At 44.1% G+C, this 220,563-nt stretch carries 185 protein-coding genes, 4 tRNA genes and 1 riboswitch; of the genes, 69 read left to right on the top strand and 120 right to left on the bottom strand.

Annotated features, from left to right (window positions below; all coding sequences use genetic code 11):
- Positions 1-88: 88 nt before the first annotated feature.
- From ACED60_RS05400 to yceD, 15 genes are all read right to left on the bottom strand, one after another.
- Complete coding sequence (locus tag ACED60_RS05400; protein ID WP_065677966.1) at positions 89-493, bottom strand: hypothetical protein; 405 nt, start codon at positions 491-493, stop codon at positions 89-91.
- Between the two features lie 228 nt (positions 494-721).
- Entirely contained in the window at positions 722-2,152 is a 1,431-nt protein-coding gene (gene ptsG, locus ACED60_RS05395) for a PTS glucose transporter subunit IIBC (protein WP_009848984.1), read from the bottom strand.
- Positions 2,153-2,596: 444 nt separating this feature from the next.
- Positions 2,597-3,364 carry a TatD family hydrolase gene (locus ACED60_RS05390; RefSeq protein ID WP_371727087.1) on the bottom strand — a complete coding sequence of 256 codons (768 nt, stop codon included), beginning with the start codon at positions 3,362-3,364 and terminating at the stop codon, positions 2,597-2,599.
- The gene (locus ACED60_RS05385) at positions 3,355-4,320 is read right to left on the bottom strand and encodes a DNA polymerase III subunit delta' (protein ID WP_009848982.1); all 966 of its coding nucleotides are present in this window, start codon (positions 4,318-4,320) and stop codon (positions 3,355-3,357) included. Before ACED60_RS05385 ends, ACED60_RS05390 begins: the two co-directional genes overlap by 10 nt.
- 6 nt (positions 4,321-4,326) lie before the next feature.
- Positions 4,327-4,959, bottom strand: coding sequence for a dTMP kinase (gene tmk / locus ACED60_RS05380; RefSeq protein WP_371701304.1), 633 nt, complete (start codon positions 4,957-4,959; stop codon positions 4,327-4,329).
- A gap of 10 nt (positions 4,960-4,969) precedes the next feature.
- The gene (mltG, locus tag ACED60_RS05375; RefSeq protein WP_371727086.1) at positions 4,970-5,986 is read right to left on the bottom strand and encodes an endolytic transglycosylase MltG; all 1,017 of its coding nucleotides are present in this window, start codon (positions 5,984-5,986) and stop codon (positions 4,970-4,972) included.
- On the bottom strand, positions 5,983-6,861 hold the full coding sequence (gene pabC, locus ACED60_RS05370; protein ID WP_269334936.1) for an aminodeoxychorismate lyase: 879 nt from the start codon (positions 6,859-6,861) through the stop codon (positions 5,983-5,985). Before pabC ends, mltG begins: the two co-directional genes overlap by 4 nt.
- 103 nt (positions 6,862-6,964) lie before the next feature.
- Positions 6,965-8,209, bottom strand: coding sequence for a beta-ketoacyl-ACP synthase II (gene fabF, locus ACED60_RS05365; RefSeq protein ID WP_004736554.1), 1,245 nt, complete (start codon positions 8,207-8,209; stop codon positions 6,965-6,967).
- Between the two features lie 93 nt (positions 8,210-8,302).
- Entirely contained in the window at positions 8,303-8,536 is a 234-nt protein-coding gene (acpP, locus tag ACED60_RS05360; RefSeq protein WP_012603569.1) for an acyl carrier protein, read from the bottom strand.
- A 166-nt stretch (positions 8,537-8,702) separates the two neighbouring features.
- Positions 8,703-9,437 carry a 3-oxoacyl-ACP reductase FabG gene (gene fabG / locus ACED60_RS05355; RefSeq protein WP_029222897.1) on the bottom strand — a complete coding sequence of 245 codons (735 nt, stop codon included), beginning with the start codon at positions 9,435-9,437 and terminating at the stop codon, positions 8,703-8,705.
- A 25-nt stretch (positions 9,438-9,462) separates the two neighbouring features.
- Positions 9,463-10,386 carry an ACP S-malonyltransferase gene (fabD, locus tag ACED60_RS05350; protein ID WP_012603567.1) on the bottom strand — a complete coding sequence of 308 codons (924 nt, stop codon included), beginning with the start codon at positions 10,384-10,386 and terminating at the stop codon, positions 9,463-9,465.
- A gap of 81 nt (positions 10,387-10,467) precedes the next feature.
- Positions 10,468-11,418, bottom strand: a complete 951-nt coding sequence (locus ACED60_RS05345) for a beta-ketoacyl-ACP synthase III (RefSeq protein ID WP_010437276.1) — start codon at positions 11,416-11,418, stop codon at positions 10,468-10,470.
- A 5-nt stretch (positions 11,419-11,423) separates the two neighbouring features.
- Positions 11,424-12,449 (bottom strand): phosphate acyltransferase PlsX, encoded by a 1,026-nt coding sequence (plsX, locus tag ACED60_RS05340; RefSeq protein ID WP_012603565.1) that lies wholly within the window; start codon positions 12,447-12,449, stop codon positions 11,424-11,426.
- A gap of 9 nt (positions 12,450-12,458) precedes the next feature.
- Positions 12,459-12,629: a 50S ribosomal protein L32 gene (gene rpmF, locus ACED60_RS05335; RefSeq protein ID WP_004737376.1), complete on the bottom strand. Its 171-nt coding sequence runs from the start codon at positions 12,627-12,629 to the stop codon at positions 12,459-12,461.
- A gap of 44 nt (positions 12,630-12,673) precedes the next feature.
- On the bottom strand, positions 12,674-13,201 hold the full coding sequence (gene yceD / locus ACED60_RS05330) for a 23S rRNA accumulation protein YceD (RefSeq protein ID WP_004733994.1): 528 nt from the start codon (positions 13,199-13,201) through the stop codon (positions 12,674-12,676).
- Between the two features lie 149 nt (positions 13,202-13,350).
- Between yceD and ACED60_RS05325 the strand changes: the two genes are divergently transcribed.
- Positions 13,351-13,932 (top strand): nucleoside triphosphate pyrophosphatase, encoded by a 582-nt coding sequence (locus tag ACED60_RS05325; RefSeq protein WP_009848611.1) that lies wholly within the window; start codon positions 13,351-13,353, stop codon positions 13,930-13,932.
- Positions 13,933-14,184: 252 nt separating this feature from the next.
- On the opposite strand, the gene rluC is transcribed toward ACED60_RS05325, so the two are convergent.
- Positions 14,185-15,129 (bottom strand): 23S rRNA pseudouridine(955/2504/2580) synthase RluC, encoded by a 945-nt coding sequence (gene rluC, locus ACED60_RS05320; protein WP_371727085.1) that lies wholly within the window; start codon positions 15,127-15,129, stop codon positions 14,185-14,187.
- Positions 15,130-15,747: 618 nt separating this feature from the next.
- On the opposite strand from rluC, the gene rne reads away from it, so the two are divergent.
- Positions 15,748-18,873 carry a ribonuclease E gene (rne, locus tag ACED60_RS05315; protein ID WP_371727084.1) on the top strand — a complete coding sequence of 1,042 codons (3,126 nt, stop codon included), beginning with the start codon at positions 15,748-15,750 and terminating at the stop codon, positions 18,871-18,873.
- Positions 18,874-19,134: 261 nt separating this feature from the next.
- The gene (locus tag ACED60_RS05310; RefSeq protein ID WP_009848614.1) at positions 19,135-20,682 is read left to right on the top strand and encodes a SulP family inorganic anion transporter; all 1,548 of its coding nucleotides are present in this window, start codon (positions 19,135-19,137) and stop codon (positions 20,680-20,682) included.
- A gap of 110 nt (positions 20,683-20,792) precedes the next feature.
- Here the strand turns inward: ACED60_RS05310 and ACED60_RS05305 are convergent, their stop codons facing one another.
- Positions 20,793-21,242, bottom strand: a complete 450-nt coding sequence (locus ACED60_RS05305; RefSeq protein ID WP_012603561.1) for a low molecular weight protein-tyrosine-phosphatase — start codon at positions 21,240-21,242, stop codon at positions 20,793-20,795.
- Positions 21,243-21,326: 84 nt separating this feature from the next.
- Between ACED60_RS05305 and cobO the strand changes: the two genes are divergently transcribed.
- On the top strand, positions 21,327-21,932 hold the full coding sequence (cobO, locus tag ACED60_RS05300; RefSeq protein WP_029224060.1) for a cob(I)yrinic acid a,c-diamide adenosyltransferase: 606 nt from the start codon (positions 21,327-21,329) through the stop codon (positions 21,930-21,932).
- Between the two features lie 228 nt (positions 21,933-22,160).
- On the opposite strand, the gene ACED60_RS05295 is transcribed toward cobO, so the two are convergent.
- The 3 genes from ACED60_RS05295 to apbC all read right to left on the bottom strand — a co-directional run bounded on the left by ACED60_RS05295 (position 22,161) and on the right by apbC (position 26,404).
- On the bottom strand, positions 22,161-24,323 hold the full coding sequence (locus ACED60_RS05295; protein ID WP_371727083.1) for an AsmA family protein: 2,163 nt from the start codon (positions 24,321-24,323) through the stop codon (positions 22,161-22,163).
- 106 nt (positions 24,324-24,429) lie between these two features.
- Positions 24,430-25,071 (bottom strand): uridine kinase, encoded by a 642-nt coding sequence (gene udk / locus ACED60_RS05290; protein WP_004734002.1) that lies wholly within the window; start codon positions 25,069-25,071, stop codon positions 24,430-24,432.
- Between the two features lie 256 nt (positions 25,072-25,327).
- Entirely contained in the window at positions 25,328-26,404 is a 1,077-nt protein-coding gene (gene apbC / locus ACED60_RS05285) for an iron-sulfur cluster carrier protein ApbC (protein ID WP_371727082.1), read from the bottom strand.
- A 157-nt stretch (positions 26,405-26,561) separates the two neighbouring features.
- Between apbC and metG the strand changes: the two genes are divergently transcribed.
- Entirely contained in the window at positions 26,562-28,622 is a 2,061-nt protein-coding gene (gene metG, locus ACED60_RS05280) for a methionine--tRNA ligase (RefSeq protein WP_371727081.1), read from the top strand.
- Between the two features lie 222 nt (positions 28,623-28,844).
- Positions 28,845-29,324, top strand: coding sequence for a DUF1456 family protein (locus tag ACED60_RS05275; protein ID WP_009848621.1), 480 nt, complete (start codon positions 28,845-28,847; stop codon positions 29,322-29,324).
- Between the two features lie 142 nt (positions 29,325-29,466).
- Here ACED60_RS05275 and fadR read toward each other — a convergent pair whose 3' ends face one another.
- Positions 29,467-30,306, bottom strand: coding sequence for a fatty acid metabolism transcriptional regulator FadR (fadR, locus tag ACED60_RS05270; RefSeq protein WP_371727080.1), 840 nt, complete (start codon positions 30,304-30,306; stop codon positions 29,467-29,469).
- 641 nt (positions 30,307-30,947) lie between these two features.
- On the opposite strand from fadR, the gene nhaB reads away from it, so the two are divergent.
- Both nhaB and dsbB read left to right on the top strand, forming a co-directional pair.
- On the top strand, positions 30,948-32,540 hold the full coding sequence (gene nhaB, locus ACED60_RS05265) for a Na(+)/H(+) antiporter NhaB (RefSeq protein WP_135383982.1): 1,593 nt from the start codon (positions 30,948-30,950) through the stop codon (positions 32,538-32,540).
- 131 nt (positions 32,541-32,671) lie between these two features.
- On the top strand, positions 32,672-33,196 hold the full coding sequence (gene dsbB / locus ACED60_RS05260) for a disulfide bond formation protein DsbB (RefSeq protein WP_371727078.1): 525 nt from the start codon (positions 32,672-32,674) through the stop codon (positions 33,194-33,196).
- Positions 33,197-33,269: 73 nt separating this feature from the next.
- On the opposite strand, the gene ACED60_RS05255 is transcribed toward dsbB, so the two are convergent.
- Complete coding sequence (locus ACED60_RS05255; RefSeq protein WP_012603553.1) at positions 33,270-33,890, bottom strand: SEC-C metal-binding domain-containing protein; 621 nt, start codon at positions 33,888-33,890, stop codon at positions 33,270-33,272.
- Positions 33,891-34,108: 218 nt separating this feature from the next.
- Here ACED60_RS05255 and ACED60_RS05250 point away from each other — a divergent pair, with 218 nt between their 5' ends.
- Both ACED60_RS05250 and dusC read left to right on the top strand, forming a co-directional pair.
- Entirely contained in the window at positions 34,109-34,651 is a 543-nt protein-coding gene (locus ACED60_RS05250) for a prepilin-type N-terminal cleavage/methylation domain-containing protein (RefSeq protein WP_009848626.1), read from the top strand.
- Between the two features lie 70 nt (positions 34,652-34,721).
- Positions 34,722-35,678, top strand: a complete 957-nt coding sequence (gene dusC, locus ACED60_RS05245; protein ID WP_371727077.1) for a tRNA dihydrouridine(16) synthase DusC — start codon at positions 34,722-34,724, stop codon at positions 35,676-35,678.
- A gap of 43 nt (positions 35,679-35,721) precedes the next feature.
- On the opposite strand, the gene ACED60_RS05240 is transcribed toward dusC, so the two are convergent.
- The 3 genes from ACED60_RS05240 to yfbV all read right to left on the bottom strand — a co-directional run bounded on the left by ACED60_RS05240 (position 35,722) and on the right by yfbV (position 39,169).
- Positions 35,722-37,188 carry a GGDEF domain-containing protein gene (locus tag ACED60_RS05240; RefSeq protein ID WP_371727076.1) on the bottom strand — a complete coding sequence of 489 codons (1,467 nt, stop codon included), beginning with the start codon at positions 37,186-37,188 and terminating at the stop codon, positions 35,722-35,724.
- Positions 37,189-37,439: 251 nt separating this feature from the next.
- Positions 37,440-38,405 carry an ABC transporter substrate-binding protein gene (locus ACED60_RS05235; RefSeq protein WP_371727075.1) on the bottom strand — a complete coding sequence of 322 codons (966 nt, stop codon included), beginning with the start codon at positions 38,403-38,405 and terminating at the stop codon, positions 37,440-37,442.
- Between the two features lie 311 nt (positions 38,406-38,716).
- A complete protein-coding gene (gene yfbV, locus ACED60_RS05230; RefSeq protein WP_012603549.1) occupies positions 38,717-39,169 on the bottom strand; it encodes a terminus macrodomain insulation protein YfbV in 453 nt (150 codons plus the stop codon).
- 341 nt (positions 39,170-39,510) lie between these two features.
- Between yfbV and ACED60_RS05225 the strand changes: the two genes are divergently transcribed.
- Together ACED60_RS05225 and pta are read left to right on the top strand one after the other, a co-directional pair.
- Positions 39,511-40,707 (top strand): acetate kinase, encoded by a 1,197-nt coding sequence (locus ACED60_RS05225; RefSeq protein WP_371727074.1) that lies wholly within the window; start codon positions 39,511-39,513, stop codon positions 40,705-40,707.
- Positions 40,708-40,854: 147 nt separating this feature from the next.
- Complete coding sequence (gene pta / locus ACED60_RS05220; RefSeq protein ID WP_004734017.1) at positions 40,855-43,020, top strand: phosphate acetyltransferase; 2,166 nt, start codon at positions 40,855-40,857, stop codon at positions 43,018-43,020.
- Between the two features lie 91 nt (positions 43,021-43,111).
- On the opposite strand, the gene ACED60_RS05215 is transcribed toward pta, so the two are convergent.
- The 11 genes from ACED60_RS05215 to moaA form a co-directional block, all read right to left on the bottom strand.
- On the bottom strand, positions 43,112-44,050 hold the full coding sequence (locus ACED60_RS05215; RefSeq protein ID WP_102453333.1) for a glutathione S-transferase family protein: 939 nt from the start codon (positions 44,048-44,050) through the stop codon (positions 43,112-43,114).
- Between the two features lie 356 nt (positions 44,051-44,406).
- On the bottom strand, positions 44,407-45,393 hold the full coding sequence (gene oppF, locus ACED60_RS05210; protein WP_167851817.1) for a murein tripeptide/oligopeptide ABC transporter ATP binding protein OppF: 987 nt from the start codon (positions 45,391-45,393) through the stop codon (positions 44,407-44,409).
- Positions 45,390-46,361 carry an ABC transporter ATP-binding protein gene (locus tag ACED60_RS05205; RefSeq protein WP_371727073.1) on the bottom strand — a complete coding sequence of 324 codons (972 nt, stop codon included), beginning with the start codon at positions 46,359-46,361 and terminating at the stop codon, positions 45,390-45,392. Before ACED60_RS05205 ends, oppF begins: the two co-directional genes overlap by 4 nt.
- 51 nt (positions 46,362-46,412) lie before the next feature.
- Positions 46,413-47,315, bottom strand: coding sequence for an oligopeptide ABC transporter permease OppC (gene oppC / locus ACED60_RS05200; RefSeq protein ID WP_009848636.1), 903 nt, complete (start codon positions 47,313-47,315; stop codon positions 46,413-46,415).
- Positions 47,316-47,330: 15 nt separating this feature from the next.
- Entirely contained in the window at positions 47,331-48,251 is a 921-nt protein-coding gene (oppB, locus tag ACED60_RS05195; RefSeq protein WP_009848637.1) for an oligopeptide ABC transporter permease OppB, read from the bottom strand.
- Between the two features lie 111 nt (positions 48,252-48,362).
- Entirely contained in the window at positions 48,363-49,994 is a 1,632-nt protein-coding gene (locus ACED60_RS05190; RefSeq protein ID WP_371727072.1) for an ABC transporter substrate-binding protein, read from the bottom strand.
- A 663-nt stretch (positions 49,995-50,657) separates the two neighbouring features.
- Positions 50,658-51,131, bottom strand: a complete 474-nt coding sequence (gene moaE / locus ACED60_RS05185) for a molybdopterin synthase catalytic subunit MoaE (RefSeq protein WP_004734024.1) — start codon at positions 51,129-51,131, stop codon at positions 50,658-50,660.
- Between the two features lie 2 nt (positions 51,132-51,133).
- A complete protein-coding gene (gene moaD, locus ACED60_RS05180) occupies positions 51,134-51,379 on the bottom strand; it encodes a molybdopterin synthase sulfur carrier subunit (protein ID WP_004734025.1) in 246 nt (81 codons plus the stop codon).
- On the bottom strand, positions 51,376-51,855 hold the full coding sequence (gene moaC / locus ACED60_RS05175) for a cyclic pyranopterin monophosphate synthase MoaC (protein ID WP_004734026.1): 480 nt from the start codon (positions 51,853-51,855) through the stop codon (positions 51,376-51,378). The genes moaD and moaC overlap by 4 nt, the downstream gene beginning before the upstream one ends.
- 12 nt (positions 51,856-51,867) lie before the next feature.
- Entirely contained in the window at positions 51,868-52,380 is a 513-nt protein-coding gene (gene moaB, locus ACED60_RS05170) for a molybdenum cofactor biosynthesis protein B (RefSeq protein WP_004734027.1), read from the bottom strand.
- Between the two features lie 90 nt (positions 52,381-52,470).
- The gene (gene moaA / locus ACED60_RS05165; RefSeq protein WP_026012219.1) at positions 52,471-53,460 is read right to left on the bottom strand and encodes a GTP 3',8-cyclase MoaA; all 990 of its coding nucleotides are present in this window, start codon (positions 53,458-53,460) and stop codon (positions 52,471-52,473) included.
- Positions 53,449-53,601, bottom strand: a riboswitch (molybdenum cofactor riboswitch). (Overlaps the previous gene by 12 nt.)
- A gap of 194 nt (positions 53,602-53,795) precedes the next feature.
- Here moaA and ACED60_RS05160 point away from each other — a divergent pair.
- Complete coding sequence (locus ACED60_RS05160; RefSeq protein ID WP_017092489.1) at positions 53,796-54,683, top strand: YvcK family protein; 888 nt, start codon at positions 53,796-53,798, stop codon at positions 54,681-54,683.
- 90 nt (positions 54,684-54,773) lie between these two features.
- On the opposite strand, the gene luxU is transcribed toward ACED60_RS05160, so the two are convergent.
- From luxU to uvrB, 3 genes are all read right to left on the bottom strand, one after another.
- Complete coding sequence (gene luxU / locus ACED60_RS05155; RefSeq protein ID WP_371727071.1) at positions 54,774-55,118, bottom strand: quorum-sensing phosphorelay protein LuxU; 345 nt, start codon at positions 55,116-55,118, stop codon at positions 54,774-54,776.
- A gap of 24 nt (positions 55,119-55,142) precedes the next feature.
- The gene (gene luxO / locus ACED60_RS05150) at positions 55,143-56,531 is read right to left on the bottom strand and encodes a quorum-sensing sigma-54 dependent transcriptional regulator LuxO (RefSeq protein WP_004734031.1); all 1,389 of its coding nucleotides are present in this window, start codon (positions 56,529-56,531) and stop codon (positions 55,143-55,145) included.
- A 302-nt stretch (positions 56,532-56,833) separates the two neighbouring features.
- Positions 56,834-58,864, bottom strand: coding sequence for an excinuclease ABC subunit UvrB (gene uvrB / locus ACED60_RS05145; protein ID WP_135381343.1), 2,031 nt, complete (start codon positions 58,862-58,864; stop codon positions 56,834-56,836).
- Positions 58,865-59,373: 509 nt separating this feature from the next.
- Between uvrB and ACED60_RS05140 the strand changes: the two genes are divergently transcribed.
- The 10 genes from ACED60_RS05140 to ACED60_RS05095 all read left to right on the top strand — a co-directional run bounded on the left by ACED60_RS05140 (position 59,374) and on the right by ACED60_RS05095 (position 68,221).
- Positions 59,374-59,449 (top strand) — tRNA-Asn (locus tag ACED60_RS05140).
- Positions 59,450-59,959: 510 nt separating this feature from the next.
- Positions 59,960-60,538: an electron transport complex subunit RsxA gene (rsxA, locus tag ACED60_RS05135; protein WP_004734039.1), complete on the top strand. Its 579-nt coding sequence runs from the start codon at positions 59,960-59,962 to the stop codon at positions 60,536-60,538.
- Positions 60,539-60,540: 2 nt separating this feature from the next.
- On the top strand, positions 60,541-61,134 hold the full coding sequence (gene rsxB / locus ACED60_RS05130) for an electron transport complex subunit RsxB (protein ID WP_009848647.1): 594 nt from the start codon (positions 60,541-60,543) through the stop codon (positions 61,132-61,134).
- Between the two features lie 7 nt (positions 61,135-61,141).
- The gene (gene rsxC / locus ACED60_RS05125; RefSeq protein WP_371727070.1) at positions 61,142-63,826 is read left to right on the top strand and encodes an electron transport complex subunit RsxC; all 2,685 of its coding nucleotides are present in this window, start codon (positions 61,142-61,144) and stop codon (positions 63,824-63,826) included.
- The gene (gene rsxD, locus ACED60_RS05120) at positions 63,826-64,872 is read left to right on the top strand and encodes an electron transport complex subunit RsxD (RefSeq protein ID WP_004734042.1); all 1,047 of its coding nucleotides are present in this window, start codon (positions 63,826-63,828) and stop codon (positions 64,870-64,872) included. The genes rsxC and rsxD overlap by 1 nt, the downstream gene beginning before the upstream one ends.
- Before the next feature lie 12 nt (positions 64,873-64,884).
- The gene (gene rsxG, locus ACED60_RS05115; RefSeq protein ID WP_371727068.1) at positions 64,885-65,514 is read left to right on the top strand and encodes an electron transport complex subunit RsxG; all 630 of its coding nucleotides are present in this window, start codon (positions 64,885-64,887) and stop codon (positions 65,512-65,514) included.
- Positions 65,514-66,206, top strand: coding sequence for an electron transport complex subunit E (locus ACED60_RS05110; protein WP_371727067.1), 693 nt, complete (start codon positions 65,514-65,516; stop codon positions 66,204-66,206). Before rsxG ends, ACED60_RS05110 begins: the two co-directional genes overlap by 1 nt.
- 206 nt (positions 66,207-66,412) lie before the next feature.
- Positions 66,413-67,048: an endonuclease III gene (gene nth, locus ACED60_RS05105; protein ID WP_102281089.1), complete on the top strand. Its 636-nt coding sequence runs from the start codon at positions 66,413-66,415 to the stop codon at positions 67,046-67,048.
- A gap of 131 nt (positions 67,049-67,179) precedes the next feature.
- Positions 67,180-67,596, top strand: coding sequence for a lactoylglutathione lyase (gloA, locus tag ACED60_RS05100; protein ID WP_371727066.1), 417 nt, complete (start codon positions 67,180-67,182; stop codon positions 67,594-67,596).
- Between the two features lie 190 nt (positions 67,597-67,786).
- A complete protein-coding gene (locus ACED60_RS05095) occupies positions 67,787-68,221 on the top strand; it encodes a DUF2753 domain-containing protein (protein WP_012603530.1) in 435 nt (144 codons plus the stop codon).
- Positions 68,222-68,319: 98 nt separating this feature from the next.
- Here ACED60_RS05095 and ACED60_RS05090 read toward each other — a convergent pair whose 3' ends face one another.
- Positions 68,320-69,201: an OmpA family protein gene (locus ACED60_RS05090; RefSeq protein WP_371727065.1), complete on the bottom strand. Its 882-nt coding sequence runs from the start codon at positions 69,199-69,201 to the stop codon at positions 68,320-68,322.
- 188 nt (positions 69,202-69,389) lie between these two features.
- Here ACED60_RS05090 and rnt point away from each other — a divergent pair, with 188 nt between their 5' ends.
- The 4 genes from rnt (at position 69,390) to ACED60_RS05070 (ending at position 77,743) form a co-directional block, all read left to right on the top strand.
- Entirely contained in the window at positions 69,390-70,034 is a 645-nt protein-coding gene (gene rnt, locus ACED60_RS05085; protein ID WP_371727091.1) for a ribonuclease T, read from the top strand.
- A 65-nt stretch (positions 70,035-70,099) separates the two neighbouring features.
- A complete protein-coding gene (locus tag ACED60_RS05080) occupies positions 70,100-71,425 on the top strand; it encodes a Na+/H+ antiporter family protein (protein WP_012603527.1) in 1,326 nt (441 codons plus the stop codon).
- 539 nt (positions 71,426-71,964) lie between these two features.
- On the top strand, positions 71,965-73,308 hold the full coding sequence (locus ACED60_RS05075) for a response regulator (protein WP_231847883.1): 1,344 nt from the start codon (positions 71,965-71,967) through the stop codon (positions 73,306-73,308).
- Between the two features lie 46 nt (positions 73,309-73,354).
- Entirely contained in the window at positions 73,355-77,743 is a 4,389-nt protein-coding gene (locus ACED60_RS05070) for a transporter substrate-binding domain-containing protein (protein ID WP_371727064.1), read from the top strand.
- Between the two features lie 42 nt (positions 77,744-77,785).
- Here ACED60_RS05070 and ACED60_RS05065 read toward each other — a convergent pair whose 3' ends face one another.
- Positions 77,786-78,415 (bottom strand): DsbA family protein, encoded by a 630-nt coding sequence (locus tag ACED60_RS05065; protein ID WP_371727063.1) that lies wholly within the window; start codon positions 78,413-78,415, stop codon positions 77,786-77,788.
- 99 nt (positions 78,416-78,514) lie between these two features.
- Entirely contained in the window at positions 78,515-78,853 is a 339-nt protein-coding gene (locus ACED60_RS05060; protein ID WP_009848715.1) for a Grx4 family monothiol glutaredoxin, read from the bottom strand.
- Between the two features lie 269 nt (positions 78,854-79,122).
- Between ACED60_RS05060 and sodB the strand changes: the two genes are divergently transcribed.
- The 3 genes from sodB to ACED60_RS05045 all read left to right on the top strand — a co-directional run bounded on the left by sodB (position 79,123) and on the right by ACED60_RS05045 (position 81,420).
- Positions 79,123-79,707, top strand: coding sequence for a superoxide dismutase [Fe] (gene sodB / locus ACED60_RS05055; RefSeq protein ID WP_004734050.1), 585 nt, complete (start codon positions 79,123-79,125; stop codon positions 79,705-79,707).
- A gap of 247 nt (positions 79,708-79,954) precedes the next feature.
- Complete coding sequence (locus ACED60_RS05050; RefSeq protein WP_269146599.1) at positions 79,955-80,458, top strand: VC2046/SO_2500 family protein; 504 nt, start codon at positions 79,955-79,957, stop codon at positions 80,456-80,458.
- A gap of 278 nt (positions 80,459-80,736) precedes the next feature.
- Positions 80,737-81,420: an SDR family oxidoreductase gene (locus ACED60_RS05045; protein ID WP_371727062.1), complete on the top strand. Its 684-nt coding sequence runs from the start codon at positions 80,737-80,739 to the stop codon at positions 81,418-81,420.
- 147 nt (positions 81,421-81,567) lie between these two features.
- On the opposite strand, the gene adhE is transcribed toward ACED60_RS05045, so the two are convergent.
- Complete coding sequence (gene adhE / locus ACED60_RS05040; RefSeq protein WP_017098217.1) at positions 81,568-84,276, bottom strand: bifunctional acetaldehyde-CoA/alcohol dehydrogenase; 2,709 nt, start codon at positions 84,274-84,276, stop codon at positions 81,568-81,570.
- 640 nt (positions 84,277-84,916) lie between these two features.
- Between adhE and ACED60_RS05035 the strand changes: the two genes are divergently transcribed.
- Positions 84,917-85,555 (top strand): YchE family NAAT transporter, encoded by a 639-nt coding sequence (locus ACED60_RS05035; RefSeq protein ID WP_004734056.1) that lies wholly within the window; start codon positions 84,917-84,919, stop codon positions 85,553-85,555.
- Positions 85,556-85,703: 148 nt separating this feature from the next.
- Positions 85,704-86,546 carry an ion transporter gene (locus ACED60_RS05030; RefSeq protein WP_032500845.1) on the top strand — a complete coding sequence of 281 codons (843 nt, stop codon included), beginning with the start codon at positions 85,704-85,706 and terminating at the stop codon, positions 86,544-86,546.
- A 138-nt stretch (positions 86,547-86,684) separates the two neighbouring features.
- Here the strand turns inward: ACED60_RS05030 and asd are convergent, their stop codons facing one another.
- Positions 86,685-87,803, bottom strand: a complete 1,119-nt coding sequence (gene asd / locus ACED60_RS05025) for an aspartate-semialdehyde dehydrogenase (RefSeq protein WP_012603520.1) — start codon at positions 87,801-87,803, stop codon at positions 86,685-86,687.
- 500 nt (positions 87,804-88,303) lie between these two features.
- Here asd and nhaC point away from each other — a divergent pair, with 500 nt between their 5' ends.
- Positions 88,304-89,740, top strand: a complete 1,437-nt coding sequence (nhaC, locus tag ACED60_RS05020) for a Na+/H+ antiporter NhaC (protein WP_017098219.1) — start codon at positions 88,304-88,306, stop codon at positions 89,738-89,740.
- Between the two features lie 96 nt (positions 89,741-89,836).
- Here the strand turns inward: nhaC and ACED60_RS05015 are convergent, their stop codons facing one another.
- From ACED60_RS05015 to yejK, 3 genes are all read right to left on the bottom strand, one after another.
- A complete protein-coding gene (locus ACED60_RS05015; protein WP_371727061.1) occupies positions 89,837-91,015 on the bottom strand; it encodes a chemotaxis protein in 1,179 nt (392 codons plus the stop codon).
- Between the two features lie 76 nt (positions 91,016-91,091).
- Positions 91,092-92,636: an Hpt domain-containing protein gene (locus ACED60_RS05010; RefSeq protein ID WP_371727060.1), complete on the bottom strand. Its 1,545-nt coding sequence runs from the start codon at positions 92,634-92,636 to the stop codon at positions 91,092-91,094.
- Between the two features lie 96 nt (positions 92,637-92,732).
- Positions 92,733-93,737, bottom strand: a complete 1,005-nt coding sequence (gene yejK / locus ACED60_RS05005) for a nucleoid-associated protein YejK (protein ID WP_009848690.1) — start codon at positions 93,735-93,737, stop codon at positions 92,733-92,735.
- A gap of 84 nt (positions 93,738-93,821) precedes the next feature.
- On the opposite strand from yejK, the gene ACED60_RS05000 reads away from it, so the two are divergent.
- The 3 genes from ACED60_RS05000 (at position 93,822) to ACED60_RS04990 (ending at position 96,102) form a co-directional block, all read left to right on the top strand.
- On the top strand, positions 93,822-94,049 hold the full coding sequence (locus ACED60_RS05000; RefSeq protein ID WP_004734063.1) for a YejL family protein: 228 nt from the start codon (positions 93,822-93,824) through the stop codon (positions 94,047-94,049).
- A gap of 27 nt (positions 94,050-94,076) precedes the next feature.
- Positions 94,077-95,873, top strand: coding sequence for a DUF3413 domain-containing protein (locus ACED60_RS04995; RefSeq protein ID WP_009848691.1), 1,797 nt, complete (start codon positions 94,077-94,079; stop codon positions 95,871-95,873).
- 138 nt (positions 95,874-96,011) lie between these two features.
- Positions 96,012-96,102: transfer RNA gene (locus tag ACED60_RS04990), tRNA-Ser, on the top strand.
- A 651-nt stretch (positions 96,103-96,753) separates the two neighbouring features.
- On the opposite strand, the gene ACED60_RS04985 is transcribed toward ACED60_RS04990, so the two are convergent.
- On the bottom strand, positions 96,754-97,938 hold the full coding sequence (locus ACED60_RS04985; protein ID WP_371727090.1) for an NnrS family protein: 1,185 nt from the start codon (positions 97,936-97,938) through the stop codon (positions 96,754-96,756).
- 38 nt (positions 97,939-97,976) lie between these two features.
- Positions 97,977-98,420, bottom strand: a complete 444-nt coding sequence (locus tag ACED60_RS04980; protein WP_004734067.1) for an Rrf2 family transcriptional regulator — start codon at positions 98,418-98,420, stop codon at positions 97,977-97,979.
- 325 nt (positions 98,421-98,745) lie between these two features.
- On the opposite strand from ACED60_RS04980, the gene ACED60_RS04975 reads away from it, so the two are divergent.
- Positions 98,746-98,836, top strand: a tRNA-Ser gene (locus ACED60_RS04975).
- A gap of 65 nt (positions 98,837-98,901) precedes the next feature.
- Here the strand turns inward: ACED60_RS04975 and ACED60_RS04970 are convergent.
- Positions 98,902-99,822 (bottom strand): histone deacetylase, encoded by a 921-nt coding sequence (locus ACED60_RS04970; protein WP_017099219.1) that lies wholly within the window; start codon positions 99,820-99,822, stop codon positions 98,902-98,904.
- A gap of 111 nt (positions 99,823-99,933) precedes the next feature.
- Here ACED60_RS04970 and ACED60_RS04965 point away from each other — a divergent pair, with 111 nt between their 5' ends.
- The 3 genes from ACED60_RS04965 to ACED60_RS04955 are packed head-to-tail and all read left to right on the top strand — an operon-like array spanning position 99,934 to position 101,780.
- Entirely contained in the window at positions 99,934-100,059 is a 126-nt protein-coding gene (locus ACED60_RS04965) for a hypothetical protein (RefSeq protein WP_269146598.1), read from the top strand.
- A 25-nt stretch (positions 100,060-100,084) separates the two neighbouring features.
- Positions 100,085-100,771 (top strand): SDR family oxidoreductase, encoded by a 687-nt coding sequence (locus ACED60_RS04960; RefSeq protein WP_139685378.1) that lies wholly within the window; start codon positions 100,085-100,087, stop codon positions 100,769-100,771.
- A 7-nt stretch (positions 100,772-100,778) separates the two neighbouring features.
- Positions 100,779-101,780 (top strand): DUF3080 domain-containing protein, encoded by a 1,002-nt coding sequence (locus ACED60_RS04955; protein ID WP_371727059.1) that lies wholly within the window; start codon positions 100,779-100,781, stop codon positions 101,778-101,780.
- 39 nt (positions 101,781-101,819) lie between these two features.
- Here the strand turns inward: ACED60_RS04955 and ACED60_RS04950 are convergent, their stop codons facing one another.
- The 3 genes from ACED60_RS04950 to ACED60_RS04940 all read right to left on the bottom strand — a co-directional run bounded on the left by ACED60_RS04950 (position 101,820) and on the right by ACED60_RS04940 (position 106,742).
- Positions 101,820-103,811, bottom strand: coding sequence for a DNA topoisomerase III (locus tag ACED60_RS04950; protein ID WP_371727058.1), 1,992 nt, complete (start codon positions 103,809-103,811; stop codon positions 101,820-101,822).
- A gap of 127 nt (positions 103,812-103,938) precedes the next feature.
- The gene (locus ACED60_RS04945) at positions 103,939-104,487 is read right to left on the bottom strand and encodes an NAD(P)H nitroreductase (RefSeq protein WP_371727057.1); all 549 of its coding nucleotides are present in this window, start codon (positions 104,485-104,487) and stop codon (positions 103,939-103,941) included.
- 245 nt (positions 104,488-104,732) lie between these two features.
- Positions 104,733-106,742 carry an NADPH-dependent 2,4-dienoyl-CoA reductase gene (locus tag ACED60_RS04940; RefSeq protein WP_029224084.1) on the bottom strand — a complete coding sequence of 670 codons (2,010 nt, stop codon included), beginning with the start codon at positions 106,740-106,742 and terminating at the stop codon, positions 104,733-104,735.
- A 279-nt stretch (positions 106,743-107,021) separates the two neighbouring features.
- Between ACED60_RS04940 and sppA the strand changes: the two genes are divergently transcribed.
- A complete protein-coding gene (sppA, locus tag ACED60_RS04935) occupies positions 107,022-108,872 on the top strand; it encodes a signal peptide peptidase SppA (protein ID WP_371727056.1) in 1,851 nt (616 codons plus the stop codon).
- Between the two features lie 118 nt (positions 108,873-108,990).
- Positions 108,991-110,007, top strand: a complete 1,017-nt coding sequence (ansA, locus tag ACED60_RS04930) for an asparaginase (RefSeq protein ID WP_012603507.1) — start codon at positions 108,991-108,993, stop codon at positions 110,005-110,007.
- A gap of 148 nt (positions 110,008-110,155) precedes the next feature.
- On the opposite strand, the gene ACED60_RS04925 is transcribed toward ansA, so the two are convergent.
- Entirely contained in the window at positions 110,156-110,437 is a 282-nt protein-coding gene (locus ACED60_RS04925; protein ID WP_009848655.1) for a YeaC family protein, read from the bottom strand.
- Positions 110,438-110,550: 113 nt separating this feature from the next.
- Between ACED60_RS04925 and ACED60_RS04920 the strand changes: the two genes are divergently transcribed.
- Entirely contained in the window at positions 110,551-111,357 is an 807-nt protein-coding gene (locus ACED60_RS04920) for a DUF2989 domain-containing protein (protein ID WP_371727089.1), read from the top strand.
- A 179-nt stretch (positions 111,358-111,536) separates the two neighbouring features.
- Here the strand turns inward: ACED60_RS04920 and msrB are convergent, their stop codons facing one another.
- Positions 111,537-111,935, bottom strand: a complete 399-nt coding sequence (msrB, locus tag ACED60_RS04915; RefSeq protein ID WP_009848657.1) for a peptide-methionine (R)-S-oxide reductase MsrB — start codon at positions 111,933-111,935, stop codon at positions 111,537-111,539.
- Positions 111,936-112,293: 358 nt separating this feature from the next.
- Between msrB and gap the strand changes: the two genes are divergently transcribed.
- The 8 genes from gap to ACED60_RS04875 all read left to right on the top strand — a co-directional run bounded on the left by gap (position 112,294) and on the right by ACED60_RS04875 (position 123,283).
- Positions 112,294-113,289 (top strand): type I glyceraldehyde-3-phosphate dehydrogenase, encoded by a 996-nt coding sequence (gap, locus tag ACED60_RS04910; protein ID WP_009848658.1) that lies wholly within the window; start codon positions 112,294-112,296, stop codon positions 113,287-113,289.
- A 243-nt stretch (positions 113,290-113,532) separates the two neighbouring features.
- Positions 113,533-114,417 (top strand): D-hexose-6-phosphate mutarotase, encoded by an 885-nt coding sequence (locus tag ACED60_RS04905; protein WP_371727055.1) that lies wholly within the window; start codon positions 113,533-113,535, stop codon positions 114,415-114,417.
- Between the two features lie 325 nt (positions 114,418-114,742).
- Positions 114,743-116,779 carry a methyl-accepting chemotaxis protein gene (locus tag ACED60_RS04900; RefSeq protein ID WP_009848661.1) on the top strand — a complete coding sequence of 679 codons (2,037 nt, stop codon included), beginning with the start codon at positions 114,743-114,745 and terminating at the stop codon, positions 116,777-116,779.
- Positions 116,780-116,970: 191 nt separating this feature from the next.
- Positions 116,971-117,786 carry a 23S rRNA (guanine(745)-N(1))-methyltransferase gene (gene rlmA, locus ACED60_RS04895; protein ID WP_012603500.1) on the top strand — a complete coding sequence of 272 codons (816 nt, stop codon included), beginning with the start codon at positions 116,971-116,973 and terminating at the stop codon, positions 117,784-117,786.
- Between the two features lie 75 nt (positions 117,787-117,861).
- Complete coding sequence (locus ACED60_RS04890) at positions 117,862-118,821, top strand: ChaN family lipoprotein (RefSeq protein WP_371727054.1); 960 nt, start codon at positions 117,862-117,864, stop codon at positions 118,819-118,821.
- 274 nt (positions 118,822-119,095) lie between these two features.
- Positions 119,096-119,449, top strand: coding sequence for a hypothetical protein (locus ACED60_RS04885; RefSeq protein WP_009848664.1), 354 nt, complete (start codon positions 119,096-119,098; stop codon positions 119,447-119,449).
- 176 nt (positions 119,450-119,625) lie between these two features.
- The gene (locus ACED60_RS04880) at positions 119,626-121,512 is read left to right on the top strand and encodes a BCCT family transporter (protein ID WP_017099210.1); all 1,887 of its coding nucleotides are present in this window, start codon (positions 119,626-119,628) and stop codon (positions 121,510-121,512) included.
- 193 nt (positions 121,513-121,705) lie between these two features.
- Complete coding sequence (locus ACED60_RS04875; RefSeq protein ID WP_371727053.1) at positions 121,706-123,283, top strand: alkaline phosphatase; 1,578 nt, start codon at positions 121,706-121,708, stop codon at positions 123,281-123,283.
- Between the two features lie 456 nt (positions 123,284-123,739).
- On the opposite strand, the gene ACED60_RS04870 is transcribed toward ACED60_RS04875, so the two are convergent.
- Positions 123,740-125,893: a hypothetical protein gene (locus ACED60_RS04870; protein ID WP_371727052.1), complete on the bottom strand. Its 2,154-nt coding sequence runs from the start codon at positions 125,891-125,893 to the stop codon at positions 123,740-123,742.
- Between the two features lie 457 nt (positions 125,894-126,350).
- Between ACED60_RS04870 and ACED60_RS04865 the strand changes: the two genes are divergently transcribed.
- Positions 126,351-129,149 (top strand): AAA family ATPase, encoded by a 2,799-nt coding sequence (locus tag ACED60_RS04865; RefSeq protein ID WP_371727050.1) that lies wholly within the window; start codon positions 126,351-126,353, stop codon positions 129,147-129,149.
- Positions 129,150-129,652: 503 nt separating this feature from the next.
- Here ACED60_RS04865 and ACED60_RS04860 read toward each other — a convergent pair.
- The 3 genes from ACED60_RS04860 to ACED60_RS04850 all read right to left on the bottom strand — a co-directional run bounded on the left by ACED60_RS04860 (position 129,653) and on the right by ACED60_RS04850 (position 131,968).
- Positions 129,653-129,904 carry a hypothetical protein gene (locus tag ACED60_RS04860; protein WP_371727049.1) on the bottom strand — a complete coding sequence of 84 codons (252 nt, stop codon included), beginning with the start codon at positions 129,902-129,904 and terminating at the stop codon, positions 129,653-129,655.
- A 163-nt stretch (positions 129,905-130,067) separates the two neighbouring features.
- On the bottom strand, positions 130,068-131,450 hold the full coding sequence (locus ACED60_RS04855) for a DEAD/DEAH box helicase (protein ID WP_371727048.1): 1,383 nt from the start codon (positions 131,448-131,450) through the stop codon (positions 130,068-130,070).
- On the bottom strand, positions 131,444-131,968 hold the full coding sequence (locus tag ACED60_RS04850) for a hypothetical protein (RefSeq protein ID WP_371727047.1): 525 nt from the start codon (positions 131,966-131,968) through the stop codon (positions 131,444-131,446). Before ACED60_RS04850 ends, ACED60_RS04855 begins: the two co-directional genes overlap by 7 nt.
- Before the next feature lie 102 nt (positions 131,969-132,070).
- Between ACED60_RS04850 and ACED60_RS04845 the strand changes: the two genes are divergently transcribed.
- Together ACED60_RS04845 and ACED60_RS04840 are read left to right on the top strand one after the other, a co-directional pair.
- Entirely contained in the window at positions 132,071-132,391 is a 321-nt protein-coding gene (locus ACED60_RS04845) for a helix-turn-helix domain-containing protein (protein ID WP_371727046.1), read from the top strand.
- 489 nt (positions 132,392-132,880) lie between these two features.
- Complete coding sequence (locus ACED60_RS04840; protein WP_371727045.1) at positions 132,881-136,510, top strand: ATP-binding protein; 3,630 nt, start codon at positions 132,881-132,883, stop codon at positions 136,508-136,510.
- 63 nt (positions 136,511-136,573) lie between these two features.
- On the opposite strand, the gene ACED60_RS04835 is transcribed toward ACED60_RS04840, so the two are convergent.
- The 8 genes from ACED60_RS04835 to ACED60_RS04800 form a co-directional block, all read right to left on the bottom strand.
- On the bottom strand, positions 136,574-137,032 hold the full coding sequence (locus tag ACED60_RS04835) for a hypothetical protein (RefSeq protein ID WP_371727044.1): 459 nt from the start codon (positions 137,030-137,032) through the stop codon (positions 136,574-136,576).
- Positions 137,029-139,017: a hypothetical protein gene (locus ACED60_RS04830; RefSeq protein WP_371727043.1), complete on the bottom strand. Its 1,989-nt coding sequence runs from the start codon at positions 139,015-139,017 to the stop codon at positions 137,029-137,031. The genes ACED60_RS04835 and ACED60_RS04830 overlap by 4 nt, the downstream gene beginning before the upstream one ends.
- Before the next feature lie 3 nt (positions 139,018-139,020).
- The gene (locus ACED60_RS04825; RefSeq protein ID WP_371727042.1) at positions 139,021-140,883 is read right to left on the bottom strand and encodes a hypothetical protein; all 1,863 of its coding nucleotides are present in this window, start codon (positions 140,881-140,883) and stop codon (positions 139,021-139,023) included.
- The gene (locus ACED60_RS04820) at positions 140,880-142,475 is read right to left on the bottom strand and encodes a site-specific integrase (protein ID WP_371727041.1); all 1,596 of its coding nucleotides are present in this window, start codon (positions 142,473-142,475) and stop codon (positions 140,880-140,882) included. Before ACED60_RS04820 ends, ACED60_RS04825 begins: the two co-directional genes overlap by 4 nt.
- A gap of 56 nt (positions 142,476-142,531) precedes the next feature.
- Complete coding sequence (locus ACED60_RS04815; protein ID WP_371727040.1) at positions 142,532-142,984, bottom strand: YcgN family cysteine cluster protein; 453 nt, start codon at positions 142,982-142,984, stop codon at positions 142,532-142,534.
- An 88-nt stretch (positions 142,985-143,072) separates the two neighbouring features.
- Entirely contained in the window at positions 143,073-143,324 is a 252-nt protein-coding gene (locus tag ACED60_RS04810) for a hypothetical protein (RefSeq protein ID WP_009848668.1), read from the bottom strand.
- Positions 143,325-143,460: 136 nt separating this feature from the next.
- Positions 143,461-144,867, bottom strand: coding sequence for a porin (locus ACED60_RS04805; protein WP_371727039.1), 1,407 nt, complete (start codon positions 144,865-144,867; stop codon positions 143,461-143,463).
- 13 nt (positions 144,868-144,880) lie between these two features.
- Positions 144,881-145,105 carry a hypothetical protein gene (locus ACED60_RS04800; RefSeq protein WP_371727038.1) on the bottom strand — a complete coding sequence of 75 codons (225 nt, stop codon included), beginning with the start codon at positions 145,103-145,105 and terminating at the stop codon, positions 144,881-144,883.
- A gap of 258 nt (positions 145,106-145,363) precedes the next feature.
- Between ACED60_RS04800 and aqpZ the strand changes: the two genes are divergently transcribed.
- Positions 145,364-146,053, top strand: coding sequence for an aquaporin Z (gene aqpZ, locus ACED60_RS04795; RefSeq protein WP_017099207.1), 690 nt, complete (start codon positions 145,364-145,366; stop codon positions 146,051-146,053).
- Between the two features lie 83 nt (positions 146,054-146,136).
- Here aqpZ and recR read toward each other — a convergent pair whose 3' ends face one another.
- From recR to ACED60_RS04760, 7 genes are all read right to left on the bottom strand, one after another.
- A complete protein-coding gene (recR, locus tag ACED60_RS04790) occupies positions 146,137-146,736 on the bottom strand; it encodes a recombination mediator RecR (protein WP_004734155.1) in 600 nt (199 codons plus the stop codon).
- Between the two features lie 78 nt (positions 146,737-146,814).
- On the bottom strand, positions 146,815-147,144 hold the full coding sequence (locus ACED60_RS04785) for a YbaB/EbfC family nucleoid-associated protein (RefSeq protein ID WP_009848672.1): 330 nt from the start codon (positions 147,142-147,144) through the stop codon (positions 146,815-146,817).
- A gap of 152 nt (positions 147,145-147,296) precedes the next feature.
- On the bottom strand, positions 147,297-149,573 hold the full coding sequence (gene dnaX / locus ACED60_RS04780; RefSeq protein ID WP_371727037.1) for a DNA polymerase III subunit gamma/tau: 2,277 nt from the start codon (positions 149,571-149,573) through the stop codon (positions 147,297-147,299).
- Between the two features lie 18 nt (positions 149,574-149,591).
- Positions 149,592-150,137, bottom strand: coding sequence for an adenine phosphoribosyltransferase (apt, locus tag ACED60_RS04775; RefSeq protein ID WP_004734171.1), 546 nt, complete (start codon positions 150,135-150,137; stop codon positions 149,592-149,594).
- Between the two features lie 161 nt (positions 150,138-150,298).
- Entirely contained in the window at positions 150,299-150,670 is a 372-nt protein-coding gene (locus ACED60_RS04770) for a YbaN family protein (RefSeq protein WP_029223120.1), read from the bottom strand.
- A 74-nt stretch (positions 150,671-150,744) separates the two neighbouring features.
- Positions 150,745-150,882 (bottom strand): hypothetical protein, encoded by a 138-nt coding sequence (locus ACED60_RS04765; RefSeq protein ID WP_017099204.1) that lies wholly within the window; start codon positions 150,880-150,882, stop codon positions 150,745-150,747.
- 148 nt (positions 150,883-151,030) lie between these two features.
- Entirely contained in the window at positions 151,031-152,134 is a 1,104-nt protein-coding gene (locus ACED60_RS04760) for a response regulator (protein ID WP_017099203.1), read from the bottom strand.
- A 228-nt stretch (positions 152,135-152,362) separates the two neighbouring features.
- On the opposite strand from ACED60_RS04760, the gene ACED60_RS04755 reads away from it, so the two are divergent.
- Positions 152,363-153,238 (top strand): LysR family transcriptional regulator, encoded by an 876-nt coding sequence (locus tag ACED60_RS04755; protein WP_004734167.1) that lies wholly within the window; start codon positions 152,363-152,365, stop codon positions 153,236-153,238.
- A 77-nt stretch (positions 153,239-153,315) separates the two neighbouring features.
- Here the strand turns inward: ACED60_RS04755 and purF are convergent, their stop codons facing one another.
- The 10 genes from purF to fabB all read right to left on the bottom strand — a co-directional run bounded on the left by purF (position 153,316) and on the right by fabB (position 168,576).
- Complete coding sequence (purF, locus tag ACED60_RS04750) at positions 153,316-154,830, bottom strand: amidophosphoribosyltransferase (RefSeq protein ID WP_012603488.1); 1,515 nt, start codon at positions 154,828-154,830, stop codon at positions 153,316-153,318.
- Between the two features lie 33 nt (positions 154,831-154,863).
- The gene (locus tag ACED60_RS04745; protein ID WP_009848678.1) at positions 154,864-155,355 is read right to left on the bottom strand and encodes a CvpA family protein; all 492 of its coding nucleotides are present in this window, start codon (positions 155,353-155,355) and stop codon (positions 154,864-154,866) included.
- A gap of 61 nt (positions 155,356-155,416) precedes the next feature.
- Positions 155,417-155,992, bottom strand: coding sequence for an SPOR domain-containing protein (locus ACED60_RS04740; RefSeq protein WP_012603487.1), 576 nt, complete (start codon positions 155,990-155,992; stop codon positions 155,417-155,419).
- The gene (gene folC, locus ACED60_RS04735) at positions 155,993-157,255 is read right to left on the bottom strand and encodes a bifunctional tetrahydrofolate synthase/dihydrofolate synthase (protein WP_371727036.1); all 1,263 of its coding nucleotides are present in this window, start codon (positions 157,253-157,255) and stop codon (positions 155,993-155,995) included. It abuts the gene before it with no gap.
- A 42-nt stretch (positions 157,256-157,297) separates the two neighbouring features.
- On the bottom strand, positions 157,298-158,224 hold the full coding sequence (accD, locus tag ACED60_RS04730; RefSeq protein ID WP_009848681.1) for an acetyl-CoA carboxylase, carboxyltransferase subunit beta: 927 nt from the start codon (positions 158,222-158,224) through the stop codon (positions 157,298-157,300).
- Between the two features lie 175 nt (positions 158,225-158,399).
- Positions 158,400-159,194, bottom strand: coding sequence for a tRNA pseudouridine(38-40) synthase TruA (gene truA / locus ACED60_RS04725; protein WP_371727035.1), 795 nt, complete (start codon positions 159,192-159,194; stop codon positions 158,400-158,402).
- A 194-nt stretch (positions 159,195-159,388) separates the two neighbouring features.
- Complete coding sequence (locus ACED60_RS04720; protein WP_371727034.1) at positions 159,389-164,467, bottom strand: FimV/HubP family polar landmark protein; 5,079 nt, start codon at positions 164,465-164,467, stop codon at positions 159,389-159,391.
- Positions 164,468-164,676: 209 nt separating this feature from the next.
- Positions 164,677-165,690 carry an aspartate-semialdehyde dehydrogenase gene (locus ACED60_RS04715; RefSeq protein ID WP_012603484.1) on the bottom strand — a complete coding sequence of 338 codons (1,014 nt, stop codon included), beginning with the start codon at positions 165,688-165,690 and terminating at the stop codon, positions 164,677-164,679.
- A 12-nt stretch (positions 165,691-165,702) separates the two neighbouring features.
- The gene (locus ACED60_RS04710) at positions 165,703-166,836 is read right to left on the bottom strand and encodes a 4-phosphoerythronate dehydrogenase (RefSeq protein WP_371727033.1); all 1,134 of its coding nucleotides are present in this window, start codon (positions 166,834-166,836) and stop codon (positions 165,703-165,705) included.
- Between the two features lie 528 nt (positions 166,837-167,364).
- On the bottom strand, positions 167,365-168,576 hold the full coding sequence (gene fabB / locus ACED60_RS04705; protein ID WP_009848735.1) for a beta-ketoacyl-ACP synthase I: 1,212 nt from the start codon (positions 168,574-168,576) through the stop codon (positions 167,365-167,367).
- 128 nt (positions 168,577-168,704) lie between these two features.
- Here fabB and mnmC point away from each other — a divergent pair, with 128 nt between their 5' ends.
- Positions 168,705-170,783, top strand: a complete 2,079-nt coding sequence (gene mnmC, locus ACED60_RS04700) for a bifunctional tRNA (5-methylaminomethyl-2-thiouridine)(34)-methyltransferase MnmD/FAD-dependent 5-carboxymethylaminomethyl-2-thiouridine(34) oxidoreductase MnmC (protein ID WP_371727032.1) — start codon at positions 168,705-168,707, stop codon at positions 170,781-170,783.
- Between the two features lie 154 nt (positions 170,784-170,937).
- On the opposite strand, the gene ACED60_RS04695 is transcribed toward mnmC, so the two are convergent.
- From ACED60_RS04695 to ACED60_RS04685, 3 genes are all read right to left on the bottom strand, one after another.
- The gene (locus ACED60_RS04695; RefSeq protein WP_371727031.1) at positions 170,938-171,459 is read right to left on the bottom strand and encodes an NADPH-dependent FMN reductase; all 522 of its coding nucleotides are present in this window, start codon (positions 171,457-171,459) and stop codon (positions 170,938-170,940) included.
- A gap of 188 nt (positions 171,460-171,647) precedes the next feature.
- Entirely contained in the window at positions 171,648-171,911 is a 264-nt protein-coding gene (locus ACED60_RS04690) for a YfcL family protein (RefSeq protein WP_009848738.1), read from the bottom strand.
- Positions 171,912-171,920: 9 nt separating this feature from the next.
- Entirely contained in the window at positions 171,921-172,451 is a 531-nt protein-coding gene (locus ACED60_RS04685; protein WP_012603480.1) for an elongation factor P hydroxylase, read from the bottom strand.
- A 299-nt stretch (positions 172,452-172,750) separates the two neighbouring features.
- Here ACED60_RS04685 and ACED60_RS04680 point away from each other — a divergent pair, with 299 nt between their 5' ends.
- Positions 172,751-173,374: a trimeric intracellular cation channel family protein gene (locus tag ACED60_RS04680; protein WP_004734183.1), complete on the top strand. Its 624-nt coding sequence runs from the start codon at positions 172,751-172,753 to the stop codon at positions 173,372-173,374.
- 113 nt (positions 173,375-173,487) lie between these two features.
- On the opposite strand, the gene aroC is transcribed toward ACED60_RS04680, so the two are convergent.
- On the bottom strand, positions 173,488-174,573 hold the full coding sequence (gene aroC, locus ACED60_RS04675) for a chorismate synthase (protein ID WP_004734182.1): 1,086 nt from the start codon (positions 174,571-174,573) through the stop codon (positions 173,488-173,490).
- A 297-nt stretch (positions 174,574-174,870) separates the two neighbouring features.
- Between aroC and ACED60_RS04670 the strand changes: the two genes are divergently transcribed.
- Positions 174,871-175,374 (top strand): GNAT family N-acetyltransferase, encoded by a 504-nt coding sequence (locus tag ACED60_RS04670; protein ID WP_371727029.1) that lies wholly within the window; start codon positions 174,871-174,873, stop codon positions 175,372-175,374.
- Between the two features lie 113 nt (positions 175,375-175,487).
- On the opposite strand, the gene ACED60_RS04665 is transcribed toward ACED60_RS04670, so the two are convergent.
- Positions 175,488-175,564 (bottom strand) — tRNA-Arg (locus tag ACED60_RS04665).
- 211 nt (positions 175,565-175,775) lie between these two features.
- On the opposite strand from ACED60_RS04665, the gene folD reads away from it, so the two are divergent.
- Complete coding sequence (folD, locus tag ACED60_RS04660; protein ID WP_012603477.1) at positions 175,776-176,633, top strand: bifunctional methylenetetrahydrofolate dehydrogenase/methenyltetrahydrofolate cyclohydrolase FolD; 858 nt, start codon at positions 175,776-175,778, stop codon at positions 176,631-176,633.
- 151 nt (positions 176,634-176,784) lie between these two features.
- Here folD and ACED60_RS04655 read toward each other — a convergent pair whose 3' ends face one another.
- The 5 genes from ACED60_RS04655 to ACED60_RS04635 form a co-directional block, all read right to left on the bottom strand.
- The gene (locus ACED60_RS04655) at positions 176,785-178,599 is read right to left on the bottom strand and encodes a cation:proton antiporter (RefSeq protein ID WP_371727028.1); all 1,815 of its coding nucleotides are present in this window, start codon (positions 178,597-178,599) and stop codon (positions 176,785-176,787) included.
- A gap of 185 nt (positions 178,600-178,784) precedes the next feature.
- Positions 178,785-179,984, bottom strand: a complete 1,200-nt coding sequence (locus tag ACED60_RS04650; protein WP_102582663.1) for a NupC/NupG family nucleoside CNT transporter — start codon at positions 179,982-179,984, stop codon at positions 178,785-178,787.
- A 205-nt stretch (positions 179,985-180,189) separates the two neighbouring features.
- The gene (locus tag ACED60_RS04645) at positions 180,190-181,110 is read right to left on the bottom strand and encodes a LysR family transcriptional regulator (RefSeq protein WP_009848494.1); all 921 of its coding nucleotides are present in this window, start codon (positions 181,108-181,110) and stop codon (positions 180,190-180,192) included.
- Between the two features lie 152 nt (positions 181,111-181,262).
- A complete protein-coding gene (locus ACED60_RS04640; protein ID WP_009848495.1) occupies positions 181,263-182,261 on the bottom strand; it encodes a lytic transglycosylase domain-containing protein in 999 nt (332 codons plus the stop codon).
- Positions 182,262-182,291: 30 nt separating this feature from the next.
- The gene (locus ACED60_RS04635) at positions 182,292-182,582 is read right to left on the bottom strand and encodes a YcgL domain-containing protein (RefSeq protein ID WP_371727027.1); all 291 of its coding nucleotides are present in this window, start codon (positions 182,580-182,582) and stop codon (positions 182,292-182,294) included.
- 218 nt (positions 182,583-182,800) lie between these two features.
- On the opposite strand from ACED60_RS04635, the gene minC reads away from it, so the two are divergent.
- Genes minC through minE form a run of 3 tightly spaced genes read left to right on the top strand, consistent with a single transcriptional unit; the run spans position 182,801 to position 184,568 of the window.
- Positions 182,801-183,463 carry a septum site-determining protein MinC gene (minC, locus tag ACED60_RS04630; protein WP_009848497.1) on the top strand — a complete coding sequence of 221 codons (663 nt, stop codon included), beginning with the start codon at positions 182,801-182,803 and terminating at the stop codon, positions 183,461-183,463.
- A 22-nt stretch (positions 183,464-183,485) separates the two neighbouring features.
- The gene (minD, locus tag ACED60_RS04625; RefSeq protein WP_009848498.1) at positions 183,486-184,298 is read left to right on the top strand and encodes a septum site-determining protein MinD; all 813 of its coding nucleotides are present in this window, start codon (positions 183,486-183,488) and stop codon (positions 184,296-184,298) included.
- Positions 184,299-184,304: 6 nt separating this feature from the next.
- Positions 184,305-184,568, top strand: coding sequence for a cell division topological specificity factor MinE (gene minE, locus ACED60_RS04620; protein ID WP_009848499.1), 264 nt, complete (start codon positions 184,305-184,307; stop codon positions 184,566-184,568).
- 95 nt (positions 184,569-184,663) lie between these two features.
- Here minE and hflX read toward each other — a convergent pair whose 3' ends face one another.
- The 10 genes from hflX to prmB all read right to left on the bottom strand — a co-directional run bounded on the left by hflX (position 184,664) and on the right by prmB (position 196,977).
- Positions 184,664-186,031: a GTPase HflX gene (gene hflX / locus ACED60_RS04615; RefSeq protein WP_135381277.1), complete on the bottom strand. Its 1,368-nt coding sequence runs from the start codon at positions 186,029-186,031 to the stop codon at positions 184,664-184,666.
- A 293-nt stretch (positions 186,032-186,324) separates the two neighbouring features.
- Positions 186,325-187,437 (bottom strand): ABC transporter ATP-binding protein, encoded by a 1,113-nt coding sequence (locus tag ACED60_RS04610; protein ID WP_065113367.1) that lies wholly within the window; start codon positions 187,435-187,437, stop codon positions 186,325-186,327.
- 6 nt (positions 187,438-187,443) lie between these two features.
- Positions 187,444-188,301: a carbohydrate ABC transporter permease gene (locus ACED60_RS04605; RefSeq protein WP_009848502.1), complete on the bottom strand. Its 858-nt coding sequence runs from the start codon at positions 188,299-188,301 to the stop codon at positions 187,444-187,446.
- On the bottom strand, positions 188,298-189,236 hold the full coding sequence (locus tag ACED60_RS04600; protein WP_009848503.1) for a carbohydrate ABC transporter permease: 939 nt from the start codon (positions 189,234-189,236) through the stop codon (positions 188,298-188,300). The genes ACED60_RS04605 and ACED60_RS04600 overlap by 4 nt, the downstream gene beginning before the upstream one ends.
- Positions 189,237-189,417: 181 nt before the next feature.
- Positions 189,418-190,665, bottom strand: a complete 1,248-nt coding sequence (locus ACED60_RS04595) for an ABC transporter substrate-binding protein (protein ID WP_371727026.1) — start codon at positions 190,663-190,665, stop codon at positions 189,418-189,420.
- A 110-nt stretch (positions 190,666-190,775) separates the two neighbouring features.
- Positions 190,776-192,221 carry an ATP-binding protein gene (locus ACED60_RS04590; protein WP_371727025.1) on the bottom strand — a complete coding sequence of 482 codons (1,446 nt, stop codon included), beginning with the start codon at positions 192,219-192,221 and terminating at the stop codon, positions 190,776-190,778.
- Between the two features lie 72 nt (positions 192,222-192,293).
- Entirely contained in the window at positions 192,294-193,022 is a 729-nt protein-coding gene (locus tag ACED60_RS04585) for a response regulator (protein ID WP_017099187.1), read from the bottom strand.
- A 157-nt stretch (positions 193,023-193,179) separates the two neighbouring features.
- Positions 193,180-194,637, bottom strand: a complete 1,458-nt coding sequence (locus ACED60_RS04580) for a protein adenylyltransferase SelO (protein WP_371727024.1) — start codon at positions 194,635-194,637, stop codon at positions 193,180-193,182.
- Between the two features lie 517 nt (positions 194,638-195,154).
- The gene (locus ACED60_RS04575) at positions 195,155-195,796 is read right to left on the bottom strand and encodes a LysE family translocator (protein ID WP_009848508.1); all 642 of its coding nucleotides are present in this window, start codon (positions 195,794-195,796) and stop codon (positions 195,155-195,157) included.
- 248 nt (positions 195,797-196,044) lie between these two features.
- Positions 196,045-196,977 carry a 50S ribosomal protein L3 N(5)-glutamine methyltransferase gene (gene prmB, locus ACED60_RS04570; protein WP_009848509.1) on the bottom strand — a complete coding sequence of 311 codons (933 nt, stop codon included), beginning with the start codon at positions 196,975-196,977 and terminating at the stop codon, positions 196,045-196,047.
- Positions 196,978-197,039: 62 nt separating this feature from the next.
- Here prmB and smrB point away from each other — a divergent pair, with 62 nt between their 5' ends.
- Positions 197,040-197,570, top strand: coding sequence for an endonuclease SmrB (gene smrB, locus ACED60_RS04565; RefSeq protein WP_009848510.1), 531 nt, complete (start codon positions 197,040-197,042; stop codon positions 197,568-197,570).
- Between the two features lie 135 nt (positions 197,571-197,705).
- On the opposite strand, the gene sixA is transcribed toward smrB, so the two are convergent.
- The gene (gene sixA / locus ACED60_RS04560; RefSeq protein ID WP_012603460.1) at positions 197,706-198,170 is read right to left on the bottom strand and encodes a phosphohistidine phosphatase SixA; all 465 of its coding nucleotides are present in this window, start codon (positions 198,168-198,170) and stop codon (positions 197,706-197,708) included.
- Between the two features lie 304 nt (positions 198,171-198,474).
- Here sixA and ACED60_RS04555 point away from each other — a divergent pair, with 304 nt between their 5' ends.
- Complete coding sequence (locus ACED60_RS04555; RefSeq protein ID WP_371727023.1) at positions 198,475-201,252, top strand: insulinase family protein; 2,778 nt, start codon at positions 198,475-198,477, stop codon at positions 201,250-201,252.
- Positions 201,253-201,569: 317 nt separating this feature from the next.
- On the opposite strand, the gene fadJ is transcribed toward ACED60_RS04555, so the two are convergent.
- Both fadJ and fadI read right to left on the bottom strand, forming a co-directional pair.
- Complete coding sequence (gene fadJ / locus ACED60_RS04550) at positions 201,570-203,816, bottom strand: fatty acid oxidation complex subunit alpha FadJ (protein ID WP_371727022.1); 2,247 nt, start codon at positions 203,814-203,816, stop codon at positions 201,570-201,572.
- A complete protein-coding gene (fadI, locus tag ACED60_RS04545; RefSeq protein WP_371727020.1) occupies positions 203,816-205,123 on the bottom strand; it encodes an acetyl-CoA C-acyltransferase FadI in 1,308 nt (435 codons plus the stop codon). Before fadI ends, fadJ begins: the two co-directional genes overlap by 1 nt.
- A 559-nt stretch (positions 205,124-205,682) precedes the next feature.
- On the opposite strand from fadI, the gene ACED60_RS04540 reads away from it, so the two are divergent.
- The 4 genes from ACED60_RS04540 (at position 205,683) to ACED60_RS04525 (ending at position 210,080) form a co-directional block, all read left to right on the top strand.
- Entirely contained in the window at positions 205,683-206,231 is a 549-nt protein-coding gene (locus tag ACED60_RS04540) for a sigma-70 family RNA polymerase sigma factor (protein ID WP_009848515.1), read from the top strand.
- Positions 206,224-206,952, top strand: coding sequence for a DUF3379 domain-containing protein (locus tag ACED60_RS04535; protein WP_009848516.1), 729 nt, complete (start codon positions 206,224-206,226; stop codon positions 206,950-206,952). Before ACED60_RS04540 ends, ACED60_RS04535 begins: the two co-directional genes overlap by 8 nt.
- A 297-nt stretch (positions 206,953-207,249) precedes the next feature.
- Positions 207,250-208,503, top strand: coding sequence for an outer membrane protein transport protein (locus ACED60_RS04530; protein ID WP_012603455.1), 1,254 nt, complete (start codon positions 207,250-207,252; stop codon positions 208,501-208,503).
- Positions 208,504-208,799: 296 nt separating this feature from the next.
- Complete coding sequence (locus ACED60_RS04525) at positions 208,800-210,080, top strand: outer membrane protein transport protein (RefSeq protein ID WP_135381269.1); 1,281 nt, start codon at positions 208,800-208,802, stop codon at positions 210,078-210,080.
- Between the two features lie 122 nt (positions 210,081-210,202).
- Here ACED60_RS04525 and ACED60_RS04520 read toward each other — a convergent pair whose 3' ends face one another.
- The 13 genes from ACED60_RS04520 to ACED60_RS04460 all read right to left on the bottom strand — a co-directional run.
- On the bottom strand, positions 210,203-210,988 hold the full coding sequence (locus ACED60_RS04520; protein WP_371727019.1) for a VacJ family lipoprotein: 786 nt from the start codon (positions 210,986-210,988) through the stop codon (positions 210,203-210,205).
- A gap of 118 nt (positions 210,989-211,106) precedes the next feature.
- On the bottom strand, positions 211,107-212,327 hold the full coding sequence (ccmI, locus tag ACED60_RS04515) for a c-type cytochrome biogenesis protein CcmI (RefSeq protein ID WP_012603452.1): 1,221 nt from the start codon (positions 212,325-212,327) through the stop codon (positions 211,107-211,109).
- Entirely contained in the window at positions 212,327-212,815 is a 489-nt protein-coding gene (locus ACED60_RS04510; RefSeq protein ID WP_371727017.1) for a cytochrome c-type biogenesis protein, read from the bottom strand. The genes ccmI and ACED60_RS04510 overlap by 1 nt, the downstream gene beginning before the upstream one ends.
- Positions 212,812-213,363 (bottom strand): DsbE family thiol:disulfide interchange protein, encoded by a 552-nt coding sequence (locus ACED60_RS04505; protein WP_009848522.1) that lies wholly within the window; start codon positions 213,361-213,363, stop codon positions 212,812-212,814. The genes ACED60_RS04510 and ACED60_RS04505 overlap by 4 nt, the downstream gene beginning before the upstream one ends.
- 5 nt (positions 213,364-213,368) lie before the next feature.
- Positions 213,369-215,339, bottom strand: coding sequence for a heme lyase CcmF/NrfE family subunit (locus ACED60_RS04500; protein ID WP_009848523.1), 1,971 nt, complete (start codon positions 215,337-215,339; stop codon positions 213,369-213,371).
- Positions 215,336-215,818, bottom strand: a complete 483-nt coding sequence (ccmE, locus tag ACED60_RS04495) for a cytochrome c maturation protein CcmE (protein ID WP_009848524.1) — start codon at positions 215,816-215,818, stop codon at positions 215,336-215,338. Before ccmE ends, ACED60_RS04500 begins: the two co-directional genes overlap by 4 nt.
- Positions 215,815-216,021: a heme exporter protein CcmD gene (gene ccmD / locus ACED60_RS04490; protein ID WP_009848525.1), complete on the bottom strand. Its 207-nt coding sequence runs from the start codon at positions 216,019-216,021 to the stop codon at positions 215,815-215,817. The genes ccmE and ccmD overlap by 4 nt, the downstream gene beginning before the upstream one ends.
- 14 nt (positions 216,022-216,035) lie before the next feature.
- Entirely contained in the window at positions 216,036-216,776 is a 741-nt protein-coding gene (locus ACED60_RS04485) for a heme ABC transporter permease (protein WP_009848526.1), read from the bottom strand.
- A 174-nt stretch (positions 216,777-216,950) separates the two neighbouring features.
- Positions 216,951-217,619 carry a heme exporter protein CcmB gene (gene ccmB, locus ACED60_RS04480; protein WP_009848527.1) on the bottom strand — a complete coding sequence of 223 codons (669 nt, stop codon included), beginning with the start codon at positions 217,617-217,619 and terminating at the stop codon, positions 216,951-216,953.
- 1 nt (position 217,620) lies between these two features.
- Positions 217,621-218,238, bottom strand: a complete 618-nt coding sequence (ccmA, locus tag ACED60_RS04475) for a cytochrome c biogenesis heme-transporting ATPase CcmA (protein ID WP_012603450.1) — start codon at positions 218,236-218,238, stop codon at positions 217,621-217,623.
- 278 nt (positions 218,239-218,516) lie between these two features.
- Complete coding sequence (locus ACED60_RS04470) at positions 218,517-219,029, bottom strand: DUF2802 domain-containing protein (protein WP_009848529.1); 513 nt, start codon at positions 219,027-219,029, stop codon at positions 218,517-218,519.
- The gene (locus ACED60_RS04465; protein ID WP_009848530.1) at positions 219,029-219,523 is read right to left on the bottom strand and encodes a chemotaxis protein CheW; all 495 of its coding nucleotides are present in this window, start codon (positions 219,521-219,523) and stop codon (positions 219,029-219,031) included. The genes ACED60_RS04470 and ACED60_RS04465 overlap by 1 nt, the downstream gene beginning before the upstream one ends.
- 70 nt (positions 219,524-219,593) lie before the next feature.
- The coding region (locus tag ACED60_RS04460) for a chemotaxis protein CheW (protein ID WP_371727016.1) at positions 219,594-220,563 on the bottom strand (970 nt) is incomplete at its 5' end.

Genomic DNA, 220,563 nt, shown 5'->3' with positions numbered 1-220,563 from the left:
GGGGATTATCTGCTAACTGCAAGATCGTTCAAGTCTTCTTAAACGATCGGCATTAAGCTACTAAGCTGGCATTTTTTTGTCTCATCACCTAGAACTTGTAGGTGATACCCAGTGCACCACCCACTTGTAATTCAACACCTTTATACATGTCGAGCTCAGGGTGAACTTGAGCGTACGCATTCCAACCTTCGTAGAAATTCACTTTAACACCTAAAGGCAAACGTAAGCCAAAATCATCATTCCACTCAGCCCAAGCACCTGCACCGACATACCAACTCAACGGAGCTTCAGTCTCAAACTGACCACGCTTCAAAATGTAGTCAAATGCAGCACCGTCGTTGCCAATCGTGGCACGGTATTTCTGATCAAATTCGACAACGACACTCAGGTCTTGGTCAATGGCTAATCCAACTTCCAAATCTGGTGCTTCAGAAGCATGCACAAACGCGGCTCCGCTGCAGCACATAAGGCCGATCAAATAACGATGTTTCATAATATTCTCAGACTGTTTTTAAAAATGGTAGTGTACTGGGTTCACAAAGAGAGGTGTCATCGCTAGGTAAAAGTGAACTGGCGCTCAAGGTTCAGAATCGGCCTTCAACACATAGAGTTGAGGAGAACTAGTTGAGTAAGAAGAGCTTAAACGTGAGGACATTGTGCATATTGCAGGAAACAAAAAAGGAGACCGTAAGGCCTCCTTTCAATTTATTGAATCAGCGAATTAACCGTTGTTACGGATCCACTCATCCATGTCTGTCTTAAGGTTGTCAGACTTAGTACCGAAGATAGCTTGTACGCCACCAGCAACTACAACAACACCTGCAGCGCCTAGTTTCTTCAGTTTGTCTTGGTCAACAAGAGCAGTATCAGCTACTGCAACACGTAGACGAGTAATACAAGCGTCAAGACCAGTGATGTTCGCTTTACCACCGAATGCAGCAACTAGCTCACCAGCAAGTTCAGAACCTGTAGCAACTACTTCTTCTTCAGATTCGTCTTCACGGCCCGGAGTTTTAAGGTCAAGTGCTTTAATCACAGTGCGGAATACGATGTAGTAAATTGCAGCGTAAGCAACACCACATACAACCATTAGACCCATCTTAGACGCATTGCCAGATAGAACTAGGAAGTCGATTAGACCGTGTGAGAAAGATGTACCGTGTACAAAACCTAGAGTGTTCGCAAGAACGTATGCAGAACCAGCTAATAGAGCGTGGATTGCGTACAGTACAGGAGCAACGAATAGGAATGAGAATTCGATTGGTTCAGTGATACCCGTTAGGAATGAAGTCAACGCAGCAGAAGCCATGATGCCCATTACTTTAGCACGGTTTTCAGGTTTAGCTGAATGTGCAATCGCGATTGCAGCAGCAGGTAGACCGAACATCTTGAACATGTAACCACCAGCTAGCTGACCGAAGCCATTGCCCGCTGCACGAGATGCGTCATCAGCAACTAGGTAACAAGTAAGAACACCGTTTTGAGTTTCGCCAGCAGCGTTTACACAAGTACCAGCTTCGAAGAAGAAAGGTACGTTCCAAACGTGGTGAAGACCAAATGGAATCAGAGAACGCTCAACGATGCCGTAGATACCAAACGCCACTTGTGGGTTTTGGTGAGCAGCCCAATCAGAGAACGCAGAAATAGCGCCGCCAACTGGTGGCCATACTACAGATAGTAGGATTGCTAGACCAATCGCAGAGAAACCTGTGATGATTGGCACAGCACGCTTACCAGCGAAGAAGCCAAGGTACTCTGGTAGTTGAATACGGAAGAAACGGTTGAATGCCCAAGCAGCAACACCACCGACTAGGATACCACCTAGTACACCAGTGTCGATTTTATCAACGCCCATTACACCAGCCATTACGCCTAGTGTAGCAGTCATGATGCCGTAACCAACGATAGCAGCTAGACCAGCTACACCGTCGTTATTAGTAAAGCCAAGTGCTACGCCTACTGCGAACAGTAGTGCCATTTGACCGAATACTGAACCACCCGCTTGTTCCATTAAATTTGAAACGATTTCTGGAATGAAAGGAAGGTCTGCTGCACCGACACCTAGCAAAATACCCGCAACTGGTAAAACTGATACTGGTAGCATCAGAGACTTACCAACTTTCTGCAGGCTAGCAAAAAGGTTCTTAAACATGTTTATGCTCCTGATAAAGATAAAATAATTATATGGGTCCTAACGGCACACCCCCGTAGCCTATATGTTAGCACCCAGTGAAAATGTAACCATGTATTGCATTATATTTTCTGCCGCTAAATATATATTGATGGGGAACTAACTTTCTAGTCACTTACGAAATTTAGTTTCAAAACACGTCTTGGATCACATGTCAAATATAGAAATGCAATGCTTTACAAGTCGCTAACTAGCTGAAAAACAAATAAATTATAATCCTTCCCTATTATTTTACTGAGTAAATAAAATAGAGGGTAATGTTATTTTTAGTAACAAAATTACAAATGATGTAAATAGTGCTCTCAAGTTCAACATAATTAGTAAACATTAAAAAAAAACGTACTTTTGGTGATCAAAAACACAAAAAGGGAGCTTTCGCTCCCTTTTATTTGTTTAGTTAGTTTTTTATCGCAAAAAAAGTTTTCGGTAATTTTTGGTTGTTTGTTCAGCAACATCTTTCATTGACAGCCCTTTCAACTGCGCGATATAAGCCGCCACTTCGACCACATATGCAGGCTGATTCTCTTTACCACGATATGGAATTGGCGCCAAATATGGCGAATCCGTTTCGATCAGCAACCTATCTAGAGGTAGGTTTTTCACAACGTCTTTAAGTTCTGTGGCTTGTTTAAAGGTCACAATACCTGAAATCGAGATATAGAAACCTAATTCCATTGCTGCTTCAGCGAACGCTTGATCTTCAGTAAAGCAGTGAATCACACCACCACACTTCTCTGCTCCGCCATCGCGTAAAATAGCTAACGTATCTTCACGCGCGTTACGCGTGTGGATGATCAAAGGTTTATTAAGCTCAACAGCCAACTCAACGTGCTGCTTGAACCTGAGCTGTTGTAGCTCTGCAGTCTCTGGTTGGTAATGGTAATCTAGGCCAGTTTCACCAATAGCTACCACTTTCGGGTTGCTCGCGTACTCACGCATTCTTTCTAAACAGAAGTCGCTCTCTACGTCGAGAGGGTGAACGCCACACGAAGCCTTAACGTTATCAAACGGCGAGATCATCTCAAGCATGTTTTCAAACGAATCCAACGTCACACCGACAGAAAGCAGTTGGTCAACGTTGGCTGCTTTCGCTTTATTAACCACGTCTTCTACGCTGGTGTGTAAATCTTGGTAATCCAGTTTGTCTAAATGACAATGGGAATCTACGAACATGTTTCCTCGCAAGTGGCTATCAGCCAATTCATTATGAGTAGCTCCGTATTGAGCCCAGGGTGTAGCTTGAACTGCTCAATCAATATCAGCAGTTTATTCGACGCTGCATAAGCACTTTGATAAGACATCACCTCACACAGTGCTTTCGCACTCGGAATGATAGCCTGATTAGCTAAACCAAAATGCAGCTTTTGTACATCTGACAATAAATGCCAAAGCCAGCTAAGTTGAATCAAAGGGTCTTTGCTAAGCTCTGTAGAGAACTTCAGCATGTCGGGTTGAGTGCCTTTTATCACATTCACAAAGCCATCGAGCGCTTTTGTTGAAGCTTCGACGCCACCTTGATCAAACATTGCTTTCGCTTTCAGGGGGGCGTTGTCGTTCAATGTCAGTATGTACTGAGGAACCGTTTTACCGACTTCTCCATTTAACCATGCCGATCCTGCATCTAATTGTGGACACACCACATTAAATTGCTGGCAACGGCTAAGAATAGTTGGCATTAAGCGATTACTGTTACGCGTTGAAAGGATGAAAATACAATTACTCGCAGGTTCTTCCAGTGTTTTCAACAGCGCATTAGACGCCGATTCATTCATCGCTTCAGCCGGACTCAGCAAAATGACACGCAAGCCACCCAACTGTGACGATTGTTGAGCCCAGCGGTTACTCGCACGCACTTGGTCAACGGTAATCGATTTACCTTCTTTCTCAGGTTCGATCACATGGAAATCCGGGTGACTCCCCGACTTCATCAGTTCACAACTGTGGCAAAATCCGCACGCTTCACTTTCGTAATTAACACACATCAATGCATCGGTAAGTTGGCTAACCAGCGCTTCCACACCAAGCCCTTCAGGCGCATTAACGATCACAGAGTTAGGAAAACGTTCTGCATCGAGACTTTTTTTCCACTCACTCCATACCGGTGTGAGCCAAGAATACACTTCAGCCATGACTACCTACTGTTTATTGAGCCAAGCACTGAGCGCGACTTTAATATCAGCGGCTACTTGCTCAATCTCTTGCTGTGCATTAATCACGAGTACAGAATCGTCTTGCCCTGCAATTTCTAAGTAACGCTCACGCGTGCGATCGAAAAATGAGATGTCCATCTTTTCGATTCTATCAAGCTCACCACGACCTCTAGCACGCTCTAGCCCGACTCTAGGGTCTAGGTCCAAATATAGTGTTAAATCTGGCTTAAAACCGCCTAGCGTGGTTTCTTTCAGTGATTCCATCGTAGTGCGTGCGATCTGACGACCACCACCTTGATAAGCTTGAGATGACATATCATGGCGATCACCCAACACCCATTTACCACTGTCTAGTGCAGGCTTGATGACGTTTTCTACTAATTGAACACGCGCTGCGTACATCAGCAGCAACTCAGTCATATCTTGAAGCTTCTCACCTTCGTGCTCTTCTTTGACCAACGAGCGCATCTTCTCGGCAAGCACGGTACCACCGGGTTCACGAGTATTAACGATGTCAGCGACACCGGCTGTTTTCAATGTCTCAACGATGGCATTGATTGCTGTACTTTTGCCAGCACCTTCAAGGCCTTCAACCACGATAAATTTCGACTGATTCATAATTCTTTCTTTATTTGTTTTTTCTTAATTGCTTTAAGTAAGCTCGTACTGCACGGTTATGCTCAGTCAAACTCTTTGAAAATACGTGACCGCCCGTTCCACTCGCAACAAAATACAGGTAGTTGCTCTTCTCTGGATTCAGAGCCGCGTTGATAGACGCTTTACCCGCCATCGCGATCGGTGTTGGCGGTAAACCGCTCATTGTATAGGTGTTGTACGGCGTTGGTGTACGTAGATCTTTCTTACGAATATTGCCTTTGTAGCTATCACCCATGCCGTAGATAACCGTTGGGTCAGTTTGCAGACGCATACGCTTGTTCAAGCGGTTAACGAATACAGAAGACACACGCTCACGCTCAGAAGCGACAGCAGTCTCTTTCTCGAGGATAGACGCAAGAATTAAAGCTTCATACGGCGATTTAAGAGGCAGTTTATCGGCTCTATTTTCCCACTCATCATTGACCACGTTCATTAGATCTCGGTGGGCACGTTTCAACAAATCTAAATCCGTTGTGCCATAGGTGTAGTGGTATGTTTCCGCTAAGAAAAGGCCTTCTAGCTTTTCATTTTCAATACCAAGCTTTTGTGCGATCTCTTTTTCAGAGACATCATTCAACGTCTGCTGAATGAATTCGTTGTCTTTTAGCTGAACAAGCCACTCGTCAAAACGACTGCCTTCTACAAAGGTAATGGTAAATTGGTGTTCCTTCCCTTCTACAAGCACTTGTAGCGCCTGCTCTAAGGTTAAACCCGGTTCAAGCAGGAATGTACCCGCTTTTACGTCTACAAGCTCAGGATGTAACTTACGGATTAATTTCTCATAAGGAGAAGCCTCGAAAAGCCCCTCGTTAATCAACTGGGCTAGAACGCGGTTAAAGCTGCTACCTGAAGCAACAGTCACGACTTGTGGTTTTTCTAATTGAATAACTTGTTTCAGGTTATCTTGCGCTTGGTTGTAAACATAAAAACCAGCAGCCGCGGCTGCGATTAGGCACAAGATAATAAAAATAAATAACTTTTTGATCACGAGTTTAGTTGTCCTTGAAGGCTACGAGTAACGGTTCCAATGTTGAATTGGGTATCACTAATACGGGTAACTGGGGCAACCCCTAAAATGGAGTTGGTCATGAAAACCTCATCAGCTTGCATGAGTTGAGATAAGCAGTAGTCACTAATAGTAACGGAAAATTCAGCTTGATTCAGCGCGGTTAACACTTGCTTACGCATAACCCCTGCAACGCCACTTTGCGTCAGTTGAGGAGTGTGAATCGTCTGCCCTTTTCGCCAAAACAGATTAGCCATGGTGGTTTCAATCACGTTACCTGATATATCCAGAACCACGCCATCCACTTCACCGGCCTGATCCATTTCATCTTTCATCAAGATTTGCTCAAGGCGATTATTGTGCTTATGACCGGCCAATAATGGGCTCAAACCCAGTGCTTGTTGGCAGATACCGAGTTCTACACCGGAATCTTGCCACGCGGAATAATGATTTGGGTAATCAAATGTACTGATGGTGATTGTTGGCTTGGCGATATTCTTGGCACTGTAGCCACGACCGCCAGCCCCACGGCTAACGTGCAGCTTGAGCCCTGCTTTTTCATTATGAGGCTTGTTTTTGTCTTGAAGATTCGTTGAACCATTAAGGCTCTTTGTACCAGGAAGCGCATTGTGTTGGATATGTTCAAGTGCATTATCGAGCCAAAGGTTAACCGTATTCCAATCAAGTTCGGAAATGCGTAACGCTTTAAGACAATCATCAACACGACGCTGATGATCGTGAAAATATTGAATCTGGCCATCTTGAACAAGCATGGTAGTAAAACAGCCGTCTCCATACTGAAACGAGCGATCTAAGATATCGACAGTTTGCTGACTTTCTCCATCAACCCAAAACATGTTTTTCCCCATAAAAAGAAACGGCTCAATGCTAAAGCATCGAGCCGTTTAAAAACAGTTCTAATTATGACTATCTACGATGTTTGACTCTTATATAAGATGATTAAATCTTTTTGAAGATCAAACAGCCGTTAGTACCACCGAAACCGAATGAGTTACATGCAGCATATTCCATGCCGCTAACTTTACGCGCGGTGTGAGGTACTAAGTCAATATCTAAGCCTTCTTCAGGATCATCTAAATTGATTGTTGGTGGAACAATTTGATCAATTAGAGACATCGCTGTGATGATAGCTTCAGCAGAACCCGCAGCACCTAGAAGGTGGCCTGTCATTGACTTCGTAGAAGAAACCAAGACTTGCTTGCTGCCTGCTTCGCCAAGAGCACGCTTGATGCCCTTCACTTCCGCTACGTCACCTGCAGGAGTCGAAGTACCGTGTGCGTTAACATAACCGATTTGTTCACCAGTAATGCCAGCATCACGCATAGCCGCTTCCATTGCTAGTGCGCCACCAGAACCATCTTCACTTGGAGATGTCATGTGGTAAGCGTCACCCGACATACCGAAGCCAACTAGCTCACAGTAAATCTTAGCGCCACGAGCTTTAGCATGTTCATACTCTTCAAGAACCATCATGCCTGCACCGTCACCAAGAACGAAGCCGTCACGGCCTTTGTCCCATGGACGAGAAGCTTTTTGAGGCTCATCGTTACGAGTAGACAGTGCTTTAGCCGCACCAAAACCGCCCATACCTAGTGGTGTCGATGCTTTTTCAGCACCACCCGCTAGCATTGCGTCAGCATCGCCGTATGCAATCATACGAGCCGCGTGGCCAATGTTATGTAGGCCAGTCGTACATGCTGTAGAGATCGCGATGTTTGGACCGCGTAGGCCACGCATGATAGACATGTGACCCGCAATCATATTCACGATCGTCGACGGTACGAAGAACGGGCTGATTTTACGAGGGCCTTTTTCAGTTAGAGCCTTGTGACCGGCTTCGATCAAACCAAGACCACCAATACCAGAACCGATAGCAACGCCTACACGAGGAGCGTTTTCTTCAGTAATAGTTAGGGCTGAATCATCTAAAGCTTGAATACCTGCTGCGACGCCGTACTGGATGAACAAGTCCATCTTACGAGCATCTTTTTTAGTCATATACTCTTCGCAGTTAAAGTCTTTAACTAGACCTGCAAAACGAGTTGAGAAATTGGTTGCATCAAAATGATCGATATTAACGATACCACTTTGACCAGCTAGCAGGGCTTTCCAAGAAGATTCTACAGTGTTGCCTACCGGCGACAACATACCCATGCCAGTGACAACTACACGACGCTTGGACACGATATTACACTCCGGGGATTGAGGTGATTTAAGATGAGGATAGATGAGTTAGATAAAACACAGGCGGTCGAGGTGACCGCCTGGGAGAGATTATTACTGAGCGCTAGTTACGTAATCGATAGCAGCTTGAACAGTAGTAATTTTCTCAGCTTCGTCATCTGGAATCTCAGTGTCGAATTCTTCTTCTAGAGCCATTACTAGCTCAACTGTGTCTAGAGAATCTGCACCTAGGTCATCAACGAAAGAAGCTTCGTTTTTAACTTCAGCTTCGTCTACACCTAGCTGTTCAACAATGATTTTCTTTACGCGTTCTTCGAGGTTGCTCATTTTTTCTTTTCCTTTACAGAGTTCGCTTTATGCGATGTTTTCCGTAGTTTATTCAATCTATTGAAAGTTGCAAGGTCAACTTTTCTGGTCAAACCACAATTTTCATGATTTTAACCGAAATTACGTATGATCTTGACTTAAATCATGCACAAATGTTGCACATAATTTACACCATGTACATACCGCCATTGACGTGAAGTGTTTCACCTGTGATATAAGCTGCCGCAGGTGACGCCAAAAATACCACAGCTTCAGCGATTTCGCGAGGATCACCTAGTCGACCTGCTGGTACATTCGCCAAAGTTACTGCACGTTGGTCATCATTTAGCGCTTTAGTCATGTCAGTTTCGATGAAACCAGGTGCTACAGTGTTCACTGTAATACCACGAGACGCAACTTCCCGAGCCATTGATTTAGTAAAACCAATTACGCCTGCTTTTGCAGCTGCGTAGTTAGCTTGACCAGCGTTACCCATAGTACCGACTACAGAACCAACGTTTACGATACGTCCTTGACGCTTCTTCATCATGCCACGCAATACAGCTTTAGACATGCGGAAGATAGGCGTTAGGTTAGTATCGATGATGTCATTCCATTCATCGTCTTTCATACGCATAAGTAGGTTATCACGAGTGATACCTGCGTTGTTAACCAGAATGTCAATCGCACCGAATTCATCGTTGATGGTTTTCAGTGTAGCTGCAATTGAGTCAACATCCGTTACATTAAGAGCAAGACCTTTACCGTTCTCACCTAGGTACTCACTGATTGCAGCAGCGCCGCCTTCAGACGTAGCAGTACCGATAACTTTAGCACCACGCTCAACTAAAAGTTCAGCGATTGCACGACCGATACCACGGCTTGCGCCTGTAACTAGTGCAACTTTGCCTTCTAAATTCATCATAACTTCTCTATTAAGTGTTTATTTACTTAGCAGCTTCTAGTGATGCAGTGTCATTAACTGCAGCAGCTGTCATAGTTTTTACGATTCGTTTTGTTAGACCGGTAAGAACTTTACCTGGGCCTAATTCTAGTAGCTTCTCTACGCCTTGCTCATTCATAGCTTGTACACCTTCAGTCCAACGAACGGGGCTGTACAGCTGGCGAACAAGTGCGCTTTTGATTTTTGCCGGGTCTGTTTCAGCAATAACATCAACGTTATTGATAACAGGCAGTGCCGGCGTGTTGAACTCTAGAGCTTCCAGAGCAACCGCTAGCTTGTCTGCTGCAGGCTTCATAAGGGCACAGTGAGATGGCACAGATACTGGTAAAGGAAGAGCACGTTTAGCGCCCGCTTCTTTACATAGTGCACCAGCGCGCTCTACTGCTGCTTTGTTACCCGCGATAACAACTTGACCAGGTGAATTGAAGTTAACTGGTGACACAACTTCGTCTTGTGCCGCTTCTTCACACGCTTTAGCAATCGCTTCATCATCTAGACCGATGATTGCGTACATTGCACCAACGCCCGCAGGAACCGCTTCTTGCATCAATTGACCACGTAGCTCAACTAGCTTGATCGCTTCTTTAAAGTCGATAACACCCGCACACACTAGTGCAGAGTATTCGCCTAGGCTGTGACCTGCTAGGTTTGCAGGTTGCTCTAGACCAAGCTCTTGCCATACACGCCAGATTGCAACAGACGCTGTTAGTAGAGCCGGTTGAGTACGGAAAGTTTCATTTAGATTTTCTACTGGACCATCTTGAACCAATGCCCATAGATCGTAACCAAGTGCTTCTGAAGCTTCAGCAAATGTCTTTTTAACAACATCATACTGTTCGCCTAGGTCAGCAAGCATACCGATAGCTTGAGAGCCTTGGCCTGGGAATACGATAGCAAATTTGCTCATAGTAATTTTCCTTTAAGCAAAGCAAAAAAATTGAACAAGGCACATAAGTTATGTGCCTTGTTTGTTGATTATCGCTTGGGGTTAGAATTTAACTAACGCAGAACCCCAAGTGAAGCCGCCGCCAAACGCTTCAAGTAGAAGCGTTTGGCCACGTTTAATTCGCCCGTCGCGAACAGCCTCATCAAGGGCCGTTGGTACGGTAGCTGCCGACGTATTGCCGTGCTTATCAAGAGTAATCACAACTTGATCAAGCGACATCGTCAGCTTTTTAGCGGTTGCCGAAATAATGCGGTAGTTCGCTTGATGTGGAACTAACCAATCAAGCTCTGACTTATCCATATTGTTCGCCGCTAATGTGTCTTTCACAAGCTTAGAAAGCTGAGTTACCGCCACTTTAAATACTTCGTTGCCCGCCATGTGCAACCATTTGTCGGCATCACCGCCACGCTCTGGAACTTCTAGGCTTAGAAGCTCACCATATTTACCATCAGAGTATATGTGAGTAGACAAAATACCTGGCTCTTCGCTTGCGCCAACAACCACCGCACCTGCAGCATCACCAAATAAGATGATAGTAGAGCGGTCAGTCGGATCACAGGTTTTTGACAGTGCATCCGCACCGATTACCAAAACGTTCTTACACATGCCAGTCTTGATGTGTTGATCAGCAACAGACAGTGCGTAGACAAAACCAGAACACGCCGCAGCCAAATCAAACGCAGGGCAGCCTTTGATACCAAGCTTGCCTTGTACCTGACATGCCGAAGACGGAAATGTGTGGCTACTGCTGGTTGTCGCAACGATGATTAAATCAATATCTTCTTTGTCGATACCTGCCATTTCAATGGCATTCTCAGCAGCGTAAAACGCCATATCCGCAACGGTTTCGTTTTCCGCTGAAATACGACGCTCTTTAATACCTGTTCTAGCCACGATCCACTCATCGCTAGTCTCTACCATTTTCTCTAAGTCTGCGTTAGTACGCACCTGAGATGGCAAGTAGCTGCCAGTACCTAAAATTTTGCTATACATGAAGACTAATAATGCCTCTCGAGTAAAACCGCTTCCAAACGATCGCTAATGCGACTGGGGACTTGTCGTTTGACCTCGTGTACTGCCTCACCAATCGCGTTGACGACTGCAGACACATCAGCACTTCCATGGCTTTTAATGACAATGCCGCGCAATCCTAACAAACTTGCGCCGTTATACTGGTCGGGGTTCAAGGTTTTTAATTCAGTAAATAGCTCAGAAAACAACATTCTGGCGATCCACCCCTTTATTGTTGAAGCCATCATGCGCGTTTTTAGCTTATCAATAAAGAGCTGAGCCGTACCTTCACACGTTTTTAAGCAGACATTGCCCACAAAACCATCACATACGACGACATCAGCCGCATCTTGAAGTAATTGATTACCTTCAATATAGCCTATGAAGTTCACAGACTGAGTATTCGACAACATTTCAGCGCATCGTTTTACAAGGTCATTGCCTTTGATTTCTTCAGCGCCGATATTCAAGATAGCGACACGAGGCACGCGACCTAAATGTTGTTCTGCTAATGCACTGCCCATTACGGCAAACTGAAACAGTGAATCCGCGTCACTAGAAACGTTCGCTCCTAAATCAAGCATCCATGTACGGTTGCCAGAAGCGGTAGGCAAAGCTGAAACCAATGCAGGCCTATCAATACCAGGAAGGAGTTTGAGTCGGAAACGAGATAACGCCATCAGTGCGCCGGTGTTGCCACCACTCACACAAGCATCAGCTTGTGACTCGGCAACCAGATCGATAGCAGCACGCATAGAGCTACCCTGACTATTACGTAAGGCTAGTGAAGGTTTTTCAGAATTGGAAATAACTCGATCACAATGCTGGATACTCAAACGAGAATCAGGCATTCGACCTAATGAAGATAATTGAGATGTGATCGCGTTTCGATCACCTATTAGAATGACTTTTAGCTCTGGGAAATACGACAGTGCCTGCACGGCGGCAGGCACTGTAACACGAGGACCGAAGTCCCCGCCCATTGCATCAAGCGCAACGGTTAGATTTTGCAAAGGTCAACCTTACTTGTTGATAACCTTTTTGCCGCGGTAGAAACCTTCGGCAGTCACGTTGTGACGTAGGTGAGTTTCACCTGAAGTTGCGTCTACAGAAAGTGCTGCTGTAGTTAGCGCATCGTGTGAACGACGCATGCCACGCATTGAACGTGATTTCTTGCTCTTTTGTACGGCCATTGACCCTACTCCTATGTAAATTCTTAAAGATACTTACTAATAAGTTACTTCTTTAAGTTTTTTAAAACATCAAATGGATTCGGCTTTTTATCTTCCTCAATTTCTTCAGGAAGTTCACCAAACACCAAGTTATTTGAGTTAACGCTACATTTCGCATCGTCGTGCATTGCTATTTGTGGCAATCCAAGGATGAACTCGTCTTCAACTAATTGAATCAGGTCTAACTCACCGTACTCGTTCAGATCTACCAAATCGTACTCTTCCGGTGCTTCCTCTTCACTTTTCTCGCTGTAAACAGGAGTATAAGTAAATTGGACATCGCACTCATGTGCGAAAACCTCATTACAACGTTGACACTCTAAATCGACTTCGACGTTAGCTTTACCAGAGATAACGACTAATCGTTGTTCATCAAGCCCAAATGACATTGAGACTTGCGCGTCACGTTTTACGCCTTCAGTTGTTTCGGTTAAACGCTTTAAAAGACTGACTTGAATGATACCATCCATATCGAGTCGTTTTTGAGCCGTTCTTGCCGGATCAACTGTACGCGGTATTTTTTCCTTTTGCATAGGGCGCGAATCTTATCTTCCAAATCGTGTTTAGTCAAAGGAAATGGCAAAAAAAATGTACTTTCCTACCTTTCCTGTTCAGAGCATTATGAATAGCAGGCTAAGTTACGTTATCCTGAACTAAATGCTTACACGAATTGTAAATTAAAATGAGAAATTACCAACTAGTTTTAGCTTCTACATCTCCATTTAGGCAAGAGATCCTCAAAAAACTACAGTTAGACTTTGTCACAGCAAAGCCTGACTGCGATGAAACGCCACTTCCAGAAGAGACTCCTCAACAATTGGTAATGCGTCTTGCTGAGACCAAAGCCAAGTCTTGTGCTGTCGAACAACCAAGCCTAGTGATTGGTTCCGATCAAGTATGTGTGATCGACGAAGAAATCATTGGCAAACCTCATACTCGTGAGAAAGCGATTGAGCAATTGTCTCGTCAAAGTGGTAAGAGCATCACTTTCTATACTGGGATAACGGTATGGAACAGCGAGACCAGTAAAGCTGACACGCGTCTCGACACCTTTGTTGTGCATTTCCGCGATTTAACTGAGCAACAGATCATTTCTTATGTTGAGAAAGAGCAGCCTTATTACTGCGCGGGCAGTTTTATGTGCGAAGGGTTAGGTATTGCATTGTTTAAACAGATGGAAGGTAAAGACCCAAACACGCTGATCGGCTTACCTCTGATCGATTTAGTCGATATGCTTGAGGCACAAGGAATGAACGTGTTGTAAGCGATACTTACCACTCTGTTGGAGATTCCCTACTCCTTCCTTCGTCAGTTTAGGGAATGACGGAACGCGCAATTTTATCTAATTCGCTAATGCTATAGAACGTGACCTTAAAAAGTCGTCATCCTCAAGAGCGAGGAACGAGCGAGTTGGGGAGCTTCTGCAACATATGAAAACAAAAAAAGGTTGACGATATTCGTCAACCTTTTCCATTTGATGCATCGATACTCAATTCACGAAATATCTCGTATCTTCTTAAAGCTTACGTAAACCAGTTAAGGCTTTCTCTAGCCTTCTTTCCATTGGCGCCGAGATATCCATCTTCTCTTCGCTACCCGGGTGGGTAAACTTGATGTTGGCTGCATGTAAGAACAGACGATTCAGTCCTACTTTACCCGTATAAGCATCGAAACGGCGATCACCGTAACGATCATCCCAAGCTATTGGATGACCAGTATACTGAGCGTGCACACGGATTTGGTGTGTACGGCCTGTAATTGGGCTAGCTTGAATCAACGTCGCCTCTTGGAATTTCTCTAAAACCTTAAAGCGGGTTTCAGAAGCTTTACCATTCGGGTTCACTCGAACAATGCTATTCACTTCATTTTTTAACAAAGGTGCGTTGACGACTTTACAACTGTTCTTCCATTCGCCCATCACTAGAGCGAAATAGTATTTTTGAACCGTTTTTTCACGGAACTGTGCTTGAAGGTGTCTTAGCGCCGAGCGCTTCTTAGCAACAAGCAAAATGCCAGACGTATCTCTATCAATACGGTGCACTAACTCAAGAAAACGAGCATCAGGGCGAAGAGCACGCAATGCTTCAATCGCGCCAAACTTCAAGCCGCTGCCACCATGAACCGCAGTACCTGATGGTTTATTGAGAATCAGCATGTGATCATCTTCATAGATGATGCACTGTTCCAATTCCGAAACCTTATTGAGTTTCGTACTCGGTACGTTCTCTTCCGTTTTCTCATCAATAGTAACGGGAGGGATACGTACTAAGTCGCCAGCTTTTAGTTTGTACTCAGCCTTGATACGTTTCTTGTTAACGCGGACTTCGCCTTTACGCACGATTCGGTAAATCATGCTTTTCGGGATGTTTTTTAATTGGTTGCGTAAGAAGTTATCAATACGCTGACCAGCCATATCTTCGTCAATGTCGACAAATTGGACTTGGGTTCTAATTTCGCTCATTGGGTTATTGTATCACTGTCACTTTTGATAATTGAGATTTTCTTAACCCTATTCTGAACTTATTTATCTAAAATCCCTGCGACTCTATCCCTAAAAGGTCATTGAAGTTCTATATTTCTTTGATTCTCCGAACAAAAAAGCACCAAGCTTCCTGCAAATTAAAATATCAATTGATAAATTATTTATAGACAGTGAGTTAGAGCTATCAAAACCCAAACAAAAACTGTTTTTTTTACCGCATTACGACAAAGCAGATTGCTGTGTTTACCGACCACTGCTATAGTTCACAGCTGCTATCAATGGATTGACTAATATTTAAACAGCTAACCATTCATAAGCAAGTAAATGAGTAGATGACTCAGATTAGACAGTGCTGCAATCGGCGTAAGACACGGTCAACTGAGTTCCTTATCGCTCTACTCACGTACACTCATGTTGAGTATTCACCGCCACATCGCGGATCATAGGCTAACTCCCTATGATGACTGACGTGCCCCAGAGCACCCCTCTCCAGCCGGGAGGCTGCACCGATAAAGCCATGGGATCTGGCACCATGAGAAACGAACTAAAGCGATAAGACCAATGATGAAAATAAGAAAAGACAATGAGAATTTCTAAATGAAAAGAATGTTAATTAACGCAACTCAAAAAGAAGAGTTGCGTGTCGCTTTGGTTGATGGCCAGCGACTGTTCGATCTAGATATCGAAAGTCCAGGTCACGAATCAAAGAAAGCGAATATCTACAAAGGACGTATTACCCGTATTGAACCAAGCCTAGAAGCGGCATTTGTTGATTACGGCGCAGAACGTCACGGTTTCCTCCCTCTTAAAGAAATTGCCCGCGAATACTTCCCTGAAGGTTATACATACCAAGGCCGTCCTAGCATTAAAGAAGTGCTAAGAGAAGGACAAGAAGTAATCGTACAAGTTGAGAAAGAAGAACGTGGTAGCAAAGGCGCTGCACTGACAACTTTCATCTCTTTGGCGGGTAGTTACTTAGTTCTTATGCCAAATAACCCTCGCGCTGGCGGTATTTCTCGTCGTATCGAAGGTGATGAACGCACTCAACTGAAAGCAGCATTAAGCACTCTTGAGCTTCCTCAAGGTATGGGCTTAATCGTGCGTACAGCGGGTGTAGGCAAAAGTGCAGAAGAGCTTGAGTGGGACTTGAACGTTCTATTGAATCACTGGGGCGCTATCAAGCAAGCTTCTGATTCAAATGCAGCTCCTTTCCTTATTCACCAAGAAAGTAACGTTATCGTTCGTGCGATTCGTGACTATCTACGTCGTGATATTGGCGAGATTCTAATCGACAGCAATACTATTTTTGAACGTGCACAAGCGCACATTCAATTAATACGCCCAGATTTCATGAATCGCGTTAAGAAGTACGATGGTGAAGTACCACTATTCAGCCATTACCAGATTGAAAGCCAGATCGAATCTGCTTTCCAACGTGAAGTTCGTCTTCCATCTGGTGGTTCTATCGTAATCGACCCAACAGAAGCTCTGACTTCTATCGATATCAACTCTGCTCGTGCAACAAAGGGCGGCGATATCGAAGAAACAGCACTTAACACTAACCTAGAAGCAGCCGATGAAATTGCACGTCAATTACGTCTACGTGACCTAGGTGGTCTTGTTGTTATCGACTTTATCGATATGACTCCGGTTCGCCACCAACGCGAAGTAGAAAGCCGTCTACGTGATGCCGTTCGTTTAGATCGCGCACGTGTTCAGATTGGTCGTATTTCTCGCTTTGGTCTTCTAGAGATGTCTCGTCAACGTTTGAGTCCATCACTAGCAGAAGCAAGCCACCACATTTGTCCTCGTTGTACAGGTACTGGTGTTGTTCGTGATAACGAATCTCTAGCACTATCTGTTCTACGTCTGATCGAAGAAGAAGCTCTAAAAGACAACACTGCGCAAGTTCTTGCTGTAGTCCCTGTTCCTATCGCTTCTTACCTATTGAACGAAAAACGTCGCTCAGTAAACCACATCGAGAAGAACCAAGAAGTTAAGATCACTGTAGTTCCTAACTCTGACATGGAAACACCGCACTTTGAGGTTATCCGTGTTCGTGAAGGTGAAGAGTTCGACCTACTGTCTTACTTGCTGCCTACCAAGCTAGAAGCTCTAAAAGAAGCAGAAAGCAAAGAGCCTGCAGAACAGACTATTCGTCCTAAGAAGATCGAAGAGCCAGCTCTTAAAGGCTTCGCAGCTCCTGCTCAATCAGCACCGACTCCTGCTCCAGCTCCTAAAGCTGTAGAAGAGAAAAAAGCTGAATCAGCAGCGACTCAAGAACCAGGTTTAGTTGGTCGTTTCTTCAAAGCTATCGGTAGCTTCTTATTTGGCTCTTCAACTCAAGAAGAGAAAAAAGAAGAAGAGAAGCAAGAAGAGAAACCTAAGAACAATCGCAACAACGGCAACCGTCAACGCCGTGATCGTAACGATAACCGTCGTCGTAACCAACGTGGTGACCGTGGTGAACAACGTGGTGAGCGTGGTGACAATCGTAACGATAACCGTGACAACAAACGCCGTCGTAAACCAGTTCGTGATGAGAAACCTGAAGAGCAGAAAGAAACTGCTCCACAGCAAAATCGCCAGCCTCGTAAGCCTAAGCAAGACCGTCGCAATAAGCCACGTGATGAGCAGAAGCAACGCGAAGAGCTAGCACCATCTAAATTAGCAGAAGAAGGTCTACAGCTAGCGGCAGAAGCTCAAGCTGATAAACTAGAAGCGCCTAAGGCTAAGCCAGAAGCGAAAGCAGCTAAGATTAAAGAGCGTCGTCAGCGGCGTAAACTGAACAAACAAGTTCGTATTAAAGACCAACAAGCTGAAGCTGCAGAAAACTCGTCAAATGAGTCTGCTGTTGCTAAAGAACAGTCTATTGCGAAAGAACAATCAGTAGCTCAAGAGCAAAAAGTTGCGGAACAAGTAGAAGCAACTCAAGCAAACGCTGATGAACAAACAGAACAGGAAGAGCCGAAGCAACGTCGCAACCGTCGCTCTCCACGCCACCTACGTGCAAGTGGTCAACGTCGTCGTCGCGGTCGTGATCGTCGTCCTAACCCATTCCGCCTACGTAAAGGTGGTGTAGCTTCTCCAGAGATGGCTATGGGTAAAGTGATGCCTCGCTTCATTCCAAAACCTCACCATAATCAGGCAAAACCTGAAGTGGCTGAAGTTCAAGTAGCAGTTGAAACTCAAGTTGCTGTACAAGAGCAAAACGTAGCTCAAGAGACGGCACCACAAAGTAACACAGCTATGGCTGGCGGCTTTGCATGTCCTGAACTTGCGATGGGTAAAGTCATTATCCGCCGTGAAGAAGCTGAAACTGTCGTTGAAACTCAGGTAACTGAAGCTCCTGCGGTAGTTGAAACTGAGAAAGTTGAAACTCCAGTGATTGCTGAAACTGCGAAAGTTGAATCGCCTGTTGTAGCAGAAGCTGTGCAAGTAGAAGCAACACCAGTTGTTGAAGCTGAAGCACCTAAAGCTGAAAGTGTAAAAGTAGAAGAAGCTCCTGTGGTAAAAGTAGAAGCTCCTAAAGCGGCACCAAAGGCAGCTGTTGCTAAAAAACAAGCAGGTTCACCAATGACTAAAGCTCCTGGTCCTCAAGAGATCAAAGAGATTCAAGTTGTTGCGGCTCCATTCCGTACTGAGCGTTTTGTATCGAAAGGTGCAGGTAGCCAAGCAGCGTCAAATAAAGCCGGCGCAGGCATGACTAAACCTCAATACTAATGAGCTTCGCAGAGTAATCTGCAGAGAACTATCTAAGGGCGACTTATTCATAAGTCGCCCTTTTTTTATATCCACAGTTCCGATTAGTTATAATAGATATATTACTCAAAATAGGGTTCAACCTTGAACTTAATCACATTTTTGGGTAGCATTCGCGCACTTATATTTTCGACACTTAGCTATTGCCGCTCTTTTTCATCACTGTTTGGCTACGCAATACACTCGTGTCGGTAAACCCATTTTAAGCATAGCTGAGCAAACATGTTCGAATTCCCACAATTTTCAAAGCACTCTGTAAAAAATGATGTGCTTTCAGGTCTTACCGTAGCCTTAGCTCTAGTACCTGAAGCCGTAGCATTCGCCTTTGTTGCAGGCGTTGACCCAATGGTTGGTCTTTACGCAGCATTCATCGTAGGTTTAATCACTTCTGTCTTCGGCGGTCGTCCAGGTATGATTTCTGGTGCAACTGGCGCAATGGCTGTTGTAATGGTTAGCCTAGTAGCAACCCATGGCGTTCAATACCTATTTGCGGCAGTTATGCTAGCCGGCCTTCTGCAAATTGCAGCGGGTGTATTTAAGCTAGGTAAATTCATCCGTATCGTTCCGCACCCAGTAATGATTGGTTTCGTGAACGGTTTAGCGATCGTTATCTTCTTAGCGCAGCTTGGACAATTTAAAGCACCAGACGTAACAGGTGCCTTAACTTGGTTACCAAGCGGTCAAATGACACTAATGCTAGGTCTAGTAGCCCTTACAATGGCTATCATCCACTTCCTACCTAAGCTCACTACAGCAGTACCTTCTTCATTGGTAGCTATTGTTACAGTAACAGCTTTGGTTGTAGGCCTTGATCTTGAAACTCGCACTGTTGTAGATTTCCTACGCACTATGTCTGGTGACGAAGCTGCAACACTAGCGGGCTCTCTACCAACATTCTCTATTCCAGCAGTACCGTTTAGCCTAGAAACGCTATACATCATCCTGCCTTACGCAGTGATTCTTGCAGCGATTGGTCTAATCGAATCACTACTAACGCTAACCGTACTAGACGAAATGACAAACACTCGTGGCCAATCTAACCGTGAATGTGTTGGTCAAGGTATGGCTAACGTAACTTGTTCTGTATTCGGTGCGATGGGTGGTTGTGCGATGATCGGTCAATCGATGATCAACGTAAACTCAGGCGGTCGTGGTCGTCTTTCAGGTATCGTAGCGGCAGTTGCACTACTGATGTTCATCCTGTTCGGCTCTGCACTGATTGAAATGATTCCTCTAGCAGCACTTGTGGGCGTAATGTTCATGGTTGTTATCGGTACGTTTGAATGGGCAACCTTCAAGTTGGCACGTCGCGTTCCTAAGCAAGACTTCTTCGTTATCGTCCTTGTAACTGTCGTTACAGTACTAACAGACCTTGCGGTAGCAGTTGGTGTGGGTGTTGTAGCTTCTGCACTAATGTTTGCATGGCAACATGCTAAGCACATCTACGCAGACACATCGGTTAACGCTGAAGGCTCTAAAGAGTACAAAGTTAACGGTCCAATCTTCTTTGGTTCAACCGCTAACTTCCTTGAGTTGTTTGACTCATACAACGATCCACAAGATGTTATCGTTGATTTCGCAAACTCACGCGTTACTGACCACTCTGCTATTGAAGCGATCGACACGATTGCTGACCGTTACGCGGCACTAGGTAAAACACTTCACCTTCGCCACCTAAGCCAAGACTGTGTTGCTATGCTGCACAAAGCCGGTAGCTTAGTTGAAGCGAACGTTGCAGAAGACCCAATCTACAAAGTAATGTCTAAGTAAGCTTAGTCATAGCTTAAAGCTAGATTTAGAAAGGCCGACATTCAATGTCGGCCTTTTTTATATCGATGAACCTTGATACTTTATCGCCCACCAAGAACACAGCCTCTACACTATATTGAACGCAGTATCGCTTCGCTCGACTCTTCGATTAAATCCAACACTAATTCAAAGCCATTCCCCTCACCATAATAAGGATCGGGAATTTCTTGATATTGTGACTCTCCAAAACTCAAAAATAACGCGAGCTTGTATTGGAGGTGAACTGGACACTGGCTCACTAAGTCATCTAAATTCTCCTTGTCTGCCGCAAGTATCAGGTCAAACTCTTCGAAGTCATTATCTACCACTTTACGAGAGGTAATCCCTTTAAAGCTGTAGCCGCGCTTCTCTCCTGCTGATTTTGAACGTGAGTCTGGCGCATTGCCTTGATGAAAGCCAATCGTCCCAGCGGAGTCGACCGTTACATTAATATCCATCTGCTGAGCTTTCTTTCTCAGCACCGCTTCACCTGTTGGCGAACGACAAATATTCCCCATACAAACCACGAGTATCTTTTTCATCCGTAATCACCTGTTCTTCCGATGGTTTTTGCTATCGTTAAGTTAGGCTATGATAGGCGTAATCACAACTTAAAAGGATTTGTTATGTCGACCGAAGACAACAAAGAACAACGCCACAAAGCAAGACAACAGAAAGTAAAAGAGCAAGTCGATGCACGTGTTGCAGCAGCGCAAGAAGTGAAAGGACTGTTATTGGTTATTACTGGCAACGGGAAAGGGAAATCGACATCAGGTTTCGGTACGATTACACGTGCAGTCGGTCACGGTAAGAAATGTGCCGTTGCTCAGTTTGTAAAGGGAACCTGGGATAACGGTGAAAAGAACGTTCTTCAAAAACTCGATGTAGAGTTCCAAGTGATGGGTACAGGCTTTACTTGGGAAACTCAAAATAAGGCGAAAGATATTGAAGCCGCACAGCGCGTATGGAAAGAGTGCCAACGCATGCTAGCTGATGAGTCGATTGATGTAATTCTGTTTGATGAGCTGACGTACATGGTAAGCTATGGTTACATCGAGCTAGATGAAGTGGTAGAGGCTCTGAATAACCGTCCTAAAATGCAATCAGTGATCATCACAGGCCGTGGAGCGCATCGTACTTTAACGGACATGGCCGATACCGTGTCTGAAGTTCGTAACGTTAAACACGCTTTTGAGTCTGGTGTTAAAGCTCTGCAAGGTGTGGATTGGTAACAGCCTTCCAACCAGAGGTCCCAGACTCGGTCACTCTTCCCTCTCGAGGATGACGACCACTAGACTGTCACCCCCTTGAACAAGGCACTAATACCTATCGTCATTCCCTAATGCGAGGGACGAGCTTCATAGGGAATCTCTCTTGGGTATTATCGGCAGCCAAACAAAAGCGCCATTCCTCGTAATAAGGAATGGCGCTTTTTATATGCTATTTATTTAAAATAGTGATTAGTTAAACAAGCCTTTGAGTAAACCATTAACTGCATCTCTAGTTTTCTCATCTTTGATCTTGTCACCGTATTTTTCTTCAAGTTTCTTAATACCGCGATCAATCTCTTTTTCAGCTTTCTGTTTCAACACATCATCAAAAACAAGCCCAAATTTCGGGTCAGCCCACTGGCCGGTTACCTTAATTGGAATCGTCACATCTTTGAGATCATCAATGCTCTTACCACCCTGCCCTTCAAGCGAACCAACAATTGACGTGCGAACCAGGAAGTCGACCGTTTCATTGATGAAGTTTGCTTTACCTTGACCTGTCACGCGTAAAAGAGGCGATTGTGCCGATAAGTCATTCGTTGAAACCCAACCTTTATCAACCTTGAGTGTTGCTTTCATTGCACTAAAATCTGTCTTTTGAGACTCGTCTTTGCTTTCGACTTTTTCGCCTTTGATCTTAGCGTAGTTTTCTCTAATCAGTTGCGCGATGTTGATGCCATTAACCGCACCATCTTCAAAGTTAATCGCAATAGTACCAACCAAGTTCTTCTTGATTCCTGTTGGCGTCAAGCTCTTACCTTTAACGTTAACATCGATATTACCGGTACCTTCCAGCGTATCGTTGTTCGCTACGTCAACCAGTAACGGTTGTACTTTTACGCCTTTAATCTTTTTCTTAGCCGTGTAAGTCGCAGGCGTCTTGCGTGCATCTAATCGTGCTGTTGCCGAGATAGAGCCTTGGTAAAGATTCGAGGTAAATGATGTCAGATCTGCGATACCACGGTTAACTGAGAACGCAGTTTTCACGTTCTGCATTTTTGCGTTGTTCGCCTTGAACTTATCGATTGTGATATTACCTTTCACATCGAGCGTTTTCAGAGCTGACAGATCAGGCTCTACTTCTTTTGCAGGAGCCGAGTTATCTGAACTTGACGTCGAAGAAGCTGCAGTGTTTGAAGTTGAACCACCAGCAGAACTAGAAGGCGCAGCGCTCGCTGTTTCTGCTGTATTACCTAGGCCTAAGAACTCATCTAAATCGATGTTTGGGCTATGAAGAGAAAAACGAACCTTTGGTATTTCAGATAAAGTGATGTCCGCTTTACCGTCTAGTGCGATAGCGTTAGCTTGCAGCTTCTCTAGCACAAAGCTCAAGTGACTCTTAGTTAGATCAAAGCTTAAGTCAGACAGCATATCCACTTTCATTGGTGATTGAGGAAGCGTTTCACCTTTGAATGTTGAGTCTAATGTCAACTTGTTCAGTGTAACTTTTGAGATCGCGCTATCGACAGTTAAGTCACCGCCACCTTTAAGATCAAGGTCAAGACCAGCAGCATTACCAATCACCGCATAAGTCAGTTGGTTAACCTTATCGAACTCAAACGTATTTAAGCCAATCTTCGCTGACTCGATCGATGTTGCTGGATCATTGAACTTCGCATTAAGGTCAATATTTCGTAATGCGTAGCTTGCAAAGCCTTCCGCTAATTTGAATTCAGCACTGCCATTTGCAGAGAACTTCTGTTGGTTGTTTTCACCAGAAGCCGCAAACGTCGCGGTCGTCCATGTATCAACGGCAAACTCAGAAAGACTCAAAGACACATCGTATAGCTTAGTGAATGAACCTGCTTGCTTGTCGTCCATCTCAAACAATGCGTTTGAGACAGTTACACCTGCAAGATTGATCGTCCAGCCAGATGTGTCTGTAGAAGTTTGCTCTTGAGGCGCCGGTGTTGCTTCAGAACTTGTATCCGCTGCAGGTTCAGACTCCTTAGGAGCAGACGCTTGTGTGAGCGCATCGATGTTCTTGCGACCATCTTTAAGCGTTTCTAAATAAAATTCTGCACCATCTAGAGTGATATTGCCGATCTCTAGTTGATTGCTAAATAGCGGAGTAACCGAAACATCAACGCCAACCGTATCAACCTTAAACAGGTTTGGTTGAGTGAACCCTTCAGGGTTACGTAATTCAGTTTGACCAAGTTCGAAGCCAATAGATGGGAAGAATTGCCAACTGATATCACCCTCGATCACGAGCTCTAGGCCTGTGTGTTTTTGGGCTTGTTCGACAATTAATGGCTTAAATTGGTTGGGATTCACTAACAGCACTAGTGCCAGAATTGCTGCAACGACAACAAACACTGGTACAGCTATGAAAATGAGTAGTTTCTTCATCCGCATATTCCTTGCTTAGATTCCAAAAGAAAGTGGCACTATAAAAGTGCCACTGATTCGGTAAAAAATAAAGCTAAGTGAGTCACTTAGGCAAAATTTTATTCGATTAAGACTTCAACAACTTCGCAATATGCGCTTTTAGCACATCAATCGCAATACGGTTTTTACCACCACGAGGAACGATGATGTCTGCATGTTGTTTTGAAGGCTCGATAAACTGCATGAACATTGGGCGTACTGTTTCTTGGTATTGTTTAAGTACCGTATCCATTGTTCGACCACGCTCTTCTACATCACGCTTAACACGACGTAGTAGACAGATGTCCAACGGTGTATCCATAAATACGCTTGCGTGCATTAGTTTACGAAGACGCGGGTCTGTCAGAAGCAGAATACCTTCTAAAATGATCACTTTCTTAGGAGTAAGTGTAGTCGTTTCAGAAGTGCGTGTGTGCTCTGTGTAGCTGTATTCAGGAACTTCCACGGCATTGCCACTCATTAGCTGCTGTAGATGTTCGCATAAAAGGTCATGATCTAGTGCATTTGGGTGGTCGTAGTTAGTTTTAACTCGCTCTTCCATACTCAAGTGACTTTGGTCGCTGTAATAGCAATCTTCCGTGATAACACCAATTTGATGGTCGCCTACTTTTTCGCGCAGCTCATTATAAATCGTACTCGCGATCAGGCTTTTTCCTGAAGCTGAAGCGCCAGCGATACCTACGATGACACATTGATTATTATCAGACATTAATTTGCACCCGATATGGTTTGGTGGTGGGAAGAGATAAACCGCCTGATTATAGGGGCTAAAGCATATAGATTCTAGTCGCGATGTTAGCTAATTGCAGTCAAATTGATGATCTCAATACATTTACTTAAAACAATCGTTTGCTTTCAAATAACTTAAATACAACTATATGCACAAGCCCTATAGCTATCCACTTAATCCAACCGTTGTTTATCTCACCCAAACATGATTTACACACCTTTGTGATCAGCCATTGCTATTCAACCATCGAGAAGTTAATCGCCTCTGGTCTCGCCTTACCAGTCCAGAACATTTTCGCAGCCACATTTTCAGCCAATTCTAGGTAAAGACGAGTGTGTTCGCTGTCCGGGCGACGTATAACCGTTGGGCAACCCGCGTCGATGTCTTCTCGTACATCAATATGCAGTGGAATTTGCGCCAAAATATCGAGGAAGAACTCTTCCGACATGGCTTCTGCACCACCAGCACCGAAGATATGCTCTTTTTCGCCACAGTGACTACAAATATGGTAGCTCATGTTTTCCACTAAGCCTGCAACTGGCACGCTCACTTTATCGAACATCGCCACACCTTTACGTGCATCGGCTAATGCCAAATCTTGAGGGGTGGTCACCACAACCGCGCCCGTCACTGGGATCTGCTGCGAAAGCGTTAGCTGAATATCACCCGTACCCGGTGGCATGTCGATAACAAGGTAATCCAACTCTGGCCAGACGGTTTCATTCACAAGCTGACCTAATGCTTTCGCCGCCATTGGACCACGCCAGATAGCTGCATCATCTTTTGATACAAGGTAACCGATAGAATGAGTAAAAATGCCGTGAGCTTCGATTGGCATCATCCATTTGTTATTCTGTACTTCTGGTTTTGCGTCTAGCTGACCAAGCATCATAGGCACAGATGGACCATAGATATCCGCATCCAACAAGCCCACTTTTGAACCTGACTTAGATAACGCAAGCGCAAGGTTTACAGAAGTAGTCGATTTACCCACCCCACCCTTTGCCGACGTCACGGCGATAATGTTCTTAACGCCCTTCAAAGGTGTCGCGACTGTTGTTTCTAGCGCAGACGGCTTCACTTGTACTTCAAACTGAAAAGCACTAACAAGTTGCTGTTCAATCTGGGAGTGGATCCACTGTTCCAGTTCAATCGCGAGCTGATTCGCAGCAAAAGGCAAGGTAATAACGAATGATCCACGCGGATCAACCGATACAATATTTTGGTGTAACGCCCACTCTGGGATGAGGATTGGTGACTCGAACTCATTCAACCATGAACAGAAATCTTGCTTAGAAGTAAAGTTACGCATTGGGGCTCCTTTTTTATTTATGCTATCACCCACGAGATGAAGACTGAACCCCTAAAAAACTAGGGGAATCCTTTGTCTGATAACTTGGCGTATCACACGTTATAAAGTAGTATTACCTCTCAAAATTTATACCTATCAAAAAAGCGAATTATTAAGTATGGCAACTGATCCAAGACAACTTTTGGTAACTTGTGCGCTTCCGTACGCGAACGGCTCTATTCACCTTGGCCATATGCTTGAGCATATCCAAGCTGATATCTGGGTTCGATACCAGCGTCTACGTGGCAACACTGTAAACTTCATCTGTGCTGACGATGCTCACGGCACGCCAATTATGCTTAAAGCTCAACAGATGGGTATCACGCCAGAAGAGATGATCGCTGCTGTTAGTGAAGAGCACCAAAAAGACTTCGCTGGCTTTGATATCAGCTTTGATAACTACCACAGCACACATAGCGAAGAGAACCGTGAACTGGCTTCTCACATCTATCTAGAACTTAAAAAGAACGGCTTCATTTCTAGCCGTACTATTTCTCAGCTTTTCGATCCTGAGAAAGAGATGTTCCTACCAGACCGCTTCGTAAAAGGTACTTGCCCTAAGTGTAAGTCAGAAGACCAGTATGGTGATAACTGTGATAACTGTGGTGAGACATACAGCCCAACTGAGCTAATTAGCCCTAAATCAGCGGTTTCTGGCGCAACTCCAGTAATGAAAGATTCTGAGCACTTCTTCTTCGATCTGCCTCAGTTCGAAAGCATGCTAAAAGAGTGGACTCGTTCTGGCTCTCTACAGAATGAAACTGCAAACAAAATGCAGGAATGGTTCGAGTCTGGCCTGCAACAGTGGGATATCTCACGTGATGCACCTTACTTCGGTTTCGAAATCCCAGGCGAGAAAAACAAATTTTTCTACGTTTGGCTAGACGCTCCTGTTGGCTACATGGCTTCTTTCAAGAACCTATGTGACAAGCGCGACGATCTCAACTTTGACGAATACTGGAAGAAAGACAGCACAACTGAGCTTTACCACTTCATCGGTAAAGACATCGTTTACTTCCACAGCCTATTCTGGCCTGCAATGCTAGAAGGCGCTGGTTTCCGTAAGCCAAACAACGTATTCGTACACGGCTACGTAACGGTGAACGGTGCGAAAATGTCTAAGTCGAAAGGCACATTCATCAAAGCAAGTACGTACTTAAATCACCTAGACCCTGAGTGTCTACGCTACTACTACGCTGCTAAGCTAAACAGCCGTATCGATGACCTTGACCTTAACCTTGAAGACTTCACTCAACGTGTAAACGCGGATGTAGTAAACAAGATTGTTAACCTAGCGTCTCGTAACGCTGGCTTCATCACTAAGCGTTTCGAAGGCAAGCTTTCTGCTGAATTTGCAGAACCTGAGCTATACAACGAATTCGTTGCTGCTGCAGAGCGTATCGGTCAGCTATACGAAACTCGTGAGTTCAGCCGCGCTATCCGTGAAATTACTGCACTAGCTGATAAAGCTAACCAGTACATCGACGAAAAAGCACCTTGGGTTCTTGCAAAAGAAGAAGGTAAAGAGAAAGAGCTTCAAGAAGTTTCTTCTGTCGGTATTAACCTATTCCGCGTGCTAATGGCTTACCTGAAACCCGTTATGCCAGAGCTTGCGGCTCGCACTGAGGCTTTCCTAAACGAAGAGCTTACGTGGGAAGCGATTGCTACTCCGCTAACTGATCACGAAATCACTAAGTTCAAGGCGTTGTTTAGCCGTATTGATCCGAAGAAAGTAGAAGCAATGATCGAGTCTTCTAAAGAAGATGCAGCCGCAGAAGCCGCTGCGAAAGGAAAAGCAGAAGCTGAAAAAGAGCAAGCAAGCCAAACTGAGCTAGACAAAGAGCCAATCGCAGACGAGATTGAATTCGATGCCTTTGCAGCAGTCGATATGCGTATTGCTCGTATTATCTCATGTGAAGAAGTACCAAAAGCGAACAAGCTACTGAAGTTCCAACTGGACATCGGTGGTGAAACTCGCCAAGTATTCTCTGGTATCAAGTCAGCGTACAAACCTGAAGAGTTAGAAGGCAAACTAACTGTCATGGTAGCAAACCTTAAACCTCGTAAGATGAAGTTTGGTATGTCTGAAGGCATGATCCTAGCTGCTGGTCCTGGTGGCAGTGACTTGTGGATCCTTGAACCACACGAAGGTGCTCAACCTGGTATGCGTGTAATGTAACTCTGGCTTCAGTCAGATAATAAGCACTCATAGCGAAATCCCTAATGCACTTTTAACTTGAATGAGTTAATAAGCATTGGGGATTTTTTATATCTACCGAAAATAAGCGTTCTCTGTTAGAGTCGCCGTCAACTATGCTATGTAGAGTAGAAGTTAGTTTGGCCGATAATAGCGGGCTAACCAACACCTCTTTACTCTTCAAACCCTTTTTAGGAATCCCCAGTGACTAACAACGAAATCTTGCGTCGTATTCAACACGCGCTAAACCTTAAAAATGCACAGATCATTAAAGCTATCGAGCAAGCTGATGTGACCGTTGCTCATGACCAAGTGATTAATTGGCTAAAAGACGACAACGACAAGTCATGCTCTAAGATGAAAGATAAAGAGTTAGCGGTATTCCTAAATGGTTTTATCAATCTTAAGCGTGGCAAAAAAGAAGGTGTTCAACCTAAACCTGAAGTTGCTCTGACTAACAACATGATTTTCATGAAGCTGCGTATTGCGTTGAACATGAAAGCAGAAGATGTATTAGATATATTAGAAGTGGTAGGCATCAGCCTAAGTAAGTACGAGATTGGTGCCTACTTCCGTAAGCCAGAGAACAAGAACTACAAAGTATGTGAAGACCAACTACTTTGCGATTTTCTAAATGGCGTGCAATTTACTAACCGTCCAGACTCAGAAGAGTTTGCAGGGTAAGTTACTGCCTATTGATACGTTCTCACCAACTATCAATAAATAAAAAGCGGCGAGATAATTTGATTATCTCGCCGCTTTTTCGTTTTCTTTACGTCGTTTACTCAATAAGTAAAACAACCGAACAGTACTTTAATGAAAAGACTTAGCTGTCGTCTTCAGTAAAGTTTGTCGGTAACGTTGTCTTCATCTCGTTCCAAATCTGTGCGCTTGCGATACCGTAGTTACGAATCACAAGTGGTAAATTCTCACGCTCACCACTTTCACAAATAACAAACAAGTTTTTGTAGAACTCCATGGCTAAACGACGAGCTTCTGAGTTAGAGAAGTAGTAGCTGCCAACACGGTCGTACAACTTACGAACACCATTGAAGATCAGGCCATAAATTTGGTTACCTGAATGGAATGCTAAACGTTGGAAAAGCATGTAATCGTAGAAGTTAAAAGTTTTAGCAATTAAGATCGTTTGACGCTTCGCTTCATCTTTTTCTACGTCTTCTTTCACCGATTGTTTGATCTTGTCAGCATATGGCGACGATTCTAAGAATTCATCCCAAGTAGGTGCCGCAAGTAAAGATTCACAAGATTCAATTACGTTAGTAATCGTACGCTCTGAAGCCTCTTTATTTGCTTTGAATGCATAACGCATAAAGATAGGGCTGATGTTAGTACGAGCAGCAAGCAGGTCTTCTACCATTTTGCTTGCGTTATCAACGTCCAACGTCATTAATGTATCAAGGATATGAAGACCTGACGTTTCCATAAACTGATTAACTTTAGTTGGCTTACCGTGTTGGATTGTCAACCAACCATCACGAGCAAGACGCTGAAGTACTTCACGAAGCGTAGTACGTGTAACACCAATCAGCTCAGAAAGCTCACGCTCTGCGGGCAAGATAGAACCTGGAGCGAAACGGCCATTCCAAATACTTTCAATGATATACTTTTCTGCAAATCCTGCCGGGCTCTTTGCCTTAATGACCATCTACACTTCAATCCAATTTAATTATTTTGTTCTAATTTACTCATCATACCACTAGTTAACACCCTGCGGAAATACCCCCAAAAAATTTTACTCACTCAAAACCCAAGTAGAGTTAAAACTCTAAAGTTCAGCACACGTTTGCACTCAAGGTTTGGATAGCAAGCGACTACAAACCATCATTTAAACAAACTATTAACACAACAAATTCTTTTTAAAATCAATGAGATTGGTCATATTTTCAAATCTATTAATTTGCAATATTAAGTTGTAATAATCATATATAAGCCGTCGTTATTCTGTAAATTTTAATCATTTCGCTGAAATATTGATTCTAGTCGGTTTTTATCACATTTTAAGTGGTATGCTTGCGCTACTTTGATCGCGTTTCTCAACAAAAAAGAGGTATTTTTAGTGCTACAGGGGTTTTCCTGTTGACTAAATGTTATCTAAGAGTAGAGTTGCGCTCAAAAATAAGCAGTGCTTGAGTTTCTAAGGGAGTGACTTGGCAAGACCACAGAACATTACATGGAATGTAGTTTTTCTAAGTCACTGTTAGTTATAGGTTTTAACTAAACCTACAACTCGATTCTCAAAATGTTGTATTGCTTGTCTATTCATAATCAACATAAAAGAGTATTAACATGCCGATGTCTCTCGGAAACGCTTTTATCAAAAACTTCCTTGGTAAAGCTCCTGATTGGTATAAACTTGCCATCATTTCCTTTTTAATCATCAACCCGTTTGTTTTTTTCCTAGTAGACCCATTTGTTGCGGGCTGGCTACTAGTGGTTGAGTTTATTTTCACTCTAGCTATGGCTCTAAAGTGCTACCCTCTCCAACCCGGTGGCTTATTGGCAATTCAAGCCGTCGCCATTGGCATGACTAAACCAGAAATGGTTTATCATGAGCTACAAGCAAACCTACCAGTATTACTCTTACTAGTATTCATGGTTGCTGGCATCTACTTCATGAAAGAACTACTTCTGTTCATTTTTACGAAGATCCTGCTCGGTATCCAATCCAAAATTCTACTCTCTGTCGCTTTCTGTGTCGCCGCAGCATTCTTGTCTGCCTTCCTAGATGCGCTGACAGTAATCGCCGTAGTCATTAGCGTTGCAGTGGGCTTCTACTCTATCTACCACAAGGTTGCATCAGGTAAGGGCACAACGTCTGCGCACGATCATACTCATGATGAAGAGATCTCTGAGCTAACTCGTGATGACCTTGAAAACTACCGCGCATTCTTACGTTCACTACTTATGCACGCCGGTGTTGGTACTGCTCTGGGTGGTGTAATGACCATGGTAGGTGAACCACAAAACTTAGTAATTGCTAAGCAAGCGGGTTGGGAGTTCGGTGAATTTATCATCCGCATGCTGCCAGTAACACTGCCTGTTTTCTTCTGTGGTATTTTAACTTGTGCACTTGTCGAGAAGTTCAAAGTGTTTGGCTACGGTGCAGAGCTGCCAAATAACGTTCGCCAAATCTTAGTTGAATTTGACAACAAAGAACGCGCAAATCGTACAAAACAAGATGTAGCTAAACTATGGGTTCAGAGTGCAATCGCAGTTTGGCTTATTGTTGGCCTTGCGCTTCACGTCGCTGAAGTCGGTTTGATTGGCCTTTCAGTGATCATCTTAGCTACAGCGTTTACAGGTGTAATTGAAGAACACTCGATGGGTAAAGCCTTTGAAGAAGCACTGCCATTTACTGCACTTCTTGCCGTCTTTTTCGCGGTTGTTGCTGTAATCATCGACCAGGCTCTATTTAAGCCAGTAATCGATGCCGTACTTCACGTTGAAGATAAAGGCGCACAGCTCGCACTCTTCTACGTAGCCAACGGTATTTTGTCGATGGTTTCAGACAACGTATTCGTCGGTACGGTTTACATCAACGAAGTTAAAACAGCTCTGGTTGAAGGCGTCATCACTCGTGACCAATTTGATCTGCTTGCTGTTGCTATCAACACAGGTACCAACCTACCTTCTGTTGCTACGCCAAACGGCCAAGCTGCATTCCTATTCCTATTAACGTCAGCACTTGCTCCGTTAATTCGACTGTCTTACGGCCGCATGGTCATCATGGCTTTGCCATATACTATCGTGTTAGCACTTGTTGGCCTTGCTGGTATTGTGTTCTTCGTAGAACCGATGACAGCATGGTTCTATGATGCAGGTTGGATCATTCACCGTACGAGTGAAGTGGTAGCTCCAGTTATCTCCGGTGGTCACTAACCCGGATTTCTATAGCTAAACACAATAGATACATCTAACTAATCAAAAATATTAGTTGATTAGGAAACTTATCCAAGATAAAAAGCTCTGAGTAATCAGGGCTTTTTTATTTTATTGACAGGATTAAATTCGTGAACTTTTTTGCAATGCTCAAAGACTTCTCTAAGGGACGTTTATCTTGGCTTTTACTGCTGGCTTTTATTGTCTTTTTTGAAGCATGTGCTCTTTTCTTTCAGCACGTGATGATGCTTGGCCCTTGCGTAATGTGTATCTACGAGCGCGTTGCTATGCTCGCTATCGGCATCGCAGCAATGATTGGTGCTATTGCCCCGCATAATCCGATTTCACGTTGGCTAGGTCTACTTGGTTGGGGGTTAGGTGCGTATAAAGGGTTGATGCTTGCTTTAGAGCACGTTGACTACCAGTTTAACCCGTCTCCTTTCGCTACCTGTGACCTGTTCGTGACCTTCCCTAGCTGGGCACCTCTAAACCAATGGGCTCCGTGGATGTTTGAGGCCTACGGCGACTGCAGCAAGGTTGTATGGCAGTTCTTAGAACTTTCAATGCCTCAATGGCTAGTGATTCTCTTCGCGGGTAACTTGGTTGCTTTCGGTTTTGTAGTGATTTCTCAATTCGTTAAATCGAAGAATGACTAACAATTAGCACATCATGTTAAGAAACGAAAAAGTCGACATTACGTCGACTTTTTATTATCTATTAACAATGCAATTAAGATTTTTTACCACAGCACTGTTTAAACTTTTTACCACTTTCACACGGGCAAACATCATTTCGGCCGATGCCCTTAAACGGATTCACACTTTGAGATTTATTTCCGAGCATCGCTTCATCCGCTGCTAGCGCAACTTCTGTCACCATCAAATCGACTTGCCCGACTAGATCATTCAAAGTTGGCGGGGTTTCTAATCCAGCTGCTTTCATTTGCTCGATTGTCTGTTCTTCATCAATCGCCAGCATGAATGTTGTTAACATTGCTTGTAGCATGCGTAATGTGCCATCTGCGATTGACGTTTCCTGCCACTGTTCTTCAATCGTCGGCCAGACCATCATAAAACCTTCAGAAAAATCGGCTAGCTGTTCAGCAAAATTATCTGCATCAAGCACTTCTGTAAGCAAATATTCACTTCGCTGAATGAGGTTATGTTGGCGATTAATTTGCTCGGTGACTTGAGGAACGAAGTCCTGACCAGTTTCAGGAATAGCTATAGGTAACCAAGCCTCTGGATCAAGAGGTTTAGTTGCAAGGTTAGATGCAAATATAGCACCTTCTACAAACTGGGCTGTTACGTCGTTAATTGAGTCAGGAAGACTCAATAATTGATACTTCATATTACTTCACTAGTCGGTCAATTCTGTTGTCTCCATTATACCCACAAGGCTAACAATTAGTAATTATTCGTATAGCTCTATGATTAATTACACCTACCAGTAGCCACGCAAACATTATCTTTAGTTCAATTCAGCAAACTAAACTTATTTCATTTTGAAAATTTAAGTTTGAAGTGTAAAAGAGTCACTGAAATATTTAGTTACATATAGAATACATTATGAAACAACACCAAAATGGTTTTACTTTGATAGAGCTGGTCTCTGTCGTCGTTATTTTAGGCATACTTGCCGTTACCGCAGCTCCTCGCTTTCTAAATTACCAACGCGATAGCCATGAAGCTATAGCTCAAGGTGCTTTTTCTTCTTTTCGAACTGCGGTTAACCTTTACCACTCACAGTGGCTTGTTGATGGAGAGCCTGATTTTAATCAAGATGTCGATTATGGTGAAGGCAGCGTTTATCCTTCATCGACTGGTTTTCCAATCGCTGTTGATCAACTACCGATTAATTCGGGGACTGCAATTAGAGGGAGTGACTGCGCAAGGCTTTGGCGGGCGCTCATGAATACTGACCTCACCGTTAGAGATCACGGTAGCTCAGTATTCCCTTCAGAAGAACCGATCGTTGCTTGGTATACATCAGATCCAAGCTGCTATTACTACTACACTGATGGTTACTCGCTAGGCGAAGATTTACCAAGGCTCAACTACTTCCCTCTAACCGGTGAAATAACTGTTACGTCAGATTCACCTAGCTCATAGTGACAAGCTTTTAACTTGCCCGTACAATCACGCGTCTTAATTTTCGATCCATTCAGTTTCGGTAAAGCAAATGCGAGTAATACTTGGCCCTATGGAGGGCGTTTTAGACCATCTAATGCGTGAAATTCTCACAGAGATCAATGATTACGATCTCTGTGTGACGGAATTTGTGCGCGTAGTTGATCAACTTCTTCCTCCGCATGTTTTTCACCGTATTTGCCCTGAATTGCATCAAGGCTCTCAAACCATGGCTGGTGTTCCAATCCATCTCCAGCTTCTAGGACAACACCCAAATTGGATGGCCGAGAATGCTTTTCAAGCTGCTAGTTTAGGCGCTAAAGGCATTGATCTTAATTTTGGTTGCCCTGCAAAAGCGGTAAACAAAAGTAATGGCGGTGCGTCACTGCTAAAAGAACCAGAACTCATCTATCAAGTGGTGAAGTCTTGTCGAGATGCGGTGCCAGCACACATTCCCGTATCTGCAAAAATTCGATTGGGTTGGGAGCACCCGGAAGAGTGCTTTGAAATTGTCGACGCTATCGAACAAGCAAAGGCAGACGAACTCACTGTGCATGCAAGAACCAAAGTTGGCGGCTATAAAGCCAGCGAAATTAAATGGGATTACATCAATCAAATAAGAGAAAAAACGTCTCTACCTTTGATTGCTAATGGGGAAATCTGGAACTATCAAGATGGTCAAGATTGCATAGAAGCCACTGGCGTCGATTCATTAATGGTCTGCCGCGGCGCTTTTAATATTCCAAACCTTGGTAATGTCGTTAAGAACAACCACCAGAAAATGCCGTGGGATAAAGTCATTGAACTTTTGCTACGCTATTCAGAGTTTCAAATAAAAGGGGATAAAGGCATGTACTATCCCAATAGGGTGAAACAGTGGTTTGTTTATCTGAGTAAGGGCTATCCTGAAGCAAACGAACTATTTAAAGAAATTCGTACTTTCAAGAAAGCGCCACCTATTGTAGAGCGCCTCCAGCGTTATCAAGAGGAACATCGCCAAACTGTGTGAGTTAGTTCCCCTTCTTCTCTAGCATAGAAGTTCAATAGCGTGGTTAAAATACGATGCGATCTTTACCTGTAGTCTTAGCCACGTACAACTTTTCATCCGCGTGTTTGAATATCTCTTCAAAGCTTAGGTTGTTATGCTCAGCTTCAGTAATACAAACACCACCAGAGACAGTAAAACCATTAGGTACAATGTTAGCTGAGTTCGCACAGACAGCATTTTTAACACGCTCTAATGTCCTCATTAACGTTTCACGATCATCACCTTTTAGATAAACGACAAACTCTTCACCACCAAACCTTGCTGCGACATCACTACTTCGAATGCTATTACTTATCTGACGGGACATGTAGCGAATAACATCATCCCCTTTGTCATGCCCAAAGGTATCATTAATCAACTTGAAATCATCAATGTCAAATACAGTCAAGGCGAATAACTGGTCATGCTCCACACTGCGCCAAAAAGCTTCCAGTCCTCTACGGTTTAGCAGCCCGGTCATCGGATCTTTAGCTGCCAGCTCTTTGAAGTAACCACGTTCAATATTGGAGTTAACGAAGAAAAAGAGCGTTACAGAAAATAGATATACGATGATAGCGACAATCAGGCTGTCTTTCTCGTAGACAAAAAAGTGTTCCACCTCTTTAGCAAAATCTAATTCGTAGTACATCGCGTGATGAGAGGTGACTCCTTCCAGTTGTATCGCGTGATAGAAAGTAGCGCTGTCAACCGGATTAACCAAGGTGGTATCAATAATATCGATTCTACCGGCTAAGTGCTCATTCGAACTCGCAAGCAGTTTACTTGCGTCAATCTCAACAGAAAGCATTCCTTGATGTATCCCTTTATGAAACACCGGAATCGTCATGCTTATCATACGGTCAAGAGAGTCAAATCGATACGCAGGACCCGTTAAAGTCAATTGTTCTGGATTGTTGGCGGTTCTTTGCCAATACGGGCGGCTTTTTATGGTCGAAAGTAGTTCTTTCCCTAGCTCTTTAGCAAAGTCTTCAGGCGAAGAGATCACATAACCACGAGTATCTATAAAGTGTACGCCGTTGTGATATTCATCAAGCTGGGACAAAAATGAAAGAATTGGCGCGAGAGCAATTTTCTCTGACGCACTTTTATAGCTATCACTGGTTTCATTACAAAGGGGTTCTTGACCAACCAACATATAGTCGATATCGACAGAGGGGATATCTGCGGTTTTTCCGTCAGCAAGAAGTAATACGTCAATGGGCCAAATTCGGCAAAGACCATCAACCACTTGCTTATTGTGATCAAGGAAAAGAGGGTTTCCTGATTTGTAGTAATTAGAGAAGCTGTAATCTAGAGCGGTAACAATTTTGGTCGTTCGTTTAAACACTTCTTCAATACGCTGAAACTCACTGCTGATGTCTTTTTCAACCGCATCAAAATAATTTTTTCCTATCAGCCCAAGTAACATGGTCGCGATCACAGCGGGAAAGCCGAAGACAAAGGTAAGGCTAAAGTGCCTATTTACTTTCATAGAATGTGCTCTTAGCGCTCAGTTATTTTCATTAGTTCCATTAATATTATGACATTAATCGACAGCCCTCTCGATGTAAAATAATGTAAGTTGGTATTAACGATGCACCTATCGGGTAAATAACTACTTAAAAATGAATAAAATAGATCGCAGCTAATGGTGAGAGTCGACTAATGTTGTTCATTATGATGGTTTAAATCCCTGTTAACAAAGTGACTTATCAAACATGATTTTTTTGATGTAAATACCTATTAACGACTGACTATCGCACGATCAACCACAGACTTAGGTAGCGTCAAACCAAGCATACGAGCGGCATCTAGGTTAACTACCAACTGAGAGCTTTGAGCTGTTTTGACATTCAACTTCCCTGGTTTTTGTCCGTTCAAAATAGCGGCCACATAATCAGCGGTCTGCACCCCGACGTCATAGTAATCTAGACCTAATCCAGCGATTGCTCCCTTGCCAACATAAGACGTTGCTCCTGCAACCACGGGTGTGCCAGTTTGGTTTGCAGCATTTATAAGTCCTTCGATACCGCTTGCCACCGTGTTATCAGTTAGTGCGTAGATAACATCAGATCTCTTAGCCACGGATGCTGTTTTTTCTTCTACATCATCGATGGTCAACGCTTTTTCAGTATGCAAAGTAAAGCCAAAGTCTCGTGTTGCCTGCTTTAACAGCCCTACTAAAGCAACAGCATTTGCCTCTGCTGGGTTATAAACCACACCGACTGAAACTGCATTGGGGAGTAGCTCTTTAATAAGAGATACATGTTGGGAAATAGGTGATAAGTCAGAAAGGCCTGTGACATTTCGTCCCGGCTGTTCCAATTGTTTAACAAGTCTTGCTCCGATAGGGTCTGTCACCGCGGTGAACACAATCGGGATCGTTCGAGTTGCTGAAACCAACGCTTGAGAGGTCGGTGTCGCGATGCCAACTAATACATGAGGGTTCTCACTAACTAACTCTCTGGCTATTTTTGCTGCCTGAGCGGGATTGCCACCAGCCATTTCATAAGAAAACTCTAAATTTTTACCCGGTTCGTAACCTTTTGCTCTCAATCCTTCAAGAAGCCCTAGACGCGTCGCATTCAGATCTGGATGGTCGACAACTTGTGAAACCGAAACTTTGGCAACGTTCGCCATTACATTGCTTGTCCATAGCAACAACAGACAACTTACGACCGCTGCCAATACCTTTTTTACAGAACTCATTATCGCTCCCTGAATCAAGCTCTACTCATTATTGCTCGCTCAAAGAGAACAACATCACTATTGATATTATTACCAGTAACCATTGATGACTTGAAGTTATATTTAACAAAAACACAACAAGGCTCGAAAAATGCGTGAAATAGCGAAAGGCAGAATTTGAAAAGTAAGAAACTACATGAGTAGTAAGAGAAAAAAGGAATGAGGGGGAGATGGGTGAATAAAAGCGAAGCGAAAATAATAAAAATCAAACCTGAGAACAAACCATCAATGATGAATAGTTGCTCTCAGACAAGAGCGAGAGTTGAAACTCATTAGAACCAACGTTCCATTGAGGATTTATCTAGCTGACGAAATGCGCGATTTAAAATGATCGCCAATTCTTTATAACGAGGACGCGACTTCATTGGCTCTAACGCGAAACCCGTTTCAGTGATCTTCTCGTGAAGTTCGCGATACCATGAGACTAGCGCAGGTGGAAGTTTTGTGTTTGAGCGATTACCTAACCACCACATGCCTTGAAGCGGTAAGCTGATTGCAAACAAAGCCATGACCACAGCTTGTGGCATCGCTTGATAATTATTAAAGACCATTTGTGTAAGAACACTAATAGCAGCTATCGCTGGCATCACTTTCACGCCAAAACGCGTCGCTTTGATAATGCGCTGCTCAGGGAAGATCGAGTTTAACTCTTTGCGGACGGGCCAGAGATCCATGTACTTTTGGCCATCTTTTAAACTACTCGCTAAACCAACTCTATTGCTCATATGAGTCTCCCATTAAAAAAAAGTTGAAACCATCAACTAAAAACACAAAAATTTGACGAAAAATAATATTCTTTCAAATTTTTTTGTTATATTTGCACAATATCGCTATTATTTGCAGACCTCAATCTCATTGTTGCCCTTATTTACAATTTAAGCAACTTTGAGAAGACTTCTGCAAGGAATGCACAAGCCTCTTTTTGATAAAGAGTGCTTTCACTTTATACGGAAATTAACGTTTTTTTGACCAAGGTTAGTACGCAAGCCCATGTGCTTCGACTATTCTTGAGATTAATTTTCATCCTTAACTGATTTCGATCAGAAAAATAAACAGGTAGTCATTAATGTCTAAGCTAGTTTTAGTTTTAAACTGTGGTAGTTCTTCTCTTAAATTCGCTGTTGTTGATGCAGAATCAGGTGCAGAGCACCTAACTGGTCTTGCTGAGTGTCTAGGTCTTCCAGAAGCACGTATGAAATGGAAACTTGATGGCAAGCATGAAGCACAACTAGGCGCGGGCGCAGCTCACGTAGAAGCACTATCTTTCATGGTAGAAACTATTCTTGCTTCTAAGCCTGAGCTTAAAGCTAACCTTGGCGCTATCGGTCACCGTATCGTACACGGCGGCGAGCAGTTCACTTCTTCTGCTCTTATCACTGATGAAGTTCTTAAGGGTATTCAAGACGCTGCGACTTTTGCACCTCTTCACAACCCTGCTCACCTTATCGGTATCGAAGCGGCTCAACAGAACTTCCCTGGTCTACAAAACGTTGCTGTATTTGACACTGCGTTCCACCAAACAATGCCTTCTGAGTCTTATCTATACGCTCTACCGTACAACCTGTACAAAGAGCACGGCATCCGTCGTTACGGCATGCACGGTACTTCTCACCTATTCATCACTCGTGAAGTTGCAGGCCTACTAAACAAGCCAGTTGAAGAAGTTAACATCATCAACTGTCACCTAGGTAACGGCGCTTCTGTATGTGCAATCAAAAACGGTCAATCTGTAGATACTTCTATGGGTCTTACTCCTCTTGAAGGTCTAGTAATGGGTACTCGTTGTGGTGACCTAGATCCTGCGATCATCTTCCACCTACACGACGCTCTTGGTTACTCTGTTGAAGAAATCAACAACATGCTAACTAAAGAGTCTGGCCTAGCTGGTCTAACTGAAGTGACTTCTGACTGTCGTTTCGTTGAAGACAACTACGGTGAGAAAGAAGAAGCAACTCGTGCAATGGACGTGTTCTGTCACCGTCTAGCTAAGTACGTTGCTGGTTACACTGCAACTCTAGAAGGTCGTCTAGACGCAATCACTTTCACTGGTGGCATCGGCGAGAACTCTGGCCCAATCCGTGAAATGGTTCTTAACCGCCTAGGCATCTTCGGTATCGAAGTTGACAGTGAAGCTAACCTTAAAGCACGTTTCGGCGGCGAAGGTACTATCACTACAGCTAACAGCCGTATCCCTGCAATGGTTATCTCTACTAATGAAGAGCTAGTTATTGCTGAAGACACTGCGAAACTAGCAGGTCTTTAATTGATTTTCCTGACTAGCTTCACTCGAAGCTAGTCAGTTTTTCATATCAAGAAAATGGGGCTCAACTTCTATTCCTACCCCAATTTAAATATCGGTGGGAATAGCAGTTGAGCTTTTTTTATTTCCAATAGTCAAAGGTGTTCGTCAATGTCCCGTACTATTATGCTTATCCCTACAAGCGCTGGTGTTGGTCTTACTAGTGTTAGCATGGGTGTTCTTCGCGCTATGGAGCGTAAGGGCGTAAGTGTTTCTTTCTACAAGCCAATCGCTCAACCTCGCAGCGGTGGTAACCAACCTGATTTAACGTCTACTATCATCAGCGCAAACAGCGACATTAAGATTGGTGAGCCAATCGCAATGACTAAAGCTGAAGCTTTGATCGGTAGCGAAAAAATGGACGAGCTTCTAGAGTCTGTTGTTGAGCAATACAACAAGATCAACAAAGACGCAGAAGTAACGCTAATCGAAGGTCTAGTACCTACTCGTAAGCACCCATTTGCTAACCAAGTGAACGCGGAAATCGCTAAAACACTAGGCGCAGAGATCGTATTCGTTGCGACTCCGGGTACATACAACCCTATTCAGCTTAAAGAGCACATCGAAGTAGCATGTTCTAACTTCGGCGGCACTAAAAACAAGAACATCTCAGGCGTTATTATTAACAAACTGAATGCACCTGTTGATGAAGCTGGCCGTACTCGCCCTGACCTTTCTGAAATCTTCGATGATGCAGATAGCGCTCAACAAGCGAACCTTGAAGTAATGCAAATCTTCAACTCTAGCCCTATCCGTGTTCTTGGCTGTGTGCCATGGAGCATCGACCTAATCGCTACTCGTGCGGTTGATATGGCTAAGCACCTTAACGCTGAAATCGTTAACGAAGGTGAAATCTCAACTCGTCGTATTAAGAGCATCACTTTCTGTGCACGTTCTCTACCGCACATGATTGAGCACTTCAAACCAGGTTCACTGCTAGTAACTTCTGCAGACCGTCCTGACGTTATCGTTGCTGCGGCTCTTGCTGCGAAAAACGGTGTTGAAATTGGCGCAATCCTACTGACTGGCGGTTACGACATTCCAGAAAGCATTGCTAACCTTTGTGCACCAGCATTCGCTTCAGGTCTACCGATCTTCAAGGCTCAAGGTAACACTTGGCAAACATCTCTTAACCTTCAGAGCTTCAACCTAGAAGTGCCTGCAGACGATAAAGAGCGTATCGAATTCGTTAACGATCACGTTGCTAGCCACATCGATGGCCCTTGGATTGATTCTCTATCTGAAGGTACTCAAGGCATTCGTCGTCTAAGCCCACCAGCATTCCGTTACCAGTTAACTGAATTTGCTCGTAAAGCGGCTAAGCGTATCGTTCTTCCTGAAGGCGATGAGCCACGTACTGTTAAAGCAGCTTCTATCTGTGCTGAACGCGGTATCGCAACTTGTGTGCTTCTTGGTAACCCAGACGAAATCCGTCGCGTTGCTGCACAACAAGGTGTTGAACTAGGCGCTGGCGTTGAGATCATCGATTCTGCATCAGTTCGCGAAAACTACGTAGCTCGTCTAGTAGAACTTCGTGGCGCTAAAGGTATGACTGAAGTTGTCGCTCGTGAGAAGCTAGACGATTCAGTATTCCTAGGTACTATGATGCTTGAAGCTGGTGAAGTTGACGGCCTAGTTTCTGGTGCTGTTCACACTACGGCGAACACAATCGTTCCTCCGTTCCAGATCATCAAGACTGCTCCTGATGCTTCTATCGTATCTTCAATCTTCTTCATGCTTCTGCCTGATCAAGTTCTTGTATACGGTGACTGTGCGATCAACCCAGATCCAACAGCTGAACAGCTTGCTGAAATCGCTATCCAATCTGCAGATTCTGCTGCGGCATTTGGTATCGACCCACGCGTTGCCATGATCTCTTACTCTACTGGTGAATCTGGTAAAGGTGCAGACGTAGATAAAGTACGTGAAGCAACCAAACTTGCTCAAGCGAAACGTCCTGATCTTGTGATCGACGGTCCTCTTCAGTACGACGCAGCAATCATGGAAAACGTAGCCGCTTCTAAAGCGCCTAACTCTCCAGTTGCAGGTAAAGCGACAGTATTCGTATTCCCAGACCTAAACACGGGTAACACGACTTACAAAGCTGTACAGCGTTCAGCAGACCTAGTGTCTATCGGTCCAATGCTTCAAGGTATGCGCAAGCCAGTAAATGACTTGTCTCGTGGCGCTCTAGTAGACGATATCGTTTACACTGTAGCTCTAACGGCTATCCAAGCAGACCAAGCAGCTCAAGCTGAAGAAAAAGTAATTAACTAATTTTTCTTTTGTAGAAAGCAAAAACCCTAGATTCTTATCTAGGGTTTTTTATGTCTAATGCTTAAGGTTATTTGATACTTTTAAGATTAATCTAGCCTCGCCCATGGGCTGACTCTAAATCTAATGCTGGTCCTTTGGGCACAACTTGAGTCGGATTAATACCAGTGTGGCTGTAGTAGTAGTGACGCTTAATATGGTAGAAATCAGTAGTCTCTTTAATACCCTCTACTTGGTACAACTCTTTTAAGTAACCCTGAATATGGACATAGTCTGAAATTCTCTGCTTGTTACACTTAAAGTGACCAACATACACCGCATCGAATCGAACCAGAGTGGTAAACAAGCGCCAATCTGCCTCTGTAATCTCGTTACCCGCTAGATAACGATGTTCACTAAGATGTGCATCTACTTTGTCCAACGCCTCAAACAACGCGTCATACGCTTCTTCATAAGCTTCTTGTGTGGTTGCAAAGCCAGTACGATAAACACCGTTGTTGATGCTTGGATAGATGTAGTCATTCCACTCATCAACCTTCTTAGCCAATTCCCACGGATAGTAGTCATCCGTATTGCCTGTTAACTCATTAAATTCTGAGTTGAACATGCGGATAATTTCAGAGGATTCGTTGCTCACGATGGTGTTGGTTTTCTTATCCCATAGCACTGGAACCGTTACTCGTCCTGAGTAATCAGGCTTGGCTTGAGTGTAAATTTGGTGCATACGAGTATGGCCGAATAGAGGTTCAGGTAGCCCCATTTGCCACCCTTCACTCATCATGTCTGGGCAGACGACCGTCACGTCAATATGATCGGTTAACTCTTTAAGTTCACGGAAGATTAAAGTTCGGTGCGCCCAAGGGCAAGCCAATGATACGTATAAGTGATAACGGCCGCTTTCCGGCTGAAATTGTGCACCGGCTTTGTTCTCTATCCAGTGACGAAAGCCTGCATCTTCGCGAACAAACTTGCCACCGCTTTCTTTGGTGTCATACCAAACGTCATGCCAAACACCTTCAACTAACTTACCCATATCCAAACCTCTGTCATCCAAAATTTTTTATACCAATCACAGTAAGTAAATGTTCAGAAATAGCGCAGAGAAAAGGCTTGAGAACAAGGAAGAATTTTTCTGTTAGTAGTTATTCTACAATCAAAAATTCTAACGCCGTTATCGAGCGTTTTAACAAGCTAGGATGAGCAGTTATTTACTACGATTGGTATTAGTATAAAAAAAGCCAACTTTTTCTAAACTAGAAGAAGTTGGCTTAGTTGTTCAAATTATTTGATGAAGCTTATTTAATATGGAACTTTAGACACAAAAAAAGCGCGACTCTAATAACTAGTCGCGCTTAAGCCTGTCACAGGCTGAACCGTTTTAAATAGGCTCTAGACTTGTACGTGCAAGCAAGATACTGCGTGAACGTCATCGCCTTGAATAGTTGGCTTAGTTTGCGCACACGCCTCGGTTGCTTCAGGGCAACGAGTACGGAACACACAACCCGATGGGGGATTAATTGGTGATGGGAGATCACCCTCCAGCATCTGAATCGTTTTGCTGCGCTCTAAGCGTGGGTCTGGAATCGGAACTGCAGACATCAATGCTTTGGTATATGGGTGTTTTGGGTCTGAGAACAAGGCATCAGATTCACCTAGTTCAACAGCATTACCTAAGTACATCACCAATACACGGTCAGAGATGTGCTTCACAACCGACAAATCGTGCGCGATGAATACCAAAGACAAACCTAACTCTTTCTGTAGTTCCATAAGAAGGTTTACTACTTGAGCTTGGATAGATACATCCAGAGCAGAAACAGGTTCATCACAGATGATCATCTTAGGCTTCAAGATAAGTGCACGTGCGATACCGATACGTTGACACTGACCACCAGAGAATTCATGTGGGTAACGGTTAATTACGTTGGGTAGTAAACCAACCTTTGCCATCATCTCTTTAACTCTGTCCTTCACTTCCTGTTTAGAAAGCTCAGGATAAAAAGTTTGTAGAGGCTCAGCAATGATGTCGCCTACTGACATACGCGGGTTGAGTGATGCTAGCGGATCTTGGAAGATCATCTGAATCTCTTTACGAGTCTCACGACGTTTCACTTCTTGCATCTTAGTCAGGTCCTGACCTAACCACATCACTTGACCTTCAGTCGCTTCAACCAAACCGATAATTGCGCGTGCAAAAGTCGACTTACCACAACCAGACTCACCTACCACACCTAGCGTTTCGCCTTCGTAAAGATGAACATCAACACCATCGACTGCTTTAAGGTTTGATGGTTTCGCCCAAGGCCAAGCAGACTTAGCCGCAATGCTAAAGTGAACTTTTAGGTCTTTAATATCTAATAGTAATTCTTTACTCATTTTGTCCAAGTCTCCCAGTCTGAAAAACAAGCACGCTGACGGTCTTTAGCAAATAGCTGTAGAATCGGTGCTTCTTGCTTACAACGGTCCATTACACGGTGACAACGGTCTTGGTAAGGACAACCTGTTGGTAGGCGAAGTAAGTTAGGTGGGTTACCTGGAATCGTCGGTAGAATTTCACCTTCGGTATCCAAACGAGGAATCGCTTTAAGCAGGCCTTCCGCATAAGGGTGGCTTGGCTCGTAGAAGATTTCATCAACCGTGCCATATTCCATTGTACGACCTGCGTACATCACAAGTACTTTGTCACATGAGCCAGCAACAACACCCAAATCATGGGTGATCATGATGATTGCCGTATTGAACTCATCTTTAAGTTCGTTCAGCAATTCCATGATTTGCGCTTGAATGGTTACATCCAGTGCCGTTGTTGGTTCATCAGCGATAAGCAATTTAGGACGACACAGCAGTGCCATTGCGATCATCACACGCTGACGCATACCGCCCGAAAACTCGTGCGGGTACATGGTGATACGCTTGCGTGCTTCAGGGATTTTCACCGCTTCAAGCATACGTACTGATTCTTCAAATGCTTCTGCTTTACCCATGCCTTTATGCAGCATAAGTACTTCCATCAACTGATCACTTACTTTCATGTAAGGGTTCAGTGAGGTCATTGGATCTTGGAAGATCATCGCGATCTGTTCAGCACGTACTTTGTTCAGCTCTTTTTCTGGCAGGTTAAGAATTTCATTGCCTTCAAACTTTGCGCTACCTGAGATGATGCCGTTCTTCGCCAGCAGTCCCATCAGTGCAAATACCGTTTGTGATTTACCTGAACCCGACTCACCAACAATACCCAGCGTTTCGCCTTGGTTAAGTGAGAAGTTCAAGTCGTTTACTGCGGTTACGATACCATCTTGCGTGGTAAATTCGACGCGCAGATCTTTGACATCTAATAAGCTCATCATTGCTTCCTTCAATCTTTTATAGCTTTTGTATTTTTATTTGCTATTTCTTTATCTGTCTTTTGGATCAAGCGCGTCGCGCAGACCATCACCTACGTAGTTAAAGCAGAACAGCGTAACTACCATGAATGCCGCTGGGAATGCTAGTTGCCAAATAGCAACTTCCATTGTTTGCGAGCCTTCTTGTAATAGCGCGCCCCAACTTGTCATAGGTTCTTGAACACCAAGACCAAGGAAAGATAAGAATGATTCAGTAAGGATCATGCTCGGAATAAGTAGCGTCGAGTAAACCGCAACAATACCCAATACGTTCGGTACGATATGACGTGTAATGATCTTCCATTTACTTACACCACATACGTGAGCAGCCTCGATGAATTCTTTGCTACGTAGACTCAACGTTTGACCACGTACGATTCGTGCCATATCGAGCCAAGCAATAGCACCGATAGCAACAAAGATAAGTACAATATTACGACCAAAGAATGTTACCAGTACGATCACAAGGAACATGAATGGTACTGCATACAAGATCTCTAGGATACGCATCATCACTCGGTCAGTACGACCGCCAATGAAACCTGAAGCTGCACCGTAAAGCGTACCAATCAGTACCGCTACAAATGCGCCCATCACACCAACCATAAGAGAAATACGGCCGCCGATCATCGTACGAACGTATAAGTCACGACCTAAACTGTCAGTACCAAACCAATGATCCGCATTTGGACCAACGTGCATTGCGTACCAATCGGTATCATCGTAAGCATGCTGCGCCAACATAGGTAAGAAGATTACCGATAGCACCATGATAATTAGAATGAACAGACTGATCATTGCCGCTTTGTTGCGCATAAAACGAATACGCGCATCCTGCCACAAACTACGACCTTCAATTTCCAAATTCTCAGAGAATTTTTCGATCGCTTCTAAGTTTTCTTTTTTCTTCAACATAACCATGCGTCCCTGTTAGTAGCGAATTTTCGGGTCAATAAGCGCTAGTAAAATATCAACGATAGCGTTGAACAAGATGAATAGGAAACCAATCAAAATGGTTACACCCATTACTAACGAGTAGTCACGGTTAAACGCGGCGTTAACAAACAGCTTACCGATCCCCGGCAGGCCGAAGATGGTTTCAACAACAACTGAACCTGTGATGATACCTACGAACGCAGGCCCCATATATGAAACAACAGGTAGCATTGCTGGCTTAAGCGCATGTTTAAGAACGATATAACGGTAACTTAGACCTTTAGCACGAGCAGTACGGATAAAGTTACTGTTTAGCGTTTCAATCATGCTACCGCGAGTGATACGAGCAAAGGTCGCTACATATAGAAGAGACATCGCAATAACAGGTAGCACGATGTACACGAAGGTGCCGCCATGCCAACCACCTGCTGGGAATATATTCCAGTGCAGGGAGAAAAGGTAAATAAGCGCTGGTGCCAACACGAAGGATGGCATCACCACCCCGAGCATGGCAGTCGACATTATGGTGTAGTCGACCCAGGTATTGTGCTTCAATGCGGCTATAGTACCGACGGTGACCCCCATAATTAGCGTAAAGATAAAGGCAACGAAGCCTACCTTCGCAGATACTGGAAGTGCTACAGCAATCAGCTCATTTACTGTGTAATCTTGATATTTGAAAGATGGACCAAAATCACCCTGAAGGATGTTGGTTAAGTACGTGGTGTACTGTTCAAATACTGGTTTATCTAAGCCGTATTTAGCTTCGATGTTAGCCATAACTTCTGGCGGTAATGGACGCTCGCTGGAAAACGGGTTACCCGGTGCGAAACGCATGAGAAAGAAAGATATAGTGATCAACACCAACATCGTTGGAATCGCTTCAAATATCCTTTTCATAATGAATTTAAGCATAAACTCACTCTTTCAGTCTGTGACAATTAAAATTAGAAAGACGCTACATGCGCGTGTTACGCATGTAGTGTCTGTATCGTTATAGTTATATTAACTTTTTAGAATCGAAGCTTATTGAGCCTTGATGTATAAGTCTTTCGAGAAGATCTTATCTTCCGCGTTGTTCGTAGGGAAGCCACCAACGTGCGGATTTAGTAGACGTGATTTCACGTATTGGTAGATAGGTGCGATAGGCATATCGTTAGCCATTAGCGCCTCAGCTTCAAGGTAAAGTGCTTTACGCTCTTCTTCTGAAGTAGAGTTCAATGCTTTATCAATGATTTGATCGTAAGCCGCGCTGTCGTAGTGAACACCACCGGTAGTGTTGTTACTCTTCATTAGCGTTAGGAATGACGACGCTTCATTGTAGTCACCACACCAACCAGCACGAGCTACTTCGAAGTCACCAGAATCTTTAGAAGATAGGTAAGTTTTCCACTCTTGGTTTTCAAGTGTAACTTTAAGACCCAGTGTTTTCTTCCACATAGAACCTAGTGCTACAGCAATCTTCTTGTGGTTTTCAGAAGTGTTGTAAAGTAGGTTGAAGTTTAGTGGATTGTCTTTGCCGTAACCCGCTTCTTCAAGAAGGCGTGCCGCTTCTACGTTACGTTCTTTTTGAGACATTGTACCGTACTGAGGAAGCTCAGGATCGAAGCCCGCTGTGATTTCAGGCGTCAGGAAATATGCTGGTTTTTGACCTTGCGCTAAGATAGCGCCAGTCACGATGTCACGGTCAATTGCGTAAGAGATAGCCTTACGTACGCGAACGTCATCAAATGGAGCTTTCTTCGTGTTGAAGATGTAGTAGTAAGTACACAAGTTACCCGCTACAGATACGTCTTCTGCGTGCTCTTTCTTAAGACGCTTGAAGTGCTCAGTTGGAAGTTCATTTGTGAAGTCGATTTCACCAGATAGGAAACGGTTCATTTCCGCAACTTGGTTTTCGATTGGTAGGAAGGTTACTTTGTTTAGAACAGTTTTGTCGTTGTTCCAGTATTGGTCGTTACGCTTTAGAACTAGACGTTCGTTAACAACCCACTTATCAACAGAGAATGCGCCGTTACCTACGAAGTTACCCGGCTTAGTCCATTGGTCACCGAATTTTTCAACAGTTGCCTTGTGTACTGGCTTCACTGTTGTGTGGCCCATCATCATGACGAAGTATGGTACCGCTGTTTCTAATTCAACAACAAGTGTGTTTGCATCTACAGCTTTAACGCCTAGCTCACTCTTGTCTTTCTTACCCGCTACGATGTCTTTCGCATTCACCATCTTGGTATATTCCATGTACCAAGCGTATGGAGAAGCAGTGGCAGGATCAACTGCACGTTGCCAGCTGTAAACGAAATCTTCAGCTGTTACAGGATCGCCGTTAGACCATTTTGCGTCTTTGCGTAGGTGGAAAGTGAATGTTTTGTTGTCTGTCGTTTCCCAGCTTTCGGCTACACCTGGGATTGTATTACCTTCGCCGTCTTGGTTCACTAGACCTTCTAGAAGATCACGAATTACGTGAGATTCTGGTACACCTTGAGATTTGTGTGGGTCGATAGTCGCAACTTCAGTACCGTTACCGCGAACAAGTTCCTGAACTTTTGCTAGTTCTGTGCCTGCTGGAACTTCAGCAGCGATAGAAAGAGTAGAAGTGGCAGCCACTGCCAAACCAGCACCTAGAAGAAGGGCCTGAGTGATTTTATTCTTGTACATTTAATAAACTCCAAGTTTTACGTATTGCATCCATGACTTCTTTGCTAAGTTCACTGAACGGCAGTGATTTAGATTTATTTAGCTCAAAATTTAAGCATAAAAATCTAAAACCTTACAAAGATTGAGGCACACACTATCAACCATTGAAGTAATTTGCCATAAACAAGTCGCAAAAAATCGGATAATTCTCCGAATTACTCAAGGTCACAGTGTAAATCTCTAATAAAAACCTAATGAATAGTTAATTACACATAGGAATTAATTAAAAAACAGCCTTTAGTGTTGATGTATCTGAATTGATACTTTTATTTAGCATCTTATGCTAGAACACTGTCGGCAAATTAACATTAATGCCACATAAAATCTAATTGCACATCACATATCCCCTAAATAGACTGCACTATTTGTGAGGATTATCACTTTATACAAAACAGCATAAAGCACTGCACCAAAACAGATTTGGAAATGCACCAACACAGACTAAATCACGCGTTGAATTCATATGCAACTTGACTGCTTAACCATTTATTAAAGAACCTTTTATTTATAAATCACTTTGTAGCACGCACAAAAAAACCGACGTCAAACGTCGGCTTTCTTACTATCTACGTCCCAATCTGAAATACGCTTTCACGTTAAGATCGAAACACGCTATGGAGTGGATTACTTCTTCCAACGCTCCGCTGCTTTCGCGTCGGAGTCTCGAGAGTCAACCCAACGAGTCGCTTCTGTCGTTCTTTCCTTTTTCCAAAACGGCGCTTTGGTTTTCAGAAAATCCATAACAAACTCACACGCTTCGAAGGCAGCGCCACGATGTGCACTGGATACACCAACGTAAACAATCTGGTCACCGATATCTAGGTCACCAACGCGGTGAATCACTCGCATCTTCTGGATAGGCCAGCGCGCTTCAGCTTGATCACAGATCTCACTCAGAGACTTCTCTGTCATACCCGGATAATGTTCTAGAGACAAACCAATCACGTTGTCGCCAAGGTTCATGTCGCGAACTTTACCTACAAACGTCACAACCGCTCCCGCAGCCGTACCTTGAGCTAAATAATCGTATTCGCCACCCACAGAAAAGTCTTCAGCAGTAACCAATACTCTTGGATCAATAACTCGAGAGTCATTCATGGCTAACCTCCAGTAACAGGTGGGAAGAAAGCCACTTCGTCGCCGTCTTTCACTTCAGTCGTCAAAGGTACGATTGATTGGTTGAGTGCTGCCAGCAGCTTGCCCTCTTCCAATGCGATATCCCATTTGCCTTCTTGTGTTACAAGGTGGCTGCGAATCGCTTCAATAGTATTGTATTGCGCATCGATCTCTAGGCTATCAACACCGACAAGTTCACGAGTTTGTGCAAAGAAAAGTACCGTAATCATGATTCCACCTTGAAGTGACCTGATTTACCACCCGTCTTCTCTAACAGGCGCACATTCTCGATAACAATGTCTTTCTGAACAGCTTTACACATATCGTAAATCGTTAGCGCGGCAACAGAAGCGGCCGTTAGCGCTTCCATTTCTACGCCTGTCTTACCTGCAAGCTTACATACCGATTCGATACGAACCTTGTTTTCAGACTCAATGGCTTCAAGTTGTACTTCTACTTTAGTGAGTAGCAAAGGGTGACACAGTGGAATCAAGTCCCACGTCTTCTTCGCTGCTTGGATACCAGCAATACGTGCCGTTGCGAAAACATCACCTTTATGGTGGCTGCCAGAAACAATCAGCTCTAGCGTTTCTGCTGACATTTGAACGAAAGCTTCTGCTCTCGCCTCACGTACTGTCTCTGCTTTAGCCGATACATCGACCATGTTCGCTTCGCCAGACGCGTTAATATGTGTAAATTGGCTCATGCTCAATCCACCTTATACAGAAAGATGTGGCATGAAGTTACAAGGACGGTGACTCGCATCCATCTGTTGCTTGATGATCTTAGTCCAACCGGTGCGGCATGCGCCTGTAGAGCCAGGCATCGCAAAGATAACCGTGTGGTTAGCAAAACCCGCAATCGCACGAGATTGAATCGTCGATGTACCAATCTCTTCGTAAGACACTTGACGGAATAGTTCACCAAAGCCTTCTACTTCTTTGTCGAATAGTGGCTTAAGTGCTTCAGGCGTGCTGTCACGAGATGTGAAGCCCGTACCGCCAGTGATCATAATCGCTTGAACGCTTTCGTCAGCAATCCACTTAGATACGATCGCACGGATCTTGTACATGTCATCGATAACGATTTGCTTATCAACCACGTTGTGGCCTGCTTCTTTAGCATGCTCAGCTAGGTAACCACCTGACGTGTCATTTTCTTCTGTACGAGTATCTGAAACGGTTAGTACTGCGATGTTTGCTGCTTGAAATTTGCTTTCTGCGTGACCCATTTGTTCACCTTTATAAATTTTTCAATGATTAGACTGATTCGCCCAGCTTAAAGAAGCTGAGCGATAAAATGCTTTAGAGTATATAGCGGGTTAACCGCCGATTGACGCCAAGTTTGGAGTCATGCCGCTGTTGCCATCGTGTAAGAAGTGGCTAACGGACTTGGTTTGAAGCTGAGCCTGAATTCGATCAATGAGCTCTTGCTCTTGTTGATCTTCTTGAATCAGATCTCTCAGTTCAACACCGTGGTCGCCAAACAGACATAGGTGAAGTTTACCGGTCGCAGAAACACGCAGTCGGTTACAACTCTCACAAAAGTCTTTCTCGTAAGGCATGATCAAACCGATTTCACCCTTGTAGTCTGGGTGGACAAACACTTGCGCGGGGCCATCATTAACGGCTTTGACTTTTAACAGCCAACCATTAGCAATAAGCTGGTTGCGGATCGCAACGCCAGACACATGGTGTTTATCGAACAACTCGTCCATCTCGCCGGTTTTCATCAGCTCGATAAAACGTAATTGAATAGGTTTGTCTTTGATCCAATTAAGGAAGGCTGGTAATTCCTGACTATTGAGGTCTTTCATCAATACGACGTTGACTTTGACTTGTTCAAAGCCAACCTCAAACGCTTTATCAATGCCTCGCATAACCTCTGTAAACTTATTCTCACCAGTGATCTGATGGAACATGCGCGAATCTAAGCTATCCACGCTCACGTTTATATGGGTTAAACCAGCATCACGCCATTGCCCTACTTGTTTCTCCATGCGGTAGCCATTCGTTGTCGTGGCTACTTTTTCGATGCCTGGAGTAGAAGCAACAGTATGTATGATTTCAGGAAAGTCTTTACGCAGGCTCGGCTCTCCGCCAGTAATGCGGATCTTAGAGGTGCCACAATCTGCAAACGCTTTCACAATACGTTTGATCTCGGGAACACTTAAAAAAGACGAGTTTTTTTGCCCTGACGGTTTATAACCATCTGGCAAGCAGTAAGTACATTTAAAGTTACAGACGTCTGTAACCGACAAGCGCAAGTAATAAAACTTGCGATGGAATCTATCTTCGAATTGTTGCGCCACGGAACACCTTTCCAAACACGGGAGGCATAATCATTTCCAATTAAGCCCTTGTGACAACATGTCACTGGCTCTTGATGCGTATCGGTACAGCAAATACCACTGTGCGACTTAGCATGCGAGAGCTCGGAGTTATGGCAACTGCACGTTATATTCACACGCACAGTAGCTGAGTAATAAAATACTTAATATTTGTACGTGAATCTAGCTCTGATGACAAAAAACGGGTCACATCGGCAAAAAAAACGTATCAAACCCTCAAAATAACTCTTGTTGAGTATCTGACGAGAAGCATTTAACCTAAATTATAGTTGGTAATAATCTAACAAGAACAAAAAATGAATATTTACTCTTCAAAGAAAGTCGTAGCAATCGGTGGAGGCCATGGCTTAGGTCGTATGCTAGCTGCATTAAAAGACTTTGGTAGCAATGCGACTGGCATTGTTGCAACAACAGATAACGGTGGTTCAACCGGACGAATTCGAGACTGCCAAGGTGGTATCGCTTGGGGAGATACTCGTAACTGTATCAACCAATTAATCACAGAACCTTCGATTAGCTCGATGATGTTTGAATATCGCTTTCGCGGTCAAGGTGAACTCGATGGTCACAACTTAGGTAACCTAATGCTAACGGCGTTAGACAACCTTTCCGTTCGCCCATTGGAAGCAATTAACCTAATTCGAAATATGCTCAAGGTCGATGTCAATATCGTCCCAATGACCGAGCACCCTTCTGATCTAACGGCTTTATCAATGGACGGTCGTTGGGTAACTGGCGAAACCAACGTTGATGACATGACAGAAAAGCTGCGCATGATGGACTTATCTCCAGAAGTACCGGCAACCAAAGAAGCTGTTGCTGCAGTTGAGCAAGCAGACTGCATTGTCCTTGGACCAGGAAGCTTTTTAACCAGTGTGATGCCCCCGCTGCTACTGCCAGAAATTGGCAAAGCAATCGCGGAAAATACCAAGGCAAAAGTTATCTTCGTTGAAAACCTTTCGCCAGAGCACGGCCCTGCAGGAAAAATGACGCTTCAAGAACAATTGGAGTGGTGTGAACGTACCTGTAAGGCAAGAAAAATAGACATTGTACTGGGCAATGAACCACACCCTGAATTAGAAGGGCAATGGAATTGTGTGACCACTGATCTTGCCTCTCCTAACCGAGATTGGCGACACGACCGTTTAAAACTCCAGCAAGCGATTAGGGATCAACTGGCTTAATGCTTGTCGCTTAGGCTAGACGACAGAGACCAGTAAAAACAAAAAAGGAGCATCATGCTCCTTTTTTAGTCTCTTTAATAACTAGCCGCTTTAGAGATCCGTCATCAACTGCTGATATTCAGTGTACGTTGATAACAGGAGCTCTTGCATATCTTGGAAATCAATCTCGGTTACAGGCAATGCTTGCTTCACTTTTGCGTCTAAGCTAATCGCAAAACTACACAAAGAGTCTGCGCCAAAACTTGCTGCGCTGCTCTTAAGTGCATGACTGATATCAGCCAAGTACTTAGAGGTATCCGACTCTTTATTTATCTCTAAGTGCTCGTAGTAGCCTTTCAACTCACCTAAAAAGATTTCCAGTAAAACCGGGACATTCTCTTGCCCAATTTCGCTGGCAAGCTCATCAACTTTTTGCTGATTTAATACTTTCGTCATTATTATTTTCTTATTGTTTGATGATTACTGCTTCGCATTCCACGTTTGCAACTTACGGTATATCGTCGATGGACTGACATCTAAGAAACCTGCCGCACGGGGGATGTTGCCATCACACGCTTTAATGGCTTGTTCGATAGCCGTTTTCTCAGTGATCCACAATGGGAAAATATCTTTTACCGTGATGTCTTCATTCTGCTTCTCTTTCAATCGCAGACTGTTTTCAATCGGTTGGTTCAACGGTGGTGGAAGCATGTTGAGAGTAATCTCTTTGCCGTTATTCAATACCACCACGTTTCGCAACACGTTTTGTAGCTGACGAACGTTACCCGGCCACTCATATTGATTAAAGCGATCAAGTACTTCCTGAGCAAAACGTACAAACGCCTTCCCCTCCTCGACCGACATATAGCCTAGCAGAGAATACGCGATCTCGATGACATCTTCACCACGCTCACGCAATGGCGGCAAGTGCAATGGAATCACGTATAAACGATAGTATAAATCTTCTCTAAAGCGACCTTCTTGTACTTCTTTCCAAGGGTCACGGTTGGTCGCACACACAAAACGAACGTCGACACTCTTCATCTTCGAAGAGCCGACTTTTTGGAAAGTACCGGTTTGGATAAAGCGCAGCAGCTTGGTTTGCAGCTCTAAGTCCATTTCGCACAGTTCATCAAGAAACAGTGTTCCACCATCAGCAAGCTCAGCAGCACCTTGGCGATCGGTCGCCGCACCGGTAAAGGCACCTTTAACGTGACCAAACAATTCACTTTCAATCAGATCTTTAGGGATAGCGGCACAGTTAATCGCGATGAAAGGCTTATCGCCACGCTTACTCGCCGCATGAATGGCTTCTGCACATACCTCTTTACCGGTACCACTTTCACCAGTAATGAAAATGCTCGCCTTACTCGATGCAGCAGAATCAATCGTTCGGTAAACCTGCTGCATGGTTTGGCTACTGCCGATAAAGCCTTGGTAATTTTGGTTTCCCGGGTGTTCCGAGCTATTTTTAAGCTTGGTGGCTTTGCGGATCGCGTTGTTCACCGTAATACGGAGTCGGTCGGCTTCACACGGTTTGATAAGGAAATCTTGAGAACCATGACGCATCGCTTCTACGGCGGTATCGATAGAGCCATGAGCCGTCATGAAGATAACCGGAACTTCAGGGTACTTCTGTTTTACAGCAAATAGCACGTCCATACCCGTCATATCAGGTAGACGTAGATCTAATAAAATAAGGTCTGGGATTCGATGATTCAAACTCTCGATTGCATCGCGGCCAGTGCCGACAATGTTGATATCAATTTCGAGCGGTGTAAGATACGAGCGATATAAAGCTGCTACCGAAGCGGTATCCTCTACCATCAACAAATACTTCGATTTGTTATCTAGCGTTTTTGATTGCATATCCTAGCCATTTATAATTTGCATTTCTTATTATAGTCGCATTCCGCTTTGCATTATGCAAATTAGCCACAATATTTGTAGTGTGTTTTTTTACTTACTTCAAACAATCAATGTTTTATCTATCTGGCACGAACGATGCTACGATATAGATGACCTTCGGGTCACCTAGCCAACTGACGTTGTTAGTGGACCGAGTGTTCACAAACGTAAGCCAGTAGAACATTTACTACTGGCTGTTTTTTTGTCTGAAACACTCTCAATTCTTGTGCTGAGAGGGATCACTTCTCGAGCGAAAAGTGAGATTAGCTGTTGGTAATAAACTGCTTTCTTAGCTGCTCAATTTCATCACGCTTCTGTGCGGCCAATTCAAATTCCAGATTCTGAGCATGCTGATACATCGCAGCTTCTAGCTTACTGATCTCTTTATCAAGCTGTTGCGGCGTAAGTACGGCATAACTTTCAGAAGGCTCAGCCACCTTAGATAAAGGAACTTGCTTCGATTGGCGCTGCTGCTTCGACTTGGTTAGATCACCCAATTCCATAATGTCTTTAATATTGCGTTTCAACGCTTGCGGCGTGATACCTTGCTCTTCGTTGTAGGCTTGCTGTTTCTCGCGACGACGATCGGTTTCATCAATCGCTTTTCTCATCGACTTAGTAATCGAATCACCATAAAGGATCGCTCTACCTTCCAAGTTACGCGCAGCACGACCAATGGTTTGAATCAGAGAACGCTCAGAACGTAAGAAGCCCTCTTTGTCTGCATCAAGAATCGCCACCAGCGACACTTCAGGCATATCCAAACCTTCACGAAGTAAGTTAATGCCCACTAACACGTCAAACTCGCCCAAACGTAGGTCTCTGATAATTTCTACGCGTTCAACGGTATCGATATCAGAGTGCAAGTAACGAACTTTAACGCCATGCTCACTCAGGTATTCAGTTAAGTCCTCTGCCATTCGCTTAGTTAGCGTCGTGACAAGTACACGCTCTTCTTTCACTGAACGTATTCTGATTTCAGACAAAAGGTCATCAACCTGAGTCGCGACTGGCCTTACTTCGATAATTGGGTCTAACAAACCAGTAGGACGCACCACTTGATCAGCAATCTCACCGTCTGATTTTTCGATTTCGTAATTGCCTGGCGTGGCCGACACAAAAATCGTTTGCGGGGCTATAGACTCAAATTCTTCAAACTTCATTGGACGGTTATCCAGTGCCGAAGGCAGACGGAAACCAAACTCAACTAGAGTTTCCTTACGAGAGCGGTCACCTTTATACATCGCACCAATTTGCGGCACGGTCACGTGTGACTCATCGATAATCAACAGACCATCATCAGGCAAGTAATCAAATAACGTCGGAGGCGCTTCCCCTTCAGCACGGCCACTCAAGTATCGTGAATAGTTTTCGATACCAGAACAGAAGCCAAGCTCGGTCATCATCTCGATATCAAACTGAGTTCTTTGAGAGATACGCTGTTCTTCTAGAAGCTTATTATTGTCTTTTAAATATTGAGCTCTATCACGCAACTCATCCTTAATCTTCTCAATCGCTTCAAGGATTTTCTCTCGTGGAGTTACATAGTGCGTTTTTGGATAAACCGTAAAGCGAGGCAGGTCTCTTTGCTTAACCGCACCAGTTAGTGGGTCAAAGATACTGATGCAATCCACTTCATCATCGAACATTTCAATTCGCACGGCATCTTGGTCAGATTCAGCCGGGAAGATATCAATCACTTCACCACGCACGCGAAACTGACCTCGTTCAAATGCGACGTCGTTTCTTGAATATTGTAGCTCCGCCAAACGGCGCAAAATATCACGCTGATCCATAACCTCACCACGACTCAAGTGAAGCATCATTTTCAAATACGATTTAGGATCACCAAGACCATAGATAGCCGATACAGAAGCTACAATGATGGCGTCTTTTCGCTCTAATAAGGCCTTGGTCGCCGAAAGTCTCATCTGCTCGATATGAGCATTCACCGACGCATCTTTCTCAATGAACGTATCTGTGGTTGGTACATACGCTTCAGGCTGGTAGTAATCGTAGTAAGAAACGAAGTATTCAACGGCATTATTTGGAAAGAATGACTTCATCTCACCATAAAGTTGAGCTGCCAACGTTTTGTTAGGCGCTAACAAGATTGCTGGTCTTTGAGATTGAGAAATGACATTGGCAAGCGTAAAGGTTTTACCTGAGCCCGTTACCCCTAATAGAGTTTGATGTGCTAAACCAGAATCTAGTCCATCTAATAATTTGGTAATTGCCGTCGGCTGGTCACCGGACGGACTGTAGTCCGATACCAAGTCAAAGAGTTTACTCATAGGTCGCCATTTCCATACTGTTTATTTAATCAGGTCATTGTCACTCTAGGAGGAGTGTCGTTGCAACTATTATCTAGAGAAATGCATCTTAAGATTAGATATCAGTTATAGCTTTTATTTTTGGAACTTGGTATTATCCGTGCCCCTGCAAGATCTCTTCAGCTAAATTACTCGATTTTTAATCCACTACTTTTCCCCAAAAAATCTAAAAATAGCACTTGTTTTACTGTTTATTTTATAATCTTAAAAAGTTATACAATCGTAATGTTTCGATATAAAACTTTTAAATACATCACGTTACCGCAGATTTTAACATTTTCAGATTTATCCCAATTATTGTTGTTAAAGTTTCACGCACATACTTATCCACAATTTTGGTGGATAACTAAAGCAAAGCTAAATCTGATAAGGCGTTCAAGAAAGTAAAGTTTTTTATCTTATTTTTTTCTGCTATTTTTTATTGACAGAAAATAGGAGTCTTATTAGAATTCGCGTCGCTAACAAGCAATTCCCCTTTAGTTCAGTTGGTAGAACGGCGGACTGTTAATCCGTATGTCGCAAGTTCAAGTCTTGCAAGGGGAGCCAAATTCAGAAAAAAGCTCAATCGAAAGATTGGGCTTTTTTCGTATATAACTGCGACTAACTTGTTCCAAGTTAATGTCACAAACCTAGCCGCCCGCGTTCAAGTCTCGACAAGGGGGCCAAATTTAAAGAAGCCGCATCACTCGATGCGGCTTTTTGCGTTTTAACGTACTCACTTCCCTAAAAGCCCTCTAAGCAACCGAGCAACAGCCTTGAGTTAGCAACAATCAATTGACTCAAAAGTTCGCTATTTACTTCAACCAATTTCGACCTTTTGGCCGAAGACAAAAGTGAAATCACTGAGTACTCAAATGATCAGACAAAGATCATTGTGATATACCGCTGCACGCTCACACCATCAAAATCTATGTCTATACTTACTGCAGCTTTGGTAATCAATCGATTACCTGATGTTTTTTTCACCAAGTGTCTAAATCCCTAGTGATCCTTGGTTGTTATTAGGTGAGCAAAACAGGATAATATCGGGATCGGAATCTCAAGAATTAATCCATTATGACCGAATACCTTTTGTTGTTGGTTGGCACAGTGCTAGTCAATAACTTTGTGCTAGTGAAGTTTTTAGGGCTATGTCCATTTATGGGCGTCTCCAAGAAGTTGGAGACTGCAATTGGCATGGGCCTCGCGACGACTTTCGTTCTGACGTTAGCGTCGGTATCTGCATACCTAGTCGAAACCTACATCCTTACCCCTCTGGGTATTGAATACTTGCGTACCATGAGCTTTATCTTGGTTATCGCGGTGGTTGTTCAATTTACGGAAATGGTCGTTCACAAAACCAGCCCTACCCTTTATCGCCTATTGGGTATCTTTCTGCCGCTTATCACCACCAACTGTGCGGTATTAGGTGTGGCACTTCTGAACATCAATGAAAACCACAACTTCATTCAGTCGATCATCTATGGTTTTGGCGCAGCGGTGGGTTTCTCTCTTGTATTGATCCTATTTGCTGCAATGCGTGAACGTATTGCGGTTGCTGATGTTCCAATGCCATTTAAAGGCGCATCGATTGCTATGATCACAGCTGGCCTAATGTCTCTGGCATTTATGGGCTTTACTGGGTTGGTGAAATAAGCATGAGTACCATTTTAATTGCGATCATTGCACTCGCCGCTTTAGCCGCTATTTTTGGCGCTATTTTGGGCTTTGCTTCTATCCGTTTTAAAGTTGAAGCCGATCCGATCGTTGATCAAATCGACACTATATTGCCGCAAACTCAGTGTGGCCAGTGTGGCTACCCTGGTTGTCGCCCATACGCAGAGGCGATCGCGAACGGAGATAAGATCAACAAGTGTCCTCCAGGCGGCCAAGCAACCATTGAGAAGCTCGCAGACTTAATGGGCGTAGAAGTTGAAGACTCCGCTCATGACTTAGATAACAAAGTAAAAACCGTTGCCTTCATTCATGAAGATATGTGTATCGGCTGTACCAAGTGTATTCAAGCCTGCCCTGTTGACGCCATTGTTGGTGGCACCAAGGCACTCCACACAGTAATCAAAGATGAATGTACAGGTTGTGATCTATGTGTCGCACCGTGCCCTACTGACTGTATCGAAATGATTCCAGTGGCAACAACGACTGAAAATTGGAAATGGCAGATGAACATCATTCCTGTTACTGATATCACTAACCAAGCAACTGATGCGACCGCGTCAGAGCCTAAGGCATAGGGTTAGTATGATCTCTTTAATTGAACAAATTCGCACGGGCTCTATTTGGAACTTCCCGGGCGGTGTGCACCCTGCTGAAAACAAGAAACAGTCGAATACTACTGACATCGTGCATGCAAGGCTCCCAGAAGAAATCGTTCTTCCAGTGAAACAGCATATAGGTAAGCCTGGTAACTTATTGGTTGCTGTCGGTGATGCCGTACTCAAAGGTCAGCAACTGACGGCCTTAGAGACTGGTTTTACTTTGCCAGTACATGCACCAACATCGGGTGTGATTACCGCTATCGAACCACGAACCACCGCTCACCCTTCAGGCTTGAGCGACGTGTGCGTGGTTATTAAACCTGATGGCTTAGACGCTTGGATTGAAAAAAATCCAGTTGAAGATTTCTCGACAAAGACCTCTGACGAACTGCTTGATGTGATTCGCCAAGCTGGTATTTCAGGCATGGGCGGCGCAGGCTTCCCTACGGCTAAGAAACTTCAATCAGGCCTTGGTCGTACTGACATTTTGATCGTCAATGCTGCGGAATGTGAACCTTACATCACCTCTGATGACAAGTTGCTTCAAGAACATGCCGACGAAGTATTAAAAGGCATCGAAGTGGTTGAACACATTCTTCAACCAAAGCTGACGGTTATCGGCATTGAAGACAACAAACCAGACGCGATAAAAGCACTTGAGATTGCAGCGAAAGACAAAGATATCGTCATTCGTGTTATCCCAACTAAATACCCTTCAGGTGGTGAGAAACAGCTGATAAAGATCCTTACTAATAAAGAGGTTCCGGCTGGCGGCATCCCTGCAGACATTGGTGTTTTGGTTCAGAACGTCGGCTCTCTTTACTCGATTAAGCGAGCGGTAATTGACGGCGAACCTGTGGTTAACCGCGTTGTGACATTAACCGGTAAAACCTTTAAGCAACCTCGTAATGTTTGGGCGCTATTAGGCACACCAGTACATGAGTTACTTGAAGAGTTTGGCTACAAAGCCGATAAAAAGCTTCCGCGTTTGATTTTGGGTGGCCCTATGATGGGCTTCACCTTGCCACATGCCAATGTGCCAATCACTAAAACGTCGAACTGTATTTTGGCACCAACGCGTCGTGAGATCTCTCCAAGCACTTACGAGATGGAATGTATTCGTTGTAGCGCGTGTGCCGAGGCTTGCCCCGCATCACTTCTTCCTCAACAACTGCAATGGCATGCGAAAGCCAACGAGTTGGATAAGTGTGAAGAACTGAATATTAAAGACTGTATTGAATGCGGTGCTTGTGCATTTGTCTGCCCAAGTGAAATTCCTCTTGTTCAGTACTATCGCCAAGCAAAAGCTGAGATCAAAACTCGAAAAGATGAAGCCGCTGCAGCAGAGCGCGCCAAGATTCGTTTCGAAGAGAAAAACGCTCGTATGGAGCGCGACAAAGCAGAACGTGAAAACCGCTTTAAGAAAGCAGCTGACAACCGTCGTAAAGACATGAAATCAGCCGACGGTGACGATGCAATTGCTGCGGCGATTGCGCGTGTTAAGGCACAAAAAGCGACAGCAGACCAAGCTCCTAATGCGGAACCAGCGGTGAAACCTGCGGTTGCGGCTGCGATTGCCAAGGCAAAAGCAAAACAAGCTGCGGCTCAGAAAGCGGATAGCGCTGAACCAGACAATTCTGAAATGTCGAAACTGCGTGAAGAACGTAAACGACAAGCTCGAGAGCGCAAGGCACAACAAGCAGCAACTGATGCTCCTGCAGAAAGCTCTGGTGATGGCAAAAAAGACGCTGTTGCTGCAGCTATCGCTCGTGCTAAAGCGAAGAAAGCTCAACAAGCAGAATCGGCTTCTGACGCTCCGGCTGAAAGTACTGGCGATGCCAAGAAAGATGCTGTCGCTGCGGCCATTGCTCGTGCTAAAGCCAAGAAGGCTCAGCAGGCAGAATCTGCTTCTGAAGCTCCGGTTGAAAAATCAGGTGACGCTAAGAAAGATGCTGTCGCTGCTGCAATAGCTCGTGCTAAAGCCAAGAAGGCTCAACAAGCTGAATCAGCTGCTCAAACCGAAAGTGAAGCTCCAGCTAAAAGCTCTGGCGATGCCAAGAAAGATGCTGTCGCTGCGGCTATTGCTCGCGCTAAAGCCAAGAAGGCTCAACAAGCTGAATCTTCTACTCCAACAGCAAGCGAAGCTCCGGTTAAAAGTTCTGGCGATGCTAAGAAAGATGCTGTCGCTGCGGCCATTGCTCGCGCTAAAGCAAAGAAAGCACAACAAGCTGAATCTTCTACTCAAACAGAAAGCGAAGCTTCAGCTGAAAGCTCTGGTGATTCCAAAAAAGATGCAGTCGCTGCCGCTATTGCTCGCACCAAAGCGAAGAAAGCACAGCAAGCTAAGCAGGTCGAAGCAGAAGCAATCGCTCCTGAAGTAGAAGTGGAAGTGGAAGCTGAAATTCAATCAGAACCAGTGGATCCTAAAAAAGCTGCCGTTGCCGCGGCAATAGCTCGCGCTAAAGCAAGAAAGGCACAACAAGCGAAACAGGAAGAGTCAGCAGAAACACCTGAATCTGTGGTTGAACCTGTAGTTGAATTAAAGGCTGAAACTCAACAAGAACCAGTCGATCCTAAAAAAGCAGCGGTTGCTGCAGCGATTGCTCGTGCTAAAGCAAGAAAGGCGCAGCAAGAGCAAGACAAAAAGAATAATGAGGAGAAAGAGTAGTGGCCTTCTTTATCGCCAGCTCACCGCACGCGCACAATCGTAGAAGCACCCCTGATCTCATGAAATGGGTCGCTATTTGTGCATTGCCAGGTCTACTAGCTCAAACCTACTTCTTTGGATGGGGTACGCTCATCCAGTTAGTATTTGCTATTGCACTTGCTGTTACCTTTGAAGCCGCTGTAATGCTGCTAAGAAAACGCCCGCCAGTGATGGCATTGCGTGATTACAGTGCGGTTGTGACCGCTTGGCTACTCAGTGTCGCTATTCCCCCACACTCTCCGTGGTGGATTCTCGTCATCGGTATGTTCTTCGCGATTGTCATCGCGAAGCACCTTTATGGCGGCCTTGGGCAAAACCCATTTAACCCTGCGATGGTGGCTTACGTTGTTTTGCTGATCTCATTCCCAGTTCAAATGACCAGCTGGAATGCGCCGACCAGTTTAACTGCTGAAGCTACGAGCTTTGTTGACTCCTTCTTGATGATCTTTACTGGTTTCAATAATGAAGGCTTGTCTTTACAACAAGCACGCCTTGGTATTGATGGCACCACTATGGCGACGCCACTCGATGCCTTCAAAACCGCACTAACGGCAGGTAACACGGCTTCTGAAGCTCTGTCTCAACCTCAATTTAGCTGGTTAGCTGGCGTGGGTTGGGAATGGGTAAACCTTGCTTACCTTGTTGGTGGCCTAGTGTTGATTAAGCAACGTGTGATTCAATGGCATATTCCGGTAGCTTTCATCGGCAGCCTTGCGCTGTTTAGCCTGGTATTCTTAATCTTAACTCCAGGTGAAACCGCTTCGCCAACCATTCACCTATTGTCTGGCGCAACCATGCTTGGTGCATTCTTCATTGCAACCGATCCGGTTTCCGCCTCGACGACAGTGAAAGGTCGCTTGGTATTTGGCGCTCTGATTGGCGGGTTAGTCTTTATTATCCGCAGTTGGGGTGGCTTCCCTGATGGCGTGGCGTTTGCTGTATTGTTAGCCAACATGTGTGTTCCACTGATTGACTACTACACCAAACCTCGTACATACGGCCACTAAGGAGCGGATACCATGCTAAATGCAATTAAGAAAAACGGTCTTGTACTTGCGATTTTTGCCTGCGCTTCGACAGGTTTGGTAGCCGTTACTCACTACCTGACCAAAGATCAGATCAAACAGCAAGAACAGGCTCAGTTACTGTCTGTGCTTAACCAAGTGATCCCGCACGATCTGCACGATAATGAACTGTTTTCAGCCTGTACTCTGGTTCAAGCAGAAGAGTTGGGGACTGAACAAGCGATGCCGGCTTACATTGCTAAAATCAATGGTGAGCCGAGTGCGATTGCGATCGAAGCGATTGCCCCAGACGGCTACAACGGCGCGATCAAAGTGATTGTTGGAATGAAGATCGACGGTACTATTTTAGGTACTCGCGTGCTTTCTCACCAAGAAACTCCAGGTTTGGGTGATAAGATTGATTTGCGTGTGAGTGATTGGATTCTCTCATTTGCTGGTAAGCAAGTGACGGATTCTAATCTTGACCGTTGGAAGGTTCGTAAAGATGGTGGTGACTTTGACCAGTTCACTGGCGCAACCATTACGCCAAGAGCTGTCGTTAAGTCAGTGAAACAAGCGGTGCAATACGTTAATCAAAACAACCAAGCATTGCTTGCTCAACCTCTAAATTGTGGTGGTGAATAATGAGTGACCATAAAACACTAATTAAAAATGGCATGTGGGACAATAACCCTGCCCTAGTACAACTCCTTGGCTTATGTCCGCTGTTGGCTGTCTCTTCGACTGTGACTAACGCTCTTGGATTAGGTATCGCTACCTTGCTTGTACTAGTCGGCTCGAACGTGTCTGTCTCTCTGGTTCGAAACCATGTGCCAAAAGAAGTGCGTATTCCAGTGTTCGTGATGATCATTGCTTCACTAGTAACCTGTGTTCAACTTCTGATGAACGCCTACGCGTATGGCCTTTACCTCTCTTTGGGTATCTTTATCCCGCTGATCGTAACCAACTGTATCATCATTGGCCGAGCGGAAGCTTTCGCGTCTAAAAACGAAGTTTTACCTGCTGCTCAAGATGGTTTCTGGATGGGTCTTGGCATGACATCGGTACTGGTTGTATTGGGTGCGATGCGCGAGGTTATTGGTAACGGAACTCTATTTGATGGCGCAGACCTACTCCTTGGTGATTGGGCTTCGGTGTTACGAATCCAGATATTCCAATTTGATAACAGCTTCTTGTTAGCCCTGCTACCACCCGGTGCCTTCATTGGTGTTGGTTTCTTGATTGCTTTGAAAAACATCATCGACAACCAAGCTAAATCTAGACAGCCAAAACAAGAAAAACCAGCTATTGAACGCGCTCGCGTTACCAATGCCTGATAAGTTACAGTAGCTTAAATCCTGCTGAGTAGCTCAACCGCTCAGAAGGTAAATAGATTGACCAAGTACACATAATAATGACGCTCATAAGAGCGCGTAACCGATGATAAAGCCTGAACCATTGCGAAACTTGTTATTTTAAAACGAGTAAGTTTGAAAGAACTTCGCCGGAACTCAAGCCCTAACTATTTGAAAGTAATGTCGCTATGAACAATGTAAAACGAGTAGAAATACTTGAGCGTTTGAGAGAAAACAATCCAAATCCAGAAACCGAGCTTAACTGGAACAGCCCTTTCGAGTTGCTGATCGCCGTTCTCTTATCTGCGCAGGCAACCGATGTCAGCGTTAACAAAGCCACTGATAAGCTTTATCCTGTGGCTAATACTCCACAGGCTATTTTCGACCTAGGTGTCGATGGCCTAAAAGAGTACATCAAAACCATCGGCCTGTTTAACTCAAAAGCAGAAAACACCATCAAAACGTGTCGTATGCTACTGGACCTCCATAATGGTGAAGTGCCGGAAGATCGCGCTGCATTAGAAGCCCTTCCAGGCGTTGGCCGCAAAACTGCAAACGTAGTGTTAAATACCGCCTTCGGTTGGCCAACGATTGCCGTTGATACTCACATCTATCGTGTATCAAACCGCACTAAGCTAGCGATGGGTAAAACCGTCGACGATGTCGAAGCAAAGCTACTTAAAGTCATCCCAAAAGAATTCAAACTGGATGTCCACCATTGGCTCATTCTTCATGGACGTTACACCTGTGTCGCGCGTAAACCGCGCTGTGGCAGCTGTATAATTGAAGACCTATGTGAGTTCAAGGAAAAAACCGACGTCTAGGCTAGCTCTAAGCGAATGAAGCTAAGAAGCTAAGAAGCTAAGAAGCTAAGAAGCTAAACAGTGCCGCATTTTTCTAGCGGCATAAAACAGAATTACAAAAACGTATACATAATTAAAGCTAGGAGCAAATCATGTCAAACGGCCGTATTTTACACACCATGCTACGCATTGGTGATCTAGACAAGTCTATCGAGTTCTACACCAATGTAATGGGCATGCAGCTGTTACGTAAGAACGAGAATAAAGAGTACGAATACACACTGGCTTTCGTTGGCTTTGGTGACGAATCTCAAGGCGCTGTGATTGAGCTGACTTACAACTGGGGCACGACTGAATATGACCTTGGCTCAGCTTTTGGTCACGTTGCTATCGGAGTTGATGACATCTACACAACGTGTGACGCGATTAAAGCAGCAGGCGGTAATGTGACACGTGAAGCGGGCCCTGTAAAAGGCGGCTCTACTCACATCGCATTCGTTAAAGATCCTGACGGCTACATGATTGAGCTTATTCAGAACAAACAAGCAAGTGCTGGTCTAGAAGGTTAACCCTTCGTAGCCTCTGCAATATTTGGCTATGGAATAAACACTATAAGCGAGCATAAAGCTCGCTTTTTTTTGTAGCTCTATTAATAATCGATATTCTTTACTAATTATTACAACATTCTCACTGATGAAACTTTACATGATAATAATTATCATTTAAATTAAGTCCCCTATTGATTAGTGAGGTAACACAATGATTAGCGAATGGGAAAAACACACGTTACTTGCCGATACGGCATTGCAGCTCGACGATCCTGTACAAAGTATTCTTCACTATCAGCAAGCATTGAGTTTAAGCGAAAAAATTACTGAACGTACCGATATCCAAGCGGACGAGCGCTTACTTATCTCTGTGATTTCTTGTCACAACCTCGCTCAGTTTTGGCGATGGGCCGGCGATACTGAATATGAACTCAAGTATCTCCAATTGGCTTCAGAAAAAGTACTGACACTGATCCCGCAATGTCCCAATACGCAATGTTCAAGCTTCATTGACTCAATTGGTTGCTGTAAGAAAGCCCTTATCGATTTCATGAAACGCCATCCCAACCCTAAAATTGCTTCTATGGTGGAAAAGATCGATACCGCGACCAACTGTGAAATGATCGCCCGCTTCCGCTTGAACTAAACAAATTACGTTTAAACAACAACTCAAATTTAAAATATAAAAAAGCCCGTCATCAGTGAAGACGGGCTTTGTCATTTCAAAACGAGCTATTGTTCAGATTACACCTGTGTGCGACCTAAAGAGATAACAACACGTCGGTTTTTGTCTTTACCAATTGGCGAGTTGTTGTCAGCAATTGGACGACGCTTACCATAACCTTGTACTTGAATGCGGTCTTCTGGCAAGCCTAGAGATTTAAAGTACTCTCTTAATGATTCCGCTCTGCGCTCTGAAAGATTCTGGCTAATACCTTTGCTATCGACGGAATCGGTGTATGTAGCCACCAGCACAAGGTCGATGTCTTGGTTATAGCGAACATAGTCGGCAATCTGGCTGAGTCTCTTACGTGAAGACTTATTCAACTGATCGCTGTTACGATCGTAGTGCAAGATAGTAAAAGAGATATCTTCGAAGCTGTAAGGCAATAAGTTGGCGATACAGTCACTGAACACATTATACTTTTCTTGGAATAATACCGATGATAGTGCAACTTCGATTCGCTGATCTCGGCTCTGCCACTCTTGATAGCCGAATGTCGGGTAACGCCCTTTCTCCAACTCACTCAAAATACCCCAAGCGGTTTGACCACCAACATAGCCATCAAATTGTTGGAAGAACTTAATGGTCGTCATGCGGTCAGCACTTTCGCCCGGACGCCAAGCTGGTGGCATAGAGATCAAGCTTACATTGCGTGTCGCCCCCATTGGGCGACGCATTTTAAGCTCAAAATCCAAAATGATTTTTTTACTCGCGCGAGATGAAAACTCAGCATCACCAAAGTTGGGGATAGGGTGAACCAAGCGACATTCTAGTGGCGTGTTAGCCACCATCTCCCATGTCGACTGTAGAGGAGATGCTCCGTAACGCTTTTCTTGTGCCAATACCGATGACGACATAAGTAGCGAAAATAGCATTGAACCTGTTATGAGTTGTTTCTTCATAAAGTGGAGTATCTCTTAGGCAATTCGTTTAACAATGCAGCCAATTGCCGCATTTTTCCATCACGTTTGAATATGCAATTATCAAGCCGAAATAGGTCGGCTAATTTATGATTTATTGCCCTTCCCTAGTTTTTATCACTGCTATTATCTGCAATAATGCTGCCTTAATCACACATATTTGGGCTAACATGACTGTAGAAAACGAAGCTCTGACCCTTAAAAAACGCTTTCGTGGCTATTTCCCAGTGGTCATCGACGTGGAAACCGCAGGGTTTAACGCTGAAACCGATGCATTATTAGAAATCTGTGCCATTACACTAAGAATGGATGAGAACGGAGATCTGCACCCTGCATCAACGCTTCATTTTCACATTGAGCCTTTTGAAGGCGCAAATATAGAGCAGGCAGCATTAGACTTTAACGGAATTAAAGACCCATTTAGCCCATTACGTGGTGCTGTGTCGGAACAAGAAGCCCTTAAAGAAATCTACAAGCTTGTGAGAAAAGAACAAAAAGCTTCAGATTGCAGTCGCGCAATCATGGTCGCTCACAATGCTACGTTCGATTTAAACTTCGTTAATGCAGCAAGTGAGCGTTGTAAGCTTAAACGCGTCCCTTTCCATCCATTTGCAACTTTTGACACTGCAGCCCTTAGTGGTCTTGCCTACGGTCAAACCGTTTTGGCTAAAGCTTGCCGCACTGCGGGGGTGGAATTTGACAACAAAGAAGCACACTCTGCTTTGTATGATACGCAAAAAACCACAGAGTTATTTTGCGGCATAGTAAACAAATGGAAAGCCCTTGGTGGTTGGCCTCTTGTTGACGAAGAATAAAAAATAGAGTCGGTAAACGTTCACTCGTATTGCCTTCATAAAAAACACAACATCCCGAGAATAATATGAATCCTGTTGTAATTTCAGTTTGCATCATGCTTGTTTTAGCTTTGATGCGCGTAAACGTTGTCGTGGCTCTCACGTTCAGCGCAATTATCGGTGGCGTAGCCTCTGGTATGAGCGTGAACGATGCTGTAGCAGCTTTCGAAAGTGGATTAGGTGGCGGTGCAACTATCGCACTTAGCTACGCAATGCTTGGCACCTTTGCTGTTGCTATCTCTCGTTCTGGTATCACAGATCTACTTGCTCAAAGCGTCATTAAGCGCATTCACGGCAAAGAGAACAGTGCGGCATCTAATGGTCTAAAATATGGCATCCTTGCGTCTTTGATCTTAGTGACCATGTCTTCGCAAAACGTGATTCCTGTGCATATCGCCTTCATCCCAATTTTAATCCCACCTCTATTAGGCGTATTCGCAAAAATGAACCTAGACCGTCGTCTGGTTGCGTGTGTACTTACTTTTGGCCTGATTACTCCGTATATGGTTCTACCTATCGGTTTTGGTGGCATCTTCCTAAACAACATCCTGCTTAAAAACCTTCACGACAACGGTCTTGAAAACGTAGTAGCAAGCCAAGTACCAATGGCGATGTTGTTACCGGCAGCTGGTATGATCTTTGGTCTTCTTACGGCAGTATTCTTTACTTACCGTAAGCCACGTCAATACAAAGAAACGTCTCATACTGTTGTTTCAACCGAAGTGAAAGAGATCAACAAGAAGCACATCCTAGTGGCTGCTGCGGGTATTGTTGCTGCACTAACCGTTCAACTATCGACAGGTTCCATGATCATCGGTGCTTTGGCTGGTTTCATGGTATTCACCTTCGGTGGTGTAATCGCTTGGAAAGAGACACACGATGTCTTCACTAAGGGCGTTCACATGATGGCAATGATCGGTTTCATCATGATTGCAGCGGCAGGTTTTGCAGCGGTAATGAAGCAAACTGGTGGCGTTGAATCTTTGGTTGAAGCGCTTTCAACCAGCATCGGTGACAACAAGCCTCTAGCGGCACTGCTTATGCTCATCGTTGGTCTATTGGTAACTATGGGTATTGGTTCTTCGTTCTCTACGATTCCAATCCTTGCAACTATCTACGTTCCACTAGCAGCAGCATTTGGTTTCTCACCTATGGCAACGATCGCTCTAGTAGGTACAGCTGCAGCGCTTGGCGATGCTGGCTCTCCAGCTTCTGACTCAACCTTAGGTCCAACATCGGGTCTTAATGCTGATGGTCAACACGAGCACGTATGGGAAACCGTAGTACCGACGTTCCTACACTACAACATCCCACTGATCGTATTCGGTTGGATTGCAGCCATGGTTCTGTAATTAGGTTCTGTAGTTAAAGAATCCTACGCTCACTTTTATAAAGACCGCCTCGTGCGGTCTTTTTTGTATATAGGGTCTGTTGACCTTTCGAGCTGATTTTTGCAGCGCTTTGTGGGAAATTGCTACAAGGCAGAGGCTTTGAAGTGTAGCTAGCCTACATGAGAAGCCGATAACGCAGTAGAAATGAACCACAAAGGCTGCCCGAAGGGTTCGGCTAGAATCGTTTTATGCTTTGTTAAGAAGTATTTACTTAGAGTGACTAGGCTACATATTCCTTGCCGCGCCTAAAACGATTCTATATCGAACAAAATTTAACCGCGAAAGGTCAACAGACCCTAACCTCTTTCCCCTTTTATTTCTAACTTTAGAAACACGCTAACCTTCTGAACCAACATCACTCCCTATACATTATTCCGTACGCATTGATGTGCAACTTGTGGCTATTCATTGAATTCACTCCTACACTTAAGTGTTAATAAATAAGCCGCTAATTCATAGACGACAAAGTGGCAAGGCTCAATACGTCAGAAGGCTACTATATGGATATACTCGCCCGATCGCGCTACCTCATCGTTGATGACAGCAGCGTCATTCAAAGTGCTACCCGCGCACTACTTATCAAGTTAGGCGTGCCTAACAACAATGTGATTAGCGCATCCAATGCACAAAACGCGATTGAGGCTTGTCGCGCACATCGATTCGACATCTTATTAATTGACCACGATTTAGGCTCAGGAAGCAATGGCTTGCAGTTGCTTGAGTTCTTGCAGCAAAAAGAATTAATCCGGCCACAAACGATCGTCTTTATCGTCACAGGCAATGACAGCCAAGATACCTTCTTTGGTTATGCTAACTTAGAACCTGATGGTTATTTGATTAAGCCAATACGTGCAGATGACATCATAAAAAGAGTCACATCCGCACTCTCTCGGCAGCAATACTTTTCGACATTAGAGCAGGCCTTTTTAAAGAATGGCCTCAATGCGGTAAAGCCACTCTTTGGCAAAGCCCCTGACCCGTCGACACTGAAAGATGCCATTATTTATATGGCGAATATTCTGATAAAAAACCAACAACTCGATGACGCACAAGCCATGTTGAATGGGCTATTGCAGCTCCATGATTACCTGCCCGCTAAAGTTAAGCTCATTGAAATACATATCCTCAAGCAGCACTATCACGACGCACTCCGTCAAATCGATGGCCTAATAGAAAGTAACCCTCGCAATATCAAACTTCAGCAACTTAAGGTCAAGATCTGTCTCAATACCAGTGATTTCGAATCCGCGAGCGAACTGATTGACCAAGTACTCACAGTGAACAGCAGTAATATTGAGTTAACCAACACCATGGTCTGGTTGCAGTTGCTAGATAAAAATGTCACACAAGCGACCCAACATCTCAAATCTCTCGCACAACTCATTCCTCACTCAATTTGGGATTCTACAGGTAAGCGAGCACTCATCTTATGGGCGGATAGTTTGGCGCTCACCCACGAAGAACTAACACTTTGGAAACCTGAAGCGACTTGGCAGAGGCTTTCTCACTCTGAAAAGTCTTACGCATTGAGCAAGCCGCTTCTAAAGCTTTGTCGTACCTTACAACTGATTCAACTCGATCAACATGAGGTTGCGACAGAGTGCATTGAGAGTATTTCGATAAACGAGTTTTCAGGCAATGATGTCGACGCGTTCTTCTTGTTGGCGCTGTGTTATCAAGCCTTAGGATTACAAGACAAAGTCGTTCAAATAAAGCGCCAAATTGACGTTCATTTAAAAGCGGATCACACGAACCTTGCTCTACTTCAACGTATGGCATTGCAGCAAGCTGATAATTTTTCACTCCCCACACTAACTAAAGCCCCTTTGGCTGCCGTTAGTTAAGCATGGCGATACTCTAAAATCAGTAAGCAAACGACAGGATGTCTTTATGCAAAACAGCGCTTCAAAAACGAAAACGTGGTGTGTCGCCTTTTTATTGAGTTGTCTTTCACTGTTGATGTGGCCACTGCTCACCTTTGCCGAAAACACCCCACCAGGGAACACATCACCCGCTAGCTCCTTAGCAAGCAAAACAGAGAACTCATCGAGTGACCAAGTCATATTGCGGGTTGGTCTCCCTTCTTACGACATGGCCCCCTACAGCTATCAACATAAGACTCCCTCAGGCAACACTGTTTCTGAAGGGCTACTCATCAGTATGTTGGATCAGGTAGCGGTAAATGCAGGTTTCCAATATCAGATTAAGTTGTATTCAACATTTAGTGATGTACTGAGTGCATTCGAAAGAGGTGAATTAGATCTGCTAGTCGGTGTCTCTTCGACCAAGGAGCGCCATAATTACATGACTTTTAGTGAGCCGATGTTTTCCATAAGACGAGCGGTGATTACCCAAAATAGAAAAATAAACGATTTAGGTGCGTTGGCAACCGCCAACCTAACATTGGAGAAAGGGTTTGCGCTCAATGATCTTCTTCCTAGCCTGCTTCCTGATAGTCAAATTACAACATTAGACAGTACGCAAGCGGCATTCACGGCAATTCAGGAGAATAGCGTGGATGCGTACATTGGCGATGCGCTTGCACTTTCTGCGTTATTACGAGAACAGCCTCGAGACTCACTAACATTATCTGTGCTTCCTGACCTTCCCGCAGATCACTTGCATTTCGCCGTCAAAAAAGGAAAGCACAGATTGCTTAGCCGAATCAATTTCGCTTTACAGGACATTAAGGAAGGCTCACTACAATCTATTTATAATCAATGGCTTGCTCCATCGCAACATTCGATGCTGCTGAACTATGGAACATTGAATTTAACCCAAGATGAAAAGAACTGGCTCGACAGCAACCCTTCCATCCCCGTAGGCACACACTCCAATTGGTACCCTTACGACTTTACCAATGAGCAACAGCAACACTCAGGCTTATCTGCTGACATCTTAAACCTAATAAGTAATGTGCTTGGCGTATCATTCGAAAGTACCACTTACCTAACACCAGAAGCGGCCGAGGTCGCGTTCAATAATGGTGAGACAATGGTGCTAACCAACATCACACCAAGCACAGATAAAGCCCGATACATGGACTTCACTCAAGCTTACAGTTTTGAACCTTGGGTGTTATTGAGTCGCTCTGATCGCTTCGGCAACTTTGCGCCAAGTGGCACCGAAGCTGTTGGTGTGATTGAAAATTCTGGAGGTTCAACGATTCTGCCTTCTCTCTGCCTTACTTGCCTAGCCGTCCCTTACATCAATCACGTCAGCGCTTTCCAAGCATTACAGAAAGACGACATCAGTTTCGCGCTTGCTTCACTTCATCATGCTGCACCTTTATTGCATCAAGACTATGTAGGGCAATTCAAAATCACTGGCACCATTAATGAGCAAAACAGCGCACCACTAGCTCTCGCAGTGAACTTCAGCCATCCCATGCTGTTGAGTATTCTCAACAAAACCATTGGAGCACTGCCTGCCAATGAATTAGAGCGCTTGGAAAGCAAATGGTTAACCTATGAATACCAAGAAGGCTTATCACCACGCGAAGTCGCTAAATGGTCGGTGATCATCGGGCTTGGAATCTTTGTGGTCATTTTCGTGATCGTATTTTGGAACCGAAAAATGGCGGCTGAAATCGAGCAGCGAAAGATCGCCGAGCAGAGAGCAAAAGCAGCAGAAGCCCATTTGCAAACGCTGGCCGACAACATTGATGGGGTCGTGCTTAAACATATTCAAACGCACCCTCGACAGCCTTTAGATATCCGGTTTAGCTTTGTCAGTGCAGGTGTAAGCGATATGTTCGGCTTATCCGTGGATAACGTAAAAGAGCACCCTCAACACCTGTTTAATCTGATCTCAAAGGATGACTTGCCCCAGTTTGAAACCAGTATGCTCGAAGCTATTGAAACCGGGCATTGGGAAAATGAACAGCGAATGCAGTTAGAATCAGGTCAAACTAAATGGGTGAAATTTAATAGCCAAGTATCGAACAGCAAAACCATTGAGTGGAATACGGTGATAACAGACATCACCCTACTAAAAAAACAACAGCAAGCTTTAGACAACGCACGCCAAAAAGCAGAAAGTGCAACGGCTGCAAAGTCGCAATTCTTAGCGACCATTAGCCACGAGGTTCGCACCCCGATTAGTGGGAGCTTAGGGCTGTTGGAATTAATGCAGGAACATCAGCTGAGTGAAGAGTTACTGAACTTACACGGTGGATTGAATCAGTCGGCTCGGAACTTACTGCACATCGTTAATGACGTACTCGATTACTCCAAGATTGAAGCCGGAAAATTGGATCTTAACCCGACCGAAATTGAGCTTGGAAAAGTACTCGCCCGTATCGTGCAACCGCAATCCATTCATGCACAGCAAAAAGGCTTAGCCTTCCACTATTGGCAAGACCCAAACCTCGCTCAGTGGTTGTTTGCAGACGATATACGACTCCATCAGATTCTAAACAATTTCCTTAACAATGCGATTAAGTTCACCGAACATGGCACTATTTCATTGCATGTTGATGTAATTGAACAAAACGAACATCAGCAGAAAGTTAGCCTCACGGTTTCCGATACGGGCATCGGCATCCCGAAAGACAGACAACAAAGCTTATTCCAACCTTTTGAACAAGTCGACAAAACCACTAGCCGCCGTTTTGGTGGCACAGGGCTTGGACTGTCTATCGCTTTGAAATTGATAGAACAGATGGATGGCAACATAGAACTGTCGAGTGAAGAAGGAAAAGGCAGCCACTTTACGGTAACCGTTACCCTCCCAACTTGTACTCCTGAACATGCAGTAAGCAACGCTTTGGCTCTACGACAAACGCTGATTTTTCCTTCTGAGGGTGAGAACCCTGTTGAGCTAGATGTCGGTAATCACTCAAACGAGGTATACGTTGTTGGCTACGTTCTGCAACAAGAAGAGCTGTGTCGATATCTGAAACACTTCGATCTTGAACCAAAAGTTTTGCACATTAATCAAAAGCACCTACTCAAAGAGATGGTCGTCAAACATCAGCCCAAACACATCTTTGTCGCGATGTCGGTTTGGCAACAACTGGCGATTAGCGATGCTTGGATTCAGCAACATACGGGCTCAACACGCTTCACCGTAATCAACCAAAACCCAATGCTCTCACCAGAGCCTTTAGGTAACTCTTGGTGCTTGTCGGTAAATCCGCTGCTGCCCGATAACCTTGTTCATGTTTTAACAAAACCCGTCAGTCACAACAATCTACTCTCATCATTAGACAACGAAACCAAAGCGCCTATCGCCATCGAGACTCGCGAACAAGCCGAGAGTAATGGTCGACTGATTCTTGTTGCGGAAGACCACCCGATCAATCAGCAAGTCATCGCCAAGCAGCTTGAGAGTATTGGTGTCCACGCTGATATTTTCGATAACGGAGTGCTAGCGCTGAATGCTTTAAAAAATAAACGTTATGGTTTGCTTCTCACCGATTGCCATATGCCGGAGATGGACGGTTACACGCTTGCCTCAAGCATTCGTCAGATAGAACAACGCAATGAAGAACTAAATCAAGAAACTCAAAAGTTGCCTATCGTCGCGTTGACGGCGAATGCGGTTCAGGGTGAAGATGCCAACTGTTATGCACACGGCATGGATGATTTCCTAGTTAAACCTGTTTCCATTAAGCAAATGAAGCTGACCATTGAAAAATGGCTACCCGCAATCCACGATTTAGATCCGACGCTTGAAACCGATATTTCTGATGCAGAAAAGCCAGACTCGCAAAATCAGGACACAAGCTCTTCGTCAAACGCTTTACCGGCAGCTCAAGAAACCAATGAGTTTTCGATGCTGTTCCAAGGCATTGAACAGAGCTTTGCGGAATCGGCAGAAAATAACAACTCAGAGACAATCGAAGATGTTGACCCCACTGCCCCTCAAGATTCACTCAACGAGACCAATAGCCCCATCATCGACTACACCGCGCTCTACGATCTATTTGAAGATCACGATGTGGTGATGACCTTACTCGACGAGTTTGCCGCAAGTTTTATTGCAGATAGTGAACAGATAAAAGCGCAGTGGGCTAATAAGGAATATAAGGGACTAAAAACCACATCACACCGACTCAAAGGTGCCGCTAAAATGGTGGCATGTGACGCGATTGCTTCTCCGCTCGCAATCATTGAAGCACAAGCAAACGGCCTAGTAACCGAAGCCACAGACTTAGACCAAGTCGAATCAGAAATTGAAGCATCAATCTCGGAAGTAACTAACACATTCGAACGGTTTACAGAGGAGATAAACCAACTACGTCAGACAAAAGAAAAGGCTTACTCTTATGAGTAAGCCTTAGAGGTTATTGCGTCAATACAGACAGCTCTCGCTGGATTATGCAGCGGGAGCGTTATTCACTAAAATTTCGCGAATAGACTTGAGTGTCGCTTCAGTTGAATGGTAATCCAATTCAACTTCACTAAAGATACCGTTTACCTCAAGCATTAAGGTTGGGTAAGAATGCACACCCATCGCTTCTTTAAAACCTAACTGGTCATCTAACTCGCTTTCCAATAGCTTACTAGAAAGGTCATTTTCAAACTGTTGTATATTCATCCCTAGCTCTTGGGCTAACTGCAAATGCGTTTCTTGGCTATGAGGCAACATCGCACGAAGGTAGTAAGCGTGTTGGATCGCTTCAAGCATTGCTTCGTAGTGATCTTGAAAACCAGCAGCGATCACTGCACGACACGCTGGGTAAGTGCTGCGAACTGGTTGGCATTCCGTCCAAAACTCATGATTAAATTCCGTACCCAGCTTAGCTCCAATCTGCTTCCAAATCGCTTGAAGCTTGCCTTTCATCTCTTCTGACATCGGCTCTTCAGAATCCGGAGCCAAACCACCGACTACATAGCTAAACTCAATGCTCGCTGGCAATTGTTGTTTTAATAACTCAAGCGTTGGCTTGTAGCCCCAACACCAGCTGCACATTGGATCATGCACATAATGAAGTTTTACGTTCATTGTTCATTCCTTATCGAGTCTTTGTTGAACCATTCAAACGAAAAAAGGAGCCTAATTAAGGCCCCTTCCATTCAATATTTAAGCACCAAGGCCTAAAGCTTACTCAGCGTCGTCGCCAGCTACTTTAGCAGCGGCTTCTTTAACGATTGGCTGAAGCTCACCCTTTTGGAACATCTCAAGAATGATATCACAACCACCGATTAGCTCACCTTCAACCCAAAGTTGTGGGAAGGTTGGCCATTGTGCGTAAGCTGGAAGCTCTGCACGGATATCAGGGTTTTGTAGGATATCTACGTAAGCAAATTTTTCACCACATGCCATTAGCGCTTGAGACGCTTGAGAAGAGAAACCACAGCTAGGTAGCTTAGGAGAACCTTTCATATACAGTAGAATAGTGTTTTCTTCAATTTGCTGTTTGATTTTATCGATAGTTTCCATTGCTTCCTCGTTAATGGATTACGGCTTTCATTGCCTTTATTCTACCCCAAACCAAAAGAATAAAAACCATATAAAAAAAGAGGTTAAGAAGTTAAGCTAACAATTCACACAAAAGTGATGAATTAAGCTTTTAATAAAGTAAAAACTTGCTAAACTATATCGCAAGTCAGCAAATTGACCGTGGTTGGCAATATAGCGAGCCATGAATAATAATATCACTGGAAGCAATCGAAAGAGTTAACTCTTTCATATCAATGGAGAATTGAGCAATGGCATTTGAACTACCGGCTCTTCCTTACGCGAAAGACGCGCTAGAACCACACATCTCAGCAGAAACGCTAGATTTCCACCACGGTAAGCACCACAACACTTACGTTGTTAAGCTAAACGGTCTTATCCCAGGTACTGAGTTTGAAGGCAAAACACTAGAAGAAATCGTTAAGACTTCTACTGGTGGTGTTTTCAATAACGCTGCTCAAATCTGGAACCACACGTTCTACTGGCACTGTCTTGCTCCTAAAGCAGGCGGCGAACCAACAGGCGCGGTTGCAGAAGCGATCAACGCTGCATTCGGTTCTTTCGAAGAATTCAAAGCGAAATTCACTGATTCAGCAATCAACAACTTCGGTTCTTCTTGGACTTGGTTAGTTAAGAAAGCTGACGGTTCTCTAGACATCGTTAACACTTCTAACGCTGCGACTCCTCTAACAGAAGAAGGTGTTACTCCACTTCTAACTGTTGACCTATGGGAACACGCTTACTACATCGATTTCCGCAATGTTCGCCCTGACTACATGGCTGCATTCTGGAACCTAGTAAACTGGTCTTTCGTAGAAGAGAACCTAGCTAAGTAATTATTACTTACGCTGCGCTATTTATAGCGAGTTATCTATTGAAAGCTCATGCCTCGGCGTGAGCTTTTTTGTATCTGTCGTATTCTAATCAATGCGAACATTGTGAAACGAACTAGCAGATCAAGCCTACTTTTCAACCTATTCTTACCTTTCTCAATCGCCCTACATAAATTCGTTATTTGCCTGTAATTAAACTCTAAAGTTTGCCAACTCCGTGCCGTTAAAGGTGTATCCAATGAGAGGCAGCATGCAAATACATACTTTAGACAAAGCAGGAATCATCAACGAACTGAAGTTCGGCATCGGGATCAGCCAAGCGGTTGAGCAAGGTCGCCGTGCAGATTTTGCGTTGCTGCTATCTATGTTTTCTAATGATGTTCGCGACTGTACTCCCATCGACACTATTGACGTCACTGAAACGACTGAAGATCGCTTACGTAAGCAATTTGGCGTAGCAGAACCGCAACAACTGCGTTCAAACCAATCGTCGTATGAAATTTCAGCGCAACAATCGAATCACTTTCATCAAGCTAGCCTTGCCAGCGCCAAGCTAAGCCACTACTTGAAGCCTGAAGCACTTGCTTTCATGCCAGAAGATACAGCCGACTTCCCCGAAGAGGTTTACCAAAACCTTTCTGGTCATGACAGGCGTAAACTGGCAAGTAAACAGTTACCTGATTTACCAAATGCGACGCTCTACAACGAGCTGTCGACAGCTCAACGTCAATATCAGATTCAGGCGCAAGTATAGCCGCTGCCTAGCCGTCCTCTTTCTCACTCAATATTCACGACTATTCTTTGTTCGATCTTGCTTTTTGAATGATTGATGTAGGCAATATGAACCATCACCTTTGGTCATCATAAAAACCGGAGATGTCGGTTAACACTTGAAGTTACTGCAAAATGTGACCTGCCACAAAGTTCATAAAAAGTTATCAATGGGTACACCTTAGTTTGAGCCAATTCACACCCGCTGTATGAAATTTAACCCATCCTTATCCAACATGGACGATTTGCTTAGGTACTGGGATGGAAATAAAAAGCTCAATTATATTGGTAACATCTGCCGGCTCGCGATTGGGAGGAACGATTGCGAATCACTTTGTTAACCTTGGAGCCACTGTCATCCTTTGTGATAAAGACGCAAAAGCACTTCAGGCGACTTATTTACAATGTGCCCGCTTCTCCGACTCTGTTTACCATTACACGCTCGAAAGGAATGACAGCCAAGCTATCCTCAGCGTATTTGATTTTATTCAAGCCACCTTTAACACTACACCCGATGTTCTGGTCAACAATTGGATAAGTTCCCCAATGCCTAGTCTAATTGGCGATCAGCCTGTCAGTAGCTTTATCAATGATCTGTCTGCTATGGCATCGACCCTTTTCGCATTTGGGCAAATCAGTGCAGAGAGGTTACGAGAGCAAGACAAAGAAGGCGTAATTGTGAATGTGATATCTCACGATGACTTTCATGATGTGTCAGGCTTAGAGAGCGCAAACTCCATGATTACCGGCTTTACCCATAGCTGGGCGAAAGAACTGACGCCATTTGGTATTCGAGTCGGCGGTGTTGTCCCTGCCGTTCATAATTCCGAAGGCAAGCTCAATGGGTGTCACTGGGCACAACTGCAAGACGAACTGACCAGAACAACGGAATACATTGTATCTAATGATTACTTTAGCGGACGGGTTGTAGCTGCAGAGGTGTAAGCGTCTGCGGAGGTGTAAATGGATAATAAAAAATAAACCTATTTCAATTCACATAAAAAAAGCCCCAACCTTTCGGTTGGGGCTTTGAATTTCCCGATAGATAAGTATCGTGCTAGCGAAAACCTATCTCAAACTAATGCTTACTTATTATGCGTTAGCTTTTTCTTTTTTAGCTTTTGGTGCTGCTTTTTCTTCAGCTGGCTTTTGGTCAGCTTTCTTCAAAATTACAGTCGTACCTTCAAAAGTTTCACCTTCAACGTATGCTTTACCGAAGTAAGACGTTGTTAGAACTTCTTTAAGCTCAGTGATTAGAGGGTAACGTGGGTTAGCACCTGTACACTGGTCATCGAACGCTTCAACAGCTAGCTCGTCTAGTTTAGCGATGAAGTCAGACTCGTTAACACCCGCAGCCTGGATAGACAGTGGGATGTCTAGGTCAACTTTAAGCTCTTCTAACCAAGTCAGTAGACGTTCAATCTTCTGAGCAGTACGGTCACCAGCTTGGCTTAGGCCTAGGTGGTCAGCAACTTCAGCATAACGACGACGTGCTTGTGGGCGGTCGTACTGAGAGAATGCAGTCTGCTTAGTTGGGTTATCGTTCGCGTTGTAACGTACAACGTTTGAGATAAGTAGTGCGTTTGCAAGACCGTGTGGTAGGTGGAACTCAGCACCAATTTTGTGAGCCATTGAGTGACATACACCTAGGAATGCGTTCGCAAAGGCAATACCAGCAATCGTTGCAGCGTTGTGTACTTTCTCACGAGCGATTGGGTCTGCTGAACCGTTTTTGTAGCTTGATGGTAGGTATTCTTTAAGCATCTTAAGAGCTTGTAGAGCTTGACCATCTGAGTATTCGTTCGCAAGAACTGATACGTAAGCTTCAAGAGCGTGAGTTACTGCATCGTAACCACCGAACGCTGTTAGAGACTTAGGCATGTTCATTACTAGGTTAGCATCAACAACAGCCATGTTTGGCGTGATTTCGTAATCCGCTAGCGGGTACTTAGCACCTGTTTTGTCGTCAGTAACAACCGCGAATGGCGTAACTTCTGAACCCGTACCTGAAGTAGTAGTGATACATACTAGCTCAGCTTTTTTACCCATTTTAGGGAACTTGTAGATACGTTTACGGATATCCATAAAGCGCATTGCTAGTTCTTCGAAGTGAGTTTCTGGGTGCTCGTACATAACCCACATGATCTTAGCAGCATCCATTGGAGAACCGCCACCTAGAGCAAGGATTACGTCAGGTTGGAAGCTCTTCATTGCTTCAGCGCCTTTCTCAACAACAGACAGTGTTGGATCCGCTTCTACATCGAAGAATACTTGAACTTCAATACCTTGCGCTTTCAGAATTTGTACTACATCGTCTGCGTAACCGTTGTTGAATAGGAAACGGTCCGTTACTAGGAATGCGCGTTTCTTACCTTCTAGGTCGCTCATAGCGATTGGAAGGCTGCCACGACGGAAGTAGATAGACTTAGGTAGTTTGTGCCACAACATATTTTCAGCTCGCTTCGCTACAGTTTTCTTGTTGATAAGGTGCTTAGGACCTACGTTCTCAGAGATAGAGTTACCACCCCATGAACCACAACCAAGAGTTAGAGAAGGTGCAACGTTAAAGTTGTACAGGTCACCGATACCACCGTGAGTAGTCGGGATGTTGATTAGGATACGAGCCGTCTTCATCTTGTCACCGAAGTAACGGATGCGATCTGCGTTTACGTCTTGGTTAGTGTAAAGACCAGATGTGTGACCGATACCACCGATTTCAACCATAGTTACTGCTTGAGCAACAGCGTCTTCGAAATCGTCTGCGCGGAATAGACCTAGAGTTGGAGACAGTTTCTCGTGAGCAAATTCGTCATCGTAAGAAACTTTACCAAGGCCTTCACCTACAAGTACTTTTGTATCAGCAGGAACTTTAACACCCGCCATTTCAGCGATTGCTGGAGCAGGTTGACCTACGATTTTAGCGTTTAGGTTGCCGTCGATAAGAAGAACTTTACGTACTTTATCTGCGTCAGCTTTAGATAAAACGTGAGCTTTGTGAGAAGCAAAACGCTCTTTAACTTCGTCATATACTTCGCTAACTACGATTGCAGCTTGCTCAGAAGCACATACAACACCATTATCGAATGTTTTAGACATAAGGATAGATGCTACTGCACGTTTGATGTCAGCTGTTTCATCGATAACTACAGGAACGTTACCAGCACCAACACCGATAGCAGGCTTACCAGAAGAATATGCTGCTTTAACCATGCCTGGACCACCAGTAGCAAGGATAAGTGCGATACCGTCGTGCTTCATCAGCGCGTTAGAAAGCTCTACAGATGGTTGGTCGATCCAACCGATGATGTCTTTTGGTGCACCCGCTGCTACAGCTGCGTCTAGAACAAGCTTCGCTGCGTCGTTAGTTGAGTTCTTTGCACGTGGGTGTGGCGAGAAGATGATGCCGTTACGTGTTTTAAGAGAGATTAGAGATTTGAAGATCGCTGTAGAAGTTGGGTTCGTTGTTGGAACGATACCACAGATAATACCTACAGGCTCAGCGATAGTCATCGTGCCTAGGCTTTCATCTTCATCAAGAATGCCACATGTTTTTTCGTCTTTGTATTTGTTGTAGATAAATTCAGATGCAAAGTGGTTTTTGATAACCTTATCTTCAACAATACCCATTCCAGATTCAGCAACTGCTTGTTGTGCAAGTGGGATACGAGCGTGGTTAGCAGCAAGAGAAGCTGCGCGGAAGATTGCGTCTACTTTCTCTTGAGAGAATGTTGCAAACTCTTCTTGTGCTGCTTTAACGCGTGCTACTAGAGCATCAAGTTCCGCTAAGTTAGTTACAGGCATGGTGGATCTCCTAAAATAATAAATATTAAAAACTTTTTATTAATTTCGCTGCTTGCTTTTAACCTCAAACAACAACGTTCTTAGTAAATTGCTTTCAGGACTGAGTATATTATTTCACAGTGTGAAAAAAATTGACCCAGATCAGTTACCCAAAAAGAATTAACCAAAAAGTAGTAAGGCAATCGCAAAATCACACTTAAGATGATGATTTATATAGATTAAAATCACACTTTTAGTTAGTTCAAAAAACAAGCAAACAGACAAACTTTTTCTACATAGGGTCATAAACTGTAAAAAAGTTTCATTTTTAGTCAGTTAAATTACATGTATACAGCCATATTCGTGCTACTGAGAGTATATCCATACCGTTGCACGGGCTAGATTTTGACATAATTTTTATTAAATTCGTGCGGCAGTTAACAGTTACTCGATAATAAATTACAAAATGAAACACTAACAACCAACTCGCAACACCGCCAATACAAAAGTGATATTCAATTAGTTTTTCTAAAAATAATCCCCTATTTCAGGTTAGTTTTTTTCATTCGTGCAAATCCGATTTGTCCCTTACATTACGCGCTCAGACTATTCACCGAATCAAACCTTCAACCTTAAAATTCGCTAACTGGAGATCGCTCTCATGCAAGGCTTAGAACTCGCAATTTTTATGCAATTCTTCCTTGGGCTTGTTGCTGCCGTAAACCCAATCGGCATCATGCCTGTTTTTGTTTCTCTTACTGCACATATGCCACCAGAAGAGAGGAACAGGACCGCATTACAAGCCAACATTGCTGTTGCCGTTATCCTGATTGTGTCGCTTGTCGCGGGGCAAATGCTGCTTGATATGTTTAGCATCTCGCTGGATTCATTTCGTGTTGCAGGTGGTTTGCTATTACTGAGCATCGCATTTTCGATGATGAGCGGTAAGCTCGGTGAAGATAAGCAGAATAAACAAGAGAAATCTGAATACATCAGCAAGGAGCAAATCGGTGTTGTTCCTTTGGCGATGCCGTTAATGGCGGGCCCAGGTGCAATCAGCTCGACCATTGTTTACGGATCTCGTTACCCTGCTGCTATTGATACGGTCGGCATCGGTATTAGTATCATTGCGTTTGCAACCTGCTCTTGGCTCTTGTTCCGTTCAGCACCAGTTATCGTTCGCTTTTTAGGTCAAACGGGTATCAACGTGATCACGCGTATCATGGGCTTGATTCTTGGCGCATTGGGCATCGAGTTCATCGCCAATGGCCTACGTAATTTGTTCCCAGGTTTGGCATAACGTTTAACGGTAATCCGTTGCTCTATAAAGGGCAACAATATTGCAATATAGATGAGGCGAGTAAAGCAATTGGGCTTTCACTCGCCTCGTTATTATGAAGCTTGTATAATGACTGTTAATGCATTTAACAAAAGATGAATCTCTCCTTATGTCACGCAAGCCACTCAAGCATCATTTGTACGTCATTATCTTTGGTACTCACACGCCAGCCGGACGTGCATTTGATATTTCTCTGATCGTTGCAATCTTGGCTTCGCTATTGGTTCTGATCTTAGAGTCCATCCCTAATGTCATGACCGAATGGTCACAGCAGCTGCGTTATATTGAATACACTTTTACTGCTCTCTTCACTCTTGAGTATTTGTTAAGGCTCTATTGTTCTCCGAAACCAAAATCTTATGCCACCAGCTTTTATGGTGTCGTGGACCTATTGGCGATTCTTCCGACATACTTAGCGATCATCTTCCCAGGCGCTTCATTTATGGGTGTGGTAAGACTGCTACGTGTGATGCGTATCTTCCGAATCCTAAAACTGGTTCGCTACCTGCAAGATTCAAACATTCTGTTACGTTCACTGTTAATGGCAAGACGAAAGATACTGATCTTTTTCAGCACAGTTGGCATCTTAGTTGTTATCTTCGGCGCGCTTATCTTTGTTATTGAAGGGCCAGAAAATGGCTTTACAAGTATTCCCCACAGTATTTATTGGGCAATCGTAACCATTACGACGGTTGGCTACGGTGACATGATCCCTCAAACCGCGTTAGGGAAAGCGATCGCTTCTCTGACCATGCTATTGGGTTACTCTATTTTAGCGGTACCGACAGGGATTATTACTGCAGAGCTCAGCAATGAGATGAACTCGCACAAAGAGTTGGTAAAGTGTCCGAACTGTAACCGCGCCGGCCATGATTCGGATGCTATGTATTGCAAACACTGTGCGAGTGAATTGGCAGACCCCGACAAGCGTGTCGTTACAGAAGAGAAATAAAAGCAGACTCGAGATGCGAAGAGGTTTAAGGGCAGTTTCGAGGGCCGAATAACGAGATATCAATAAACTAAAAAGGGTTGACGTTTATCGTCAACCCTTTCGGTTTATCAGCTAATAGAATTTAAGCAATCTTGCCGATTACGCTTTCTCAGCAAGGATAATGCGTAAAGTACGGCGTAGTGGTTCTGCAGCCCCCCAAAGCAGTTGGTCACCAACCGTGAATGCATTTAGGAAGTCGTTACCCATAGACATCTTACGCAGACGACCCACTGGAACAGACATAGTGCCTGTTACTTTAGCTGGTGTCAGTTCTTGCGCTGTAATGTCTCGGTCATTAGGAATTACTTTAACCCAATCATTGTGCGTCGCGATGATCTCTTCAATCTCATCCATTGGCACGTCCTGCTTAAGCTTAATCGTTAGTGCTTGAGCATGACAACGCATCGCACCGATACGTACACAAGTACCATCAATTGGGATTGGCTGACCGTCTAGGCCAAGGATCTTGTTCGCTTCAACGCCCGCTTTCCACTCTTCTTTGCTTTGACCGTTTTCACGCTTCACATCGATCCAAGGAATCAGCGAGCCTGCAAGAGGAGCCCCAAACTGGTCTGTTGGGAATGAAGATGAACGAATCGTATCCGCAACTTTCTTATCAATATCAAGAATCGAGCTTGATGGGTTTGCTAACTCAGAGCTAACGCTGTCGTTGATCACTCCCATTTGCGAGATAAGTTCACGCATGTTCTTAGCACCCGCACCCGATGCCGCTTGATAAGTCATAGCACTCATCCATTCGACCATGCCTTTCTCATATAGGCCGCCGAGTGCCATAAGCATCAAGCTCACAGTACAGTTACCGCCAACGAAAGTGTTAGTACCGCCGTGAATACCTTGTTGAATTTGTGCCAAGTTAACAGGATCAAGAGTGATGATTGAATCAGCGTCCATACGCAGAGTAGAAGCTGCATCAATCCAGTAACCTTTCCAACCTGCTTGACGCAGCGCTGGGTATACTTTTGATGTGTAGTCGCCGCCTTGACAGGTAATCACCGCATCAAGCTGTTTTAGGCTATCAATATCAAAAGCATCTTGAAGTAGACCCGCATCTTTACCGCCTAACACAGGGGCTGGAATACCAATCTGAGATGTACTGTAATAAACAGGTTCAATCAAGTCGAAGTCTTTTTCTTCAACCATACGTTGCATCAGTACAGAACCAACCATACCGCGCCAACCAACTAGACCTACTCTCATCGCTCACTCTCCATGTATAAATTAAAAATCGTTCTCCCCCATCTATAAGTTTTTCAGAAACAGAACTCAAGTGCTTTTTGTCAAAAAGTGTAACTTTTTCGTTTCTTTTAAGTGAACGCAATGAATCGTGCAGTTATCTCTGGATCAATATTCAATATCTACCTTATTGATAAAACGCCTATTATCCTCAAATTCAAACATTTGCATCGCCAAAGCAGCTTAATCCCACTCGCATCACAAACAGTAAATCCCTCTTTTTAATCAATACTATCCAGAATAATACTTCACAAAACGAAAACAACGTGCGACAAGTTTCAACATGTAACAACCATGAATTTAACAACATTTCAGATAATGAAGCCATGATTAACTGCGTTAACAGTCAAATATCACAACTTGGGCGTATTTTTTCGATATAATAAACTAATTACTGTAGTGTCCGTTTTGCACCACACACCATAACGAAGCACTATAAATGCTCGAAATCACAAGAGGCTTTTATGAAGCAGAGTAAAACTCGCCTACCGAACCTATTGCAGGTATTCATCGCGTTAGGACTATTTCTATCCCTTGCTTTTTCCTTTACTGCAAAGCTTGACCTTCCAATTCAACTTGCCTTGTATATTGGCTGGTTCATTATCATGGTTCTCGGTATTCGCCTTGGCCACGAATACAAAGACTTAGAAAAAGCGGCACTCAAAGGAATATCCAATGGCTTAGGCGCGGTTTTAATACTTTTAGCCGTTGGCGCTCTTGTTGGTACTTGGATCTCAGGCGGGATCGTACCTACTATCATTTACTATGGCCTGAAAGCTATCCACCCTTCTATCTTCCTTTTAGCGACCATGATTATCTGTTCTCTAACCGCATTGGCAACTGGTACTTCTTGGGGCGCTGCGGGTACAGCAGGTATCGCGATGATGGGTATTGGCCAAGGCCTAGGTGTTCCAGCACCGATTACTGCAGGTGCAGTGCTGTCAGGTTGTTACTTCGGCGACAAGATGTCTCCACTTTCTGATTCAGTGATATTGGCTTCTTCAATGTCTGGTGTTGAAGTGGTTGAGCACATCAAGGGCATGCTGCCAGTTGCGTTAATCAGCTACGTGATTACTGGCATCATGTTTACTGCGTTTGGTTTTCACTACGCAGGTAACGTTGACATGAGCCAAGTAGATTCTGTCATTAAAGCAATGGAAGTTCAGTTCTACATCACGCCTTACTCATTTGTCCCAGTACTGATCGTGCTTGGTCTGTTGGCTTTCCGCATGCCTTCATTCCCGGTAATCAGCTTCGGTTCTCTGCTAGGTATTATCTGGGCAGTCATGATCCAAGATATCGATTTCCTAACGGCATTCAACACTGCTTGGGCACCGTTCTCTATCTCCTCTGGCGTAGAGTTTATTGACTCGATTCTTAACCGTGGCGGTATGTCTTCAATGCTTGGTTCGGTAGCGGTAATTGTGTTTGGTTTAGGTTTTGGTGGCTTACTGGATAAAGTGGGCGTATTAGAGACGATTGCTAAGGTGTTCGAGCGCCGAGTAAATAGCGCAGGCTCTCTAGCAACAAGCACGATCGGCACGGCCTTCATGGGTAACGTATTCGGTTCTGCAATGTACGTATCGTTAATCCTAACGCCAAAAATCTGTGCGAAAAACTACGACCGTTTAGGTTATCAACGTAAAAATCTATCTCGTAACGCTGAGTTCGGTGGCACGTTAACTTCAGGCATGGTTCCTTGGAGTGATAACGGTATCTACATGGCGAGTATTCTTGGTGTCGCAACGCTCTCTTACGCTCCGTTCATGTGGTTGAGCTTCATCTGTATCCTCGTGACTATCGTAACGTCTTACATGGGTTGGTTCGTTGATAAATGTGAACCAACAGCACCAGCGCTTGAAACTGAAGAAGCAGCTGAACTGAGCAAGCAACAAGCTTAAGCTAAGGCTTTAGTGCTTAAGCACAAAAATGTTGATGATATAAATGCCAAAAGAGCGCTCTAGAGCGCTCTTTTTTGATCTACTTAATTACTGAATTTATTTGTTGGCGGTTCGTTTACCCAACCAATAACCGATGCCTAACGGTGCAAAGAACACCACCAAGATAAACAGGATGAAGTAAATAATCACACCTTTGATTAAGTCCATCAGTTTATCAATAGCGAGTACCACCACCTCTTGAGAGACGCGATCAAGATCTTGTGTAAACAGTTCCCTTTCAGAAGTCACAATGCCTGCAATTTCAATACGCTCTTTCGCAATCATCGCGACCAGAGCTTCTCTCTCTCGTGTCACCATTTTTTCTAAGGCTACACGTTCTTCAGTGAGCATCGCCAATTTTTGATCTGCCTTATCACTTAGGTCGTTGAGCAGAGGCTGCATTTCTGTCGACATAATAGAAGCCAATGTTTGCATGTACTCAGGGTTATTCTCAATGAAGTCCTGCATGCTTGCTGATGTTTGACGAAGGCTTTCCAGCGTCATCGATAGGTCTTCACCCGTTAGCGAGCTATTCATCGCCACCAACTCAGCTTTCCACGTCATCAATTTCGGTGTTTGGTCAGCCATTAGGCTTAAGCGGTCTGATGCATCGCCCATCGCCTCCGGCATGGTACCTAGGCTTTGAACGATTTGAGATTCGTCTTTACCAAGGTAACTTAGCCATTCACGGTAAGCGGGTGTGCTTCTGAAGGTAAGATCTTTAAAAGGATTGCTCGCGGCGAACTCTGCGACGAATGCTTTGCTCTTTTTGAAATCACTTGAGCTCAATACACCCTTTGCTAGCTTCTCAGCTTCTTGGTCAAGAGAACGAGCCGTCTCTACCGCATTATCCGTCACGAACAGATCCGCACCATCGCCTTGGCTATAAAACTGATTCATTTGGGCTGTGAAAACCCATGAGTCAATTAATGCTGACATTGGGGAGGTTTGGTACGCTGCTTGTTGTAAGCCCTGCTCAGCATGGATCTTCCAAAGCAACACATAAGATTGATGTAAGGTGTCATCAGCAGGGTAAGATTGCGCAATGAGATCGGCCGAGTCTTCTACTCGTGTAAAAAACATCTTGGCGTATTCACGCGTCATGATCCGAGCCTGTAACTCTTGCTGAGTAAGAGGCGTCGTTTGACTGTCTAGCTTAACTTCCAAAAGAGAACAACCACTTAGCACAATGCTAAGCACTAACACGATCCAATTTCGACTCGAAACTCGTGACATATAAACCTCTGACAAAGACTAAGGGCGCGGATTGTATGAGCGCTTCGTCAGAGTATTGTCAAAAAACCTGTAAAAGTTAACGTTGGGTATTTAAATAGTCATGAGCAGAATCTACAGAGGCTTTTATCGCGAGCTCTAGTTCGGCTAAATCGTGCTCGCTGATGGCTCTGGACTGCTTCATTGTCATTTCAATAGTCGCTGCAATGATCGCTAACCGAGACGCTTTGATGCTGCCAGCCACACCTTTTAAGCTGTGCACAATGCGAGCAGCAGAGGTTTCATCCTTGGTGAGCAGAGATTTGAATCTGGTATAGTCATCTGCGTGATCTTCGACAAAGACCCCTAGCAACAATTCAACAGACTCGGTATCGCCATCAAGAGTCTCTAGCATCTCTTCAATATCAATCGCTGGCTTTGAATCCGTCACTCTGGCAATGTGCTTCTCTGGCTCTTGCACTTGTTCTGGTGTTCGCTGAGTTGGGGGGTGCTGAATAGAGTTTTGCTGAACCGGTACTTGTGGAATAGGTTCTTGCAAAATCGGTTCTTGTGAAATAGCTTTCGGGCTTGTCGCACAAACACTCTGCTGAGGTTGGGTATCAGAATGTTGACTCGCTGGCGTAATATCTAATACTGATGGGGGATTACTTGGCGGCGTCACCGCGGAAGAAGCAATATCGCTGTGAGAAACAATATTATTGCGAGCAGCAGTATCGTTACGAGAAGACGTATTGTTACGAGAAGACGTATCTTTGTTGGAAGTAGAGAGAGCATCGTCCTGACTTGAATCGATGACTGGTTCCGGTCTGAGTGCTTGGTCTACTTCTTTCATCGATTTTTGGGACCTAACACTCCACAACACTAACGCAATCATTGCCACTAAGCTTAACCCTAGCATGATCAATAATAGGTTGTATTGACGTTCATGGAACTCAGCTTCAAGTTTAATGATCTGTTCGTTTACTGAATTCTTCTTAATTTTATCGACTAAATAATTGAGCTGAGCGTAATCACTCAGCAATGCTGAAGCATCTGCCAGTAATAGTTGGAGTGCATCTTGCTCTTCGGATTTTAATGAATAAGATTTTTCAAGAATAGAATCAAAGGCGCGATAAGTTGCTGATGAACTTTGGTTATCGGAATACATCGCTTCAAAAACGACGACACCAAATTCGTTGAGTAGCGGCTTTAACTTAGGGGAAAGTTCAGTATCTGTGCGTAACACTTTGATGTTATCGACGATATCTTGCACCTGACTTTCTATCGGAATGAATTCATCAAATTTTTCTAAAAATTGATCGGCAACGTAAAGCAGTTGGTTCACATCAGGGCGAAACAAGGCGTGTTGGAAATCAGATTCTATCTGCAGTCGGATCGAATAAACTAACTGAGCATCGAGTGCTAAATCATTAATACGAGAGACTCGCAGCGGCTCAGAGAAATAAAGCGATTGCCTCAGTTCATTAACGCGAATACCGAGCTCTTCAATTTGAGCGAGCGAGTGAGAGTAAGAACGGCTTAGATTAAGGAGTGCCAGTGAAGGAAGTAGCCACAGAGCCAAGAGTGCAACCAAAAAAGTTGCTGGTCTTTTAAAGCGATTGGGCTTTGCTACTGATTGTTCCATCGATATTCCTTGTTCATGCGAACTCTAAACCATTATGTTGCTAAACATAAACAAGCGACAACAACCGGCTGTCGCTTACTACCTAATAACTTCGGACTATGACTTATTGCGAGTCAGTTGATCACGTAGGTTCGGTGGCGTCCCTTTAATGGTTAGCGTGTCTGTCTCTGGATCGTAGAAGATACGCTCACCTAAAAGCAGACTATCAAAACTAACATTCAAACCGCCACCAGCACCAACAAATTTTGTTAGTTTACGCATAGTTGCGCGGTCTGCAGGGAAGCTGTCTTCCAACTCGTAGCCTTGCTCACTAGTATAGTCAAAGAAGCTTGTACCATCTGTGCTTGCTGGCAATTCTCCAGAAAGTTCACGAACTTGAACTTCATCACCCGCTTTAAGCTGTTCGTTACAGTAATCCGCAACTTGTTTTTTATAGCTGATCGCTTCTTCTTTCTCTAACTTAGAGTCAGAAACAAAGTCTTCTACCGCTTGCATCAATACTTGGTTTTGCTGCTTAGCATCCAAGCCTACTTCTGCTTGAAGGAAGTCTAAGAAGAAGTCAGCGACTTTACGACCAACGCGCCCTTTAATATAAGTAAGGTAACGGTTTGACTCTTTGTCTGTGTCGTATGTTGAAAGATCAAGGCGCGCAACAATATCCATCTTCGAGATATCCAGGTAATCCGTCGCACTAATATCTAGCCCTTCGGTCACTTTCAAACTTTGGTTAGAAGGCAGTAGTCCGATGAAAAGGTAGTCTGTCGCCAGTGATTGATATTCAGCCAGTACCAAAGTGCCTTCATCAGCAAAAGGATACTTTGAAAGCTCATCTTTTAGACGTAGCGCACTTTTTTGAGAGAAATCATAAAAACTTTGTTCTCCAGCTCGAAATTCATGCAACGACTGCTGGAATTCGCTGTCGGATTTGAAAGAACCAAATCCTTTACCTGCTTTTGAATTAAAAACTCGGTGAAGTTCCGCGACTAGGTTTTCAGATGCAGTATCGTTTTCTAGAGATTCAGCACGATAGTTAACAATCAGCTCTTCCTGATCGTTCTTGCTTAGCTGGTGTAAAATTACGTTGGAAAGGTGAAGGCTCATAGTGAAAATATTACCGTTCAGGTTTCAGTTGTTGTGCATAGTAGGTTATCATAAGCCGCTTTTACTATCATTATTAGAGTCCTTATGCCGATTATATCTAAATACACAGATGATCAAGTTGAAAAAATCCTAGCTGAAGTAGGTGCTGTACTGACTAAGCACAAAGCTTCACCTGAGCTTTCATTGATGATCGCTGGAAATATCGCAACCAATGTCTTAAATCAGAACGTTGCTGCTTCACAACGCAAAGGAATTGCTGAAAAATTTGCCGAAGCTTTAATTTCTTCTCTTGAAGATAAAAAGTCTCACTAAGTTTGATTGACGGAAAAAGAATTATAAATGGTAGACAGCGCAAACTCATATAGCGATCGTGTATCTCGACTGGTAGGTTGGGGCCACTGGTTTGCATTTTTCAACATCATTGCTGCGATGTTGATTGGTACTCGTTATATTACTCAATCTGCTTGGCCGGAAACCCTATTGGGTCAATTCTATTTGGCTGCATCATGGGTTGGTCATTTTGGATTTTTGGTGTTCGCGCTCTATCTATTAGTGCTGTTCCCACTCACTTTTATTCTTCCGTCGAGGAAGTTATTACGTTTGGTTGCCGTTATCTTCGCAACCATAGGTTTAACTGTCCTACTGATTGATACTCAAACGTATCAAAATATAAACCTCCACCTGACACCTGTCGTGTGGGAGGTTTTATTCAGTGGAGAGGAGTCTGCACTCACTTCTGATTTGCAGCACCTCTTCATTGTAATGCCACTAATCTTCTTATTGCAGCTAGGTCTGTCTGAGTGGGTTTGGCGTAAGCAACGTAAACTGTCTCATAAACACATTGGCCGTCCTATTACTGCCGTCTTCTTCTTGTGTTTCATCAGCAGCCACTTGACCTACATGTGGGCTGATGCGTATTTCTACAACCCAATTACAAGCCAGAAAGCGAATTTCCCACTGTCTTATCCTATGACAGCAAAAAGCTTTATGGAAAAGCATGGTCTATTAGACCGTGAAGAGTATTTACAGCGTTTAGAAGCGAACCAAGAGAACGTAAACTTAGTTAGCTACCCACTAGAAAAAATTCAATACAACCGCCGCAGTGCTGATCTTAATATTCTGCTTGTGAGTGTGAATAATCTTCGCGCTGATGCACTCAATAGCACTGCAATGCCAAGCAGCTATGCCTATGCACAACAATCGATCAACTTCACCAATCACTACAGTTCAAGTAACGACATGTTTGGTATTTTCGGATTGTTCTATGGCCTTCCTAGCAGCTACGCAAGCAGCATCAAAGCACAAGGTTCGAGCGCAGTACTGCTCGATGTGCTAGATCATCACAATTATACACTTGCCGCTTTTAGCGGTGATGACTTTGACGACGCCCTTTACCCGGAAGTCATCTTCCGAGGCCGTGATGCGCTCCCAGAGCAAGCAACAGATGATGACCAAAGCGCAATACAAGCTTGGTCTGAATGGGTTCAATCACCACAAGCAAAAAGCCCTTGGTTTAACTTTATTGAGCTAACAACGCTCGATAACTTCTCTAGTTACGAAACAGATGTGACGTTGACTACCGCTGAACGTTTTACTGCAGATTACCAAAAATCGACTCAAGCGGCTGATGTTCAGTTAACGAAAATCTACGCAGAGTTGGAGCGCCTAGATCTTCAAGACAACACAGTGGTTATCATTACCTCTAACCATGGTACTGAATTTAACGAGACGAAAACCAACAGTTGGGGCGCAAACTCCAATTACAGTCGTTACCAACTACAAGTGCCTCTGTTCATCAAATGGCCAGGTAAGTCAGCATCTGAATATACTCACCGTTCTAGTCACCTAGATGTGTCAGTCACGCTAATGCAAGAGCTATTAGGTGTATCTTCGAACCCTACAGATTTTAGTAGTGGACGTAGCCTGTTTGATGAGCGTAGAAGAAAATGGATTCTTGCAGGAGACTCACGTGAACTTGCTCTTGTTACTGACCAACAAACAACGGTGTTAGATAAGTTTGGTAACTACAAATTGTACGATCAGAATTACAAACGTCTGAAAGATGTAAGCCCTCGCTTGCCAGTGTTGATGCAAGGCCTTACTGAGTTACAGCGGTTCTATACCAAAAATGACTAAATGATCATCAAAAAGAAAAGGGAAGCCAATGGCTTCCCTTTTTTATTGCCGTGAATGATTAGAAAACAAGCAACAAAACAAAATTATGAAAATTAAGGGTTTACAAGATCCTCTGCCCCTTATATTATTCACGCCACTGGAGGGATGGCTGAGTGGTCGAAAGCACCGGTCTTGAAAACCGGCAACCGTTAATAGCGGTTCTAGGGTTCAAATCCCTATCCCTCCACCACATTTAAGAAAGCCGCTGAGAAATCAGCGGCTTTTTTGCATCTAGCGTAAAGTTAATCGAACCTAAAAGTCAGTTAGCCAACCAGTCAAAGTCCTTAGCTATCTGAATCTGATTCAAACCTGTTTCTCACGGCAACTTCAAGCCGATTACCGCTCTATTGTATTTAAACATATGGCATAGGTACCTGACTCATTCCTCTTATAACCCATCGAAATTCGACGTCACTGTTGCAACAAAACATCCCTGCCAATAAACATGTAGACCTACGCCACCAATGCATAACCAAGTAACTTGAAGAATTGGGGGGATGTTTATTGGAATAGTGCCCTAGGTTTCTTCAGGTTCTCATTGTGGATACATAACATAAAAAAATCCAGAGGCTTCATCGAAGTCTCTGGATTTTTAAATTTGGCTTGAGTGCAGATCTAATTAAGCGTTTTCTTGCTTAGTTTCTTGCTGCTCTGCTTGCTTCTTTTGTTCAGCTTCTTTTGCTTTTTCTTCGTGGTTTGAACCACCACATCCGCCACAACAGCTCATAATCATTCTCTCTTTGATTGTATTTAAGTCATTCACTGCAGACATAATATTAAAGATGCATTTTAAATGCAACTTTAAAGTCGTCAATATTGAATATTCGCAACTTGTAGTAATTTAAGCTTTTGGTTTTATTAAAATTGGTAAGTACAACACAACGAAACAACTGTACGCGACAACCCACAGAGCACTGGATAAGGTGATGATAGAGACAATATTATTGGTAAAGTATCCACCAAACGCTCGAACAATAAAGGCAAAAACAATGGCAATTAACGCCGCAGTCATTATTTTACCAATCGCAATAGCTCGACCTGTATGTCCTAGAGAGACACGTGAGATCATTGATAAGATCATCACTCCCATTCCACCAACGGTTAAGGCATGAATCGCTTGTGATTGGGTAACCAATGACGAAATGATCGAAACGCCATACAAGACCAATCCTAACGAAATGGCCCAGTAGCTTAAGTGTAAAGACCACACAAGAGGAGTCTTAAAAGCGACCCATACTTTCCACCTTACCGCTCTAACCGCGTTTGCCAAACCGCTGACAATAAACACGAAAGCAACGAGACTTTGTGGAACTGGAAGTATCTGAAAGCTCAACACAACAGCGAAAATCGTGCTCACGATGCTCAGCTTTTCAAGCCATGGTAATGCAGGGGTTCGTGGTGTCTGTGTGCCATTAGCGGTAAACATAGGAAAAACTCGCCCACCCATAATGCACATGACTAGAGTCACCAACAGCACCATGCTTGTGCTAGCTTGTGAAATTAAGAGTGGCTGCTGAAATAGAACACCATAGTGCATTGCGGCATTGGCAAAAGTCATTAGCAATAAAATGGGGACGAACAACAGGTTTCGCCAAAGCTTCACACTGACAATATTGTGAGCAAGATAAATTACAGCGATAGGTAAAAACAGTAAATCGAGTCCAGCCACCAGCCAAGAGCTTAGAACTTCAGGCAGGAACATGGCTATTCTTGCACACAACCAGATAGCCAGAAGTATCATTAACCCGCGTCCGTTAATACTGCGGACACCCGTCCAATTTTGTACGGCCGTCAGTAAAAAACCAACCACGACAGTGGCTGCAAAGCCAAACAACATTTCATGAATATGCCACCACCTTGCACCGCCATAAACATTTAAGGTTGCGCTGCCATTCCAAAACGCGGCCCACCCGACTAACGCTGCAATACTAAAAAGTGATGCAAACAAAAAAAATGGTCGAAACGCGAGTTCGAAAAATGCCGTCATTGAAACGCCATTGTTGGGGTTTTGATTTAAATCTTTCATCATCGTAAACCTAGTGAGTAAACAAAACTTGCTTACTTTTAAATAACTTCAACCGCCAAGAGTTGCCCTAGCTTGTAGCTGTGCCCTTCGCCAAGGAGATCTTGCAAGCTATAAGCATCTAAGCTTTTGTAAAAACACTCTTGAGCTTCAGCAAAGATAGTTTTCAATTGGCAATTTGGTGTAATGACACAGCTATTATCCTCGCCAAAACATTCAACCAAGTTACGTTTGTCTTCTAACTCTCGAACTAACGTCCCTATGTTGATCTGACTTGGATGGCAACTGAGTTTCAAACCACCATTTTTTCCTCTTGTGGCGATCAGATGTCCTTTGAGGTTGAGTTGCTGAACGATCTTCATTAAGTGGTTTTTAGAAATACCATAACTGTTAGCAATGTCGCCGATGGTGCTAAGAGATTGGTTGTTGATCGCTAAATAGATCAGAACGCGTAGGGAATAATCAGTGTAACGTGTGATATGCATGTTGGGATATTTCACTCTATAAGATGTATTTATTATGAATCTTATGAGTAATAAAGGCAAGTTAACCTAATGAGGAGTAGTGGCTAAGCACCAAGAAGCTAAGGCTGCGATCTTAATGACGTTTCTCACATCTGTTGTATGAGATCCTATCTTCATCTTCCTTTCTCAAACGAGATCTAATCCTCTAAGTCGAAGCGTTCAGAAACATTTTTCAATGTATTTTCACTCTGACAATATAAAAACACACAAACTTGTTCATAAAAAAAGCAGTCAGTTGATAAGGGTATTTACAAGCGAATCACACCACTATATTATTCGCAGCACTGGAGGGATGGCTGAGTGGTCGAAAGCACCGGTCTTGAAAACCGGCAACCGTTAATAGCGGTTCTAGGGTTCAAATCCCTATCCCTCCACCACATTAAAGAAAGCCGCTGAGAAATCAGCGGCTTTTTTGTATCTAAAGAAAATTCGAGTTTACCGGTCAAGTATTCACTGCTAGTGCGGCTTTCAAAAGCTGCATATGTATCGGTACCAAATCTTGATGTTCAGTTCGATATCCGCCACCGACTACACACGCCATTGGAATAGACTCTGATTTCGCTAATTCAATCATGAAACAGTCGCGTTCAAATATCCCTTTTGTCGAAACATTCAAATAACCCAGTTCATCGTCTTGATGGATGTCGATCCCCGCGTCATAAATAATGAGATCAGGTTGGTGATGCGCAATCGCCAACTTGGTGACTTGTTCAAAACAACGTAAGAACTCTTCATCTTCTGTTTCACGACTTAATGGCACATCTAAATCAGATAACGGTTTACGCGCAGGGAAGTTCTTATCGCAGTGGAATGACAGAGTAATAATCTCATCGCTCTCTTGGCAAAGTGTCGCTGTACCATCGCCATGGTGAACATCACTGTCGACGATCAGCACTTTATCTATATGCTCAAAGGTTAATGCGTGCTTGGCCGCCAAGACCAGATCATTCAACAAACAGAAGCCACTGCCAAAATCTCGGTGCGCATGATGATAGCCACCGCTGAGATGAATCGCTAAACCACTCTCGATGGCCATTTCAGCGGCCAAGCAGGTTCCACCACTTGAATAGAGTGTCCTTTCTATAAGCTGTTCACTCCACGGAAAGCCGATACGTCTCATTTTTGCTGCTGGTAAATTTCCAGAAACTAGCAAATCGACATATTCACCATCGTGTACCTGCTTTACTTGTTCTACCGAAACAGGCATTGGCTGGAACATTGCGAATGCATTACCCCATTTTGGATCGCTATCCATGTGGTGCTTCACAGCACTGTGCAACAGTTGATATTTATTGATTGGATAACGATGCCCTTCTGGTAAAGGCAACTGAGAATAAATTGGATGGTAAATTAAAGGAGTCATAGATCGGGCGTATTACGTATCAATCTCAAAATCATAACAGTCTCAGACTTGGCGACAACCTTAATTAATGATAATAGTTATCATTACCTTTAATTAATTCCAGAGACAACAATGAAAAACGTAATACTCATCTGTGGTGTGATCTGTGGCTCGATGGCTGCAGTAATGATTTTTGTAGGAATGCTAATGGCCAGTTGGTGGACCGTTGATTTTCTCGTGTTAAGCCATCAAACTTAACTAATTGAACTGAAAAGGAATCACCATGAGCGTTATTTTTATTACTGGAGCGAACCGCGGCATAGGCTTAAGTCTGACTCAACAATACTTGAAAGGTAATCACAAGGTGTACGCAACTTACCGTGACGCCTCTTCAGCAACAGAACTGCTCTCACTCGCAGAGCACAGTAGCAACCTGACCTGCATTCAATTAGAAATAACCGATTATCAAGCAGTAGAACAACTCCCCTCGCAAATAGAGTCGATTGATATCTTGATCAACAACGCTGGCTACTATGGCCCTAAAGGTTACGGTCTGGGTAATACCGATGTCGAAGAGTGGCGTCGTGTATTTGAAATCAACACAATTGCCCCATTGAAGCTTGTCGAGACTCTATTACCTCTCATAGAAAGTAGTGACGTCAAAAAGATCGCCTGTCTTTCGTCTAGAGTGGGTAGCATGTCTGAAAACACATCAGGCGGAGGCTACATCTATCGTTCATCTAAAGCGGCTCTTAACTCAGTTGTGAAGAGTTTAAGCAACGACTTGACCGATAATGGCTTTACAGTGTTAGCGTTACATCCTGGTTGGGTACAGACGGAAATGGGCGGACCTAATGCTCTTATTGATACAGAGACTTCAGCTAAAGGCCTTGTGACTGTAATAGAGTCATCGAATACTGAAGTGAGTGGTCACTTCTTTAATTTCGATGGTAGCGAAATAGACTGGTAGCCGTCACATGGGTCGTCGCGTTATCTCAAGCTTGCTCGTACGTTCAACACTTTTGTGTCTAACAATGGTGCTAGCTGGATGTTTCGATGACAGCCCACAGAACTATTTCGACGACTATCAGACCAAAATCGCCAACGTGCAAGAGACTGACGAGATACAGGAAGACTGGGAGCTCAACAGCTTACCGAGAAAGCGAGAACTGTTTATTGAAGTTCCTTCGCTCTCTATCGGGCTTATCGACAGCTATCAACTTCGACAATGCGGATTATTCAACCTGATTGCAGAAAGAAACTCCGTACTTGGAAAAGTCGCCGACGAGTTCCGAAATTACGATTATCAAGTCGCTCTACTGGAAGGTGTTGGTCAATGTTTATCTAATAACGAATTAGATCCTGAGATCGTAGAATTACTCAGAGAAATCGAGCAACAAAAACTCGCACAATTTCCACTGCACCAATGGAATCTCATCTATGCCAGTGAAGCCATGCAGTCGCAAATGCGTGGTAGCCAGTGGTTACGTGCCGATATTGGCGAACAAGTACGACAGACAAGTGACGCGCTAGAGCACATAAATCAAGCGTTAAACACACCGCTCGTTTCCGGCAAGACTACTGAGGTTCAAGAAGGATTAGAGAAGAGTTCGACGCTTGGGGATTTGTACTACTCACTATCTCGTGCTTCGGCAGAGCTTGATACCATCACCCAGCAGCTGACTACTTTTGACGCCAACATCATCTGTGGGAAGCAACGAGACACGACTAAGTTTCGCTATCTCAACAATGTGTTCGAACAACAGTATATTGACAAGGTTCAGCCTTACATGGCGCAATTGGATGGCTACTATCAGCAGCTAGCCCCGCAACTTGCTATGTTTGACGCACAGCCTGAGCTACACAGTTATTACTTTCCCATCAAAGATGCGCATCAAGCCTTTCGATCATCCACTCGGCGCCATGTCGACTATTGGCAACAGCTGTTTAAGCGCTGCGGACGCAAGGTTGGGCGTTAATTCCAGTATCGCCAATAAACAGCGGTTTGCTCTCAGTTCCTAGCTTTTAGTGCCTTTCTTAGCATACGTCCCTTTTTTGGCATACGTACCTTTGTTGGCATAAGACTTCGCACCACCACCTTTGCGGCGTTTAAAGGCAGGTCTTTCGACTTTAGGAAGATGGCGCAGGGATTCAGGGACTTCACCTGTTTTTACCTTACCCATTAAGCCATCGATCTTACTTTCTAGCGCTTGCATGAAGGGTTGATACGCTTGGTTTCGTTCAGCCATACCTTGCAACTGATGCTCCCAGTGAGCGGTCATGTCTGGAAAGGTCGAGTCCTCAGGTAAGGCATTAATCAATCCTCTTCCCGCCGGGCTACTGTGAATGCTTTTACCCTGTCGCGTTAACAGTTGTCTCTTGAACAGAGTATCGAGAATACCCGCACGGGTTGCTTCTGTGCCGAGGCCATCAGTCTCTTTCAAGATAGCTTTGAGGTCTTTATTTGCCACAAAGCGTGCAATACCGGTCATCGCTTGTAACAAGGTCGCTTCGGTAAAGTGTTTTGGTGGCTCGGTTTTCTTATCGCCAATAACGCCTTCGCGACACGTCAACACAGTTCCTTTATCCAATGGAGGAACCGTATCCGTACCATCACCTTTCTCTTCGGCGTCCGTTTTCCCCATCAACACCTTCCAACCTGGGTTAATAAGTTGTCGCCCTTTTGCGATGAACACGCCACCAGCGATCTCAAAGACGAGCTTTGCATCGGCGAAAATGGCAGGTGGGTAGAATTGCATTAGATACTGACGAGCGATTTGCTGATAGATTTTCATCTCGTTGGCAGACAGACCGTTCACCGATGACTTTTTCGGAGTAGGAATTATCGCATGGTGAGCATCGACCTTACTGTCGTTCCATGCTTTGGATTTAAGAGAAAGATCCGCACCTTGAGCACCACTTTGCAGCTCTTTCGCATTGTTAGCGATAGCATCCACGACCGACTCTCTTTGTGAGTAGTGATCTTTAGGTAGATAGCGGCTATCAGAACGTGGGTAAGTGATGAGCTTGTGTTTCTCATACAATGACTGACAAGTGTCGAGTACCTGTTGAGCGCTCATGCCAAAACGCTTAGAAGCATCAATTTGTAGAGCTGACAGCGAGTAAGGCAGTGGCGCCGCTTGTTTACTTTGCTTTTGCTCTGATTCCGTCACCGTCGCGGGTTGATTCGCAATTCGGTTAGCAACGTTCTCAACCAGTTTTCGATTGAGCACCCGGCCTTCTTCATCTTGCCATGGCTTACATGCTTCGCTTGGTTTCCAACGTGCTCGAATATCAAAGCTCTGGCCGTTGTTTTGATAAGGGATCAGCGCATGCAGAGTAAAATAATCTTTCGGAATGAAGTTTTCGATCTCTTCATCACGCCTTACGACCAAACCAAGTACAGGCGTTTGCACTCGCCCTACCGACAACACGCCTTGGTAACCCGCCTTTTGACCTAACAAGGTATACGCGCGAGTCATGTTCATGCCATACAGCCAATCGGCTCTAGAGCGCGCCAATGCAGAAATAGAAAGTGGAATAAAATCGCGGTTACTGCGCATTTGAGAGAGCGCACGCTTTACCGCTGGCAAGTTCAAGTCACTAATAAGTAACCTGTCCATCGACTCTTTCTTAGTCTTAGACACCTTGCAATAATCAATCACTTCATCAACCAGCAGCTGCCCTTCTCTATCCGGGTCACCCGCATGGACAATTTGGGTCGCGTCCTTCAATAGCTTTCGGATCACAGTAAGCTGTTTGCTGGAAGTCTTGCGTGGTCTCAACTGCCATTGCTCCGGCACGATAGGAAGATCGGCTAAGTTCCACTTCTTATAACGGTCGTCATAAGCATCCGGCTCAACTTGCTCCAATAAGTGTCCAATACACCAAGTCACCACATCTCCATTGCCACATTTGATAAACCCTTGGTCTTTCTTCTGTGGATTAGGCAATGCAGCGGCGATCGCACGGCCTAGGCTTGGTTTTTCAGCAATAATAAGGCGAGACATGTTTTTCCAGATGCTACAAACAATTAGAGCCACATTATCTAATGTGGCTCCTAGAAATCAAGAAAAACTGGTTGTTTATACAGTTAACATTCAACAATTCGTTGTGTGGCTATTTTCCTGACGAGATCTACAAGAACTCAACGAACTTTGAGAAGTCACGCTCTGGCGCTTTCATTGGCGTACAGCCCGGAGTACCTAGGTATAGGAAACCAACAATTTCATCGTCGCCTTCTAGGCCGAAAGCTTGGTGTACTTCAGGGTGGAACATCCATTTACCTGAACGCCAAAAACCTTGGAAGCCTTGTGCAACTGCGGCCATTTGCATTGCTTGCGCAGCACAACCCGCAGACAGGTGTTGTTCGAACGCAGGCACTTTTTCGTGCTCAGTTACCTTTGCGATGATAGTGATCACCATTGGAGCTCGAAACGGCGCTTTTTTAACTTTCTCTATGACCGCTTCTTCACTTTCGTCAGCTTGTGCCGCACGAACCAAAATATCAGAGAGCTTCTGTAACCCTAAGCCTTGTGCGATAACAAAGCGCCACGGTGTCAATGCGCCATGGTCTGGAGCTCGTAAACCCGCTTTGATAATGTTTTCTAACGCTACACCTTCAGGTGCCGGATCAGAGAGTTTTGCGATAGAGCGTCTGTTGAGCAATAGATCCAAAGCATCCATTTGAAGTCCTTACTAATTTTTATTGTTTGTATAGTTGAACTGTAGCACAGAATACAAACGATAATAAATCTCAACGGCAGTCTATTTGAAGCAATATTTGAAACGACACTAGAAACAACAAAGGCTCCTAAATCTATGACTTAGGAGCCTTATTTATCTGTCTAGTCCAAGCTTAATTACCTGTCTAGTTCAGCTTATTGAACTTTCTAATTCAAGCTTATCAAACGAGAACATTCTGTTTGTTGTTAGAGCTTAATCGCCAGCTCAACACCTTGTCGAATCGCACGCACGGCATCCAGTTCACCTGCGTAATCGGCACCGCCTATCACGTGTAGTTTGCCACCAAACTCTTGCCACATGTCTTCGAATGGACGAACTGAAACCTGACCCGCACACACGATAACGGAATCGGCATCGAGTACCTGATCTTTCTTACCAACGCTGATATGTAGACCTTGGTCGTCAATCTTGTTGTAGCTCACGCCACCAAGTAAGTTCACACCACGTTTTTCTAATGTGCGTTTATGAATCCAACCTGTAGTCTTACCCGGGCCTTTACCGACACGACCCGCTTTACGCTGCATCACCCAAACCGTTTTGTCACTGAACGAATCAGGGTAAGGATAAAGTCCACCAGGGTGTTCCATATTTTTATCAATGCCCCACTCATGCAGCCAGTCATCCAAGCTGTGAGAAGTCGGCTCTGTCAGCATAGTTGCCACATCAATACCGATACCACCGGCACCAACAATCGCGACTTTTTCGCCTACTGGTGTCTTTTCACGAATCAAGGTTTGGTAGTCGACTACGTTTTCTTGATCTATCCCTTCAATATCAAGCTTTCTGGGTTCAACACCAGCAGCCATCACGACTTCATCGTACTTCAACAACATCTCAAACGTCGCTTCAGTATCCAGTTTTAAGTTCACGCCTGATGCATCTATTTGGTTAGCAAAGTAACGAATCGTTTCTCTGAACTCTTCTTTACCCGGAATCTGCATTGCCAATCTAAATTGTCCACCGATGCGGTCATTTTTCTCTATCAGATCAACCTTATGCCCACGCTGTGCCAACGTTGTTGCACAAGCTAAACCTGCTGGCCCAGCACCGACGACGGCAATGGTTTTGGTTGCTTGAGCTGGTTGCACAACAATTTCAGTTTCGTAACAAGCGCGAGGGTTCACCAAGCAGCTCGCTCGTTTGCCTTTGAATACGTTATCAAGACACGCTTGGTTACAACCGATACAGGTGTTAATGAACTGCGCTTGGTCTTGAGCGGCTTTATTAACAAAGTCAGGGTCAGCCAAGAATGGACGAGCCATTGATACCATGTCGGCCTGTCCTGAACTGAGGATACGTTCGGCCTCTTCTGGCGTGTTGATTCGGTTACACGTCACCACTGGGATCGACACGTATGGTTTTACTTTTTCCGTCACCCAAGAGAATGCTCCTCTTGGAACTTGTGTCGCAATAGTTGGGACACGAGCTTCATGCCAACCAATACCGGTATTAATAATGGTCACGCCCGCTTCTTCTAGCTTCTGAGCCAGAAGTACAACATCTTCGAATGTGCTGCCTTGCTCAACCAAATCCAGCATCGATAAGCGGAAAATAATGATGAAATCTTTACCCACCGCTTCGCGAATCGATTTAACGATCTCTAGTGGGAAACGCATACGCTTCTCGTAAGAACCGCCCCATTCGTCATAACGCATGTTGGTACGTTTACAGATAAATTGGTTAATCAAGTAACCTTCGGAGCCCATGATCTCTATGCCGTCATAGCCAGCAACCTGAGCTAGCTCTGCACTGTTGGCAAAAGCACCGATGGTCTTTTTAATTTGACGAGGGCTCATCTCACTCGGTGCAAACTTAGCGATTGGCGCTTTGATGCCCGAAGCACTTTGCGCGAATGGGTGCATGGCATAGCGGCCAGCATGTAGCAACTGAAGGGCAATTTTACCTCCATGCTTATGCACGGCCTCGGTAACAACTTGGTGAGCTTTAGCGTGCTTAACTTTACTGAACTCAGCACTAAATGGGGTCAATCTGCCACGTAAATTAGGAGAGAAACCACCGGTAACAATAAGGCCAACGCCTCCTTTTGCTCGCTCTTCATAAAACGCGGCAAGCTTGTGGAGGCCTTCTTTATTTTCTTCTAAACCCGTGTGCATTGATCCCATCAATACACGGTTACGTAACTGAGTAAATCCAAGATCGAGTGGTTCGAGTAAATGTGGGTACATGGCAGACATCACTTCTATTATTATATCCTTGTGGTCTGACCACAATATAACTCAATCACCAAAAGTTCAAACAACCGTTTACATTTTTGTAACACCGATCATAATGCTGAAGGTATTAATCGTTCAGAAACCCTTAATTTGTCTACACTTAATGAGAATATATATCGATTAACAATTCTTGGTGTAGTTTGAGCTAGGGAATTATCGTAGGATACTAAGCAGTTCATATTATTGAGATTAATAGTACTGTTGCTTGTTAAAGCCACGTGATCTCACTGCGGAGACATAATGAAAAAGATATTCAAATTTATAGGTATGATCTTTAAAGGGATTTGGAAGCTCATCACGTTTGTGCGTCTTGCGCTCGTTAACCTCTTCTTTTTACTCAGTATCGCCATCATCTACTTTGTATACTTCCACTCAGACACAACTCAGCCCACTGTTCCACAGGAATCGGCTTTAGTACTTAACCTGTCTGGTCCTATCGTGGAGCAAAGTCGCTATATCAATCCGATGGATTCAGTCACGGGTTCACTACTTGGCAAAGACCTTCCAAAAGAGAACGTCCTGTTTGATATTGTTGAAACGATTCGCTACGCCAAAGACGATGACAACGTTACTGGTATCGTTTTAGCCCTGAAAGAGTTGCCAGAAACCAATCTGACCAAGCTTCGCTACATTGCTAAAGCACTCAACGAGTTCAAAGCAACAGGCAAACCAATTTATGCGGTGGGTGACTTTTACAACCAAAGCCAATACTACCTAGCCAGCTACGCAACTAAAGTCTTCCTATCACCAGATGGTGGGGTTCTTCTTAAAGGCTACAGTGCTTACTCGCTATTCTACAAAACGTTATTAGAGAAGCTTGACGTAAATACACATGTATTCCGCGTCGGTACTTATAAGTCTGCAATCGAACCTTTCATTCGCGACGATATGTCAGACGCAGCGAAAGAGTCAGCTTCTCGTTGGTTAGGTCAACTGTGGGGAGCATACGTTGATGACGTAAGCAACAACCGCCAGATCGATGCTAAAACCTTGAACCCAAGCATGGACTCTTTCTTAAAAGACCTTGAGTCGGTTGATGGCGATATCGCAAAACTGGCAGAGAAGCTTGGTTTAGTTGACGAACTGGCAACTCGCCAACAAGTTCGTCTAGAGCTCGCAGACGTCTTCGGCAGTGACGGTCAAGACAGCTATAACGCGTTGGGGTACTACGAGTACCGTACAACCATGCTTCCTGACCTAACAAGTGAATCGCACGATGTCGCTGTAATTGTCGCTAGCGGCGCAATTATGGATGGCAAGCAGCCACGTGGCACCGTTGGTGGTGATACCACGGCCGCCCTACTTCGCCAAGCGCGCAACGACGACAAAGTAAAAGCGGTTGTACTTCGTGTAGACAGCCCAGGTGGTAGCGCATTTGCTTCAGAAGTTATCCGCAATGAAATAGAAGCGATCAAGCAAGCAGGTAAACCTGTTGTGGTTTCTATGTCTAGCCTGGCTGCTTCTGGTGGTTATTGGATCTCGATGGGCGCAGACAAGATTTTGGCTCAACCAACCACACTAACAGGCTCGATCGGTATCTTCAGTGTTATCACGACCTTTGAGAAAGGCTTGAACGATATCGGCGTTTACACCGATGGCGTTGGTACGTCGCCTTTCTCTGGTCTTGGTATTACAACTGGACTAAGCGAAGGTGCGAAAGACGCTTTCCAAATGGGCATTGAAAACGGTTACCGCCGATTCATTAGCCTAGTTGGAGAAAACCGTGGCATGGAAGTCGATGCTGTCGACAAGATTGCTCAAGGCCGAGTATGGACAGGGCAAGATGCAATCGAGAAAGGTCTAGTCGATGAAATTGGTGATTTTGATGATGCGATTACAGCTGCAGCTTCACTTGCAGAGCTTGAAACCTACAATATCTACTGGGTAGAAGAGCCTCTTTCAGCCACTGAGCTATTTATTCAAGAATTTATGAACCAAGTTCAGATGTCGATAGGCCTTGATATTCAGTCAATGATTCCAAGCAGTTTACAGCCTGTTACTCAACAGTTAGCTCAAGATAGCCAACTGTTAGGTAACTTTAACGACCCACAAGGCCGATATGCTTTTTGCTTAAACTGCCAAGTTCAATAAGATAAGCTCAACGCTTTGTTATCAAGAGGCGCCTCTGTGTGAGGCGCCTCTTTTTATTGCATGATAATTCGCTATAATCGCCCCCCTGTTCCCTATATCACACTAAGTATTAATCGCCATGGAAAGAAAACACATCTATATCGCGTATACCGGCGGCACAATTGGCATGCAGAAGTCTTTGGACCACGGCTATGTCCCAGTCGCAGGTTTTATGGATAAGCAGCTAGCTGGCATGCCTGAATTCCATCGCCCAGAAATGCCTGAGTACACCATTCATGAATACTCTCCATTAATGGACTCTTCAGATATGACGCCACTTGATTGGCAGACTATCGCTGATGATATTCGCGCGAACTACGATAAGTACGATGGTTTCGTTATCCTGCACGGTACAGACACCATGGCTTACACCGCCTCAGCTCTGTCATTCATGTTAGAAAACCTCGGCAAACCTGTGATTGTTACGGGCTCTCAGATCCCATTAGCAGAATTACGTTCAGACGGACAAGCAAACCTGCTTAATGCTCTGCACATTGCAGCGAACTACCCGATCAACGAAGTGACACTGTTCTTCAACAACAAGTTGATGCGCGGTAACCGCAGTACAAAATCACACGCTGATGGCTTCAATGCGTTTACCTCCCCAAACCTAACTCCATTGCTAGAAGCGGGTATCAATATCCAGATCAGCAATAACGTTAAGGTAAACGAACAACCTGAAGGTGCTTTCAAGGTTCATAACATTACTCCGCAACCCATCGGTGTAATTACAATGTACCCAGGAATCTCGCATGAAGTGATTCGCAACACGCTACTACAGCCTGTAAATGCAATGATTCTGCTTACTTTTGGTGTTGGTAACGCACCGCAAAATCAAGAGCTACTTCAACACTTAAAAGATGCCTCAGAACGAGGTGTGATTGTGGTGAACCTAACTCAGTGTTTGGCAGGTAAAGTCAACATGGGTGGTTACGCGACGGGTTGTGCACTAGCAGAATCGGGCGTTATCAGTGGTTACGATATGACACCAGAAGCAGCACTGGCGAAATTACATTATCTATTGAGCCAAGATTTAAGCTACGAAGAAGTGAAGGCTCAAATGCAACAAGTGTTACGCGGTGAGATGAGCTTATAAGCCTATCCTGCGATTCGTTTAGCCGAGGGCTTACCTTTAATCAAGCCCCTCACGTAAACCTGAACTAAATCGTATTATTGTTTATAAATAAACAGCTTAACAGTAAAAAAGGGGTGGCACTGTGCCACCCCTTTGTTGTAATTTAAGCCTAATGATTAGGATTAACTCTAACAATATCTTCTTGGTCGGACTTAAACTGCTTCTTTAGTTCAGACTTTGATTTAAAGCTAATTTCTCCGCCGGCTGCAATTGTCATATGTTGAGCTTCAGAGTTATGTTTCGATTGATACAACATAACCGCCTGCATACACGAGTCGCGCTGTTCTTTAGAGAGCGCCGTTCCTTCTGGCCATTTCCCCGTTTCAACTGCATAGTTTAAACGTTCGTAGACCTCGGGGGTCATTGCGCTAAGAAGTTGTTCTGCATCCATGGTAAGGCCTTAGTTTTAACAATTTTCACCAGAAAATAACCCGTATCAGAATTGAGTCAAGAACCTGACTGAAAATAAGTGTATTTGATCACAAGTGAAGGAATATGAAAATTATGAAATGGTTGGTACTAAGCCTATTGCCTTTCACTCTGGTTGGGTGTTTTGACGGGAACAAAAATACCGCTCAATTGTGCGAAAGCAACCCGTGGCTTCAGTGTGAAAAGTTAAATATGAACGACGGACAGTGCCGTGTCGCACGTACCGACCTCGTCTGGCATCGATTTGAAGCAAAAGAAAACCCCAGCGATACCAATAAGATTAAAGAATTCGAATTAGTCACTACTTACAAAAAGTGTCTAGAGCTTGCTGCACAGATCGAAACGATTGATCAATCCAAACTTCAAGAACGTCGCTTCATCTCCTTAATGAATAGTATCGAAGAGTCTGAACGTATTGTTGACGAACTCTCGCGATCAAATACCCCGGAAACGCTTTATTTTATGTGGTCACAAACTGGGGATACCAACGCAAGACGCAGTTTCCTGCAATTAGAAGGGACAGAAGCATTAAACACAGCAGAGATGCAATATGCGCTAGCCACTTTTTATACTACCCGTGACCATGAAAAGACGCTTAAGCTACTCAACAATGCGTTAACACTTTCTAATGGTTCGAAGGTCAACACCGAGATCTTCAAATCGATGGCGAGTATCAACCACAGCCTAGGTCATATGGAAAAAGCGTACGTCTGGGCAATGGTTGCCAAGAACTTTGATGTGCCTATTGCTTCTGAAGCAGAACTTACCGTGTTGTACCGTTTCGATGAGTCAACATACGAACAACTGAATCAAGACGCGGACAATATAGTAGAAGCTATTGAAGATGAGGTTTACAGCTCTTCAATCGTCCCTCGTTACTGATCGCACAGTTCTCGTTTTCTAGTCCAAACGTTCTATTCACGAGCTTTCAAAAAAACAGCTACCATGATGGTAGCTGTTTTCGTTTGTGCTAGAAATAACTCTGAAATACTGAGCTACTGGGCAGTTCAGTACCACTCAATCAACAAATACGCCTGTAAGGATTAGACAATTGTGACAAGTTATTTGGTAGTTTCGTCATTTTTGTTGAAAATTAACGACACAGAATTAACACAGAACCGTTCACCGGTTGTCTTCGGACCATCAGGAAAAACGTGACCTAAATGGCTATCACAAGCGGTACAACGGATCTCTACACGCTTCATTCCGTGACTTAGATCTTCTATATAGCGTACTGCTTCATCATTCACTGGGGCATCAAAGCTTGGCCAACCGCACCCTGAATCATATTTGTTATCCGACAGAAACAAAGGGCTTTCACAGCATGTGCAGCTATAGACACCCGTCTTATGGTTGTGCAGTAACTTACCGCTATATGGGGCTTCGGTACCACGTTGACGACACACAGAAAATTCATCGTCCGTTAGGCGTTCACGCCAGTATTCATCAGGCTTTATCATATTTCCTCCCTTTTGAATCACGTTAATATCTCTCCACATTATCAGTTATTATATTTACTTTTTTCTATAAAGGCTTGCATATGAGTCGTTTTGTAGCACATACTTTCTCACCAGGAAACATTGTACATATACACTCATAAGTGAATCATCATTTAGAGGTATTTTACCCAACTGGAAGGGTACAGAGCCACTCGCAATGGTCAATTTTCAACCACTTACACCCAATTGTTAAGAAAAGCGTCGCTTTTTTTTGACATTAAACAAGTTAAGTCGGATTATCTATTGCAGATGTATACTGGATTCTGTAATTTTACTACCAGTTATCTTTAATCAGAAATTAAGTTGTGGAGCAACTACAATGACTATCAAAGTAGGTATTAACGGTTTTGGCCGTATCGGCCGTTTCGTATTCCGCGCAGCTCAAGAGCGTGCAGACATCGAAGTAGTAGGTATTAACGATCTAATCGACGTAGAGTACATGGCATACATGCTTAAGTACGACTCAACTCACGGCCGTTTCAACGGTACTGTTGAAGTTGAAGGCGGTAACCTAATCGTTAACGGTAAAACTGTACGTGTTACAGCTGAGCGTAACCCAGAAGACCTTAAGTGGGATGCTATCGAAGTAGACGTAGTTGCTGAAGCAACTGGTCTTTTCCTAACTGACGAGACTGCACGTAAGCACATCACTGCTGGCGCTAAGAAAGTAGTTCTTACTGGTCCTTCTAAAGATGCAACTCCAATGTTCGTAATGGGCGTTAACCAAGCATCTTACGCTGGTCAAGACATCGTTTCTAACGCTTCTTGTACTACTAACTGTCTTGCACCTATCGCTAAAGTACTTAACGATAAGTGGGGCATTGAGTCTGGTCTTATGACTACAGTTCACGCTACTACAGCAACTCAAAAAACTGTAGATGGCCCTTCTGCTAAAGACTGGCGCGGTGGCCGTGGTGCTTCTCAAAACATCATCCCATCTTCAACTGGTGCTGCTAAAGCTGTAGGCGTTGTTCTTCCAGAACTAAACGGCCTTCTAACTGGTATGGCTTTCCGTGTACCAACTGCTAACGTATCTGTAGTTGACCTAACTGTTAACCTAAAAGAAGCTGCATCTTACGAAGAAATTTGTGCTGCAATGAAAGAAGCTTCTGAAGGCGAAATGGCTGGCGTTCTTGGTTACACTGAAGACCAAGTAGTATCACAAGATTTCATCGGTGAAGTTCAAACTTCAGTATTCGATGCTAAAGCTGGTGTTGCTCTAACTGACAAATTCGTTAAAGTTGTATCTTGGTACGACAACGAAATCGGTTACTCAAACAAAGTTCTAGACCTAATCGCTCACATCTCTAAGTAATTTCTTTTTAGAAATAGCTTTAGATAAGCATTAGCGAAGACTGTTTTGAGCAGACTTTGAAAAAGGCGACCTTAGTGTCGCCTTTTTAATACCTGCTATCTTTTAAACAACTTCCGACTTCAATCCCGATCACCAAAACACTGAAATTCAATTCCAATACTGACTCTGCTTGTCACTCATAAAATCACAAGCACCCTAGTTCTAGTCAGCATTTGAATTCAATTTCCTTAGAAGGATCATGTAATGGATTTATCTACTCTACCTGCACTGGCGGTACTTTCTGACAACGTCACTATCGTTGAGCACGAAGGTGTAAAACTAGTTCGTGTTATCCACGATAAAGCAAACGCAGCGATTTCGTTGTTTGGCGGTCATGTCGTATCATTCCAACCGCAAGGTCAAGAAGACCTAATTTGGATGAGCCAACAAGCTAAATTCGATGGCAAAACGGCTCTGCGTGGTGGTATTCCAGTATGTTGGCCTTGGTTTGGTCGCATTGCAGCCCCAGCACATGGTTTTGCACGTTCAAGCGAATGGCAATTGGTTGAGCACCGTGAAAGCGAAGCTGGCGTGATTGTTAGCTTAGGTCTGAAGCCAAGCGAAGAGACGCTAGCAGTATGGCCTCATCAGTTTGATGCACGTTTGAATGTTGAGATCGGCGAGCAGCTAAAAGTAACGCTGGACGTGAAGAACACTGATTCTCAGCCATGGACTTTCTCTGGTGCACTGCACACTTACCTAAACGTTGGCGATATTCACAACACAACCACAACGGGTATGGGTGCTGAGTACATTGATAGCCTACAAGGTGGCAAGATCTGCCAAGGTGGTGCTGAACTGTTACTGACTGACACGATTGACCGCGTTTACACGCAACCAGAAGCGCAAATCTTTGTTGCTGACAAAAAGCTGGATCGCACACTAACGGTTGAAAACCACGGTCATAACTCTGCGGTACTTTGGAACCCGTGGGCGGAAGGGGCTGCAGGTATGGGCGACATGCAAGACGACGGTTATCTAACCATGATGTGTGTCGAGTCAACACTGCACGCACCAAGCCTAGAAGCAGGCAAAACGTTACAGCCTGGCGAAAGCCACCAGCTGATTACAGTGATTGCTTCGAAATAAACTTAAAGCTACGCCAATTAGATACGAAAATGCAGCCCATGAGCTGCATTTTTATTGCCCCTAACCCTCTCCACTCTATCTCCATCTCTATCTCTATTCCCATGACCAGTTTGTAAGTTAACGCAGACAAAGTTTATCTACTCTGATTCAAATACATTCCAAATTACATTTCATATCTCATACGCCATAATTTATAAATATAACTATCAATTCATTAATTCTTATCAATTACTGCCTATAAATAACTTCTTATGATAGGAGCCTTAATAACAAACTTATCTAAAACCACTTAACAACACCTCAATGAAGACAGGATAGTGAATTCATGTTCGAGAAATACAAAAATCAAAGTGTTGGCTTCCAACTTAAGCTGGTCATTTTGCTGTGCTTACTTATCGCCTTTGGCTCTATCGCAACGCTCGTGTATCGCAATGCCTCACAAGTATTATTAGACAACACGTTAAGGGAACACCAATCCAAAGTAGAAGCGATGGCCAAAACCATATCTGGCCAATTCGATGCCTACCTGCATACCGCCAAAGTTTTAGAATCGACCTTTCGTAACGGTTACCTAGCAGGTGTTTATGTTGAGAATTACGACGTTGAGTTCAACGGTCATTCCATTCCTAACCTGACTCAATATGGTGAGAGCCTAATCAACGACACTAAACTCGTTGATAGCTTTACTCGCGACACCGGCGCTGTAGCAACCCTATTTGCCCCATTTGGCGATGACTTTATTCGCGTGTCTACTTCTCTTAAAAAACCGTCAGGGGAACGTGTTGTTGCCACAACGTTAGGCAAGGATCATCCTGGCTATAACAAACTCAAAAATGGCGAAGCTTATTACGCGCAAGTGAAGCTCTTCGGCCAACGCTACATTACCTACTACGCGCCTTTAACGAATGCACAAGGCAAAGTTAACGGTGTCTCTTTCATTGGTCTACCCGTAGAAGAGGCGACACAAAACCTGTTCGAGTCATTGCGTTCTGTCTCATGGGGCGATACTGGCTATACCATCATCGTTGACAATGAAGAAGAGCATCAAGGCCAGTACTTACTGCACCCTACTAATGCTGGAGGTGATAAATCTATTGTGGATGTTGCCGACTACGACGGTAACAAACCTTTCTATCAGCTCTTTGAGCAGCCATCCGGCTTGATTCTCTACCCTTTTGAGTATCAAGGAACAGTGGGCGAAAAATACCTCGTCTATACCGAAGTCCCGGGGTGGAATTGGAAACTACTTGGCGGCACATTTATTAATGAAGTCACTAAAGGCAGCGACGAACTGCTGAAACTTATCGCGATAATCGCGACCTTGATTGCCGCCGCTACCATCGTCGTATTAACGCTCGTATTGAACCGTACGTTGACGCCGTTAACGACTTTAAACGAATACATGATGCGCTTAGGAAAAGGCGAAGTCAGCTTACATATTCCAAACAACGGCAAACAGACTAAGAATGAAATCAGCAACCTAAATACCGGCGTTGCGAATATGGCTGCTCAATTGAATACACTCGTTGGAGAAATTCGTACGACCAGTGATCAAGTACAAAACAGCTCTAGCAGTGTGTCACAGGATGCTAGCCACAATCTGAGCCAATCTGACCGCCAACAAGCACAGGTTGAGCAAGTCGTTACCGCTATTGAAGAGATGGCTACCTCGGCAGAATCTGTAGCGCAGCAAGTGAATAGCATTGCTGAAAATGTTCGCCTTGCAAATGAAGACAGCCAGAAAGGTTTAGAAGTCGTTGAAGGTGTGTGTATTGATGTTGCCCAGCTAAATGATCAATTAGACAAATCAGCATCGGCCATCGAGCAAGTGAGTTCTGATAGCGAAAGCATTCAAACCGTCACCAAAATGATTGATGACATCGCAGAACAAACCAACTTACTTGCGTTGAACGCTGCAATAGAAGCAGCGCGAGCGGGGGATCAGGGGCGTGGTTTTGCCGTGGTCGCTGACGAAGTAAGAACATTGGCTCATCGTACACAAACGTCAGTACAAGACGTAGTGAGCATCATCGAGAAGTTGAAATCTTCAACTAACAATGCCGTGAACCTGATGACACAAAGCCAATCAAATGCCAACCAAGTACTTGATAAAGCGCAAGAAGCAGGCACAGCCCTAGAGTCGATTGCCTCTCAAGTTGAATCTATTGCCTCTCAAGCTGAAACCATTGCTGCGACATCAGAAGAGCAAGCTCAGGTTTCTCAAGAAATAGCAGCGAACGCGCATGCGATCAGCGATTTGAACCAGCAAAGCCGTGAAACCAGCGCTAAGACTTCTCACAGTGCTGATGAACTTCAAAAACAAGCTGAGTCGTTAAAGAACCAAGTTAACTTCTTTAGCTAGAAGCCGAGTTCACTGTTTCTATGTGACTTGCTCATGACCAATAGAGCCAACCATACGTTGGCTCTATCTCTTCACTGACAGCCTCTGTATCTTCACTAATTGCCGTAAACCAAGACAGCTGCGTTTATTCTAGCGCCCCACAATGCTTCCTGTTAAAATTTTGGACTTGAAATTTCTACCTCGAGTTCGCAATGACTTACCAATGCCCTTTGTGTCACCAACCTTTATCTCAAAACGATCGTACGTTTAAGTGTGAAAAGAACCATCAGTTCGACCTAGCGAAAGAAGGCTATGTTAATTTGATGCCAGCACACCACAAACGCTCAAAAGATCCAGGTGACAACAAAGAGATGATGCAGGCTCGTCGCCGCTTCCTTGAAGGCAACCACTACGATCCAATGCGCCAAGCCGTTGTTGGTTTATGCGCTAGCTATCTGCCAGAAACAACCCCTAGCCTATTAGATATCGGTTGTGGTGAAGGTTATTACACCAATGAAATTGCGGTAAACCTTCACGAAAAGAATGGCGCTACTTTTGGTCTCGATATCTCTAAAATTGCTATCAAATATGCCGCTAAACGCTATCCAGCGGTCGACTTCTCAGTCGCTTCGAGCCATCGCCTACCCTTTTCTGAAAACAGCTTAGACGGCATTCTACGCATTTACGCGCCTTGTAAGGCAGAAGAGCTGCAACGCACGATCAAAGACAATGGTGTGGTGATCACCGTGACCCCTGCTAGCCGACACCTTTATCAGCTGCGTGATGCGATTTATGATGGCGTTCGTTTGCACGATGAAGATCCAGAGATGATCGAAGGTTTTACTCTTGAGCACCAAGAGCAACTAAACTATATGATGGAACTATCGGGGTCAGACGCATTCGACCTGCTACAGATGACGCCGTTTGCTTGGAAAGCGAGTGAAGAATTTAAACAACAACTCACCGATTCAAAGCAATTCAACTGTGAAGCTGACTTTATGCTACGAGTGTACCGCAAACAACTTTAATTGATATTGATTATCGTTTGCATTGAAATCTCATCTTGCCTCCTTTAGTATGCGTGTTCTTCAAGGAGGCATTTCATGCAACGTATTATTCTTATCGGATTAGCGATCCTGCTTACAGCTTGTGCTAATCAACCTTCAAACAGCACTTCTCAAAAAGTGGCTAACACGCAAACGCAAGCCGTTTCCACATTCTATGACTACCAGTTTGCTTCTCCACAAGGCGAAACGCTTTCTCTCGATGCATTACCTAAACAGCTGATTGACGCTGATGTGGTTCTTATTGGCGAATGGCACACTCACTCGGCAATCCATCGCTTCCAAACCGATTTCTTAAAAGCACGTCGCAACGCCACATCAAACATCGCGCTTTCAATGGAACAGTTCACTCGAGAACATCAAGACACATTAAACCAATATATCAATGATGAAATTGGCGAACAAATTCTTATGTCTCAAGCGGCTGCTTGGCCAAACTACGAAAGTGATTATCGCGCACTGGTTGAGTTTGCTAAAGCCAATGACGTCGATATCATTGCGGCAAACGCACCAAAACCCTTCGTACAATGCATTGGCCGTAAGGGATTAGCCTATCTAGATCAGCTAACGACGGAACAACGTCAATGGATTGCTTCAGAAGTGGATACTGGCGATAGCCCTTACAAAGACAAATTCATGGCTTCGATGCATCACGGCACGCCAGAGCAAACAGAAAAGCAGTTTGCCGCTCAAGTAACATGGGATGAAACCATGGCGGAGTCGATTGTCGGTTACCTAACATCCAACCCAGATCAGCAAGTGATTCATGTTGCTGGCAAGTTCCATACAGAAGATGGTTTAGGCACAGCTGCATCGATTCTGCGTCGCAATCCCGATCTAAAAATTGCGATTATCAGCCCAGTTAAGGAAATCGCTTCAGATAGCAGTGACTACCAGCTCAAAGTGCTTTCTCCACCCGCTCGCTTTGTTAAAAAAGAGAACAGAATGAAGGCATACAAACACCTATCTAAACGCGGCGCTAGCCTAGAGTGCGACTAAACCATTCTTATCCATTCTTATAAGAGAACGAAACGATGGGCTAATTCTAGATAACTAGCCCATCGACAGAGCTTCATTGGCTCCTATCATCCACTCTAACTCTATATAACATTCAAATTCCTTATCGGCACAAGATTTGCTTAATAACTAGACGGTTTGACTAAGCAGACGAAAAAACAATGTGCGAATAAAAAAACATCACCACGGTGATTAAATGCACAAGTTTTTCACACCTCTGCCGATACTATATTTAAGGATAGGTAAGGAGAGCGATATGACACCAGTAGGAACGAGTAATACTCAGCTGTATTCACCTGCGAAAATGAACGCACAGAATAAAAGCACCGAGGCTGAAAAGCCTGCTCCACTCAAGGTGGAACAAAATACCGTTAAGCTTTCCGATGAAGGAAAAGCGCTATTATCTGCTCTTAAACAAATCGATAAAGAATCCAAAAAATTCGAAGCGGAAAATGCAACCGTTACCGATAAAGTTGAATCGTTCGCTCACGGCGCATTAGGCATGGACCACCCAGACAAGGTTGAAGAAGAGGATGATGGCTCATATTCAGCGGGGCAATTCTTGTCCGCGGCACTTACCGTAGGTGGCATCCTTATCGCTTTAGTCTAACTTTTTGCTTTAACCTAATTTCGCTTTAGCCTAACTTTACAGCTCTGCTTCTCTATTCTTTCATTACCTACCTTTTATTGAATAGAAGCAATTTGTCGTCACGACAACAGACCTGATTTGGTCTAAAAAACGAGTTCATTCCATAATTCCGCTCTCATTTTAATGGAATAATACTCGTGAAAAACACTTTTGAGCTTATTGATAAGCCTACCTTCTTTGGTGCTATTGCACTCCTACTCACGATAGTTTTCCCGCTCATTTTGTTCCCAGCACAGGGCGCAGACTGGATTGCGGTTGCGAAAACATTCATGACGGATCAACTTGGATTTCTATATCTTGCTCTAGGCCTAGCTGCTTGTGCCTTCATGGTTTACGTTGTGTTCAGTGACATGGGACAAATTAAACTGGGTGAAGCTGATGAAGAACCTGAGTTCAAAACTGCATCATGGGCAGCAATGCTTTTCTGTGGTGGTATCGGCGCAAGTATCTTGTACTGGGGCTGTATTGAGTGGGCTTACTACTACCAATCACCGCCTTTCCAACTAGAACCCGGAAGTGAAGAAGCGGTTCGTTGGGCGGCAACTTATGGTTTGTTTCACTGGGGACCAATCGCTTGGTCTATCTACCTGATCCCAGCGATTCCTATCGCTTACTTCTTTTATGTGCGTAAACAGCCTGTTCTAAAGATTTCTAGTGCGTTAATGCCTGTTCTTGGTGAACACCGCAGTAAAGGCGTACCTGGAAAAATCGTCGATATCCTATTCATTTTCGGTCTACTGGGTGGCGCTGCGACAACACTAGGTTTAGCAGCACCTCTCATCACTGAAGGCCTGAATCACCTATTCGGTCTACCTAAAAACAACCTTACGCAAGCAATGGTTCTTTTAGTTTGTACGGCAATTTTTGCTTACTCTTCTTATGCTGGCTTGGAAAAAGGCATCAAGATCCTGAGTAACATCAATTTCTGGGGTGCAATGGGTCTACTGACTTTCGTTCTGATCGCCGGTCCAACAATCTTCATGCTAGAAACAGGTTTAGACTCGATTGGTCGTCTACTGTCTAACTTCTTCGTGATGGCAACGTGGGCTGAACCATTTGGTGGTTACGGTACCTTTGAGAACACTCACTTCCCACAAGACTGGACCATTTTCTACTGGGCATGGTGGCTAGTATTTGCACCAAGTATGGGCCTGTTTGTTGCGCGTATCTCTCGCGGAAGAACCATTAAACAAATGGTGTCAGGTTCAATTTTCTTTGGCTCTCTAGGTTGTTTCTTGTTCTTCATGATCTTAGGTAACTACGGTTTATCCCTACAGTTATCTGGTGAGCTAGATGTCGTTGCAATCCTAAACGAAGAAGGCGCAACCAAAGCGATTTTCTCAATGCTGGCACAACTGCCAATGAGCACGTTAGTGATCGCCGTATTTACACTGTTGTGTATTATTTTCACTGCGACAACGTTCGACTCGATTTCTTACATTTTGGCTTCTGTGGTTCAGAACAACGTGACCGAAGAGCCAATGCGTTGGAACCGTATGTTCTGGGCATTCACACTGTCGTTCTTGCCAACGATTCTGATGTTCTTGGGTGGTCTAAGTACGCTACAAACGGCAGCAATAGTTGGTGGCTTACCGCTACTGGTGATCTCTGTGATGCTGATGATTTCAGCGGTTCGTGCAACGAGCCTCGACCTACGCCATCAAGACGCGTACATCGAGCCAACGATCAACATCGAAGAACTACCAGATATGGACCCTTGGTCTGCAGAAGGTATGGCGCTGGCTCAATTTGAGAAAGAAAAAGATGCTGCGCAAGAGGCCGCAGAACTTGAGCGAGTTGCTTACACAGAACTTGCCGCAGTGAAGAAAGAAATTCGCGCTTATGTGTTAGAACAAGGTTCACAAATGGAAACTCACGAGTTACCAGAGAACCTACAACAAGCACTTGAGCAGGCCGAGAGTAATCTTAGTGCCGCACAAGCGAAAAAAATCGAGTTATCTGAGCAAGCTCAGAATGCTCGTATCACGTTCAACCAGGTGGTTGCAGACTTACCGCTTGCTTGACATTAGCCATGACGCAGTCCATTGATTTGGATCCTCCTAAATACGACAAAGGCTCACAGAAATGTGAGTCTTTTTTTATGCTTTTCAAAAAATTGGAGTTATTGCTCAATTTCACATTGATGAAATAAATATGAAACGACTTTGACACAAATCGATGTTCTAATCATCCCGCTTATATAAAAAGGGATAACCAATGAAGCATATTATAAAACCAATCATTGCCGCAGTGGCAACCTCAACACTTTCATTCAACGTACTTTCAGCAGAAATAAAAAACGTCATCCTGATGATTGGCGATGGAATGGGACCTCAACAAGTTGGCCTGTTAGAAACCTACGCAAACCAAGCACCAAACTCGATCTATAAAGGGAACAAAACCGCCCTTTATCAACTTGCTCAAGAAGGGGTTATTGGTTCATCCCTGACTCACCCAGAAGATGCAATTGTGGTCGATTCTGCTTGTTCAGCCACCATGCTTGCAACCGGTATCTACAGTGGTTCAGAAGTGATTGGCATTGATTCTCAGGGCAATCATGTTGAGACGGTTCTTGAGAAAGCTAAAAAGGCAGGTAAAGCAACGGGACTCGTGTCCGATACACGCTTAACTCACGCCACGCCTGCTGCATTTGCTGCTCACCAACCTCACCGTTCGCTAGAAAACCAAATTGCTAACGACATGCTAGAAACTGGTGTTGATGTAATGCTTTCGGGAGGGCTACGTCATTGGATCCCTAAATCGACCAACGACAAAGGTGAAACCTATAAGCAACTTGAAAAACTGACTCAAGGTGATGTTTACCTAAAATCAAAACGTAAAGACGACCGTAACCTTCTTGCAGAGGCAGAGAAAGACGGCTACCAACTGGCATTTAACCGCAGCATGTTAGAAGATGCTAAAAGCGATAAGCTACTTGGCCTGTTCGCCTACTCAGGCATGGATGACGGCATCGCTTACAGCAACAAGGAAAAAAGTGACGAACGAACTCAGCCAAGCCTGAAAGAGATGACACAAAAAGCGCTCAACATCCTATCCAAAGATGAAGACGGCTTTTTCCTAATGGTCGAAGGTGGCCAAATAGATTGGGCAGGCCACAGTAACGATGCCGGCACTATGCTGCATGAACTGCTCAAGTTTGATGAAGCGATCCAAACTGTGTATGAATGGGCAAAAGATCGTGAAGACACGATCGTGATTGTGACCGCAGACCACGAAACAGGATCTTTTGGCTTCAGCTACTCTTCTAACGACCTACCAAAACCACAAAAACGTTCTGGTGAAGCCTTCGCCGACCGCGACTATGCACCTAACTTCAACTTTGGCGCATTCGATATTCTTGATGGTTTATATAATCAAAAGCAAAGCTACTACGGCATGATCAGCGAATTTCAGAAGCTGGATAAAGCGCAGAAAACACCTGAAAAACTGGCTGAGATCGTCAACAAGAATAGTGAGTTCCCTATTACAGCTGAACAAGCGAAAAACGTATTAGCGAGTAAGCCGAACCCATACCGATTGGCTCAACACAAATACTTATCGGCAGAAGAAGTGCCTGCTATCAACGATTTCGATGCATTCTTCCCTTATAACGACCGCGGAAACTTGCTTGCTCGTGAACAGGCAACAAGTCAAAACATCGTTTGGGGTACAGGTACACATACTCACACACCAGTGAACGTGTTTGCTTGGGGCCCAGCAGAGAAAATACTGCCCGTTTCAAAAATCATGCACCACTCAGAACTGGGTGAGTACATTAAACAACAAGTAAACTAGCCTGAATCTTTTTTACTCGTTTTACTTAGCGCCCTACGGGGCGTTTTTTGTTTTAAGCCTTTAAGTTAAGTAATTAAGTAAATTTAGGCGACGCCAAATAGCAAAACAGCCGCTCAAGAGCGGCTGTTTTTAGAATAACTAGCGATTTGGGTGATTCAAGGCTCACAAGAATTAATTTTTGTTTTTATGAATCATGAGAGAAACCAGCAATACCAATGGGTTCAAGGCTTTCTCAACAAAAAGCTCTTTCTCTAACTAAAATCTGAGAAAGTCACCCCGAAATTCTCAACTATGCCAATCCAATCGATCAAAGCAAATCTCGAAATTAATTACAAGTCAGCGTCCAGCCCGGCTATACAAGAAAGCGGCCTTCCATTTGAGGTGGTCGACGCATGACGGCAGTTCCTAGTAGACTTAAATGAAAAATAGACCCCCTTGTGGTGCCTATCATCTAATTCATAGTGCCTTTAATCGCTTGAGTATCTGCTCTCGCTCTTTGTTTAAAGCTTTGTCTGTGATATCGATTGCAGGCTGAAAGATATTCATATCCATTTCAAAGTGATTAAACTCATTTAGAAGAGTCTTCTTTGACATGAAGAAGACACGATGTTGTATCTTTTCACGTTCATTCCCCTTAAACGAAGCGAAAATGATATTAGATAACATATCGTGTTTGTTTGTATTGAGGGTATATGTATCAACTAAAACTTTTTCAACATTTAGCCTCAAATATAGATATGTAAGTGTGTGCCTTAATGTTTTTGATAGTAAAGGATAAGCCTCTGATTTTAAGGGACTAAATTTAGTATAATCCCAACCAACAACTTCTTTTGCTGAAACTTGATGAACTGTGCCTAGCACTTTGTCAGAAAATAGCTTCTCATAGATTTCTGTAACATTGATCGTTTCATCACAGTAGCCATGCATTAACTGAGTTAACTTGTTCTTCTCTTCGACCAATCCCCTAATTTGACAAAACCCACGCATAAACGGAACGAGAGATATCAGAAATTGTTTTTCATCATCAATTTCCGTTTTTATATCCTCTCTTAAGAGGTTTAAGAATTCATGGATGTACAAGAGAATCGACATTTCTTGTGGGTTAATTGGCGTAAAGCCGTTACTCTCGCCTACTACGTTGTTGAAGTAGTACAAGTTTAAGCACTGTTTTGCCTGATGCTCTAATAGTTTAATTAAGTCTGTGTTGTGCGTAAGGACTAGAGTCTTTTTGGAAGATAAAAAGCTTAAAATCGCATATGCTAGTTTGTTCTTGTAAATGGAATCAAAGCTTGATATCGGGTCATCAAGTACTATCAATTCACATGCCGAGTTTTTCGCTTTTAAGAGTTCAAATGCGAGTGAAAGGAAGTTCTGCTCACCATTACTTAGTTCAAGGTCTTGGCGATTTTTGTTTAGAAAATCTTTCCCTCCTAGCATAAGTCTAATATTGTTATTAGCATCACGCTCTAGTGAAATTTCACGCTCAAGAGATTCATTTAGAAACTGTTCGATGAACAATATGTCTTCACTTCCAAATGTTGGTTTATTCTTGAGTAATGCTTGATAGGCTTCATAGTCTTCTTGTAACGCGTGATTAGTTGAAGCTGTTATAAAGTCATGTTTGAGAAGCTGCCAGTACACTGATTTATAGTTATTGAATTCAACGACTAGATCCTCAATGAAGGATTTATCAGATTTCTTTATAGCAATTCTAACTCTATCTTTGATATTAAACGAGTCAGGCTGAGATAGATTATTGATGATCTTTTCCGCAATTTCTTTTTCTTGTTCGTCCATTTGATTGGATGTTTGTTCATATTGTTGGTTTTTCTGAGCTAGTTTAGCTACAACATCAATAGGATGGTCGCAGACTAAACACTCATCTATATAATTGAATTTCTCTAGGATTATTACAGCTTCGCTTTGCTCTTCAAGTTTGACTATGCTCTGTTCTTTATCATCAAGTTGGAAATTGTAGTTTGATAAAGCGCGAATGATCGAGTCATTTTTAGCAAAATCCTCAATGAAAAACCTTAGTTTCGCTTCATCATAGTCTGGCGTATCTGCTAATTGGTATCCATATACTGTACCAATAAAATCTTCACGATCTATCTTTTTACCTCTGGATCGGCTATTTGCTATGTCTGCTATGTAACCTAATAGGTCTTTATCTAGAATGAGCTCATCAAAATTCGTACTCATTTTAGCTATTTGATAGTTTTTCTTAAGGATGCCAACAAGTTCTTTTTCTAACAGTAAAGAAAAGCTATCGTTCAGTTTTTGTTTAAGTTGGTATTCCCTTTTAATATCCTCGCCGAGGATAAAATCCTGAGTCTCACCTTGAATTACGTTTCTGTCATTTTGGTCTGATATGATATGAGCTATCGGATCACTATTTTCGGTATGTTCTGTACCACCAATGTCAAGCGTGTACTCTACGTCTTTGTCTTGGTTTAAGACCTTGGATAAGCTTGTTTTTCCAGTACCATTAGGTCCATATAATACACATACTTTCTTACGCTCGAAATCTAACTCGTTGTTCTGCGTTAGCACTAAATATTCGTCAGTGAAAATACTATCTTTCTTGATTTTCGATACTTTGATTTTCATGAATTTTTCTATCCAACTGTTTTTTGCAATGTATCACAAACCTTGTTTCATATAAGGGCTTTCGTCAAATAATCGAAAATTACTCCGCCATCATGAAGCGAAGTAGGCTCAATATATCTGCGTTGCTCACGCCTTGTGACAAGTAATTGTTCAACATTTGGCAGCGCTTTAACACTGATACGTTGGTCGTCTTCAATCTTTACTTCCAGCACATCATGAGCACGCGGTAATAAAACCAAGTCTTGTCTTTGGACGATCCATTAGATCATGCATAACGACAATAATCAGCTGAGGATTGAGATTTTATGAGAGTAAGCACGGAAAGGGGAGACGCTTTCCTGCCTATCTGAAGTGAATCGCCACTAACGTTCTAAACACCTTTCTGTTAGATATGACCTTAACTCCTATATATTAAAGTGCTAATTTAGTTACAGAAAACCGAATAAGGAAGATAGTAATGCATGAAAGCGATGAGCCCCGCACTCTAGATATTCTGGATACTGTACAGCTAAGGCGAATCGAAGCTGTACACAGAGGATTTCTGTATCAACACCTATATGCCGTTGGTTGCTTACTATTAGCTCCAACGGCTGGTATCGATGCTGTGTCGGTTGAACTTGATGAGGATATCGAGCTTATTACTGGGCTCGGGCGAATCTATGTGCAAGTTAAGACCCGCTCCAATCCAATGATGCCCAGCGATATTTCTGGCGCTCTTGGGCGTTTTAAGCACATTCGAAAAGAGCATTCTGAAGAAAAACGTAAAGGCGAGGCTTCATTTGTCATAGTGGCGAACAAATGTGCTGGCGTTAAACTCCAGAAGACTATCGACGAGAAAAAACTTCCCTCGGATGTTGTTTTCCTCTCACCTCAGCCCTTTACTGAGTGCTACCCGGCACTCCCGCCAGCTTGGGAGTCTCTGGATGACGCAGCAGCATGGTGTATCGCTGAAGCGGCGAAATTAAATTTCTCGTTGTTGTCCCCGGAATCCCTAGTGTGGAAACTGGCCGGGCTCGTTCAACTTGCCACCACAGGGGGCTCCTCGAACAGAGAGCATGTTTTTCACGTAACTGACCTTTCTGTATTGTTTGAACAGTTAATTGTTCAGTTACAGGACTTTCCTGTGCCTCCGGATCTTTACTGGCCGCAGAGAATGGAACCATCGCTCACATCTGGCGACCGTGTTCGTATCATTTGTGGTTTGTCTGGAGCCGGTAAGACGGCGTGGGCAGCACAGGCGGCGCTACACTGCGCTGAGCTGTGTGCCTACTATGACGTAGGTGACCTTCCGGGACCAGCCTTAGCCAGCACGCTAGTTCGCGAACTGGCTGCAAGGTTTGCAACATCGGATCACGATGGTCTGCGGAAAATCTTGCTACCAGGTGCCAGTGGCTACGAGGCACTGAGAACGTTTGGCTCGTTTTTAGAGCAACAAGGATTCACTCTATTGCTCGTTTTAGATAACGCGCATCGTATTCCAGTAGATAATCTACGCGAGGTATTAAATGCAACTAAATGCATTAATTTTATCCTGCTGTGTCAACCCCATGACAACATACGCGAACTGGAAGCTGTTATGGGGCTACGGCGTGAGGTACTTCTAGGTTGGGATATTGATACTTTGGCCGCTGCAGTGGATGATCTCGGTGGTTTTGCCACTGCTCAGGGATACGAGCAACTTCGGACTTATACCGGTGGCCTGCCACTATATGTCCAGAGCGCTACGAAGATTGCGGTCTCAGACTACGAAGGTAATGTCGATGCGCTCTGCACTGAGCTCCAACAGCAAGAAAATAACGTAGAGACTGCACAAGAAGTGATTCTGGCCCGTGTTTATCAGGGATTCGAACCACTTATTCAGGACTCCCTATCATTGTTCAGCCTGGCTGATGTGGGGTTAAGCTCCGATGAAGTTACAGAGCTTCTGGTTAACTCTCTGGATGTTTCCAAAAGAGGTGCTGCCACACTTCTCAGGAAAATGCGGGCCACTGGAACTATTGAGGTTTTTGGAAACCAGACCTTGAAAGTCCATGACGCCGTCAGAGCTCTGGGACTACAGCATCTGGATCTTATGACTCCAGAGGTGGCTAACAAAGCACTGGTAGCATTAAGAGACTTGCTGGTCGCGAGCCTTTTTAAAACTCGCGACACATCAAGGTTCTCCCTGTTGACGCAGGTATATATTAAGCTCAACGATGCTATGACGCTCATCGCACTTTCGGGTGAGGAATTCTTTCATGAAATGGGTATCACCGTCGATATACTGACAAGTCTGGAGAATGCACTGATTTCAGATGCGCTGGAACCTGTTGAAAAATTTTGGGCTTTGGACGGACTCCTTTTTGCTGAAATAAGGGAGGGGCGACTTGAAAATCTCATTCAGCGATTTGAAGCCATGGAGTCGCTTCTTGCTGAGCATGAGTTTGGTTACCGCGAAGAAATTGCCTATGCAATGAAGAAAATATTATTCTCAGCAGAAAACCGTGATGAGCCCGAGGTTCAGCGGATCGTTGAACAGGCCCGTCCTAAATTGTCCGATCCTGAACATGAACGCATTTTTGACTATAACTATGCTATCGCGCTGTGGAAGCTAAATAGATACAAAGAAGCGGAAGATCTGTGCTGGAAAGTGATTGACGGTTATTACGGCATACTCGGTATCTACCCACGGGATGTGATCGGTAAAAACGCAGATGTGCTGTGGGAAATTATCAACAAACCTGTAGACGTTCAGGAACATCTTAAACATCTCGCCGACGCCCTAGAACTGTACGCCATTAATAGGGAAGAGCAGAGAAAACCAACGCCATTCGTGCGTATTCATTCTATGAAATTCTACAACATGGCCGGCGCCCCAGAATCCATGGTGCGGGTCGGTCAGGATTTAGCTGATGAGTTTATAGCTATGAAAGACCATGAAGGCGCCCGGGAAGTCATGGAGCAGCACGTGCTGCCTGTTGTGGACAAGGCTGGCTTGGTTAATAGGCTAGTTCAGGTTAGAAGTCAGTATGCGGTGATACTGGCGCTATGCGGGCAACACGATGACGCCGCCGTTGAGATGCGACGTCTAGCCCCTTATTTTGACGGGTTAACCGGTAACCAACGTCTTGAAATTGAAAACCAATCAAACTATATAGCCCAACTCGCACATCAGGCGTCGCACACAGCAATCAGAAAGGTTTTTAGGACAGTAGGCAGAAATGACAAGTGCCCCTGTGGCTCTGGCCTTAAATATAAAAAGTATCATGGAATCTAATTCATCTACCTAAAAGCATCCACATAACCAAACTGAAGTAGCGTGAGTTTGATCACCTATAACATGCGATAGCGTATCTAAACACATTGATCAATGGAGGCAGGCAACTAGTTAAGAAGATTGGAGGGCGTCACATTAATTATGCTTGGAATAACCATGACTCGCATTCTACTACCGGGCTTTCTATCTAAAACATTTTGGAGCATTTTTAAGTTATTGCATTTTTTGCAATAAGTGAGATTTAAGTTCAGAGTCCTAGCTCACTTCGAGCCAGTGTTTAGTTCATCACACTACATGAATGACACAAGTTGCGTAATAATAACGTTAGCCGTTCTAGGGCAGTCGCAATACAAGTAAGACAGAAGCATATTAGCTGTAGCTCTGGCTCTTTAACTTGCCTTTCGGCTAATTGATGAATCAATACCTCTAACCTAGAAGGACTCTGCGATAGGAGCCCGTTAGACTTAAAGTGACGATAACTATCTTGAAAAACACCGCTGAACTTAAAAAGGAAAGTGCTTTGCTTCATACTCTTCAACCAATACAGCTAACTTTTCAAGCTCGTCACCTTCTGGCGTTCCTGGTTCGGCTGCATCAAACAGAGGTTCAATTCTCTTCATTGCGGTCTGGTAACCGCTTTCAGAAAGTTCTAGGCCCAGCTCTTCCAATGATACAGCAGCCAGCTCATCAGCATGTGCGGTATGGTATGTCAGCCCCTCAATCAGTTTTTTTTCTAACAACTGTTTTTTACTCATAATTCCGTTCTCGGTTCAAAAATGATATTTAGTAATTTGCACCATAATGAGTTACCCATAATATAAAACCACATCATCCTCCAAAAAAAAGAGCCAGCTGTAGATTATCATTGTTAAACTAATCTCCTACATTAAGTGACTCCAGCGACTATACAGATCAATACTATAACGCAGCTACAAACGCTGAAATTACGCGTTGCTTAAAAGCCCCCAACCTGATTTCATCAATTGAACCAAATGACTCATGCGAACCAGCCTCGCTGCTGGATGAGCTGCTCCATAACAAATGAAAATCTGCTTCACCCTGTTCTTCAGAGGAAGCTGTTTCATTCAACCTATAACTCTGAGCGCCTGACTCAAAATCGGCCCGACCAACCATTTTTCCAAACATGCATGATTCGGGAATATCTTGTTCAACCCGCTCCGAGAACTCAATGAGGCTTTGCTCGGCAAAAGTGAACAGCCACGCTTGTTGGTTTAACGCGTCATTCACTCGAAGAATACGCCCCAACACCTGCCTAAAATACAGCTCTGTTTTCACAGAACTCATATGGCAACATACTTGAAGGCGCGGAATATCAGTACCTTCACTGATCATCCCGACACTAACAATCCATTGAGCATTATTCTGACGGTAACGCTCTATTTCAGCTAACGGTTCTTCGTGGCGGTAAGTCACTATTGAAGCTATTTGAGCATACTTTTGAGAGAGTATTTTCTGAATAGCTTGCGCATGTTGAACGGAAGCGGCTACCACTAACCCTCCCGCACTTGGCGACAGAGAACGTATTTCTGCCAGCTTTTTGCAGCCCAGACCAAGCAGGTATTCCATTGCCTCTTGATTGTGTATCACGCTCTGATATGAAGTGTTCGTTTTTTTGAGCATCTCTAGTATTGATGAAAAAGCTTCAACCTTTTCACCACCAGTGACAGCCAAGTGCTCATTATCAACCAATACTAACTTAGGAGCCCTACAGACCTTATCTGCGATTGCCTGCTTTAGTGTGTATTGGTAATCAACCAAAAGCTCCCCATCAGGATCGCTATATTCCCCCATCGTGATAGGTAATGAGTCCGACCGCCATGGTGTACCCGACATAGCAAGTGTATAGATTGCTAGCCCTTGTATTTTAGTCAGCAGTTGTTGACCCCAAACATTCGCATTTTCAACATTTGTGCCAGAGCAATGGTGTATTTCGTCAAAAACCACAAACACTCGATAGTTGCGCAGTGTTAGCCAAAACTCATCACTAAGAAACTGGATTGATTGATAGGTTAGTGATTGCCCAATAGAGCCTAAACCACCATTAAAGGTACAATTGAGAGCTTGTGAAAAGGTTCTTTTTATCCCATCAGAAACCGCTAACGACGGAGAAAAACACAATACTAGGTCAACCATACCTTCTTGTAATAATCTGGAAGCAACGGTTGCAGCAAGTACGGTTTTTCCCGCCCCTGGCGTTGCTTGGCAGAAAAATGACTTATTATTCGACTGATACTTCTGCATTGCTCTTTCTGAGCACTCGGCCTGCCACTTTCTTAACACGCCGCTTTTCCCTCAGAAAGCGTTTTAAGAACATTCGTTAGCACATTCACTTTCCCTAGTAAGTGTGCAGAGCGTTCTTTGGCTTGCTCAAGTAGTGGCGTCAACCTAGCTTCTAGTTCAGGAAATCTACGGTTAAGGGATCGATACTCTTCAATTTCTCCCAGAACAATCTCTAACTCACCTTTATATTGGTTGCATTCATAACTTAATACTGAATAATCTGGCGTCGAAGGGGCATCCATCTCAACACTTTCTAACTTTGGTGCTACCTGAAGGGCTTTAAATGAGTCAGTTTGAAAATACCTTTTATTTTGCCAATGCCCTTCACTTCTAAGCCAGTTTTTCTTCATAAAACGTAGGATTTGTCGGTACACCTTTTTCCTAGCTTCATCCGAATCAACATGAGAATCCTCAACTGAGATATAAACATCTCTTAACTCAACAACTGTAAACCCATCCATTCCTTTTTCAATCAACAACTTGTGCATTACTGCACTGATTTTCGTAGAACGTTTCATTTATACTCGCGCAAACCAAAAAACTAAGGATTGCTTAGTATACAGAAATCAGTAAAACTAAGAAAATCTTAGTTACTTTGAGATTAGAGATATGAATCGTAAGTGTCGTTCAGTAACCCAATCCCAGTGCGCCTCAAAGAAGCGCGCAAAAAAGCAAAGCTCTCCCAAAAGGCATTGGGAGTGCGCATCGGCATGGATGAAAGCTCAGCAAGTCCAAGAATGAATCAGTACGAAAAAGGCCGGCATACACCCGACATCAGCACACTAAAAAAAATTGCAGATGAGCTTGGTGTACCCTTAAATTACTTCTTTTGTGAGGATGATCTGTCTGCTGAACTAGCTATTGCTATTAAGAAACTATCGAAAGAGCATAAGGAGATGTTATTGGCGTCATTAAAGAGCCAACAAGCTGAAAACGACTGAGGTTCAAAGTGAACCTCCTTGATGCATAGATAATAATGTGACGGAAGGATATATTCGGCCGCGAAACTGTCCCAATCTCTATTGAGGCCGTAACGTCGAGAGCTAACTTATAGCCTAACAATAACGAGCCTCCAAATAACATCAAACCATATTAACTCTTCACCCACTTGTTCAAAGTGCTGCCGACACACTCCCTTCAAGATGATCTGATCTAGCTTGATACAACAAATGCGACCGAACAAAGCCTCATTACTTAATTAAGTTCTTACGTTCTTACGTTCTTACGTTCTTACAAGTTTGTTTTATGTGGTATGTATCTGTTGAGTAAGAAGAAATTTTAATGGTACTGTTGTACTCAATAGAGGGAGTGTTATCGAGTCGTACCAATGCCATTTATTCATCAAATTCAACTAGCGATTAGAATGAAGGCTTCAGACGCATGATTTTCACTAATTTATAAGCATAAGCGTTCAAAAAAATCAGAGTTTTATGAGAAAGAACAGTACTTCATTTATACGTTGGCTAGCTAAAAGGCTACTTAGTGTCGTGTCTTGGCTGGAAAGCAAAAGCTGCTCCACCGAAAGACCATCAAAATTTGTGGATCTAGCTCCGACAGATGAGGCTGATAAGGCTGGCATATACTCTGAAGCGATTCGATTTGCAATGAACAACCCTAAGATCTCTAATATCGCCATAACTGGCCCATACGGGTCTGGAAAGAGCAGTATCATCCAATCCTTCTTAAAAACGTATCAGTGTTCTCCTCTTCATATTTCCCTCGCTACGTTTATTCCCGAAGATGATGCAAAGGCTGAGAATGTTGGCCGCCATGAAATTGAGAGAAGCATTCTACAACAGATGCTCTACGGTGCTGACGCAAACAAACTTCCGCTATCACGCTTTAAAAGAATTCGGTCACCCGGTTTCGGTTCCATTTTTAAATCGCTATATATAACACTAGGAGTACTCGCATTTTGGTACGTATTGAATCATCGAGAGGAGATCATCAACGGTACTTATTTCACTCCTATTGTACTCGAAAATGGAGTCAATCTAGGTGTCTTCGCATTTGCAGTAACATTCCTTTGGGCGACATTACATCACTTTTATATCGCGAGCTTTGGTCTGTCACTAAAAAGCTTCTCCTTGAAAAACGTCGAGATCAAGCCCGCACACGATGACGAAACGTCCATACTGAACCGTCACTTAGACGAAATTGTCTATTTCTTTCAATCAACCAACTATGACCTTGTAATAATTGAAGATTTAGACCGATTTAACGAATCTGATATTTTTGTTACATTACGTGAAATAAATAACCTTGTGAACGAAAGTGCGGGCGTTAATCGCCGTATCCGATTCCTCTATGCGCTACGTGATGACATGTTCGCCAACACAGAACGAACCAAGTTCTTCGAATTCATCATTCCCGTCATACCTATCATCAATACTTCAAACTCGATCGACATGGTATTGAAGCAAGGAAAAAGACTTGAGCTTGACGATCGTCTTGATCGCCAGTTTTTAAGGGAGGTTTCACGATACCTAAACGACCTGAGGCTGATTCAAAATATATTTAATGAATATTCCATTTATGTGGCTAATCTGGAAACCGATGGAGAGAGCCTACTCGATGCCAACAAACTCCTCTCAGTTTTAATATATAAGAATGTTTACCCAAGAGATTTCGAACGGCTGCACCGTGGCGAAGGGGCCCTAGCAAAAATATTGAATGTCCAAGACGAGTTAATTCGGCAAGGTGAGGCCGCGTATAGAACTGAAATAGCCAAACTCGAAGATCAGCTTCAAACCGCTGAGCGACAGACACCGTCTGATTTAAGAGAGTTGCGACAAATATACGCTATGACTTTAGTTGAGATGCTTCCACCAAATGCGATGAGCGTGGGTAATAATCAAAATGTACAAATTCAGCTTACCGAATTAGCAGGCCATGAGTTATTTGAGCAACTAATTCAAACAGAACAAGTGTATTACCGAAGCCCCCATGATCGCTACGTATCTAATGTATATATTTCGAGCCTACAAACCAAAGTAAACCCTCACAAAACTTACCAGCAACGTAAGGAGGAAATAGAAAGAAAATCAGAGGAAAGTAAAACCAAAATTTTTCGAACAATACGAGAGCTAAGACCAAAGGTAGCAACGCTTCGCACCACCAAACTCAATGAAATGTTACGTTTGAACGCAGGCCGTGTGCAGGAACTTTTCGAGGGCTTCGGGGAAAGTGGGGAGCTTGCTCGCTTTCTGATCCTGGAGGGTTACTTGGACGATACCTACTATCAATATTCATCACTCTTTCACTCTGGTCGATTATCGCCCAATGACAACAAGTTTCTTATCCAAATACGGGCATTTATCACCCCCCCCGCTGACTTTCAGATCGATAATCCTCAAGAGGTGATAGCGGCGATGAGAGAAGAGGACTTCCGACAAAGCTATGCCTTAAACATTACGCTCGTTGACAGCCTCATGAGTGACCAAGGCCGTTACCAGAGCCAAACACAAAAGTTTTTTGAATATATCATGGCGGAGTTTGGGAGTTGCGAAGAGTTTCTAGATATCTATTACACTAGTGGAAGCAACACTGTTGAGCTTCTTTCGGGGCTCGCTAATACTTGGAATCGTCTTGTACCAACAGCTCTTGCCAGTTCCAACAACACGATACATATCTCTAAACTAATTGCGAGCCTACCACAAATATCTCTCAAATCGCTCGCAAGAGATTTCGATGAACTACCTAATTTTGTATCAGAGAACCTCCCCGAGATTTTGATGTTCTTACCAGAACTAGATCCGGAGCGCCTTGTAAGCCTAAACTTTGAGGTCAGAGAATTCGCTGCCATCAAAGAGCACTCAGAGGTAGTGGAGTCAATGTATGAAGAGGGGCTTTTTGAACTCACTCTCGCTAACTTGGAGTACATCTACCAGGTGATTCTAGGAGAGGAAGAACTTGAAGCGCTACATAAGAAAAACTACACAACAATACACTCGACGAATAGTGCTGTCTTAGCTAACATCGTTGAGCGCGATTTTAACCATTACCTACACAACATCCTTTTAGCTCTGCCCTATAATTCAGAAGAGGATGTATCCGCTATTCTTTCCGTGCTTCATCATACCGAGGTTGAGCACAACTCTCTCCAAAAGTTTCTTGAACGACAGTCGGCACAATTACCAACATTAGAGGGTGTGCCAGAAAAATTGTACAAAATGCTCTTTGAGTTAAGTATGATCATACCAACTTGGGAAAGCTGTGTTACTTTTATGGAAAGCGAAGACTTTGAGACAGAGAACTTGGTTAACTATCTCGACCAAGATATTGTCCGTACTGTTATTCTAGAACAGGCTATTCCTAGTGATTCGGATTCGTGCAACTTGCATCATTTCCTTCTCAATGCAAACTCGCTGTCTGAAGTTAGCTACAAAGAGTATGTGCATGCCTTGCCTAAGTCTTTTAATTCATTTCCTGAAGATGTTGCCCCTCATAAGCTCAAGATTTTAATAGATGAACGAAAAGTTGAGTTCACAGAGAGTACCTTTAGTGAGCTTACTGACCACAGAGACTTACAAGTACTATTCGTCTCCACAAACATCTATAAGTATCTGGCAGAAGCAGACAGCTTTGCGCTGGACGATGATTTCCTAGAAGAGCTCCTTCATTCGGAAATTTCTCATGCAAATAAGATCAAAACTATTGAGTTGATGGACTTAGACTCATTAATTAATCTTTCCGATCGTGCCGCACATATCGGCTCACTTCTTATCAACCCAGAAGTCAACCTATCAAAGGTTGATGGGGATGTGGCACAGTCTCTGATCAAGCACTCTAAGCCTGTATCTACTCAGATCTTACTCTTAAATAAGTATCACTCTCTTATACCAAACGGTGAAGTACAAAGTATATTAGCGGATCTCCCAAGGCCATTTTCTGAGATAAAAACGGGTTATAATACACCAAAACTAGAAGACACCTCTGAGAATCAGGATTTGGTCATATGGCTTAAATCAAGAAAAATCATTTCCTCATGGAAAAAGGATAATATATTCACTGACAAAATAAGAGTAAACCTGTACAGACGCAAAGATGCGATAACATAATTGCTTTGGGCGTTAACTGCCCCCCTTAGCTTAGCCTTATTACACTTTGAGTATGAGCTCCCATTACTTGATTGGTGTCACAACTGAATTTTCATCTAATAGTTCTTGTTGCATATCAAACACCCTAAAACGGAGCCTCGCATTTTCAGCCTCTAGCTGCTTTCGGGCTTCAACGGCATTGTTTCGTTGCACCCTGTATTTATCCTTAAGCTCATTTGCTTTTTTCAACTGATGTTTTAGCCCATCAAGCTCAGACAAAGGGACATCTAGCTCAATATCTAAGCCTGTTGTCATCGCCTTATCACGGTTGAGGTTGTATTCATCGATAACAGGTTTGGCGTAGACCACGAACTCTTTGAACTTATGGACATAACTATTGCCCAGTTGGGCTTCGTTATTGATTCGGTTTAACGTAAGTTTGCCCGTCGCCTTAACATGAAGCGGCTTGCCATCTAATAAGCGCTGAAATGCATTGACCAGTAAACCCTCGGCTTTGCAGGTTGCCTTATACTCAACTTTCATGACCATACCGCCTTAATATCATCATTGAAGCCATCAAATGAGATGCTGTGTTTGACCAATGTAGGTTCAATAGACTGAATCTTCTTTTTTCTGGCGTCTAGAATCAACTCATTGGCATAATCACCCATGTCATTGATTGCCTGGAATGAAGCAATGAGATTGTCCCGTTCTCTTGAAAGCTTTTTGGCCGCCTTATCAGTAATAACCTTATGCTCACAGGGGGCTTCGACAATATCCATCAGAGAACAAAGACGCTCACAGTTACGGTTGGTGCAGTACCCCCCTGTAGGAAGTAGCACAATGGCTTTGTCACCCGACCTCACCAAAGCGAGCAACTCACTTCGGGACATAACTATTTCTTCACCCTGTGCTAGCCGTTCTGCTTTATTCTGAGCGATACGTTCGCCTTCAACGCCACTTAAGGTATTGGATACATTGTAAATCTCATCCCATGCGTCTACAGCAGATGCTTCAATGGCTTCGTCAAATTCACTCATTAACTGAGTATCCATCAACAGTTGGTTCGTACGTGCGAGTTCGGAATAATTCGCATACCAGTTAGACATATTAATATTGCGGTGCTTAAGCTGATATTTTACTGTGAGTGCGTTGCCCAATCGGTTTTTTACCATAAAGACCACAAAACTCCGCCGTAAATCATGTGGACTAAGCTTTGGTAAGCCGCCTCCGACTTTTAAGCTCCCTACACGGTCTGGATTTAAATAATCAAATTCCTCAACATCTTCATCTGTCGCCATAATGTTAAGTTCTTTCATATTCAATGCATCGCATTTACCAGCGCCATCAATCTTAAACATCAACGATTTTTTATTTAGCAACACTTCACTGTCAAAAGACATATCGGAAGATATAAAGGCGCTCTCTAGCTCTTGAGATCTAGCATTATATCGATCCTTTGTCAGTCGCCCATTATGAAAAAAATCATTTAATCGTTGTTGACAATACTTCCTCGCAGCTTGCGTGGCATCAAAAGATAATTCTAGTGCAAGCTTGGCAATCGGCGCTGTATTCCATGTCGTGAAAATCTTTTCTCCCTTATTTCCTTTTGTAGAGAATCCAGAAACTTTAGGTACAGTTGCCAGTGTATCGTCGTAGCTATCCTTATTCATGGAAAGCAGCTCTTCCTTTCTGGCTGCAGAAAATAAACCGACACAGATAAAGCATATCCTCAGCAATTTGCCTAACCATGCTCCTCTTCTATCAAATGAGAACTCAGGAATAACTGTTCTTTCTGGCCACTTCCTAGTTCTGGTAGACATCCTTTTTAAGAATGTTTTCATTTGCCGATCATTTAACGTTTTCACTCCTAGTTTATTTAGTTCAGCATTGAACATTTCATCATGGTATAGATAAAACTTTTCCATAGCATTTGCGATCTGGTGGCGATAGGGATGATAGGTTTCAACAAACTGAACGACAGTTTTTAATATATTGACATGAATGGCCTCCGGTAGTGCGACAGCTTGCCTAGTCCGGGCATCTGAGCGAATCCACCGAGTCCACTCTCGCTTTTGTACATATCGCTTGACAAGATTCGCTCTATTCAATGTATTAATCAGAGAAGCGAGGTGTTGACACACACTTTCACTACCATACCCCTCTAATTTTTTTGAGCACCTTTTCCACTCTCGTTCGTTTGAAAGTAAATCAAAATTCCCCTCACCCAAACGTACAGCAAGAGCATTTAACATGTTCCTATTACTTTTCAATGAACTAACAGCAGCATGTGAACCTGAGCTTGAATTCTTCTTTTGCCACTGCATCAGTAAATAAAGATAAGACTGAATACCTTGACGATACTTCTCATCAATATACGCAAAAGAAAGGGTTTTTGCATTCTGGTTCAGGGCGTGAAAATCCCACACTACATCGAAGACACGTGACACTCCTTCTCCATCAGAGTCAAATGCCACATATGGATTTTCAGCGAATTCTTGGTGAAACTGTATGGGCTTTTCAGACATAAATTACCTCTTAAAGAATTGGCTTGCGCTTGCTCGGTTTTGGTAAAACGGGTGGTAATCGCCATCATCCACTTTTTGCTTTGCTAGAGCGTAGTTTTTCGGTGCTTTTTGTTTCAACCTGAGGAGGACTTTTTTCAACATGCCTTCCACCACGAAATACTCATCCTTAGGTGCAGAATTACTTGCTACCATGTCTTTGAGTTCTTCGATTTGCTCTAAAAATGACAGCATTAACCAGATATCATTCTCTGACGCTACCAATTTATGGCTGTCACAATCAAAGCAAGCAAGAAAGTCGGTGCAACGCCCAGCATCTTTAGAAAAATCAATGCCCAACTGTTTCATTCGTCTTGCTTCTGCAATAAGCTTTTCAGGTGTTGCCCCTGCGCATTTGATGCCACTGGGTGTTGTCATTAATGGATGCTCTTTGCTTTCACGACTGCGCAATGTCTTATAATCATAATCTGACAAAATATCGCAGTGCATCACCTTTGCATCCTCGATAGCTTTACCAATCTCCTCACCCTTTGCAGCAGCGCTTAGCGCACCAAACGTAGCGTTGAGGTTAGTATCATGGTCTGACTGAACACCGCTAGAATAGCGTTTGACGACAACATTCATGGTATTATTTAGCCCCTGTGACACAAGAAAGATATCTTCAGTCACTCGCATCAGTAAATCGGATTTTGTCGCTCTAAACCGACTTGCAGTAACACTCAGCCCAGTCACTTTCTCAAGGTGCCGATTTATATAATTGATATTCGTTCCATGGGTATTGAAAGTCCAAACCTCTCCGGTAGCACTAAAGAAAGGACAAAGCGGCAACTCACTTGAAAACGGGATGCCCAGTGATTGGTACATCAATTTAGATGTTTGAAGCCATCGAATAATCAACTCTTTCGTTCTAAGGCTAAAGCCGCATGCATTATCCAAGCTCTTATATCCAGCCCTGAACTTTTCACCAGCAAAAACAAATCGCCCACTACCAATACTATTAAAAGAAACGTCCTTATGTCTTATATTCGCGAGCACCGATTTATTCATTCCAATAAGCATTGAAAACAAGAAAAACCAGTTGCGTGATGCATGATTATAAAAAACTTGCGTATGAAGCCGCTCATATTTAAGGGGGCTACTATTTATTGTTGCTATCATGGGCTTCATACATACTTTGAATCCAAGTCGATTAGCTGCAATTTTATGATTTGTCCACCCATTTTTTATTGCTCTTTTAGTGAACAAATTATCATCAAAGAAAGGGTGAATATCTAACAACTGATTTTTCTCAATCGATTCCTGAAACGTCAATGCCCCTTTAACCAACACCTTTGATAATGGTTTCAACTCAGTTTCCAATTGGAATGCTTTACTCGCTGAAGAAGGCTTTGCTGAAACCTCTGGCAACTTCTTGAGATCTGACTCTCTATTCCACAGTCTTAATAAAAAAGATAAGCTGGTTTTGATTAGCTCAACTACACTAACCTGATTACCTTGATCACGTAATTTATTGAAGTGCTTAATGCAATCACTCATCACTGCATTGCTGAAAAAGTCACCTTGATAATGAATACTATCAAGGTAACGGAAGTAATTAACGAGCCCAGAAAAATACCCTTGATGAAATTTTTTGTCGGATAGATGTTCTAACTTTAGATGTATATCCCGAATAATATCATCTCTTTTAGCCAACACTTCATCACCAGCTTTAATTTGTTTCAATGTAGGAACGTTAAGGTAGCACAAGCGGTAAGTATAAGATTTAACCCTATTTCCAAAATCTAAAACCATATCTTCAAAGCGAAGTGGGATGATAGGTGCGCTGGTCTTCTTTGTTGTAATTTTGGTACGCTTACGCCCTTGCATCATACTGCCACCTCCAAGTCATCAAAAGCACCAATATAGTCCAGTATGTCCTCGTAGATTTCATCGGCAGAAGGCGTATCCTGTGCAATTTTCAGGTACTCCATGGTCGTCGTTCTATCTTCATGACCTAGCAGTGCTGATACCCTATCCAATGCTTCATCAGGTGTAATTGATGGATTGCCATACTCATCCATTTTATTTAAAAGGTGGCGGAAGATATTCACAGCAAACGTTGAACGTAAATTATGTATGGAGCCTACAATCGGTTTGTCGAGACCTTGGGTTAGATTTGCAGTGCTACGAATTTCCACCCAGCGCCCAGTAAAGTCTTGTAACCGCGTAAACATGGGTTTCCCAGACTGGGTAATAAACAGGTATTCCAGTTGAGGGTTAATGGCATCATCACCCTCAAAGAGATGCGTATTACCAGCCTCAACCTGTTCATTGCACCATGCTTTGAATTTCTTAAGGCGCTTTTGATACCTGTCCGACTGCGAGTAATCGTAAAGCATCTTCATCAGTGCGGCGGGGATAATGGTAACGCGGCTTTTATTCTTCTCTGCAAAGCCCTCAGCCGTCTTGGTGAGTGATTGATATTTGTCACCGACACCCAAATCCATCACAGGCTTTTTGAAAACCTCATTGCCGTCTTGAATCATTGTTTCAGGGTTAACAATCTGTCCCAAATGAAGGCTCGCTGCCTCCTCTCGGCGTAAGCCTGTATAACGGCAAATCATTGGGTGCAGGCAAAACTCAATCGGCAGTGAATGCAGTTTATTATTGTCACCATGGCGAACTACCCTGCGGGCCTTCATCAGTATATTTTGTAGGATATTCCATTCACTATTGGTAAACGGTTTTAAGTCACGGCGAAGGTTGCTGAGGTTTGTGCCACCACTGCGAGATGACTTAGCAAACTTAATCCGCATATCCGTCGTGTGCACCTGCTTACGTTGGTAAGCTTTCATACTGGATGCAGACGCCTTGAAATGGATGTTCACTGTCTCGAACTGGAAGGGAGGGTTATTAAAGCGGATACCTTGGCGAAGACAGTGTTTATAGAAACCAACGACACTGCTCATATATTGCCTAGCCGTTGTTTTAGCCAATACACCATCAATAGCGAGCTGCTTGATTCCATCTCGATATTGGTAGGTTAAACGTTCCTGCTTGTTGCGAGGAAAAGAACTCCATTCTGGACGGGGGTCATCATAGAGAGGGTCAAAGTCACCTTCATCGTATTCAGCATCCCACTCCGCCTGTTTGTCCAATACAAAGCTGAAGTAATGGGCAAGCCCCTGTGCATCTGTACCAAGCTCAAGCACACCATCATCGATTGCTTTCGACAATAAGAACTCATTGACCATGTCTAATGGCTGGTAGCTGATTAGGTTGTCTTTGTCGTCATACCCTGCGATATAGAGTAAGGGGAGTTTCTTTATTGGGAACGTATTGCCATTGGCACGGTAGGTAACCTGAGGTTCGCCATTCACATCAATGGATACCAATGGTTTATCGTAAACGAAGTTAGGGATAGGTGAAATTTCTATCTCTTTTCGTATGACTTTTTTATGATTTTCATCGTTACTTGACATACTAAACCTCATGCTGTGTATACAATCAGCACACACAGCATTCTCAACTTTAAAAGTTAATTATGAGGTTTTAGTCTATCAGGTAAGTTTTGGATGTGGTCTTCCCAATCGACAACATCGATTTCGTATACCACTTTGTTACGAACACTTTCACCTGCAGCATGCATCTCTGATTTAGAACCCGTAATCAATGGGTGCCACTCAGGAATCGGCTTAGATTCAGATAGAAGACGGTAAGCACAAGTATCTGGTAGCCAGTGAAACTCATCGATTTTGTCACGAGTCAGCTTCAAACACTCTTCACCTGAAGTGAATCGGTTCGGGTAATCTTTACACGAACATGTTTTGTCGTTTAACCAGCTACACGCCACATTAGTGTAGTAAACTTCATCGCTATCTTCATCCATTAGTTTATGTAGGCAACACTTACCACAACCGTCACACAGTGATTCCCACTCGTTCTCGGTCATTTGCTCTAGTGTCTTTTCTTGCCAAAATGGAATCGTCATAGGATTACTTCTTACTCTTTTACTGGGGTGCGTGTTATACCGCTAGCCGAATATAAGTTCAAGAATAAAATCAGCTAACGCTCTTTCGCTATGCGGTAGAACTTTCTAAATCCGTGAGTATTTGAATAGCTTCGCTTGTCGTAGCCCCACATACCCAGCTTTCAGCTTTAAAGTCAAAACAGACCTGAGGCCTCTCTTTTTTACCAAATAGTTTACATAGGTTATCAACAGTAAGCTGCTTACAACGCTCACCAGACTTCTTTCCATGAGGATGAAGGGGGAATGAAGATGTAATACTAGGCGCTGTACAGCAAGCACCACAATGAAGACGGCATTCCATAATTGGACCTTAAATAGAATCAAAGGAAAGAAGGTGGGCGATTCTATCCTAAAAATGAAATTAGCCAAGTGAAGTTATTTAATATGTACAAAAAAGCACCTTATAAAAGGTGCTTCCAATTCATCAAAGACAGAATCTACTTTAAAATATCATGTGGCTTTGAAGACAAAAATTGCGGTGTCATTTCTGCTAAAGCCGCTTTATAGCGAGTCGATGACAATAAATCTCTAGCATCTTGCACTGTGAATTTAGCCTTCTGTCCTTGATCAACAATAGGCCCAAGCGCCATAATATGTTGAGCGCTTGCTTTTAGCTTAGGAGAAGTAACAGAAACTGTTTTGTTATTCCCGTCTTTAAATGATGCAATCACTTTCTTTGTATGGCCAGGATCAACTTGGTCACAGTTTGTAATTGGTGGGTGCGTCATAACGCCTGTTGATGATAAAAGTTGAACTACCGGCTTACCTTCTGCTATCGCTTTGATTTGACAATAAGTTGGGCTTTCACCTATCAAATTGTTTGTATTGTTAAACATGTACATAGTCCAGTCACCTGCACCACTACCTTGATCAGCTTTGTCGACATCAACGCGAGTCCAGCTATCTACCGCACCACTAAAGTCTTTTTTGACGACTAAATTTTGTGTGTCCGAAACGGCGTAAACTTTTTTACCTCCAATTTCGTATTGACCCACGTAATCTTGGTTAAACCAATTAAACCAACCTTTCGAATCAATATGCCTTCCACGGTAAGGGCCATCAAACTGGTGAAGGCTTGAAAATTTAGTCTTTGTTATATGGACTGATTGTCCAGAAGAGTCGAGATCTGTGACTTCATCTGTGATAAAAAACGGTTGTTCAGTAAAGCTAATTGATGTGTTCGGAGAAACACCTTTCGATGATGAGATATTGTAATCTCGGTAAGCGATGACATCGTAAGTATCAACATCCGTACTATTGATTTGCGCCTTACCTTTTACTACCTTAACCGCTTCACCAATCCATTTTCCACCATGTTTATTAAAGTAGCCTAAACGAACTGTTTCATCACTAGAGGTTGCATCAACCTTATAAGTTAAGGTTTGAAAATAACCTTGACTGTATGAACGGAAGAATCGCAGTTCATCGCCTTTCTTCGCTAGTGCTAATGCAGCCTTTTCATACTTGTCCGCTGCACACTGTTCTCCGTTCTCCGCACTATATGCCAGAACAGTACCATTGCTATTGATGCGGCAAACATATTGACCAGATAAGGCTTTAGAGTTAATTCGGCTGAGCAAAGCAGTCGCGTCACTACTGCTTACGGAACTGTTTGTCGAGAATTCCCCCAATACAGTATTAAAAGGAACCAGTTGAGCTTGTGAAGCTGCAGGTAATTTAGCTACAGCATAATCTAGGGCTATAAAGTCTACTTTTGCTTTTTGTAAACTTCCTGCCGCATAATTTACCAATTCACGAGCTTGAAAATAACCTTCTAGATTTGGCGACGCATAAACAGAAGTACCAAGAGTGGCAAGGATAATACCTATAGATAATTTCTTCAAAACTTGACTCCTACTACTTCGCTTTAAAATTGCTTGGAGACTCAAATCCTTTACCATCAACGGATAGGAATTTGTAGCCTTTCAATGTTTGAATATCGGCATCACTTACGCCTATGTCCGTATTCAGTTTCTGAGCGCTAGAACCACCACTAGTGGCAGCGCTACCGCCACCGCTGTCACCACCTCCGCATGAAGTGAGTAATAATGTCGTTACTACTAAAATCGCTAACTTTTTCATGAATCGCAGGCTCCAATAAGAATTAATAATATCTTCAACCAGTTTTATTTATTGAACAACACAATAGATCGCACTTTAGTCAGTTTCTGGAGCTTGTCGTTAAACAGTTATGGCATTTCGTTTAAAAATCACTGCAATCTCTGTCGGCTATTTGCTACCCAAAACACTCCCTTTCTGTCGCTTATATGCCCAAGATTTCACAAACTTGCGAAATCTAAACTATCTTGTTGATACTGGTACAGATTAATAAGGATCGTTATGAATAGGTATATTGCAGAAATGTTTGGTACGTTTTGGTTGGTGTTAGGCGGTTGTGGTAGTGCCGTCTTAGCCGCGGCTTTCCCTGATGTGGGAATTGGTCTACTCGGAGTTTCCCTCGCTTTTGGTTTAACCGTTCTCACCATGGCTTTTGCTATTGGCCATATATCCGGCTGTCATCTCAACCCTGCTGTTACTATTGGACTGTGGAGCGGTGGTCGCTTTGATGCCAAAGATGTCGCACCTTATATTATTGCCCAAGTGATTGGCGGTATTATCGCAGGTGGCGTGTTATTTGTGATTGCTTCAGGCCAAGCTGGCTTTGATGCAGCTGCCTCTGGCTTTGCTTCCAATGGTTATGGTGAACACTCACCGGGCGGTTACTCACTTACCGCTGCACTCGTTTGTGAAGTGGTCATGACCATGGTGTTCCTATTCGTGATCATGGGCGCGACAGATTCGAAAGCACCTGCTGGATTTGCTCCTATCGCAATTGGTCTCTGTTTAACCTTAATCCACCTTATCAGTATCCCTGTAACGAACACCTCTGTTAACCCCGCTCGAAGTACCGGCGTGGCTGTATTTGTTGGTGATTGGGCTGTTTCTCAGTTATGGCTATTCTGGATTGCACCGATTATTGGTGCCGTGATTGGCGCAATGATATACAAAGCGGTGAGAGGTTCAGATTAAGCTCAGAGAAGTGTTTTGGAATAGAAACCTTTGAGAACCATAAAAGAAAAAGCCGCTTGGTGATGGTTCACCAAGCGGCTTTTTTAGATTTTATGACGACCGAGTAACGAGTGTGAAAGCGTGGTGCCATCCACCAGCTCGAGCTCACCACCAACAGGAACACCATGGGCGATACGGCTAGCGTTCACTTCATGGGCATTACATAGCTCAGCAATGTAATGTGCTGTCGCCTCCCCTTCTACTGTCGGGTTAGTCGCTAAAATAACTTCAGTGATATCACCACGACGTAAGCGGTAATCCAAGACATCGAGACCGATGTCACTTGGACCAATACCATCAAGTGGTGAAAGATGCCCCATAAGCACAAAGTAACGACCGGAATATTGACCCGTTGCTTCAATGGCTGCGATGTCTGCAGGGCTCTCTACTACACAAATTTGACCGTTATCCTGACGTTTAGGATTGGTACAAATGTGGCAGGTCTCTTCTTCGGTAAAAGTACGGCACTCATTACAATGACCAATTTCTGTCATTGCTTGGCTAAGAGCTTCAGCCAACTGCAGGCCGCCTTTTCTATCGCGCTGTAACAAATGAAAGGCCATACGCTGCGCCGACTTGGGGCCAACCCCAGGTAGACAACGTAAGGCCTCCATCAAATGCTCCAGCATATGACTGGTACGCATATATAACCGTTCTGATTTTCAAGTAATGGCCAGTTCAACACAAGCTAGTACGAGAATTAACCTTTAAGAATGAGTTACTTAGAAAGGCATCTTCATACCTGGTGGAAGTTGCATTCCGCCAGTTACGCCAGCCATTTTCTCTTTTTGAGTTTCTTCAACGCGACGAGCCGCATCGTTGAAAGCAGCAGCGATAAGATCTTCAAGCATCTCTTTATCGTCTTCCATTAGGCTTTCATCGATATCAACACGGCGAACGCTGTGGCTACCAGTGATCGTTACTTTTACAAGGCCAGCACCTGACTCACCTGTAACTTCCATATTTGCGATTTCTTCTTGAAGCTTTTGCATGCGCTCTTGCATTTGCTGGGCTTGCTTCATCATGTTGCCCATACCGCCTTTACCAAACATGTTAATACTCTCTGGTCTAATTGGTTTATTAAAATTAATTAAGCTATACGTGCTTAAATGGGGGTTAAAACAGTGTGATTCAACCCCTCGGTGTTCAGTTCTCAGATTTGCTTATCTGGGATGATACGCCGGTCACTAAACGTGAAAAAGTTCTAGATAGGACGAACGCTGTCTCTGTCGAGTTCTGCAGCAAAACGTCTTTCAATAAACTGTACGTTGGCATCGTTTTCCAAAGCGGTAAACGCGTCTTTCAACTTACCTTGATACAATCTTTCTCGTAGTTCTAGTGGCGTTTCTCCACCATCGCCGATTTCAACACTCAAATGACACTCTTCTCCCAACACGGTATTGAGCGACTGTAATAGTTCGCTCTGTGCGCGATCCGTATTCAAGTGAGCTTGGCTCGCTCTTAACGTTAAAGTGATTGATGTGTCGTTTTTAGCAAACACTGAGTTCAATGCTAACTGTTCAACAAGCTTGGCTGTCTCTAGCTTTTGAATCGTGGCAGACCATTCATCTTGAGCAATCGACTCTTGAAGCAATTTATCGACCATTTCTGGTGTCTTAATATGCTCTAACGCACGCTTGATCTGAGTAGGTGTAAGCTCTTTGCTCACCTCTTTCACTACAGGTTTAGACGGTTTCCAGCGATAAGGTTCATTATCATTGGTTACCTTTTCAGTAGAAGAGGCTGATAAAGAAGCTGGCGACACCCGCTCAGAACCACCGTGTTGCTGAGCAACTCGGTCAAGAACTGAAGTTTTAGCTGGTGTCGCTTTAGCCTTTTTTGGCGTTGAGCCTTTGTTATCTGTTGCCGCGCTGCCTCTGCGTTGAGAGCGCAATTGGTGGCGTAAACCACTCACCGGTGAAGTTGCACGCGCGGGTTGCTCTTGCGAAACAGGAGGAGCAGAAGGCGCAGCGCTTAGCTGTTGAACCGGACTCTGGCTCTGATAATTCGTTTGTTGCTGCTGAGGCTGATCTGCACCGTAACTTGGACGCTCATCATAAGCAGGTGGTACATCATACTGGCTGTGCGGGTAATCCTGTTCTGGATAACCTTGGTTGCCTGAGTGATCAACGTAACCTTGCGAATCTGAATATTGGCTCTGATTCTGCTGCGGTTGCTGTTGTGCCGACTGTTGCGGTTTAGCTTGCTGCTGAGGCGCCTGTTGTTGCACTTGAGGCTGTGAAACCGCAGGAGCCTGAACTGGCTGTCTCGGCTCTGGCACAGGTTGACTCATTGGCTCAGCAACACTCTGAACCTGGTTCTGAACCGGATTCTGAGCTGCAGGAGCTGGCGCTGGGCTTGTCGACTGAGTCGAGATTGCCGTAGCAACAGTTTGCTCAGCAGGCCTAAATGCCAACATACGCAGAACCACCATCTCAATACCAACACGAGCGGTTGGCGATAATGGTAAGTCTTGACGACCTTTTAGCACTATCTGGTAGTAGAGTTGGATGTCTTGAGGGCTTAACGTTTTGCTCAGCAGTTCCAGCCTTTCAGCATCAGGCTGGGCCTTGTCTAAAGTAGACGGCAAAGCTTGATACATCGCCAAACGGTGTAATTGAGTCGCAAGTTGACTCAGCAATCCATCCCACTCAACGCCATTTTCAGCAAGAGCTTGAATACAAGCCATCGCCTGCTGAGGCTGTTTACTGCTAATCGCTTCAAGTAGGTGAATCGCTTGGTCTGTATCCAGCGTTCCAAGCATATGAGCAACAGTGTCTGTTACGACATTACCGTTACCCAATGCGATAGCTTGGTCACTCAGGCTTAGCGCATCACGCATACTGCCATCAGCAGCATGAGCAATCATCCCAAGCGCACGAGGTTCAGATGTCACATTTTCTTGTTCAAGAATATGATCGAGCTGCTCGTGGATATTATCGACACTGATCGGCTTAAGATGGAACTGCAAACAACGTGAAAGAATCGTAACCGGAAGCTTTTGTGGATCAGTCGTTGCGAGCAAGAACTTCACATACTCAGGCGGCTCTTCTAAGGTCTTTAGAAGCGCGTTAAAACTGTGCCTAGACAGCATGTGTACTTCATCGATTAGGTAAACCTTGAAGCGACCACGTGCAGGCTTGTACTGAACATTGTCCAGAAGCTCGCGGGTATCTTCTACCTTAGTACGTGAGGCAGCATCGATCTCGAGCAGGTCAACAAAACGACCTTCATCGATCTCTTTACAGGTTGCACACTCACCACAAGGGGTTGAAGTAATGCCTGTTTCACAGTTGAGTCCCTTCGCAAACAAACGGCCGATGGTCGTTTTACCGACACCTCGTGTACCGCTGAATAGGTAAGCGTGATGCAACCTATTTTGGCTAAGGGCATTCTCTAATGCTGTTAAAACATGGGCTTGACCAACCACTTCTTTGAATTTGGTTGGTCGCCATTTTCGCGCTAACGCAAGATAGCTCATGAATAATTCCGAAAAGGATTAGTGACCGTCGAATTCGCAGATGCTAAACACTTCTAGACCTAAGCCTTGTAAGCGCTTATCACCACCGATTTCTGGAAGGTTAATAACAAATGCAGCGTGTTCAACCACACCACCAAGCTGACGAATCAGCTTCGTTGTCGCTTCAATCGTACCGCCTGTTGCTAACAAGTCATCAACCATCAGCACTTTATCGCCTTCAACGATAGCATCGGTATGAATTTCTAGCGTATCAGTGCCGTACTCAAGCTCATAAGATTGTGCCACAGTTTGACGAGGCAACTTGCCCGGTTTACGAACAGGAATGAAGCCAACACCTAGCTCTAGTGCCAAAGGCGCACCAAATAAGAAACCACGAGCTTCAGTACCAACGATCTTAGTAAAGCCCATGCCCTTGTATGTGTCCACCAACAGATCGATTGTCGCTTTGTAAGCGGCAGGATCTTCCATCAAGCTTGTTACGTCACGGAACAAAATACCCGCTTTAGGGTAATCAGGAATGCTTTTGATGCTTGCTTTGATCAGAGAGATTTTTTCTGTGTTCATAATCTTATGCACTTCATTAGGCCGCTTTCCAAACTCTCGTTAACGAATCAAACATCAACGCTCGGAATTAAGGAAAGGTACGATTGGTATTCATTGCAACGAGAGTCATAACTCAAATTGCTGAAATAATAAACGCCCGCTATACAAGCAGGCACACTGGCTTAATGGTAGTGATTTTCTTTGCTGTCAGCAACCAACTCATGGGTTGGAAGTCGCATAAACCATGTGAGAAGAATAACAAGTACACAAATTAGGAAAGCCTTGACCCAAATGATCGGGGCAAAGTAGATCGATAACGCAAAACTTAACAAGATAAAGAACACGCCACGCGTTTTTACTTGCTTGGTAACGGCACCATGTTGATACCAATTGTTCAACAAGGGACCCAGCGTTTTATGCTCATGCATCCATTTGTGAACTTTGGGGTTGCTTCGCATGAAACATGCACTGGCAAGAAGGAGGAAAGGCGTGGTTGGCAGTACGGGTAAAGCTATCCCTAAAACTGCGAGAAATATGCAAAGGCCACCAGCAATATTGAGGCTTAAAACTCGAACGCTAATTGTGGCCTCCTTGAGTTAGCTATCACCAATCGGCGACGATAACTTAACTAGAATGTTGCGTAACCATTGAATACACGGATCAACGTAAGTGTTGCTGGTAATAATGGAATCACTAAAAATGCGGCTAAAAATCCTAAAAAGTAGAATACATTAAACGGGTCTTGAAAGTCTTTGTTATCTGCCATGATTGCTTCTTGTTTTTGTTAGTAAAGGTAAGTATCTGGCGAACCAAACCCGCTTTGCTAAATCGACATTTAACAAAAAAGGCATGGCCACACCATTTGCGCAACTATACCTTAATCAATTATTCACAAAAACCGAGGAAATATAGGGTTAATCGGTGGACCCTTGGTGTATGTCTAAACTAAAACTGGCCGACCCAAGCAGGCTCAATGATAACTGGCAGCCTTGTTCAATCGGAAGATCCCGTGTAATGAAGTTCTTCTTACAGTTCTCACCCAAGCGCTCGCCCGCCGCAATATGTTGATTCAATTCGCCATTCGACCATTGTCCATCTAAACCCGCAGGTAAAATAGAGATAGTTCCCACAGCAAGGTCAGCAACACCAAACAAAGCATTCACAGGGGTTGAACATTTAGAGCAACGAATCCCCTTCTCCAAAATTTCCGCAATATCTTTGAGATCAACGTTAAAATCTTTTCTATTTCTGATGTAATCGTGGAATAACGCTCTCACCAACAATGTGGCCGCTGAGCCGCCGTTATCAGAAGACGACGAATCGACGAGGTAGAAAGCAAACTGCCCGTTCATCATCCACGCATAGTCGAACACAAGTGGCATCATCTCTGTTGATTGTAGTAGGCGGTAACTGCAACGCCATGAGCCTTGTCGTGTGTCTTTGTCAGGAAGCAGCGCGTGCAATAAGTCTCTTGCCGCACTAGGGTTATCTTGCAAGTGATTTAGGTGCCAATGCAGCTCTTGGTCTTCAGGGATCTCTCCGCCGTCATCAACGCAAAACCATTGGCTTGAAAAATCTCGTTGGTCTGAAATGTTATCGAACGAATCTGTTAATGTATTCGCAATCGCACTGCCTAAATGACCGTGATCCTCCAGAGGTTTGACTAAAAAGTCTTTGATACCAAATCGTAATGCTTTCGCCACATCAGACATATCATCGGTGCCAGACACAACGATCATAGGCAGTGACGGATACTCTAAACTGAGCTCTTCTACAAGCTCAATGCCATCCAGAATAGGCATTGATAAGTCACACACAATTAAATCTGGCGCCGAGTCTCTAAGCTTTTGCAGAGCGTCCAGCCCATTTTCAGCCTCAACCACTTTATAACCAATCTTGTCTAAATACGCGCTGGTTATCCGGCGAAAAATAGGATCATCATCAACCAACATAACGCATTTTTGATTGAGAACTTCCTGAGCCGAGGTCATAACTGGCTGACTGTGAGTTTTGTACATAATCTCTAACCTCACAAAACTAAGTCGAATTATTATTGTTATCTGTTCCAAGAACTAATATAAAACTTAGTAACAAATTGCTAAATACACAAATACGTACTCTTTACTGGAAATTCGTGACAAGGGTTGGAATACTGGTAAATAGTGCAACGAATTGACGTAACGCAAACATTGATCTCACTATTACGTATAAATTAGATGAGATTGTAAACAAATGTGTCTGGATTTATGAAATTAGATGATTTAAACCTCTTTCGACTTGTCGTTGAAAATGGGAGCTACACCGCAACATCACGCAAGACTATGATTCCGGTTGCGACCATTACACGACGCATCCAAGCCTTAGAAGATTCACTAAACCTAAGACTTCTCAATAGACACGCGCGTAAACTCTCTTTAACAGAGGCAGGCGAACGTTTCTTCAACGAATGCTCTCCATTACTGCAACGTCTATCTTCTACTGCAGAAGAACTGACTGACGTTTGTAAAGGAGCTTCCGGTAAGATTCGCATTACGGCACCCTCAAACCTGACCAAGCGCATGATGATGCCGATGTTCAGTGAATTCATGACTCAATATCCTGATATTAATATTGAGCTGATGATGAACAACCAAGCCGATCAGCTTGATCCAACCGAGTGGGACGTGATTTTCAGAGTAGGTCCACAACGTGATTCAAGTCTAATCGCTCGAAAAATCAGTGAAGTAAAAGATATTCTTATCGCAAGTCCTGACTACTTAGCGAAGAACCCGGCACCAAGTCATGCAGAAGAGCTCGCGAATCATTCGCTACTTAAAGGCTATCCGCTGATTAAGTGGCAGCTGAGTAATTCGAATGAAGAGACGGTGGTGAATAGCGAGAAAGGCCGTTTCAACGCGAATGCGCTCAATGTCGTGAGACAAGCATGTTCAGAAGGCCTCGGTATCACCCTAATGCCCGACGTTATGATCCGCGAATACATTGAAGATGGCAGCTTAGTGCAAGTCTTAGAGGACTGGAGCGCTAACCCTCGTGATATCTACATGCTTTACAACCACAAAGACCACCTGCCAGAGAAGGTTAGATTGTTTATCGATTTTGTGATCGCATACCACATTCACTAAGATTCAATCCCCTTCCCCGCAAACAAAAAAACCAGAGTCGATGCTCTGGTTTTTTATTACTCATGTTTATGAGTACGCTAAGCGCCTTCGTTATGTAGCTCTAGATTAGCGAGATCTTGTTGGATCTCACGCTCAACCTTTGAATCGTCATTACGTAGAGAATCTAGGAAATCTAGGTACGCTTGGTCGATATCGCCCGTTACATACTCACCGTTGAATACAGAAGTATCAAAACGAGAGATGTCTTGATTACCCATACCTACAGCTGAGATTAAGTCTGGTAGCGTTTGGAAGATCAAAGCGTCTGCGCCAATCTGCTTACAAATCGTCTCGTTATCACGGCCATGAGCAATGAGTTCCGTCGCGCTTGGCATATCGATGCCGTAAACATTCGGGAAACGAACCTCCGGAGCGGCAGAAACCATGAAGACTTTGTTTGCACCAGAATCACGAGCCATCTCAATGATCTGCTCTGATGTTGTACCACGAACAATCGAGTCATCAACCAATAGAACGTTCTTACCTTTAAACTCAGAACGAATCGCGTTGAGTTTACGGCGAACCGACTTCTTACGTTGCTGCTGACCAGGCATGATAAACGTGCGGCCAACGTAACGGTTTTTCACGAAACCTTGACGATATGGCTTATCAATCGCTTGAGCAATTCGTAGAGCAATATCATTTGATGTTTCAGGAATTGGAATAACCACGTCAATGTCTAGGTCTGCGTACTCTTCTTTAATACGCTTGCCTAACATCTCACCCATCTCAACGCGTGCGCTGTAAACCGAAATTTTATCGATGAATGAATCAGGACGAGCAAAATAAACAAACTCAAAAATACATGGGTTTAGTTGTGGGTTGTCTGCGCATTGTTTAGTGAAAAGCTCACCATCGAATGTTGCATAGATAGCTTCACCAGGAGCAACATCGCGCATAAAATCAAAACCAACAGCGTCTAACGCTACTGACTCAGACGCAACCATGTACTCTGTTTTACCGTTAATTTCACGCTTACCAAGACACAGTGGACGAATACCATGTGGGTCACGGAATGCGATCATGCCGTGGCCGATGATCATCGCTGTCACTGCGTAAGCACCACGAATAGTGCGGTGCACGTTTGCAACTGCGCGGAAAACGTCGTCTGAAGTCACGTTACCTTTTACGGTATCGATCTCATGAGCCAATACGTTTAGTAGAACTTCAGAGTCAGAGGTTGTGTTGACATGACGGCGGTCTTTTTCGAACAACTTCTCACGAACTTCACTTGCATTCGTTAGGTTACCGTTGTGCGCCAGCGTGATGCCAAATGGAGAGTTTACGTAGAAAGGTTGAGCTTCAGAAGCACTCGAACTTCCCGCTGTAGGATAACGAACATGACCAATACCCACGTTGCCTTGGAGGCGTTGCATGTGTTTTGCTTCAAAAACATCTTTAACTAAACCGTTCGCCTTACGCAGACGGAAACGATTGCTTTCTATGGTACAAATACCAGCGGCATCTTGGCCACGATGCTGCAATACCGTTAAAGCGTCATAAATAGACTGGTTTACAGGTGTTGAACCCACGATTCCAACAATACCACACATGTCCTAATCCTCGATTTTCGACATTAACTGGCGCTAGAGCGCGCCAGATAAGAAACTAGATGTTGCTTGTAAATGCTCGAAGAACGGCGCAATGATTCGGCTAAACTCCGGAACCAATTGCGAATTCTTCCACCACTCAGAACTTGGGAATGCAGTAAACGCATCCATGAAAAACAACACTGCAGAAACAATCAAAACACCACGTAAGCCACCAAAGACGACACCGAGGATTCTGTCTGTACCCGACAGGCCTGTTTTCTGAACTAGCTGCCCGATGACATAGTTAACTAAGGCACCAACAACTAACGTTGCAACAAACAATGCTGCTATCGCAGTTCCGTTTCGAAACATCTCATCTTCAATATTGGTGAAGTACATTGCTAATTTAGCGTAGTACTGGCTAGCAATAAAAAATGCTCCAAACCAAATAACAAGTGACAACGCTTCTTTAGCGAAACCGCGAACTAAACTGATCACGGCAGAGAAGCCGATCACGCCTAAAATGACAAAATCTAACCAATTCATGAATTCTTCATCTTAAGTTGGCGCGCATTTTAACAGAAAAAATGCTGACGCAAACGTTTTCTTATGGATTTAACGGTTTAAATTTGAGCAACTGGCCTTTTGAACCCGTAATTTTTTCTAATTCCTTAATTTGTCGCTCAAGTTTGGATTTAGAAACATCCGGGCCAATAATTACTCGCGTAAATGTTTTTTCTTGCTTGGTATGAGCCTGATAACCACGCTTCTGTAAATCCTTAACAACGTTTTTTGCGTTGTCAGCATTCTTCAAAGCCATCAATTGAATAATCCAAGCACTGTCTTGGTATTCATTTTTTTCAGGTACCGGCTTAACCACCACCGCCACTTTATCCGCTTCTTTGTTACTGGAAGCCGACGCAGTTTGCGTGTTTGAATTATCAGTACGACCACTTTCAACCACTTGCTCAACCGGAGAGTCCGGCAGTGCAATCTGATCTTCAACAGGATCGAGCACTTCAAACACTTCAACATTACTATCAAGCTCAGGCTTAATCGGAATGCTTGCAAACTCTTCTTTATAGTGGAGCTTCTTACCATCCAGCACATCGGGCAATACAATCACGCCAATGGCCACTAAAATGATGGTGCCGACTAATCGGCTTTGGAATTTACTTGCCATTTAGTTTCCTTTTTTCTGCCAATGCTCCAACACTTCACCCACGGTATGAAAAGAACCGACAACCAACACAACATCGTCCTCTATAACAGAAGCTAAAGCCGCTTCAAACGCTACAACAGGGTTTGAATACTGCTCTACACCTTCAGGTAAGCTTTGACACAATTCAGCGGCTGTTGCGGCTCGTGGGCCTTTCAGCGAAGCTGGGTACCAATGTGTTGTTATTGGAGCTAATACTTCCAATGTCGCGGGGATATCTTTGTCATGAAGCATGGCGACTACAACGTGTAAATTTTTGCCTGCATACTTCTTCGCTACTTGCTGCGCAAAGTACTCAGCAGAATGCGGGTTGTGTGCTACATCAAGCACAATCACCGGTTGTTCGCTAATTTGCTGCATACGCCCAGGAAGCTGCGCATTCTTCATACCGTTAACAACGTTCACATCACTAATGCTTAGTTCTGAAGTACCTAATGCCATCAGTGCGGTGGCTGCGTTCGGCAGCGGTAAGCTTGGGATAGGTAGCGATTCTAACTGGAATGCGCCACTGCGCCAGTTCCAAGTATCACCATCTACATCATAGGTGTATTGAATCCCTACTTGGTAGAACTCAGCGTTAATATCATCAGCGTGTGCCGCAACCGTAGCTGGTGGCTTGGGTTGACCACAGATAGCTGGTTTACCGCTACGATAAATGCCCGCTTTCTCAAAACCGATCACATTAATGTCATCACCTAGCCAGTCAACATGGTCGACAGCCAAGCTAGTAATCACAGAAACGTCATGCTCAACGATATTGGTCGCGTCTAAACGTCCGCCTAGACCCACTTCTAACAATACAACGTCAACCGCTTCGGTTTGAAAAGCACGTAACGCTGCTAAAGTGCCATATTCAAAAAAGCTAAGGCTGATTTCACCACGTTCTTTCTCAATGAAATCGAAAGACTGAACCATCTTTTGATCAGACAGATCTTTGCCATTGATACGAACACGTTCGTTATAGCGAATTAAGTGAGGGGAGCTGTAGACACCAACAGAGTAACCAGCATCCAATAGAATAGCTTCCATGAGTGCACATGTTGAGCCCTTGCCGTTGGTTCCAGCAACAGTAATAACATGTTGAGCAGGTTTGGTGAGGTTTGCCTTAGAGGCGACAGCTTGAACTCGGTCTAAACCAAGATCAATAGCGCTTGTGTGGATGTTTGATAAATAATCAAGCCACATCTCCAAAGAGGATGTGGCTTGAGGAATAGGTTGTTGACTCATCTAACTCATAACCATAATTAAGTAGGTTTGTTAGAAGGTACTTTACCCTTTTTCTGGCGCTTCTGGTACTTCATAAGCAGCTTCATTCGGTGAATCGTTCACAGAAACTACTAATGGTGAAGGCTGATTGGTCATTTTAGCAACAAGGCTTGCAACGCGCTGACGCATCTCACGACGGTCAACGATCATGTCGATAGCACCGTGGTCTAGTAGGAACTCACTGCGTTGGAAACCTTCAGGAAGATCTTCACGTACAGTTTGCTCGATTACACGACGTCCAGCAAAACCGATAAGCGCTTTTGGTTCACCGATATTGATATCGCCAAGCATTGCTAAACTTGCAGAAACGCCACCCATTGTTGGATCAGTCATTACTGAAACAAACGGTAGGCCTTTCGCAGATAAACGCTCTAGAGCAGCACTGGTTTTTGCCATTTGCATAAGAGACATCAATGCCTCTTGCATACGAGCACCACCACTTGCAGAGAAACAAACTAAACCACAGTTGTTCTCAATAGCTGCATCTACCGCTTTCACAAAACGAGCACCAACAACAGAACCCATTGAGCCGCCCATAAATGAGAACTCAAACGCACACGCAACGATAGGTAAACCAAGCAGTTCGCCTTTCATTGCAACTAATGCGTCTGTTTCACCACTGTTCTTTTGAGCAACAGAGATACGTTCTTTGTAACGCTTAGAGTCTTTAAACTTCAGCTTGTCTTGTGGCTCAAGATCAGTACCTAGTTCAACACGCTCACCTTTGTCTAGGAATGTATCCAGACGGCGACGTGCTTTCATACGCATGTGATGGTCACATTTTGGACATACTTCTAGGTTACGCTCTAGTTCAGCATGGTAAAGAACCTGCTCACAAGAAGTACATTTAGTCCAAACACCCTCAGGGATCGACGCTTTACGAGATGTTACGATGTTGCTTTTTTCTAAAATCTTTTCAAGCCAACTCATGGAAGACCTTTTTGTTTCGATTCCTCCGCTTGATTGCGAAAGAAATAAATTTGGGAATTATGCCGGGAATTAAAGCACATAAAACAGCGACTGTAGATAAAAAACTGGTTGTACCTATTTTCCGTGACTATTTTACGCACGAAACCGTAATGTTTTTTGAACCTAAGTCTCACATTTAGTTCAAATTATCCGGCAAAAATAGAGGGCCAATAGGCTCTCTTGGTAGTCCAAAATGTTCAGGATAATCAACATCTACTAAGTATAAGCCTTCCGCTTTCGCTGTCGCGCCTGCCACTTTTCGATCTTTAGCCTCTAAAAGCCACTGAATCCACTCTGGTTTTTGATCACCTTTACCTACCGCAATTAGGCTACCAGTAATATTCCTCACCATATGGTGAACAAACGCATTCGCTTTAATATCGATCACTATGTAATGCCCATGACGAGTCACGTTTAAGTGAATCATGTTTCTCCATGGGCTACGAGATTGACAATGTGTTGCCCTAAACGAAGTAAAGTCGTTCTCACCAAGTAAGTACTGACCCGCTTCATGCATCTTTTTCTCATCAAGGTGACCATGATAATGGCTCACACCTGAATTCAAAATGCCAGGACGTAGAGTATGGTTAAAGATAATGTAGCGATAACGGCGTGCTGTTGCAGAAAAACGAGCATGGAAATCCTCATTCACTTCTGTTGCCCAACGAACGGCAATATCTTTTGGCATGTTGGCATTTGCGCCCATTGTCCATGCAACCATTTTACGATCGACATTAGTTTCAAAGTGAACGACTTGTCCCGTACCGTGAACACCGGCATCTGTGCGACCAGCACACATAACTTCTACAGGGTGATTCGCGACAACTGAAAGAGCCTTTTCCAATTCTTCTTGGACACTTTTCACGTCTCGTTGGCGCTGCCAACCAAAGTAGTGGGTACCGTTATATTCAATACCTAAAGCAATTTTCATGTTCTTGTTCTCTTTGAAAATGGGCGAGAAGTATATACGGAAATGAGTGCTAGCCCAAATAGGATGGGGCTAAAACTTCAATAAACAATCACTACCGCCTAGACGGTGGTTTTAGCAAGCTAAATAAAATAGACGCTAACTGTATCGCCCTAAAATAAAGGGTAGCCAACGCTACCCTTTATAATTTTTTGAATTTATCGACCGTTTAACGTATCGATAAGATTCTTTGCCTCTCGACGAATATCATCACTGCCGTCAACGATAGCCTCTTCTAGAAGCTTAATTGCACCTTGTGAGTCACTCATCTCGATATAGATTTTAGCCAAATCGAGCTTACCAGCGGCTTCTGCGTTGGTGTCGACATCGTAATTACCAATGTCACCGATAACGTCTGGGAATTCATTTAGGCCAACATCTAGCTTCAACTCTTCGTCATCTGGATTAATCGCGTCTTCGCCTTCTTGCTCAACTTGAGCCATCAGCTCATCAATCGTCATGTATTGCTTATCACGACCTTTGTCTGACTCGGTTAGGTTGTCTTGTTGAGCCCAATTCTCTTGTTTGATTTTTGGTTCAGCTTGTTGATCTGCCGACGCCCAAATCTCCTGTTGATCATCAGGCACATCATTATGCATGCTCGATTGCTGCTCAGGAGCTAGGTTGAAGCCTTTCCAGTCTTCGCCGCCAACTTCAAGCATGGCGTCAATATCGAGCCCTGCACTATCAATCGATGTAGCATCCAGTGGCTTGTCGAACATGCTGTCGACAGAGTCTTGAACATCTTCAGAAAGTAATTCAGCTAATGCTGTCTCATCAAAATCCTCAAAACCTTCTAACAGATCGTCTTGAACTGTTGTAGGCACTGAGCTTAACTCAGAAGGTACTGGGCTTAATTCTGACGGAGAATCGAGTGATTCATCAGGTTGTGTGAAACTAGCCAAATCAGACTCTTCTGCACCTGGGAAGCCTTCTGCGTCTGAGAAATCTTCTGTATCCGAGAAGTCATCACCATGACTAAAACTCTGCGGGTTTGAAAATAAATCATGCAGCGCATCTTGTTCTTCACCCTGTGGGCTGAAAGAAGTCAGTGGCGTTGGTTTCTCAGCAAACGCATCGGAGATAGCTTCGTCTTCACCGTATTCCGGCAAATCAAACTCATCGAGCTCTACGCCTTGCTCTTCCGCTACAGGCTCAGCACTGCTTTGTTCGATGTCATCTAAGACTGAATCCGCTTTTGCGCTCTCTTCATCGTATTCAGGCAGGTCAAGGTCATCGAACTCAAACTTTTCGGACTCTGGAGCAAGATCTTGCTCTAACTGCGCTTCATCCGGTTCGCTAACCACTTCCGCCAACGCATCTTCTTCGCCAAACTCTGGAAGCTCTAAATCATCAAACGAGAACTCATCCTCGCCTTCTTGCCCTAGAATTTCTGCTTGTTTCGTTTCTTCAACTTGAGGAGCCGTTTCAGCTTGAGGCTCTACTTCGGCTTGCGGCTCAGGTGTTGATTCTGATTCTGTGTCTAGTTGAGCATCAACAGCAGGGACGTCTGACTCCGTTGCTACTTCAGCGTCCGCTTCCGCTAACGCATCTTCTTCACCAAACTCTGGAAGCTCTAAATCATCAAACGAGAACTCATCTTCGCCTTCTTGTCCTAGAGGTTCAGCATCTAACTGAGGTTCAACAACCGGTGTTACTGGCTCAGGGGTTACTTCGGCGTCGGTTTCCGCCAACGCATCTTCTTCACCAAACTCTGGAAGATCAAAATCATCAATCGAGAACTCGTCTTCGCCTTCTTGCTCTACCGCTTCAGCTTGTTCCGTTGCTTCTACTTGAGGTTCGGTTTCAACTTGTTGTGCAGCTTCAACTTGCGGCTCATGGTCTAACTGAGGTTCAGTATCTAACTGAGACTCAACAGCAGGAACCACAGGCTCTTCCGCTACTTCATCAACTTGTGCCAATGTTTCTTGTTGAGCCGTCTCATCTTCAATCAGCCAATCATCGTCTTCTGGCACACCGAATTCATTTGGAACGATCTCTGGCATATGTGCAGCACGAACTGGCTCTGGCTCTGGCTCTGGCTCTGGCTCTGGCTCTGGCTCTGGCTCTGGCTCTGGCAAGGATTCAACGACATCTTCAAACTGATCGCTACCTTGGATTTTCGGTTCAAAGTCAAAATCAGAGGCAACATTCGCAGGCGACTCTACATCGTCTATAGCTTCGGCTAACCAGTCTTCAACCGTCTCTTCATCATCTTCAGAGATATCATTTAAAGACGATGGCGATACTTGCTCTTCATAACTAGCAGCGATGTCTTCACGCTGTTCTTGGGCGTCGGCTTCTTTCGGCTCTGGTTCTTGCTGTACAGTTTCTTCTTGAACTCGCTCTTCAAAAACTGGTTTGTCAAAATCAGAATTTTCAGAGAGCAGTGAGTCGATATTCAGTTCATCATCTTCAACCGATGATGCGGTTTCTTCAGCGGATACTATTTCTTCCGCTGACACTTCATTGCTGTCTGAAAGAGACGCTTGCTCTGGTTCAACCGTATTTTCAATTAATGACTCAACAGGCTCTTCTGTCGCTGGCAATAAATCATTGTCATCAGAAGTCATTAACTCATCAATCAATGCTTCGTCTGTTGTTTCTAGCGAGTCATCAAGTAAAGCATCTGTTGCCGGTGCGACACCGAACAAATCATCGATAAAGTCATCACGATTAAAGGCTTCATCATTTTCTGGCTTAACGTCAGCACTGTCTTGAATCATTTCCGAATCTAACGATCCATCACTAACGACTTCAGCTTGTGGTGTTGCATTAATGTCCGATGCTTGCTCAGACTCAACTTCAGGTGTTTCTGAGGTTAACGGAGTAAGCTCGACGTCTGAATCCTTTTCGGACTCATCGCTGCCGTTGTCAAAACCAAAGGCTTCGTCTAACTCTTTATCAAACGCCTTCCCTTCAGGTTCAAGCTCGTCTTCAATGCCACTTGTCAGTAGATCATCAAATGGGTCTAAAGAGTCTGAATCTTGTTCATCGGTTTCACCGACTGATAGATCATTACCTAGCAGTTCATCTAACGTCTCGTCACCTTCGACGGTAACTTGAGCATCATTGGCGTCTTCGTCTAGAAAATCATCTAGTAAGTCTGTGCTCTCGGCATCGAGTTCAAAGTCATCATCAGAATCATCAATCAACTCATCCAAGGTTTCAGTACTGTCTTCCGAAATATCTAGCTCATCATCGGTCGACAAGCCTGAGAGTTCTTCGAGTTCAGATAATGAGTCAAAACCTAGAGGATCACTCTCAGAATCATCATCCGATTCATCTTCCAACATATCATCTAGGAGATCTGTTGAATTACTGAGATCAACATCATCCCCTGTCAATTGCTCATCGAGCAGGTCGACACTGCCTTGAGTTTCTTCACTTTCGGTTGGCAGATCAAACTGAGAAAGGATGTTATCGATATCATCATCAGACGCCAAAGCGCTGTTTAGATTCTCAGCAACCTCGTCATCATTATCGAGATTCACAGGCTCATTGACTTGATCGTTCTGAGCCGCAACCTGAGCGAAGATGTCATCAATATCATCTTCTACACTAGGAGCCGAAGGTTGTGACGTCTGCTGCTCTGAGATCAACGAATCAATATCAAATTCATCGTTGCTCACGCCCGAAGGTGCAGTATCGCTCTGTTGTTCAGAGATAAGCGCATCAATGTCAAAATCATCGGTTGCTGATGTGTCGGTATTAGAAATCGAATCACTTTGCTCTTCTGAGATTAAAGCATCAATATCGAAGCTATCATCATCTTCATCATCAAGCGCAAATAGATCATCTAATAGAGATTGGTCTAGTTCGTTAGAGCCTAGATCTTCAGTCTCAGAATCCTGTGATAGTAGCGATTCAATATCTTCATTCGACATTGAGTTATCATCTGAAAGATCAAAATCGGCCTCATCAGAACCGAGTTCGCTTTCTGATGTTTTATCGAGTGCACGCTCCATCTCTTCAAGACCAAGCGCCTTGTCATCGCCATTGACACTAATGCCGTTGCTGCTGTCTAACTCCAGATCATCGAAGTTAGTGTCTAAGTCACCATTTTCGCCAATACTCGCAAATGGGTCATCATCGTCATCATCGAGATTAAAATCGAGATCAGAATCATCTAAACCTGCAAATACATCTTCTTCAGGCGATGCTTGGTCATCAAATAACTTATCAGCATCATCTTCATTGCCAAATTGTTCATCGTCTAAAGACAATTCATTATCAAAGTCGTCCATCTCGTCGCCTAAAGCGATAGGCGCGACGCTACTTGCATCTGATTGAATTGGTTGGTCTTGTGTCGGCTGCTGCTCATCATTTTTAGAACTGCGCCCCAACAAAATCACTATGATAAGACCAAGTAGAAGGCCTGGAATAACCGCAAGAGCAGTAACTAACCAGCCATTTGATAACAATTGACCCATGGCACTTGGAGCCATTTTTGCAATCTCAGCGTTCTTTCTACGCTCTTCATCAAGCAGCTTTTCCACTTCGCTACGAATGCGGTCTTCATCACTAAGTTCTGTTTTTAGCTCATCCACTTCCAATTGAACATTCGACAACATCAGACGAAGTTGATGGTTTTTCTCTTCAAGTGACAATAGCTCAGTTTCTGAAAGCTCTAGCTGTTTCTCTAACTTATTCACCTCTCGGGTTGGAGCCGATTGAGCTTGAGATGATTGAGTTGGAGACAATGGCTTTTTAGCGGCTTCAGTAGTGCTTACTTGCTTAGCAAGAGCAACATTTTTTGCATCAGAACTCGACGCTTTTGGTTTTGAAGCGACAGGCTTACTTGCAGGAGCATCGAGCTTAGCAAGGTGCGCATTCATGATGTTAACGGCTTGCTGTGTAGAACTTGCACGTGCTTGCTCTAAAGAAGGCACTCGTAAATTACTGGCAGGCAGCAAGCTGTGGATATTCTGGTTTTCAAACGCTTGTGGATTTAGACGATAAATAGCCAACAAGGTTTGCTGAACTGAAACGGAATTATCAGGGCGTAACTTTGAGGCAATTGACCACAATGTTTCCGACCCCAAAGTTGGGCCGTAAAAACGAGAAGGCCCAGCACGATTCAATTGTGCTCTTTGAAGAGGTTCGGAAAACGTAGGCGCTGATTGTATCTGGCCATTAGGCCCTACAACTCGAATGGAATCTGCACGAACAACGGAAATCTGAGTCGCCATGAGAATGGCAAAAGGCATTAACCACGGCTTGAAAAATTGAAACATAAAAGGCTCAGCTAGGTGCTTAAATTCGAATAAATTGATGAACTGTTAAATATATCGGATAAACGACGTAAAGCTATAGAGATGAAAACAAAAAATGTGTTGCAGCGACAATATTCGCAGCAATTTCACACAATTTGACTAACAATATTTTCAATCGATTAAAAAAGCCCCACTAAAAGAGTGAGGCTTGTTTATCAAAGCAGTGAAGCTTAGAAGTAATCGCGAATCAGAACTTCAGCGATTTGAACTGCGTTTGTTGCTGCGCCTTTACGAACGTTATCAGCGACAACCCACATGTTCACACCGCTGTGATGGCTGATGTCGTTACGAATACGACCAACCATTACGTGGTCTTTACCACCAGCATCACGAACCTGAGTTGGGAAGTCTAGCGCTTGGAAAACTTCAACGCCTTCTGTGTTCTCTAGAAGCTGAATAACTTGCTCAGCACCGATTGGCGCGCGAGTTTCAATGTGTAGAGATTCAGCGTGACCATAGAACACAGGAACACGAACACAAGTCGGGTTAACCGTGATTGAAGAGTCAGCAAAGATCTTTTGAGTTTCCCAAACCATCTTCATTTCTTCACGTGTATAGCCGTTCTCTGTAAATTCATCGATTTGAGGAATACAGTTAAACGCGATCTGCTGTGAGAACGCTGACTTGTCAGCTGGCATACCGTTAAGAAGCTTAGCCGTTTGACCTGCTAGCTCATCGATACCCGGCTTACCTGCACCAGACACAGATTGGTAAGTTGAAACGTTAATACGCTCAAGGCCCACTTCATCGTGAATCGGTTTAAGCGCTACTACCATCTGAATAGTAGAACAGTTCGGGTTCGCAATGATGTTGCGGTTACGGAACTCAGCAATCGCTTCAGGGTTCACTTCAGGCACAACCAGAGGAACATCGTATTCGTAACGGAAACGTGAGGTGTTATCGATAACAACCACACCTTCGTCAGCGGCGATTGGAGCCCAACGTTCTGAAAGCTCGCTACCTGCAGAGAAAAACGCAATATGTACTTGAGACCAGTCGAAGTCTTCTACATTTTGTACTTGTATTGTTTTGCCGTTAAAACGGGAAGTTTTGCCTTCACTACGTTCACTTGCTAGTAAGTGCATTTCACCGACAGGGAATTTACGCTCTTTAAGTACTTCAAGAATGGTTTCACCAACCGCACCAGTCGCACCTAAAATAGCAATATTAAATTCTTGGCTCATTGTTTCTCTCTTTTATAAAGTTGGCTTTACCATAAAACCGAGTTTAGATAACGGCGTTAAATTACAAGATTCGTCGCCCGTTAACTCGACTGCACTGTACTCTCTGCGGTCCCAATATTCTTTACGCATCTTGTCAAAAGAACCCGGCGTAGAGATATTGCGACGGAATAAGGCGTCGTCTTTGCGCACATCATAGATCAACTGAGTCAAATTGTGCAGTGTTGCTTCATCCCAAGCTCTATCTAATTTCATTTGAGGCACTGGCGCTGTCGGTAGAAGGTCGCTTGCATAAGCACGCTGTTCAGTACCTAAAAACTCACAATAACTGTTGAAGATCATCGTGGTACCACGCGCTTTACCCTCTAAACCGTAGCCCGCTACGTGAGGTGTTGCAAAAGCGAGCAACGGAAGAAGTTCAAAGTCGACTTCAGGTTCAAACTCAAACACATCAAGAACGGCAGTGAAACCATCGGCTTTTTGCAAGCGAGCTTTTAACGCTTGGTTATCAACAACTGGGCCACGAGCCGCATTAATCAGAATTTGGTCAGCACGTAAATTGTTCAGTACTTGCTCATTGATCAAATGATGCGTTGGGAACTCACCTGTCTTAGTGATTGGCGTATGCAGAGTGATGACGTCTGACTGCTCAAGCAGAGTATCTAGCTCAGTAAATTCGCGAGTATCACCCTCTTGCTGTTTTAGAGGATCGTTCAGCAGAACTTTAATACCAATACCTTCAAGGCATTTCGCTAAGTAACTGCCTACCTGCCCACAGCCGATAATACCGACCGTTTTTTCGAATACAGAGAAACCTTGCTGCTGAGCCAACACCATCATCGCGCTGAACGCATACTCAGCCACACCCACTTTGTTACAGCCTGGAGCTGCAGTAAAGAAAATGCCACGTTCTTTCATCAATTCTTGGTCGACATGATCCATACCTGCCGTCGCTGTGCCGACAAACTTCAGCTTGTTGGCTTTGCTGATCAATGACTCGTTCACCTTGGTGACAGAGCGAATCATCAAAGCGTCTACGCCAACTAGGTCGTCAGCCGTTAATGTGCGACCAGACTTCATTGTCACTTCCCCTAGCTGGCTAAAAAGCGCTTCAGCATAAGGCATATTTTCGTCGATTAAGATTTTCATTTGGCGAGTACTTTTGTTGGGGTCTATCGACCTAAATGTGAATTGAAATGATTGTGCAAAATTCCACACACGGTGTCGAGTAGCAATTGGAATACATTATAAATAAAGAGTTGAATCGCCTAGTCGCAAAAGCAAAAGCAGTAATAAGAACGACTACCTGAAATTAGAAAACTAAAGTCAGAAGACTAAAACGAAAAATGCCCGATTGAATAAACAATCGGGCAAACATCCAGAACAAAAGGATCCTATCTCGCTCTCCAGGAGACAGAGTCTTGCGTCTGTTCAACCAGTACTAACCAAAGCCAGTACTGATCAAGCTCTGGAAACCTTTCAACTTCTAAATCTTGATTTAAAAAGCTATTTTCTAAAGCGAAGCTTACAAAGCTAGGGTTAAAAAACACGCTTAAAACCATATTTATAAAAGCTTTGTTCTGTTGGTCAGGGTTAATGAGCGACCTGTGCGTGTTGAATCAGCACTCACATCACCCACTAACGATTAACCTTTTATTAATTTAACCTTAGCTTCAATTAGCCTTGGTATTTTTTGATTACTAGCGTTGCGTTCGTACCGCCGAAACCAAAGCTGTTAGACATAACCGTTGTTAGCTCTTGTTCACGAGCTTCGGTTACGATGTCTAGGCCTTCGCCCGCTTCGTCTAGGTTTGCAACGTTAATGCTTGGTGCGATGAAGCCGTTATCAAGCATTAGCGTTGAGTAAATTGCTTCGTGTACACCAGCCGCACCTAGAGCGTGACCTGTCATCGCTTTAGTTGCTGAGATTGCTGGGCTATTGCCGCCAAAGACTTCTTGGATTGCACCAAGTTCTTTAACGTCACCAACAGGAGTTGAAGTACCGTGAGTGTTCACGTAGTCAACGCCATCAACGTTTTGCATTGCCATCTTCATACAACGAACCGCGCCTTCGCCAGAAGGAGCAACCATGTCGTAGCCATCTGAAGTCGCGCCGTAACCCACGATCTCGCCGTAGATTTTTGCGCCACGAGCAACAGCGTGCTCAAGTTCTTCGATAACTAGCATGCCGCCGCCACCAGAGATAACGAAACCGTCACGGTCAGCATCGTAAGTACGAGAAGCCAATTCTGGCGTGTCGTTGTACTTAGTAGAAAGTGCGCCCATTGCGTCGAACATCATAGTCAGAGACCAGTCCAGTTCTTCACCGCCACCAGCGAATACTACGTCTTGCTTACCAAGTTGGATAAGCTCCATTGCGTGACCGATACAGTGTGCAGATGTTGCACATGCAGAACTCATAGAGTAGTTCACACCACGGATTTTGAAAGGTGTTGCTAGACAAGCAGAAACCGTAGAAGCCATTGTACGTGGAACCATGTATGGGCCAACGCGCTTCACGCCTTTTTCACGGATGATGTCTACTGCGTTTACTTGGTTTAGAGATGAAGCACCACCTGAACCCGCTACGATACCCGTGCGGTCATTAGATACTTGATCTTCAGTTAAACCAGAGTCAGCAATTGCTTGCTCCATTGAAAGATAAGCGAATGCCGCTGCATCACCCATAAAGCGCATTTTTTTGCGATCGATATGGTCAGCAGGGTTCATTTTTAGGTTACCCCATACTTGAGAGCGCAAGCCATTTTCCTTGAACTGCTCTGAAGCGGTAATACCTGATTTACCCTCTTTCAGTGATGCTAAAACTTCTTCGACGTTGTTACCGATACTTGAAACAATACCCATACCGGTGATTACGACTCGTTTCATGTGACATTCCTATAATTCTAAATTCAGCTAGATGATAACTAAGAAGCCTAACAAAAGTGGTCAGCTTTCCTAGAAATTCGTACAATCCCTACCAACATATCGCTTCAAATCACAAAATGATAGATTTTATGACTTCAATTACTAATGCAGAACTGGAATGGAATGAGTCTGGCACGCCAGTTTCAGACCAATTTGACGACGTTTACTTCTCTAATGTTAACGGTTTAGAAGAAACTCGCTACGTCTTTTTAAAACAAAACCACCTTCCAGAGCGTTGGGTTGAACATCAACAACGCCGTTTTGTGATTGCTGAAACTGGTTTTGGTACAGGTTTAAACTTTCTCGCGGTCTGGCAATGGTTCGATGCTTTTCTTAAAGATAACCCACAAGCTATGACCAAAGAGTTACATTTCATCAGTTTTGAAAAATATCCTTTAAATAAAGATGACCTAATCAAAGCGCACCAATCGTGGCCAGAATTAGCGGAGTATGCGACACAACTCCAAGAACACTACCCGATTGCCCTGCCTGAATGTCACCGCATTGTGTTGGGCGATGGTGCTATCACGCTTGATTTGTGGTTTGGTGATATTAAGGATTGTATGCCAAACGTGCCGACCCCTCGCAAAGGTTTAGTCGATGCGTGGTTCTTAGATGGCTTTGCTCCAAGCAAAAACCCTGAAATGTGGAATCAAAACCTATTCAACGGCATGGCCAAACTGGCAAAACAAGATTGCCGCTGTGCAACGTTTACCGCTGCCGGTTTTGTTCGCCGCGGTTTAATCGAAGCCGGCTTTGCAATGAAAAAAGTTAAAGGCTTTGGTACTAAGCGTGAAATGATTGCCGGCCGACTTGACGAAAAGCACGCTCATACCAACATCAAACCTTGGTATGGCCTAGCTCAACACAGTGATTCACAAGATATCGCCATTATCGGTGGTGGTGTTGCCAGCGCTGCGCTCGCAAAAACGTTAAGCCGACGTGGTAAAAACATCACCCTTTATTGTGAACCCCCACAAGCTGCGGGCAATGCCTCAGGTAACAACCAAGGTGCCATTTATCCGCTACTCAGCGAAGCGACATCGAACGTGTCTCGCGTGTTTGGTCCAGGGTTGCTGTTTGCTCGTCAGTTTATTAATCAGGCGGCACAATCTATTGAGTTTGACTACAGTTGGTGTGGCGTTAATATTCTGATGTGGGATGAAGGCTCCACTAAAAAGCTCAATCGCATGTTAGAAGGCAATTTCCACACAGATCTGATTCAGCGTTTAACGCCAGAGCAAGCCAACGAAAAGATTGGCTTACCAGTCGATAAAGAGAGTGTCTACTTTCCACTGGGAGGTTGGTTAAGCCCTCTCCAACTGACTCAAGGTTTGATTGGCAGGTTAGAAGAGACCAACCAAGTGAGCGCGCACTATCAACATCAAGTAACGCAACTTGAATGGTTAGAAACAGAACAGCAATGGTTGCTGACGATTGAGACGCCTCAAGGTGAAATTCAAACCAAGCACGACCAAGTAGTTGTCGCGAATGGACACAAGTTCACCCAATTTGAGCAAACTCGCCCTGTACCTCTGACGCCAGTTAAAGGCCAAGTGAGTCATATTCCGACTACAGAAAACCTCAGTCAACTAAAAACGGTGTTGTGCTTTGATGGCTATCTTACGCCACAGAATCCAAATAATGGTCACCACTGTATTGGCGCGAACTACGACAAGACCAATATCGACCAAGAGTTTGATATTGAGGTTCAGCAACATAATGGTGAGCGCCTACATGGGTCGTTACCAGATCAAGCATGGACAAAAGATGTCGACACCAGTGACAATTTAGCGCGCCAAGGTATCCGCAGCGTAAGCCGTGACCACCTTCCGTTTGTCGGAAACGTTGGCGATTTTGAATCCATCAAAGAACAGTACCAAGACCTGCACAACTTCAACCCGCAACGTCACTCTGTTGATGACATTCAAACGGTAGCAAGCTTCCCTAACCTATACTGCTTTATCGGGCTAGGCTCACGTGGCTTGAGCTCTGCGCCATTATTAGCTGAAGTGTTAGCATCGCAAATTTGTGGCGATCCGCTTCCCTTACCTGTCGATGTGCTTGAGGCGATTCACCCAAGCAGAATGTGGGTGCGCAGACTGCGTAAAGGCAAAGCATTAACGGCTGGATGGGTTGCAGACAAGCACTCTAAATCAAATTCATAGTTTCTAGTTCAGCTATTCTGAACATCTGAAGTTTCTGAATATCAGAAATATCTAAAACTAAAGGCTAAAAGCTAGAAAGCCCGAGCGACACTATGTCACTCGGGCTTTTTGTTGTTCGTGTTGATCTAAACTGATGTTCTAAACGGAGCAGTATTTACAGCTTAGCAACTGCGTCTTTAATCTGTTGGGCGATCTCTTCGTTGCTGATAGCACCAGACTCAAAATCAAAGTTATCGTAGAAGCTAGGCACTGAAAGCGATGCTTTAACGTTACCACCAAAGTACGGAGCCGAACCCGTTGCTGCGCCAAGTACTGTTTGTGCGCCACCAGGGCCTGGTGATGTCGCTAAGTAAACCGCAGGTTTCTCGCCAAATACTGAACGCTCAATGCGTGTCGCCCAGTCAAATAGGTTTTTGTACGCCGCTGGGTAGTGGCCGTTGTGCTCAGCGAAAGAGATAACAAATGCGTCAGCTTCTGCTAGGTCACGTAAGAATGCTTGAGCACCTTCCGCTTGACCAATCTCTTTTTCAGTGTCTTCACTAAACATAGGAACGTTGTAATCGTTGATGTTTAGAACTTTGACTTCAGCACCTTCAATCAAGTTAGCTGCGTAAGTTGCTAGAGTTTTGTTGATAGAGGTAGAGCTGGTGCTTACGCCAAATGCAATAACTTTCATGATGTGACCTTTTCTGTGATTCCGTTAAGTGGGATTAGAATAACGTAGTCAGAAAATGGAACCATCACAAGGATTGAACGGACTCATTCAAAAAATTCGAATGAGTCTCAAATTATTGGTTCGCTCAAAAATGAGGAGGGAGAGTTGTGAGCGAATTACGGTAGACGAATAATGCTAAACGACTAAAGTTACGCTTGGTTTTGCAGCTCAACCCAAAGGTCATTAACGATCGTACGATCGGCTGGCGTCAATTCAGAACGAGCGTCTTCTAGGCTCTTCTCAATACGCAATTTAACTTCTGCTACGTCTTCAATACCGTCTTCTTCACATGAAGCTACTGAAAGAGAAATATGACCACGTAAGTAACCACCAGCAAACAGTTCATCATCTGATGCGTTTTCAATGCGAGCATCAATTAATTCAAGTAGTTTTTCTTCAAATTCGATAATCATAATATTCTCTTATTTCACAATAAATTGGCTAGTACATAAAGGCGCAACATCATAGAAGCTGCGTAATGCTTCAGAGAGCATTTTCACGCGAGGCGGCAGACCAGCTTCAAAGATACCCATGACTTCGCTGTGTACTTTATTCATAAAGGCCAAACGATCTGGCTCAAAATCGCCGTGTAGATTGTCACAGCTAACATTAAAAGGAAAGCCTGCGCTGGTCGCAATGATCCATTCATACGCTTGTGGGCGAATTTCCACTTTTTCAAACTCAGCTTGAACCGACTCAGTTCGGCCATCAGGCTCATACCAGTAACCAAAATCTTCCAATAAGCGACGCTCAGGACCAGCCACACACCAGTGCGCTATCTCGTGAAGTGCTGAAGCATAAAAGCCACGAGCAAAAACGATACGGTGATGAGGAATCTCCTCATCGGCTGGCAGGTAAATGGGCTCGTCCGCTCCCAGTTCTAGCTTAGTATTGAAGCTCTCGAAAAAGGTTTGATTGAAAATGTCGATGATGTCTGGGTATTGGTGTGTCATAAGATCAAATTTAAGTAAAAAGAACTGGGGCATTTTGCGTTTTTTTAAGCGCTCGGTAAAGCCCTATCACTGGCAATGACATTAGGTTCATCATAATACTTTACGATGACAATCGATTGCTGATCCCAGATTACACCACTTTGAGGTGAATGATTAGTTTAGCTAATCTGAAATGCCTATTCACGGTACAAATATTCATTCGTCAATCAGCGTTTTTACTACTACACTCGCGCTTCATTTTTATATCCCTACGGCCTATAAGACTCCAATTTATAGACCTAAATTATAGAGCTACAGCAATGCTACTAAGTGTTTTGTATATCATTGGCATCACGGCAGAAGCCATGACCGGTGCTCTCAGTGCTGGCAAACAAAAAATGGATTGGTTTGGTGTAATGCTGGTTGCGAGTGCAACGGCAATTGGCGGAGGTACAGTAAGAGATATTTTACTCGGCCATTACCCTTTAGGCTGGGTTGAAAACCCCCAGTATCTGGCGATCACTTGTATTGCTGGTGTTATCACAACGGGATTAGCCAAATGGGTAATCAAGCTAAAAGGCTTGTTCATTCGTTTGGATGCGTTGGGGCTTATCGTATTTAGTATCATTGGTACTAAAGTAGCGATGACCATGGGTCTGCACCCAATGATTTGTATGGTGTCTGCATTAGTAACTGGCGTGTTTGGTGGCCTGCTGCGCGATCTTATCTGTCGTCAAACGCCACTAGTCTTGCATGAAGAGTTGTACGCATCTGTCGCCCTTGTCGCTTCAGGCTTGTACTTAGGTCTTCTTGAACTAGGCATAAACGATGTGACCGCGACGATCGTGACATTGGTTGTAGGCTATTTACTGCGCATGGCAGCAGTGAGATTCAAATGGCGCTTGCCTTCGTTCCAGCTTGATCCGGAAAGCTCTGTGCATTAGATAATATATTCTCAATGACGCAGAATATAAAAAGGGTTGCTTCATTACGAAGCAACCCTTTTTGATTTCTCTCAAATCAGTTTCAAATCTGTTCTGAATAAAACGAAGCAGAACTAGATTTTTGGCGTTTCTGTTGTCACACCAAAGTTTTGACCACGGTGACGTAGTAAGTGATCAAGCAACACGATAGCCAGCATCGCTTCAGCAATAGGCACTGCACGGATACCAACACATGGATCGTGACGGCCTTTAGTGATTAGCTGCGTTGCTTCACCGTCTTTGGTGATAGTGTCACCAGGAACGGTAATGCTTGATGTGGGTTTAAGCGCAATGCTTGCCACAATATCTTGACCAGTAGAAATACCGCCTAAGATACCGCCAGCATGGTTGCTGCTGAAGCCTTCTGGAGTTAATGGATCACGATGTTCACTACCGCGTTGATTAACGACATCGAAGCCATCACCAATCTCAACACCTTTCACAGCATTGATGCTCATTAGAGCATGCGCGATATCTGCATCTAGACGATCAAAGATTGGCTCACCAAGGCCTACAGGCACTTTAGTCGCAACTACTTGAATCTTCGCACCGATCGAGTTGCCTTCTTTTAGCAAATCACGAATCAGTTGGTCAAATTCAGGTACTTTGTCGGCATCAGGACAGAAGAAAGCGTTGTTTTCGATCTCGTTCCAATCCACTTTATCAATTGAGATATCACCCATTTGAGAAAGATAAGCTTGGATTTCAACACCAAATTCTTGCTTAAGGTATTTCTTCGCAATCGCACCTGCCGCAACACGCATTGCAGTTTCACGAGCAGAAGAGCGACCGCCACCTCGGTAATCACGCACACCGTACTTTTGATGGTAGGTATAATCAGCGTGGCCAGGGCGGAACTTGTCTTTAATTTCGGAATAGTCTTTAGAGCGTTGGTCTGTATTTTCAATCAATAGACCAATAGAAGTACCCGTAGTTTGGCCTTCAAATACACCTGATAAGATTTTCACTTCATCCGCTTCACGGCGAGCCGTTGTATAACGAGAAGTACCTGGGCGACGACGATCCAAATCTCTTTGAAGGTCTGCTTCGGTAATTTCTAATCCTGGTGGGCATCCATCTACGATACATCCTAGTGCGATACCGTGACTTTCTCCGAACGTAGTCACGCGGAAATGTTGTCCGATACTGTTTCCTGCCATTACTTCCTCTAAATCAGCCATTGAGCAGAAGGTTTGATTCCTAAACCTACGGGCTAACAGCTTTACTTGTCTATTCTTCGTGAATTCATATTGGCTTTATTACCAAATGATGTAAACCCCAAAAAACCAACAATTTTAACTTTCTATTACATGAGCCGAATGAAATGAATAACGAGGGGAAATGAGTGGTGCTTTAAAGTGGTGATTTTGAATAGTTTCATGGCCAGTTAACAAAGGTTAATGAACTCGGTTTGAATACTATCTATGTTGTAGCCCAAAATAATAAGGAGAAAAGTGATGATCGAGTGGAGAGTTAAAAAATTTTCGGAGCTGTCTGTTCAAGAGCTCTATGATTTCTTACAGCAAAGAGTCGATATTTTTATCGTCGATATGAACACACCCTATAGTGATCTAGACGGCAAAGATAGCCATCCAGAAACCTATCACGTCATGGGTTATGAGAACGGGCAACTAGTAGCTTACAGTCGAATTATGGCTCAGAAGCTTGGATACCCCGTAGATGTTCTCCCTTTGCTCGATTCTGATGCAGATGATGTTTGTATCGGGCGAGTGATCGTAGCAAAGGATTATCGAGGTAAACAGATTGGTAATCAGCTGATGCAAGTAAGCTTTGATGCAACCCGCGAGGCGTACCCTGACTGTTCAATTTTTATTTCGGCACAAGCACATCTCAAAGACTACTATGGTAAATTCGGATTCAACGTTGTCACCGACAGTTATTTGGAAGATGGGTGCAGTATGTTAGGTCTTAGATATACCCCACAGCTAGTGGCCGTTTAGCAAAAGACAAAAGACAGAGGCATCGAAATACAAAAAATGGTTTTGATAGATTAAGTCGTTCTGAAATGCAAAAAACCCGACAACTCAGAGAGTTATCGGGTTTCTTTAAATAGTGGTACGCCCTGAAGGATTCGAACCTTCGACCACCTCCTTAGAAGGGAGGTGCTCTATCCAGCTGAGCTAAGGGCGCGCTACAGGGAAGGATTATACGAATTCGAATCAGTAAAGCAACGGCTTTATGTAACATTCTGATCCAAGTGAGTAAAAAAAGTGCAATAGGATTATAAGTGTTGGAAAATAGAACAAAGCAAACGTTTGCTTGATGGTAATCAAAAAGATTTTCTGGAATAATGCGCCAAAAACATCAGCCACTAACTTGAATATCAATACTAAGGAAATTCATGACTGCTCAAAATATTGATGGAAAGCTAATTTCTCAAACGGTTCGCTCTGAAGTTGCGGCTCGTGTAAAAGCTCGCACTCAAGCTGGATTACGCGCTCCGGGCCTAGCGGTTGTTTTAGTGGGTGAAGACCCTGCTTCTCAGGTTTACGTAGGAAGTAAACGTAAAGCATGTGAAGAAGTTGGCTTCGTATCTAAATCTTACGACTTGCCAGCCACTGCGACAGAAGACGAATTATTAACACTGGTAGACCAACTGAACGAAGACCCGGAGATTGACGGTATTCTTGTTCAACTTCCCCTACCAGCTGGTATTGATAGCACTCAAGTTCTTGAGCGCATCACGCCGGAAAAAGACGTTGATGGCTTCCACCCATACAACGTAGGTCGTTTGGCTCAGCGTATGCCTAAGCTTCGCTCTTGTACGCCTAAAGGCATCATTACGCTGCTTGACCGTTATAACATCGACTTACGTGGCAAACACGCGGTTGTGGTTGGCGCATCAAACATCGTAGGCCGCCCAATGACGTTAGAGCTTCTTCTAGCCGGTTGTACGACGACAACATGTCACCGCTTCACCAAAGACCTTGAGGGTCATGTACGTCAAGCAGATGTTGTTGTTGTAGCAGTTGGTAAGCCTAACTTCATTCCTGGTGCTTGGATTAAGAAAGGGGCTGTTGTGGTCGATGTAGGCATCAACCGTTTGGAATCTGGCAAACTCGTTGGCGACGTTGAATACGATGTCGCGAAAGAGAGCGCAAGCTTCATCACACCAGTTCCGGGTGGTGTTGGTCCAATGACTGTAGCAAGCCTAATTGAGAACACAATGATTGCTTGTGAGCAGTTTCACTCGAAATAGTCCGCAATGACAGCTTCGATAGTAATACCGTTGGCATGAATTGCCTCGCCCTAGAGTAAAGTAAGCTAGAGCAGAATTAGAAAGCCGCAACGTGATGAACGTTGCGGCTTTTTTGAATCAGGGCAACTCGCTTCTGATGCAGTGCTCTTTGCTACTTATCTGGTATCTCGATTTTTTCCGTCTGTTCAGAAGGCGGCAATAAACTAATGATCGCACACTCCGTTGATACCAGTTTTTCCAAATCAGAACCTTGTGTCACTAAACGGAAATCACCGCCAGTAATCACACCGAGTGGAATCGCTTTAGGATACAGGGCGTTAAACTCATTAAGGTCAAACGCTTCGGTCAAACCTGTACTCTTTATTTGGCAGCCTTGAGCCATCAAGGAGTTAAGCTTGGAATAGGTAATTCCTTCCGAAAACAGACTTCTGTTGCCATCTCGACTCACTGAATGCCTTTCGTGTTTAGTTTCTGTCGATTCAAGCTCAAACACCTTGTTTTCACCAAACTCATCTTGATAATGCATACTGACTAATGGGTTGGTTTGACGATAAGGCGAGACGATCATGGCGCGCCCTAGCCCATCCAATTCCAGATTATTTTCCGCGTGATTTGAGGCTGGGTTACCAAAATAGACATTCAGATTATCCATACGCGCTAAGCGAATGCTCTCCCAGTTGGTATCAGCAAGCACACTGTTGATGCTGTGTGTCGCCAGCACTTTGGCAAACTGGCGTGAAAAATGAGTCGCACCAAAGAAGATAACCCCTTGTGCTTTCTCTTGAGTCACACCCAACCTTCTCGCCCACCAACTCGCGGTTAGGCTCTGAATCACAACCGTACCAATAATGACCAAGAACACCATGGGCACCAGTAGATCCGCCCCTTCGATTAATTGCTTCTCTTGAAGTTTGATAGCAAACAGAGAAGAAACTGCGGCAGCAACGATCCCGCGCGGTGCCATCCAGCTCAAAAACCATTTATCTGCTGAGGTAAGATCCGTGCCGATCCCGCTGATCCACACACTCAAAGGACGAGCCACCAGCATGACGACCGCTAATAAGCCAATACCACCCCAACCTATTGAGAGAAAAGTCCCTGAATCAAGCCTGCTAGCTAACAGAATAAACAACGCAGAAATGAGTAACACGGTTAAGGTCTCTTTGAACTCAATAATGTCTTCAAGATCCAAGCCTTTCACGTTGGCGAGCCAGATGCCCATGATGGTCACGGTTAATAGGCCAGACTCTTCACTCAGATCATTAGAAAAAGAGAATGCCGACAACATCAACGTCAAGACTGCGACGTTACGCAAATAGTGCGGAACCCAATGCCCTTGCAGCATCTTGGCAATCAAATAGCCACCGATGATCCCTAAGCCTAAACCGATGGCTAGAGTCAGCCCCAAGGCCGACAGTACATGGCTTGTAGGATCGGCTGAAGAGACAATGTATTCGTAAACGAGAACGGCAAACAGAGCGCCAATCGGATCAATCACTATCCCTTCCCAGCGCAAGATACTGCCTAAGGAAGATTTAGGTTGAATGCTGCGCAGCATGGGAACAATAACAGTTGGCCCCGTCACCACCACTAAGGCAGCAAACAGCGCGGCTAATGGCCAACTGAAGTCCACAAAGTAATAAGCACCAACAACAATACACGCCCAAGTAATCAGCATGCCGAAACTCACGAGGTGCGTCACCATACGACCATGACCTCTTATTTCCTTGAAATTCAGGGTCAATGCACCTTCAAACAGAATAATAGCGACCCCTAATGAAATCAGCGGAAATAGCACGTCACCAAAAATGGCATCGGGATTAAGGATGTTAAGACCGGGACCTAAAAGTAGGCCGACAATAAGAAGAGGAAGAATAGCAGGAAGACGTAAGCGCCAGCCTAACAATTGACACGTTAAGGACAGCAGTCCAATTAACGCCAAGGATGAAGTAATCGACAAATCCATTTGTGCCCCTAAAAAATTTGCACCACACCTTGTGATACAAACCTATTTGCTGAAACAAGAAAGCCTATGTCATTAAACTATAGGCTCTCTTTTTCATGCTAACCGAATATTAGTGTGATTAATCAGTCACTTTACTATAGGGGAAATAAAGTGACTGACTCATCCACTCTGTACTTATCATCTAGCTACAGAGAAAGCACCACGCCAGCGATCGCAGCGCTCATTAAGTTGGCAAGCACACCCGCACAAATCGCTTTGAAGCCATATTGTGAGATGAAAGAGCGACGCTCAGGAACTAAGCTACCCAAACCGCCAATCAGAATCGCCATGGTAGAGATGTTAGCAAAACCACATAGTGCAAAAGTAACGATCGCTTTTGAGTGCTCACTCAGTGCATCTTTTACGTCCATTAACTGGATGAAAGCCACAAACTCATTCACAACGATTTTGTTACCGATCAGCGAGCCTGCAACCACAGCTTCAGACCACGGTACACCGATCAGCCATGCAACGGGTGCGAACACATAACCTAGGATAAGTTCGAAGCTTAGGTTTACGCCAAACCAGCCACCAACAATACCTAACAAGCCATTCAGCATCGCAATCACACTGATAAAGGCTAGAAGTGTCGCACCCACCGCAACGGCAATACGAAGTCCAGACATAGCCCCATCTGCCATTGCCTCAACTACGTTTGTTGCTCGTGGAATCTCTACACCAGACTCAATATTTTCTTGAACATCCTCTGGGCTGCCTGGTACTAAGATTTTAGCCATCAATAGACCAGCTGGTGCCGACATGAATGCCGCAGCGATCAGATAGTTTAGGTCAACACCCAGCGATGCATAACCCACTAGCGTGCCGCCAGCAACAGAAGCCAAACCACATACCATCACAGCAAACAGTTGTGAGTCCGTCATATGTTTTAGGTAAGGCTTAACCACCAATGGTGCTTCAATCATACCAACAAAGATGTTCGCCGTTGCAGACAGTGACTCCGCACGACCTGTACCCAAGAACTTTTGCAAAGCACCGCCGATAAGGTTGATCACCTTTGGCATAAACCCGATGTGGTACAAACCTGAAATCAGTGCAGAGAAAAAGATAATGATGCCGAGAACGTTAATAGCGAAAACAAATCCGTTATTCGTTAGGCCACCAAATAGGAAGTTAATCCCCTCTTGACCGTAGTTGATCAAGCTAGACACCGCACCAGTAGCTGCATTCAGCGCTTCTTTACCCATTGGCACATAAAGAACCAATAGCGCGAATGAGATTTGCAGTAAGAAAGCCAAAGAGACGGTTCTTAGCGGAATATTTTTTCTGTCCGTAGATAGTAACCAAGCGGCTACTAAAATAGTGATAATTCCAAGTAGGGAAGCCATATGCGTCAACCTAAAAGTTGTAGGTAGGAAAGGCGACGCATTGTATAGAGGAAATCGTTTGCGGCAAGGTGCGGTTGTTAATGTGATGTTGGGATTATCAGCAACTTGCCCAAGGTTAGATTAACGCATTGAATTTTAATGGATTAACTTGTTCAAAAAGCATACTTTTTCCATATGGAAATTATATTTATGAATTAGGAAACAATTAACGATGCAGCTCAACGCAAGTTTTGAGGTTTTTGTCCCAATACGTCGGCGAACCAACATGCTGTTTGATGAACTCAATCACTGCTGAAAGCTTCTTTGGCATGTTCTTTCGACTCGGATAGACGGCATAGAATGGCATCAACTGACTGGCTCTCCATTCTGGTAATACTTGGATTAACTTGCCTGTTCTAAACTCCTCTTTGACTAAATAAGTCGCCAAATAAGCAACACCCCACCCAGATACAGCTGCGTCTCGTACCGCCTCAGCCAAATCCACCGAGTAATCGCCCGCCACTTTGACACTGAGGTTTTCTTGCCCGTTATCAAACGCCCATGACGTGTAGTCTCGTTCACGGCTGCGATAGATAAGACAGTTATGGTCAATCAGATCAGATGGCACATGAGGAGTACCAGCTTTAATCAGATAATCCGGTGATGCGGCTACCACAAATTGGCTGTCGGCTAAACGCTGCGCAATATAACCTTCTGGCAGGTCTTCATTATTGGTGATCCAAAGATCCAAGCGCTCCTCAATCATATCCACTTTGTAATCGAACAAATGCACTTCAATTCTCAGCTGCGGATAGAGCTGTCTGAGCTGATCAATCGCTGGAATGATATGCAGTGTGCCAAATGACTGAGACAAGCCTATGCGGAATATTCCAGAAATGTCGTCACGCTGGCTATCCATATCCATTTGAGCCGCTTTCACCGTATTGAACAGCTGCTCACAATGCTGATAGAACACTTCCCCTGCTTCAGTTAGTGTCAGGCTGCGTGTGGTTCTTTGCACCAGCTTGATACCTATCGAATCCTCGAGCAAAGCAACTTGCTTACTGATGTGAGACACCGACACATTCAAACTTTTTGCTGCACTGGTAAAGCCTTCATGCTTGATTAACGCATGGAATATCACCATCTGTGCGGCTCTATCTGTTAGCACAAGGCCACCTTTAAAAATCTCTGAAATATAAAAGAAAAAGGACTCCGAAGAGTCCTTTAGTTCGTTCTGCCTATGGTAGACCAAATGCTATTCAAAGCGACCTAAATCTGTTAATCAAATTAGGTCGATTAATCAAACTTAATTCTGTCTGCTAAGTGGCTAACTGCCAAAGCAAAGTAGTAAGAACGATTCCACTTCATTAACACATTGTAGTTGTTGTAAATGAGGTAAGAACGGCCAGTTTCATCGTCTGGCATAATTAGCCAAGCTTTAATATCTTCATCAAGCGTTGGTAGTGGGCGATCGTCAAAGCGCTTAATACCGAGTTCAGACCACTCTTTTAAGTATTTCGCTTTGTCTTCGCCTCGGCCTTGCATTTCAATAGACACAGTCGACGGTACGTGAACCTGACGGCCCCAAGTATATTTGTCATCCCAACCCGATTGGCTGAGATAATTCGCCGCTGAAGCAAATACATCTTCTTCAGTACCCCAAATATCTTTCTTGCCATCGCCGTTACCGTCAGCGGCATAAGCTAAGAATGAGCTTGGCATAAACTGAGGTTGTCCCATCGCACCAGCCCAAGAGCCTTTCATCTCTTGTGGTGCAATATGGCCTTGATCAAGAATCTTCAACGCCGCCATCGCTTCGCTACGGAAGAAGGCTTCTCTACGTCCTTCATAGGCCATAGTCGTGAGAGCATCAATAACACTGTAGTTACCCGTGAACTTACCAAAGTTACTCTCAACACCCCATAGCGCGACAATGAATCTTGGTTGAACACCATATTCATCACCAATGCGCTTCAACGCTGAATAATGCTTCTTATAAAGCGATCTCGCCTGCTTCACTTTCCAATCTGGAACCGCGCGTGGAATGTATTCATCCAGAGTCAGTTTTTTCTCAGGTTGATTCTTATCGGCTTTCACCGCTCTTGGCTTAAACGTCACACCATCAAAGGCCTGATCAATGATCGTTTCAGAGATGCCTTCTGCACGGCCTTGTTGCTTTAGTTTCTCTACATATTGCTCAAAGCTCAGCTCTTCAGCCTGAACTGAACCAATCGTCAGGCTATTACCCAATAGTAATGCCGACACAGCCAATATGGTTTTCGAAAATTTACTCAACGATCACTCCTCCCTGAATTAAGGTAGCTATCACTCTTCGTCTTGAACGTTTTGCTGAGCTTTACGCTCTTTATGAAGTTCAAGTTCATTAACCGGTGGTGGCGGAACCTGCAAAAAGAAACCATCGGTGTTCAGTGATTCTCTCACTTTATCGATGTTCACTTGCGCCAGTTTACGGCCATCCATTTTAATTACCATTACAAAACCAGGTTTACCAAACATTTGCATCAATGCGTCAGGAACTTGTGAGAAATCATCCTTCTTAGGGATATAAAGGTATGTTCCTTCTTTCTTTGAACTTTTATATATAGAACACAGCATGACAAACCTTTTTATTGTTTATGACTACAAAACTCTCACTTACGAGATCAATAGTTTATGTTAAGGGAAATATTGGGAACAAACGTTCATTTGACAACAAGATTACTTGCTGTGCTTGGTTTGGGAATATAACATGATAAACCAAGTTTCAGGCAACGCCCTTTATTTTATTGATAAAGAAATTGTACCAATCCGCTATTGAGGTCCTGTAGTTTTCGATGTCTAGTAATCCAGATCTAAAAGGTAGCAGTTTTACGCTATCTGTTTTGCACTTATCCGATGATCAAGTCGAAAATGCGGTGTCTTTTCTTCAAGAAAAAGTAAACCAAGCTCCCACTTTTTTCGCTGCTGCGCCTGTTGTTATCAATATTAGCAAAGTCGCGGGTGATATCGATTTTGTGCAACTGAAAGAGGGTATATCTCAAGCGGGCATGATCCCAGTAGGTGTGGCTGGTTGTTCGGATAAACGTATGCAGAACCTAGCGAAAGAAGCTGGTTTTGCAGTGATGACAGCCAGTAAATCACCTTCTCAAGCTCCAGCGAAGATGGCTCCGATAAAAGTGGTGAGAACGCCTATTCGTTCTGGTCAGCAAGTGTATGCAAAAGATGGCGATCTATTGATCCTCAGCCATGTGAGTGCTGGCGCAGAAGTCATAGCCGATGGCAGCATCCATATCCATGGTACTTTACGCGGTCGTGCGATTGCAGGCGCGAGTGGTCAAACTGAAGCAAAAATAATTTGTAATGATTTACAAGCCGAGCTGGTTTCCATTGCTGGAAATTACTGGCTCAGCGATCAAATTGAAAGCGAGTACTGGCAGAAGAAAACCATGTTCAGTATGGCAAACGATGTATTACACGTTGATGTCCTCGCAATATAAGAGAAATAAAAAGGAAAACAAAATGGCACGCATTATCGTTGTAACGTCAGGTAAAGGCGGGGTAGGCAAAACGACCTCCAGTGCAGCTATTGCCTCAGGCTTAGCTTTAAAAGGGAAGAAAACCGCAGTTATCGACTTTGATATCGGTCTGCGTAACCTAGATTTAATCATGGGTTGTGAGCGTCGTGTTGTGTACGACTTCGTTAACGTTATCAATGGCGAAGCGACACTGAACCAAGCGATGATCAAAGACAAGCGCACAGAGAATCTATTCATTCTTCCGGCTTCTCAAACTCGTGATAAAGATGCATTAACAAAAGATGGTGTTCGTCGTGTATTTGATGAACTAGATGAAATGGGCTTTGATTTCATCATCTGTGATTCTCCTGCAGGTATCGAGCAAGGCGCTCTGATGGCGCTTTACTTTGCTGATGAAGCGATTGTTACAACTAACCCAGAAGTTTCTTCTGTACGCGATTCAGACCGTATTCTCGGTATTCTCGATTCTAAGTCTCGTCGTTCAGAAGATGGCTTAGAACCAGTGAAAACGCACCTTTTACTGACTCGCTACAACCCAGCACGTGTAACTCAAGGTGAGATGCTAAGTGTTGAAGACGTTGAAGAGATTCTTCACATCTCTCTACTGGGTGTCATCCCAGAGAGTCAAGCAGTACTGAACGCGTCGAACAAGGGTGTTCCAGTTATTTTTGACGAAGCAACCGACGCAGGTATGGCTTACAATGATACTGTAGAACGACTACTGGGTAGCCAAGTGGACTTCCGTTTCTTAACGGAACAGAAGAAAGGCATCTTCAAAAGACTGTTCGGGGGCTAATTCGCAATGTCATTACTAGAGTTTTTTAGACCACAAAAAAAGACAACCGCAAACCTAGCTAAAGAGCGTTTGCAGATCATTGTTGCCGAGCGACGCAGCCATGACGACCCAGCGCCGTCTTATCTGCCGCAACTAAAAGAAGACATCTTGAAGTGTATTGCGAAGTACGTTGACGTCGATCCATCAATGGTTGATCTGACTTTCGAACACAAAGATGACGACATCTCAGTATTAGAGCTAAACGTCAAACTTCCAGAAGAAGACCGATAAGCAAAGCTCGAGCGGTGCTTATCACGATTCAATAAAAAAGAGAGCCTAGGCTCTCTTTTTTGGTATTTTAACTTGTGTATAAACGCTATAAAAGATTAAGAATTCTGCATACGCTTTTTCAGTCGAGCTAAATCAATTTCACTAGAGCGAACAGTCAACTTAATACACTCGTAATCGTACTCTTCTTTAACCACACTCATGTTTGAGCGAATCTCGCCGATGATGCCTTGTCCAGAATAAGGGATAGTGATCTCTTCTTCGATCATGCCTTCTTCAGCAACACCAACGATGTACTTGTGCAGTTTCGTAATATCTAGCGGATCACGAGTCGACGTTAGCATCGCATCTGGGAATTCTTCGATCAGCTCTAATTGCTGTTCTTCAGTCAATCTATCGCACTTATTCAGCACTAATAGTTTTTCGCTGCCTTCAACACCCACTTGTGCTAATACGTCGTGTACCACATCAAGTTGTGCGCGGAACGAAACGTCAGAAGCATCAACCACATACAAAAGCAGTGAAGCATCATGCGCTTCTGCTAGCGTTGAGTGGAATGAAGCAACCAGATCGTGTGGCAGTTTCTTGATGAAACCAACGGTGTCTGAAACCAAGATACGTGGCTGAGTAATCGGCTGAAGTGCACGAACCGTCGTATCTAGCGTTGCGAACAGTTTATCTTCACCCACCACTTCGGTTGCGGTCATTGCACGCATCATCGAAGACTTACCGGCATTGGTGTAGCCAACTAAAGCAACAGTGAAAAGCTCCGCGCGCCTTGTGCGTCGGGTCTTCATTTCATCTTGTACGCTTACTAGCTCACGCTTAAGCGCAGCAATTTGGTCACGTACGTTACGACGGTCTAGCTCTAGTGAAGTTTCACCGGCGCCCTGACCCATTTGACGCTCTTTATCACCCTCAGCAGTTTCACGAAGTCGTGGCACTAAGTAGTTTAGACGAGCGATATCAACTTGCAGACGAGCAGTACGAGTACGAGCGTGACGGCTGAAGATTTCGATGATGATGCCAGTACGGTCAAATACTTCCACACCCAAACTCGCCTCAACAGTACGCATTTGAGATGGACTTAAATCACAGTCAAATACCACAACATCAGCGGCACCGTATTGGAAGTTGCCCGTTGGAAGATCATCAAAATCTAGCTCATCGATTTCAACATTAAAATCAAACGACTCATCAAGAAAGTCTTCATCTTCAGCTTCTTCAATAGAGCCTTGGTAACCAGTTAGATGTGCAATTTCGGCGAGCTTACCTGCACCCAACACATTCTGTCTTTGAGATGAACTGTGGTGTTGCGATTGCGTACCGACGACTTTAAACCCTAGGGTTGTCACTAAGCGAGCAAGTTCGGCAAGAGACTCTTTTGCTTCGTCACCTTTAAAATCCGGTGTCGTAATAGAAATAAGTAAAGCGTTATTCGCCGCTGGTTTTGCTGTTAGTTTCATGTATTCTTCTGTTTATGCACCAAGGTGCAGCCTAGTTTCTGGTCTAAAGTAGTGTGATCCTACGCGTTTCTACGTCAGCTTTATAGAGCTAAGGGATACTAAATCACGATATTATTGCAGTAGAAGCATATATATCGTTTATCCCTCTGTTTTTATAAGGGATAAAAAGCAAGTATAGCCAACGAAAAAGGCAGCATCACCTTACTTATTAGTAGTTGGTGATACTGCCTTTGATTTAGACATGAACTTTGATTGTTAAACTAACTCAATAACTAGAAGTTAGAAGTTAGAAGTTAGAAGTCGATTCTCGCTTCGGTTTGAGCATCGAAGAATACCGCCTTTGATAAGTCAAAATGAAGCGGTGCCATTTGCCCAACCGACACTTCAAACTCTGGTGACAAACGACACGCGACTTCTTGGTCATTCACTTTAACCATCGCAATAGTATCTGGTCCTGTTGGCTCCAACACTTCCAATTGCAGATCTAGCTTTGTGGTTGCCGACACATCATCACCTTCTTGCTCGGTAATGTGTTCAGGACGCAATCCAATGACCAACTCTTTGCCATCTTGGTCACGCATACTCTGAGGCAATCGAATGTGGTGTTCTTGCTCCGCCGTGCCAGTTACTTTGATGATCGGATTCTGTTCCTCATCCAAATCCACCATGGTCTTAATGAAGTTCATTGATGGTGAGCCCATAAAGCCCGCTACGAACATATTGTTTGGCTTGGTATAAATCTCTTGCGGTGTGCCTAACTGCTGCAGTTCACCGTCTTTCATTACTGCGATGCGATCCGCCAGAGTCATCGCTTCGATTTGATCATGGGTTACATAAACAATCGTGGTATTCAGCTTCTGGTGCAGACGTTTAATCTGATGGCGCATCTCAACACGCAGCTTGGCATCCAAGTTAGAAAGCGGCTCATCAAATAGATACAGCTTAGGACGACGAGCTAGAGCGCGTCCCATCGCGACACGTTGACGCTGACCACCAGAAAGTTGCGACGGTTTACGATCAAGCAACTGTTCGATTTGCAGCATTTCTGCCACTCGATTTACTTCAGCATCAATCTCTTGCTGCGGCATCTTACGAATCTTCAAACCGAAAGCGATATTGCCACGTACCGTCATATTGGGATAAAGCGCGTAAGACTGGAATACCATCGCAATGTCGCGGTCTTTAGGTTCAACCTGAGCCACGTCAACACCATCAATCACGATTTCACCCGAACTAATATTTTCGAGCCCAGCAATGGTGTTCATTAGGGTGGACTTTCCACACCCCGAAGGGCCGACAAGTATCAAAAATTCCCCCGAATCGATACTAATGTCGATGCCCTTTAACGTTTCGTTGTCCGCGTTGCGATAGGTTTTACGGATCTGTTTTAAATCTAATGTTGCCATGGGTAATTATCCTTTTACTGATCCTGCCGTTAGGCCACGAACAAAATATTTTCCTGCGAAGACATACACCAACAGCGTTGGCAGTGCAGCGATGATCGCGGCAGCCATGTCGACGTTATATTCTTTAACGCCAGTGCTGGTGTTGACTAGGTTGTTTAATGCCACGGTGATCGGCTGAGTCTCTGAGCCGGAATAGACCACTCCGAACAAGAAGTCATTCCAAATCGCGGTGAACTGCCAGATCACCGTCACCATGATGATAGGTGTAGAGATCGGTAATAAGATCTTGAAGAAAATCGTAAAGAAGCCAGCACCATCGAGCTTTGCCGCCTTGATCAATTCATCAGGAATCGAGATGTAGAAGTTACGGAAAAATAGAGTCGTAAACGCCATGCCGTAGATAACGTGCACAATCACCAAACCGATGGTTGTGTTTGCTAAACCCATCTTGCCAAGCATGGTTGCCATTGGCAGCAGCACAACTTGGAACGGAATAAAGCAGCCAAACAACAGCAAGCTAAAGAACAGATTTGAACCTCTGAACTGCCACTTGGTTACCACGTAGCCATTGAATGCACCGAGCAATGTTGAGATCGCAACCGCAGGTATCACCATTTGGAATGAGTTCCAAAAGTAACCTTTGATGCCTTCACATTTCACGCCCGTACAAGCGGTGTCCCACGCTTTATACCAAGCATCAAACACCCACTCTTTCGGCAAGCTCATCAAGTTACCTGCCTTTATGTCTGGCAAGGTTTTGAATGACGTCAGCGCCATGACGAACAATGGCATCAAATACACCAAGCAGAAGAAAAGCAGTGCTGAATAAATAAAGATTCGAGCAAAATTGATGTTATTCATCATGACTTTTTCTCCCTAAGTTCAGAGTAAAGATAAGGCACGAGAATCGCTAAGATACCGGCAAGCATCATCATGGCACTGGCAGCACCAAGGCCAATTTGTCCGCGAGTAAAGGAGTGTGCGTACATAAATAGCGCAGGAAGATCCGATGAATAACCGGGGCCACCTGCCGTCATTGCGGTCACAAGGTCGAAGCTCTTAATCGCAATGTGCGACGTAATGATCACCGCACTGAAGACCACTGGGCGCAAACAAGGCAGAATGATTTTGAGATAGATGGTAGGTAAGCTTGCCCCATCAATTTGCGCCGCTTTAATGATTGAAGAATCGATGCCACGCAGACCTGCTAAGAACATCGCCATCACAAACCCTGAAGACTGCCAAAGTGCCGCGATAACCAAGGTATACACCGACATTTCGGAGTCGACTAGCCAATCAAATTTGAAGTCAGTAAATCCCCAATCTTGCATCAGTTTTTCAATGCCAAGACCCGGATTAAGAATCCATTTCCACGCCGTACCCGTCACAATGAATGACAACGCCATTGGGTAGAGATAGATGGTACGAATCGCCCCTTCTTGACGGATATTCTGGTCAAGCAATACCGCTAAACCAACACCAAGCAAGATGGCAATCGCCATGAATAGAAAACCAAACACACCGAGGTTGGTAATTGAGGTGATCCAGCGATCGTTATCCATCAGCTTTTCATATTGGGTTAAACCAACGAAGTTAAAGCTAGGTAGAAATCGAGAGTTGGTGAACGACAGCGCTGCCGTCCAAAATATATAGCCGTAGATACACACCACGGTCACTAACGCAGTCGGCGCCAGTACAATTTTAGGTAACCAATGTTGCAACCTGTCAGCAAAACTCGGTTTCGGTGCAGGCTGGCTCCTTGTGGGTTTTGGAGTCGACTCAGTCAAAACATGCTCCATAACTTATCCTTGTTGCACAATCGAGCCAATGGCTTACCTTTCGGCACCACATCAGCATCACGCATATCAGAATTGGGAGTGAAGAGCAGATAGGCTCCCTACGAGCCTACCCACCCTGGGGGTTCGATAAAGCAACACAGCCCGTCACTCACGTGCGTTGTGTGTCACTTATCAAGTTAGATTAGATAGCCGCTTTCACTGCTTTTGCTAACTTAGCTGCCGCTTGTTTAGGATCGGCATCTTTCTCGTTGAAGAAGTTGGTCACTACGTCATAGATAGCGCCTTGAGCATAGCTTGTTGTCGCTAGGCCGTGAGCCATACTCGGAACAAGATCGCCCGATTCAGCACTCGCTTTGAAGGTAGCCATTGAATCCAACGCACATTGGTCGAATTTAGACATGTCCATATCTAGACGTACAGGGATAGAACCTTTGTTAAGGTTGAAGACTTCTTGGAAATCCTTGGTAAGAATGGTTTTTGCTAGGTCTTGCTGCGCTTTTTGGTTCTCTTTGTCACTTAACTCGAAGAACGCAAAGCTATCGATATTGAAGGTAAATTGGCCGTCAGTACCTGGAGCTGGTGCACAGATGTAATCTTTACCCGGCACTTTGCCTGCCGCAGTAAATTCACCTTTCGCCCAGTCACCCATGATCTGCATCGCTGCTTCACCATTGATAACCATTGAGGTTGCTACATTCCAATCACGACCAGGAGAGTTGCTGTCGATGTAATCACGCATCTTTTTGAACTTGGTGAACACTTCCACCATTTTGTCACCAGATAACACGTCCATATCAAGATCAACGAACGCTTTGTTGTAATCTTCACTGCCTAATACATCAAGTGCTACGGCTTCGAATACGGTCGCATCTTGCCAAGGTTGACCACCGTGAGCCAGTGGAATGAAGCCAGCCGCTTTAATCTTGTCTGCAGCAACAAAGAACTCATTTAATGTCGTTGGAACTGTCACACCCGATTTTTCTAAAACAACAGGGTTTGCCCAAAGCCAGTTAACACGGTGAACGTTGACAGGAACTGCCACATATTCACCATCCCACTTCATCACTTTAGTCACTACTTCTGGTAGTAGTTCATCCCATTGTTCTTGTTTAGCAGTCGCATCGAGAGACGTTAGAAAACCTAAACCACCCCACTCCTGAATATCATGACCTTTAATCTGCGCTGCAGAAGGTGGATTGCCCGATACTGCTCGCGTTTTCAAAACAGTCATCGCACTTTCACCGCCGCCACCAGCAACTGCGAAGTCTTTCCAAGTATGGCCTTGTTGTTCAATCATCTCTTTCAGTACGGCAGCGGATTTCGCTTCGCCACCGGCAGTCCACCAGTGGAGCACTTCCACTTCACCAGCTTGAGAAAATGTTGAGGCAGCAAGAAGAGATAGAGTAAGTAGGGTTTTATTGATTTTCATTATTATCTTCCATGTTTAGCGGACTCGACGTCCGGTTCATTAAAGAGTCTACTTATTCTGACTGGTAAGATTGAAACAAAAGGTAAGCCCAATGTAACAGGATTGTTACACTACACTTCTAAGCCTGTTGGGATATAGACTTTGACTTCCAAGCCACCTTGAGAGGAGTTGCGAATAATGAGATCTCCACCGTGTCCGTGCAGGATATTTCGGCAGATCCCGAGGCCAAGTCCGTGTCCTTGATCATCCGTTGCTAGCCTAAAATAGGGTTCAAAAACCATCTCTAACTTGTCTTCAGGAATGCCATTCCCACGGTCTTGAATAGTCACGACAACCCAAAGCTCATCACCACTAACTTCCACGACAGCTGATGAACCATACTTAACCGCGTTGTCAATTAAGTTGGTCAGTACACGCTTAATCGCCAGTGGTTTCGCGACCAGTGGCTCAATGACGACCGGCTCAAACTCAACTTTTGTCTGATACTGGTTATGAGATTCAATAACAGAAAGTACCATTTCGTTGAGGTCAATAATGGCATTATTCTCGTGTAGATCGGTGTCTCTTACCGCTTGCAAAGCACCTTTGACCATCATCTCGAGCTCATCGAGATCTTTATTGAATTTGTCTTTCTTTACTTCACTCTCCAACAACTCTGCACGCAATCTTAGACGTGTTATTGGTGTCTTTAAGTCATGGGAGATCGCAGAAAAAAGGTGCTCTCGGTCGGCAACATAGCGACGAATCCGTTGCTGCATGCGATTAAAGGCTCGGGTTGCGGTGACCAGTTCAGTCGCCCCTTCTTCGTTTAGCGGAGGCTGCTGAATATCCATACTCATCTCATTGGCCGCCCTTGCTAACTTTTTCAGAGGACGCACTTGGCGACGAATCATCAAGTAAGTTAGAACCAGCAGAATAAGCGTTGAAGAAACTAAGAAGATCACCTGCTCTCTGCCAAGAATCGTATCGTCGAGTTTCACATATGGAGCAGGCAACAATGCCGCAATGTATACCCATTCGTGACTGGTCAATTCGATTTGTACAACCAGAATGGGTGGATTCAGCGGTTCTAACGTTAAAGTATGATGTGCCCAAGATCGCGGGAGATCGCTTAAGTAGATGTCGTTTTTAAGCAAGCGAAGGGGTTCAGGTCGAGAAAAATCTACCCGCACTGACGCCACTTTATTGAGTTTGCTACTCAAAACACTTTCTATCGCTTCAATCGAGGCTGTTTTTAAACGGGTATCGGGGATCGGTTCGACAATCAAAGCCTCTTTATTGAAAGAAACGAAGAAGCGCGTACCGCCCATATTCCGTATTTGATCCAGCACGATATGACGATATTTAACGGGTAGAGATTGGAAAAAAGTCACCGTTGAAGCAAACATGTTCGCCATGCTCGACGAGGCAGAACGAATTCCTTCCAGCTCTTTGTGTTTTGATTCGCTATACCATATAGACGTTGCGATGCCTTGAGCAATCACAACGGCTAACAACGTCAACAATAAGGTTCTTGCGACTAACGAATTTGGTTTCAACCAACTCATCCAGTTCATACGAGATATTTCATCCGGAATACTTCATTGAAAATACTTTATTAGCATTACTTGATTAACAGTAGATCATGCTTAGTGTTCATACTGAACTGGCACAGCAAGAATATAGCCATTACCGCGCATGGTTTTGATGTAGTGAGGGTATTTACCACTGTCACCCAGTCGGCTTCTCAGGCGACTAAGCTGTACATCAATACCACGTTCAAAAGGCAGCGCTTCACGGCCTCTGGTAGCGAAAGAGATGGTGTCACGGTCGAGAACTTCGTTAGGGCGAGTTAAGAACAACATCAACAAAGAAAAGTCACTGCCCGATAAGTCCATCTCTTCTGAGCTTTCATTGTGATAGATTCGATGCGCGAGCGTATCGAGCGTCCAATCACCAAAAATAATCTGCTTTGGCAGTGCATCACTTGGCTTGTCGTCCACCACTTGAACACGGCGTAATAGCGCTTTGATTCGAGCCATTAACTGACGAGGGCTAAACGGCTTCGCGATGTAATCATCTGCACCAATTTCTAAGCCGATAATCTGATCGGTTTCATCCGATACCGCTGTCAGCATAATGATAGGCACATTGGATTGTTTTCGGACTCGCTGACACAAGGTAAAACCGTCGTCACCGGGGAGCATCACATCAAGCAGAATCAGGTCTGGATAACCATTGTTTTGCAGATGAGTTTCGAGTTCAACACCATCTCCCACCGAAGAAACATCGAAACCCGATTTTGTGAGGTACTCTTCCAGAAGCTCGCAGATTTCTTGATCATCATCCACCACGAGAATTCGAGTATTTGTTGGCATCGCCCAAACCTATTAAATTTACAACTTATTCACATAGTGTATAGGCTGGCCGATTATTTGATTATTGACATGTTTGTAAAGTTAGACGAACAAACAGATAAAGATCACATCTTAGTGACCTCTACCTGTACTTAGCGACTCAAAGAATCATAGGAGGTTAAGAGGAACAGCTGATTTCCATGGCTTTGCCCCACTCAGGCGGCAAGGCAGCAAGATGTTCGTAGTCAGGATGTTCCGCATAAGGGTCTGCCAGCACCACCATTAGTGCATCAATATCGCTGCTATCACCGCGCTCAGCTTTATCTATCGCAAGCTGGGCTAGGTAGTTTCTGAGGATGTATTTCGGGTTTACTTGTCGCATCTTTTCACAGCGCTCGGCCACTGAACTCTCTTCCAATTCACAGCGTTGCAAGTAGTTATCCACCCATAGCTTTGCGGCCTCGCGGTCGATAACCAAATCAATCACGTCTTGCGGCAGCAATGTATCTAGGTTCGATAGCGTTCTAAAGAATCTTGGGTAATCGACTTTGTTTTGCGACATCAGCTCGAACATAGATTCAAACAAGCGACTGTCACCTTCGTGTTTCGAAAGCAATCCTAACTTACGGCGCATCAGCTGACTGAAATAACCGTTCATTTGTGGTTCGTACTGTTCTAACGCGGCCTCTAAATCGGCTTTATCCACCAGCGGCGAAAGAGAATGAGCCAGTGCCGACAAATTCCATAATCCAATTCTAGGCTGCTGATTAAAGGCATAACGACCTTGATAGTCGGAGTGATTACAGATCAAGCGAGGGTCATATTCATCTAAGAAGGCGAACGGGCCATAATCGAAGGTTTGCCCTATGATCGACATGTTATCGGTGTTCATCACCCCATGAGCAAAACCGTTCGCTTGCCACAGCGCGACCATTTCCGCAGTGCGATCAACAATCTGATTAAACATAGCAGCGTAGGGTTTCTCTTCATCGAGGCATTTCGGGAAGTGCCATTCAATGACTTTGTCGGCCAGCAACTTATGCTCAGCCAACTGATTGGTATAAAACAGATGTTCAAAGTGACCGAAACGAATATGTGACTCAGCAGCACGCACCAGCAATGCGCCCCACTCTTGCTTCTCTCGATAAACGGGTGTATCGCTAATCATCATCGCCAATGCGCGAGTGGTTGGAATGTTAAGCCCTGCCATCGCTTCGCTACATAAGTACTCACGAACGGTTGATCGAATAACAGCACGGCCATCGCCCATACGTGAATAAGGGGTTTTACCCGCACCTTTCAGGTGTAAATCGAACGTTTCGCCATTTTTAGCGACAACTTGCGCTAATAACAGCCCTCTTCCATCACCTAAATCAGGGTTATAAGAGCCAAACTGGTGGCCTGCGTATTTCATTGCTACAGGCGAAAATTGCTCAGGTTCAACATTGCCTGATAACGTCTCAAGCAACTCCTCGGAAGTGCATTCAAATGACGGAAAGCCGAGTTCATTCGCAAGGTTATGGTTCCATGCGAGCCATTGGACATTGTTTAACGGTGTAGGTTGAATTGGGGTATAGAACAGTCGAGGTAATGCAGTAAATCGATTGTTAAATGAAATAGAATCCCAGACAGACATGAGAGATACACTGTAGATAAAAGATGACTTAAGATTATCACAGTTTGATAACAACTTCAGATCAGGTTATGCAGTGAGTCTATTGAGATAAAGGGGGTTAATCAGACAAAGAGGTTAATCAGACAAAGAGATTATTCAGAGAAAAGGTTACTGAGAGGAAGGTTAAGTGGCTAGCCTGATGAGAAAAGCCACATTTACGAGTGTAAGAGTTCTAACTTTGAAGACTTTTTGAAAAGTATATTCATAATAAAACTGAAAATATAGAGCCATGAAGCTGACTACATTAGAGCAAGAATACCCAGAAGAGAAAGGGTAGAGAAAATCCAAGTACGACTGATTACGCCAAAATTACTGTGTTGAATCATTTCTTGATGCTGCATATATCTCTCCTGAGAATGTGATGGTGTAACACCAATATATCGACTTTATGCCGATATCAGCAAGCACATTAATATTAACCTTTTATTACAGCCTGAATAATTTTCTGTAACTATTCAGGCCTTTGATAAATTGAAAATTACGCTCTGCTTGTAGTAGAAAGCAGCGCCCCAGCACCGATAAAGACACCACCAGTCACACGATTAAAAACCTTGGCTCTACCTTTAGCAAACAACCAATTTGATGATTTCGCACCTAGGTAGGCATAAACCAGTAACCAAGACAATTCCATCACAACGAAGGTCAAAGCGAACACCAAAAATTGAGGAAATAGCGCTATCGATGGGTCAATAAACTGAGGAAAAAGTGCGGTAAAAAACAGGATAGCTTTTGGGTTACTCGCACCAACAATAAAGCCACTGACATAATGCTGTGCAGCGCTTTCTTTAACAGGTTGAGAGCCTGCTTGTTGATTCGATAACTTGTCGTAATCTTGCTGACTCGACCGTAGCGACTTCCAACCGAGATAAATAAGGTAAGCAGCCCCCGTCCACTTAATGATATTAAACACCACTTCTGACGAAGCAATGATCACCCCTAAACCGGTAAAAGATAACGTAAGGATTCCGGTAATGGCAGTCACGCTACCCAAGGCGGTAAATATCGATAACTTAAAGCCAGATTGCACACCCTTAGTCATGCACAACAAAGAGCTTGGCCCTGGTGATGCCGTTAAGATCAACACCGCTAGCAAATAATAAATCCATGTATCAAAGGTCATCGCGAATTCTCCTTAACTCACTAAAACGACTAAATATTGAGCACCAATATGTGGTAGCTATTCATATTAAGCAACTAAATATTGAGCACGTTCACTCTGTGTTGCTTACTTATCCATTAAATTTCGGCAATAAAAAACGCCATGCATTACTGCATGGCGTTTAAATTCAAACGTTTCAAATAGAACGTCTTATCAGGTTCTAACCTTAAGTTTCCAGCCTAATCTCTAAGCTAACGACTAACAGTAACCTAGTCTTTGTAGATAGAGAACTCATCCGCGCAAGCAACAAGCTGCTCACGAGTGATCATGAATACGCCATGACCACCGTTAGAGAATTCAATCCAAGTGAATGGAATCTCTGGGTACTGATCCATCATGTGAACCATTGAGTTGCCCACTTCACAGATAAGAATACCGTCGTCAGTTAGGTAGTCAGGTGCGTTAGCTAAGATACGACGAACCAATTTCAGACCGTCTGTACCCGCTGCTAGGCCAAGTTCTGGCTCGTGAGTAAACTCATCTGGCAGGCTGTTCATATCTTCTTCGTCCACGTAAGGTGGGTTAGATACGATCAGGTTGTATTTCTCTTTTGGCAAGTCACGGAAAAGATCTGAACGGATTGGGAACACTTGCTGCTCCATGCCGTGATCTTGAACGTTCTGCTCTGCAACTTGCAGTGCGTCTGTAGAGATATCAATCGCATCTACTTCTGCGTCAGGGAATGCATGAGCACAAGCAATAGCAATACAACCACTACCCGTACACATATCCATGATGCGAGTTGGCTCTTCAATTAACCAAGGTTGGAATTGAGCTTCGATCAGCTCACCAATTGGAGAGCGAGGCACAAGAACGCGCTCATCAACGAAGAACTCAAGGCCACAGAACCAAGCTTTATTGGTTAAGTAAGCCGTTGGTGTACGCTCATTGATACGCTTGATTACGCGCTCAACAATACGCAGACGTTCGCTACTTGTTAGACGAGAGTTCATCACATGCGAAGGAACATCAATCGGTAGATAAAGAGTAGGTAAAATTAGTTGTACCGCCTCATCCCACGCGTTATCAGTGCCGTGACCATAAAATAGGCCCGCTGCGTTAAAGCGACTAACAGTCCAACGAATCACATCTTGAAGCGTGTGTAGTTCTGATACCGCTTCTTCTACAAAAATCTTATCCAAAATTGTCTCCGAAAAGCGCTACAATACTGCTAATTACGTTTCTAATTAGAATTCATAACCTGATGAGCAAAAAAGACACCGACTTCGATGACGATTTCGCCCTGTTCAACGATGCAGTAAAGGGCGTTAAAAAGTTGCAACAGGATACCATAGTCCAGCAGCCAAAAAGAAATGCCAAGCAAAAAGAAATTACTCGAACGGCAAGACAAGCCAGTGATAGCGAGTTTTATTTCTCGGATGAGTTCATTCCGCATCTTAGCGAAGAGGGGCCTACACGTTATGCGCGCGATGATGTCTCTAAATATGAGGTGAAGCGCTTACGTCGTGGTGTCTATGTACCGGATGTATATCTTGATATGCACGGTATGACGCAGCAAGAAGCCAAACGTGAACTTGGCGCGATGATTGCGCACTGCGTTAAAGAGAGCGTAGCTTGTGCCTGTGTACAGCACGGCATTGGTAAACACATCCTTAAACAGAAAGTGCCTTTGTGGTTAGCACAGCACCCAGATGTGATGGCTTTTCACCAAGCACCTTTAGAGTTCGGTGGCCATGGGGCGCTACTGGTTTTACTTGCTATCCCAGATAAATAGCCATCGACTTGCTCTTTATTCTAAAAAGTACGTCCAGCACCTTGTCGTTTGGTCGAAATAATCCGTTAGAAACAACAAAGGGCATCTCAATAATCATGAGATGCCCTTAAATTTATCTTGAGAAAACGGTCTCAGCTATGGATTGATGTTCCAAAGTAACTCGCCTTTTTGTTTTTCAAGGTCGAATTCAATACACGCGAGCCCTGAGGTTGGGAACATAGGTGGCGCCATGCCCGTCGCAAATTCAGCCGTTAAATAGCCCACTAGAGGTAAATGAGAAACAAATAAAATGGTCTCTAGCTTTTCTACTTCAGCCATTGCTATGGTCAAATCAAACACATCGTCAGACATTCCGTAAGGCGTAATATCATCACAGGTTTCTACTTTCTTTCCAGAAAACGCTTGAGAGATTTCTAACCACGTTTCTTGTGCCCTCAAGTATGGGCTCACAAGCACTTTATCGAACTGGCTAAACCCTTGCTCATTTGCAGCTTGTGCTACCGCAAGAGACGCCATTTTACCGCGCTTCGTTAACGCTCGTTCTGCATCCGAGTTAGCAAAATGTTCTGCTTCACCGTGGCGCATTATGAATATTTTCATGTTCAGTCCTGTCTACGTAACATTTCGAAAGTCGATATATCCCATATCAGCGATACGCTACTTAGCGTTTGGCTCTCAAACTAGAGAAACCGCAGTCTATATAAATAATTATATCAAGTCACTTGCTAAAGAGTTCGACTTTCTTAACAATCTTATTAAAAGAAAATAAATCACTGATAAAAATCGATAAAAGTGATTTAGAAGTCGCCAAAAAGCACTTCATATCCCAAAATATGATCGCGAGGTTTGCACCTTAAATCATCGCGTACATAATTTAAAAACCACCTTCTCTGGAGATGCATCTGTGCATTTAAGCCCTAATGATGAACATCAATACCGTTACTTAACATTAGATAACGGGTTGAGAGTACTGTTAGTTCACGATCAGAACGCTCAAAAAGCTGCAGCCGCACTCGCCGTTAATGTCGGGCATTTTGATGACCCTACAGACCGAGAGGGTTTAGCTCACTACTTAGAGCATATGCTATTTTTGGGAACTGAAAAGTATCCAAAGGTCGGAGAGTTCCAAAGTTTTATCAGCCAGCATGGCGGTAGCAACAACGCATGGACAGGAACCGAACACACCTGCTTCTTTTTTGATGTTGAATTGAATGCCTTTGAAAATGCACTCGATCGCTTCAGCCAATTTTTTACTGCCCCCCTGTTCAACGAAGAAGCCTTAGACAAAGAACGCCAAGCCGTTGATTCAGAGTATAAAATGAAACTCAACGACGACTCGCGACGCTTGTACCAAGTGACCAAAGAGCTGGTGAATAACAATCACCCATTCTCGAAGTTTTCTGTCGGTAATATCGATACGTTGGGTGACCGAAACGGCGAGACGATTCGACAAGAGATCTTGGCTTTCCACCAGCAGCAGTACTCTTCAGACTTAATGACACTGACGCTGTCTAGTAATCAATCATTAGACGAGATGCAAAGTTGGGTTGAGGAGCGTTTTAGCTCGATTACCAACCACCAACTACAAGGCAAGAAGGTTGAAGTACCGATTGTTGGCGAATTAAGCACGGGGGTACAAGTACACGTTAAACCGATCAAAGAAGTGCGCAAACTTATCTTAACCTTCCCAATGCCAAGCATGGATGAACACTACGGTATTAAACCATTATCGTTCTTTGCACACCTTATCGGTTACGAAGGCGAAGGCAGTTTGATGATGCAACTCAAAGAGAAAGGCTGGATTACTTCCCTCTCCGCAGGTGGCGGCGCAAGTGGCAGTAACTATCGTGATTTCACAGTCAGTTGCTCATTAACCATCGAAGGTTTAACCAAAACCGATAACATCATCCAAGCGGGGTTCCAGTACATTAAGTTGATTGAACAACAAGGTATTGAAGAGTGGCGTTACCTCGAAAAACGGGCTGTTTTGGAATCAGCCTTCCGCTTTCAAGAGCCCTCAAGACCACTTGATGTCGTCAGCCATCTCGTTATCAACATGCAGCATTACCAAGAGCAAGATGTAGTGTATGGCGATTACAAAATGTCGCATTTCGACGAAGAGTTACAACGTTCTCTGCTTCCTTACTTAACCGTCGACAACATGCGGGTCACCATTGTTGCTCAAGGGTTCGAATATGACAGAGAAGCGAAATGGTACTTTACGCCCTATTCGCTCACACCATTTAGCGCTGAGCAAGTTCAATGCTTTACATGCATTAACCCCGGCTGGCAGTTTGAGCTCCCAAGCAAAAACCCATTTATTTGCTACGACTTAGACCCTGCAGAGCTCGAAGGTGACGCTAAGCACCCACAACTGTTAGAAGAGCTGGACGGCTTTAAGTTATGGCACCTCCAAGACCATCAATTTCGAGTTCCAAAAGGTGTGGTGTATATCGCTATAGATAGCCCACACTCAGTTGCCACCCCGAGAAACATCGTTAAAACACGCTTGTGTGTAGAGATGTTCTTAGACTCGCTTGAAAAAGATACGTATCAAGCTGAGATTGCTGGCATGGGCTACAACATGTATACCCATCAAGGTGGTGTCACACTTACTCTATCTGGATTTAGCGAGAAACAGCCACAGCTGCTCAATATGATTCTTGAACGTTTCCAAGCACGCGACTTTAGTTCAACACGATTCGAAACGATTAAGCATCAATTGCTCAGAAACTGGAATAACGCATCGCAAGACCGTCCTATTTCTCAGCTGTTCAATGCGATGACGGGAATCTTACAGCCAAACAACCCGCCCTATTCCGTTTTAATTGAAGCGCTGGAAACAATAGAAGTCGACGAGCTTTCTTCTTTTGTTCAAGCTATTTTGGCCGAACTGCATGTCGAAATGTTTGTGTATGGTGACTGGAAAAAAGCCGATGCGAACAAGATGGCTGAAACGCTAAAAGATGCCCTGCGTGTTCAAGATCAGGCTTACGAAGAGTCACTGCGCCCTTTAATCATGCTGGGTGATAACGGTAGTTTCCAACGCGAAGTGGTCTGTAATCAAGATGACTCAGCCATTGTGGTTTACTACCAATGTTCAGATATATCACCTACAAATATTGCACTGTATTCATTGGCCAACCACTTGATGTCAGCCACTTTCTTCCACGAGATTCGTACTAAGCAACAGCTAGGCTATATGGTCGGCACTGGTAATATGCCATTGAACCGACACCCAGGTATTGTGTTGTATGTGCAATCGCCTAATGCAGCCCCAGCAGATCTGTTGGCTTCCATAGACGAGTTCCTCAATGCCTTTTACATGGTATTGCTAGAGCTTAACGACTATCAATGGCACAGCAGTAAACGCGGTCTTTGGAATCAAATTTCAACGCCAGATACCACCTTGCGTGGTCGTGCTCAACGCTTATGGGTTGCGATAGGCAATAAGGATTTGGAATTCAATCAGAGGGATCGCGTGTTAGAAGAGCTCAAAGGTCTGACTCGCTCAGACATGATGCGCTTTGTGGTTAGCCAACTTAAACCTCGTACAGCGAATCGTCTGATTATGCATGCCCACGGCAACGCTCATAATGAAGAAGAGAAGTTGTCAGCAGGTGTGGAGATTGGCTCAATTGATGAGTTTCAGTTGCGTCCTAAAGACTGTGAGCTTGGTTAGTCGTTCTTAGTAAAAAGATCAGAAGGTTGATGTGAAAGCATCAACCTTTTTTATTGAATGCAGCACAAGAGCAGATCTCCTATTACGCTCCTTCGTCGCTTTAGGAGATGACGGTAGTTTTGATTGAGGTGTGTTGACCACCTTCCTAATCAACACAATAGCTTACTTGTTACATCTCAATCGTCATTCCCGAGAAGGAGGAGCGACTGAATCGGGAATCTCCTGCCTCTCGAATACTCCCATAAAAATGAAGCCCGCATCAATTGCTTGATACGGGCTTTATAATCAAAGTGCTAGAAAGTTACTAATCGAAAGAGTTACTTATAAAAAGACTCATCCAATCCAGCACGTGTCAGTAGGCCATCACATGGCGCAAAACGATCACCGTACTTCTTAGCGAAGTCGTTCATCATCTCTACCAGTGACTTAATACCGATTTGATCCATATAACGGAACGGACCACCTAGGAATGGCGGGAAGCCGATACCGAAAATAGCACCAATATCGCCATCTCTAGGGCTACGGATAATGCCATCATCCAAACAACGAACCGCTTCGTTGAGCATCGGTAACACACAACGCATTGCGATGTCGTTATCGCTTAGCTTAGGTTCAGGTTGCAGCTTAAGCAGTTTGTAAACTGACTTATCGACTTCCTTCTTCTTACCTTTGTAAGTGTAGAAACCTTTGCCACTCTTACGGCCTTTACGGTTGTCATTCAAAAGAATGTCGAACACATCAGGGCCTTGGAAACGTTCGCCTAATTCATTAACTAGAGTCGGGATGATCTTCGCACCGATATCAACACCGACTTCGTCTAACAAAGTAATTGGGCCAACCGGGAAACCAAAGTCCAGCAACGTGCTGTCGAGCTTTTCAATCGGCTCATTTGCCAATAACAGATGCGCAGCTTCATTCATGTATGGAGCAAGAATACGGTTTACGTAGAAGCCAGCCGTATCTTTAACAACAATCGGTGTTTTACCTTGCTTCTTCGCTAATGCAACAACCGTCGAAATCGTCTCTTCTGACGTTGTTTCATGAGGAATAACTTCAACCAGTGGCATTTTTTCTGCTGGGCTGAAGTAGTGAAGACCGACTACGTTTTCTGGTCGCTGCGCCTTCTCTGCAATCTTATGGATTGGCAGTGAAGACGTGTTGGTCGCAAAGATAGTCTCTGACTTGGCATTGGCTTCAATGTCTGCAACCATTGATTGCTTAAGGTCGAGATCTTCAAATACCGCTTCAATCACCACATCCGTGTGGTTAAAACTCGTAAAGTCGATGCCACCAGACAGTTGTAACATCTTACTCTCAAGGCCAGCTCGGCTCAGAATACGACGTTTACGTTGCTTATCGAACAACTTGTAATTGTAGTTAAGTGCATTGAGCACACCTTCATTAGACACATCTTTAATACGAACCGGTACTTTCGCTTTAGCAACACTGACGTGGCTGATACCAGCGCCCATTAGACCGCCACCTAGCACACCAACACGCTTAACCGCTTTCGGTTCTGCGTCTGCGCCGTGTTCTTTTTTCATTTCAGTCGTTGCAAAGAAAATCGAACGAAGGGCTTTGGATTCTGCGGTCATCACCAATTCAGAGAAACGCTTCGCTTCGTACTGAAGACCTTTATCAAAGCCGTTCTCTAAGCCATAACGAATCACATCAAGAATCGCATCAGCGGCTGGGTAATTACCGCGTGTTTTCTGATTGGTCTTCTTTGAAGCCTGTTCAAAAATAACCTTGCGACCAAGACCCGTACGTGAAATTAGTTTTTCTTTGGCCGAAGCTTGGCTTTTAGACGCCAAGCGCTTACCTTTTTTCCCGCCTGAGTTCTTTTCAACAAAGCTCTTAGCCACTTCCAGCAAGATAGTTTCTGGCACACAAGCATCCACGACACCTAGCGATTTCGCTTTTTTAGCGCGCAGTTGCTTACCCGTAAGAATAAGGTCAAGAGAAGGCAGTAAACCGATAAGACGAGGAAGACGTTGCGTACCACCAGATCCTGGTAACAGACCAAGTTGGACTTCTGGCAGACCTAAGCGAGTCTTATCTGAATCAGTACATACGCGGTAATCACACGATAGTGCCAGCTCTAAGCCACCACCTAAACATGGGCCGTGAATCGCTGCAACAACAGGATAAGGCAAATCAGAAAGTGCTTGGAACATCTCCTGCCCCTGACGAGCAAGAGATTGCGCTTCATCTGCTGTCTTGCAAGCATCAAGCATTCGTACGTCAGCGCCAGCAATAAAATTATCTGGCTTCAATGAATGAACGATTAAGCCTTTAACTCGGCTTTGCTTTTCCTTCAACTGCTCGAAGATTGCTTTCATTTCTTCGGCAAATGCCGCTTGTAGCGTGTTCATTTTTTCGTTTGGTACATCGATCGCAAGCCATGCAATATCTTGGTCATCGATAGTTAAAGAAAACGCGGTCGCCGGTTTTACGGCTTCATCATTTGAAACCGTCTTATCACTTTTAGATACAGTCACTGGCTTTGAACCCGTTTTTTTGACTGCTTTCTTTTCTTTTTTCACATCAAGAGTCGTAGACATTATTCCACCTCCAAGATCATTGCTGCACCTAAGCCACCAGCCGCACAAGCAGTATTCAATGCTAGGCCACCACCACGACGTTTAAGTTCACGCAGTGTCTGAGTCATCATACGCGCGCCAGTCGCTGCAAACGGGTGTCCGTAAGCAATTGAGCTACCCAGCACGTTGAACTTCTCCATATCAATCTCACCGATCGCTTTGTCACGGCCAAGATTCTTCTGAGCAAATTCATCGCTTGCGAACATTTTGACGTTAGCCAGAACTTGAGCTGCAAACGCTTCGTGCATCTCGATAAGTGTTAGGTCTGATAATTCTAGTCCTGTGTTCTTCAATACTTGAGAGGTCGCGTACGTCGGCCCCATCAGCATATCCGTTTCAACACCAATCGCTGAGAACGCGTAACCACGAATGTAACCAAGCACTTCTAAGCCTAGCTCTTTCGCTTTTCCTTCGCGCATCAACATCACTGCGGCACCGCCATCGGTAAGAGGCGTGGCATTGGCTGCCGTTACACTGCCGTATTGTCTGTCGAATGCAGGGCGCAATTTAGCGTAACCTTCAACCGTTGAGTCGTGGCGAATGTTGTTGTCTTCTGCTAGGTACTTTTTATAAGGCGCGGGGAATGCCGTCATCACTTCGTCTTTAATCTTGCCTTCTTTCCATGCTTGAGAAGCCAAAGAGTGAGAACGGTGAGCAAGTGCATCTTGAGCTTCGCGAGTAATACCATGTGTCTTAGCCATCTGCTCAGCAGTTTGTCCCATAGACAAACCTGTCGAGTATTCTGCGACTGCTGGTGGTACTGGCATCAAATCTTTGACTGAAAATGTTTTAAGAATCTTCAGTTTTTGACCTATGGTTTTCGTTTTACTCAGTGCTAATAAGTTCGCCGCTAACTTTTTCGAAACACCGATTGGCAATACAGAAGAAGAATCCGCGCCGCCCGCAATACCAACATCAATCGTGCCAGCCATAATGCTCTCGGTCACGTTGACTGCAGCTTGGAAGCTAGTCGCACATGCTCGCGTCACACTGTAGGCATCAGTATTAATGTCCATGCCTGTACCCAGCACGATTTCACGTGCAATGTTCGGTGCTTCTGGCATTTGCACTACTTGCCCGAACACGACTTGTTCGATAAGCGCAGGATCGACATCAGTTCTTGCAAGCATTTCGCTCACCACCATTTTGCCTAGGTCAACCGCAGGCACTTGGCTAAATTCTGAGCTCTGACGAGCGAATGGGGTTCGTAGTCCAGCGACAACGGCAACACGTTCTCCAGAACGCGTTTTGACTTCCTGTTTGCCCATGGTTTCTCCTTAAGGTTAAGAGGTCTGACCTGAATCATTGTAAACAAGTTGTTAATTAAATCAAACAGGCGTTTAAATAAACGTGATACGAGTACCCCACTGCTTGAAAATCTAACTGAACATTCAGGCGAACCTTTTTGAGGGAAAGGTTGTCGTAAGATACTAAACTATTGCAAGCAAAGCTGTTATCGCTATGTAAGGAATGGTTTTCTTGAGGCAAAAAAAAACCACACAAAACTGTGTGGTCGGAATGTATATAAAGCAATTAACTTAACGCCAATTGAAATAATCAGTTTCCTGATTAGGAGAAAGTAAAGTCAGCCTTCAAAAGGAAGTGTCGTCTTGCTCAACATGCTAGCCACGAATGACTAACTAGACGACAAGGTGTACTATAGCGTTTTCGAGGGCTTAAATTTTGAAGTAGATCAATTTTAATGTGATTTTACGACTTCCTGCCGACGTTAGCCCTAAAAACGAAACAGCATATGTAACGAAGCACAACGTATAGAAGACAGCTATACGCAGAGCAATTATGGAGGCTCGTGTGTCAATAATAAAAATGTTTGGAAAGAAAACAGCCAAGCGTCCGGTCAACTCTGATATGGACAAACAAAGAAAATACGAAGCACTCGTGCGCGCCTATCATCGTGACCTCTTTCGCTATGCCTATTGGCTATGCAAAGACAAAAGCATTGCCGAAGATTTAGTTCAAGAAACTTGCCTTCGTGCATGGAAGTCACTCGATAGCCTACAAGATGAAAAAGCCGCAAAGTCATGGCTGATTACTATCTTGCGCCGCGAGAATGCTCGACGTTTTGAACGCAAACAATTTGATCTGGTTGATATCGACGATCATGGTAACGATGCTAGCATCAGTGATGACCCACATCATCAACACCAATGGTTGCAAGCGCAGATCATGAAACTTGAAATCGAATACCGTGAACCCCTCTTCTTACAAGTGATTGGTGGTTTTAGTGGTGATGAGATCGCCGATATTCTCGATCTTAACAAAAATACGGTGATGACACGTTTATTCAGAGCTCGAAATCAGTTGAAAGAGATGCTGGATACAGAAGAGGCAGAGAGGGGGCAACATAATGGATGATTTGGAATTTCGTCGTCGTGTATTGTCGGAACCTAAGCAACGTACACAAGACATTATTGATGCAGCAGCGAATAGTGAAGCCAATAGTAATTTCTTAGACGATGTACTATCACTTGATAAGCAAATCCATTCAGCATTGAATGTGGATGTGCCAGACGATCTGGCAGATCGTATCCTATTCAATCAGACCTCAAGCGAAGAGAGCAAAGTAGTAAGGCCTACGTTTGCTCGACGAGCGATGGCAATGGCTGCTTCTGTGGCATTCGTTGCAGGTTTATTGGTTGGTCAAGTCAACTGGAGCAACGCGTTGGTATCTCCAGCTCAAGCAAGCTTGGCGGATACTGCAATGAAACATGTTGTTGATGAAAAGAGCTTCGTTAGTGCACTTGATGAAAATGTATCATCTCAACAAATCAACGCAAAAATGAACCCGTTTGCTTTTCAGTTTGATGAAGCCTTCCCTTACCACGTCTATTACCTGAACCACTGTGGTTTTGGCAAATCCAACGCAATGCACATGGTTTTCCAAGGCGAAAAAGGCAAAGTCACGCTGTTTTTAACTGGCATTCCGACTGACAAGTCTATCGACTTTGATGAAAAAGGCATGTCAGGCTCGGTAACACCGATCGATGGCAGCAGTTTGATCCTTGTAGGGGAAGATGGCGAGGATGTCTCTAAAATCGCCGAAAAGCTGACAAAAATGATCAAACCAATGAGCTAATTTGCTCTCAAAGCCCCGTAACAAAAGGCCCAGCAAGCATATCACTGATATTGCTGGGCTTTATTTATCAATAAATCGCAAAACCATTCACCACACCAATACCTCTAGAGTTAAAACTCTAAAAAACAGCATTTCTCTCCATTTTCGTGCCAGATAGGCGTCATTTCCATAATTTTACCCTCAAAATTTCCAATGGTCGGATTTGTATATCGTATACTTCCGAATAGGATCAGCCAACATTGAGCAATTGCTCAAATTAATCGCCCTGTAGAGGCGGATATATAAAGGAATAAATGAATGACTACCAACAACACGCGTCTGTTTAAAAAGTCTCTTTTAGCAGTAACAATCACACTGGCATCTTCGCAAGCGATGGCAGCAGGTTTCCAACTTAACGCACAATCAGCAACCGGCATCGGCCGTGCTTTTGCTGGTGATGCAGTAATCGCAGATAACGCGTCAGTAATGGCACGTAACCCTGCAGCAATGGCACTATTTGATAAAACTGAGCTATCTCTTGGTTTTGAAAGCATCACTTCAATGATTGAAGTCAACGACGTTAACTACGTTGGTGGCAAAGTTCCGGTAAATAATACTGATGATGTAGGTGACACATCAATCGCGCCTAACATCCACTTAATCGTTCCAGTAAATGATAAATTTGCTTGGGGTATCAATGCCTACTCAAACTTCGGTACTAAAACAGAGTTTGACAACAACTACCCGGCAGCTGAATACGGTGGCTTAACGGATGTTAAGAGCGTCAACTTTGGTCTTGCAGGATCTTACCGACTAGACGACCAATGGAGCTTCGGTGCAGGTTTAGACCTTATTTATGGTCAAGGTACGATGAAACGTACCGCTGGCGCTGGTTTTGGCCCTGGAGATGCATCTAAGGGAATTCCACCAGCAGGCACTCCTTTATTAAACGTCGACAAAGCTGATGGTTGGGCTGTTGGCTTTAACGTTGGTACTGTTTATGAGCTAGATGAAAACAACCGTTTTGGTCTATCTTACCGTTACAGCCCTGAAATCACCGCTAAAGATGACAAGGGCCAAGAAATCACGCTACCACTACCAGACATCGCTGAATTCTCTGGTTTCCACAAAATTGAAGATACTAAGTTCGCAGTTCACTACTCTGTACAGTGGATCGGCTGGGGTGATTTCGACCAGATCGAATTCCAAAACCTATCTCAAGGTGCGATCAAAGGCGCTTACAATAAGGAATACAAATGGCAAGATGGTTGGCACTACGCAATTGGTGGTACTTACTACCTAAACGATACGTGGACACTACGTACCGGTTACATGTATGACACCAGTGCGCAAGACGAACTGACATCTATCTCTGTTCCGGATTCAGACCGTCAGTGGTTCTCTGCTGGTTTCACTTACCACATTGATACCGCTTCAAACGTAGACTTCGGCTTTACATACTTGTTAGGTGACGATGTGAAGGTTTCAGAAACCTCTTCAGGTACGCCACTAACAGCGACGACACATGCTGATGCAATCCTATTAGGTCTTCAGTACAGCCGCAGCTTCTAATATAAAGTTAGCTATAATCCCAAAGGGTCGCATTGTGCGACCCTTTTTTGTTTTCCTAAACCACTGACCAACCTAAATTTAAGCTTACAACTGTAGCCTGCAGAGCAAATATACAGCTACAGGTGTACGCTCAAACTTCGCAACACAGCCGAAACATTTAGATGATTTCTCTAATAATTAAACACATTTGCTCATTTAATCCCTAAAACACTGTTTTATTCGAATTTCATTTTTAAAGTAATAACTCTAAAAGTAGAATCACGCCACTAAATACTTATGATTCAGTGAACATAATAATGAAAATGAATAAAACTCTTCTATCTGCTGCAGTGGCAGTTGGATTACTTTCGACTTCTACCGTAACTAACGCGGCAGGTTTTCAACTAGCAGAATACTCAGCAACAGGCTTAGGCCGTGCTTACGCTGGTGAAGCAGCAATGGCTGACGGTGCAGACGCGCAATGGCGTAACCCTGCTATGCTGACTTACCTAGAAGGCACACAGGTTTCTGTTGGTGGTATCTACGTTGACCCAAATATTGATATTGAAGGGACTTCTACAACTCGCAGTGGTACAACAGCATCAAACTCTAGTGACTTCGCGCACAGTGCTTTTATTCCAAACTTTTATGCTTCTCATAAGTACAACGAAAAATTTGCGTTGGGTTTTGCTGCAGGCACAAACTACGGTATGGCAACGGACCTAGGTAAAGACTTCGGCGGTGCAAACCATGGTAACGAAGCAAGTGTGACTACTATGGAGCTGAACCTGAATGCTGCATACCAAGTGCTAGAGAGTGTTTCTATTGGTGGTGGTGTACGTTACATCATGGCTGAAGGTAGCTTTGGTGCGACTGCTGCTTCTACTTTACCTGTGGGAACAACTCTGAAATACATGGAAGGTGATGATACAGCATGGGGTTGGCAAGTTGGTACCGCTTGGGATATTAATGAAGACAACCGCCTTGGCTTTACCTACAAATCAGAAGTTGACCTGACTTTAGAAGGTTACGCTAAGGGTATTGGCTTCAACCCAACAAACCCAGTAGCGCACAAGAGTGGTTCAATGGATCTCGCTCTTCCGGCAACAGCAGAACTTGCAAGTTTCCATCAACTGACAGACACAGTAGCGGTTCACGCGAGTATTAACTGGACAAACTGGAGCAGCTTTAAAGAGCTTGTTGCTGATTTCCCTGGCGAAAAAAGCGTAGAGATCAAGCAAGAGAACTGGGAAGACAACTACCGTTTTGCTATCGGTACCACTTACCAAATGACGCCTAAGCTAGCACTACGTTCTGGTATCGCATATGACACATCAGCGGTAAGTACAGAACACCGCACTGCGACGATTCCAGAAACAGACCGTACTTGGTTAAGTATCGGTGCGGGCTACCAATGGTCTGAGCAGCTAACTCTGGATGCTGGCTTCACTTACATTCTAGCGAAAGACGCGAAAATGCATGAATCAGATCCAGGAACACAACAAAAACCTGGAGCGGATGCCTTTGGTGGCCGTTTCGACGGCGAGGTTTCAGGCAGCATCTGGTTAGTCGGTATCCAAGCTAACTACCGCTTCTAGGCTAGTTACCTAATTATCTACTTACCTTCTTACCGAAAGGTAGAAAAGTAGAAAGCATTAAAAAGGCTCGATGTTGAATTAACATCGAGCCTTTCTCTTATCTGCTTATCTAAGCTTTGTCTCTAGTAATCTTCGAGATACTCATCAATGAAATCTTCTTCCTCAAGATCAACCTCTTCTGGCTCGATCTCAGCTTTAAAATCTTGACGTTGGATGTAAATATCACGAGTCAAAGCATATGGATCTGGAGAGTCATCCAATAAGGCTTCTTGCGAGGCCAACTGAGCACGTGTTTCCATACCTTCAAAGGCCCACTTCCCTAACTTTGCCCAAAAGGTAAACAGAGACAAAGGTACATATAAGCTATCCACTTGCTCTGTTACTTGTCGGGTCGTCACAGGGCCATATCCCGGCAGCATAAAATACGGTCCATTCCCTACCCCATAATGACCAATCGCATCAGAAAACGACTTTTCGTCATATTTGGTGATCCCCGCTTCGCTAGCAATATCAATCAGACCAAGAAGACCAAAGGTAGAGTTAATCCAAAAACGATTGAAATGATCGAGCGCTTTCCCACCATTACCCATAATGAGATTATTTAGCATACTTGATGGCTCATCTAAGTTGGCTAAAAAATTGGAAATACCAGAGCGAATTGGTACAGGGGTATAGTCAACATAGGCAAGAGAAACAGGTCGAACCAAATAAGGGTCGAGATACTCGTAGTTGATATCCCATATCGCTCGGTTGAAACCTTCAAAAGGGTCGTTCGGATGGGACTCTTCGACATATTCAGAGGTTTCGAAATTATCACCGCCATTGCTTTCATCTGGTACGCTCGAACAACCTACCGTTAAGCTTGCGATGAAGAGTAAACTCGAAAGTCTTAAAACACTGATAGACATATCACCTTTTCCATAAGGAATAATAAAAAAGGCCAGCAATCGCTGGCCTCAATTGGTTGCGTAAGTCTATACCGTTTTTTAATAAATCGGAATAGCTAACACCTATGCAAAGTAATGATTAATATTGCTTGTTGATATCAATGGTAACTGGGGCACCCAGTTCAACCACTTCACTTTCACCGTACCAATCACCGTCTCGAGTTGAAACGTTACCATCTGTATCAAGCCTAGCTCTAACCATTAGAGTTTCAAGGCTGGACAGCTTCTGCCCTTCCAACATGCTGTTGCCATCATCAAGAACGACAGTACGAGGGAAAGTTCCTAGCGGATAACGAGCCGCAGCAATCGGCATTGGTGAGCCGTCAGCTCTGTGCACTGATACAACTAACACTGAACTAGGGGCAGCATTCACATCACCAGATAATTCAAGCGTTACAGCAACAGTTTTACCTTGGTCAACGCCCATAGCATTGCCCATTTTCTTCTGTGCACTTTCAATACTGCGCGACAACATTTCATAGCGACTGTCTTGTGGACCAATCATCTGTTGCATGATGCTCCAGTACTTAACAGCACCTGGGTAGTCTTGACGCTCAAACGCATCAAACGCTAGCAACGAGAACACACGAAGATCAACATAGTCGTTTTGAATCAAACGGCTCAAAATTAAACGAGCTTGGTTTTGATCCGCATCATCAGGTGAAAGCATCAATGCTTGTGCATAACCTAGCTGAACATCTTCATTCTTTGGCTCAAGCTTGTAAGCTCTTTGCATCGAATCTTTCGCAGTTTCCGCGTCGCGGTTAGCCAATGCAATACGACCTAATAGTAACCAACCTGTCGAATCTTTTGGTTGATAGTGCAGACGAGTACGAAGTGCCAGAGTCAAATCTTCTAGTTCATCATCCGTTAATGCACCACCTTCCGATGACATTAGCTTTTTAGACAACTCAGGAAGGTTTGAACTCACTTCTTGCCAGTGTTGGACTTTATCCAGAGCACCAAACTGAAAGTACATACCATATGTAACAACCACGACTAGGACAATAGATGGTACTACGACGCCCAATGTTGAGATTTGGGTCTTCTTCATCTCTTTCTGCGCAGGTACATCATCAAGTAGAGACTGTTTCAAATCAGCGATCAGCTCTTGTTGGTTATCAACAAGGCCTTCTTCTGCTTCTACTTCGAGCTCAACGAGACGATCTTTATAGAATGCTTTGTTCAACTCGTCGCGAAGCATTTCATCATTGTTCGCCTTCTTATTTATGAAGGGCAGAACAATTAAGAAAATAGCTGCTAGCGAAAGGATAATGGTAGAAATCCAAAATAGAGTCATTACTTCTTATCTCCGTCGTTCTCTTCATCGAGTAACGCTTTTAAACGAGCTTCTTTGTCTGCATCCCAGTCTTTATCTGACTCTACTGCTTTCGACTTTGACTTTCGGCTTCGTAAAATGATCAAACCGAAACCAAACACGACTACCGCAAACGGACCAACCCAAAGGATTGATGTGGCTAATGTGAGTGGTGGGTTGTAAGTAACAAAGTTACCGTAGCGAGCAATCATGTAATCAATGATGTCTTGCTTCGACTTGCCATCTTTTGTCATTTCATACACTTTTTGGCGTAAATCAACCGCAAGCTCTGCGTTCGAATCACCAATGGTGTTGTTCTGACATTTAGGGCAACGCAGCGTGTTGCTTAGCTCTTTGAACTGCTGCTCTTGAGCAACGGTATCAAATTCATGAAATTCGATAGGCGCAGCAGAAACAGTCGCCGAAATAGCAAATGTAGCGAATAGAGCAATCAGTGTCTTCTTAATCATTTCGCTTCCTCCAACAACTCTTGGTACATCGGCTCAAGCGTCGATGCCCAGTTAGTTGGGTTCACGTCACCAACATGGCGATAACGAACTACGCCGTTAGCATCAATGAGGAAAGTCTCTGGAGCGCCATACACACCAAGGTCAAGACCTAGCATGCCGTTACCATCGAACAGGCTGATCAAGTATGGATTGCCCAGCTCTTTTAACCAACCTACCGCTTTATTGCGATCATCTTTGTAGTTAAGGCCAATAATCTTAACGCCTTGACCCGCTAACTTATTCAAGTAAGAGTGCTCTGCATAACAAGTAGGACACCAAGTCGCCCACACATTTAGAAGCAGTGGCTCACCTTTAAAGATAGCTTGATCATGGAACTTACCCGGTTGCTCTAAGTCTTCTAAACCGAACTCAGGTACTGGCTTACCAATCAATACCGATTCAAGTTTAGTCGGGTCATCACCCGACTGGTTACGCATCAATTGAGTCGCAAAGATTCCAGCTAGAACCATGAACGCAATCAATGGAATGAATAAAATCTTCTTGTTCATTCGAATTAAGCCTCCTGCTCTTTAGTAGACTTTTTCGTTGGCTTACGGAAGCGGTAACGACGGTCACTGATAGCAATAACACCACCAATCGACATAATCAGAGAACCAGCCCAGATCCAACGTACAAATGGTTTGTAGTAGATACGCACAGCCCAAGATTTATTGTCGTCTAAACGCTCACCCATTGCGATGTAAAGGTCGCGCGTTACGCCACGATCAATCGCCGCTTCTGTCATCATCGACTTAGCGGTTGTGTAGAAACGTTTTTCAGCGTGAAGCGTGTTGATGTATTTGCCTTCTTTGGTAATTTCAAAGTCAGCAATGTAACCATCGTAGTTAGGGCCATCTTTGTCACGAACTCCTGTAAACAGGAAGCTGTACTCTTCAAGTTGGTAGCTTTCACCTGGTGCTAAGCGTACGTCACGTTCGATGCTGTAGTTTTGCACCATCGCAATACCAATCACTGTCACGGCCAAACCAATGTGACCACACATCATCGCCCAGTGGCTACGAGGTAGCTTAGTCAGGCCTTTCAGGAATGTATGACGGTGTGTCGCACGTTCATGAAGCTCAAAGCCATGCATGAAGATAATCCAGAATGCCATTACCCAACCGGCAAAAGCGGTACCGCTGAAACGGTCAGCCAAAATCGTAACCATTAGCGCACTTAAGCCCAGTGAGAATACACCTGAGATCAGCATAGGTTTAACGAGCTTAGATAGGTTGTCACGTTTCCAACGGATCAGTGGACCGATACCTAATAGGAACGAGAACGGGATCATTAACCAGAAGAACAACATATCAAAGAATGGTGCACCGATAGATACCGAGCCCAAGCCTAACTGTTTATGAACTAATGGCAGCAAGGTACCAACTAACACAACCACAAGTGCAGCAATCAATAGGATGTTGTTGCCGAGTAGCGCGTTTTCACGAGAAACCAAATCGAAGTTACCACGTACACGAACCGATGCGCCTTTAACAGCAAACAACAACAGTGAACCACCGATAACGAACACTAAGAAACCTAGAATAAACATACCACGGGCAGGATCCGACGCGAATGCGTGAACCGATACCAAGATGCCCGAACGAACTAAGAATGTACCTAGTAAGCTTAGTGAGAATGCAGAGATAGCCAGCAAGACTGTCCAAGCTTTAAATGTGCCACGCTTTTCGGTTACCGCTAGTGAGTGCATTAGAGCAGTACCAGCTAACCAAGGCATGAATGAAGCGTTTTCTACTGGATCCCAGAACCACCAGCCACCCCAGCCAAGTTCGTAGTAAGCCCACCATGAACCAAGTGCGATACCTACTGTTAGGAATAACCAAGCAGCGATTGTCCAAGGACGAGACCAACGAGCCCATGCCGTATCTAAACGACCGCTCATTAGAGAAGCGATTGCAAAAGAGAACGCTACCGAGAAACCTACATAACCCATGTAAAGCATTGGCGGGTGAATAATCAAACCCGGATCTTGCAGTAGTGGGTTCAAGTCACGGCCATCAACAGGGAAGAAAGGCAATGTACGTAAAAACGGGTTAGACGTTACGATAATGAACAGCAAGAAGCCGACAGTAATTAAACCCATAATCGCCAGTACGCGAGCCACAGACTCTTGAGGCATACCACGACTAAACGTTGCAACTGCTACCGTCCAACCCGCTTGGATTAGAACCCAAAGCAGTAGTGAGCCTTCATGAGCCCCCCAAACCGCGGTAATTCGGTAGTACCAAGGTAGTTGGCTATTCGAGTTACTTGCTACGTATTGAATCGTAAAATCATTTGTGTAGAACGCGTAACACAAGATAAAGAACGAAATCGCTAGGAATCCGAACATACCCCACGACAGCGGTCGTGCACTGTTCATCAATAATGTGTTATTTCGAGCGGCTCCATACAGTGGGAGCACGCTTAGCAGCAGTGCAAGTCCCAAAGACAGGATCATCGCAAAATGGCCGATCTCGGCTATCATTGAGCATTTCCTTCTTTTTGTTCAGTCGTGTATTGCAAAGGCTCATGAGTTTTCTTCATTGCTTCAGCAACTTCAGAAGGCATATATTCTTCATCGTGCTTTGCCAACACCTCAAACGCTTCAATTGTCGTTGCATCCTTAAGGACACCTTGAGCAACAATACCTTGGCCTTCACGGAAAAGATCAGGAAGGATGCCATCATATAGAATCGTCACTTTAGGGCCTACATCAGCCAAATCGAAGCTAACACGCAATGATTCATTGTCACGGCTTACAGAGCCGACTACAACCATGCCACCAATACGTAAGCGTTGACCCACTTCAGGTTTTTTACCATCTTTGCCGTTGACGAGCTCGGTTGGTGTATAGAACAGATCCATGTTCTGGTTAAGTGCATAAACCATCAATCCAACAGTTGCACTGATACCAAAAAAGATCGCTAAGATAATGCCTAGCCTCTTTTTGCGTCTTGGGTTCATAGAGTGTTCTCCATATTTTTTGCTGCATCAATACGAGCTTGACGGTCAATCTTAGCTTGTACTTCATTTAATAATTGCTTACCACGACGAACGCTTACGACCAGTAAAATGATCATCGCGAGGAATGTGATTCCAAATGCACTCCATACATATGAGGCGTAGCCACCCATGGCAAAGAAATCACTCAGAGATTCAAAATACATAATTACCTACCCTACTACGCTTTATTAGCCGCTAGCTTGCGAACCCATGGACGGTGACTCTCTTTACTGATGATTTCGTTTCTAAAACGAACCATAGTCACAGCACCAAAGAAAAAGGCAAAACCGAAGATGTTAAGAAGAAGCGGCCATAGCATGTCACTTGAAATAGAAGGCTTATCAAACTTAGTAATTGTTGCGCCTTGGTGGAGTGTGTTCCACCACTCTACTGAAAAGTGAATGATAGGTAGGTTGATGACACCAACGATGGCCAAAATACCGGCTGCTTTTGCTGCGGTTTTTTGGTCGTCAAACGCATGGTGCAGTGCAATAACACCTAAATATAGGAATAGAAGAATCAGCTCTGAGGTTAAACGTGCATCCCAAACCCACCAAGCACCCCACATTGGTTTACCCCAAACAGCGCCAGTTAGTAACGCAATAAAGGTAAATACAGCACCGATAGGCGCCATAGCCAACGCAGCCATGTCTGACAGCCTTACCTGCCATACCAAACCGATAAAGGCGGCAATTGCCATCGACATGTATACACCCATAGACCAAATTGCAGACGGAACATGGATATAGATAATTCGGAAGCTATCGCCTTGCTGGTAATCAGAAGGGGCAAATGCAAGCCCCCATACAGTACCGGCGGATAGACACAATAGCGCTAGGATCGAAAACCATGGCAGAAGTTTACCAGCAAGCTGATAAGAGGTTTCTGCTTTGGCGTAGGGATGGAGCCATTTCCACATGTTGTAATCTCACTCTTACTTCATATTGCTTACAGCTATCACAGCTATAATTATTATAATTTATTTGGCTTACAGCTTCTTTCAGTGACTCTAGGAGTTTGAAGGCTTTAAATAGTTCACTTTGAACATGCAAAGTGCTGGTGAGTGCGTAGTTAATCTTAACCAGGTAATTAACTAGTTAACACTCACTCTCAGTGCTGCACTGATGGCAAATGGGGTGAGCGTCATCGCGCCCATTAACATTGCCCCTAACACCGCTAATTGTCCGTTATACGCAACGCCTAACGCTGCGGCATCAATCGCTGATGTAGCAAATATAAGAATTGGGATATACAACGGCAAAATAAGCAGACTTAACAGCACACCACCTTTTTGTAACCCAACCGTTAAAGCCACACCAATCGCACCAATAAAGCTTAATGCAGGCGTACCGACCGATAACGTTAAGACTACCGATAACCAAGTATCGAAATCCAAGGACAGCAGTACCGCCAACAACGGACTGATCAATATTAATGGTAACCCTGTCAATAACCAGTGCGCTATGACCTTGGACAAGACTACCAACTGCAACGGGATGGGCATCAACATCATCTGCTCAAGCGCGCCATCTTGAAAATCATCACGAAACAAACGCTCTAAAGAGAGCAATGCAGAAAGCAAAGCCGCTACCCAAACAATACCTGCAGCAATACGTGCAAGTAGGTTTGGCTCAGGGCCGATACTCAATGGGAAAAGGGTGATGACAATAATAAAAAACCACAGAGGGTTAAAGATATCGGCTTGGCGACGAAATGCGATCAATAGCTCACGTCGGATGATCGTTGTCATTGAAGAGATCATATTACTCACCCAACTTTATTTTTCTTAGTTTCGGGCTATCAGCAAACATATCTTGGTGTGTGGTTAATAACACAATGCCACCGTTATCTGCATGCTGAGAAAAAAGAGACTCCAAAACCTTAACACCCTGCTTGTCTATTGCAGTCAGCGGTTCGTCTAGAATCCATAACATTTGCTTACTTAACCACAGACGAGCCAATGCTACACGGCGCTGTTGACCCGCCGAAAGTTGACCTGCAGGCACATCTTCTCGTCCAGCAAGGCCGACTTGAGCCAATGCATTGTAAAGTTCTTCCTTACTCGTTCCACTGCTGTGAATCGATTGATAGAAGCTCAGGTTTTCATAGGCACTAAGCTCGCGTTTTACGCCAGTTTGGTGACCAAGAAAAAGCAAATTTTGGTGATACACATCTCGACTCGTTTCAATGGACTCACCATCCCAAGAGATAGTGCCTTCATCACGATCACCTAAGCCGGTGATAATCCTAAGGAGTGTCGTTTTCCCAGTACCGTTACGACCTTCAACTTGAACCAGCTCACCGGGTTTCAATTGAAAAGACAACGATTCAAACAGAACCCTGTCGTCACGAATAGCAGTTAAATTTGAGACTTCTAGCATAGGTAAATTTAGTCGAGTAATGAGAGGGCTATAGTAGCACACCAATAAGGTGACAAAACAGGACTAGGCGTTTTCGAAAGAACAAACTCCGTAAGAAACTGTTACCACCGCATCACAATTTACACATTTTCATCAACAAACAAGATATTGCATTAGATACGAATACTTATAAACATCGTTCTATATAGGTATAACAGGCACAAAAAAAGAAGCCGAAGCTTCTTTTAAGAGGTGTGCGTGATGAACATCAATTGCTCATTACGCAGTAAGCGCTAAATTTAACGACGTCGAGTCGGGTCTCTGCGATCACGAGAGGATGCAGGTTGTTCATCATACGATGAAGGATTACTTCTTAACGAAGGGATTTTTTCCTTACCTGCGAGCTTATTCTGCAGAGACATCATCAGCTCAGCTTCTGCCTTAGGTAATTCACACTCTTCGATCAGTTCGTTTATCCCAGCACCAAGCTGAACCATTTTAGTTGCACGTGTATACAAACGCCCATCGGTGTCCGCATGTTCCAACTCAACAATACGTTCATTCAAGTGTTTTATCAGATCTTGCTGTTCCGTCACTTTTTGACCAAGGCCAACCACAACAGAGCGAACTTCAAGTAATTGCTTACTCGATTTTTGAAGCTCTTTATCCAAGTTACGAACTTGCAGGCGTGACGTATCGATCTGCTTTTGAATTGCACTTTTTACTTTGCTAATCAAAATCACGATGAATAACGTAAAAACCCCAACTCCGACTATCAGAGCAATAGGGTTTAAAGGAAGCGCTTCAAACATTACAGGTGAGCCATCTCATCCCATTCGTCTTCACTTAACAGCTTGTTCAGATCGACTAAGATAAGAAGCTTGCCATCACGGTTACTAACACCTTGGATGAACTTAGCACTTTCATCAGTACCAACACTTGGTGTCGTGTCGATTTCAGAAGAACGCAGGTAAACAACTTCAGCAACGCTATCTACTAAAATGCCAATAACTTGACGCTCAGACTCAATAACAATAATGCGTGTGTTATCAGTGATTTCACCTTGCATCAAACCAAAACGAGAACGAGTGTCAATAACAGTAACAACGTTACCACGCAGGTTGATAATACCTAAAACGTAGTCTGGAGCACCCGGTACTGGAGCAATCTCGCTGTAACGCAATACTTCACGTACTTGCATTACATTGATGCCGTAAGTTTCTTCTTCTAGTTGAAATGTCACCCATTGAAGTACTTCATCATTTGTTTGATCTTTTCTTACTTCAACTTCACTCATATGAGACATAGATAATCCTCTTGCCGTCGTTACCGACCACTGTTGTTAACTTGATGCTTATATTGTACCAATCGTAGTACTAGCCCAATGCTTTTACGTCTAGCCCTGCATTTAGCATGGCGGTTAATGCTTCAACATGGATCAAAGCACACATTTTTTCTTTTACCATACCAGCGAGCCATGGCCGTTTCCCTGCCGTTTCTCGCCAGCGTACTTTATCTGTATTAAGCAGCTCGGTACCTTTAAGCTCTGTGCTCGCAAGCCCCCATAAGCTTTCGCCAAGCATGACTATGTATTGATAATTCTCTTTATAATCATCACATAATAGCTTTTCAGGCATCACCCATTTGGCGGTATCAACCACGTCTAGCTTACTATCTCGATTAGTTTGTAGCCCCAAATACCAAGCAGGTTTGCCAATAATATGACTTAACTCTTCAAGGCGATGAATACCCCCGAGCTCATCAAGTGGCACAGCAAACGTCACACCGTTCACATCAAAATACAGCACTTGAAAATCTTCAGTTCTAGCCGTCGTTTCCCATGATGTAAACTGACCGGCTCCACCAGCTTGAGTTTCAAGTTCGGTAAATGGCTCAATTTGAGGAGATTCAAGATCGGGTTCAGCAGCCTTAACTTCTACTTGCTCCGTCTCCAGCGATTCAGCTTGTAACTCTTCAATTTGCTGCGATTCAACAGGTGGCTCTACAGCAATTGATAAATCAGGTTCTGGAAGATCCCAATCTTGAATTTCAGGATCTACAGACACTTGAACAGACTCGACTGCAGCGTCAAACATTTGTATGTCTGCCTGCTGAGCAATTTGCTGCGTGTTCTGATCCATCAACTCATCTAGATTCAGCTCATCGACAACATTTGTTGCTTCTAAACGACTCAGAAGTTTCTGAACATCCTCAAGATTCGGCACTTCAAATTCTGCAGCGCGTATTTCGGCGTAGCTTGAATAATGACTTGTCGTTAATTGTGACTCTGGCTCTGGCTCTGGCTCTGGCTCTGGCTCTGGCTCTGGCTCTGGCTCTGGCTCTGGC

The organism is Vibrio sp. 1F279 (assembly GCF_041439815.1).
In the GTDB taxonomy this organism is placed as follows: Bacteria; Pseudomonadota; Gammaproteobacteria; order Enterobacterales; family Vibrionaceae; genus Vibrio; species Vibrio tasmaniensis_A.
The sequence above is the reverse complement of the archived record's forward strand: the minus strand, read 5'-3'. Positions and strand labels throughout refer to the sequence as shown.

Bases quoted from the DNA above. Each gene is read 5' to 3' on its own strand.
- ACED60_RS05110 (WP_371727067.1), top strand. From the start codon at position 65,514: ATGAGTGACCATAAAACACTAATTAAAAATGGCATGTGGGACAATAAC.
- ACED60_RS05080 (WP_012603527.1), top strand. From the start codon at position 70,100: ATGAATCCTGTTGTAATTTCAGTTTGCATCATGCTTGTTTTAGCTTTG.
- ACED60_RS04785 (WP_009848672.1), bottom strand. From the start codon at position 147,144: ATGTTTGGTAAAGGCGGTATGGGCAACATGATGAAGCAAGCCCAGCAA.
- ACED60_RS04925 (WP_009848655.1), bottom strand. From the start codon at position 110,437: ATGGATGCAGAACAACTTCTTAGCGCAATGACCCCCGAGGTCTACGAA.
- folC (WP_371727036.1), bottom strand. From the start codon at position 157,255: ATGAGTCAACAACCTATTCCTCAAGCCACATCCTCTTTGGAGATGTGG.
- luxU (WP_371727071.1), bottom strand. From the start codon at position 55,118: ATGACGAAAGTATTAAATCAGCAAAAAGTTGATGAGCTTGCCAGCGAA.
- ACED60_RS04940 (WP_029224084.1), bottom strand. From the start codon at position 106,742: ATGTCTGCCATGTACCCACATTTACTCGAACCACTCGATCTTGGATTT.
- ACED60_RS04995 (WP_009848691.1), top strand. From the start codon at position 94,077: ATGGTAGACAGCGCAAACTCATATAGCGATCGTGTATCTCGACTGGTA.
- ACED60_RS05160 (WP_017092489.1), top strand. From the start codon at position 53,796: ATGAATATTTACTCTTCAAAGAAAGTCGTAGCAATCGGTGGAGGCCAT.
- msrB (WP_009848657.1), bottom strand. From the start codon at position 111,935: ATGATAAAGCCTGATGAATACTGGCGTGAACGCCTAACGGACGATGAA.
- fabD (WP_012603567.1), bottom strand. From the start codon at position 10,386: ATGAGCAAATTTGCTATCGTATTCCCAGGCCAAGGCTCTCAAGCTATC.
- ACED60_RS04955 (WP_371727059.1), top strand. From the start codon at position 100,779: ATGGGTCGTCGCGTTATCTCAAGCTTGCTCGTACGTTCAACACTTTTG.
- moaB (WP_004734027.1), bottom strand. From the start codon at position 52,380: ATGGGTCACGCAGAAAGCAAATTTCAAGCAGCAAACATCGCAGTACTA.
- ACED60_RS05205 (WP_371727073.1), bottom strand. From the start codon at position 46,361: ATGAGCTTATTAGATGTCAAAGATCTGCGCGTCGAATTTACCACGCAA.
- ptsG (WP_009848984.1), bottom strand. From the start codon at position 2,152: ATGTTTAAGAACCTTTTTGCTAGCCTGCAGAAAGTTGGTAAGTCTCTG.
- ACED60_RS04470 (WP_009848529.1), bottom strand. From the start codon at position 219,029: ATGTTTGAAGCGCTTCCTTTAAACCCTATTGCTCTGATAGTCGGAGTT.
- rsxC (WP_371727070.1), top strand. From the start codon at position 61,142: ATGATCTCTTTAATTGAACAAATTCGCACGGGCTCTATTTGGAACTTC.
- ACED60_RS04830 (WP_371727043.1), bottom strand. From the start codon at position 139,017: ATGTCTGAAAAGCCCATACAGTTTCACCAAGAATTCGCTGAAAATCCA.
- ACED60_RS04580 (WP_371727024.1), bottom strand. From the start codon at position 194,637: ATGTCTGTCTGGGATTCTATTTCATTTAACAATCGATTTACTGCATTA.
- fabB (WP_009848735.1), bottom strand. From the start codon at position 168,576: ATGAAACGAGTCGTAATCACCGGTATGGGTATTGTTTCAAGTATCGGT.
- ACED60_RS04980 (WP_004734067.1), bottom strand. From the start codon at position 98,420: ATGCATATCACACGTTACACTGATTATTCCCTACGCGTTCTGATCTAT.
- ACED60_RS04920 (WP_371727089.1), top strand. From the start codon at position 110,551: ATGAAATGGTTGGTACTAAGCCTATTGCCTTTCACTCTGGTTGGGTGT.
- ACED60_RS04950 (WP_371727058.1), bottom strand. From the start codon at position 103,811: ATGTCTCGCCTTATTATTGCTGAAAAACCAAGCCTAGGCCGTGCGATC.
- ACED60_RS04900 (WP_009848661.1), top strand. From the start codon at position 114,743: ATGTTCGAGAAATACAAAAATCAAAGTGTTGGCTTCCAACTTAAGCTG.
- rsxB (WP_009848647.1), top strand. From the start codon at position 60,541: ATGAGTACCATTTTAATTGCGATCATTGCACTCGCCGCTTTAGCCGCT.
- ACED60_RS04960 (WP_139685378.1), top strand. From the start codon at position 100,085: ATGAGCGTTATTTTTATTACTGGAGCGAACCGCGGCATAGGCTTAAGT.
- ACED60_RS04760 (WP_017099203.1), bottom strand. From the start codon at position 152,134: ATGTACAAAACTCACAGTCAGCCAGTTATGACCTCGGCTCAGGAAGTT.
- ACED60_RS04755 (WP_004734167.1), top strand. From the start codon at position 152,363: ATGAAATTAGATGATTTAAACCTCTTTCGACTTGTCGTTGAAAATGGG.
- rlmA (WP_012603500.1), top strand. From the start codon at position 116,971: ATGACTTACCAATGCCCTTTGTGTCACCAACCTTTATCTCAAAACGAT.
- hflX (WP_135381277.1), bottom strand. From the start codon at position 186,031: ATGAAACTAACAGCAAAACCAGCGGCGAATAACGCTTTACTTATTTCT.
- luxO (WP_004734031.1), bottom strand. From the start codon at position 56,531: ATGCAATCAAAAACGCTAGATAACAAATCGAAGTATTTGTTGATGGTA.
- ACED60_RS04825 (WP_371727042.1), bottom strand. From the start codon at position 140,883: ATGATGCAAGGGCGTAAGCGTACCAAAATTACAACAAAGAAGACCAGC.
- oppC (WP_009848636.1), bottom strand. From the start codon at position 47,315: ATGTTGAAGAAAAAAGAAAACTTAGAAGCGATCGAAAAATTCTCTGAG.
- gloA (WP_371727066.1), top strand. From the start codon at position 67,180: ATGTCAAACGGCCGTATTTTACACACCATGCTACGCATTGGTGATCTA.
- ACED60_RS04820 (WP_371727041.1), bottom strand. From the start codon at position 142,475: ATGTCAAGTAACGATGAAAATCATAAAAAAGTCATACGAAAAGAGATA.
- ACED60_RS05060 (WP_009848715.1), bottom strand. From the start codon at position 78,853: ATGGAAACTATCGATAAAATCAAACAGCAAATTGAAGAAAACACTATT.
- ACED60_RS04465 (WP_009848530.1), bottom strand. From the start codon at position 219,523: ATGTCTCATATGAGTGAAGTTGAAGTAAGAAAAGATCAAACAAATGAT.
- ccmA (WP_012603450.1), bottom strand. From the start codon at position 218,238: ATGCTAGAAGTCTCAAATTTAACTGCTATTCGTGACGACAGGGTTCTG.
- ACED60_RS05225 (WP_371727074.1), top strand. From the start codon at position 39,511: ATGTCTAAGCTAGTTTTAGTTTTAAACTGTGGTAGTTCTTCTCTTAAA.
- pabC (WP_269334936.1), bottom strand. From the start codon at position 6,861: ATGTTTTGGGTTGATGGAGAAAGTCAGCAAACTGTCGATATCTTAGAT.
- uvrB (WP_135381343.1), bottom strand. From the start codon at position 58,864: ATGAGTAAACTCTTTGACTTGGTATCGGACTACAGTCCGTCCGGTGAC.
- ACED60_RS05065 (WP_371727063.1), bottom strand. From the start codon at position 78,415: ATGAACGTAAAACTTCATTATGTGCATGATCCAATGTGCAGCTGGTGT.
- ACED60_RS04650 (WP_102582663.1), bottom strand. From the start codon at position 179,984: ATGGCTTCCCTACTTGGAATTATCACTATTTTAGTAGCCGCTTGGTTA.
- smrB (WP_009848510.1), top strand. From the start codon at position 197,040: ATGAGCAAAAAAGACACCGACTTCGATGACGATTTCGCCCTGTTCAAC.
- nhaB (WP_135383982.1), top strand. From the start codon at position 30,948: ATGCCGATGTCTCTCGGAAACGCTTTTATCAAAAACTTCCTTGGTAAA.
- nth (WP_102281089.1), top strand. From the start codon at position 66,413: ATGAACAATGTAAAACGAGTAGAAATACTTGAGCGTTTGAGAGAAAAC.
- ACED60_RS04585 (WP_017099187.1), bottom strand. From the start codon at position 193,022: ATGCCAACAAATACTCGAATTCTCGTGGTGGATGATGATCAAGAAATC.
- ACED60_RS05015 (WP_371727061.1), bottom strand. From the start codon at position 91,015: ATGTCACGAGTTTCGAGTCGAAATTGGATCGTGTTAGTGCTTAGCATT.
- ACED60_RS05095 (WP_012603530.1), top strand. From the start codon at position 67,787: ATGATTAGCGAATGGGAAAAACACACGTTACTTGCCGATACGGCATTG.
- ACED60_RS04765 (WP_017099204.1), bottom strand. From the start codon at position 150,882: ATGGCAGATAACAAAGACTTTCAAGACCCGTTTAATGTATTCTACTTT.
- ACED60_RS04710 (WP_371727033.1), bottom strand. From the start codon at position 166,836: ATGAAAATCTTAATCGACGAAAATATGCCTTATGCTGAAGCGCTTTTT.
- ACED60_RS05010 (WP_371727060.1), bottom strand. From the start codon at position 92,636: ATGGAACAATCAGTAGCAAAGCCCAATCGCTTTAAAAGACCAGCAACT.
- ACED60_RS04540 (WP_009848515.1), top strand. From the start codon at position 205,683: ATGTTTGGAAAGAAAACAGCCAAGCGTCCGGTCAACTCTGATATGGAC.
- yceD (WP_004733994.1), bottom strand. From the start codon at position 13,201: ATGCAAAAGGAAAAAATACCGCGTACAGTTGATCCGGCAAGAACGGCT.
- ACED60_RS05215 (WP_102453333.1), bottom strand. From the start codon at position 44,050: ATGGGTAAGTTAGTTGAAGGTGTTTGGCATGACGTTTGGTATGACACC.
- yfbV (WP_012603549.1), bottom strand. From the start codon at position 39,169: ATGAGCAATAGAGTTGGTTTAGCGAGTAGTTTAAAAGATGGCCAAAAG.
- adhE (WP_017098217.1), bottom strand. From the start codon at position 84,276: ATGCCTGTAACTAACTTAGCGGAACTTGATGCTCTAGTAGCACGCGTT.
- ACED60_RS04600 (WP_009848503.1), bottom strand. From the start codon at position 189,236: ATGGAGCATGTTTTGACTGAGTCGACTCCAAAACCCACAAGGAGCCAG.
- ACED60_RS04865 (WP_371727050.1), top strand. From the start codon at position 126,351: ATGCATGAAAGCGATGAGCCCCGCACTCTAGATATTCTGGATACTGTA.
- ACED60_RS04740 (WP_012603487.1), bottom strand. From the start codon at position 155,992: ATGGCAAGTAAATTCCAAAGCCGATTAGTCGGCACCATCATTTTAGTG.
- minE (WP_009848499.1), top strand. From the start codon at position 184,305: ATGTCATTACTAGAGTTTTTTAGACCACAAAAAAAGACAACCGCAAAC.
- ACED60_RS05325 (WP_009848611.1), top strand. From the start codon at position 13,351: ATGAGAAATTACCAACTAGTTTTAGCTTCTACATCTCCATTTAGGCAA.
- ACED60_RS04670 (WP_371727029.1), top strand. From the start codon at position 174,871: ATGATCGAGTGGAGAGTTAAAAAATTTTCGGAGCTGTCTGTTCAAGAG.
- ACED60_RS04535 (WP_009848516.1), top strand. From the start codon at position 206,224: ATGGATGATTTGGAATTTCGTCGTCGTGTATTGTCGGAACCTAAGCAA.
- ACED60_RS04575 (WP_009848508.1), bottom strand. From the start codon at position 195,796: ATGACCTTTGATACATGGATTTATTATTTGCTAGCGGTGTTGATCTTA.
- ACED60_RS05255 (WP_012603553.1), bottom strand. From the start codon at position 33,890: ATGAAGTATCAATTATTGAGTCTTCCTGACTCAATTAACGACGTAACA.
- ACED60_RS04850 (WP_371727047.1), bottom strand. From the start codon at position 131,968: ATGAAACGTTCTACGAAAATCAGTGCAGTAATGCACAAGTTGTTGATT.
- ccmD (WP_009848525.1), bottom strand. From the start codon at position 216,021: ATGTATTTTGAATCTCTGAGTGATTTCTTTGCCATGGGTGGCTACGCC.
- ccmE (WP_009848524.1), bottom strand. From the start codon at position 215,818: ATGAACCCAAGACGCAAAAAGAGGCTAGGCATTATCTTAGCGATCTTT.
- ansA (WP_012603507.1), top strand. From the start codon at position 108,991: ATGGAAAGAAAACACATCTATATCGCGTATACCGGCGGCACAATTGGC.
- ACED60_RS04965 (WP_269146598.1), top strand. From the start codon at position 99,934: ATGAAAAACGTAATACTCATCTGTGGTGTGATCTGTGGCTCGATGGCT.
- ACED60_RS04695 (WP_371727031.1), bottom strand. From the start codon at position 171,459: ATGAAAGTTATTGCATTTGGCGTAAGCACCAGCTCTACCTCTATCAAC.
- truA (WP_371727035.1), bottom strand. From the start codon at position 159,194: ATGAAAATTGCTTTAGGTATTGAATATAACGGTACCCACTACTTTGGT.
- ACED60_RS04510 (WP_371727017.1), bottom strand. From the start codon at position 212,815: ATGATTAAGAAGACACTGATTGCTCTATTCGCTACATTTGCTATTTCG.
- fabG (WP_029222897.1), bottom strand. From the start codon at position 9,437: ATGAATTTAGAAGGCAAAGTTGCACTAGTTACAGGCGCAAGCCGTGGT.
- ACED60_RS05305 (WP_012603561.1), bottom strand. From the start codon at position 21,242: ATGAAAAAGATACTCGTGGTTTGTATGGGGAATATTTGTCGTTCGCCA.
- moaD (WP_004734025.1), bottom strand. From the start codon at position 51,379: ATGATTACGGTACTTTTCTTTGCACAAACTCGTGAACTTGTCGGTGTT.
- rpmF (WP_004737376.1), bottom strand. From the start codon at position 12,629: ATGGCCGTACAAAAGAGCAAGAAATCACGTTCAATGCGTGGCATGCGT.
- sodB (WP_004734050.1), top strand. From the start codon at position 79,123: ATGGCATTTGAACTACCGGCTCTTCCTTACGCGAAAGACGCGCTAGAA.
- ACED60_RS04810 (WP_009848668.1), bottom strand. From the start codon at position 143,324: ATGGAATGCCGTCTTCATTGTGGTGCTTGCTGTACAGCGCCTAGTATT.
- ACED60_RS04500 (WP_009848523.1), bottom strand. From the start codon at position 215,339: ATGATAGCCGAGATCGGCCATTTTGCGATGATCCTGTCTTTGGGACTT.
- ACED60_RS04520 (WP_371727019.1), bottom strand. From the start codon at position 210,988: ATGTCTATCAGTGTTTTAAGACTTTCGAGTTTACTCTTCATCGCAAGC.
- ACED60_RS05035 (WP_004734056.1), top strand. From the start codon at position 84,917: ATGCAAGGCTTAGAACTCGCAATTTTTATGCAATTCTTCCTTGGGCTT.
- moaE (WP_004734024.1), bottom strand. From the start codon at position 51,131: ATGAATGACTCTCGAGTTATTGATCCAAGAGTATTGGTTACTGCTGAA.
- gap (WP_009848658.1), top strand. From the start codon at position 112,294: ATGACTATCAAAGTAGGTATTAACGGTTTTGGCCGTATCGGCCGTTTC.
- ACED60_RS04605 (WP_009848502.1), bottom strand. From the start codon at position 188,301: ATGATGAATAACATCAATTTTGCTCGAATCTTTATTTATTCAGCACTG.
- ACED60_RS04595 (WP_371727026.1), bottom strand. From the start codon at position 190,665: ATGAAAATCAATAAAACCCTACTTACTCTATCTCTTCTTGCTGCCTCA.
- ACED60_RS05070 (WP_371727064.1), top strand. From the start codon at position 73,355: ATGCAAAACAGCGCTTCAAAAACGAAAACGTGGTGTGTCGCCTTTTTA.
- accD (WP_009848681.1), bottom strand. From the start codon at position 158,224: ATGAGTTGGCTTGAAAAGATTTTAGAAAAAAGCAACATCGTAACATCT.
- nhaC (WP_017098219.1), top strand. From the start codon at position 88,304: ATGAAGCAGAGTAAAACTCGCCTACCGAACCTATTGCAGGTATTCATC.
- folD (WP_012603477.1), top strand. From the start codon at position 175,776: ATGACTGCTCAAAATATTGATGGAAAGCTAATTTCTCAAACGGTTCGC.
- ACED60_RS05310 (WP_009848614.1), top strand. From the start codon at position 19,135: ATGTTCGAATTCCCACAATTTTCAAAGCACTCTGTAAAAAATGATGTG.
- purF (WP_012603488.1), bottom strand. From the start codon at position 154,830: ATGTGTGGTATTGTTGGAATCGTGGGTTCAACACCTGTAAACCAGTCT.
- ACED60_RS04890 (WP_371727054.1), top strand. From the start codon at position 117,862: ATGCAACGTATTATTCTTATCGGATTAGCGATCCTGCTTACAGCTTGT.
- sppA (WP_371727056.1), top strand. From the start codon at position 107,022: ATGAAAAAGATATTCAAATTTATAGGTATGATCTTTAAAGGGATTTGG.
- ACED60_RS05345 (WP_010437276.1), bottom strand. From the start codon at position 11,418: ATGTATAGCAAAATTTTAGGTACTGGCAGCTACTTGCCATCTCAGGTG.
- ACED60_RS05000 (WP_004734063.1), top strand. From the start codon at position 93,822: ATGCCGATTATATCTAAATACACAGATGATCAAGTTGAAAAAATCCTA.
- yejK (WP_009848690.1), bottom strand. From the start codon at position 93,737: ATGAGCCTTCACCTTTCCAACGTAATTTTACACCAGCTAAGCAAGAAC.
- ACED60_RS05090 (WP_371727065.1), bottom strand. From the start codon at position 69,201: ATGAAGAAACAACTCATAACAGGTTCAATGCTATTTTCGCTACTTATG.
- sixA (WP_012603460.1), bottom strand. From the start codon at position 198,170: ATGAAAATATTCATAATGCGCCACGGTGAAGCAGAACATTTTGCTAAC.
- ACED60_RS04720 (WP_371727034.1), bottom strand. From the start codon at position 164,467: ATGTTTCAATTTTTCAAGCCGTGGTTAATGCCTTTTGCCATTCTCATG.
- ACED60_RS04645 (WP_009848494.1), bottom strand. From the start codon at position 181,110: ATGGTGATATTCCATGCGTTAATCAAGCATGAAGGCTTTACCAGTGCA.
- fadR (WP_371727080.1), bottom strand. From the start codon at position 30,306: ATGGTCATTAAGGCAAAGAGCCCGGCAGGATTTGCAGAAAAGTATATC.
- ACED60_RS04875 (WP_371727053.1), top strand. From the start codon at position 121,706: ATGAAGCATATTATAAAACCAATCATTGCCGCAGTGGCAACCTCAACA.
- ccmI (WP_012603452.1), bottom strand. From the start codon at position 212,327: ATGACTCTATTTTGGATTTCTACCATTATCCTTTCGCTAGCAGCTATT.
- udk (WP_004734002.1), bottom strand. From the start codon at position 25,071: ATGTCTGATAATAATCAATGTGTCATCGTAGGTATCGCTGGCGCTTCA.
- rne (WP_371727084.1), top strand. From the start codon at position 15,748: ATGAAAAGAATGTTAATTAACGCAACTCAAAAAGAAGAGTTGCGTGTC.
- ccmB (WP_009848527.1), bottom strand. From the start codon at position 217,619: ATGATCTCTTCAATGACAACGATCATCCGACGTGAGCTATTGATCGCA.
- ACED60_RS04985 (WP_371727090.1), bottom strand. From the start codon at position 97,938: ATGAAAGATTTAAATCAAAACCCCAACAATGGCGTTTCAATGACGGCA.
- oppB (WP_009848637.1), bottom strand. From the start codon at position 48,251: ATGCTTAAATTCATTATGAAAAGGATATTTGAAGCGATTCCAACGATG.
- ACED60_RS04905 (WP_371727055.1), top strand. From the start codon at position 113,533: ATGGATTTATCTACTCTACCTGCACTGGCGGTACTTTCTGACAACGTC.
- ACED60_RS05045 (WP_371727062.1), top strand. From the start codon at position 80,737: ATGGAAATAAAAAGCTCAATTATATTGGTAACATCTGCCGGCTCGCGA.
- ACED60_RS04690 (WP_009848738.1), bottom strand. From the start codon at position 171,911: ATGATTATCGAATTTGAAGAAAAACTACTTGAATTAATTGATGCTCGC.
- ACED60_RS05075 (WP_231847883.1), top strand. From the start codon at position 71,965: ATGGATATACTCGCCCGATCGCGCTACCTCATCGTTGATGACAGCAGC.
- ACED60_RS05385 (WP_009848982.1), bottom strand. From the start codon at position 4,320: ATGGCTGAAGTGTATTCTTGGCTCACACCGGTATGGAGTGAGTGGAAA.
- ACED60_RS04840 (WP_371727045.1), top strand. From the start codon at position 132,881: ATGAGAAAGAACAGTACTTCATTTATACGTTGGCTAGCTAAAAGGCTA.
- ACED60_RS04590 (WP_371727025.1), bottom strand. From the start codon at position 192,221: ATGAACTGGATGAGTTGGTTGAAACCAAATTCGTTAGTCGCAAGAACC.
- acpP (WP_012603569.1), bottom strand. From the start codon at position 8,536: ATGAGCAACCTCGAAGAACGCGTAAAGAAAATCATTGTTGAACAGCTA.
- ACED60_RS04800 (WP_371727038.1), bottom strand. From the start codon at position 145,105: ATGAAAAAGTTAGCGATTTTAGTAGTAACGACATTATTACTCACTTCA.
- ACED60_RS04835 (WP_371727044.1), bottom strand. From the start codon at position 137,032: ATGAAAGTTGAGTATAAGGCAACCTGCAAAGCCGAGGGTTTACTGGTC.
- ACED60_RS04635 (WP_371727027.1), bottom strand. From the start codon at position 182,582: ATGCTGTGTTCTATATATAAAAGTTCAAAGAAAGAAGGAACATACCTT.
- oppF (WP_167851817.1), bottom strand. From the start codon at position 45,393: ATGAGTAAAGAATTACTATTAGATATTAAAGACCTAAAAGTTCACTTT.
- ACED60_RS04610 (WP_065113367.1), bottom strand. From the start codon at position 187,437: ATGGCAACATTAGATTTAAAACAGATCCGTAAAACCTATCGCAACGCG.
- ACED60_RS04685 (WP_012603480.1), bottom strand. From the start codon at position 172,451: ATGACACACCAATACCCAGACATCATCGACATTTTCAATCAAACCTTT.
- aroC (WP_004734182.1), bottom strand. From the start codon at position 174,573: ATGGCAGGAAACAGTATCGGACAACATTTCCGCGTGACTACGTTCGGA.
- aqpZ (WP_017099207.1), top strand. From the start codon at position 145,364: ATGAATAGGTATATTGCAGAAATGTTTGGTACGTTTTGGTTGGTGTTA.
- moaC (WP_004734026.1), bottom strand. From the start codon at position 51,855: ATGAGCCAATTTACACATATTAACGCGTCTGGCGAAGCGAACATGGTC.
- rluC (WP_371727085.1), bottom strand. From the start codon at position 15,129: ATGAGCGAAATTAGAACCCAAGTCCAATTTGTCGACATTGACGAAGAT.
- fadJ (WP_371727022.1), bottom strand. From the start codon at position 203,816: ATGTCTACGACTCTTGATGTGAAAAAAGAAAAGAAAGCAGTCAAAAAA.
- ACED60_RS04970 (WP_017099219.1), bottom strand. From the start codon at position 99,822: ATGACTCCTTTAATTTACCATCCAATTTATTCTCAGTTGCCTTTACCA.
- ACED60_RS04885 (WP_009848664.1), top strand. From the start codon at position 119,096: ATGACACCAGTAGGAACGAGTAATACTCAGCTGTATTCACCTGCGAAA.
- metG (WP_371727081.1), top strand. From the start codon at position 26,562: ATGGCAACTGATCCAAGACAACTTTTGGTAACTTGTGCGCTTCCGTAC.
- ACED60_RS04505 (WP_009848522.1), bottom strand. From the start codon at position 213,363: ATGAACAAGAAGATTTTATTCATTCCATTGATTGCGTTCATGGTTCTA.
- tmk (WP_371701304.1), bottom strand. From the start codon at position 4,959: ATGAATCAGTCGAAATTTATCGTGGTTGAAGGCCTTGAAGGTGCTGGC.
- asd (WP_012603520.1), bottom strand. From the start codon at position 87,803: ATGAGAGTAGGTCTAGTTGGTTGGCGCGGTATGGTTGGTTCTGTACTG.
- ACED60_RS04860 (WP_371727049.1), bottom strand. From the start codon at position 129,904: ATGAGTAAAAAACAGTTGTTAGAAAAAAAACTGATTGAGGGGCTGACA.
- ACED60_RS05295 (WP_371727083.1), bottom strand. From the start codon at position 24,323: ATGAAGAAACTACTCATTTTCATAGCTGTACCAGTGTTTGTTGTCGTT.
- minC (WP_009848497.1), top strand. From the start codon at position 182,801: ATGTCTAGTAATCCAGATCTAAAAGGTAGCAGTTTTACGCTATCTGTT.
- apt (WP_004734171.1), bottom strand. From the start codon at position 150,137: ATGAACACAGAAAAAATCTCTCTGATCAAAGCAAGCATCAAAAGCATT.
- ACED60_RS04530 (WP_012603455.1), top strand. From the start codon at position 207,250: ATGACTACCAACAACACGCGTCTGTTTAAAAAGTCTCTTTTAGCAGTA.
- ACED60_RS05390 (WP_371727087.1), bottom strand. From the start codon at position 3,364: ATGTTCGTAGATTCCCATTGTCATTTAGACAAACTGGATTACCAAGAT.
- rsxG (WP_371727068.1), top strand. From the start codon at position 64,885: ATGCTAAATGCAATTAAGAAAAACGGTCTTGTACTTGCGATTTTTGCC.
- ACED60_RS04745 (WP_009848678.1), bottom strand. From the start codon at position 155,355: ATGAATTGGTTAGATTTTGTCATTTTAGGCGTGATCGGCTTCTCTGCC.
- ACED60_RS05250 (WP_009848626.1), top strand. From the start codon at position 34,109: ATGAAACAACACCAAAATGGTTTTACTTTGATAGAGCTGGTCTCTGTC.
- dusC (WP_371727077.1), top strand. From the start codon at position 34,722: ATGCGAGTAATACTTGGCCCTATGGAGGGCGTTTTAGACCATCTAATG.
- mnmC (WP_371727032.1), top strand. From the start codon at position 168,705: ATGACTTCAATTACTAATGCAGAACTGGAATGGAATGAGTCTGGCACG.
- ACED60_RS04680 (WP_004734183.1), top strand. From the start codon at position 172,751: ATGCTACTAAGTGTTTTGTATATCATTGGCATCACGGCAGAAGCCATG.
- pta (WP_004734017.1), top strand. From the start codon at position 40,855: ATGTCCCGTACTATTATGCTTATCCCTACAAGCGCTGGTGTTGGTCTT.
- ACED60_RS05030 (WP_032500845.1), top strand. From the start codon at position 85,704: ATGTCACGCAAGCCACTCAAGCATCATTTGTACGTCATTATCTTTGGT.
- ACED60_RS05400 (WP_065677966.1), bottom strand. From the start codon at position 493: ATGAAACATCGTTATTTGATCGGCCTTATGTGCTGCAGCGGAGCCGCG.
- fadI (WP_371727020.1), bottom strand. From the start codon at position 205,123: ATGGGCAAACAGGAAGTCAAAACGCGTTCTGGAGAACGTGTTGCCGTT.
- ACED60_RS04485 (WP_009848526.1), bottom strand. From the start codon at position 216,776: ATGTGGAAATGGCTCCATCCCTACGCCAAAGCAGAAACCTCTTATCAG.
- recR (WP_004734155.1), bottom strand. From the start codon at position 146,736: ATGCGTACCAGTCATATGCTGGAGCATTTGATGGAGGCCTTACGTTGT.
- ACED60_RS04655 (WP_371727028.1), bottom strand. From the start codon at position 178,599: ATGGATTTGTCGATTACTTCATCCTTGGCGTTAATTGGACTGCTGTCC.
- ACED60_RS04870 (WP_371727052.1), bottom strand. From the start codon at position 125,893: ATGAAAATCAAAGTATCGAAAATCAAGAAAGATAGTATTTTCACTGAC.
- ACED60_RS04715 (WP_012603484.1), bottom strand. From the start codon at position 165,690: ATGAGCCAAGAATTTAATATTGCTATTTTAGGTGCGACTGGTGCGGTT.
- dnaX (WP_371727037.1), bottom strand. From the start codon at position 149,573: ATGAGCTATCTTGCGTTAGCGCGAAAATGGCGACCAACCAAATTCAAA.
- rnt (WP_371727091.1), top strand. From the start codon at position 69,390: ATGACTGTAGAAAACGAAGCTCTGACCCTTAAAAAACGCTTTCGTGGC.
- ACED60_RS05190 (WP_371727072.1), bottom strand. From the start codon at position 49,994: ATGTACAAGAATAAAATCACTCAGGCCCTTCTTCTAGGTGCTGGTTTG.
- ACED60_RS05240 (WP_371727076.1), bottom strand. From the start codon at position 37,188: ATGAAAGTAAATAGGCACTTTAGCCTTACCTTTGTCTTCGGCTTTCCC.
- minD (WP_009848498.1), top strand. From the start codon at position 183,486: ATGGCACGCATTATCGTTGTAACGTCAGGTAAAGGCGGGGTAGGCAAA.
- apbC (WP_371727082.1), bottom strand. From the start codon at position 26,404: ATGCGTAACTTTACTTCTAAGCAAGATTTCTGTTCATGGTTGAATGAG.
- ACED60_RS05050 (WP_269146599.1), top strand. From the start codon at position 79,955: ATGCAAATACATACTTTAGACAAAGCAGGAATCATCAACGAACTGAAG.
- ACED60_RS04525 (WP_135381269.1), top strand. From the start codon at position 208,800: ATGAAAATGAATAAAACTCTTCTATCTGCTGCAGTGGCAGTTGGATTA.
- rsxA (WP_004734039.1), top strand. From the start codon at position 59,960: ATGACCGAATACCTTTTGTTGTTGGTTGGCACAGTGCTAGTCAATAAC.
- ACED60_RS05235 (WP_371727075.1), bottom strand. From the start codon at position 38,405: ATGAGTTCTGTAAAAAAGGTATTGGCAGCGGTCGTAAGTTGTCTGTTG.
- cobO (WP_029224060.1), top strand. From the start codon at position 21,327: ATGTCGACCGAAGACAACAAAGAACAACGCCACAAAGCAAGACAACAG.
- ACED60_RS04815 (WP_371727040.1), bottom strand. From the start codon at position 142,984: ATGACGATTCCATTTTGGCAAGAAAAGACACTAGAGCAAATGACCGAG.
- ACED60_RS04945 (WP_371727057.1), bottom strand. From the start codon at position 104,487: ATGGATGCTTTGGATCTATTGCTCAACAGACGCTCTATCGCAAAACTC.